Source organism: Pararhizobium sp. IMCC21322 (assembly GCF_030758295.1).
Taxonomy (GTDB): domain Bacteria; phylum Pseudomonadota; class Alphaproteobacteria; order Rhizobiales.
On sequence record NZ_CP132335.1, the window covers coordinates 2248380 to 2479065 of the forward strand.

Below are 230686 nucleotides of genomic sequence, written 5' to 3' on the forward strand. Positions count from 1 at the left end.
GTCCAGAATTCCAATACGTCTGACATGATTTTCTCTGTCGCGACAATTGTCAGCTATATGAGCCAGTTCATGCGGCTCATGCCGGGCGATGTGATTGCAACCGGCACGCCGGAAGGTGTTGGTATGGGCATGAAACCACAGCGCTTTCTGGTCGATGGTGACGAGATGGAACTGGGCATTGATGGTCTGGGCACGCAGCATCAGAACGTTCATGCGTTTGGTCACTAGCCATATAGAAACGCTGGATTGATCTACCTCAATGATTTTTGCGCACAAATGCTCAAGATCGTTTTATAGTTAGAGAGTCCGGTTTGCCGGTTGGCCGCTGTCAATCCGCAGCTGAATGGCCGTAGGTTCAATGTGGAGTTCCTGATGGATTACAACGCGCTGTTTAAAGAACAACTCGATAAATTGCGGGAAGACGGCAATTACCGCGTGTTTGCAGAGTTGGAGCGCCACAGTGGTGGCTTTCCCAAAGCGACCCGCTATCGTGCGGACGGCACCGATGAAGTCACGGTCTGGTGTTCCAACGACTATCTTGGAATGGGCCAGAATCCACAGGTCATCAGCGCCATGACGGATGTTATCGCCAAATGCGGCGCTGGCGCTGGCGGAACGCGCAATATATCCGGCACAAACCATCACCATGTTTTGCTGGAACGCGAATTGGCGGATTTACACCGCAAGGAATCGGCGCTGATTTTCACCTCAGGCTATGTGTCCAATTGGGCCGCTCTGGGGACACTGGCGTCAAAGCTGCCTGGCTGCATTGTTTATTCAGATGCGCTGAACCACGCCTCAATGATTGAGGGCATTCGCCACAGTCGTGCTGAAAAACGTGTTTTCAAACATAACTGCCCGGATGATTTGCGCCGCAAGCTGGCAGCAGATGATCCTGCCGCTCCCAAACTGTTGGCATTTGAATCAGTCTATTCCATGGATGGGGACATCGCACCGATCAAGGAGCTATGTGACGTTGCAGATGAGTTCGGTGCCATGACCTATCTGGATGAGGTCCACGCTGTTGGCCTGTACGGGCCACGCGGTGGTGGGATTGCGGAACGCGAGGGTCTGATGGAGCGCCTGACTGTCATCGAAGGCACGCTTGGCAAGGCCTATGGCGTGATGGGTGGTTACATCACCGGCTCGAACGAGCTGTGCGATTTTGTCCGCAGTTTTGCCTCGGGGTTTATTTTCACAACGGCTATTCCGCCGGCATTGGCAGCCGGTGCTGTTGCCAGCATCCAATATCTGAAAAACAGCAACGAAGAGCGCGTCCAACATCAGGAGCGTGTTGCAGCATTGCGTGCCAGGCTCGATGCCAAAGGCATTCCTCATATTTCCAATCCCAGCCACATTGTTCCGGTGATGGTCGGCAATGCCAGTAAATGCAAATGGATCAGTGATCTGCTGCTCGACAATTACGGGATTTATGTCCAGCCTATCAATTATCCGACAGTTCCTGAAGGCACCGAGCGGCTGCGCTTCACGCCCACACCACTCCACAGCGATGACGACATGGACAGATTGGTCGGAGCGTTGTCTGATCTTTGGTCGCAATGCGCCTTGTCACGAGCTGTAGCTTAAGCGGCCAGGGCTTTTGGAAGCCATCTGAGCAGCACCAAGAACCAGTTACGTTCTACCACCGATAGCGGCAGTATTTTGATCAGCTTTTGCAGAGGCTTGAGAGAATCGGCTCAGCGTTTTTGATGTGTCTTCCAAACCGATCTGCCTTACATTCAGACGAAGCGAGACGAGAATTCACTGTTTTTGCATCGAATTCCACCAAATAGGCCTCAGTTAGCACGATTTGTAAGGCTTTACGGGCGGCACTGAATTGCCTTATTAATTATCCAGTGTAGTCTGCAAAAATGGTAAATGGTGTTGATCAAACTATGATTTGCAATCATTTGAAAAAGCGGAACATTTAGTGTCGAACGACGACCCGACAGACGGAAATAAACCTTCGCCGGAGAACCGGACTGGCAGTCAGCATTCCGCCGACCGGCCAGCGGACCGGACTGGTCGAGCTGTGCCGCCATCGCAACCTGCGGCACCTCAGAGGCCAGCTTCTCCGTCCGCTACTCCGCGTGACCAGGCAAGACAGGACCAGGCAAGACAGGACCAGGCAAGACAGGACCAGGCAAGACAGGACCAGGCAAGACAGGACCAGGCAAGACAGGACCAGGCAAGACAGGGGTTACCATCTGTGGCTGATGGTCCTTTCGGGTCGACACCACAGGACTTTGCGGCATCTTTGCGCGCTCGTTCATCGCCCTCATCGGTTCCTGGGCCGCCAATTCATGATGATCCACGGCAGGCCTCAGACGACCCGCAGGTGGATGCGCAATTCGAGATTGAACGCGGAATAGGTGTGCGACCGGTCCCTGCAGCGCGACCAGAGCCTGTGCGAGCGCAAGAGCCTGCGCGCGCACCAGAACCACCGTTGCGCGCCCGGGAACCTCTGCGCACCCGAGAACCTCTGCGCACCCAAGAAACTGCGCGAGTTACAGAGCCTGTAAGGCCCCCTCAGCCCTTGAGAGCGCCAGAGCCACCACGAGGTGCACCACAGGATTTACGGACCCCCGCACCGGCATACACACCAGGGCCACCACCGACTGACCGGCAATATGTGGCACCGCCCCGTAATGTGGCCCCCAGGAATGTGGCTACCCAGACCGCTGCGCCCCGAGATTTTGCGCCGCCGCCCGTTGTGCCAGAGGCGATGCCGACGTATCCAGAACCTCCACAGTCATATGCTCCTGAACCGAATTTTTCCGAGCCTGCGGGTTCAGAGCCTTTTGTGCCGCAACCTATTGCACCGCAGCCGAATGCACCTGCCGAACCAAATTACGTCCATGTTCCAGACACAGCGTCGCCTGCAGACCACTATTTAGAGCCAACTGTTGAAGCAGTTCAGGCACAATCCGTTCCCGCAGAGCCATTTGTACCATCGTTTGAGATTGGGCAGGGCGCAGAGAACCGCACCCACGTGCCGATTGCGCCTGCCCTGGAAACGCAGGGAGCCGCTGTCTCGGGGGCAAATACGCCTGATCCGAATGCGACATCTGCCATGCTCGCATCAAACGTGCCCCCTGCAAAAAAAAGCAAGGGCAAAAGGCCACGTAAGCCTCGCGAGCCCGGTAAGCCACTCTTCAAGTCTCCATGGATGCGACAAGTCGCCTATGTTGGCGGCGGCACTGTCGGCTTGTTCCTGCTGGTTGTGTTTGTGTTACCATTCTTTCTACCCAGCCAGACAATTGCGCGCGAAGTGTCCAGACAGGTTGAACAGGCCACTGGCTGGCAGCTGGCCATAGAGGGACCAATTTCGGTTGGTGTTTTCCCGTCACCGCGTTTCAGCGCCAGCGACGTGAGGATTTCCGCTGATGGTGAAACCAGCGCCGTGCGCGCGCAAACAGTCCGGTTTGGCATCAATCTGGCTGCCATTTTCACAGGCAATGTACGCCTTGATGAAGCAACTCTGATCGGGCCGGAAATTGATCTCATTGTCGATCAGAACGGCCGCGCAAGCTGGCAGCAAAACAATGCCACGGACAACACCCCCTCCGCGGATTTAAGGAGCACTATCAACGCTGATGATGCGGTTGTTGACGATGCGGGAAGTGTTCTGCTGGCTCTTGAACGCCTGCAAATCGATGCCGTAACCATCCGCGATGGCTCCGTGCGATATCAGGATATGCGCGATGGGACTGACCATCTTATCAGCGGGATCACAGTGGATACAGCCCTCACATCGCTTGACGTCCCTTTGCTTATTGAATCAGCCTTTGCCTATCAGGGAGAGGACTTCGCTCTGACTACCCGACTTGATGAGCCGCGGTCAGCGATATTGGGCGAGCGGTCTGCGCTGGAGGTCAGCTTGGATGGCGGCGTAGCCGACGCTTCTTTGGGCGGCACCGTGGATTTTGGTCTTGGACCAGCCTTTGGTGGTCAGTTTATTTCCGATATTCCCTCTGTTCCCGCTTTGGCAGCCTGGTTGGGAACTCAATTGCCGGAGGAGACAAAAGGTCTCGGCAGCATTCGTCTTTCCGCAGATATCGCTGCCTCTCCGGAGGCTGCAGAAATTTCGGAATTTGCGGTTATGGTCGGAGAGGAGACCCTTCAAGGTTCATTGCGGGTTGACCTGTCTCAATTGGTGCCGGCACTGTCTGGTGAGTTGGTCTCCCAGGGCGTGGATGTTGGCACTTTGATGTCCGCAGCCGGGCTGGTTGGCGAAGGCCAGCCAAGGGTGAACGGCTCCTTGATTGTAGATCTGCAATTTGCCTCGCAGGGCGCAGATCCCGAGCAAATCATGTCCAGCCTGAATGCCAGGGGTACACTTGGATTACGCAGCGGGTCTGTGACACAAACCGGCATTGGTCTTGCACTTGGCGAAGAGCGTGCAGATACAATTGACAACATCACGGCCAACATAACCATCAACACGCTGGATACGCCTATTGGTTTGCTGGGACAGGCTGAATGGCGCGATGAACGCTTCGAAATGAGCGGTCAATTTGCTGCCGGTCAAATGTTGTCCAACGGCATGGGTCCTGCACAGTTTGGGATCAATTCCAGCAGAGTGTCGGCAGGTGTTGATGGCACATTCACCCAGACTGGGGACTTTGATGGCGACATCACGGTTGAAACGCGATCCTTGCGCGGTTTGCTTTCTTGGCTGAATCAACCCGTTGGTGATGGCGGTGGTCTTGGGCCTTTCAGCTACACTGGCGAATTGTCTTTCAGCCCGGGTGCGGTCAATTTTGACAATGCCCGGATTTTGTTGGATGGCACACAGGGAACTGGCAATGGTGTTATTTCCTTGTCGGGCAAGCCGAGGCTTGAAGCACGGCTCGCCTTGCAACAACTGGACCTGACACCTTATGCGTCTGGCGGGTCATCCGGCAGATCTGCATCTGCACCCAATCGCAGCAATCTGCCGGGTATCGAAGGCGCGGCGGATGCCGGTTGGAGCAATGCCACTATTGATCTGTCTGGCCTCAACAGCATGAATGCCAATCTGACAATCAGTGCCAACGAGATTATTCTGGACGATATTCGAACTGGTAACACCAATATGGTGGTGTCGGTTACAGACGGTGTATTAACCGCTGATCTGACCGAAATGCAGCTGTATGGCGGCAGGGGTGCAGGTCGGCTGGAGATTAATGCATCCGGTGACACGCCCTCAATGGCGATCAATTTTGATCTCTCCTCACTCGATGCCTATCCGTTCCTGCGTGACGCTGCACAATTCACCCGTTTGGAGGGCACAGCAGATTACAGTCTTGCGCTGACCACCCAGGGCCGCAGCGAATTGGGTCTTGTATCGGGCCTGGATGGCGAAGCCCGGATGATTTTCTCAAACGGGGCCATCCGTGGGGTCAACATTCCTCAAATGGTGCGCACCCTGTCCGCGCGAACATTGCTGGGCTGGCAGACAAACGAACAGGAAAAGACAGATTTCAGTGAGTTTTCCGGCTCTTTCCAATTTGCAAATGGCCTCGGTCGCACCAGAGATATCAAAATGATTGGTCCACTCGTTCGCGCAACGGGGGCTGGAACAATTGACCTGCCGGCAAAGCGGTTGGAAATGCGGTTTGATCCAAAAGTTGTCGCTTCACTGCAGGGCCAGGGTGGGTCGCAGGACTTTGCAGGACTTGGCGTTCCCATTGTTGTGGAAGGCTCGTTTGCCGAACCCCGTATTTATCCCGATATTGCCGGTATTCTTGAAAATCCCGATGCAGCTCTTCAGCAACTGCGTCAGTTTGGCGGTGGTCTGGCCGCGCTGAGCGATGATGGTGATGCGTTGCGTGATCAGGTGCGTGACAGGACCGGCATTGATGTCGGTCAGATTGTCAGGGACGGTGGGATAGACAGGGATGCAGCCATTGGGCAGGGCGCCGAGTTGATTGGACGTCTTATTGGTGGCGGTAGTCAGCAGCAGGGCGGCATTCAGCCTCAAACCCAATCTCAAACAGGGCAACCAGCCAACACAAGTGGTGTACCGATACCGCGTCCTGATCCAAGAGGGTCTTTGGTCCGCACATCCGCTCCGGCAAACGCAGCACCGCGCTTCATGACGCCTGCGGAAGCACGCCGCCTTACCGGCGGACGCGCTATCGTCTCAGGCAACCAGAATACTGCGCCCACAAACAACACAGCCCCGGCCGCCACCACGCGGCAAGCTGCGCCAGCAAATAACAATGGCGGCCCGATTGATTTGCTCAATCAGGGACGGGCACCAACCCAGGAAGTGTTGCCGGGAAGTGGAAACCCACAAGGGCCATCAAACAATCCCATTGGCGGTCTGTTGCGCGGTATTTTCGGCCAATAGGGTCTGAACTCAATCAGGGTATCAAGGCCATGCCGCCAAAGAACACCATCTACTCCGGCATTCCAACAACAATATTTGAGGTAATGAGCCGCCTTGCTCAGCAGCACAATGCTGTCAATCTGGGGCAGGGTTTCCCCGATGTTGATGGTCCGCTCAGCTTGCGAAAATATGCGGCAGAGGCTCTTTTGAAGCGGCCAAATCAATACCCGCCCATGCCAGGTATTCCGGCCCTTCGGCAGGCCGTTGCAAATGCCTATGCGCGGTTCCACAACGTGCAAATTGATTGGCAAAGTCAGGTTGTCATCACATCAGGCGCAACGGAAGCTCTGTCGGATTGCATCAACGGTCTCATTAATCCGGGCGATGAGGTCATTCTTCTGGAGCCGCTCTATGATTGTTATGCGCCGTTGGTGGAGCGGGCAGGCGGCATCATCAAACTGGTCCGCCTTGACCCTCCCGATTGGGTGTTGCCCATTGAAGCCTTGCAGAACGCCTTTTCTGACAACACCAAACTGTTGCTGCTGAACAATCCAATGAACCCTGCCGGCAAGATGTTTTCCCGGTCAGAACTGGAATTGATTGTCGAACTTTGTGAAGCGCATGATGTTTTTATTGTTGCTGATGAAGTCTATGAGCACCTGACTTTCGACGGGCAGCCTCATATCTCCGTTCTGTCCCTGCCGAAAGCACAGGCGCGATCTGTTGCAATTGGCTCGGCTGGGAAAACGTTCTCCATGACCGGCTGGAAGGTGGGGACCGTTACAGGCGCTGCTCATATGATCGAACCGATTACCAAAGCGCACCAGTTTACAACATTCACAACACCGCCGCATCTGCAAGTGGCGGTCGCCAAGGGGCTGGAATTACCGGATAGCTATTTTGACGGCATCAAATCCGAGCTTGCTGCAAAACGGGATCGGCTGGCCGCCGGTTTAAGTGCGCTGAATTTCAAGGTCGGCACCTGCCAGGCCGCCTATTTCCTGAATGCCGATTTTTCTGCGCTGCCAATCGGAAACACGGATGTGGAGGCCTGTCAGGCAATGGTCCGTGATGCAGGTGTCGCCACAGTGCCGGTCTCCGCCTTTTACAAAGGCGTTGAACCGCCGCAAAAGTTTTTAAGATTTTGCTTCTGCAAGCAGGATAGCGTGCTCGATGATGCGATCGAGCGCCTCGCCAAATGGCTCGGGGCTTAGGCCCCAATACGGCCAAAGCCGGGTAATTTGAGCGCCGGGTGTTGCCAGTCAAATCCTGCAACAAGGCCTAAAATGTTGATCTCGAAGCCTTCGGGACCACCAAGTGAAAACCCGAAAATACCATTGGCAGAAAATTTGACACCATCTCCGTCGGTGCTGAACCACCCGCCATCAGCAAGGTAATCCTTACCCACGGCAGTGGGCGGAAGGCTCAGGCCCAGTTCCGGAACTTCACGAAGGACCGTTGCTACGAATGTATTGGAATTTGGTCCTGGCCAGATGTGGTAATCACCGCGCGCACGATAAGGATAGCGGTCCACCGACGCTCTTACTTTCGGGATCAGGGTTTCGGCCAGCTCACCACTGACGCTGCCAACCAGCATCGGCTCGTTTCCATACCAGCGCGCGTCTGGCGCGTAAGCGTTCTTGCGGATTGGCGTTCCCCAGCCAACAACTTCATACCGATCCCAGGATCGCGAATTGCGATCCTTCACCAGGATCCAGCTATGGACGGCGAATATGCCTTTCCATCTGCCAGTACGGGCGGCATAGACCGAAATTGTTGGCTCAGATGTGGTGGCAGTTCCACTTAGAATGCCGGAGCTGGACCAATCAGCACTGCGCCAGCTTTTCTCCCAGCCCTTGGACCAAAACACGGCCGCGTGGACACCCAACGGCAGCAAAAACAGGAACACAAACACCAGCGACAGGTATTTTGTCGATTTCAACAAAGCTCTCAGCATAGGACTATTTTTCAGATGTTGGCCTCAATGGATGGAAACAGTGAGAGCTAATTGTGCCGATTTGAAGGTAAGGCAAGAACACCCGTCGGGTATGGGGCCACAGTCGTGCAATTTGGTTGTTACGGCATTTTCGCGGACGGCGCTCCGTATTCATCGATGAATTCCCGATAGGCCGCATCCAGTTTATCCTTGCTGACAAGATCATCCAGCTTTTCGAGCAAAACAACGAGGCAATAATTGTTGCCAAGATGATACGTATCATTCAACGCTCGGAGCCTTTTACAGGCTGCATCCATCAGGTTCATTTGCCGACGTACCGGCAACGGAAGGCGTTTTGGTTTTTGGGTCATTGGGCGCTTCTCCATAGTCCAATCTCGATTTTATCAATCGAACAAGGCGTCAAACAGCCGCTCAGCAGCGCTTCCTGGTTGAAGTCTCCCTGACCTCACTTCGGCTTCCAGATCTTGCGCCAGACTTTGCAACTCCGGACGATCCTCAAGGGTGTTTTTCAATCTGGTGTCGAACATCGACCACATCCAGCCAATCCGTTGTTCTTCGCGGCGTTGCTGCCATTCCCCGGACGCAGTCATGCGGGTCTGGAACAACAGAACCTGCTCCCACAAAGCATCAACCCCGTCATCCTTGAGACCGGAATGGGTCAGCACGGGTGGTGACCATGTGGGACTTTGGGGCGAGAGAATATGCAGGGCGTTTCGGTACTCTGACGCTGCCCGTTCTGCGGCCAGCTTGTTGTCGCCATCCGCCTTGTTGACCGTAATCATGTCGGCGATTTCCAGAACGCCTTTTTTCAGGCCCTGCAAATCATCGCCGGCACCGGGCAGCATCAGGACCATAAAGAAGTCCACCATGCCGGCGACCGTGATTTCTGACTGACCAATTCCGACGGTTTCCACAAGGATCACATCAAAGCCGGCAGCCTCGCACAGCAGCATTGTTTCCCGTGTTTTTGCAGCCACTCCGCCCAAGGTGCCTGCTGCGGGAGAGGGGCGTATAAACGCATCTGGATTGGCCGCAAGTGTGTGCATGCGGGTCTTGTCACCAAGAATGGAGCCGCCGGTTCTGCTGGAGGAGGGGTCCACCGTCAGAACAGCAACCTTGTGTCCTGCATCGGTCAGGCGATTGCCAAGGGCTTCAATGGTTGTGGATTTTCCAACACCGGGCACTCCGGTAATGCCCACCCTTATGGCGTGGCCTGTATTGTCTGAAAGCCGATCCAGCAATTCGCGCGCAGTCTTGCGATGATCGCGTCGCTTTGATTCCACCAGTGTAATGGCGCGCGCCAGCAAAGGCCGGTGACCGTCCAGAATACCGCGCTCAAGAGTTGAAATATCGGTCATCGGGCTAATATGCCACTTATGGTCGGGTGCTGCCATAGCCCAGTTTTGCACTGAGATCGACCAGAAGCTTCTCTGCGGCTTCCGCAATGATTGTACCCGGCGGGAATATCGCACTGGCACCTGCGGCATAGAGTGCATCAAAATCCTGCGGTGGAATCACACCGCCGACAATCACCATAATGTCTTCTCGCCCCGCTTGCTGCAGCGCCTCGCGCACGGCCGGTACAAGTGACAAATGTCCGGCGGCCAGAGATGAAACACCGATCATGTGAACATCATTTTCAACCGCCTGGCGGGCGGCTTCATCAGGTGTGGCAAACAGGGGACCAACATCCACATCAAAACCAAGATCAGCAAAAGCAGATGCGATGACTTTCTGCCCCCGGTCGTGCCCGTCCTGTCCCACCTTGGCGATGAGAATACGAGGGCGGCGACCATCATTGCGTTCAAACTGTCTGGTCATCTCCAGCACGGTGCGGACCTGCTCATTCATATTGCCGACCTCCTGCCGGTAGACACCGGATATGGTTTTGACATCTGCCCGGTGACGTCCAAAGGTTTTTTCCATGGCATCAGACATTTCTCCAACTGTGGCGCGTGCGCGGGCCGCCTCAATGCAGGCTGCCAACAAATTGCCGGTTCCCGCAGCATCAGCGGCAAGCTTGCCCAGAGCGGCCTGTGTTGCTGTCTCATTCCGGTTGCCACGCAAGCGTTTCAGCTTTTCAAGCTGCTGATCACGTACAGATTTATTGTCCACTTTCAGAACATCAATCGGCGGGTCGCTTTCCGGGCGGTATTTATTGACACCTACAAGAATTTGTCGACCGCCATCAATGCGCGCCTGTGTTCTGGCAGCAGCTTCCTCAATACGCATTTTCGGCAGGCCCTGCTCAATGGCTTTTGCCATGCCGCCCATCCCGTCAATCTCTCGGATATGCGCCAGCGCCTTTTCGGCCAGATCATGGGTGAGTTTTTCAACAAAGTATGACCCGCCCCACGGATCAATGGTCCGTGTCGTGCCACTTTCCATCTGTAGAAATAGCTGCGTGTTGCGTGCAATGCGCGCCGAAAAATCAGTCGGGAGTGCCAGAGCTTCATCCAGTGAATTGGTGTGCAAAGATTGGGTGTGGCCTTGGGTCGCGGCCATGGCTTCGATGCAGGTCCGTGTCACATTATTGAACACATCCTGTGCGGTCAGGGACCAGCCGGATGTCTGACAATGGGTTCGCAGAGCCAATGATTTGGGATTTTGTGGTTGAAACCGCTCCTCCAGCAATTGCGCCCACAGCAATCGGGCAGCGCGCAATTTTGCCACCTCCATGAAGAAATTCATGCCAACAGCCCAGAAAAAGGAAAGCCGTGGTGCGAACACATCCACATCCATGCCTGACTTGATGCCCGCTTTGATATATTCCAGCCCGTCGGCCAACGTGTAGGCCAATTCCAGATCTGCGGTCGCGCCAGCTTCTTGCATGTGATAGCCGGAAATCGAAATGGAGTTGAATTTCGGCATGTGCTGGCTGGTATAGGAGAAGATGTCTGAAATGATGCGCATGGAAGGCAGGGGCGGATAAATGTAGGTATTGCGCACCATGAACTCTTTCAGAATATCGTTCTGAATGGTTCCGGTCAGGTCTTTCTGGGCGACGCCCTGTTCTTCCGCAGCAACAACATAAAGCGCCAGAATGGGCAGAACAGCGCCATTCATGGTCATGGAAACCGACATCTGATCCAGCGGAATACCATCGAATAATTGCTCCATATCAAGAATGGAATCGATGGCAACGCCAGCCATGCCGACATCACCTGTCACACGCGGGTGGTCGCTGTCATAGCCGCGATGGGTTGCAAGATCGAAGGCAATAGAGAGGCCCTTTTGTCCTGCAGCCAGATTGCGTCGGTAGAAAGCATTGCTCTCCTGGGCGGTCGAGAACCCGGCATATTGGCGAATGGTCCAGGGGCGCTGCACATACATGGTGGGGTAGGGGCCACGCAAATATGGCGGCGACCCCGGCCAGCCATCCAGATGAGTGAGACCCGTCAGCTTTGCTGGCCCGTTAATGGCTGAAATCGCGATGCCTTCGGGCGTGGTCCATGTGCCATCTTGCGACGCTTCAGGTGCATCGGGAATGCTGAAAGGGATTTGGGTGAAATCAGGAAAGGTCATGATTTTGATCCTTCCAGTGCCAGCAAAACTCTGTCCAGCACCGCATGAGCATCACAGCCAATGAAGATCATATCATCCAACCCGGAAAGGTCGCTACGGCCCGCCAGCAGGATATGTCGTGCGCCTGCTTCTCTCAGGCTTGCAACCAAGGCCTCGGCGTTTGCATCATAATCTGCATCGGCACCGCACAGACAAATAACCGGCGTGCGTTCGGTATCCAGTTTGTCAACTTTTGCGTCAGCACCGATTTCCTGATTTTCAACTGCCAGACCAGAAGCGGCAAACAAATCAGTCGCGAAATCCGATCGCGCTTTCCAGGCCTTTCTATTGCCAAGGCATAACAGCAACACCGCTGGCTGGCTTAGAACTGATAGGTTTTGTGCCCGGTCGGCCAACCGCTCAAACAGAATGCCATCGCGCAAATCGCCAAAACTCTCATCCTGATCTTCAGGTTCAAGCGGACGGGTGATCAACGTACTGACCTCAGGCGCATCAAGTTGGGCGAAGTGGCTGTTCCCAAGCGAAACGGTTTTGCGTGTTGCTATATCTTTCATGTAAGCCTGTCGGCTGGCGCTGATCATCTGTTGAACCGAACCATTTTCAATGGCTGCCGTGAAGCCACCCTGCGCCTCAATGGTTTGAAAATTGACCCAGGCTGCTTCGGCAAGCGACACAGTCAACGCATCATAGACACCGGCTCCGGATGCCGGGTCCACAATTTTGCCGAGATGACTTTCTTCCTGCAAAATCAGACTGATATTGCGTGCAACTCTCCTTGAAAACACATCCGGCAAACCCAAAGCCTGCGTATGTGGCAATACGCTGATACTATCCGCGCCCCCCAGACCGGCTGCAAAAGTTGCCATGGTTGTGCGTAACACATTCGTCCATGGGTCGCGTCGACCCATCATGCGCCAGCTGGTTGTGGCGTGAAGCGACAGCGGGGTTTCGTCAGCATTCATCGTTTGCAACAATTTGCGCCAGAGCAGGCGCATGGCGCGAAATTTGGCCATGCTTTCAAACTGATCAGCATCACTGCTTAATGTCACACTCAATCGCTTTGAAGCGGGGTTTATGTCGGTCCCACCGGCGCATAATTCGCGGATGACAGAAACGGTTTCGGCCAGTGCCAGTCCCAGTTCCTGTGCCGCTGTGGCACCTTTATTATGCCATTTGGATGCATCCGCGATGAGGTTTGCAGATACGCCCTTCAGGTCTTTGGTGCCCTGCCCATTGATGCTGATATTCAGAGCATTGTGATCGTAGCCGCGCGCGCTACAAAATTCCGTCCAGAGATCACATTGGGCCGCGCTCATACCGTCAAACCGGATGCTGGTCGCATCCACAAAAATATTGCCAAAGAGCGCTTTGAAAGAAGACAGGTCCGGCAGATCAATCCCAAACCCATGAGCCGAGTTGGACCCCGCCAGCACAAGCAATGCGCCATCAGCACCCTGTTCCAGATCATGCAGTAATTGCGCATTCGCCTCAATTGCCGAAGGATGGTCTATCCGTGTCAGCGTTTTCCAGGCTTTGTCAGCTCTGGCTGCCAGTGTGACGGTTTGTTTATGAGGGTGGGTGAGAGGATAGATCGGAGCTATCACCAGCCCGTCATCCGTCACTGCGCTTAGTTTTTCCAGCACATCCTTATGGCCTGTCTGGCCAAGCGATTTGCTGAGACCATCCAACCATTCGCGGCCCTGCGGTGCCGCCTCAATCATCTCTTGCAGAGAGAATTCTGCCTTCGCCATTATGTGCTCTGAAACTATCGGATGTTGGAGTTAGCAACGGCACAATAGGTGTGCCCAACCGACGGAGCAAGCCCTGCTATCGTAGGATATGAGATGCGGTACCCAGGCAAATCGATTGTATCCAAACAGCAAGCAAGAAGCCCGCAAACAAAAAAGGCGCCGCAACAGCGACGCCTTATCTTGATCTGATCCGATAATCAGTAAGTCATGGTCGTTGGCAGGGTCTTGGCCTGCGCAACCCATTTTTCAACAGACTTTTCGCTGGGCACCAGCCTTACAAGCTTCTTCGCGGCATTCACTTCAGCCATTTTTGCAGCCAGATTGGCCACATTACGGTTACGCAATTCCTTCACGGTGTCGACGCCTGCAGCTTCCAGCAATTCGGAATATTCCTCGGCAACACCCTTGATCCGCATCAGATCACACATGTTGGCCCATTTCAGAATTTGAGATGTATCAAGGCCAGCTTCTTCCGCCACAGCTTTGCGGCCTTTTGGGTCCTTCGCGCGGTCCAGAAGGGCTTTCGTGGTGCGTATACCAATACCCTGTAACTTGGCGGCGTAGGTTGGCCCAATGCCTTCAATGTCGATGATGGAATAAGATGACATGCTATTCTCCCTTGGTAGTGTGCCGAATTGGAATCGCCCCATCGGCCTGAGTAAGTCTGAATTCAGATGAGTTGGCTCAGCCCGGGGACTGACTTGATGATTTCGTCAACTGTTTCTTCGCCGGCCTGTTCTTTGGAATAGTCCAGAGTTTCCTTGGCCACGGTCTGGACTTCGCCCATTTCAAGGCCCAGCCCTTTCAGTTCACCAAAAGCGCCCATCATGCCGCCAGCGCCGCCGAGCAGTCCGCCCAGCAATCCACCTCCACTATCACCACTGTCGCCATCATTTCTGGCTTCGACCATTGCTCTGGCACCAGGAATGGAGTCCAGCAATTTGCCGACCTGAGAATCGGGTCCTTCTTTTGCAAGGAAACTGAGGATAATCGCAACGGCCTGTTGCGCTATACTTTCGCTGATGCCCGCCTTGGCGGCAATTCTGGCAATGAGATCGTGCATATCAACCTTTGGTCAAAACTCTGATTTTCTCTGTTCGGGAGTGAACCTGAAAAATGTGGCACTATTTGGCAACAGAATCAGCGCGATGACAAGGGCTTTCGCTGAGTAGTTCAGGTGAAAACAGCTTTTGTTCATAGGGCGACAAGATTGGACATTGAGGCGCTTGGGTGTCTATGTCAGAAACAACATCTTTGGGCGTAGCCCATGCTAGGACAATTCGGAGAGCCGCATATGTATCAAGAGGGCCAAGTCTATCTCGGGACAAGTCGTCACCCGGATGACAGCATCAACAAGCCGGAATATCTGCAGTTAAAGCTGGCCAATCGGCATGGATTGATCACGGGTGCGACCGGTACAGGTAAAACTGTCAGTCTGCAAATTCTGACAGAAGGCTTCTCACGGGCGGGTGTTCCGGTGTTTTGCGCCGATGTAAAGGGAGACCTTTCCGGCCTGGCCATGGCGGGCGAAAGCAAGGACTTTCTGGAAGCCCGTGCAGACACAATCGGATTTGCAGATGATTACAATTATGAGGCTTTCCCCACCATATTCTGGGATCTGTTCGGTGAGCAGGGACATCCGATTCGCACTACCATTTCAGACATGGGCCCGCTGCTGCTGTCACGGTTGATGGAATTGAACGCAACACAGGAAGGCGTCCTTAACATCGCTTTCAAGATTGCCGATGAAGAAGGCCTGCTGTTGCTGGACATGAAAGACCTGCGCTCGCTGCTGTCCAATCTGGCAGAACGGGCACAGGAAATCTCCGGCTCATATGGCAATGTCAGCAGAGCATCGGTTGGTGCCATTCAACGCCAGTTGCTGGTGCTGGAGCAGCAGGGGGCGGAAAACTTCTTCGGCGAGCCAGCCCTCGCGATCACCGACATTATGCGCACCGCTCCTGATGGGCGCGGCATGGTCAACATTCTGGCTGCTGACAAATTGATGATGTCACCGCGCCTCTACGCCACTTTCCTTTTATGGCTCTTGTCCGAATTGTTCGAGCAATTGCCGGAGGTCGGCAATCCTGACAAACCACGCTTGGTATTTTTCTTCGACGAAGCACATCTGTTGTTCGACGAAGCGCCAAAAATCCTGTTGGAAAAAGTGGAGCAGGTGGTCAAGCTCATTCGCTCCAAAGGCGTCGGCGTGTTCTTTGTTACGCAAAACCCGCTCGATGTTCCTGACAGTGTGCTGGCTCAATTGGGCAATCGGGTGCAGCACGCCTTGCGCGCTTACACGCCACGTGAGCGCAAGGCGGTGAAAACAGCGGCTGATACATTCCGTCCTAATCCTGAGTTTGATGCCTTTGAGGTCATCACCAATCTGGGAGTGGGTGAAGCACTGGTCTCGACGCTCATGAAAAAGGGTGTTCCCTCCATTGTGGAACGTACTTTGGTCCGTCCTCCGTCTTCCCGCATGGCACCTATTTCGCCGCAGGAGCGCAAGAAGATCATGCAAGGAAGCCCCGTCCTTGGTCAGTACGATGAAAGGGTGGACCGGGAATCCGCTTATGAAGTGCTGAAAAAACGCGCAGCTGATCTTTTGAAAAAGGAAGAGAAGCAGCGCGAACACGAAGATGAAGAACGTGAGGAAACCGGCAGAATGCGCCGCTCGCGTACTGGCTTTACCTTGCCGGACTTTGATGATGATGACGATGACGATGATGATGGTCGTCGCAAAACGTCAAGTCGCCGCCGCCGCACCTCACGCGATGATCGACCGACCAAGCGCTCACGCAGCAAAAGCACCACGCGCCGCCGCTCAAGCAACCGCCAGACGGTCACAGAGGCTGCCATGAAGTCAGTGGTGCGCTCGGTCAGTACCCAGCTTGGCCGCGCGCTCGTGCGCGGCATTCTGGGTTCCATCAAACGCGGTTTCTAGAGTTCAGGAAATTAATAACATGGCCAAAATTAACGCGGTTCTGGACCGCATTGATGCTGATTTGGACAAAAGCATAGAACGTTGGTTCGATCTGTTGCGCGTCCCTTCCATTTCAACCGACCCGGCTTATGCGCAGGACTGCATTAAGGCCGCTGACTGGCTGGTGACACAATTGACGGAGATCGGGTTTGACGCATCGCGCCGCGATACGCCGGGTCATCCCATGGTCATCGCGCACAATCATGAGGCCGGTGATCAGACACCGCATGTGCTGTTTTACGGTCATTACGATGTGCAGCCGGTCGATCCGGTTGATCTGTGGGACACGCCCCCATTTGAGCCGGAGTTTCGCGAGGTCAATGGCACAAAGCAGGTCTTTGCCCGTGGCGCTGCTGACGATAAGGGGCAATTGCTGACCTTCTTGGAAGCCTGCCGCGCCTATCTGGCCGAACACGGTACATTGCCGCTGCGCGTCACCATGTTGTTTGAAGGGGAAGAGGAATCCGGCAGTCCGAGCCTTGATGCTTTTTTGAAGGCAAATGCTGATGAACTAAGAGCAGATATGGCGTTGGTTTGCGACACCAATATGTATGATGCGGAAACCCCGGCTATCGACACGATGCTGCGCGGCATGGTTTATGAAGAGGTGATAGTCACCGCTGCCAGCCGTGATTTGCATTCCGGCCTTTATGGCGGTGCTGCTCAAAATCCAATTCGGGTTCTGTCAAAAATCCTGGCCGACCTTCATGACGATGATGGCCGCATCACATTGCCGGGCTTTTATGACGGGGTTTCGGAACTGGCACCTGACATTGCAGAGAGTTGGGATGCGCTCAATTTTGATGCTGATGCCTTTCTGGGCGCGGTTGGTCTTTCAAAACCAGCGGGCGAGACCGCATATTCGGCACTGCAGCAGCTCTGGTCGCGGCCCACATGCGATGTCAACGGCATCATCGGCGGCTACACCGGTGCCGGTGCCAAAACCGTAATTGCTTCAAAGGCATCAGCCAAAGTTTCCTTCCGTCTTGTCGGTGATCAGGACCCAAAGACCATCCAGGCAGCTTTCCGCACCTATGTGCAGGAGAAACTGCCGGAGGATTGCACGGTCGAGTTTATCGGCTACGGCAATGATCGCGCATTCAGTCTGCCACTTGATATGCCTGAAATCGTAAAGGCCCAGCAGGCCCTGACGGATGAGTGGCAGAAACAGGCTGTCCTGATGGGCATGGGTGGTTCAATACCCATTGTTGGCGAGTTTCAACGCGTTTTGGGCATGGATACTCTGCTGATCGGGTTTGGTCTGGACAATGACAGCATTCACAGTCCGAATGAAAAATACAATTTGACCAGTTTCCACAAGGGCATTCGCTCATGGGCGAGAGTCATGGAGGCATTGGCTAAATGAGTTCTAAAAAATTGAAAACCATTTGCGTGTTTTGCGGCTCAAACCCCGGCAATGACCCGGCCTATCTGGAAGCGGCAATTGGCCTTGGCAAGAGCATCGTGGCGCATGGGTACAAGCTGGTTTATGGCGGCGCTGAAGTTGGCCTGATGGGCGCGGTAGCAGATGCTGCGCTGAAGGCCGGCGGCCATGTCATCGGCGTCATGCCGCGTGCTTTGGTGGAGAAGGAAATCGCGCACAAAGGTCTGACGGAACTGCTCGAAGTCTCCTCAATGCATGAGCGCAAGGCTCTGATGGCGGATTTGTCAGATGGGTTCATCGCCTTGCCCGGTGGCGTCGGCACGCTGGAAGAAATTTTTGAAATCTGGACATGGGCGCAATTGGGCCATCATGATAAACCTTTGGCATTCATGAATGTTTCTAGCTTTTACGATCCGCTCGGTGCGTTTCTGGATCATCAATCGGAACAAGGTTTTGTCCGCAAGGGACACCGAGATATGGCAATTTTCAGTGATAATGCCGATGAAATCCTGACGGCTTTTGTGAACTACGATGCGCCAGAACTACAGAAATGGGTCGAGCGCGCTGAAATTTAAGAGATGAATTAGAAGTCTCTAAATCTGTCCGGGAGCAAAGAGCGGTTGAGGGCTTCGCGCTGTTTATCCGGATCTTGCGCAGATGGCGTTGCCAGCAATTGTTCAATATGATCCTGGGGAAGATCGCAGTCATGCGCGCCCGCAACGACAAACGCCTTGTACCAGCTATAGGGAATGGCAGAAGGATCAGTTATCAGTGCGGTATATAGACTAGCCCGCACAATATCTGCCTGACCGTTTGAGGCCACGCATTGGATATCCATGTGCTTTTCATCATAGCCGGTGCCCAGACCTTCTGCTTTATCCAGTAGATGCTTGTCCCGTGCAGCGATTTCGAAAATGCCACCCCACAAATAATCCGCAGGATTACCTGTGTGGAATGCGTCGCATTTACCTGATTTGTCTTCGCTCAGTTTGTGCCAACGCAGTTCATGGCAGGGCAGAGCCCCTTTGGTCACAAATCTGGCAGAAGGCACCCGCGCTTTCAATCGCGCAAGCAACAGGTTTGAGCCATAGGAAAAGATATAATGCGTCATACAGTTGCTTCTAGCACAAGGCCAAGTCGCTTGATTCCCTCATTGATAATCGTCTCATCGGTCCGGGTGAAATTCAGGCGCAGCGTGTTCGTGCCGGACCCATCTGCAAAGAACGCCTTTCCAGGTACGAAGGCCAGCTTCTGTGTTTCTATGGCTTTTGCAAGCAATTGAGTGCTGTCCAGATGTCGGGGAAGGGTTAGCCAGATAAACATGCCGCCTTCCGGCCGTGTCCACGTCACCCCCTCTGGCATAAGCCTCTCCAATGCCTGCAGCATACAGTCTCGCCGTGCAACATATACAGCTTTTACCTTGTCCACCTGCGCGTCAAAGCAGGCGGTGGCCACATCTGCAATGGCCATTTGATTTAGGGTCGGCGTATGCAGATCAGAAGATTGTTTGATGAGCACCAGCTTGGAAATAATGGGTTTTGCGGCACAGACCCAGCCAACCCGCAGTCCGGGCGCAAGTGTTTTGGAAAAACTTCCGCAATAGACCGTGCGGCAGTCTTCAATGGTGCCGCGCTGTTCGATTTCCAGCGCGAGGATGGGCGCCAGTGCTTCCCCGTCATAACGCAGTGATTGATAAGCTGCATCTTCGATGACAGCGATGTCCAGATCCTCTGCCAGCCGCAAGATATCCTGCCGCGCAGATTGATCCAGTGTTTCCCCGGTGGGGTTGGCAAAATCAACCGAGCAATACGCAAATTTGACGGCACCGCCCTTGGCGTACGCAGTATCCCGATAGTCCGCTGGCAGACGATTACTCGCAGACAAGAGGCGGTCATAGGCTGGCTCATAGGCATTGAAAGCGCCCAGCGCACCAAGATAGGTCGGCCATGTCACCAGTGCCGTATCATTCGGCGACAGAAACAGTTTCCCCAGATAATCCAGTGCCTGCTGGGAGCCGGATGTGATCAGAATATTATCAATGGAACACGGAATGCCAAACCCAGCCATATGCTCCACAATCCATTGCCGCAAAGGCACATGACCCTCGGAGATGGAATATTGCAGAGCCTGTTCCTGGCGTTTTCCAGACAGAATATTGGTAAATGCGGTTTGGAAAGCCTCCGCCGGAAACAGCGCCGGATCAGGGATGCCACCTGCAAAAGAAATGATATCTGGCTGGTCCAGCAATTTCAGCAATTCGCGGATTTCCGAGGCATTCATCCGCTTCGATCTTGCCGCCAGTAGGTTCTCCCAGTCCATTTCCACATTCCCTTTGGATAATTTTGGAAAAAGAAAAGCGCATATTTGGTAATTTATGTCAATATTACTGACATAAATTTGACTCTTTATTCAAATGCGCTCTTTTGGGTATTGTGGGTCTGAAGTTTGCGCGTGCCAGCAACTATTGCGGAAAGGCGGCGCTTTCCGTCCGCAATTCTTCAACCAAATCCTCCAGCAATTGATATCCAAGGCCGGCTTTGCGATGCATGATTCCGGTTTTGATGATCCAGGGGCTGTCTTGCATGCAGATCGCCTTAACATCAAAGGCATTTGCGATGTCACCCAGCGGGGTGGGCAGGCATGTGATCATGGGCGAGACTTTCAGGATTTCCATCACGCCCGAAATGGAGTCGGACACCAATGCAGTGTGTGGCTGCGTTAACCCCCGGCTTGCAAAGTAGCGCCCAACCCGGTTTCGCAATTCTCGGTCAAGCCGGAAGGCGGCATAGGGATAGGTGCTGGCTTCTTCTGGCAAGGCCTCTGCCTTTTGGTGCAGGGGGTGGTCTTTGTGGGCAAAGAACGAAGTGCTGATTTCGCAAAGCGGTTCGCACACAAAATCGGCTGAGTTGGGTTCAGCGTAGTCGATAAAGGCATCAAAGGCACCGACCCCGATGTCGATCTCGTCATTCTCAAATTGCTCAGCAAACCGCCCCCCGGAGCTCCTCAATACCGTAAACTCTGCGCCAGGGCGTTCTGTATAAAGGCGCGCAAGCACGCGCGGGAGCATCATGGAAGACCAGACAGAACCTGCACCAATTCTCAATTGACCACCATGGCCGCTAGCCATTTCGGCGAGCTCTTTTTCAATCAGATCGCATTCCACCTCCACACGTCTGGCGCGATCGTAAAGTGCTTTGCCAAAAATTGTTGGCGTCACGCCCTTTGATGTGCGCAGCAGAAGCTGCACCCCCAGATTGCTCTCCAACTGCCGAATGCTTTTGGTCAATGCTGATTGTGACAGGAATTGTGTTTTGGCGGCCTTGTGAATGGTTTCGTTCTGGCACGCTGCCACGAAGTGCCGAAGCATTCGGATTGAGCCGATTTTCATTATTACTTTTCCTCATCGCTTTTGTCCATTTATTCATTTTTCTTTCATCAGGGGAAGTCCTATCCTTTTCAGGCTGTGACAAAGCGGCGCTGCGATAAAGGGGAGGATAATCGTTGCAACGAACTTATTTGCCTGACTGGTTGAGCATTGGCCGTCTGACGGCGATCTGTCTGTTCGTCCTTGGCTGCGTTATCGCGGTCAGCGCGCTATCCTACGAAATCGGAACTTTGCGCCGTATGGGATCTGGCTATTTTCCAATGCTTCTGGGCCTTGCGCTTTGCGTGATTGCCGCTGCGATGTTTTTCGAAAAAGCTCAACCGGATGTGGACAAAAAAGAAGCCCGGCAGCCAGGCCTAGCATCACATGGCCGGGCTTTGCTGTTTCCTCTTGGCGGCATTCTGGCATTTGCGTTCCTGATTAAAGTGGCCGGATTTGCGCCAGCTCTGTTTGCCGGAGCTGTGCTGGCCGGGTTGGCAGATCCCAAAAACAGCCTGATTGAATTGTGCATTATTGCCGCGCTCGTCACCGGCTTTGCGGCACTTGTGTTTGTGTATGGACTGGGCATTCCAGTGCAATTGGTGGCATTCTGATGGACGTTTTCGACAATGTCATTTCCGGGTTTTCATCTGCCCTGACGCTTACAAAGCTGATGTATTGTTTCTTCGGCGTGTTTTTGGGAATGATGATGGGGGTGCTGCCCGGCATCGGCGCCATGGCCACCATTTCCATGCTGTTGCCGGTAACATTCTACGTCACGCCGGATGTTGGATTGATCATGTTGGCGGGCATTTATTACGGCGCGCAATATGGCGGTTCAATCTCGTCCATATTGCTGAATTTGCCGGGAACGCCATCCTCTGCGGTCATTTGTCTGGATGGGTATCCAATGACACAGGCCAACCGGGCAGGGCCTGCAATTTTCCTCACCACTATGGCCTCTTTCTTCGGCAGCATGTTTGCCATTCTGCTGCTGTTCACCATAGCGCCTTTGGCCGCGCGACTGGCCCTCAGTTTTGGCGCATCAGAATACTTTGCATTGATGATCTTGGGGTTGGTGGCTGCGGCTTCTCTGGCGCAGCACGGCATTATGCGTGGCCTTGCCATGGTCGTGGTTGGTCTCATGCTGGGGTTGGTCGGATCGGACGTCACCAGCGGCACTTTCCGCCTGACCGCAGGCATATTGGAACTGGCTGACGGGTTCAGCATCATCGCCATGGCCATGGGTCTGTTTGGTGTGGCTGAAATCATGAGCAATCTGTCAGGCGCCAGCCGCAACACGACCACGACCCGCAAAATACCGCTGCGGGATTTGATTCCGACACGCGAGGATTTGCGTCAATCACCGGGGCCGATAGTTCGCGGCGGCGTCATCGGAGCCATCTTGGGAATCTTACCCGGTACGGGCGCGTCAATTGCCTCCTTTGTGTCTTACGGATTTGAAAAACGCATATCGCGTACACCGGAGAAGTTCGGTACCGGGCATGTGCCGGGAATCGTAGCGCCAGAAGCGGCTAATAATGCTGCTGCACAATCGGCCTTCATTCCGACGCTGACCCTGGGTGTACCGGGCGATGCGGTGATGGCACTCATGATGAGTGCGCTGATCATTCACGGTATCCAGCCGGGACCGACGGTCATTACCGATCATCCGGATTTGTTCTGGGGGTTGGTGGCAAGCTTCGTCATCGGCAATCTGATGCTGTTGATCCTCAATCTGCCACTGATTGGCCTGTGGGTGCGGTTGCTGATCATCCCGTATCGTTTTCTTTATCCGGTCATCATCATGTTGATCTGTGTTGGCGTTTTCACTGTGGGCAACAGCCAGTTTGACGTTCTGCAGGTGATTTTCTTCGGCTTGCTGGGCTACGGCATGAAGCTGGTTCGGCTGGAGCCGGCTCCCATGGTGCTTGGATTTGTTCTTGGTCCCTTGTTGGAGGAAAACTTCCGGCGTGCGCTTATTCTGTCTCGCGGCGATCTGGCCACCTTCATCGAGCATCCGATCAGTGCTGGTCTGTTAGTGGTCAGCATTAGCATCATTCTGTTTTCCTTAAGAGGGGAACGCAAAAGCAATAAACTCAAAACGGGTGACGCATGAGCACGCGGCGGCCCAATTTCCTGATGATAAGCACCGATCAGCAACGGGCTGATCATCTGGGCTGCTATGGCGCTAATCTTCTGCAAACGCCGAATATTGATGGTCTGGCATTGCTTGGCACCCGCTATGAAAATGCTTATGTGGCATCGCCCGTTTGCATGCCAAACCGCGCAAGTCTGGTAACCGGCCGCATGCCTTCCGTTCATGGCGTGCGGCACAACGGGCTCAATCTGGATCTGGGTTCCATGACTTTCGCCGAGGCTCTGCGACAGGCTGGCTGGCGCACATCGCTGAGCGGCAAGCCACATTTCCAGTGCGTGACGCAAAACCCTGCGTCTATGACAAATTGCCAGGACGCCGCAACAAAGCCGGAAGCGCGTAGCTGCACAAATGGCCAGTATGATCAGGAGTTGGGCCAGTTCTGGCACGATCATTCGGACCGAGCGCTGCAACTGCCCTATTATGGTTTTGATGAGGTTGATCTGGCTGTTGGCCACGGTGATATCGTTGATGGCCATTACACAGCCTGGTTGCGCGATCAGGGCTGTGACCCCGATGCTTTGAGGGGGCCGGAAAACGCTCTGGATGATGCAGGGCAGGAAACCATACAGGCCTGGCGCACCGCCGTGCCGGAAGAGCTTTATCCCACCCGTTTTATCCAGAACGCGACGATTGAGCGTCTGCGCTCTTATGCCAAGACGCCTGAAACGCCGTTTTTCCACTGGGCCAGCTTTTGTGATCCGCATCACCCCTTCACACCGCCGGGCAAATACTGGGATATGTACAAGCCTGAGGATGTGGAACTGCCGCAATCATTTTATGCCGAGCGGGGGTCGGACTTTGTTCAAAGCCTTGCGCGATCTCGCGCAAATGGCGACGCCAATCCAGCCGGAACATCCGCCATTGCCGTGAGCGAACAGGAACTGCGTGCCGCACTGGCTTTGACATATGGCATGATTGCCATGATCGACGACGCGGTGGGCGATATCATGTCTGCGCTGACCGCATTGGGGTTGGCTGAGGACACGATTGTCATATTCCTGTCCGACCATGGCGATCTGATGGGCGAGCATGGCCTGATGTTCAAAGGGCCATATCACTATCGTGGCATGATCCGGACCCCTTTGATCTGGGCCGATCCGAAAGCCACAAAAAGCCAGGTGATTTCAACGCCAGTCAGCGCAATTGATGTGGCAGCCACAATTCTGGAAACGGCCTCAATTGCCCCTTTCAACGGCATGCAGGGCAAACCGTTCAAGGACCATGCGGGCAACGACATTGCCGCGCGGGAGGCCGTTCTCATTGAAGATGAAGTTCAGTCTGATCTGGCTGGCCACAGCGTGCGGGGCAGGGTCCGCACGCTGCTGTCGGATGGCTGGCGCCTGACCATCTATGACGGTCTCGATAAGGGCGAGTTCTACAATCTGAACGAAGACCCGCATGAACTTCAAAATCTTTGGAATCTGCCGCAAGCCGCGGCCAGACGTGCCGACATGACTGAACAGATGTTGCGCGAAATGCTCTCTCATACAGAGACATCGCCCTTACCCGTCTATTCGGCCTGATCGGAAAATCAGTTTTAAAAGGAGGAAGAAAATGCAGTTTGGAAATCTCATTAGAAAATCAATGCTTGGCGCATTGGCAGTCGGGACAACGGCCATATTGGCCGCAACGTCTCCAGTGCTTGCGGACTATCCGGAGCGGCCGATAACATTGGTCGTCGGTTCATCGCCCGGCTCTGGACCAGACGTTCTGGCGCGCTCCATGTCGGAGGAATTGGCCGCTGCGCTGGGGCAGCCAGTCGTTGTTCAAAACAAACCGGGTGCTGCTGGTAATGTCGCTGCAGAAGCGGTATCGCGTGGCGAACCAGACGGTTACGAAATCTTCATCGGCACCATTAATATGGCAATTGCCACATGGCTGCCTGCCACGCCACCGTTTGATCCGGCAACGGACTTTGCAATTGTGGGGCGTGTGGCTTCCATTCCCAATGTGGTTGTTGTGTCGCCAGATCTTGGCGTGAACACGATTGAAGAATTCGTTGAGCTTGCAAAGTCCAAGCCCGGTGATCTCAATTACTCCAGTCCCGGTGTTGGCTCGCTTCAGCACATGGGCACAGATGCAATGGCAAACATCCATGGAATTGATATCGTTCACGTGCCTTACAAGGGCGGAAAAGCCTCCACCACAGCAGTCCTGGCCGGTGAAGTGGACATGTTCATGGCAGGCATGCCGCCAGCACTGCCTCAGATCAAGGCCGGTGCACTCATTGCCTTGGCCGTGAGCAGCGCTGAGGAATTTCCGCTTCTGCCGGGTGTGCCAACATTGGCTGCAACCGTCATGCCGGGCTATTCTGCGGAAGCCTGGTATGGCCTCTTTATGGCCAAGGGAACACCATCTGAAATTGTGGATGTGGTCAATGCTGCGGCCAACAAGGCTCTTTCAGACCCCGCTGTTGCCGAGCGTTTTGCCAGTGCAGGCGCTGTTGTGCAGACAAGCACGCCTGCAGATTTTGCAGAATTTGTGGCGCAGGAATCCGAGCGCTGGAAGACGAACCTTGAAGAACTCGGTCTGGCTGGAACCCGCTAGGCCAACGAAAACCGGGAAGGCACTGCCTTCCCGGTTATTCATCAGCCACAGTTTGATCTGCATCGGCTTATGAAATTCTGATCAAATGTGCACAAATGTCATATTACAACTGTGAACGACAGGATTAATGTGCCTCACTAAGCTTCGTCTTGGGAGGACTTGATATGACGAAAAGCCCTTGGGCCTATACAGCCTCAAACGCGCCTTATGCTGTTTTTCCGCTTGGCGGTATTGGTGCCGGATCACTAGGCATCGGCGCAGATGGACGCCTCCAGGACTGGGAGGTTTTCAACCGACCCTCCAAGGGCAGCGTGAATGGATTTACCCATTTTGCGGTCAGGGCTGAACGCGCAGGGCAGGTCGTTGATACCCGAATTCTCCATGGGCCTTTCACCGGCAATCGCAGCGGGTCATTTCTGGGTGCCCAGTATAATGCCTTTGGTTTTGGGCCGCGCCGACCACAGATGACGGGATTCCCGTCCTTCCGGAAGTCTACATTGACCGGCCCTTATCCGGCAGCTGACCTGGAATTCGAAGACATCGCATTCCCGGGCACCGTGAAAATGCGGGCATTAAGCCCCTTTATACCGCTGCGTGATCGTGAAAGCTCGATGCCGGTTGCGATGTTTGAAGTGTCCTTTGTGAACGATGGTGACACGCCGCTCGACTACACATTGTTTGGATGCCTCGCCTTCGACTTTGTCGATGTTGGCGCTAATGCAAATGTGACGATAGACACGAGCAAGGGGTTGCGGCTGACCGGGACGACGTCCCATCCATCAGACCATGCCGACCATGCCCAATTGAGCCTTGCAACAGATCATGACGATGTCAGCTTTCAGCATCACTTGTATCGTGGAAACTGGTTTGACACGATGGAGGTTTACTGGGCCGACATCTCAAAGGGTGGCCGCCTGAAGGATCGCAAATATACAGATTTGAAAGGGCTGGAAGCCCACAATCAGGCCGATGCCAATGAGCATTCCCTGATGGCAGCGCACGTCACTGTGCCGCCGGGGGAGACCGGAACCATACGAGTTGCGCTGTCATGGTACGTCCCAAATGTGCAGAAATACTGGATTTCACAATTCCCGATTACTTGCTGCGGAACGCAGGAAACCCAATCCCAGTGGCGCAATTATTATGCAACGGAATGGACCGGGTCAGAGGCGGTGGCCGATGAAGTGCTGGAAAACTGGAACCACCTCACCGAACAAACTCTGGGCTTTCGCGACGCGCTGACAGACACGACGTTGCCTCATGTCATTACAGATGCCGTATCCGCCAATTTGTCCATTTTGAAATCCGCAACTGTTTTGCGGCTGGAGGACGGCACGTTTTACGGGTTTGAAGGGTGTCATCCGTCATCAGGTTGTTGCGAAGGCTCCTGTACCCATGTCTGGAACTACCAGCAGGCTCTGCCGTTCCTGTTTCCCGCGTTGGAACGCTCAATGCGTGTTGCCGATTTTGTGGAAAATCAGGACCCTGAAAGTGGTGGCATGGCGTTTCGCATGGCGCTTCCAAAGGGCATTGGCCGCAGCACGGTCCGACCCTGTGCTGATGGGCAGTTCGGCAATGTCATGAAGGCCTTTCGCGATTGGAAACTCCACGGCGATGACGATTGGTTGAAACAATTATGGCCGCATATTAAAGCCGCCATCGATTTTGCCTGGCATCCGAACAATCATGATTTGTGGGACCCGGACCAGACCGGCATTTTGAGCGGGCGTCAGCACCATACACTCGATATGGAGCTTTTTGGCCCAAGCTCATGGCTTTGCGGTTTCTATCTTGGCGCGCTGGCGGCTGGGGCGCAGATGGCGGAAACGGTTGGTGATACGCAGTCAGCAGAGCTCTATCGAAAGCTGTTTGCCAACGGCAAAAACTGGGTTGGCGAACATTTGTTCAACGGCGACTGGTTCATGCAGCAGATCAATGTTGAGGACAAGAAGACACTTGCACCCTTCGTGACCGATAAAGGGCAGGTCATGCATATGTCGGGCGACATTTACCAGCAATACTGGAGCGATGAGCACAGCGAGATCAAATATCAGATCGGCGAAGGCTGTGCGATTGATCAGGTGCTGGCTGAATGGCATGCCCGTCTTTACGGACTGGAGCATCTGTATGATCCGGACAAATTTGCGACTGCTGTACGCTCTATCTATGAGCACAATTTCGTTGAGCGCATTGGTGATCTTGCCAACCCTTGCCGGGTTTTCGGGATGGAAGAGGAAAGTGGCACGACCATTTGCAGCTGGCCCAATGGCGTGGATCGACCGGTAATTCCTTTGCCATATTCTCAGGAAACCATGCACGGCTTTGAATACGCCTTCGGCTGTCAACTCATGATGATTGGCGAAGTCGACAAAGGTATCCGTGTCTTTGAAGCCGTCCGGGACCGATATCAGGGACACAACCGAAACCCATGGAACGAAATTGAGTGTGGTTCAAATTACGCGCGCTCCATGGCCAGCTATGCTGCCATTCCTGTTTTGACCGGTTTTGAATACGACGCCTCTGCCGCGCATATGGGTTTTGCCCCGGTGCATACCAAGGACGGTCACTTCAAAAGCCTTTGGTCGAACGGTCTGTCATGGGGGCAGATTGAGATCGCGGAGGACACCACAAGACTGTCTGTCCTTGGAGGCGCGCTCTCGATCAAAACCCTGTCCTTGAACGGTCAGGTATTCAGCGCCGAGCACATTGGATCAGTGTTGGGCGTGAAGGCAGAGAAGGGACGGGTGAATCTGGAAGTCGGCACCCATCTTCACCTGTAGATCTGAAAAACTGTCCGACATCTGAAGCATAGCCGCAGCAAAATCATAAGGAGGAAACGCAATGAGAAAACTATTTACATCAGTCGCCTTACTTGGAGCGCTGACAGGTCTGAGCGCTCAGGCGCAGCCGGCAAGCGACATAATTGCGACGCTGAAAGTAACCCAGTGGTCAGCAGAAAATGTGATTTCGGCGACGAGCGCTGCAATCGAACGCTTCAAAGAAAAATATCCCAATGTAACGATTGAGACGCAATACATTCCAGTCGTTGCAGGTAATTGGGGCGACTACAACAACGCGATTATCAATCAGATTGCCTCTGGAAATTCACCAGACATTATTGGCGCAGCGATCGAGGGCTTCGCGCAACTGGCCAGTTCTGGCGTACTGGTCGATCTTGACAGCATTGCCGCAGAAGATGCGGCGGCAAAAGAGGTGCTTGAAGGAATTGAAGCAAACCTTTTGAACGGTATGCGCACCAAGGGAACGGGTCAGCTGAATTTCTTCCCGACCGAATGGAATAACATCGTCATGTACTACAACAAGGATGCGTTTGACGCGGCTGGTGCAGACTATCCGGCATCTGACTGGACATGGGATGATTTTGTCGTGACTGCAAAAGAACTGACCGTACGCGACGATTCAGGCAATGTGACCCAATACGGCTATTTCGTTCCAGGGTTCAACTTTGGCCAGCAACCCTGGTATTTCACAAACAGTGCTGCAATCCTTGATGATGACTGGCGCGAGCCAACTGTGGACACACCGCAATTTCGCGAGTCACTACAATATCTGCATGATTTGATCCACACTCATAAGGTCGCGCCTGCCTATGAATCTGGCGTTGGAACTGAAAAGTTTACAGCTGGACAGGTTGCCATGTTCTCGGCAGGTCACTGGCCTGTCCCGTCTATAAAAGAAGCCGGTATGGAAAATGTTGGTGTGCAGCACATGCCCAAAAACACGGTGCAGACGACTGTGTTTGGCATTGGTGGTCTGTCCATCACCAAAGAGGCAGAAAATCGCGATCTGGCATGGGCTTTTGTGGCTGAGATGACAGGCAAGGAATATCAGAAGAGCCTTGCTGACGGCGGCGCATCCATTCCATCGGCAAGGGAATTTGCCACGACAGAAGAATACGTTGCATGGCCTGACAATTCAGAGATCTTCTACGAAACGGCTGCAACAGCAATCCCTGTTACATCGCCATCCAACTTTGCCACCGTTCAGGAAATCACAGGACGCCATCTGTCCACGTACCTCAATGATGAGGTGAGTCTGGACGATACCATTGCCGGATTGGACCGCGAGTTGCAGCGTGCCATGTCTCGCGTAAAATAGACGTCTCGCAAAAAGGCCTGGCTGTCATCACAGCCAGGTTCAATTTGGGTGCCGGAGCTGGGTTTATGTCAACATTACGCCAACGTGAAATACGCGCCGGCTATCTGTTTGTTCTGCCTGCTTATCTTATTTATCTGGTATTTTTGCTGGTACCTTTGCTGGCAGCCCTGGGGCTGTCTTTCTCGCAGATGGACCGGATCAGCTGGACAATAGATTGGGTTGGGTGGGAGAATTTTGACTGGATTCTCAACGATCCCAGATTTTGGAAGACCTTCCGAAATACGTTCTATTTCATCTCCTTCTCCGTTATTGGCAATGTTGGGCTGGGCTTGCTTGTGGCATTGGCGCTGGACCGGGCCATTCCCGGGCCCGTCTTGTATTTCTTCAGACTGGCCTATTTTCTGCCGGTGCTTGTTTCACTGGCGTTTGTGTCCTTCATCTGGAAGTTCCTCTATTCCACGGATCTTGGCATCATCAATTATTATCTGCGCCAGATTGGCATAGAGAATGTTCCCTGGCTGACCAGTTCCAGCATGGCCATGATTTCGGTTGTGATCGTCGATGTCTGGAAGAATATGGGCTTCTTCGTCATCATTTTTCTGGCAGCGCTTCAGGGCGTGCCGCGCAACCTTCTTGAGGCCGCTGCCATTGACGGTGCGCGCCCCTTTGCTGTGCTCACACGCATAAAAATCCCTTTCATCGCGCCGGTTATCGTTTTCTGCGTGACTTATGCAACAATTGGCGGTCTTCAGGTCTTTGATTCCATCAAGATTTTGACCGATGGTGGTCCGGGTGACGCGACCCGTTCTGTCGTCATGTATATGGTGTCGGAAGCGTTCAGCGCTGGTGACCTTGGAACAGGCGCGGCATCCGCGCTGATCCTTCTCATCACAATCGCATTCGTTGTGGCCTGTCAGATGGGGTTTGTGACATTCATGCAGCGGGGCCGGAGCCGATGAGACCCGCCACACTGTCACAAAACACTGGTTTCGCAGTCAGATTTTACAGCGCCACGCGCGTCATTCATTGGCGGAACTGGATCGTTATGGTCCTCCTGGCTGTGGGTGCAGTCTTCATGCTATTGCCATTTTTATGGACGTTTTCAACCAGTCTGCGACCAGTCGCTGAAGCTTATCGCTTACCGCCCAGTTTCTTCCCTGATCAGTTTGATGTCTCGTCCTATGGAAAGTTGAAGGATGGTCCTATCCCGTTTCTCCCCATGTATTGGAACAGCTTTCTGGTGGCAGCCATCACGACAATTGGAGTGGTGTTTACCAGCGCGATGGCGGCTTTTGCATTCTCCCGCCTTCGGTTTCCAGGATCAAACATCCTGTTTGCCTCAATGCTGATCGGACTAATGGTGCCGCCAGCACTGGTGCTCATCCCGCTGTTTTTCGGGCTGGCCGCATTGGGGCTGATCGACACACTCTGGTCGCTTATCTTACCTGCCCTTGCCAATCCGTTGGCCATATTGATGATGCGCGAGTTTATGCGCAGTCAGCCCCGTGAATATGAAGAAAGCGCCTTTGTCGACGGTGCCAGCTACTGGACCATCTTCTGGCGCATATCATTGCCGCAAATGGGGCCGCCAATTGCGGCTCTCTCGATTATCGTTTTCACCACAAGCTGGAACAATTTCCTGTTGCCGCTTGTGTTCATTCGCTCGTTCGATGTGATGACATTACCGGTCGGTATTCTGTCGCTGTTTGGCAGTTATGGAGCCGAGGAATTGTCTGTCATTCTGGCAGCTGTCGCCCTGTCCATATTACCCCTGTTGCTGGTTTTTCTGATCGCACAACGGTTCATCGTGGAAAGCATTGCCAGTACGGGAGTGAAGAAATGAACGTCGCAATTTACATGGTAGGATCGTAGATTATGCTTGGATCTCAGGCCAGTCAGTATACAGGCTCCATCGCGGGTTATGAAATCGGTGTTCCGGAAATCTTCCGGTTTGGCTACGCTCAGTTTCAATCGTCGGTCGCCACATCCGATGACTGGGCACATCATCAGGGAGCCGAGCTGGTCTTTCTGCTGGAAGGGGATGCCTGCTGGGAGTTGGAAGATGATTTCCTGGTCCCGCTGTCCGCGGGCCAATGCGCATTGTTTCCCTCGCAATTGAAACACCGGATTACCAACGGTATTTATCCTCCCTGTGCCTCTTTCTGGATGGTGATGACAGCTGTCAATGAACAGATCAGGCCCGCTATGCTGACCGACAGCAACCGTACGCTTTTTGAAAGTGCTCTGGGGCGCAGCGGGTTGACGCGGCCAATTTCGGAGCAGGGGCTGAACAGCATCTCCTGTGTTATCCGAATAATGAAAGACAAGCGGATTTACTCTGGCGCGCCGCTTCTGATCTCGGAGTTGAGGGCACATCTGCATTTGATCATGGTCGAAACGTGGAAGGCACATGAAACAAATCCGGGAAATGAATCGCCAGATGAACTGGTGCAAAAGGTCCTGGAGATCATCCACGATGACGTGAATGAATGGCCGCAGGTATCAGTGCTGGCACAGAGGCTTGGCTGTACGCGCGGGCATCTCCATGCCGTTTTTCGGCGCGAGGTTGGAATGGCGCCGAGTGACTATGTGCAACGTTTGCGCATTAAAAAAGCCTGTGAATGGCTCAGCGATGGCGCCCTTTCAATTACGGACATCGCGCACGATATGGGCTTCGCCAGTTCGCAGCATTTTTCAAGAACATTCCGTAAATATCTCGGCCTGACACCGACCGATTATCGCGGTCAACGCTACCGCAGCACGGTGGGATCATGAGCCATCTACAACTGAAAGGCCTCAAAAAATCCTACAAGGCGCTTCAGGTTATTCATGGTGTCGATCTGGAAATCGAGGAGGGAGAGTTTCTGGTCTTTGTCGGCCCCTCGGGCTGCGGCAAATCCACAATCCTGAGAATGATCGCAGGATTGGAAACAATCACGAGTGGCGAGCTTTTGATCAATGGCCAGATCGTCAATGACGAAGCACCCGTAAAACGCGGTGTCGCCATGGTTTTCCAGTCTTATGCGCTGTATCCGAATATGACTGTGAGGCAGAACCTGTCCTTTGGTCTGGAGCAGGCACGGTTGTCAAAACCGGAGATCAAGCGTCTCGTTGACGAAGCCGCCAGCACGCTGAAGATTGAGATGTTGTTGGATCGGCGTCCCGGCGAATTATCCGGAGGCCAAAGCCAGCGAGTGGCGATTGGACGCGCGATTGTCCGACACCCGGATTTGTTTTTGTTCGATGAGCCCTTGTCCAACCTTGATGCGGAATTGCGCGTGCATATGCGCGTGGAAATAAAAGCGCTGCATGAGCGCCTCAAGCGCACAATGATCTATGTGACTCATGATCAGGTCGAAGCCATGACCATGGCCGACCGAATTGTCGTCTTCAGGGATGGTAAAATAGAGCAGGTTGGCACGCCGCTGGAGCTGTATAACGCGCCGGTCAACAAGTTTGTCGCTGCCTTTATCGGCTCGCCGCAAATGAATTTTCTGAACGCGACAGTTTCAGGAGATGAAAACTACGCTCTTCCCGGTGGACAATTGTGCCGTCAATCGGTCGCAACCAGCGCCGTTGGAAGCGATTTCACGCTTGGTTTGCGGCCTGAACATATTCAGCTTGGCGCTCCGGACCAGAGCCTGTTGAAAGGCCGTGTGCTGCTGGTGGAACAGCTGGGGGGTGAGTCGTTTTTATATCTGCAACTGGAAGATCACCCCGATCAGTTTGTTGCAAAAGTTCCGGGCCAGACTGCCGTCAAGACCGGCGAGAGTGTTGGCCTGAATATTGAGCCAAAACTGATGTACCAATTTGATGCAGCAACAGGTGCGTGTCTGCAATCCCCGCAAATGTGATGGCGCGGTGGGACTACGACAACGCCTGATTTACATCGCTCATGGTGTAGAAGGTATCTCAGATATCCTTTTGCCCAAGGGCTTCCCGGATGGCGTCAAGATTTGACTGTGAACCGGGGTTCTGGGGGCTGATGGTCAGCACGTCTTCGAAAGCTTCGGCAGCTTTTGCCAGTTGATTGCCGCGAATATGCACCAGTCCGCGCCCGGCAATAGCGCCAAAATGGCGCGGTTCCCGTTTCAGGGTTTCGGCAATATCGGCAAGCGAGGCCGGCAGGTTCTGCATCAGGTAATGCACCGTTGCACGCTTGTTCCACCCTTCAGCATAATCGGGAGCAAGTTTAATCATCTCATCAAATACGCTGCGTGCCTGCGCAAGGTCTGAATTATTCATGGCGTCCATGCCCTGACGCATCAATTGCTGCAACTCTTCGTTGGGAGCCGTGTGCCAGATTTCCCAGATCTGTTGTTCCACAACAGCCGCCTCGCCAGCATCAGCTGCCGACTTCAACTCATCGAACAGGTCTGGAAGGCGCGGGTCAGCTTGGTCAGCAAAGCTGTTGCCTGGCAAAAGCGTGAGAAAAATAATTAAGAACAGGGATCGGAGCACAAGCATTCCTAAGAATATGGCACGATGCCAAAGCTTGGCAAGGGGTGATCCACAATGGAGTTCAGACCCCTGCATTACCCAAGCGACCTCTGGTCTATTGAACACAGCTTAGGCATCACCAGGAACGAAGCTGGCTTCACCTACAACGAGAGCCGCACACATTAGAAAACGCGATGGCCATATTAAGCTCGCCTCCGTTTTTGCGAATGGAACCCTATTGATTTCCCGTCTTCGTATTTGCTCCATTCCCAATCAGCCAATAGTTCGGAAATAGCAGCCGATGGCACTGGTCTGCTGAAGTGGAAGCCCTGGACTTCCTTGCACCCAAGATTTTTTAGTAATGTTGCTTGCTCAATGGTTTCCACGCCTTCGGCATTTGTGGTCATTCCCATAGAGGCGCCAAGGTTGATGACCGCTTCGATAATGCTGTCAGCCTCGGAAGACGAGCCCAAATCTTGCGTGAATGATTTGTCGATCTTGATTTTGTCAAAAGGAAAACAACGCAGATAGCTGAGGCTTGAGTAGCCGGTGCCAAAATCATCCATCGCAATCCTGACGCCCAGTGCCTGCAATTCTGTGAGCACCGATATGGTTTCGTCGGTGTCGCTCAACAGGACCCCTTCGGTGATTTCAATTTCCAGACGGGCAGGGTTGATATCTTCAGCCTCAAGTGCATTTCGGACAGTGGCAACCAAATTGCCATGCCGGAATTGAACAGGTGACACGTTCACCGCAAACGTTAGTTCGGGCCAGTTCCTTGCTTCACGGCAAGCCCGGCGTATTACCCAGTCCCCGATGGGGACAATGAGACCACACTCTTCTGCTAACGGGATGAATTTCTCGGTTGAGATCGGCCCGTCCTTTTTGTGGTTCCATCTCAGCAATGCCTCAACGCCTTTGATCGTAGTCGTCGCCAGATCTATCTGCGGCTGATAATGCAGCTCGAACTCATCCTCCAGGATTGCCGTCCTCAGGCTTGTCTGAATCTTTTTACGGGTAAGCAGAGCATCATTCATCTCCTCTTCAAAATACTGATAAGTACCGCGCTCTCCGCTTTTGGCCTTGTACAAGGCCTGATCTGCATGGCGCAGCATTGCCTGACCGTCGATTTCGTTACCAGCGGTTCGCAACGATATGCCGATGCTAACCCCAGTCATGACTTCGTTTCCATCCAAATCAAACGGTTCTGAGAATGCTGCGATCAATCGTTCGGCAAGGGCCGAGGATCCAGAAGGCTGGTCAGCGTGTTTCTGGATGATTGCAAATTCATCACCGCCGAGCCGTGAAAGTACATCATTGCCGCGCAAGGAAGATGTCATCCGTTCGGCGGCTTGTTTCAACAACCGATCGCCAGCGGCGTGACCGAGAATGTCATTGACTTCCTTGAAATGATCCAGATCGATGCAGAGAACAGCCAGAGAGGTTTTTTGGCGATCAGCGTCTCCGATAGAGTGCAAAAGCCACTCATTGAAAACGGAGCGGTTGGGCAAATTGGTAAGAGGATCGTGACTTGCAAGAAAAGATGACTGCTCGCTTGCACGCCTGAGAAGGTTCAAAGGGAATGTCCGCAGGAAGAAAAATGCACCAAAAGCAATAATCAACGTCACCAAAAGCAGCAAAGCGGAACTATTGGCTACTTTGAGAAGACTGTGGGTGACGACAAGATATCCGACCTCGCGCCCGGCATCATGGAGCGGTTGTGTAACCGAAACATACGGTTTGAGGACATTATCGACACCTGTCTGCGTCACAGTTTCAGCGTCAGCATTCTTGACTTCGATTTTGTGTGCCAGATGGTCAACTTCGATCAACTCATTGATGCGAAGGGTCTCAAACTGCCACAAAGCCGGGTTGCGCCCTATGAGTTGCGAAAGGGTTTTGGCGTGCAGTTTGGCTTCTGATTCAATTTGGCCGCGTTCTAATTGTGCGCTGTAGTAGTAGTGCAGCAGCGGCGGAAAAACCGCGATAAAAATTGCAACTAAAAGTGCCATCAGCGTGGAAAATTGAACCATGCCGGGCGCAGTCTGCGGTGTTGTCATTGATGTTGGGGATTTCATCTCAGTGTCACCGCGCTGGCGCATGGTTGGTTGCGGCCAGTATGGATTGCGCCTTTTCAGAAAAGACAAAATCGAAAAATTGAGAAGCCATGTTTGACTGGCGCTGCGTTTTCACAATGTACAAGCTCTTGCGGAGCCTCAGGTCCTGGCTGGAATCACCACCAACTTCCGGCAGAATACCATTGAGGGGCAAAACCTTTACGCGTCTGTTCTCTGTCATAATCTGGCCCATAGCGATTGCACCTATGGATCCATCCAGTTGTTCAAGCATATCGGCGTTGTCCTGATCATTTATCGCTTTCAGCAAGCCCGGTCTTTGATGCGCGGCTTTGATGGCCTGCGACATTCCGTCAGACAGGCCGCTCAAAATTTGTGTGTCTGTTTCCGACATTGGCCGAAGAACCAGTCTCACTGGTTGACCGGATGGCCAATAAGTCATTTCCCCGGAATACATCTGTGCAAGTTGCTCGGTTGTTACCGCATCCGCATCTGTGCCTGATGATGTGGCAACAGCAAGAGGCGTTATGGCATAAAGCCTTGCTTCAACCCCCTGTACTTTTTCGTCCCTTTTCAATACACGCGACGCGACTGAAAGATCGATGACACCTGCGATCAGGGCTTTTATGCCTCCCGAGCTTCCCAGGCTGGGAAGAACCTCTATCATTGCGCCGGGGTTTTGTTTTTCAAAGGCAGCACCAAGCAGAGTCATACCGCCCAGCGCAGCACCGGTTCCACCGATACGCAGGGTGTCTCCGTGGGCTATTCCGTTAGCGCTGACGATCAGGAATGAAAAAATTCCGGTAAGTATTGATGATAGACGCATTGTGATCCTGGCGCTTAAATTGTATTAACCTAGCGATTGTAGAGGCTGTTCATAAAAGCGTGAAGAATTACACAATAATGAAAAAAGTAATTGATAGAATGTAATTCCGATTTTTCTTCAGAATTACATCACGACTTCCTTACGTGAATCCAGTCAATTCGGATCACTCTTTCCCAGATAGATCGCATTATATTTTCAAAAATATCGCCACCAATCTGTGCTGCTTGCAGCTGCTATTTGCGACGGACGGCGGATAATTTCGTAACGCCAGTCTGTTGTTTGCATATTGCGGACTGCCGGGGGACGAGCAGCGCAAGACCCGGTCGATGCGGGCCGAGGCAAAGCGCGATGAGGCCTCCGACAAAACTATGCTGAACTTATTTGAAACCGGCCGATCTCAACGCTGGCGATGACAAGGGCGTTTTCACACGCATCGGGATATTCTGGTGAGCCCCCTAGAGCGGCACACCAATGGTGCGGGGATCGGCCTGGATTTCACGAGGCGTAGTGAGTGGATGTCGGCCAAACAGGCTTTTGCCATCCGCAAACGGTGCTTTTACCCGGTGGGTATAGACATTGCCGAGATAGGGTTCAGCAATCCCGAGTATGAAATCAGTGTCCAGATCCTCGGGCTCCAGCAAGCCTTCGCGTGGATGAGCCATCACATAGAGTATCGATGAAATGAGCCCGGCTATAACCTGCAGGCTGGTGGCGTTTGTCGTCTTGTAGGCTCGGGAAATTTCTGTGGAAACCTCCGAACCATACCACGCCACTTCATCGGTGGTGTCGCGGAAAATCATGACGCCAAGAGAGTCGATGCCACGATCAATTTCTTCCAGCATCACCCGAACCGGCCCATCCGGGTGCCAGTCGTTTCCAGAAGCGTTGATGACCGTATCCTGTGCTGCAGGGCAGGGCTGATAGCAGAAATAGGATGTGGGTTGATAAAGCAGTTCATCGCCATCACGCAGCGAGAGAAAATTGGCAATCGTGAAGGCTTCCACATGCGGAATGACCATTCCTGAGAACACGCCAAAAGTGGGTGAGTATCCAAGGGAGTGGTAAAGCGCAGAGCGCGTATCAACTTCCAGATAGCGCACACCGCTGGCATCAAGGACAAAAGGTGCAATGGCTTCGTCTACGGGTTCATGGGTGCCGAAGGGAACGCAGATTTTCTCAGATGCCTCTTCCAGCAGCCCGTATATGGACCATGTGTTCAGCGCCATCTTTTCAGTGGACGGCGTGTCTGGTCGCTGGTCATCCATCTCGGTTATGATCACAGAGGTAATACCGAGCGTCTGAGCAAGCTCTGCCCAATCGGTTTGTAAGCGAGGTTGTGAGAACTCCGACCCCAGTACCTCTTGCCCCAGCATGCAGATAAGGCGCTTGGCAAAATGGCTGACGATGCCCGGATTGGCACCGTGACAGGTAATGGCGGTCGCGCCGCCGGAAAAGCGTTTCTTGGCTTGCTGTATGTCGCTGAAGCGCCCCCCATTATTGATCATATCTTCTGAGCCGACGAGATCCGCCCAGATTTCAAAACTGGTATCAACATAAAGAATGGAGCGTCGCTGACAGTACTCGATCAGGGCCTTGCTGCAGATGTTTACAGATGCATTGACCAGAATGCCTGAGCCATCGTTGAAAAACTGGTCCAGCACATCATCCAGATTCTTGGAATTTATGCAGCTTTCGACAAAGGATACGCCGTGATCCTGATGCAAATCAGCGCGGTCAAAGCTCTCTGAAACAACGAAAAAACGGGCCGGGTCCAAGTCTATATGATTGAAGATAATGTCGAGGCCCGCATTACCGATGGAGCCAAACCCCAGCAGCACGAACGTACCGTCAAAACTCTGTTTCTGTGACATGCAGGCCTTCCAAGGGGAGCGTCTGGGAGAGGGAGGATTCTGATTGTGGATAGGATGATCTTACAGGACTGAAACTGAAAAGTTCAATTGGGAATTGCTTTTTTCAGTGGAATTCATCCTTGCAGCGCATTTGTGACAGGACCATGACATCGTCATAACCCGCAACAATTATGCGTTTGCGTCAGCCGAGAGCCGGAAGACCGTCCAGTGTCGCCAGCACCGCAGCGGGGCTCAAATCCCGATACTCATCCTGCTGGCCGGTTCTGTTGACCCAAACAGTCCGGAATCCAAATGCGGTTGCGCCTGCCACATCCCAGCGGTTTGATGACTGAAAGGAAATAGCATCAGGAAAGACGCGAAATGTGGTTGTCGCCATTTCATAGACGGGTTCAGCCGTTTTGTAGGTCCGCAATTCGTCGACAGACAGAACTTCATCCAGCAGAGTATCAATTTTTGCTGATTTTACGGCGCTGTCCAGCATGTCTGGCGAGCCATTGGACAAAATCGCAGTTTTCGCGCCTCGTTCCTTAAGTGCTCGTAATACAGAAGGAACTTCGGGGTAGCAGTCCAACTCGCGATAAGCATCCAGCAGCGCTTCACGGTATTTCGGGTCAGCGCTTGGAACACAGGCAAATGCATGGTCAAGCGCTTGTTCGGTCAATTCCCAAAAATCCTGATAACGGCCCATAAGGGCGCGAACCCAGGAATATTCCAATTGCTTGGCGCGCCAGATTTCAGAAAGGCGCGCGCCATCTGGGCCGATTGTGTCAGCGTGTTTTCTAACGGCTGCGTGAACATCAAACAGTGTTCCATAGGCGTCGAACACATAGACAGCGTGGGGCATGTTAACTCATATGGTGAGAAAGATTAATTCCGTGTAGGCTGTCAGTTTAACGTAACTGCGTCAGAATGAAAGTCAGAAGACCAGGCGGTGTCGTCATTCAGTAGTTTAGGGTCCGCACCCTGGTCCGGATTTCAATAATACAATTGGGTAATAGCTTGTTGAAGTTCGGCAGTGTTGACGCCGCGCCGCAGCAAAGCCTAATAAACTCAGTTGGGCGAGGGTTGGAAGTAGGAGTTTTGGGTGAACGACAAAGAAAAGTGGGAAAATCCGGCGTCTGATATTCCGGAGGATGCAGTGTCCCCGGGTTCCATTCTGCCAAAACCAGCCAGAGCGGATTCTGTAGCACCTGAAGTCAGGTCGCCTGAAACCAGAGGGCGTGAAGTTGGGGCGCCTGAAGTTGGAGGGCCTGACGTTCGACCGCGGGCAAACGATCCCTTACCAATTATAGATCGAAACCAAGGTGCTGCCGGGCAGCCATCAACCGCGAAAGCCGCGGATACATTTGCGGCAGACGCTCAAGATCGCTTGGCAGAAACGCCCATCATTGCCAAACCCAAACCCAAACCGGGCAGGCGTATTCTGGGGCTCTGTGTGGCAGCTGTAATTGGTGCGGCCGCAGTTCTGGGTTATCAGTATTTTGGTCCCAAGCCGGAGGTCGAGAGCTTTGCGGCCTGTGTTGATAGGTCCGTACCAAACCTTCAAGCCGTGGATGGTCAGAAGCTGAGCGTCATTCTACTGCCATTGATAAATGACGCGGAAAACATACAAAGCGGTCTTGTGCAATCCGCTTTAGAGACGTTCGAGGGTTCAGATGGCCCCTTGATACAGGTGCAAACTGTGGATTGCGCGCTGGTTGACGATGCAGGCAGCCTACTGAAACTTGCATCGATAGCCAGTGAAAACAGTGTCGAGATCGCGCGCAAAACGGGCGCAGATGTGTTGATCTGGGGAGAGGTGCTGCCAGATGATCAACTTCTTGAATTGCGGATGAACTATCCCGTCGATAGTGGGCGCGCGCATTTCGCAACAGATCAACTGGCTTTGAAAACCGATTTTGGCACCGATCAGGAAACTGTATTCGCTGCGAAAATCTGGTCAATGTCGACCGTGGTAGATCGCCTGGATGCTGATAGCATATCGGACGGGATGGCAGCGACTCTGGAGGCACTTACACCGATATCGGTAAATCCCAAGCCTGAATTATCGCTTCAGCAACTCGGCAATCTCTATCATGCATTGGGCGATGCGGAATATGTTCTTGGTCTGCAGACAGAAGATTCCAATCGATTGGAAAGCGCAATTGACCATTATCGCAGCGCTGCAGAAATGTTCGAACGCTATCGTTTTACGGATGATTGGGCGCGTAACCAGAATGATATGGGCGTCGCCCTGACGGCCCTTGGCAAGAAAGATAACCGCAATCAGGAAATTGGCCTGGCCATTACCGCATTGCAGGATGCGATTGTCGAAATGCCGCGCAGCCGCGCGCCCCTCATGTGGGCACAATTGCAGGGGCATCTGGCAGAGGCCCTGAATACCCTTGGCACCCGCGATGCTAACAATCAGATGCTGGCTGATGCGGTTTCCGCCTATCGTCTTGCGCTGACTGTACAGGATCGGGAAAACTATCCGGTTCAATGGGGAACAACACAGCATAATCTGGGAGCAGCGCTGCAGGCTCTGGGGCAAAGAGCTGGCGATCCAGCCATATTGGAAGATGCAGTCATTGCGTATCGTGCGGCGCTTGAGGTGCGCACAGCAGAGAATCTGCCTAAGGATCATGCCATAACCCAGATAAACCTTGGCTCAACGCTCATGAGCCTTGGCGCGCGCGCGCAGAATACCGAATTGGTGAGCGAGGCAGTTGTCGCCTACCGCGCAGCTATTGATCAATTGGACAAGGAAAACTCGGTCATTGAGTGGGCGACAGCGCAGCACAGTCTCGGGAATGCCCTGGCGCTTCTTGCTGAGCAGAACGACAGTACCGATAATCTGGACGCGGCGCTCATGGCCTTCAGCCTGGCATTGGAAAGTTTTGACCGGCAAACAGACCCGACCCGGTGGGCGGTAACGCAGAATAATATCGGCAATGTACTGCACACTATGGGAGATCGCCGTAGGGATCCCGAAGCTGTTATTGCCGCTATAGCGGCCTATGAAGCGGCGGTTTCGGTGCTCTCAGAAACAGCCCCTGCTTACGCTGAACGCGTGGTTGAGAGCCTGGCTCGGGCTCAGGTTCTTCAGCAGACCATCGCTCAGAGTAACTGATAATGAAAAACGAAAGGCCCGATATGTTTGGAAGAGTCCCCGATATGTCTGGAAGATTTTATGACTGACTGGTCACAGACATGGACCTGGCTTGATGGAACATGGCTGGAGGGCAACGCCCCTATATTGGGGCCTCGGAGCCATGCAATGTGGCTGGGGTCCAGCGTGTTTGATGGCGCGCGCGCCTTTGAAGGTGTGATGCCGGATCTGGAATTACATTGTGGACGCGTGAACCGATCCGCTCTTGCATTGGGGTTGGAACCAACCATGCAAGCAGAGGCGATTGCGGATTTGGCCCGTGAGGGGCTTAAACGTTTCGAGCCCGGCGCTGAGCTCTATGTCCGCCCTATGTATTGGGCAGAGGAGGGAGGCTTCATGTCCGTGCCACCTAACCCCCAAAGCACACGTTTTGCGCTTTGCCTTTATGTGCTCCCGATGCCAAAGCTGAGCGGCTTTACAGCTACCACGACTGTGTTTCAGCGCCCCACGATCAATTCGATGCCGGTGAATGCGAAAGCCGGGTGCCTTTACCCAAATAATGGTCGGATGCTGCGGGAAGCGCAGGCGACAGGTTTTGACAATGCGCTGTGTTGCGATGGGCTTGGCAATGTGGCTGAATTTGCAACAGCTAACGCGTTTATGGTGAAGGAGGGAAAAGTCGCCACGCCTGTTCCCAACGGCACGTTTCTAGACGGAATCACTCGGCAAAGAATCATTGCATTGTTGCGTGGCGCGGGACTTGACGTTTTGGAAGCGTCATTGACGTATGATGATTTTCGCACCGCAGATGAAGTGTTCTCAACCGGCAATTATTCCAAGGTAATGCCTGTCACTCGATTTGAAGACCGCACTTTTGAACCTGGCCCAATTTCAGCTTTGGCGCGTGAACTCTATTGGCAGTTTGCGCATAGCTAAGACTGCGGTGATGGATGGATTGATTTTTTAAAAAGAAAAAGCCGGAACGTTGCCCGGCTTTTTCAATGGATCAATCAAATGGTGAGTTACACCGTTTGCGGCCACCCTTATAAGGCTGGAACGTATCAGTATAGATATCATAGGAACGATAACGATTATCACACCAATTCACATGCGCCGACCCTCTTCTGCTCCGGTAATAACGTGGAGCTGTGTGCCGAGGATAGGTTTTTACGCCGCGTTTGTTGTGGTTGTGATAGCCACGATTGGCATGACGATGGCAATAGCTGCGGCCATGGCAATGTGACCGACGGCCATATTTGCCACCGCGCGTCTTCACGCCGCCAAATACGCCATGACTTCCAAAGCCTAAAATGATTCCGCCCTTGTAATTTTGGCGGTATTTTGAACCATGCGCACTCGCAGCAGATGAGTATGTGGCAATCATGAAAACTGCCACCAACAAGCTGCTAAAGGTTGAAAACAAATAGTTTTTGCGTTTCATGCAGAAATCTCCCGAAAATAAATTCGGCACCCAGAGTAATGATAGCACTATTCGCACATTTTCGTAAGGTGCATTTTTGGTGCAAGCGCACAAACCGCCTGCATGACGTGTATGCGCTGAAGCCAGAGCTGCGTTACTGAGTTTGGGTTTTAGGATGTTCCGGCACAGATTTCAGATACGCTGCAATGGCATCCCTGTCTTCCGTGGTCAGCTTTGCTGTATTTTCAACAACATCCGCCATCGAGCCACCCAGACTGTCAAAGTCGGGCGTAAAGCCACTTTCAAGCGCGTAAGCGATATCTCCTGCAGACCAACTGCCAAGACCATCGGAATGCGGTGTGATATTTGGAATAAATCCTTTGCCGTCCGGGTTCGGGGCACCGGCAAATGCCAGGTTTCTGTCAATGGCACCAAGTGGATTGCGTGGTGTGTGGCATTCACCGCAATGGCCAAGCGCATTGACCAGATAGGCACCGCGATTCACTTGCTCGCTTTGTGACGAATCGTCCTCAAAGGCGCTGAAATCCGCGAAGAGAACTTTCCAGAGCCCCAAACCGCGACGCACATTGAAGGGAAAGCCGACATCATTTGCAGGTGCAGCATCGGGAACCGGCGGCAACGTATCCATATAGGCTTTCAGATCAAGCACATCGGTGAGTTTTGCCTTGCTATAGGACGTATATGGGAATGCCGGGTAGTAATGCGCACCATCAGGACTGACGCCTCTGGTGACTGCGTTTACAAACGCAAGCGGGCTCCAGGAGCCAATTCCTGCAGTGGGATCTGGAGAAATATTGGGCGCGATAAACGTCCCAAATTCTGTTTCAAACCGCAGGCCGCCTGCCAAAATCAGCTTGTCATCGCCTTTGGCACCCGGTGCTGCATGGCACGAAGAGCAGCCACCTGCGGCAAAAATATATTCACCGCGGTCTGCATCTGCAGTGTGTGCAGGAAGATCATCGGCAGCAAGCTGCTGCGGCATCGTTAAATACCAGAAGACACCCAGACCCAGTAAGCCCAGAACGACTCCAATTTTTATCAATTGCCGCAGCATAATTCTACTTTTTGGGGTGTTTATTTAGGTATTTGGTAGGTTTTATGGCACGCACCGCAATTCGCAGTAACCATGCCAAACTGAGCCTTGAAAGTGTCAAGATCTGCAGCTGGAGCCGCAATTGCAGCAGCCGTATCGGTCTGGAATTTTGCGATCGCAGCCGCAAATCCATCCGGGTCGCTCCAGATTGCGGGGCCAGCTTTCGTATCGCCTGTATCGGAACCCTCGGGGAATTTGGACCCATAGCCAAGCGAAACCGCGTTCATGGTGCGCAATGCGAGCATGGCAACGCGGGCATCAAATTCGGTTTCGCCCTTGACCATACCAGCCGCAGCACCTGTCGCGGCTCCCACTGATTTCATCATGGCCTGACGCTCTGCAATTGGATCTCCCGCTGCATAGGAAAATGTGCTGGCGCTGGCCAGGCCCGCGATCACAGCCAGTTTCAAGAGGTTTTTCATACACGACTCCTGTTGAGGTTGAGTATTTCAAGCGCAGTAAATCATACGATTATAAATGTGTCACCGGTTCAACGGACATCACAGATCACGGATGCGTGAACAAAAATGCCCGAGAGATCACGGAAACGTGAACAAAAAAAGCCCGACGCTTGGCCGGGCTTTAGAGAGTCACTGGTTCATTAACTGCTAGCTGGCTTTTTCGTAAAGCTCTGTCACATATTCCCAATTTACCAGATTATCGACAAAGGCTTCCAGATATTTCGGGCGCAGATTGCGGTAATCAATGTAGTAGGAGTGCTCCCAAACATCGCATCCCAGCAATGGTGTCGCGCCGTGGATCAGTGGGTTTTCGCCATTTGGCGTTTTCATGATTTCCAGCTTGCCGTTTTTCAGCGCCAGCCAGCACCAGCCAGAACCGAACTGGGTTTTACCAGCAGTCATGAAGGCATCACGGAAATCCGCAACGGAGCCCAGATCTTCGATGATCTTTGCTTCCAGATTACCAGGAATCGAACCGCCGCCATTTGGTTTCATCCACTTCCAGAAATGGATGTGATTGAAATGCTGACCAGCCTGATTAAACAGTCCCGGATTGTCGGAGTGGCTTTTTTTGACCACATCTTCCAGGGACATGTTGGCGTAGTCGGTGCCTTCGATCATGCCATTGCCGGCAGTCACATAAGCATTGTGATGCTTGTCATGGTGGAATTCGAGCGTTTCGGCAGACATGTAAGGTGCCAATGCGTCATAAGCATAGGGGAGGTCGGGAAGTTCAAAAGCCATCGGGTGTCTCCGGTTGTTAATGCGGCAATTCCACCAGCTGTGTGGGTAAAACCATAATTCACATCTAATGGATTGGTTGCAACATAGGCAGGTGTTCTGCACTCGGCAATGGTTTGCCCGCGTTCAAGGTGAGATTTTTGCGTCGAACGGCATTTTCATGGGCTTGGGTGTAAAACCAGCTTTGCCATCCCATTTGGGCAGTGATACACAGCTTCCAAATTCAAACACCATCGGGCTTTGCCCAGGAGTTTCTTCAACATGTCCGCAGCGGAAAAACCGCCATTGATGCTCTACCTTGCAGCGCCGCGTGGCTTTTGTGCTGGCGTTGACCGGGCCATCAAGATTGTCGAACTGGCGCTGAAAGCCTACGGGCCACCTGTCTATGTCCGTCACGAAATCGTTCACAACAAATATGTGGTTGATGGTCTGCGCCGTCAGGGCGCTGTTTTTGTAGATGAGTTGGATGAGATTCCGGAGACAGATCAGCCGGTGATTTTCTCAGCCCATGGTGTGCCGAAATCTGTTCCGGAAAGCGCAGCTGCACGGAACATGCTTTATATCGATGCGACCTGTCCGCTGGTTTCCAAGGTCCACAAAGAAGCCCAAATTCACCGCAAGCGTGCCCGTGAAATTCTGCTCATTGGCCACAAGGGTCACCCGGAAGTTATTGGTACAATGGGGCAATTGCCCCAAGGGGCAGTCACCCTGATTGAAACTGTAGACGATGCTGAAACCATTCAGCCCAAAGAGCCGGAAAATCTGGCGTGGATTACGCAGACAACTCTGTCGGTTGATGACACCCGCGAGATCGTAAAGGTTCTGCAGCGGCGTTTTCCAAGTGTGGTCGGGCCACACAAGGAAGACATTTGCTATGCCACCACAAACCGGCAGGAAGCGGTGAAGGCCATTGCGCCAAAAAGTGACGCAGTGTTTGTGGTGGGTGCTCCGAACTCTTCAAATTCCCAGCGGCTGCGAGAAGTTGCAGAACGCAGTGGCGCCCGGTCTGCCCATCTTGTGCAGCGGGCAAGTGACATTGACTGGCAGCAAATTGAAGGCGTGCGCACAGTGGGTTTAACAGCTGGTGCATCCGCTCCCGAAGTTCTGGTTGATGAAGTGATCGATGCCTTCCGCTCCCGCTTTGACGTTACGGTGCAGTTGGAGCGCACAGTGGATGAAGATGTCGTCTTCACTCTGCCAAGGGCTTTGCGCGAGAAAGTAAACCAACTGGACGCTGCGGGTTAGCACTATGGCGGTTTACACAGATGTCAGCGATGAGGCGCTGCAGCAATTCCTGATGCTTTACGATATCGGTGCGCTGACATCGTGCAAGGGCATTGCTGAGGGGGTGGAAAATTCCAATTTTCTTTTGGGCACTGATCGGGGACAGTTCATTCTCACCCTGTATGAAAAACGGGTGGATGTTGAGGATCTGCCATTCTTCCTGGGGCTGATGGACCATCTTGCTGCCAAGGGTCTTGATTGCCCTGTGCCCATTCACGACAAATCCGGCGACACGCTCAATACGCTTGAGGGACGTCCGGCCGCAATCATCTCTTTCCTTGATGGCATGTGGGTCAAACGACCAAACGTTGAACATTGCACCATGGTGGGGCAGGCGCTTGCCGAGCTTCACAAGGACGGCCAGGATTTTGGGATTGCCCGGGCAAACAGCTTGAATCAGGCAAGCTGGCGACCCTTGTTCGAACAATCCCGTGACCGCGCCAATGAAGTCCTGCGCGGGCTGGCCCAGACCATTGATGCCGAGCTGGAGTATCTCGATCTGAATTGGCCCCATGACCTGCCGAGCGGCGTAATTCATGCGGATATGTTTCCCGACAATGTGTTCTTCCTGAATGACAAATTCTCGGGAATGATTGATTTTTATTTCGCCTGCAACGAGATGCTGGCTTACGATCTGGCGATCTGCCTCAACGCCTGGTGTTTTGAGCGTGACAACGCGTTTAACGTGACAAAAGCACGCGCATTAATCGAGGGCTACCGTTCCGTTCGCGCACTAACACTGGACGAGTTGCATGCGCTGCCAATACTGGCGCGCGGCGCATCCATGCGTTTCCTGCTGACACGTCTTCACGATTGGCTGCGCGTGCCGCCAGGCGCTCTTGTGGTGCCTAAAAATCCCTTGGAATATCTTAAGAAACTGCGCTTCCACATGGATGTAGACAGTATTTCTGCCTACGGAGTTGACCCATGAGTGACAAGAAAGTTGTGATCTACACGGATGGAGCCTGTTCAGGGAATCCGGGACCGGGTGGCTGGGGTGCAATTCTCACTTATGGCGATACAAGCAAAGAGCTTTATGGCGGTGAGCCGGACACGACCAATAACCGCATGGAGCTGACAGCTGCGATTGAAGCGCTGAATGCGTTGAAAAAACCAGCCCAGGCAGAGCTTTGGACCGACAGCCAATATGTCAAAGGCGGCATAACGAGTTGGATTCATGGCTGGAAGAAAAACGGCTGGAAAACCTCCGCTAGAAAGCCGGTAAAAAACGTCGAGCTGTGGCAAGCGCTGGATGAAGCCCTGAAGCGCCATGATGTCAGCTGGCACTGGGTCAAGGGCCATGCGGGCCACGACATGAACGAACGGGCCGATGAGTTGGCCCGCACAGGCATGGCACCGTTTAAGGATTGAGATCAGACTCTGACGCTGCGTGTTCCTAGCTTGCAAAAAGGCCTATTGGACAGCGCTAAGTGTAACCATGGTCGCTAATTGGGAAAAACCGTTAATCCTGCGTCCAACCCGCTATTTTCAATGCAAACGCGGTCGTAAACGCGGTCTCTTTCAACCGATCAAACCGCCCGGATGCGCCGCCATGGCCGGCATCCATATTGGTTTTCAGCATCAGCAGATTGTCGTCGGTCTTCAACTCACGAAGACGAGCCACCCATTTGGCCGGCTCCCAATAGGTCACACGCGGATCGGTCAGACCGCCCAGCGCAACGATGGCCGGGTAGTCTTTCGCCGTGACATTGTCATAAGGGCTATAGTCTTGAATGGTTTTGAAATCGTCTTTGCTTGTCAGCGGATTACCCCATTCCGGCCATTCTGGCGGTGTTAAGGGCAGCGTGTCGTCCAGCATGGTGTTGAGAACATCGACAAAGGGAACCTCGGCAATAATACCAGCAAACAGATCCGGTGCCATATTCGCAACGGCACCCATCAGCATACCGCCTGCAGAACCGCCATGTGCAATAATGAGTCCTTCAGAGGTGAAGTTTTCCAAAGCCAGGAAACGCCCTGCAGCAATGAAGTCTTTGAACGTATTGACTTTTTTATCGCGTCGTCCGTCACGGTACCAGCGATCACCCTTGTCTTTACCACCGCGAATATGGGCAATTGCATAAATAAACCCACGATCTACCAGTGACAGGCGCGTCACTGAAAAGCCTGCAGGCATGCTGATGCCATAGGACCCATAGCCATAGAGCAGGCAGGGCGCAGTGCCATCCAGCTTTGTATCCTTGTGGTAAAGGATGGAAATCGGCACGCGTTCACCATCTGCTGCCAATGCAAAGATACGCCGCGTGCGATAGTCCTCAATTGTATGGCCGGACGGCACTTCCTGCGTTTTGCGCAGTGTCCGCAACCGATCGACCATCTGATAGTCGAACACTTGGGCAGGCGTGGTCATGGAACTGTAAGAGAACCGAACAGTATCAGTGTCGAACTCAAGCCCGTCAGACACGCCAAGTGCGTAGGCTTCTTCATCAAACGCAACGGAATGTTCGTCTCCGGATGCAAGGTCTCGCACAATGATCCGTGGCAGGCCGTCAAACCGCTCCAGCCGCACCATGTGATGCGTGTAAAGTGTCAGCGACAGGATCAGCGTTCCGGCCCTGTGCCGTACCAGATCGCTCCAGTTTTCCGGCGCAGGGCTGGAAATTGCTGTTGTCACGATCTTGAAGTCTTCTGCGCCATCGCGGTTGGTCAGAATGTAAAACTGCTCTTCATGATGCTCAACGGAATACTCAACGCCGGTTTGCCGCGCAGCAATCAACTGCGGAGCAGCCTTGGGGGCGTTTGCACGAACAACGCGCACTTCAGACGTTTCATGATCATGACTGTCGAGCAGAATATATTCGCCTGAAAGGGTTTTGCCGACGCCCAGAAAGAACCCGGCGTCCGGCTCTTCATAAACAAGGTGGTCCTCGGACTGATCGGTCCCAAGCTTGTGATAAAAGACTTTGCAGGGACGGTGATTATCATCAAGGACAGTGTAGAAAACACCGCTGCTGTCCGCATCCCAAATGGCAGCTCCGGTGGTTTCCTCAATCTGGTCCGCCAGTTCATTCCCGTTGGAAAGATCACGGATGTTCAGGCGGTACTTTTCTGATCCTTTTCGGTCAGCTGTCCAGGCCAGCTTGCTGTGGTCAGGTGAATGGCTGGCACCACCAAGCTTGAAATAGGCAAGGCCTTCCGCTTCCACATTGGCATCAATCAGCACGCTTTCTGCGCCGCCATCACGCGGGGTACGCACCAGCAGCGGATGCTGAGCGCCGGTCAACTCCTTGGTCAGATAGGCATAGGCACCATCGGGCGAGGGGACGGAACTGTCATCTTCCTTGATACGGCCACGCATCTCTTCAAACAATTTTTCCTGCAACGCTTCTGTGTCTGCCATGGAAGCGCTGGTATAGGCATTTTCTGCTTCCAGATGCGTTCTTATATCCGGCGCGAGACCGGAGGGGTCACGCATAACGTCTTGCCAATTATCCGCCCGGAGCCATGCATAGGCATCTTCAACCGAGATGCCGTGATGTGTGTAGGACGTAGGACGTTTTTCGGCAAAGGGTGGTGTTGACGACATGGCGCTCTCTTTCGGACAGGCTACCCGTAGGTCTGGGGAATGGAGTGAGGTGGGTTCAAACAGGTTATGCCTGTTTGGTTCAATGGTTTTCGTCAGCTTTGAAACTCAGAGCCTGACCGTTCATGCAATAACGCAAACCTGTCGGCTGAGGCCCATCGGGAAACACATGGCCCAGATGCGAGTCGCAGGTGGCACATCTCGTTTCCGTACGTGTGTTAAAAAGCTTCCGATCCTTAAATTCGTTGACCGATTCCTCATCAACCGGCGCGTAAAAGCTGGGCCAGCCGGTGCCTGAATCATATTTGGTTTCCGAGCGGAACAAGGGTGTGTCGCAGCAGACGCATTTGTATAGGCCATCTGCCTTCTGGTCCCAATCCGGTCCAGTAAATGCACGCTCTGTGCCATGGCGCCGTGTGACGTGATATTGCTCGGGCGTAAGCTGCTCACGCCATTCTTCATCTGTCTTTGTGATGGTCGGTGTGCGGTTTTGTTTTGTCATCGGAAACTGCTTTCTAACGGTATTGTGATTGGTCAAATAGGACCTGCACCTGATTGCGGCAAGTGTATCTGCAAAGGGGCACTGTCCTTCGACGTGATCACTCAATTCAAACTGACCTGGTGAAACAGCCCTATTGAAGCTGAGGAGATCGCTTGCGCTCGCTTTCCCGCCAAGTCACATAGTCAACTTGCTGCGCATCACTTTGCTTTGGTGCGATGCGCATCAGATAGCGTTTCATTTTATGATCCTTCAGCGAGGCGTGTCTGATGTTGCGCCAGAAACTGTCAACGGAAACGAGCGAGGAATCATGCTTATTGAGCTGGATGAATGACGTCCCTCCCAGAAGGATGACTTCTTCGCCGAGATGTTCATAGGGACCGTGCAGGGGATCCCGCAACAGCCTGGGCGGCAGGAGCGGAACAACATCATCACTGTCGACAACGCGTAGCAGCGGTATATCCTTGAACCGCTTGGCACCAAGAGCAGTCGTAAATTTGGGTTGACCGAAGTTGATGGCCCGATCGACGGTGTAGCCGTCATCCTGCAGATACAATATCAAGATGGCGGCGACTGCGGCCCCCAGAGAATGGCCTGTGAGTCTGGTCTTGTAGTCCTTGTGCAAATACGGTTTCACATCGTCATAGACCCGCAATGCAAGCCTTTGAAAACCGGTGTGAACCGGAATGCCCAAACTCACGCTTTCTTCAATGACGGTCTCTGCATCAAGAAGCACATCTATAAAATTGGCTGTTCCACGTATGCTGATTGTCTGGGTTTTTTCCTCAGCTGACATCTCCAGAAAGTATTGGACTTTCGTGTTCTCAGGCACAGCAACCCTGATTGTTTGTGGAAAGCGTTGTCTGATGATTTCGGGAGAGGCATACGCGGCTTCAGAACGTTCCGCGTAGCTCATGACCTCAACAAAGTCAGTCTGAATTCCTGCAGGCTGGTTTGTCAGCTGTTTTGCGAAATTCAGGCTTGATGCCGCACAGGCACCCAGCAAGAGCAGAAGCAGCAATGCAGCAGCCACCCTGCAGCATTGTGCCAGCAGATAGTTCAACCGCATTGATTTACTCCATACTGACCTTGCCGAAAAAGCATAGCGCATCTTGTCAAAAGGAACAAAGTGAATGCCATTGATGACATGTGGCACCCAATCAGCTTTTGGTTTGAAAAACGAAAGAGGAAGAGGCACGGCAGGACTGATGCTCAAGACGGCCAGTTGAAAAACCCCCGTCAAAAATCGAATCGCCGTCAGCAACCAACCAGGGGTTGGTGATGAGGGCCTGTACAGCTCTTGGAGCAGCAGGGAAACGCATTTGGCGGACAGACTTTGAGCTTAATTAAAAGGAAATTGAATCAGATCATGAGCAAATTTCGCTATCCTGTTGTAGAAATGAACCAAATCCATGTAATTTGAATGAAAACTGCAGCGAATTTCATTGTCTTTGGCTCGATGATTACCCATTTACATTGCAGTAGAATGGCGACTTTCCTTAATTCCTGCCAGAAGGTTTGCACCCCGGGCGCTTTTGTTGCAAATGGATAAGAGCGCTTTATATGTCGTGCAAAGAAATCAAGGGTAGGGATTCGTGAACGCAGCAATTGATGGCACCTTCATTGCCATTCTGGCACCCTTCATCGCCGCGGCGTTTGCGCCGTTTGTGGTTCGGATGCTCGGCCATAATGGATCCTGGCTTCTGGCTTTGGTGCCAGCAGGTATCTTTGTCCATTTCCTTGGATTTATCGATCAGACTGCCGGTGGCGCTGGCATTGCCAGCGTGTGGGACTGGTGGCCCGGAATGGGGTGGCCGCTTTCCTATCTGATCGACGGTCTCAGCCTGATGTTTGCTTTGCTGATCAGCGGCATTGGCACATTCATAGTTCTTTACTCTGGCGGCTACATGAAGGGCCATCCCCAACTCGGGCGTTTCCTGTCGTTCATCTTCCTGTTCATGGGGTCCATGCAGGGCCTGATCATTTCTGATAATTTGATTACGGTCTTCATTTTCTGGGAATTGACATCGATCACATCATTCCTGCTGATCGGTTTCAACCACACCAAGGAAAAGTCCCGCCGCGCGGCCCTTCAGGCCCTTGTCGTTACAGGCGGCGGCGGTTTGTCATTGCTGGCTGGCGTCATACTGGTGCAATTGGTGGCCGGGACATCTGATCTGTCTACGCTTCTGACCCAACCCGGCCTGTTGCAAACCAGCCCTTATTATCTGCCGATTTTGCTTTTGTTTCTGGGTGGCGCCTTTACCAAATCCGCTCAGTTCCCGCTGCATTTCTGGTTGCCGAATGCCATGGAGGCACCGACGCCTGTTTCCGCGTATCTACACTCGGCGACCATGGTCAAAGCCGGGGTCTATCTGTTGATGCGGGTTCAGCCAATCATGGGCGACACGCTGATCTGGTCGATCATTCTGCCCATCTTTGGTGGAGCAACGCTGATCGTTGGCACGCTTTTGGCTGTGCGCCAGACAGATTTGAAGCTGATGCTCGCCTATACGACAGTGGCCTCATTGGGCCTTCTGGTCATGCTGGTCGGTACCAGCAATACGATAGCCATACAGGGTGCGGTTATCTATTTGCTGGCGCATTCGCTGTTCAAAGGCGCGCTGTTTATGGTAGCCGGACTGGTGGACCATGAAGCGGGCACGCGGGATGTCACCAAGCTTGGCGGTCTGGCCAAAGCAATGCCGATCACCTTTGGTGCCGGGGCTCTGGCGGCGCTGTCGATGGCTGGTCTTCCTCCCTTCATTGGGTTTGTGGCCAAGGAAGAACTTTATCTTGGCATCTGGGGCACTGAACTGCCATTCATGGCCCTGACAATTACAGCTGTCATAGGCAATGCGTTGATGCTGGTGATCGGGTTTGCAGTCGCCTTCAAACCATTTCTGGGTGCCAAGGTGGAAACGCCGAAAGCTGCCCATGAGGGGCCTGTGTTGATGCTGGCAGGTCCGGTGGTGCTGTCACTGTGTGGCCTGGCGTCTGCCCTGTTCCTGCAGTGGACCAGCGTTTATCTTCTTGGGCCAATGGCGTCCAGTGTGGCTGGAACAGTATTGGAACCGGAATTTCATCTGTTCCCGTCCGCCATCAAGGCAAATCTGATCCTGTCCCTCATTACGGTTGCCATTGGTCTGATCCTGTTCTTCCGCCTGGCTTCGCTGCGTGCGGCGATGGACCGTGTGCTGCGGGCCATTGGATGGGGACCAGACCTTGGGTTCGATCAGTTTATGAGCGGCCTGGTCTTGATGTCGCACCGCGTGACCCGACTGATCCAGCCAGGTCAGATGAACCTTTATATGAAAGTCGCTTTTGCCGCGACTGCAGCGGCCGTTTTGCTGCCGCTCATCTTGCTGGATGAATTGCCGGACTGGCCGGAAATGCCCCAGATGCGATTTTACGAATGGGGGGTGATGGCCATCGCTGTCATTGGTCTGGCAGCTGTTCTGAATGCCAAAAATCGTCTCTCAGCCATAGCGGCCTTGGGCATACAGGGCTTTGCGGTGGCGCTGCTTTTCATGCTGTTCGGCGCGCCCGACTTGTCATTTACCCAATTTATGGTCGAGACATTGTCAGTTGTCATTCTCGCTCTGGTGATGACGCGGCTCAGCCTTTATCAGACAGATCATCGCTCCGTGGGCAGGACCATCGTGGATGGTTCGCTGGCCGTTGCAGTCGGGGGCGGGTTCTTTCTCTTGCTCCTGTCGGTTACGCAGCAGCCATTTAACTCCGAACTTTCCGACTTCTTCCGGGAGCACAGCGTGGCAATTGCCCATGGGCGCAACATCGTCAACGTTATCCTCGTGGACTTCCGCGGTGTTGATACGTTGGGAGAAATTGCTGTTGTGGCCATCGCCGGCCTTGCCATACTGGCGCTGATACGGCTACGCCCCAAAAGGAAACTGGATGCGTTGGCGATCGCTGACAAAAGCGATGCCGGTGTTAACTCCAATGTCAAAATCGCACAGGTTCAGGAGACCACATCATGAGAACAGTGATCTTCAGAACCACGGCCCCTTATCTGACAAGCCTGATGGTGTTGTTTTCAATTTTCGTGTTGTTGCGCGGCCATAATGAACCGGGTGGCGGATTCATCGGCGGGCTGATCGCAGCGTCCGCTTTTGCAATCTATGGTGTTGCCTGCGGTGTTCCACCAGTCCGCCGTGCATTGGTGTTTCATCCAATGTCGATTGCCGGAACCGGCCTCTTCATTGGAGCTTCGGCAGGCGTCATATCGCTGTTTGCAGGGGTTCCGTTTTTTACCGGTCTTTGGATATACCCGTCAATTTTCGGCGTCGAGATTGCGCTGTCGACACCACTGGTTTTTGACATCGGTGTCTATCTGGTGGTGTTGGGAACGATCGCGTCCATAGCGCTTGGACTGGAAGAGCGGGAGAAACTGTAATGGAAGTCGCACTTTCAGCCTTAATTGGCATCTTTTTCATGACGGCTGTCTATCTGATGCTGTCACCTCACATCATCCGCATATTGCTGGGTGTTGTTGTGCTTGGAAACGCCGTCAATCTTCTGATCTTCACCAATGGGCGCCTCACAAGGGAAGTGCCGCCCATTGTGCCTGATGACGTGATTATTGCAGCGCCAACCATTGCCAACCCTTTGCCTCAGGCACTGGTGCTGACAGCCATCGTTATCTCATTTTCCTTCTTTGCCTTTTTGCTGACACTGGCTTATCGCGCCTATCAGGAACTGGGCACGGATGACACTGACACTATGCGCATTGCGGAGCCGGCTGACGAAGCCGCTCCGCCAACTGGTTACTAGGGCTGAGAACGGATTATGGCAGTAAAAGCAACAGTACCTGTTGATATTACGGGGGCCATGGTCACCCAGGCACCAGCCCTTGCTGACTGGCTTGTGGTTGCGCCGATTATAATCTGCCTGCTTGGCGGTTCATTTTTGCTGGCTCAACGCAAGAATACGGCAATTCAGGGCCAAACAGCTGTCGCCATTTTGGCCTTACTGGTTGTCGCCTCTGTTGGCCTGTTTTTCCATGTGCTCAATAGCGGCCCGATTGTGATGACAATGGGCCGTTGGTTGCCGCCCTTTGGAATTTCATTTGCGGTTGATATTCTGGGCGCCTTGCTGGTTCTGGTCGGAGCCTTGGTGGCGTTTTTCTGCTGTCTGTATGCCTTGACAGAAATCGACACGGAGCATCGGCGATACGGATTTTTTCCGTTTCTGGTGTTGTTGATGGCAGGTGTCAGCGGCGCATTCCTGACCGGAGATATTTTCAACCTCTATGTCTGGTTCGAAGTTCTGCTGATCGCATCTTTCGGGCTGTTGATCCTGGGGAATGAAAAAGCGCAACTGGATGGCGCGGTTAAATACGCATTCTTGAACCTCATCGCCACAACACTGTTTCTGATTGCAACCGGATATCTCTACGGGCTGGTCGGTACATTGAATATGGCCGATATTGCGGTGCGCGTGGCTGAACTTCCCGATGGCGCGCCGATTAACACAATTGCTGCGCTATACCTGTTGGCCTTCGCCATGAAAGCCGCAGCGTTTCCGGTGTTCAGTTGGCTCCCTGCGTCCTATCACACGCCGCGCATTGTCGTGTCAGCGGTATTTGCTGGCTTGCTGACAAAGGTAGGCGTGTATGCGCTGTTGCGCACGCTGGTCATGTTGATGCCGGCATCTTTGGCGGTTTTCGCCGACATTCTGGCATGGATCGCAGGTGCTACCATGTTGTTCGGCGTGCTGGGCGCTCTGGCGCAGAGCGACATTCGACGGACCATGGGTTATCTGGTCGTGTCTGGTATTGGCTCCATGCTGGCCGGTGTAGCACTGATGTCTGATCTCGGGCTGATGGGCGCTATCATGTATGCGGTTCATTCGATGATTGTCATGACGGCTCTCTACATGACTTGTGGATTGATGATCCACCGGACCGGCTCTCACGATTTGCGCGGTCTTGGCGGTTTGTATGGCAAGGACCCGTTTCTGTCCGCCATTTTTCTGATCCTTGCATTTGCGATTTCCGGACTGCCTCCTTTCTCCGGCTTCTGGCCCAAACTGACATTGGTTCAGGCGTCCCTTTCTGGGGGCAGTGGCTGGTTGGCGGCAGCCATTTTGGTCACGGGCTTTTTGACCACAATCGCGGTGGGCCGGATTTGGGTCATGAGTTTCTGGCGGGGAGGGCCGTCTGGAACGCCCGATGGCGAAAGCGTCACACAGGACGATATGCCCTTGAGCGACCCGGCTGACAGGCGCGACATGATGTTCCCGATCATCGGGTTGACTGTGCTTGTCATCGGGCTTGGCTTCCTGCCAAGACCATATCTGAATGTCGCAGCCGGTGGTGCCGGGGGGCTGTTATACAGCGAAAGCTATATCGGCTCTGTTCTGGGAGTAGAATCTGCTGATGCTGCAATAGGCCAGGAGCCTGGAACAGAGATAGAAACTCCGGAAGATAGTTCCGCAGAGGACAGCCAGTCAGGAGATGGGTCATGAATTCGCTGTTTCTCATAAATATTTTGATGGCACTGGTCTGGGCGGCCATAACCGGCTCATTCAGCCTGCCCAATCTGCTGTTTGGTTTCGCGTTGTCAGCTCTGGCTCTGTCTCTGATCCGCGAACAGGTGGGTACAGTGGGCTATATGAGCCGCGTACGGCGGGTCGTAAGCCTGTTTTTGCTGTTCCTCTATGAATTGGTTCTGTCGTCCATTTCGGTAGCGAAGCTTGTCTTGTCACCAAGAATGAAACTCAACCCGGCCTTCGTGGCGTACCCGTTGCGCGTGGACAAGGATTTTGAAATTACCCTGCTGGCCAATCTGATTACGCTGACACCGGGCACATTGTCTGTGGACGTCTCGCCCGATCGGAGAATTCTTTATATACACGCGATAAATGTGACGGATGAAGAAGCCTTGAAGCGCGACATCGCTGAAGGCTTTGAGATGAAGATTATGGAGGCGTTTCGATGAGCGCAGCAGAAACCTTCCTCAACACAGCGGTCAACATATCCATGGCTATGATGGTGCTCGCCTTTTTGCTTATCATTGTGCGCATTGTTCGCGGGCCCACATTGCCAGACCGAATTCTGGCATTGGATATGCTCGTGGCAGTCGGCATTGGCTTCATTGCGGTGATTGGTGTCAAAACCGGGTTCTTCCTTTACATTGATGTCGCCATTGCCCTTGGTCTGATCGGCTTTCTTGCGACCGTTGCCTTCTCCAGATACGTCCTTAGCCGTGGCTCTACGACTGAAGAGGGTCCGGATCCGGAGGGAGACCACAACTTGATAGAGCAGGAAACTCGTCGTAGTGCAGGAGTGGACCAATGACGCATGATTTGGTTTTGATCGTTACCGGTGTCCTCATGCTGATTGGCGCGTCATTTGCCGTCATCGCTGCTATCGGCCTTCTCAGGCTCCCGGACATTTATACGCGCACACACGCTGCCAGTAAGGCAGGCACACTTGGCTCCGGCCTTCTGCTGTTGTCCCTGGCTGTGTTTTCTCAGGAACTTGACGTCGTCACCCGTGCGATTGCGGCTATCGTTTTCTTTCTTTTGACAGCACCAATTTCGTCGCACCTTCTGGCACGCAGTGCCTATCTGGTGGGTTATCGTCCCGAACCATCAACACGCTGTGACGATATGGCCGATTACCAAAATGATGAACGCCGTAACCCGCGTGAAGTTAACTGATCAAACAATCACTGATTGCTGACGTCAAATGCGAAATTGTCTTGCATGAAGCAGGCCAAAGAACAGTCACGCAAAGAATTTCAACTGTAAATATACAGTATACCTCAAATCAAACTAAGGTTGAATATTGATTTATGTGATGGTTCGAGTAGTAGATTTCCAATTTTATTTAAAAAAACAATGCGTTGATGCAGAATTGGATTCTTGTACTCAATTTAGGCGATAATATTCATATTTAGTACAATAGACAAATTAACGCCATCATTTTATGTTTTTAGTGATTGTTATTCCTCAATCGCTGCTCTACATAAGCGACAGAGCAATAATTAAATAAAAAACAATATGGAGTTTCAATTCATGGACGACGCAAACTCAGCTGGTACGACTGATGGCGAGCTGATCGATCTGACAGCCGACATAGTCGCAGCTTATGTAAGCAACAACGCAGTTGCTGGGTCTGATTTGCCCAGTATCATTACAAATGTACATGAAGCGTTGACGAATATCAGTGAAGCCAACAATGAGCCGGAACCTGAGCCTTTGACACCAGCGGTTTCTCCGCGTCGGTCTATCACGCCCGATTTTCTGATTTGTCTCGAAGATGGCAAGAAGTTCAAATCTCTGAAGCGTCATTTGCGTACGCATTATGATCTCTCTCCTGAAGAATACCGGGAGAAATGGGGGCTTGCGCCAGACTATCCGATGGTTGCACCAAATTATGCACGTGCGCGCTCGGAACTTGCAAAGCAAATGGGTCTTGGACGCGGTACACAGAAACGTGGACGCCGCCCTAAGGCTAAGGCGTAACTTGTAAACCTGCTACTTTGTTAGCGATAAAATTAGGAAGCCCGGTGGCATTGAGCCTCCGGGCTTTTTTGTGTCCCCACCAGAGCAAGTTTTTCCGTATGGATAAAAATAGCTCTGGGAGGCGCAAAACTTACAACAGGTTATGTGCGTCCGCCCGAATGCGTTGCAACATGGAATTCAGACCATTGGACCGTTGCGCAGAGATGTGATCGCGCAATTGCACTTCATTAAAAATTGCCTCTGCATCCAGATCAACAATTTCCCGAGCGGTTTTGTCGTTGAAGATTGCAAGGGTGATACACACCAGACCGCGCACAATATGAGCGTCGCTGTTACCCAGGAAATGCAACACCGGTTCGCCATCACGCTCAGTCACACGTGTCGACAACCAGACTTGGCTGGTGCAGCCACGCACTTTGTTGGCGTCCACTTGCAATGCATCGGGCATCGTTTCAAGCTCTTTGCCTAATTCGATGACGTATTTGTAGCGATCCTCCCAGTCATCCAGATAGGAGAAATTTTCGATAATGTCTGTAATGTTCATGAAGCCGATCTCGGGCAAGACTATGTTGCCATTATATATAGAGCGCAACCGGTCAGGTTTGAAGCGTCTGGCGGACAGGAATGTTTGAACCGCTGCCGTGCCAGACGAACAAAATCAGATATTTGGCCGTGCACGTGGGGTCGGCGTGGCATGTGTCGCCAATGCAGGGACAATCGCATCAGCCGAGATGACGGGCTCTTCTGCCGCTGCGTTCGTTTCTGAAGCCAATATGGTCGCAGCAGACTGTGCTATTGCCGCAACGCTTTCCGTTGGTATTACCCCTGCGATTTCGTCGCTCAGTTTTGCCATTGGTTGTCCCAGGGTTTCAGCAAGAAGCGAGTCATTCTCGCCATCCTGTTGGTCACCAGACGATGACAGCAATTGCTGTGCGCCGTATTTGGCCTTGTAGCCAAGAGCAACAGCCGCTTTTCCGCCTGTTTCACAGGTCTCCGGATTCCGGCCACAAAAACCGGAAATGTCGCGGACGGCGGCCGCCGCGGCACCAACAGCTTCGATGGGTGAAATCGACTCAATCTTATGCCGATCTTCTGGTGCCACTGGCAGCAGAACAAAAACAACACTCAGCCAAAAAATGGAACGCACGAAAAACATTGGTATCAACTCATTTTTTGTTTGGAGACATAGGTCCTAGACAATTCATTCTTACAATAGATTGCGGCTATTTAAGATGCATGGCAAACTGGATTTGAATTTGATTCAAATTGTAATTAATGAATGCTGCGCTTGAATGCAGCTCGGTATCACACGCTTTCAGCCTAAACCGGAATCCGCTGAATTGTCCCGGTTCAATGCCATTTGTTAACAGTTTATTCACCACGTTTTTCGGTTTTAGACGCTCAAACGCCGGATTTCGGCATGAATTGCGCCAGACTTCCCTGTCTTAGCCTTACGGTAAACCTTGCCTGCAATGGTGTCCTGCAAATGAATGAACTGCAGGCCGCAAACATTGAAGCCTTTTGACAAAACCAATAACGGTAAGACGCATTCTGGACCTGTCCTGTCTGTCGCACCTGGCGGATTAGAGATCCGGATGTTGACTGGTGCCTTGATTGGCGCCGGCCTGTCTTTGCCAATTTTGCTGGCGGCTTCGCGGATGCTGGACATACAGACAGCACCCCTGATCGGCATTGCAATCGGTGCGGCTGTCCTTGGTGCCTTTACGGGCTTGCTGCTGCCATTTTTAAAAAACTCACACCTGATTTTATCCGCAGATGAAACACAGGATGTTGGCACCGTAGCCACTCGGCTGTCTCCAATGACAGAATTGACGTTGCGTCATAATGAAAATGGCGACGTGATTGAACAGTCCGGCTCTCTGCATCCCACATTGTCTGACCTTGGTCACGCCGTTCTCGGCAAGGGTTTGCTGAATCTGATACGGGTCAGCGACCGCCCTGCCTTTCTAACCTTGGTTTCGGATGCCAGCCGCAGCAGAGTTGTGGCGCCTATAACGGTACATCTGGCGCTAAGCGGCGTTCCAGGCAAATTTCAGCCTTTCACATTTTCCGCCCATTGGTGCCATGATGGTTGCATCAGTTCTTTGCAGGATGCGTCCTCTGAGGTCGCGATGCAGGCTGAACTCCAGACGGCACGGGACAAGGATGGTTCAGAGGAACGCTTCATGACCGCAGTCAGCACGCTGGCTCATGAATTGCGATCCCCACTCAACTCGATTTTGGGTTTTTCTGAAATTTTATCCGACGACAAGATCGCTTTTCAATCCGATGAACGGCGTCAGGAATATGCTGGATACATCCATCATGCGGGCCAGCATCTCTTGAGTGTCGTCGACAAGATGCTTATTGCCGGTCAATTGGAAGCAGGACAATTGGAGCTGACACCGTCAAACTTCAATGTCTCTCATTTGTGCGGGGAATGTTTCTCGATTCTGGAACCAAGGCTCCGTGAAAAGGGAATGACGGTTGACCTGAACTGCCCGAGCAACCTCCCACATCTGTATGCAGACGAAGATTGTTGTCGCCAGATGTTGTTGAATGTCCTCGAAAATGCTCTCAAATTCAGCGACGGCGAAACCCGCATGTCACTGACAGTTGAGAAAAAACTGGGTCATATGAATTTTATTGTCGAGGATTCCGGGATTGGCATTCCAGATGAGGCCTTGCCGCGCCTTGCCAACAGTTTTGAGCGCGTCAGTGACATGCAGCCTCCGCGCCCTGGTGCCGGACTGGGATTGGCTTTGGTAAGAAAGATGGCTGCGCTTCACGGCGGTACCTTGAACATTGAAAGTGTCCTGGGTGAGGGAACCGTCGTCACCATCTCGCTGCCATGCGTGCGTGCCGCTGCAGGTGATGATGACACAGCTACAGACGACCAATCCTCCGCCCAAGTGGCATCTGTAGACGCAGCCAATCGGCTGAGGAGAAGCGCTTGATGGCTGCACGAATTGCTCAAAAACTCATGGAAAAACCGGGGCGCAACAGCGCAATAGCACTCTGTGCTGCCGTTTCTGCTCTGGTGGCTGTCAATGCGACTTACATGCAACCAGGAAAACACCCGGCGCCTCTGTTCCAGACACGTGCACCGGGTGGCCAATTGGCTGCTCTCATGCATCGCGAAGTGCGCACCGTTTCTGCCGGAGCTGATTTGCGCTATCCGCCGCTGGTCGCTGATCGGGCCTTGATCAGCGAAGTGCAAAGCATGCTGGCAGTGAAAGGTTTTTATCACGGTCTGGTGGATGGCGTAGATGGTCCTGAAACCCGTGCCGCTATCGCTGATTATGAACGTGGCATTGGTGTATCGCCTACCGGCGAGCCATCGGTGAAACTATTGGCACGTATGCGCATGGACCAACTCGTGAAAGAAGAACTTGTGCCCTTGCCGGCACGTGCACCTGCAAGCAATCCGAACCGGGACGCACCTGCTGCAGCCACGTCGGCCATTACGGCAACTCAGATTTTATCTGTCCAGCAGGCCATGAACAGCTTTGGATATGGACCGGTAACCGCTGATGGCGTATTTGGCGAGGAAACATCGGCAGCCATCCAGCGATTTGAAATGAACCAGGGCATATCCGTCACTGGGAAAGTAAGCGATGATCTCATAGTCCGGCTGATAACGATTGGTGCCCTGAATTAAAGCGTGCACTAAAGCCTGAACTATGGCGCGAATTTGTGCCCAAACCCAATTTAATTGTCACCACAAGAATATGTTCCGGGGCTAGGTATGGTTCGGCGTCTTTCCAGCGACCTTTGGGTTGCTTCCTATCTCAGACAGTGCCGGTTGAACGGTTCCTTTGGCTATCTTGCAAAACGCGGAGCGACCGATGCCGGGGCCATTTTCGTCAAGATTGTAGAGCCGGATGGTTCGGTGAACCTCTACGGACCTGCGCCTCAGAGCGAATTTCTAAATAGCCCCAACGAGGATGATTTTTCAGGTGAAGACAGTCGCATCTTCGAGTTGGTTCTGGTCTCAACTGAAGAGCAGATAGAAGCGCGCCTCAGCAGCGAAAAAAACTTCGATCCCGATATCTGGGTCGTTGAGGTAGAGAACGCAACTGGAAACCACGCCTTGCGACTTGTTGAATGAGGAATGTGAAACAGAACAGCGAGTGAGGTCTAACCGACCATTCTTTGGCCATCGGAATTGGGCTCGTTTGCGTCTCGAACATCTTCAATATTCCGCCCGTTAAAGCCGGGCTTCTGATCATTGGGCTGAACCGTTGCCCCTTGTTTGGCCGCAATTGTCTCAGCCTGTGCTCGGGAGAACGCCCTTTCCCAATCCCTCAGTCTTTTGCGGCATGCCTCAGGATCCAGACGTTCAAAGGAATTGATCATTTGGGGTACATAGATCAGGTCGCGACTTTCCAGGCCTTCACTTGCGAGCAGAATTGTATGGGCATTGGCGCTCGGCATGCGCAGAGCCCTTAGGGCGGTTGCCAGCAAAAGCCCGTCTGGATTGATCAACAGGTAGTCTGCAAACTGTCGGGACACAGACAGTTGTGAAGCAAGCAGTGATCGTAATATGTGGCGGTCGCCGCGTTCGGCAGCCAAAGCGGCAACTTGCGTCATCTTTCTGGAAATCTGCAGCGGCAGCATGTCTTTCAATCGGGCAATTGAGTAGACCGGCTGCTGCTGTGGGACCGGATCAACTGGAGGGATGTTGTCTGGCCCTTCGTTTTTCGGCATACCTTGAATTGGCTTCATCTCAAGTGCGTCCAGAACATGGGTCGGCGTATGCATATTTAACGACAGAAGCTGCAGTAAATCCTGCCGCGTTTTTGCATCTGCCTCAGGTGCCAGATTCAACATCAATTCCTGGAATTGCTCCACTTCCCAAAGGGTAGGGGCCGTATTTTGCATAAACAATCGGGCAAGAGCCATTAGCAGTGCCTGATTTGGATATCGGCCCGATGATGCTGACAAAGCTTGAAAGTCCGCAAGGTCTGACGCATTTGCAGCAGATTCTGCAGATGGATGGTATTGAAGATTTGGCATTGACCGTACACACAACAATTCGGTCTGGTTCACGAACTGTAAATGTCGCAGTAATTCGTTAGCAGACTGTTAACCTCCGCAGCGTTATGCCTAATGTGTTGAAACCGCTCCGGGGAGTTCGGGCGTATATCCACTCCGGTTTGACACAAAACAAACGGAGTATGGATATGGGAAGGATTATTGCCTTTCCGGACATGAAATCTCACTTGCATAATCTTCCGGCCCGAACCGGTCAGGGCCTTGGTTTGGCTACGCACGGTTCACGGGACAATGTCGTTTTATTCAGCGGTGTGTTTGTTGAATATCATGATGAAATTCTGGAAGCGCCACGAGCCGATGCTTCGCGCAATCATAAGAAGCGCCCGGTTTTGGCCACGCGCGGCCCGGCCGGATGGAGGCCTGGAAAAGCAGCCAAGCAAGCAGAGAATTGTGAACCGGAACACCCACCAAGACTGAACCGCCGGTGAAATTTATGACGAAGAATCTCAAGTCTTTTCGATCGGCAGGTAGGATTGCAGCTTCAGCCTTGCTGGCTGCAATGATGATGTCCCATGCAACCCCTTCCTTGGGGGGCGATTTCGGTCGTGAAGATAGCGGTGTGATGGATCGCAAGATACTTCCATTGATTGGCGGCTTTGTGGCCCGATATCGAGAAGAGCCTGTATCATATTTCAATCTCACCGATGAAGAGAAACTGCTGCGCCAGCAGGCTAGACGTCTGATCGCGCCACCACATGCGAGAGACTGGATTCATGCTATTGCATCGCGGGTTCAGCGTTACCGGGTGACTGCACCCTTGGACCACCGCCTCAGCACAAACGCCTATTATGCTTATTTGCGATCAGACAGGTTCCGTTCAACTGCAGGCCGCTATGGGCGATTGAGTGCCGACATGGCGGCTGACGCAGCTCTGATACCTGCCTTTTTCGCAAGGGCAAATCAGGTCACCGCCTCAGATACAATAAGAATTGAGGCCGTTGCCACCTTTGGTCCGTATGGCGATGAGCGGTTCGCAGTACAAAGCCCGCTGTTACGCCCAACGACGTCTGTCCAGACAGCTGCATATGCCAGGGTTTATGAGAATAAAGAACTGATCGACTGGGCAGACAGGGCTGTGGCATTCCGCATTGAAAGTTACAGAAATGCTATTGAGCGTCTGGCTATCGAAGAACCTGATGAAAGAGTTGGGTTGGCAGATGGCGAGTTGCAGCGTCTGGAGCTGATTTTCAGAAAAGCCCGATTAGCTTACATGCAGCCGGGTGTGAAAACCGAAACGGTTCGTCGTTCACGCTATATGACGGGTCGCGACACCCAGGATCAGGCGTTTGATCCGTATGATGCGCCTGTTCCGCAAAAATAGTCGTTTGATCGGGCCAATTTTTTAGCGGCATCAATTGGCTCTAATCGGTGTGTGGTTCTTCAGCGGACTCGGTTTCAGCTTCAATTGCCTGTTCCACTTCCGTTTCTTGTATCAGCTCTTCAACCACTGCTGCAGCAGGCTGTACCTCTTCCGGTTCGGGGGCCGGATTCTGTTGAAATGGTGAGCAGTAAAACACTGATTGAAGTTCTGCCATATCAGTCGGCAGTGCTTCCTGATGCTGCCGATAAGCGCGGAACAACACCGCCGCATCCAGAATTTCAGTTTCGACCAATGCAAGATTGTCAAGGCTTGCGCTGTTATTTGCCCTCAGGCTGGAGACTTGAGCGGGCGTTGTGACGAGAATGTTGGGAGGTCGTCCCGCGTTCACCTGTTCGTTGGTGCTAAAGAAACTGATCCCCCCGGCGCTGAAAAGGTTAAGCGTCCAAAATCCTTCAAATCCATCTGTTCGAATGTGTACAGGGCCAGAATTCAGATCAAATCGACAGATGGCGTGGGAAAATTGAGGGTCCAGATCCCGCATCGGAACTTCTGTGATCGTCGCCTCGTCAGATTCGTCCAGATCATTGAAGACTTCACCCGGGCGCATCGCACGTACCGGTACTGCAACGAAGGGCTCCAGCGGCAGCGCAATTGCCTCCCATGCATCGCTCACAGACAGGCGCGGCGCAAACAGGAGTATCCCGATATGAATGATGGCCGCGAGAAACAGACCAATGAGCAGCGTGACAAGGAAGGAACGATTGATCACGGGCAACTGACCTTTTCAACCGTGGGAAACTCAACGGCGCTAAGGGATGTTTCTGACGAAAGATTGGCGCCATACAGGCGCAAAGTCAGCAGAAAACTCTGGTTTTGATTCCTGCCGTCAACGGGCACTTGTTCATTTGCTGTGTAAAGATCTTCCGGCAGATCGCCGAGCGAAATCCAGTTTCCCGGCTGCACGTCCCGTGACAGCCAGATATCGAAAGTGCCGTCAGGAGCCCGCAACAACTGGTTAGATTCAATCCCGAACCGCAAAGATGGATTGGGTAACACCCGGCCCACAGCATCAGACACTGCAAGCGTCCACAATTGGGACGTGGGAACATCACCGATCATACGGTAAAGGCAATTGCGCACCAGCGTATCCCCGGCGACATCCCGATAGGTTTTCAGCAGAACGCCTTCATTGTCACCAAGGGGCACGGTGCCGTTTCGTGCTGTATGAGCTTGAAGATAAGGGTTTTCGGCATTGGCATTTGAACCAAGCCCGGTGCTCGGCCATGCAGTCCACATCTGGTGTTTTGTCGTTCCCAGTGGTGCTTTCGCACGCAGGAAAAAATCGGTCGATCCGAGGCCGATGACAACAGCAAGCCCCATGGCAACACTGATACGGGACAGCGAACTCATAGACTTATCCTGCCTGATCCGGCGCGACTTCTGTTGTCAATATTGCTCTGTCTGATGGGTCAGAAACGTCAGGCGTTGGTTCTGTCTCATCAAGTCCGATTTGAATCTGAATGCCATCTCCGCCCAGCAACAAATGAATCCGCTGAAGAGCAAGGGCCGTCGCTGGCGACAGGCGCGCTGCCCCATCAGTGTCGATGATGTCAGCAATTGTACTGGTGTCGCTTGACGTGCCTTGAATTCTGGCTTTGGCAAGCAGCGCTTCGGCTACAGGCATGTCGACACCAGGCATTGGCAACGTGGTTGTTCCCTTATGGGCCAGGGCCATAACTTGCTGCCATGTCATGGCCGGCAGATTACCCCCGGTCAGACGATTTGTTCCGGAAAAGTCATCATTGCCGTACCAGACCGCAGTTGTGAAATTGCCCGTATATCCCACGAACCAGGCATCACGATAGGCTTGCGTGGTCCCGGTCTTACCGGCAGCCTTGACGTTCTCAATTTGGGCGCGGCGACCCGTTCCTTTTGTCGTAACCTGGTGCAGAATACCATTCATATCAGCCACAGCCTGTTCAGGCAGAACGCGTTTCGGTGTCGCCTCGGCGTCGCGCTCGTAAAGAACAGCGCCGCTCGTTCCTTCGACTTTCAGAACGGTATAGGGTGTGGCCTGCAATCCGCCATTGGCCATGCTGGCGTAAGCGGAGGCCATATCGATCACCCGCACTTCGGCAACGCCTAATGGCATCGGTGATGATTCGGGAAGATCAGTCGTCAGGCCCATGGCGCGGGCCGTATCAACAATTTTCTTGCGGCTGATAGTGTTGGCTAACCGAACCGGGATTGTGTTGATGGAGCGGACCAAAGCTGTGGTTAATGTGACCCGGCCAGCGTAACGGCGGTTGTAATTCTTCGGCTGCCAGTTTCCCATGCGAATAGGCCGGTCAACGATAAACGTATCAGGTCTGAAGCCATTCATCATTGCAGTTACAAAAACAAAAGGTTTGAATGAGGAACCAGGTTGGCGCAAGGCATCAGTGGCGCGGTTGAACTGACTTTCGCCATAGTCGCGTCCACCAACAATGGCGAGCACACGACCATCATTTTCCATCGTTACAAGCGCTGCTTGCGAGACACCTTTTACATCGCCGTTTTCGCGCAGCATGTTGACCACGGTTTCAGTAGCAAACTTCTGCAGACGCGGATTATAGCTCACAGTCACATTCAGAACCTGCTCTGGCCCCGGCGCGATTCGTTTGACTTCGTCAAACGCCCAATCAAGATAATAATTGGCAAAGCCTTCTTCAGACCGGTCTACCGGTGTCGCGGGGTTCTGACGGGCAGCGATGACCTGGCCTTCAGTGTAGAAGCCGGCTTGCACAAGATTGGTCAGAACCTCGTTAGCGCGCGCGCGTGAACGCGGGAGATTAACATGCGGGGCGTAGCTGGTTGGCGCCTTGAACAGGCCGGCCATCATGGCAGCTTCCGCCATAGTCACGTCTTTGACCGATTTGCCGAAGTAGTACTGCGCGGCAGCACCCACTCCAAATGCACCACCGCCCATATAGGCGCGGTCAAGATAAAGCTTCAGAATCTCGTGTTTTGTAAAATTCACTTCAAGCCAAAGCGCAAGAAAAGCTTCGTTGATCTTGCGTTGCAGTGTTCGCTCATTGGACAAAAACAGGTTTTTCGCCAATTGCTGCGAAATCGAAGAACCACCCTGCACAACACCGCCAGCGCGCACATTTTCCATCATTGCGCGGGCAGTACCCATAATATCGATACCAAAATGGCTGAAGAAACGGCGGTCTTCTGTCGCCAGAGCCGCTTTCACCAGATGGTCGGGAATTTGGTCTAGCGGCACCGCGTCATCCAGCAGAATACCGCGTCGCCCAACCAGATTGCCAGCTGTGTCAAGGAACGTGACAGAATAATCGTCCTGGGCCTTCCAGTTGCCGCGTGTTTCCTCAAAGGCAGGAAGCGCCAGCGTAAGCAGAAATACCAGGCCAGCAAGGCCGACTGTCGAGGCCTCCGACGCCAGTTCATTTAGCGTGCGTGGCAAACCACGCAGTCGGAACCGCATGAAGAACCGGCGTATACTTGAGTAAAATCGGCCGACAGCCACGAGTCCTTGGTGAATATGGGCTTCCAGCCAAGCGTCCATTTCCCGATAGGTTACCCGTGGAAGTGGCTTCTTTCGATTGACAAAAGGGTCTTGCATGCGCCGTTGGCTTTCCGCTTCCGGCTCTCGATCAGCCGGTCTTTAAATCATCAGTCAGTCGCCAGTTGTGAATGCTGACATCTCATGCATATCAAGCAGACATTTCGTCCGCAAAACAAAGTCATATACATGTAACGTCACGATCAACCTAGACCATAGGTAACGCCAATCTGACAAGTTTTCCAGAAGATATTGGATTGCCCCTATCATTCATTCTTGTGATTTCTCAGTATTCACATGTCAGTCACTAATTTGCCGGTGAAGCTGCAGGTTTGTGTCGCAGTTTCATTCGTGCCAGAAGCTGTCAATTGTATTTTAAAATGAGGTGGCTGTGGAAACCCGTCCCAACCCAGAAAAGCCAAAGCCGAAAAAGACAGATTCTGTAAAGGCAGTGTCTGGCAAGCAGGATGAATCCCAACCGACACCGTATTGGGAGGAGATTGCTTTGGCAGACATGTCCCAGGAACAATGGGAATCACTTTGTGACGGATGTGGCCGTTGCTGTCTGAACAAGGTTGAAGACTGGGATACGGGTGACATTATCTGGACCGATCTTGCCTGCCGGCTTCTGGACCACGACAGCTGCCGATGCCAGGATTATACAAACCGGCTGGACAAGGTTCCCGAATGCCTGCAACTCACGCCGCAATCTGTTCAGGAGATCACCTGGCTGCCACCAAGCTGCGCCTATGCCCGGCTGAGAGACGGCAAGCCCCTGTTGTGGTGGCATCCGCTTTTATCGGGCGATCCGGACACGGTTCACGCAGCAGGCATTTCCGTACGCGGTCGCATCAAAAGCGAGGTTGGTGTTCCTGTTGAAGACTACGAGGAACATCTGGTCAGTTGGCCTGTCACCGAAAGTGGTGAGTAGCTGTGTACCGGCATTATGAGCAGTTTGCTTTTCCATTGGACGGTGCAGAAAATTTTGGTAAATTTACAACGTTTGATATCCATTCATCCCACATTCAGAATAGAAGCGTTATGAATTGCGGCATGATGATACACACACTTAAAATACTGACACTTTCACTATTGCTGAATATTGCTCCAGCAGCGTTGCCCGACGATATGTCCGGTGCCTATGCTCAGGCATGTCTTAGCAATGCTCAGGCCAATAAGGCTGTTAGCAGCGGGGCTGCCAAGTCTCTTGCGCAGGTTAAAGGCAGCGCCACGCGCGGTGGTGGAAAAATTGTCAGCGCAAAGCTTTGCCGACAGGGTGGCGGTTTTGTTTACGTGATTTCCGTTTTGAAGTCGAACGGACAGGTCTCCAATGTTACAGTGCGCGCGAATTAAGGCGGGACCAACCAGGATTTGAGGGACTTATGCGCGTTCTTGTTGTTGAAGACGAACCGGATCTCAACCGGCAGTTAAAACAGGCTTTGGAAGACAGTGGCTATGTCGTCGATACAGCCACGGATGGCGAAGATGGCCATTTTCTGGGAGATACTGAACCCTATGACGCAGTGGTGCTGGATGTCGGACTTCCCACAATGGACGGCATCAGCGTGCTGGAAGCCTGGCGGCGCGATGGCCGCACCATGCCGGTCTTGCTGCTGACCGCCCGTGACCGTTGGAGCGACAAGGTACAAGGTATTGATGCCGGTGCAGATGATTATGTTGCCAAGCCATTTCACATGGAAGAGGTTCTGGCGCGCCTGCGGGCGCTGGTACGCCGTGCAGCGGGGCATTCTTCCAACGAAATCACCTGTGGTGATGTGCGACTGGACACAAAGGGCAACAGGGTCACGATTGATGGCATGCCGTTAAAGCTGACCGCTCATGAATATCGCACACTGTCCTACCTGATGCACCATCAGGGGAAGGTGATTTCCAGAACAGAGCTAACCGAACATCTTTATGATCAGGATTTTGACCGTGACTCCAACACGATTGAAGTTTTTGTTGGGCGATTGCGTAAAAAACTGCCCGACGGGCTGATCGAAACGATACGTGGACTTGGCTATCGAATGGGGCAGGCTGAGTGAACAGGCGTGCATTGCCAAGACCGAACTCTCTGGCGCTGAGGCTGTTTCTGTCCTCCGCTGCTTTGACCACTATTGGCCTGCTGGCGGCTGGGCTGATTCTGTCAAACTTGTATAGCCGGTCGGTTCAACAGGCCTTCGATGCGCAACTGGAAGCCTACGCCAATGCATTAATAGGCGCTTTGTCCGCCCAGATAAGTGGCCGCTCAGCCGCCATATCCCTGTCGCCGCCTCAAAATATCGGCGAAGCACGGTTTCTGGAACCCTTGTCGGGCTGGTACTGGCAAATCGGCGAAGGCCGTGGTGCCATTCTGTTCACATCCGACTCACTCATCGGCAGCACTCTGGATTTTGTGATGGCTGATAGTGCAAATGCGCCAGACGATATGCTGGAGGGGCCTGGTGGTGAGGCAATACGGCTGTTTCAGCGCAGCTACAAATTGCCCAACGATTCTGAATTGCTGGTGGCTGTTGCCGGCAACGTAACGCAGCTCAATCTCGATATTGATGATTTTCGCTCCAGCCTGCTGATTACGTTTCTGGTTTTTGCCGCGTTTTTGGGCCTGGCGATTTATTTGCAAGTTCGCTTGGGCTTGCGACCGCTTAAAGCCATTCGCCGAGCATTGCGGGAAGTGCAGGCTGGTCGGTCCCAGAAAGTTGAAGGGCGTTTCCCATCGGAGATTGCGCCTGTGGTGGAGGAGATAAATGGATTGATCGATGCCAATAAGGGGGTTGTCGAGCGTGCGCGGACTCATGTCGGCAATCTTGCGCATGCACTGAAAACACCTTTGAGCGTGATCGCCAATGAAGCATCAGGTGCGGCTGTCAAGGACAGGAAAATTACCGAGCAGATCACAGTGATGCGCGATCAGGTGAACCATTATTTGTCCCGAGCCCGATCTGCAGCTGGTCTCGCAGCTGTTGGGACATCGACACAGGTTGATCCCATCGTTGATAGTTTGGTTCGCGCAATGGAAAAGATCTATCGCGACAAAGATCTCAAGATAAAGGTCACCATGGAAGACAACATTGTTTTCCGCGGAGAGAAGCAGGATCTGGAAGAGGTTATTGGCAATCTTGTTGACAATGCCAGCAAGTGGGCGACCTCCATAGTGACGGTGAACACACGCAAATTAAACAAGACGCAATGGGTTCTATGTGTAGAAGATGACGGCCCGGGAATGACTTCAGAGCAGTGCAAGCTGGCGCTCAAGCGCGGCAAGCGGCTGGATGAAACAGTTGCTGGAAGTGGGCTTGGACTGTCTATCGTTGTCGAAACTGCAAATCTTTATACAGGCAGTATTAATCTGGAGCGCAGCGAATTGGGGGGCTTGAAAGCTGAGCTGACACTTCCCTGTGTTTCTGAGGCCTAAACCCGCGATGGAGTTTTACAAACGACCGAAAAAATGTTGAAATTGGCACAATTGCGCCATTTTGCTATGAAAACAAATCAAGTGAACATGCGTTTGCGGTTCGGCAATAGTTTCGTACCGCGCAGGAAGGAAAATGAAAATGAAACTTAAAGTATTGGCAACCGTGACGGTAATGGGTCTGGCTCTTGCAGGCTGTCAGAATGTTGGGCCGCGACAGGGCGTTGGAACTGTTGCTGGCGCCGTGGCAGGTGGCGTAATTGGTAATCAGTTTGGCAGCGGTAGCGGCAAGGCTGTTGCAACCACGCTTGGTGTGATTGCCGGTGGCCTGATTGGTAGTGAAATCGGACGCTCGCTCGATGCACAGGATCGCCGTCGCGCTTATAATGCTGAGTATGAAGCGCTGGAGAATTCCCGCATCGGGTCTCCGGTTGTTTGGCAAAATCCGGATAATGGCAACTATGGTGAGGTTGTTCCAACGCGGAGCTATCAGCGTAACAGCCAACAATGTCGTGAATACACGCACACCATTTACATTGATGGACGTCCGGAAACAGCCCGTGGCACCGCCTGTCGTCAGTCAGATGGAACATGGCGTCCGACGTCCTGATTGGCCAGTTAAGCTTTCCCATGGGAATGCACACAATCATGTTTGAGTTCAGAAGGGCTGGCATTTTGCCAGCCCTTCTTTTTCGCCACTATTTTGTGTGCTTTTTCTTGCGGTTAAGGCTGCTAGGAACTACATCCTAATAGGAAATAACATGCAGTTTTCTGAATTTGTAAGGGTGGGTTGAACCGCAATGCTGTTCTGGATTGTCGTCGCAATCATGATTGGGTGCGCCTTGGGACTCGCCATCCTGCCTTTGCTGCTCAGGCACAAAAATGCAGAGGTACTGGAAGGCACGTCATATGACGGCGATGTTGCGGTTTTCAAGGACCAGCTGACCGAAATTGACCGTGATCTGAAACGTGGCGTTCTGAACGAACGTGACGCAGAATCGGCCCGCGCGGAAATCAGCAGGCGGTTGATTGAAGCGAACAGAAAAGCCAAAATCGATTCTGGTACAAAGACTTCCGGCGACAAGCGGAATCTGTTTCGCAACGCAGCTTTGATTTTCTCAGGTGCCTGTGTTCCGGCAATCGCAATTGCGATGTATGTCAATATCGGCAATCCAAATCTGGCTGATCAGCCCTTGCAGGCCCGTCTTGCAAACCAGCAGAAAAGTGGCGATGACACGAAGATATTGGACCTGGTGGAACGGGTGGAAACCCACCTCAGTGGAAATCCAGATGATAGCGATGGTTGGGAAGTGGTTGCACCGGTCTATCAAAGGTTAGGCCGTTATGATGATGCGGTTCGCGCTTTTGAAAACCTAGTTCGTTTGCGTGGCGAAAGTGAAGATCGCCTGTCCAATCTGGGGGAGGCCATTGTTCTCAGCCAGGAAGGCGTTGTAACCCAGCGCGCCGAAACCTTGTTCAAACGCGCAGCGACCCTGAATGAAACAGCCGTTCGGCCGCGTTTCTTTTTGGCATTGGGGCTGAACCAGGAAAGCAAATTCAGAGAAGCTATCAGCGCCTGGGAAGCGCTGCTTGAGGATGCGACGCCGGAAGCTGCCTGGGCACCTGGCGCGTTGGACCAGTTAAACATGGCTCGCAATGAGTTGGGCTTGCCGCCAGCAGAACCAGACAATCAGGCTGCCGCAATCATGAGCCTGTCTCAGCAGGAACAACAGGAAATGATTTCCGTCATGGTTGCAGGACTGGCCGAAAGATTGGAAGAAGCTCCGGAAAACCTGCCAGACTGGCAGCGCCTGATTCGATCTTATGCAGTTTTGGGAAAGCCCGATCAGGCCGCAGCAGCTTTGAAAAAAGCTCAAAGCATATTTGCGGCAGATCAAAGCGCGCTTGCAGAATTGAGCGTCTTATCTACCAATCTTGGACTTGCCACACAAAACCAGTGATCAATGGGAATTGTTAAATGACCAGAAAACAAAGACGCCTGACCATGATGGCCGTAGCTGGCAGCGTTTTGGTGGTTGCGGCCGGTTTGGTTCTGTTCGCGCTGAATGACCGCATCGTGTTTTTCAACTCACCCAGTGACATTGCAGCAGGTGGCGCCGCGCCGGGCGAGCGAATTCGACTTGGCGGTTTGGTGGTCGAAGATAGCGTTGTTCGCAACGAAGGTTCTGTGGTCAAGTTCAGCATTACCGACACTGGTAGCACCGTTGCCGTGGTCTTTGACGGCATTCTGCCTGATCTGTTTCGCGAAGGGCAGGGAGTTGTTACCGAAGGTTCACTGGATGCCAATGGCCTTTTCGTGGCAGATACTGTTCTGGCAAAACACGACGAAACATACATGCCGAAAGAAGTAGCGGACGCTCTGAAAGAACAGGGCGTTTGGCAGGGAGAGGGTGAGAGCGCTATCAATTAAGCGCAACTCTTCTGAAACAATAGGAATTAAAGGGGCAGAATAGTGATATCGGAACTTGGCCACGTTGCTCTTTTACTGGCGCTCGCTCTGTCTTGTGTGCAGGCGCTTGTGCCGCTTGTTGGCGCGCAGCGCGGTGACGCCCGCATGATGGCGGTTGGAAGTTCAACCGCTCTTGGCGTTTTTGTATTTGTGTCACTCGCTTTTGCGGCGCTGACTTATGCCTATCTGGTGTCAGATTTCTCTGTCCGCAACGTGTGGGAAAACTCCCATTCTCAAAAACCGCTTCTGTTCAAATTCACCGGCGTGTGGGGCAATCATGAAGGCTCTATGCTGTTGTGGGTCGGTATTCTGGCCTTGTTCAGCGCGCTTGTGGCTTTATTTGGCAACAACCTTCCGGCGCAGCTAAAGGCAAATGTCCTTGCCATTCAGGGGTGGATAGCGACAACATTCCTCCTGTTTGTAGTACTGACATCCAATCCGTTTGAGCGCTTGTTTCCCGCGCCTTTTGAAGGGCGTGATCTGAACCCGATCCTGCAGGATATCGGTTTGGCGATCCATCCGCCGATGCTCTACCTTGGTTATGTCGGTTTTTCGGTGGCTTTCTCCTTTGCAATTGCAGCCCTTATCAGCGGACGCATTGATGCTGCCTGGGCCAGGTGGGTACGACCCTGGACACTGACAGCCTGGCTGTTTCTGACGCTCGGCATCTCAATGGGCTCATATTGGGCTTATTATGAGTTGGGCTGGGGTGGCTGGTGGTTCTGGGACCCGGTTGAAAATGCCAGTTTCATGCCCTGGCTGTTTGGCACGGCATTGCTGCATTCTGCGGTGGTCATGGAAAAGCGCAACGCGCTCAAAATCTGGACCATATTGCTGGCAATCCTGACATTTTCCATGTCGCTTCTGGGCACGTTTCTGGTGCGCTCCGGCGTTCTGACCAGTGTCCACACATTTGCGTCCGATCCTACGCGCGGTATCTTCATTCTGATGATCCTGCTGCTGTTCATTGGTGGCGGATTGGCGCTGTTCGCATTGCGGGCAGGAACATTGAAACAGGGCGGTATTTTTGCACCTATTTCGCGCGAAGGCGCGTTGGTGTTGAACAATGTGCTCCTGACCACGGCTGCGACAACCGTGCTTATCGGCACACTCTATCCGCTGGCATTGGAGGCCCTGACTGGTGAAAAGATTTCGGTCGGTCCGCCTTACTTTAACCTGACATTCGGGCCGCTCATGCTGCCATTATTGTTGGCAATGCCATTCGGACCGTTCATGGCCTGGAAACGCGGAGACCTGAAAGCTGTCATGCAGCGTTTGTCCTGGGTTCTGGCTTTGGCATTCGTTGGATTGCTGACAACATTTGCAATTCAGACAAAGACTTCAATTGCAGCGCCATTTGGCATTGCTGCTGCTATCTGGCTTGTTTTTGGCGCATTGGCGGAACTGGTTGATCGCGCACGCTTTTTCCGTGTGCCGCTGAAAACCGCATTCTCAAGATTGTTTGGCCTTCCGCGGTCTGCCTGGGGCACCACCCTGGCCCATGCCGGCATGGGAATCACGCTGCTGGGTATTGTCGGCGTCAGTGTCTATGAACGAGAGGCCGTTGCCGTCAAACAGCCCGGCGATACAATCGAATTGTCTGGCTATACCATCACGTTGGAAGGCATTCGGCCAAACAGCGGGCCAAATTACACCGAGCAGGTGGCCGATTTGACCGTCCGCAAGGGCGGCACCGTGGTGGCGGTGCTGTCTCCGGCAAAACGTCTCTATCAGGCCCGTAATTTTCCAACCACTGAGGCTGGCATCAAAACATTCGGGACCTCTCAGCTCTATGCCACGCTAGGCGATTTTGATGATAATGGCGGTGTCGTCGTTCGCATCTATGACAAGCCCCTGGTGCTGTTGATCTGGATTGGTACGCTGTTTATGGGGGCAGGTGGCATTGTATCCCTGACTGACAGGCGCCTGCGGGTGGGGGCGCCAAAACGCGCGAAACCCAACGCTGTCGCGGTCCCGGCGGAATAGATGATGAAAAAGCTTCTGCTCATTATCATTGCCTGCCTGTTCCTGACGCCGGCATTGGCGGTTGAGCCGGATGAAGTGCTGGCTGATCCCGCAATGGAGGCGCGAGCGCGGGATCTGTCGACCGAAGTGCGTTGCATGGTTTGTCAGAACCAATCGATCGAAGATTCCGATGCGCCATTGGCCAAAGATCTGCGTATTCTGGTGCGAGAACGCATTGTGGCGGGGGACACGAATGATGAGGTTTTGACCTTTCTAGTCGCCCGCTATGGTGAATTTGTGCTTTTGAAACCGCGTTTCACATTGGCCAATGCCTTCTTGTGGATTGCACCAATTGGCGTTTTGTTGATTGGTGGTTTCATCGCCTTCTTTGCGTTCCGCAGCCGACGCGGCCAAAACCCGGTTGAAAAGCCCCTTACTGCGGCTGAACACGAAGCTCTCAAGAAGATTTTATCACCGGACAGTTGATGCGTGATCGATCCGGGCGCACTCTGCCGTTTTATCAGGCAGGAGAGCGCGCCCAATGGCCGGCATTCAAAAAGTAACATTCACTGGCAGCAAGGGGGAAGCTCTGGCGGCACGCATGGACATGCCTGCAGGCTTCATACGGGCAACCGCTATTTTCGCCCATTGCTTCACCTGCTCAAAAGACATTCTGGCTGCCAAACGCATTGCCGGGGAATTATCTGGAAAAGGCATTGCGGTCTTACGGTTTGATTTCACCGGACTTGGTGCCTCGGATGGCGATTTTGCCAATACCAATTTTTCTTCCAATGTGGGCGATCTGGTGCGCGCAGCAGATTTTCTGCGTCAGAACTATGAGGCACCCAGCATTCTGGTTGGTCACTCACTTGGCGGCGCTGCTGTCTTGTGCGCTGCCCTGAAAATCCCGGAAGTGAAAGCCGTGGCAACCATTGGCGCGCCGGCCGATGCAGAACATGTGGTGCATAATTTTGGTGCCAGTCTGGAAGAGATTGAGCGTGATGGCGAGGCAACGGTTTCTCTGGCAGGTCGTCCTTTCAAGATACAAAAACAGTTTCTGGACGATGTGCGCACCCAATCGGTGGAGCAACATACGGGAAAGCTCAAAAGTGCATTGATGGTGCTGCATTCGCCGATTGATCAGACAGTGGGCATTGAGAATGCGGCCGCCATATTTACAGCTGCAAAGCACCCCAAAAGCTTTGTATCACTGGATTCAGCGGATCATCTTCTGTCCAACCCGGAAGACGCTGCCTATGCGGCATCAGTGATTTCAGCCTGGGCAAGTCGATATATCGGTGCAGACAGGCCCGCAGTGGAATCAACTGACCGCGAGGGTGTGCTGGTGGCGGAAACCGGGGAGGGCAAATTTCAGAATTATGTCCGCAGCGGAAGCCATCGCCTGCTGACCGATGAGCCGACATCAGTCGGCGGTCTGGATAGCGGACCTTCGCCCTACGATTTTCTGGCCGTCGCTTTGGGCGCCTGCACATCCATGACGTTACGTATGTATGCCACGTTCAAAAAGCTGGATATCGGGGCAGTATCTGTCACCGTGCTGCATGAAAAAATCCATGCAACAGACTGCCAGGCCTGTGCGGAAGACATGATGACCCCAAGCGGCAAGATCGATCAGTTTGAGCGGCGCATCTCCATAGAGGGCGGGGTCGACCCCGCGCTGCACGGCAAATTGCTGGAAATCGCTGACAAGTGCCCCGTGCACAAGACGCTGGAAGGCAAGGCCACGGTTGTGACGCGAATTGTGGAAAATTCTGCCTGAAGTCCCCGCCTGAAGTCCCCGCCTGAAGACCCAGCCTGAAGCCCTACCTGACGAGGCAGTCTGAACGGTTGCCCGGTGAATCAAGAATTTACCGGGCAGCTGCAACGCCCCACCATTTTCAAGTGTATCAAAATTACAAAAGTTTAAGCCGCCTGAAAGAGCGCGGTAAGGTGACAACCTCTATTTCTTTCCTCAACGGCGAGTAACGCCAATGACTCTACTGATTAGGAGAGAACCAAATCATGACTCAACATAAAACAACCGGAATAAAAACCAGAGGCTGGGCGCGCAAACACATTCTGCGTGCTGGCGTGGCAGCGTTAGGCGTTTCTGGTGTTCTGGCTACGGGTGCCGTGCTCAACACCACATCTCCTGTTCTGGCTGAGCCGGTTCGCGTTGAATCCGCTTCGCCTCTTAATTTTGCTGACGTGGTCGAGCAGGTACAGCCTGCTGTTGTGAGCGTTAAAGTGCGCGGCAAACTGCAATCTGCTGCCAGCACGCAGGGCAGTGAGATGCCACGTGAGTTCAGGGATTTGCCGGAAGATCACCCCATGCGCCGTTTCTTTGAGCGCCGTTTTGGTGATCAGGGCAATGATCGCGCAGCCCCCCGCCGCTCTCAGGGGCAGGGTTCTGGATTCTTCATTGCCGAAGATGGCCTTCTGGTCACAAACGAACATGTCATAAACGGCGGAGAAGAATTCACCATCGTTATGGACGATGGCACAGAATTTGAAGCCGAACTGGTCGGCGCAGACAGCCGGACTGATCTGGCGCTGCTGAAAGTAAATGCCGATCGTGACTTCACTTACGTGACCTTTGCTGATCAGCCATCCCGGGTTGGTGAGTGGGTGGTTGCTGTTGGCAATCCGTTCGGCCTTGGTGGCAGCGTGACTGCTGGCATTGTTTCGGCCAATGGCAGAGACATTGGATCTGGCCCCTATGATGATTTCATCCAGATTGATGCACCGGTGAATCGCGGAAATTCAGGTGGCCCAGCATTCAACATGCGCGGTGAAGTCATCGGTGTGAATGCGGCTATCTTCTCTCCATCAGGCGGCAATGTGGGCATTGCCTTTGCCATTCCTGCGTCAACCGCCACTGTTGTGATTGCTGATTTGCAGGATGACGGCATGGTCGAACGTGGCTGGTTGGGTGTTCAAATTCAGCCGGTAACCGAAGAGATCGCTGAAAGTCTGGGTCTGGACATGGCCAGCGGTGCACTTGTCACCCGGCCGCAGGACGATAGTCCTGCCGGTGAGGCAGGCATTCGCGCCGGCGACACCATTCTGGCAGTCGACGGTACAATCGTGGAAGATCCGAAAGAACTGGCAAAGCTGATTGCATCCTATGCACCTGATGCAAAGGCAAAGCTCACAATCTGGCGAAACGGCGAAGAACAGGACGTTACCGTAACGCTGGGCAGCTTGAATGATCTGGATCGCCGTGCCGATGCCGGTGCAGACAGTATGGTCAAGCCTGCGTCTGCCGAGACACTCGGTCTGACGCTGGAAAAGGCAGAAAACGGTGTTCTGATTTCCGGCGTGGAAGCTGAAAGCCTCGCCGCTGAAAAGGGCCTTGCACGTGGAGATGTCATTCTGAACGTGAATGGTGCACCAGTGGCAACCATAGAGGATGTCACAAAAGGTGTTGAGCAGGTCAAACAGGATGGCCGCAAGGCAGTGCTGATGCAGGTCCAGAATGAACGGGGCATCCGCTTCGTCGCGGTCCCTTTCGCAAAAGCCTGATTTCGAACATAGGGTGGCGCCCCCTCTGCCACCCTATCTAACGGTGAAGGACAAAAATCGTGTCGCCCCGATTGTCTTTCGCCTATTGGTGACGGGGTGCGTAAATGCCCCGTCGCCAAGCCTTTCCCGGGTTGCTTCAATATTGAAATTTGCGAGAAATATCTTTGCAGCCGCCAGGAAGCAAAATAGGATGCGCTTCAACTCCCGAAATATCGAGACAAGCGCAAAGCAATTATGAAAATTCTAATTATCGAAGACGATCAGGAAGCTGCCCGGTACTTGGTGAAAGCGCTTACCGAAGCGGGTCATGTTGCAGATCATGCTGCAGATGGCGACACCGGGGCGCACAAGGCTCTGGTCTATGATTATGACGTCCTGATCGTAGATCGTATGTTGCCAAAGCGTGATGGCCTTTCGATTATCGAAGACCTTCGCGAGCGTGACAAACAGACACCCGTGATGATTCTATCTGCACTTGGGCAGGTTGATGACCGGGTCAAGGGTCTGCGGGCCGGTGGCGATGATTATCTGCCCAAACCCTACGCATTTTCCGAGCTCCTTGCGCGGATCGAAGTTCTGGCCAGACGCCGTAAGCCGGAAGATGTCGAGACCATTTACACGGTTGGTGATCTGGAACTGGACCGCTTGTCTCATACGGTCACCCGCGCCGATCAGAACATAATCCTGCAACCTCGTGAATTCAGGCTCCTGGAATATCTGATGCGTCATGCGGGCCATGTCGTTACTCGAACAATGCTTCTGGAAAATGTCTGGGATTACCATTTCGACCCGCAGACCAATGTCATTGATGTTCACATGTCGCGTTTGCGTGGAAAGGTCGACAAGGAATTCGACAAGCCATTGCTGCACACAGTGCGCGGCGCGGGGTATGTGATCCGTGACGACGATAGGTAAATTCTTTCGCACCACAGCGATCAAGCTATCGCTGATTTACCTTGCGGTTTTCGCCGGGTTTGCGGTATTTCTTGTTCTGTATCTGAACAGCACGACCACCGCTTTATTGACCCGCCAGCTGAATGAGACGGTCAACGCGGAGATAAAAGGCCTGGCCGAGCAATATGGTCAGCGCGGTCTTCCAGGCCTCGTTGCGTTGGTCGAGCGTCGGTCCCGGCAACCTGGCGCCAATCTTTATCTTCTGGTCAATGACAGCGGCAATGTGTTTGCCGGAAACATTGCCCGCATTTCCCCAACCCTGTTTGAGAATGTGGATTCAGAACCTCGCGAAATCCGCTATCGGCTGATTGAAGAAGGCGGAGTGGCCGCGGGGCATACAGCTGTTGTGCGCGTGTTTGAGTTGCGTGGCGGCTACAAGATTCTGGTGGGACGGGATGTGGGAGAACGTGAAGCCCTGCAGGAGGTTGTGCGCGAGACCTTTTTCATTGCGGGTGCGCTCCTGGTGGTTCTGGGGCTGATTTCCTGGGTGTTTGTGTCCAGCCGGGTGTTGAAGCGGATCGATGCGGTTTCGAACACCACCCAGAGTATTATCTCAGGGGATCTGTCTCGTCGGCTGATCGTGACAGGCAGCGGCGATGAATTTGACCGTCTGGCCCTCAGCCTGAACGCTATGCTGGGCCGTATTGAGGAATTGATGCATGGCCTGAAAGAAGTCTCCGACAATATTGCCCACGATTTGAAAACGCCGCTCACCAGATTGCGCAGCAGGGTTGAATCCGCATTGGCGGAAAACGGCGAATCCGAGACCTACCGCGAAGCCCTTGAGATGACGATTGACGAAGCGGATCAGCTGATCAAAACATTCAATGCCCTGTTGTTGATCGCGCGGGTGGAAGCCAAAGCACCGGGTGAAGTGATGTCTGATCTCAATCTGTCTCAGATTGTTGAAGATGTGGCAGAACTCTATGAGCCTATGGTTGAAGAGCAGGGCATGATTTTTGTTGTCAACACGCCCAAACAGGCACCTGTTCATGGCAACAGGGAACTGATCAGTCAGGCACTGGCCAATTTGTTGGACAATGCACTGAAATATGCGCCTCCCGCGACAGAGGGGCACAATGGACCGGAACCAGAGATCAAGATATCCGTGGCCAATCAAGCGGATGAAACCGTTTTGACAGTGTCTGACAATGGGCCGGGCATCGAGGAAGAGGAGCGGGCGCGGGTGCTGCAACGTTTTACACGCTTGGACAGCAGTCGCTCGCAACCCGGCTCCGGTCTTGGTCTCAGTTTGGTTTCTGCCGTTGCAGGCCTGCATAATGCCAAGATCGACTTGCAACATACGGTTCCTTCAACGAAAGATGATGGCGAGGATCATCCGGGACGTGGTTTGAGTGTTTCAATGCGCTTCCCCGGCTTGCAGGATATGAAGGGCAATATCGGTGAATTGGCAGGAACTGAGCAACCAGCATAAAACGCTTGAAACATGCTTCTCGCCCCTGGTTGATCAAGCAACCTGTGATGCAAAGCAACAGTCCAATCACGATCTGGACCTCTCTGGTTTTCCACCCCTTTTCGCAAATTTTCTTCGAACAATAGGCAGCAACGCCCCGCATCTGCAGCACCTTATGATGCAGGATGCCGACCGCCTCAAAACCCTCTGCAGCAGCGGGTTTGATGCATTTCTCAGTGGCGCAACAGAGCGATTGATTGCTGGTCTTACGGGCGCTGTTGAAGACGCGGAGGCTATGGTCCACCTGCGCCAATACAAACAGGCAACCTCCCTGAGCATCGCATTGTGGGATTTGGCAGATGCTGTGCCACAGACCGCTATTTTAGCAGCTTTAAGTCAGGCCGCAGAACTGTCTGTTGAAGCTGGATTACGCTATCTCATCACCCGTGAAATCGCCGCTGGTAAATGCAATTTTGAACTTCCGGAGGAGGGACTTGAGGGGCTGGGTTTTGTTTTGCTGGGAATGGGCAAACTCGGCGCCTGGGAATTGAACTATTCCAGCGATATCGACCTCATAGCGCTTTATGATCAGGATGTAAGGTCTTTGGCCGACGGTCAGGAAGCATCCGTTTTTTGGGTCAGGCTCATAAAGCGACTGGTGCGGTTGATGCAGGAGCGCACTGGCGATGGTTATGTCTACCGAATGGATTTGCGCCTAAGGCCGGACCCGGGTTCAACACCACTGGCTGTTTCACTGGCGGGTGCTTTGCAATATTACGAAGGCACTGGCCAGAATTGGGAACGGGCGGCGCTCATAAAGGCCCGACCCATCGCGGGAGACAAAACGGTTGGTGAGGTCTTTCTGACCCGTGTCAGCCCCTTCATCTGGCGGAAGTATCTCGACTATGCCGCAATTGAAGACATTCAGGCGATCAAGCGACAGATCCACGCGCATAAAGGGTTTGGCCAGATTTGCAGCGCAGGCCACAACATCAAGCTGGGGCGTGGCGGAATTCGCGAGATCGAATTTTTTGTCCAAACCCAACAATTGATCGCTGGCGGGCGCAATTCGGATTTGCGAAATCGCAAGACGCTGAACGGACTGGAGCAGCTTCGGGACATCGGATGGGTGGAACAGACAGTCTGTCACGAATTGTCCGAGGCTTACGACTATCTGCGCCGCGTGGAAAATCGGATCCAGATGATGGATGATGAGCAGACGCACATCATTCCACAGGATGAGCCCAAACGGCTATCTCTGGCGGTGTTGTCCTCGGCAACTGATCTGGACAGCTTTGACCAACAACTTATCGCGACCTTCACCACGGTGCAGCGGCATTATGCACATTTGTTTGAAGAGAAAAACGGGTCGGAAAATACATCTGGAAATCTCGTATTCAGCGGAGAAGATGACGATCCTGATACCATGCAAACCCTTTCAGGGCTTGGGTTCGCCAGGCCTTCTGATGCAATCGCCCTGATCAAAGGTTGGCATTTTGGCCGCATACCGGCAACGCGATCGGAACATGCCCGCACAGTGCTCACCGAACTGATGCCAACATTGCTGCGACATATGTCGGACAGCGGTCAACCAGATGTAGCGATGGCCGGTTTCGACCGGTTTCTAAAAGGGCTTCCTGCCGGCTTGCAATTGTTCAGCCTGTTGAAATCAAACCCTGAACTGCTGAGCCTCTTATCCGTCATTCTGGGCGCTGCGCCACGTCTTGCCAATACCATCACCAGACGTCCCCATGTTTTGGACGCGCTGCTTGATCCCGGTTTTTTCGGAACCGACTTTACCGTTGAAGACATGACGGCACATCTGCAGCAGAGCCTGGCCCTGTCGCTTGGTTTCGAGGACGCGCTGGATCGGGCACGCATCTTCACACAGGAGCAACTCTTTCTTATTGGAACCCGCATTCTGTCGGGAACCCTGACGGCGAGCGAGACAGGTCGAGCCTATACCGGCCTTGCTGAAGCCGTGATCTGGAAAATGCTGCAGGAGACGCAGAAGGACTTTGTCAAACGTCACGGTATTGTTGCAGGTGCAAAGCTTTGTGTTGTCGCTATGGGCAAGCTTGGCAATCGGGAAATGACAGCGACCTCCGATCTCGATCTCATGCTGATCTACGATTTTAATGAAGGTGTCACACAGTCTGACGGGCGAAGGCCGCTTGCCGTCTCGCAATATTTTATGCGCCTGACCCAGCGCCTTATTACAGCTCTGTCTGCACCAACAGGCGAGGGCTTGCTTTATGAAATTGATATGCGATTGCGCCCATCGGGCAATGCAGGTCCGCTCGCAACCCAGTTTCAGACATTTGTAAACTACCAGAATGACCAGGCATGGACCTGGGAGCGCATGGCGTTGACCCGTGCCCGGCCGATTTGCGGTGACAATGAACTGTGCCAGAAAATGCGTGAGGCGATTGCTGCCGCTCTTGGTAACCAGAATGCAGATGTTCTGAAGACTGATGCCGCCGAGATGCTGGCAAAGATACATGACGCCAAACCGCCCGCTCATATCTGGGATGTAAAAACGGCACCGGGCGGTGTGGTTGATATTGAATTCGTGGCGCAGGTTCTACAGCTTCAAAATGCTGAGACAAACATCGAGATTTTGCAGGGGAACACCCGCAATGCTTTGCGAAAGGCTGTTGATCTTGGCTTGATTGCAGCTGCAGATGGCGACTTATTGATAGAAGCGCACCGTTTTTACGAAGGGCTGCAACAATTGATCCGCATGGCGTTTGACGGCGGCGAAAGCCGGACGGATTTTCTGGAACAACCCGGTTTTCTGCCGATCCTCGCCCGCGCCTGCGAACTGCCGGATGTGGACATGATTGCAGTTCAACTGAACGATTATCAAGCGGAAGTGGCAGAGCTGGTAAAACGGTTTTTTAAGGACTAAGCGACTGCGTTAGCGCTATCCGCCTCGTGCAGGTTTTGCACCAGTGGCACGCAGACCGTAACAGTGGTTCCAACCCCTTCGGTAGACGTGATCTTCATGTGTCCGCCATGCATGCTCACCAGGCTCTTGGTTATGGCAAGGCCAAGGCCTGAGCCTTTGTGATCTTTGGTAAACTGGTTCTGGACCTGCTCAAACGGCATGCCAAGCTTGTTGATAGCTTCTTCAGGGATGCCAATACCTGTATCCTTGATCAGCAGATACGCCCCATATTCGCCGGTTTTGATCTGCACTTCGATACGGCCGCCGTCAGGCGTGAATTTGACGGAATTTGTCAGCAGATTGAGCATGATTTGTTTCATGGCACGGCGATCAGCTTCAAAAACCAAATTATCCATGCCGGTGATTTTCAGCTGGATCCCTGTGTCCATCACGTTGACATCCATGACACGGAAGGACTCCCGCACAATGTCTCCGATGTCGATCTTCTCAAAATTCAGTTGCAGACGGCCAGCTTCAATTTTTGACATCTGCAGAATATCATTGATGACATCCAGCAGGAAATTACCGCTGTCATGAATGTCGTTGCAATATTCCAGATATTTCTCTGAGCCCAGATTGCCAAATACTCCGGTGCGCATAATTTCTGAAAAGCCGATGATTGCGTTCAGTGGCGTGCGTAATTCATGAGAGATATTGGCCAGAAATTCTGACTTGGTGTTGCTGGCAGCTTCCGCTTTTTCTTTTGCATAGGCGTAGTTTTCGGCCAGTTCGACAAGCTGCTGAGCCTGTACTTCCAGTTTCTGCCGTGATTTGTTGAGGTCGCGGATAAGCGCGGTCTGACGTTTCTCGTTTTCGATCAGCTTCTGCTCATTCAGCTTCAACTCGGTAACGTCTGTGCCGACCGATACAAAACCGCCATCCTTGGTGCGCCGTTCGCTGATTTGAAGCCAGCGTTTTGAAGCCAAAGCCGCTTCATAGGTTCTGGCTTCTGCCTGGTTGATCTCACTGGGCAAGGTGATTGTTGAGACAATTTCAGGGTGACTCTTGGCCGCAATATCTTCATAGGGTGTCCCGGCAAGCACATCCTGAGGCAGTAATTTGTGCAATTGCTGATATTTGGTGTTGCACATCACCAACCGGTTTTGATTGTCCCATAGAACAAAAGCTTCAGAGGTTGTTTCGATGGCGTCCCGCAGCCTGATATCGGCAAGTCGTGTCTGCTCGGCCAGAAGGTGTTGCTCTGTCACATCTGTTGCAATGCCGACAAGCTGACGCCCACCTGGCTGCGTATTGAGAACTTCACCACGCAGCCGCAACCAGATCCAATTGCCATTGGCATGTTTGACACGCAATTGCTCATCAAACCGTGCCTGCTCTGTGACCAGAAGACTGCTTTGAAGTTGATGCAGGTCAGTGTCATCCGGATGCACCAGTTCTGTCAGATCATCCAGCGAAAACACGATGTCTTTTGATTTGTCCCGGGCAGGATAGCCCAAAAGAACACTCATGGAATTGGACCAGATCATGGTGCCCTGACTGAGATCCCAGTCCCATAGGCCTGATCGACCATGGATGAGCGCCGTTTCCTGGCGTCTATAAGCATTTGCATAGATTGCATCTGCCTCATGAGCGCGAGCGGATTGCGCAAAGAAACTGTAAACCAGAACCAGCGACAGCAGCAGCATGGCGACAAAAATCAACAGATCCTGTGTGCGTTTCGCATACCAGTTACTCAGCGCTGTTCGGTGCGATTGGATGATTGCCAGTGACGCAAAGGGCGCCTGAAGACGGTGAACTGTTACCAGCACATTTTCACCATCCGTCGTGTTGACACTCAGCACACCCGCTTCGCTTCCCAGAACAACAAGAGGCTGCACATCGCCAAGGCGGGCGGCAATATTGTCTGGCTGATCTGCCGATACCCTGTTTCCTGTGCGGCCCAGAATGTCTCCGTTTTGCCCAAGAATGTAGAACCGGCGGCCGTTGCGCTTGGCACCTTCCGGTAGAACATTTTCCAGCAGTTTGTCGAAGTTGTTCGTGTTCGGCTGGGTTGCCAGTGCATCCACTCTCGATGCCGTCGACATGGCCAGTGAGACCAGCGTCAGCTCGGCTTCCTGCATGGAAGCATCATAGTCTTGAGACAGGCTGCCGATGCGAATGGTCGCTACAATACCCAGCGACAGAATGACCATAACAGGGATGAGAATTTTAAGGGCAGGATCAAGCCCTAGCAGCTTGCGATCTGACGGTTTTGCCAGGCTCTTCAAGCTGTTAAAGAGATGTGTTGGTCCGCCGCTGGCCGCAAAAGTGCGACCTTCGTCGGACGCTTTGGCAGCTGCCGCACGCGCCATGAAAACCCTCGATTTTGATGTTGAAGCCGGCCACTCAACCCTGCCGAATCAGTTTCATTTGAATCCATGCGAATCAGCATGTCTAGAGTCAAAATGAAAAAAAAGGTTAACGGCGAATCAGACCGCTCATCTCATTCGCCGTTACCTTGAATTCAGCGATCAGCTGTCGCCGAGAAGCCGGTTGGTAATATCGGATACGTTGGATGACAAGCCAGATTGGTCCCGCAGTTTTTCCAGTGCCAGCCGGGCAAAGTTTCGACGCAGGGGTTCCAGATTGCGCCATGACCTCAGCCCTTCAAGCAAACGGGCTGCAATCTGAGGGTTTTGTTCGTCAAGCGCACCAACCTGTCGGGCCAGGAATTGATAGCCGCTGCCATCCATGCGGTTGAATTGCTGGAAGTTGGAAGCAAAGCCGCCAATCAAAGACCGAACCCGGTTGGGGTTTTCCATACTGAATACCGGATCATGCAAAAGCGCGCGCACTGTGTCGAGTGTTTCATCACTGTTGGTTACAGCCTGCAGGCCCAGCCATTTGTCCATGACAAGACCATTGCTGTCGAACTGCTCATACATGGCAACCAGCGGCTCCGCCCGCTCTGTGCGCCCTTGAAGGCAAAGCGCACTCAGGGCACCCATTCGGTCTGTCATATTTTTGGCGCTCATGGTCTGTGTAACCGCCAGGGCGGCGTGCTCTGGCTTGTCTGAGGCAACCAGCAACTTTAAAACGGCATTCATCAATGCTCTGCGAGCAGCGTTTGCCGCGTCGGTGGTCGTATCATTCGGCGTTAAAGCCTTTTCATAAAATGTGGTCATTTCCTGTTCCAGGCCAAGGGCCACATAGGCATTGATATAGGCTTTCGCATTGGCAATGGCATCTGGATCGAAGCCGGCGCCGACAGCTTCCGCAACAGCTTGATGCGATGGCAGCTGAAAACACTGTGCCTTAAAGCTGCTGTCCAGCGCATCATTGGCCAGCACCGACCGCAATGCTGTCACCAGTGGCAAAGGTGGTTCAGGCTTCTCTCGGGCAAGGATAGCGGCATTGGTTGCCGTCAGAGAATTCATTGCAAGGTTTTGGACGGCCTGCCAGCGATTGAACGGGTCGGTGTCGAATTCAGCAATGAAGACCTGATCTTCCGGCTCCTGGTTTTGCTCAAGAACAATGGGAGCGGAAAAGTTGCGATTGACCGAGAGGCGCGCATCTGACGGTACATTGTCAAACTTGAAGTCCTGAGCCTGTTCGGTCAAAAGCATCATGTCCGTTTCGCCATTGCTGCCTGCTACGGGAACATCCTGTCCGTCCGGGCCCACATAGCCAAATACCAGCGGAATGGTAAGCGCAGGGCGATCTTCCGTGAAGTGGGGCAGTTCTGAAAATCTTTGTGAGACCGTCAATAGGCGGCTGCCATCATCGTGTTTGATTTCATCCACATTGACCACCGGTGTTCCGGGCTGGTGATACCAGTGCGAGAAGTTGGTGAGATCAGTTTCATTTGCTTCTTGGAAACAGGCAAGGAAGGCCTCGATTGTTGTTGCATCGCCATCATGGCGTTCAAAATAAAGGTCCATGCCTTTACGGAAGCCATCCTGACCCAGAATCGTGGCCAGCATGCGCACAAGCTCGGCGCCCTTGTTGTAGATTGTGGCGGTGTAGAAATTGTCGATCTCTTCATAGACATCCGGACGCACAGGATGCGCCAAAGGTCCCTGATCCTCAGGGAACTGCCGCGCTATCAGCGAGCGTACATCTCCAATCCGCTGAACCGGCGCTGAGCGCATGTCCGCAGAAAACTCCTGATCCCGATACACTGTCAGGCCCTCTTTCAGGCACAATTGGAACCATTCGCGACATGTGATGCGGTTGCCGGTCCAATTGTGAAAATATTCGTGAGCGATCACCCGCTCAACGCCATAATAATCGACGTCGGTTGCCGTTTCAGGGTCTGTCAGAACATATTTATCGTTGAAGACATTCAGTCCCTTATTCTCCATGGCACCCATATTGAAGTCGGAAACGGCAACGATCATGAAAATATCAAGATCATATTCTCGCCCGAACCGTTCTTCATCCCAGCGCATCGAGCGCTTCAGGGCATCCATGGCATAGTCGCATTTGCCTTCATTACCATGCTCGACAAAGATCTGCAGTTTGACGGCGCGTCCGCTTTGCGTCGTAAAGCTGTCTTCCACACAGGCCAGATCACCTGCCACCAGTGCGAACAGATAAGACGGTTTGGGGAAGGGGTCGTGCCAGACCGCGTAGTGGCGCTTTGCGCCTGACGGCATATCCGCTGCGTCAAGAACACCCTGTTCCAGCATATTGCCATTCGACAACATGAAAGGCGCTTCGTGCGCATCAGCTTCTATACGCACTGTAAAGGTGCTCAGCACGTCAGGTCGGTCGTAAAAATAGGTAATCCGCCGGAAGCCTTCAGCTTCACACTGTGTGCAATAGGCAGAGCCGGACCGGTAGAGGCCCATAAGCTGCTTGTTGGCCTTGGGGTTCACTCTGGTGCCGATAGTGAGTTTGAAGTCGCCACTTGCAGGCAGATCGTAGATGGTGAGTTTGTCCGGTGTCGCAGAATAGTCTTTCTCCGCCAATGGCTTCCCGTCAATTTCCAGGGACACCAGAACCAACTCATCACCATCAAATTCCAGCCGTGCATTCTGCGCAGCATCTGCACGCCGGCGCATTGTCAGTTCGGCTGTCACATCAGTAACTTCAGAGCCCAGGGCAAACCGCAAATCGGTGTGGTCAATCGCAAAGGGGGTAGGTTCATAGTCGGAGAGATATGTTGCTTTTTTTCGACGGTTTTGCGGTGTCATGAGAAATCCGAATTACGATAAAGGGGTAGGGGCGTCACCAACAGTGGGACGCAATCCTGAAACGCTCATATAGAGGTTTCGCGCTCGACAGGAAACCTGCGCGGCACATTTAGATAAATTGTTTTGAGTGCGGGATCGCGCGCTTAGCCGCTCATCCAGTAATCGGTAATGATCTGTGACAGACTGCCACGATCCGCCAGCACGTCCAGCTTTGCAATACAGAAATTTGCACCAAGGCTGAGGAAACGTTGGCAGGTCTCCTCATCATCGCCCTCGGCCATGACGGAAATCGGTATCTTTTTGAAGGCCGTGTTGTTGCGAAAACCCGTCAGGAACTGGTCCGTTTCTTCTGCGGAACGTGTGGCATCCAGTAAAATAAATTCTGCCGGGCGTGTATCGCTGTTATTGAAACTGTCAAGGCAGGCATTGCTGTCATCAAAATGCACAACAGCAATTTTTTGTGGCATCAAGCCGAATATCTGCTGGATATCCGACTTCTCGCCAATATAGGCAATGACAAGATCTGCATGCTCTTTGTTAAAAATAGGCATGAGTTTATTGCCTTGCCTTAAACCGAAACTGGTCAGGTAACGCTACAGCCTAAAGACCAATAAAGCGTAAATTGCAACCAGTGCGCCTAAGGTCTATTTCTCGACGCCAAGATAGGCTGTCTCGCCCCAAACCTGTTTAACCCGTTTGTCACGACCACAAGCCTTGCGGTAGTAATTATAACGCGCTGAGCTTTTCTCGTAATAGTCCTGATGATAGTCTTCAGCTGGCCAAAAGGCCGCCGCGTCCAGAATGCGTGTTTTGATTTCCTGACCCAGTTCCTGCTCAACCTCTGCTTTGGAAGCCTCAGCTATGGCACGTTCTTCGTCATTGGCGACGAAGACTGCAGTACGATAGGAATTGCCTTTGTCGCAAAACTGACCCGTGTCATCCAAGACATCAATTGTGCGCCAGAAAGTATCCAGCAGCGCACGATAATCCGCGCTATCCTTGTCATAGACAATTTTTACCGCTTCCAGATGCCCATCCTTGCCATGGCTTTTATAGGTCGGGTTGTCGGTCTTGCCACCAATATAGCCGGATGTCGTTTCCGTAACGCCTTTAACGTGGTCAAAATCAGATTCAACACACCAGAAGCAACCACCGGCTAAAATAGCCGTGCCATTTTCTGCTGAAGCCTGCGACAGCACAGTGGGGCTGGATAAAAGTCCCAATCCAAGGAACATGGAGGTCAAAAGGCGCATAGGTATCTCGCTTTCAGCATTTGGGTTCGCGGTTTTGCCTCACAAATCGACGTGGCAGAACCTGTCTACATCAAAAAGGCCTTTATCAGTTATTTTCAAGTGCGGGATGACCGGCAGCGGCAGGAACGCGATCTGCAAAAACGGCTCAGGAAGGCGGCAACCAAGGCTTTTGGCGGCTTTTCGCAAGGGTATCAAACCTTCGTGAACCTGTTCGTGAGGAAGCTCACTCATGAGACCCGCAATCGGAAGTGCAAACTCTGCGAGAACTTTTCCGTTGGATACAACCACGAACCCGCCCTGCAATTCTATCAGCCGATTAACCGCAATGGCCATATCAGCATCATTCATGCCCAGAACGGTAATGTTGTGGCTGTCATGGCCAACTGAAGACGCCAGCGCTCCTTTTTCCAGCCCAAAGCCGGTGACGAATCCAAGTCCGGCCAAAGGCGTTGAGGCGTTGGTTTTGCCATGCCGCTCAACGACGCCGACCTTCGCCAGATCAGTCTGTGAATTGGCCACAAGATGTCCGTCCTGTTCGGTGGGCTGGCGTTTCAAATGCTGGGTCAGGATCAGACCTGCCTCAACACCAATGACGGAGATCTCGCGCGCACGGCCTGGCATTTGAAACTGATCTGATTTGACCTGCGCAGCCTTTACGCTGTTTCGCCCCACCACTGGAATGGTCTGGCGCGTGCGGAAAAGCGTTTCATCAACAATACGGCCGGCTGACAAAACCTGTTCAACCCGGCACTCTTCCAGCGAAGACAGCAGCGCAATATCTGCTCGGTAGCCTGGCGCGATGAGACCCCGATCCCAGAGCCGAAACGCCTTTGCTGCCGACCAACTGGCAAGGCGATAAACATGATGCAAGGGACGACCAAGGGCAATCGCCGTCCGGATCATGTAATCAAGATGCCCTTCTTCTGCGATTTCCATCGGGTTGCGGTCGTCTGTGCAGAACGCCAGAAAGCTGGAGGTGTTTTCGTCGATAATTTCAGCCAGGGCATGCAAATCCTTGGAAACCGATCCTTCACGAATGAGAATGGTAAGGCCTTTGCGCAGTTTCTCCCGCGCTTCTTTGGCTGTGGTGGCTTCATGCTCGGTGGCAATGCCAGTTGCAGAATAGGCGTTAAGCGGCATACCCGAAAGCAGGGGTGCATGACCATCTTTCGGCAGGTCGGCAAACAGTGCCAACTTCTCCAGCATGTCAGGATCGCCCGCCAGAACGCCTGGAAAATTCATGACTTCAGCAAGGCCAATGACTTTCCGATGGTCCATAAAGGGTTGCAGATCGCTCGCCGAAAGGTCCGCGCCAGACGTTTCAAAGCCCGTTGCTGGGACACAGGAGGAGAGCTGAATACGCAAATCCATGATGGTCTGCTCAGCGCATTCCACAAAATATTGAATGCCATCAGCCCCCAACACATTGGAGATTTCATGAGGATCGCAGATCGCTGTGGTGACGCCATGAGGCAGTACGCATCGGTCAAACTCCAGCGGCGTCACCAGCGAGGACTCCACATGTAGATGTGTGTCGATGAAGCCGGGCGCGGCAATCAATCCGCTGCCATCCAGCTCTTTTTTGCCATGGTAGTGCTCAGCAACGCCCACGATTGTGTCGCCGGTAATCGCAATATCACCCTCGAACAATTCGCCGGTAATGACATCCAGTGTCTGCACGTTCTTGATCACCAGATCAGCTGGTTCATCACCTTTTGCCTGTTGGATTCTGGCTTTCAGATTGTTTTGCATCATTTTTTCCTTTGGCAGATCATGCCGCGTCATATTTGTATCTACAAGCCATTGCTGCATTGCAAACCTTATTGGCACATGGTTTGTATCGGCTTGCAGAGCAACCCAATCTACACCTTCATCAGGTCAGGAACCATCATGTCAGAAGCGCAGATAATCAGTGGCAAAGAACTTGCCGGGACAGTGGTCGAAGCCGTCAAGATGGCGTCTTCCCGACTGATTAAGCAGACAGGTATCATCCCGGGAATTGCTGTTGTTATTGTAGGGGAAGATCCAGCCAGCCAGGTTTATGTTCGCTCCAAGGGCAAGAAGGCAGAGGAGTGCGGGTTCTTGTCCCGCACGCACCGTTTGGATGATTCGGTCAGCGAAGCGGATCTGTTGGCGCTGGTTGAGAGCCTCAATGCGGACAAAGATATTCACGGCATTCTGGTGCAATTGCCATTGCCGGGGCAGATCTCCGAAGAAAAAGTCATTGAAACCATTCTGCCCGAAAAAGACGTGGATGGATTTCACCCGATCAATGTGGGTCTGTTGGGTTCGGGAAACCGGACACGCGCTATGATCCCTTGCACACCCGCCGGCAGCCTGCTGCTGGCGAAACAGGCCCTTGGCGATAATTTGAGCGGTCTGAATGCGGTTGTGGTGGGACGCTCCAACATTGTTGGCAAACCTGTCGCGGCATTGCTGCTTCAGGAAAGCTGCACAGTGACGATTGCCCATAGCCGCACTAAGGAGATCGAGGCTTTGTGCCGCACGGCTGATATTCTGGTCGCCGCCGTTGGGCGACCACAAATGATCAAAACAGATTGGATCAAACCCGGTGCGACGATCATCGATGTTGGCATCAACCGCATTGATGCGCCTGAAAAGGGTGAGGGCAAAACGCGACTTGTGGGCGATGTGGATTACGATGATGCGCTTAGTGTCGCGGGAGCCGTGACGCCGGTTCCCGGCGGTGTGGGGCCCATGACCATCGCCATGCTGATGGCCAACACGGCAACAGCTGCCGCACGTGCAGCCGGGCGGCCAGATCTTGAGCCCGCGCTTTCGCTCTAGAGCAGAAGCTTTCAGCGAACGATGGTCAGCGTTTTGGCCGCACGTGTAATGGCGGTGTAAAGCCAGCGTTCTCGGTGTTCACGAAAGGCAAAGCTTTCGTCAAACAGCACAATATTATCCCATTGCGAACCCTGGGCCTTGTGAACGGTCAAGACATAGCCAAAATCAAACTCGTCTGATTTGCGTCGTTCCGGCCAGGCCAGGTTCCCTTCCAGTCCCTGAAAGAATTCCGGGCGCACCCGCACCCGAGTCTGCCGGGATTTGACGCCTTGGATAATTGGGGGTGGATCAGGCAGGACACGCAGATCATAGAGACCCGCACGGCCTTCCTTCGCTGCAGCCACGATCCAGAGACTGCCATTCAGCAGCCCTTTTTTCTTGTTGTTGCGCAAGCAAATCAGCCGTTCGCCCGGATGCGGCATGGAGCCATCATAGGATTGCAGGGCGCGCATGCGGGCATTGTAATTCATGCGCGTGACATTGCGTCCCACAAGCGCCTGATCGGCCTCCATCATCAGCTCTGAATCAATATCCCTGCGGGAAATCACCTGGCTTTCGCCATATTGGCCGTAATCGAGTTTCAGGCCTTCGCGAATGCGCATCGACATTTCAATAATCGGATTATCACGCGCTTGCCGATGAACTTCGGTCAGCAGAAAATCCGGTTCATGTTCGGTGAAGAAGCCGCCGCCCTTGACCGGCGGCAATTGTGCCGGGTCGCCAAGAACAAGAACTTTGGTGCCAAATGATAACAGGTCCCGCCCCAGATCTTCATCCACCATGGAGCATTCATCAATAATGATCAGATCGGCTTTGCCGGCAGGGCTGTCGCGGTTGATAGTGAAGGTTGGATCTGCGCCGGTCTCCTCGTCAGGCCGGTAAATCAGGCTGTGGATCGTGCCCGCATCTTCGCAGCCTTTTTCCCGCAGCACCTGTGCGGCCTTGCCGGTGAAGGCCGCAAACTCAACCGGTCCTTCAACGCCTTCAGCTAAATGCCGGGCGAGGGTGGTTTTGCCTGTGCCGGCATAACCGAACAGACGAAACACTTGCGAAGCGCTTTCTTTGAACCATTCAGATACAAACGTCAGCGCCTGTTCCTGTTCCGGCGACCATTGCATCAGGCAGCATCTCCCGTTTCGATCTCCTCACGCAGCATCTCAAGCTCCAGCCATTGTTCTTCTTTTTTGGAGAGTTTTCCCTGAGCAACTTCGAGATCTTTAGCGGTTTTTGTAAACTTGTCGGGTTCTTTTCTGAACAGATCGGGCTTCGCCATCAGCGTCTCAAACGCGTTGATTTTAACACCAAGCTCCTCGATCTCGCCAGGCAGTGTTTTCAAAGCATGTTGCTGTTTGAAGCTGAGCTTGGGCTTGCTTTTCGGCACTCCGGCCAATTTGTTTGCTTTCCGGCTCTTCGATTTTGTTTCGCTCTGTTTTCCAGGTCGTTTGCCGCGTTGTGTCAGCATGTCCGAATAGCCGCCCGGATAATCCTGCCAGTGGCCGTCGCCATCGCTTGTCAGTGTGCTTGTGACAGTGCGGTCGAGAAAGTCCCGATCATGGCTGACCAGAATAACGGTTCCTGGATAGTCCGCAATCAGCTCCTGAAGCAGGTCAAGCGTGTCCAGATCCAGATCATTGGTCGGCTCATCCAGCACCAGAAGATTGGATGGTTTTGCCAGCGCTCGTGCCAGCATCGCTCGTGCACGTTCACCACCCGACAGTTTGCCAACGGCCGTTCCTGCCTGTTCCGGCGTAAACAGAAAATCCTTCATGTAGCTGAAAACATGGCGCTGCTGATCGCCAACCAACAGCATATCGCCAAGGCCACCCGTCAGCACATCTTTCAGGCTTTGCTTGTCATCAAGTTGTTCACGCTTTTGGTCCAGCGTCAGCATCTCCAGATTGGAGCCCAGCTTGATGGAACCACTATCCGGTTCCATCTGCCCCGTAAGCAGTTTGACAAGAGTTGTCTTGCCTGCACCATTCGGCCCGACAACGCCAATACGATCCCCGCGATTGATACGTACCGAAAAATCGGAAACGATGGTACGTCCATCATAGGCCTTTACCAGATCTTTGGCTTCAATGACCCGCTTGCCCGACGTTTCCGCCTCAGCTGCCTGCATGTCCACCGAGCCAGTGCGTTGGCGCAGATTGCGGCGCTTGTCGCGCAAGGCATGCAGACCATCAAGGCGTCGGACATTGCGTTTGCGCCTTGCGGTCACGCCATAGCGTAGCCAGTGTTCTTCACGAACAATTTTCCGGTCCAGCTTGTGGCGTTCGGTTTCTTCTTCTTCCAAAACCTTGTCACGCCAGGCTTCAAAACTGGCAAAGCCTTCATTGATGCGTCGCGTCACACCACGGTCGATCCAGACGGTCGCGCCAGTGAGGCGTTCCAGAAAGGCCCTGTCATGGCTGATCAGTACAAAGGCTGAGCGCATGGAGAGCAATTCCCGCTCCAGCCATTCAATGGTCGGAAGGTCCAGATGGTTGGTGGGTTCGTCCAGAAACAGAATATCAGGCTCCGGCGCTATGGCGCGTGCCAAAGCCGAACGTCGTGCTTCACCACCTGAAAGGTTGGCAGGATTTTCCGTGCCATCCAGCCCCAATTCATTCAGCAGATACAGCGCCCGATAATTCTCATCACCCTCAGTGAGGCCGGCTTCCACATATTCCAGCGTTGTCGTGTAGCCGGATAAATCGGGTTCCTGCGGCAAGTAGCGGGTGGTGGTGCCGGACTGCATGATCGGCTCGCCCTTGTCAGCCTCCACAAGGCTGGCTGCAATTTTGAGAAGTGTGGATTTTCCGGAGCCATTGCGGCCAACCAGCGCGATGCGCTCGCCCTCATGAATGAGCAATTCCGCACCTTCCAGCAGCGGCGTGCCACCAAAGGTCAGAAAAACATTCTGCAGTGTCAGAAGAGGAGCGGCCATCATGTTCCGGGAATCGTTGAGGGTTGATCACCGCCTATATGGGGGATCAGCGGATTGGATGCAAAGGGATTGGTCAGTATGATCTGAGCACACCAAAGAAAAGGGCGACCCGCAGGCCGCCCTGATCAAACAATGAGGTCGATCTGTTACATCGCCATGGCTTTGTCGATGACCACATGTGTCCAGGCACCTTCCGGTGCTTTGGAAATCACGGGGTCAGAACCACCGGCCAGCAGCGTATCGATTGTGCGCTGATAATCTGCAGGGTCCAGCTTGCCACCGGCATCACCCAGCAATTTGGCAATTTCGCCCATCATCCGCTTCTGATGCTTTTCGGTTTGCGCACCGGTTTCATCATACTCAAGAACGATGTCCGCTGCAGCATCCGGATTTTCCTTGGCCCAGTCCCAGCCCTTCATGGAGGCTGCTACAAAACGTGCCATTTTGTCGACGAACGCAGGGTCTTCAAGATTTTCTTCAAGCACATAGATGCCGTCTTCCAAAGTGGAAACGCCCTGATCTTCATATTTGAAAACAACCAGCTCGTCTTCCGGAATGCCGGCATCCAGCACCTGACCATATTCATTGTAGGTCATGGTGGAGATGCAATCAGCCTGTTTCTGAATGATCGGGTCCACATTGAAACCCTGTTTCAGAACGGTCACGCCATCAGAGCCGCCATCAGTTGAAATGCCAAGCTGAGACATCCAGGACAGGAACGGATATTCATTGCCGAAGAACCAGACACCAATGGTCTTGCCTTTAAAGTCTTCCGGGCTGGTAATGCCGGTTTCTTTGCGGCAGGTCAGCATCAGACCAGAGCTTTTGAATGGCTGCGCAATATTGACAACAGGCACACCGCGCTCACGCGCAGCCATGGCAGATGGCATCCAGTTCAACATCACATCAGCGCCACCGCCAGCCAGAACCTGTGGCGGGGAAATATCAGGCGCACCCGGCTTGATGGTCACATCCAGATCCATGTCTGAATAATAGCCGTTTTCCAGTGCTACATAATAGCCTGCAAACTGCGCCTGTGTGACCCACTGCAATTGCAGTGTTACAGGGTCGGCTGCAAAGCCGGTGGATGCTGCAACGCTTATGCCGGTTGCAACTCCCAGAGCCATAGCCCCTTTAAGAAGTCTCTTCATTGTTGTCTCCTTGTTAGATGCGCCAGTGCGGCGCTGTTGGTATTAAAACCCAATCTCTTCAGCCTCGTGCCGAGGGATGCCAGAAGGTAATCCTGCGCTCAATAAGCGCAATTAGACCATAGAAGGTTGACCCGGCCAAAGCTGCTACCGCAATGGTGGCCCAGACCAAATCCGTATTCAAGCGACCAAATTCTGTACTGATCCGAAAACCCATGCCCACGGTCGGTGAACCAAAGAATTCGGCGACGATCGCACCGATCAATGCCAGCGTTGAGTTTATCTTCAGAGCGTTGAAAATGAACGGCATGGCATTTGGCAGGCGCAACTTGGAAAGCGTTTGCCCGTAAGAGGCCGCATAGGTGCGCATTAAATCCTTTTCCATGTTTCCGGCAGCGGCAAACCCGGCCACCGTATTCACCAGCATCGGAAAGAAAATCATGATCACAACAACGGCGATTTTTGAGCTCGGTCCAAACCCGAACCACATCACCATGATCGGGGCCACGCCGATAATCGGCAATGCAGAGGCCATATTGCCAACGGGCAGAAGACCGCGTTGCAGGAAGGGAACCTTGTCCACCAGAACAGCGACAACAAAGCCTGCGCCGCAGCCAATGATGTAACCCGGCAAAACCCCCAACAGGAATGTTTGCCGGAAGTCAGCCCACAGCAACGGCAGTGATTCAGCAATCCGTGCGCCGATCTGGCTTGGGGGTGGCAGCAGCACATAGGGGACGCCCGCACCCACGACAATCATTTCCCACAGCAGCAGCAGCCACAATCCGAACAGGACCGGAATGGCAAGGTCGAGCAGGGTTTGTTTATACCCTTTCAAACGACGATCGGACAGACGGGTCACCACATGCCATGCCAACAACCAACTACCTGCCAGAAGCAGCCAGAAGCCCCATCCAGCGACGCCGGTATAGGCAGGCAACATGAACAGCAGAATACCGACGGTCACATGTGCAGACAGGAAGAGAATAATATCTCCGAACCAGCCCTGGAAGCGAACGGAAGCGACCGCACCAGCGATCAGAATGACACACAGCCCGGCAGGCGTGCGCAGCGGTTTTGCAATGCCATCATCACCTGCAAGAAAGGCCAGAGGAACAAACAGCGCGATAAGTGTGCAAAGGATTGCGAGCCAGATAAGCGGTTCGCGCCACTCTTCAGGCAGCGTTGGTATTTTTGGTGTCACGGTGATTTCGCTCATGACCCGGCCTCGACTTTTTCGCCCATGCGCCGGCGCATCCATTTTTCGGCAACACCAACCAGCGCCACCAGCATGGCTGCACAAAAGGCGGCCATCAGCAGGGCTGACCAGATCAGCACTGTCTGACCATAGTACGAGCCCGATAGAAGCCGTGCACCAAGACCCGCGACAGCGCCTGTTGGCAATTCACCAACAATGGCACCGATCAGTGAAATCGCAATTGCCACTTTCATACTGGTGAAAAGATAGGGCAGGGACGAAGGCCAGCGCAGCTTCCAGAAAGTCTGCCACGCGCTGCCATTATAGGTGCGCAGCAGATCAAGATGCATCTTGTCAGGCGACCGCAGCCCTTTGACCATGCCGACAGTAATGGGAAAGAAGGACAGATACATGGAAATCAGCGCTTTTGGCAGCAACCCGCGAATACCAACCGCGTCCAGTACCAGAATGACCATTGGCGCAATGGCCAGAATGGGAATGGTTTGAGACGTGATGATCCATGGCATCAGGCTCTTTTCCATGGACAGGACATGAACAATGATTGTTGCCAGCAAAATGCCAAGCCCGGTTCCCATCAAAAAGCCCAGAAGCGTGGGCGCCAGGGTTACACCGGCATGATAGACCAGACTGCGTTTGGATGTGATTTTCTTGTTAAAAACAGTGTCCCAAAGATTTTCCGCTACCTGATGAGGCGAGGGCAGGACCGGCCGTTCCTGATTCAATGTGGAGACCACAAATTCAATGGTAGAAGGCGTGGCTTCCGCACGCTCGTCGAGACTGCGCTGAAACGTTGAATTCATGCTGATTGCCGCAACATACCAAATAGCGATTATGCCGAGGACAACCACAGTCACCGGGAGCAGCGTCCCGGAGAGCGCACGGCTCAACAGGCCTTTTTGAGGTTTTGAAACGGGCGACGCCATGGCATCAGTCGTCATAGGAATGTCCCGCCCTCAAGCCTTCACGGACGCGGTGGGCAATTTCCAGGAATTGCGGCGTTTCGCGGACATCCAGCGTGCGTTCACGCGGTAAATTGCAATCAATCACATCATGAACGCGGCCCGGCCGTGGTGACATCACAACGATCTTGGTGGACAGGAACACGGCCTCCGGGATCGAGTGAGTGACAAAGACCACTGTTTTGTTGGTCTTTTCCCAGAGCTTCAAAAGCTGCTCATTCAAATGATCGCGGACAATCTCGTCCAGTGCGCCGAATGGCTCATCCATAAGAAGAAGATCGGGTTCCACGGCCAGTGCGCGTGCAATGGACGCCCGCTGCTGCATGCCGCCGGATAATTGCCAGGGGAATTTTTTCTCAAACCCTGTGAGGTTTACCAGATCCAGATTTTTCGCGATCCGGCTGTTCTGTTCCTCTTTGGACAGGCCCATGATTTCCAGTGGCAGCGCGATGTTGCGATCGATGGTTCGCCACGGGTACAGCGCGGCGGCCTGAAACACATAGCCGTAAGCGCGGTTCAGCCTGGCCTGTTCGGGTGAAACACCATTGACCGTGATTGTACCCGCAGTTGCGCGCTCAAGATCAGCGATCACGCGCAGCAATGTGGTTTTGCCGCAGCCTGACGGGCCGATCAAGGAGACGAACTCACCTTCAGCAATCGACAAATCAATATCTGACAGGGCGTGGACCGGGCCATCATTTGTTTCAAATATCAGCGACAGATCATCAATCTGAATCACAGATTTTTCGCTGACATCCGGTTCCTTCAAAGAAGGCTCATTCATGCATACACCTAATCTGTTCAGCCCTAAACGCCAGCAGGAATGCCGCTGCGCTCAATTTTGCGTGGATGCGTCAGCTCTTTCCAGGTGGACAGGGCCTGATTAACGGGAGGGTTGGCTTCGCGTTTGATGAAGCGCCCGCGACCGGTTTCGCCGATCACGTCGCCTTCCTTGTACACCATCTCACCCCGGTTGAAGGTCATGACCGGCAGGCCCGTCACTTCAAAGCCTTCGAACACATTGTAATCAATGGCTGATTTCTGTGTGCTGGCTTGAATGGTTTTTGACGCTTCAGGATCCCAGACCACAATGTCAGCATCCGCACCGGGCATGATCGCACCCTTCTTGGGATACATGTTGAGAATGCGGGCAATGTTGGTAGAGGTCACAGCCACAAATTCATTCATGGTCAAACGGCCTGTGCGCACACCGCGCGTCCACAACACAGGCATCCGGTCTTCCAGACCGCCCGTTCCATTCGGAATTTTCGTAAAATCACCGATGCCTGACCGCTTTTGCTCTGTGGTAAATGCGCAATGATCGGTCGCAACCACCTGAAGGCTGCCGGCAGCAAGCCCTGCCCATAATCCATCCTGATTCAGCTTGTCGCGGAATGGCGGTGACATGACGCGGCGCGCCGCATAATCCCAGTCTTCGTTGAAATACTCGCTTTCATCCAGCGTCAGATGCTGGATCAACGGTTCCCCATAGACCCGCATACCCTTTTGCCGCGCGCGGCGAATGGCTTCGTGGGCCTGTTCGCAGGAAACATGAACAATATAAAGCGGAACACCAGCCTGATCGGCAATCATGATCGCACGATTGGCAGCTTCCCCTTCAACTTCGGGCGGGCGGGAATAGCCATGAGCTTCCGGGCCATTGTTGCCTTCGGCCAGAAGCCGTTGCTGGATTTGTGCCACCACATCGCCATTTTCGGCATGGACCAGCGGCATGGCTCCAATTTCGGCGCATCGGGAGAAGGATGCGAACATCTCGTCATCATCCACCATCAAGGCACCCTTATAGGCCATGAAGTGTTTGAACGTATTGATGCCTTCGGCCACGACCTTCGGCATGTCGTTGAAAATCTGCTCGCTCCAGCCGGTGATTGCCATGTGGAACGAATAGTCAGTCCGCGCTTTCCCGGCTTTCTGATACCATTGTTGCAGCGGGTCCAGCAGGCCACCCGATGGGTCAGGCAGGCAGAAATCCACGACCATTGTGGTGCCACCGGCCAGAGCGGCTGCCGTGCCAGTGTCAAAATCATCTGTGGAATGGGTGCCCATAAACGGCATTTCCAAATGGGTGTGCGGGTCGATACCGCCGGGCATCACATAGCAGCCGGAAGCATCGATGATTTCATCGCCCTCAAGATCAGCGCCAACCGCAACAATGCTTTCGCCATCTATCAGCACGTCAGCCTTGTAGGTGCGGTCAGCGGCAACAATGGTTCCGCCCTTGATAACTTTGGTCATGGTAAAACTCCTCAGTCGTTCGTTCGGCTGTCGCGTCAGCTATTCAACAATCTCTGCCGTCTCTACAACGGCGTGAAACAACACATCGGCACCGGCTTTGGCCCATTCCGGCGAAATCTCTTCCGCCTCATTGTGGGAAAGACCATCTACGCAAGGGCACATGACCATGGCCGTTGGTGCCACACGGTTGATCCAGCAGGCATCATGCCCGGCACCAGAAATCAGATCACGATGGCTGTAGCCAAGCCGCTCGGCGGCATTGCGCACAGCCGTTACGCATGTCTCGTCAAAGGTCACCGGATCAAACCCGCCAACTTTCTCGAATGCGATCTCAAGCCCCATGTCATCACAGATTTTCTGCGCGCCATCTTTCAGACGAGCTTCCATATCTTCAATCACAGCCAGTTGCGGAGACCGCAAATCTACTGTGAACACTACTTTGCCGGGGATGACATTGCGGCTGTTGGGATAGACATCAATGTGGCCCGCGGCACCAACTGCATCGGGCTTGTGAGACCAGGCGACCTCATCAACCAGCTGCAGGACTTTGGCCATTCCCAGCCCTGCATTCTTGCGCATGGGCATCGGGGTTGAGCCCGTATGGCTTTCCTTGCCGGTGATGGTGATTTGCGTCCAGGAAAGGCCCTGACCGTGAGTCACAACACCAATATCCTTGCCTTCAATTTCAAGAATTGGCCCTTGTTCAATATGCAGTTCAAAGAACGCGTGCATTTTTCTGGCACCGACTTCTTCTTCGCCGCGCCAGCCAATGCGTTTCAACTCGGTGCCGAAGGTTTTTCCCTCTGCATCAGTCCGCTCATAGGCCCAATCCTGGGTGTGCATGCCTGCAAACACGCCTGAGGCAAGCATGGCGGGCGCAAAGCGTGTGCCTTCCTCATTGGTCCAGTTTGTCACTACAATCGGGTGTTTGGTTTTCATGTCCAGATCATTGAGGGTACGGACAATTTCCAGACCGGCCAGCACGCCCAATACGCCATCATATTTGCCACCAGTTGGCTGCGTATCCAGATGCGAGCCCACATAGACGGGCAGCGCATCCGGGTCCGTTCCTTCACGGCGCATGAACATGTTGCCCATCTGGTCAATCCCCATGGTCAGGCCGGCTTCAATGCACCATTTGTGAAACAGGATGCGCCCTTCGCCATCTTCATCGGTCAGGGTTTGCCGGTTGTTTCCACCAGCAATTCCGGGACCGATTTTGGCCATTTCCATCAGCATATCCCAAAGCCGATCGCCGTTGATCTTCAGATTATCACTTGGTGCTGCCATATCTGCCGCCTCGAGTTTGGGTTGCCGGTTTACATTGTCGGGAAATTGAAGATCGCACCTTCCTTGATACCATCGGGCCAGCGGCTGGTGACCGTTTTGAGACGGGTATAGAACCGGATGCCTTCTGGACCGTAGATTGAGTGATCTCCAAACAGAGACCGTTTCCAACCACCAAAGGAGTGGTAGGCAACGGGAACCGGGATCGGCACATTGATACCGACCATGCCAACTTCAATACTGTCAGCAAAGCTGCGCGCCGCATCACCATCGCGGGTGAAAATTGCGGTGCCATTGCCGAACTCATGCTCGTTGATCATTTTGGTCGCGGTTTCAAAACTGTCCGCACGCACCACGGACAAAACCGGTCCGAAAATCTCTTCCTTGTAGATCGACATGTCGGTCGTCACGCGGTCAAACAGGGTTCCACCGACAAAATAACCATTCTCATAGCCCTGCAGGCTAAGCCCACGGCCATCGACAACGAGCTCAGCGCCTTCTTTTTCGCCCGCATCAATATAGCCGACAACCTTGTCCTTGTGCTGCTGGGTCACAAGTGGACCCATATCAGCCTGAGCATCCGTAGCCGGGCCGATTTTGAGCGATTCAATACGTGGCTTCAAAGCTTCAACAAGCTTGTCTGCGATTGCATCACCCACGGGAACTGCGACGGAAATCGCCATGCAGCGCTCGCCAGCAGAGCCGTAACCGGCACCCATCAACGCATCGACCGTCTTGTCGATATCAGCATCCGGCATCACCACCATGTGGTTCTTGGCGCCACCAAGAGCCTGAACGCGCTTATTATTGGCCGTTCCGGTGTGATAGACATATTCGGCAATCGGCGTTGATCCGACGAAAGATACAGCCTTGATGTCCTTGTGGGTAAGGATTGCGTCCACAACTTCCTTGTCACCGTGAATGACATTCAGAACGCCAGCTGGAAGACCGGCTTCCATGAAAAATTCCGCGATCATATTGACCGCTGTCGGGTCTTTTTCAGATGGTTTCAGAATGAAGCAATTGCCGCAGGCAATCGCCATTGGATACATCCAGAGCGGCACCATGGCCGGGAAATTGAAAGGCGTAATACCGGCCACGATACCCAATGGCTGACGGTCGGAAAAACTGTCGATGGATGGACCTACATTGCGGGAAAACTCGCCTTTCAAAAGGTGAGGAATGCCACAGGCAAAATCCACAACTTCCAAGCCGCGTTGCACTTCACCAAGCGCATCATCATGGGTTTTGCCATGTTCGGCAGAAATAGCATCCGCAATCCGGTCAAAGTTCTGTTCAATCAGATATTTGACCTTGAACATCACTGCGGCACGTTTCAGCGGCGGCAAATTGGCCCATCCGGGAAGCGCAGCTTTTGCAGCTTCAACAGCCATGTCCAGTTCAGACGCGGATGAAAGACCAACCTCTCCATTCTGCTCCCCCGTTGCCGGGTTATAGAGCACCGCGGTGCGACCGCTTTGGCTGATGTGGGGTTTGCCACCAATAATATTATTTACGCGTGCCATTTTATAATTTCCTTACGCTGCGTCTTTCAACACGCCGGACAGCGTGTCGATAAGTTCATCAATATGGGATTTTTCAACAATGAGTGGTGGTGACAGGGCAATGATATCACCCGTCGTGCGGATTAGAAGGTTGCGTTCATAGGCTTCCAGGAAGCAGGAGAATGCACGCTTTGTGGGTTCCCCTGCAATCGGTTCCAGCTCAATAGCACCGATGAGGCCAATATTGCGGATATCTATGACATGCGGCAGGCCTTTCAGTGAATGCAGCGCATCTTCCCAATATTGTCCAAGCTCCTGACCTTTTTGAAACAATCCTTCTTCCTCATAGGTATCAAGCGCGCCCAAAGCGGCTGCAGCCGCCATGGGATTTCCTGAATAGGTATAACCATGGAAGAACTCGATCATATGCGGTGGGCCTTGCATGAAAGCCTCGTAAATATGGTCTTTTACAAATACCGCCCCCATGGGGATGACGCCGCTCGTCAAACCCTTGGCTGTAATCACAATATCCGGTGTGACGCCAAAATGCTGAACGGCAAAGGGCGATCCAAGTCGCCCAAAACCGGTGATAACTTCATCAAAAATAAGCAGAATACCGTGCTTGTCGCAAATATCTCGCAGCCGCTGCAAATAGCCCTGAGGCGGTATCAAAACACCGGTTGATCCGGCTACAGGCTCGACGATAACGGCTGCCACCGTGGAAGGGTCGTGCAATGTGCATATCCGTTCCAGTTCATCAGCCAGATCAGCGCCATGTTCCGGAATGCCGCGCGTAAATGCGTTTTTTTCGATATCATGGGTGTGGGCCAGGTGATCAACCCCGGTCAGCAATGTACCGAACATCTTGCGGTTCGAAACGATACCCCCAACCGATATGCCACCGAAATTCACGCCATGATAACCGCGTTCGCGGCCAATCAGACGGAACCGTGATCCATCGCCATTCACACGGTGGTAGGCGAGGGCAACTTTCAGAGCGGTTTCCACCGATTCAGATCCTGAATTGGTGTACATCACATGATTGATGTCATCTGGCATATAGTCGACGAGGCGCTCCGCCAGTTCAAACGCTTTGGGATGGCCCATCTGAAACGCTGGCGCATAGTCCAATTCTGCAGCCTGTTTCTGAATGGCTTCGGTGATCTTCGGGCGGCAATGGCCAGCATTCACGCACCACAGACCCGCAGTGCCATCCAGCACTTCCCGCCCGTCGGCGGTCACGTAATGCATGTCTTTGGCTCCAACGAACATGCGCGGAGATTCCTTGAATTGCCGATTGGCCGTAAACGGCATCCAAAAAGCTTCAAGGCTGTTATTCTTGTTGGGTGTTTGAATATTCATGGCGTCCCGCACTCCCCAAATCTATAGCACCGACCAGAAAGCCCCAGAGGCCCCAGAAGAAGACCTCCAAGACCCACTAAGAGAACTCCGTCACACCATCTGGCCGCGCAAACGTCCGTTTGACATTGTGGCTGGCACGCCGTTAGGTGAAACCGAAATTTCTGACCAATTGGTCAAATGAGACGTTAGACACAATCGGAAAAGCCCACAAGCCCTTTCCATTGTGTCAATTGAAGGTATTGCTGCAAACCAAAAGCAGGTGTGAGAAAAACAGCAATGCAGTGGCCCTTGGGAGAAGCAGGTACGCGTATTTATGGATTTGGACGAATCAGGATCGCGACCGGGGCAGGGGCCGGGTGATGATGTGAAGCCGCGCAAGGCTACCCGCATCCAGCTACGCAATCAGGAGCGCATTCTGGAAGGTGCTCTGAGCATCTTTGCATCAAGCGGGTTTCGTGGCGCGACCGTTGATGAATTGGCCAAAGCCTCTGGCATGACCAAGCCCAATCTCCTGTATTACTTCAGAAGCAAGAAAGCGCTTTACGTTGCGGTGCTGGAACTTGTGCTGGAGCGCTGGCTGGAACCACTGGAACAGCTTGACCCGGATGGCAATCCTGCGGAGCAGATTCTCACCTATATGCGTGCCAAGCTGGCCATGTCGAAAGAGCGACCGGAAGATTCACGTCTCTTTGCCAACGAAATTCTCAATGGCGCACCGATGCTGGGCACGGTGCTGCAAGGTCATTTGAAAGAACTGGTGGAACAAAAAGCTGCTGTGATCCGCCATTGGTGTGACACCGGACAGCTCAATCGGGTAGATCCCAACCACCTGATTTTCATGCTATGGGCGACAACCCAGCATTATGCGGATTTCGAGGTTCAGGTCGCCGCGCTGCTTGGCGAAAACAAGCGCGACAAGATTTATCAAGACGCAGCGACAACACTTGAAACCTTGTTTATGCATGGATTGTTGCCACGCAAGTAATTGCAGATGAGTCCGCGGAGCGTGCTGCTATTCCGCCGGTTCCCACAATTCCACCGGATTGCCTTCCGGATCATGCAAGCGGGCAAACCGGCCATTGGGATAGGTTTCAGGATCGCGTTTCACGGCAATCCCGGCAGCCTCCAATTGCGACACCATGGCATCCATATCCGCGACGCGAAAATTGATCATCCAGTTTTGCTCAAGGCGTCCAAAATAGTCGGTGTCTGCCGCAAAGGGGGCGAATACTGTCGTCCCCTTTGCAGTCTGCCATGCTGGAGTGTCATAATCTTTTGGAACTTCATCCACACCCAGATGCTCACGGTACCAGCTGGCCAGTGCGCCAGGGTCTTTCGCGCGAAAGAAAATGCCGCCTATGCCAGTGACCGTCTGCCGGGACATGAGATTACTCCGCTGGTTCAATCGCCTTGGCCGGAATGAAGTTCGGCGATGAGGGGTTGTTCACATGGGTTGTCCAGTTGGCGTACTCATCGGAAATCGGAGTGCTTGTGCGTGGATCAACACCTTCTGTCATCTCTTCCATGGTGATGCAGTTTTCGACCGGACAAACAACCACACAAAGATTACAACCGACGCATTCCTCGTCAATCACCTCATAGTGGCGCTCGCCATCCAGCATGGAGGTGATCGCCTGATGCGATGTATCTTCACAGGCGATATGACACCGTCCGCATTTGATGCACGAATCCTGATCAATGACAGCCTTGGTGATGTGGTTGAGATTGAGATACTGCCAATCGGTCACATTTGGCACGGCTTTGCCAACGATCTCTTCAACGTCGATGAAGCCTTTTTCGTCCATATAGTCCGACAGGCCATCAATCATGTCTTCAACAATCTTGAAGCCATACGTCATGGCGGCCGTGCACACCTGTACATTGCCACAGCCAAGCGCAATAAATTCCACCGCATCACGCCAGGTCGTGACGCCACCAATGCCCGAGATCGGCAGTTTGGCGGTTTCAGGATCTGTTGCAATTTTTGACACCATATTGAGCGCAATCGGCTTGACCGCCGGACCGCAATACCCGCCATGAGTGCCTTTGCCATCAATGGTCGGCTCGGGTGCAAATGTATCGAGATTTACGCTCATGATTGAGGTGATGGTGTTGATCAATGAGACTGCATCAGCACCGCCTGCATTGGCGGCACGGGCGGCTGTGCGGATATCTGAAATATTGGGTGTCAGCTTCACGATCACCGGCATATTGCTGTATTGCTTACACCAGCGGGTGACCATTTCCACATATTCTGGGACCTGTCCAACAGCTGCACCCATGCCGCGTTCCGACATGCCGTGAGGACAACCAAAATTCAGTTCAATGCCATCAGCTTCAGTGTCTTCCACCCGCTTCAGAATATTGATCCAGTTGCTCTCTTCACACGGCACCATCAATGACACGACCATGGCCCGATCCGGCCAGTCGCGTTTCACTTCCTTGATTTCGCGCAGATTGACGTCCAGTGGCCGGTCGGTGATCAGCTCAATATTGTTGAGGCCGATGAGGCGACGGTCATTGGACCAGGTAGCGCCATAGCGCGGCCCGTTGACGTTGACGATGGCCGGGTCTTCCCCCAGCGTTTTCCAGACAACACCACCCCAACCGGCTTTGAAAGCCCGGACGACATTATAGGCTTTGTCCGTTGGCGGCGCGGAAGCCAGCCAAAACGGGTTAGGGGACTTGATACCAACAAAATTGCTTCGAAGATCTGCCATGGTCTGTCTCCCTACGCTTTCAGGATTGAGTTGATGTGTTCAGCGGCAATCTTACCGTCTTCAACGGCAATAACAGTCAGATCATCGCCATCGGAAATACAGTCGCCTCCTGCCCAGACATCAGGCAGGTTAGTCTTGCGGTTTTCATCGACGCGAATGCGGCCATGCTCCAATTCGACTTCGGAAAAATCGGACCCCAGTTCTGCGCCGTGCAATGTCTGACCAATCGCTTTGAAAACCATATCGGCTTCCAGGGTGAAGGTTTCACCCGTGCCGAAAAGCTTGCCATTGTCGTCCTGCATGGTTTCAAAGGTGATGGCTCGCACCGAGCCATTGGCAACCAGTTCTTTGGGCGCCGCATAAGTGCGGATGGACACACCCGTTGTTTGCGCAAATTTCTGTTCCTTGGCGCTGGCATTCATACGATCCTGCCCGCGCCGATAGACGATTGTAACGTCCTGGGCACCCAGACGCTTGGTCTGGTTGGCAATATCGGTGGCTGTCATGCCGCCGCCAATCACCACGATCTTGCGGCCTACCGGCAGTGTGCCAAGCTGGTCGGCCTGTCGCAGATCTTCAATGTAGCTGACAGCGTCGATCACGCCATCGGCGTCTTCTCCGGAAAGGCCAAGGGCGTTGACACCGCCAAGACCGGCCCCAAGAAACACAGCGTCATAATCGTTGCGCAATTGAGACAAGGTTACATCACGGCCCAGCGCTTTACCGGTTTCGAGAGTGATGCCGCCAATGCCGAGGACGAAATCAACTTCCGCCTGAGCGAAATCCTCAGTCGTTTTATAAGCGGCAATGCCATATTCGTTGAGGCCGCCCGGTTTTTCCTTCGCATCAAACAGCACGACATCATGTCCATGGCTGGCAAGGCGATGGGCGCAGGACAGGCCGGCAGGACCAGCACCAACCACGGCAATTTTCTTGCCTGTTGGCGCCGCGCGCTCAAACGGCTGGGGCTTGTGGGCCATAAAGTGATCGGTCGCGTAGCGTTGGAGCTGACCAATTTTGACCGGCTTTCCTTCGGCAACTTCGCGTACACAGAGTTCTTCACAGAGCTGCTCGGTCGGGCAGACTCTGGCGCACATGCCACCCAGAATGTTCTGCTCAAAAATCGTTTTGGCTGAGCCATCCGGATTATCTGTCGCGATCTGACGGATGAATTGCGGAATATCAATGGATGTGGGGCAGGCCTGGATGCAGGGCGCATCGTAGCAGAAATAGCAGCGCTCTGATTCAACAAAGGCCTCGCGCTTATTCAGAAGAGGGTAGGCGTCCGAGAAGTTTCTGACATAGTCGTCAGCATCCAGTCGCCCGGCTTTGATGTCTGCTTCCTGTCCGTTTTCTGCCATTTGACCTCTCCATTCGAAAAATATTTTACCATTTGGACAAATTTTTTTCCGATTGTCTAGTGGCAATAGCGCGCTGTTGTCGTTCGGTTTCCCTTGTCACGACCTTATTGCTTGGGTAAACCGGCGATATGCCGCTTTAAACAGGTCTGATATGAATCAGGATTTCTCAAAGACTCCAATGCTTTTGACGCGCCGAACCCTTTTGCTGGGCTGCGCTGCGCTGGCCCTGTCCGCTTGCACGCCTGATGGGCTGGAAGTCGGTTTGTTGGATGATGATTATTACGCAACCGCCTATGGTCCGAAGCCCGAGGAAGAGTTTCCGCTGGATGCTCTGGAAGTTGCAGGAAAAGCAGACAAGCGCCTTTACAGGCAGGTTGTGCGCTACAAAACCAAAGAAAAACCGGGCACAGTCGTGGTCGACCCGCTTAATCACTACCTCTATCTTGTTCATGAAAATGACTACGCGATGCGGTATGGCGTTGGTGTTGGCAAAGCTGGCATGGCCTGGTCTGGCCGCGCATATGTGGCTGGAAAACGCCGCTGGCCAAGTTGGCGTCCGCCAGAAGAAATGAAACAGCGTCGCCCGGAACTCAGGAAATATGGCCCTGAAGGCATGGCCGGAGGATTGGACAATCCGCTGGGTGCCCGCGCGCTCTATCTATTTGAGGGTGACGTGGACACGCTCTACCGCATTCACGGGACGACGGACCCCAAATCCATCGGGAAATCGGTCTCCAGCGGATGTATCAGGATGTGGAATCACGATGTGATTGATCTTTACGAGCGGGTGAACAAATACACGGTCGTCGTCGTGTTGGGGCGGGAAACAAACTCCAAATCTGCCGCATGATGCCTGCTGAGACGCTCCTGCGAGACATGTTCTATGCTGCGGTTGCTGCTGCAAATCCAGATTTGGTTGTTCCGCCGCATCTTCCCGAGAAGCCGGAAGGCCGCGTCATTGTTTTGGGCGCAGGCAAAGCCTCGGCTGCCATGGCAAGAGCTGCGGAAGACAAGATCCTGCAGTCATGGGGCCTTGTTCCAAGCGGTCTGGTCGTCACTCAATATGGCGCAGCGGTTTCGTGCCAGCATATTGAAATTGTGGAAGCAAATCATCCGGTGCCGGACGCAAACGGCATGGAGGCCGCTGAGCGCATTCTGGCTATTGCCGATTCTGCCGATGCGGATGATCTGGTCCTGTTTCTGGTATCCGGTGGCGGTTCATCTTTGCTGCCGTTGCCTGGAAAAGGCCTTACCCTTGACGACAAGCAGGCCATCAACAAGGCTCTGTTGAAATCAGGTGCTGCCATTCACGAGATGAATGTTGTCCGCAAGCATTTGTCCGCCATCAAGGGCGGACGGTTGGCAGCTGCTGCCTATCCCGCCAAATTGGTAACGCTTGGTATCTCGGACGTCCCGGGCGATGATTTTGGGACAATTGCATCCGGTCCCACAATCGCCGACCCCTCAACAGTGGCAGATGCGATTGATATATTGGGTCGCTACAAAATCAGCCTGCCCCAACATATCGCGAATTTTCTGGAACAGGATAGCGCAGAAACGCCTGATCCTTCATCAGTATGTTTCAGCAACTCGCAAAGCACACTGGTTGCCAGGCCGCAGGCATCTCTGGAAGCGGCTGCAGAGGTGGCAAAGCAGGCAGGTTACACGCCACTAATCCTTGGTGATGCTATCGAGGGCGAAGCGCAGGACGTTGGTCTGGTTATGGCTGGAATAGCCAAACAGGTCCGCAATTACGGCCAACCCGCACAGCCGCCACTCGCGCTAATTTCAGGCGGAGAAACAACAGTTTCGGTGAATGGCCCGGCAGGGCGCGGCGGCCGCAATACAGCCTTTCTGCTGAGCTTTGCCAATGCCGCCAATGACATGCCCGGCATTTCGGCGCTGGCCTGTGACACGGACGGAATTGACGGCACGCAGGATAATGCCGGAGCGTTGTATTTGCCGGGCGATATCGCCTTGGGCCGCCAGGCGGGACGACGCGCCATCGATGATCTGTCAGGCTTCGACAGTTACAGCTTCTTTGAAGCCATAAACCGGTTGGTCATGACCGGACCAACACTGACGAATGTCAATGATTTGCGCGTCATTCTGATTGACCCTATCTGAGTTGTTTCGCAGCTACGTCTGATGGAAAACCATCAAGACGATGATACTGATTGCAATTGATATTGGACCGTGGCCCCAATACCATCGTCCTCAATCCATAAGACAGTCGAACACGCTGCAATCGCCGAACGGCACATCAACGCAATAGATAATTGGGGGGACTGTGAGCACACCAACTTTCCTTGGTCTGGATATCGGAACATCGGCGGTTAAAGCCGTCCTGATAGATGCAGACCAGACCATTCTGGCAAGCGAAAGCGCTTCCATGGATGTAACCCGCCCGCAGCCTGGTTGGTCAGAGCAAGACCCGGAAAGCTGGATTACCGCAACCCGGAAGGCCATGGCTCTGGTCAAGGCGGCCCAACCTGAAGCGCTGTCGCGTTTGCAGGGCATTGGGCTCTCTGGCCACATGCATGGTGCAACACTGCTTGGGAAAGACCACAAGCCTTTGCGTCCCTGTATTTTGTGGAATGATGGGCGGTCGGCAAAAGAATGTACCGAGTTGGAGGCCAAGGCTGATTTCCGTGGCATTGCTGGAAACATCGTTATGGCCGGATTTACCGCGCCAAAGCTGGCCTGGGTCGCGAAGCATGAGCCGGAGATATTCGAAGCAACACATAAAGTGCTTTTGCCAAAGGATTATGTGCGGCTTTGGCTGACGGGCGAATTTGCCTCAGACATGTCAGATGCCGCCGGTACCATGTGGCTCGATGTTGCCGGGCGTAAATGGTCGCCGGAATTGTTGCAGGCTACCGGCCTGTCGATGGACCATATGCCGGACCTGGTTGAAGGCAGCGCGACATCTGGCAATTTGCGCGGCGATTTATGTGCTGAATGGGGCTTGAGCGGAAGCATTGCTGTTGCAGGTGGCGGTGGCGACAACGCCGCCTCAGCATGCGGCCTAGGCACGGTTGTGCCGGGCTCGGCTTTTGTTTCGCTCGGAACATCCGGCGTGTTGTTCATCTGCAATGATCGGTTCTCTCCCAACACTGATGGCGCGGTTCACGCCTTTTGCCATGCAATACCGGATACCTGGCATCAAATGGGGGTTATCCTGTCAGCGATGGACAGCCTGACCTGGTTGTCGAACACAACGGGCACATCAGCACCTGAATTGACTGCCGCTCTGGATGGTCCCTTGAACGGGCCTGCACGCGGGCTGTTTCTGCCTTATCTGTCCGGCGAGCGAACACCGCATAATGATGCATCTGCGCGCGGCGCATTTATTGGCATTGATCACAGCACGGATAAAGCGGTCCTGACACAGATGGTTCTGGAAGGCATAGCATTTGCCTTCTGCGACAGTCTGCGCGTCCTCTCGGCTGCCGGTTCCAAAATCGACAGTGCATTGGTGGCGGGCGGTGGCGCCCGCAGCAAGGTGTTGTTGGATATTCTGGCAACGGCAATGAATATTGAACTGCATTTGCCGGAAGCGGGCGATTTTGGCGGTGGCTTTGGTGCTGCTCGTCTGGGACTGACAGCGGCAACGGGCGCAAACCCTGCAGAAATTTGCAGCCAGCCGCGCATTGTCGAAACCATTTCGCCAAATGCGAAATTGACCGCTGCCTATCAGGAAAAATATCAAACCTATCAGGCGCTCTATCCAGCGCTCAAACCACTAATATAAGGGTGAGGAACAACACATGAGCACCGGATTCTTCGGCGACATCCCGACAATCAAATATGAAGGCGCTGACAGCGACAATCAGTTTGCATATCGCCATTACAATCCCACTGAGATTGTAATGGGCAAATCCATGGAAGATCATCTGCGGGTGGCAATCGCTTATTGGCACAGCTTCTGCTGGCCCGGCAGCGATCCCTTTGGTGGGCAAACCCTCGATCGTCCCTGGTTTGGCGATACCATGGAAGGCGCGCGCCTGAAGGCTGACGTGGCCTTCGAGATGTTCGATATTCTCAACGCACCGTTCTTTTGTTTTCATGATCGCGACATTGCACCAGAAGGCGATACGCTGGCGGAAAGCAACCGCAATGTCAGCGAGATCGCCGACATATTCGCCGCCAAAATGCAGACGTCGAAAACACGGCTGCTTTGGGGCACTGCGAATTTGTTTTCCCACAAGCGCTTTATGTCCGGCGGTGCCACCAATCCTGATCCGGCTGTCTTTGGCTATGCAGCCGCACAGGTAAAACATGCAATGGATGTGACCCATCAGCTTGGAGGTGAGAACTATGTTCTGTGGGGTGGCCGTGAAGGCTACGAGACAGTGCTCAACACCGACATGAAACGCGAGTTGAATCAACTTGGTCGCTTTTTAAGCATGGTCGTTGATTACAAACACAAAATCGGTTTCAAAGGCGCCATTCTGATCGAGCCGAAACCTCAGGAACCCACAAAACATCAATATGATTACGATGTGGCTACCGTCTATGGCTTGCTGAAAGCGCATGGCTTGGAAAATGAAGTGAAGGTCAACATCGAAGTTGGCCACGCTGTTCTGGCCAATCACTCCTTCGAGCATGAAATCTGCACGGCAATGGCTCTGGGAATTTTTGGCTCCGTTGATGCCAATCGCAATGATTATCAGTCCGGTTGGGATACAGATCAGTTCCCCAACAATGTGCCGGAAATGGCTTTGGCACTATACTACATTCTGAAAGGCGGCGGCCTTACTTCAGGTGGCTTTAATTTTGACAGCAAACTGCGTCGTCAATCGACTGAGCCTGCAGATTTGATCGTCTCACATATTGGCGGCATTGATGTTCTGGCGCGGTCATTGAAAGCCGGAGCTGCCATGCTGGAAGACGGTGTGCTGGATGGATTTGTCGAAGATCGCTACGCGGGCTGGAGCCATCCCGAAGCGCAGAAAATGCTGGATGGAAGCTACGCGCTTGATGACATTGCAGGCTGGGTGCATGCTGATGGCATTAATCCGGAGCCCAAATCTGGGCGCCAGGAATATCTGGAAAACATCGTCAACAGATATGTGTAAGAGGGATTCATGAGTAAAATCAGATATGGTATGGTCGGCGGCGGGCAGGGCGCTTTCATTGGTGGCGTCCACCGCATAGCAGCCCGCATGGATGACCATTTTGAACTGGTCGCCGGGGCTTTTTCGTCCACGGCGGACAAGTCCAAAGCCTCCGGCGCTGAATTGGGCGTCGATGCTGACCGCACCTATGGCGATTTTGCTGAAATGGCAAAGGCCGAAGGCGCACGCAGCGATGGCATTGAAGCTGTGGCGATTGTCACGCCAAATCACATGCATTTTCCAATTGCAAAAGCGTTTCTGGAAGCTGGCATTCATGTGATCTGCGACAAGCCGATGACCACCACACTTGAAGATGCTCAGGAGCTTGCAAAACTGGTCGAGACAACCGGCAAGCTGTTTGTTCTGACGCATAATTATTCCGGCTATCCGCTGATCCGTCATGCCAGAGCCATGGTTGCCGATGGCGAACTTGGCAAAATTCAGATCATTCAGGCTGAATACCCGCAGGACTGGCTTACCGAGGCACTCGAGGGTACTGGCCAGAAGCAGGCGGCTTGGCGCACGGATCCAAAACAATCCGGCGTTGGTGGCTGTGTGGGGGACATCGGGACCCATGCCTATCATCTGGCGGGATACGTATCAGGGCTGAAAGCACAAAAGCTTGCAGCGGACCTCACAACTTTTGTTCCTGACCGCGATCTGGATGACAACATTCACGTCATGCTGCGTTATGAAAACGGCGCAAAAGGTATGATCTGGGCCAGCCAGGTTGCCCCTGGCAATGAAAACGGGTTGAGACTGCGTATTTACGGCACCAAGGGCGGCTTGTCCTGGGAACAGGAAAACCCGAACCGTATGCTGCACACGCCCTATGGCGAACCGCCGCGCATCCTGACACGTGGCGGCCCGACTGTTGGTCCGGAAGCAGAGCGTATGTCTCGCGTCCCACCGGGGCATCCCGAGGGCTATCTGGAAGGCTTTGCCAATATATACAGCGAAGCTGCGGCTGCCATTACGGCATTCCGGAACAATCAGGCAGCCGATAAAGCTGTCCATTTCCCAACCGTGAACGACGGCGTTGACGGTGTAGCTTTCATTGTTGCCTGTGTGAAATCAAGCGAGGCCGATTCAGCCTGGACTGATATTCAGGCGTAGATGTTCGAAAGTAATCTTGACCGCAACGGCCTTTCGCCGTTGCTGTCAATTCATCTCTTTTATCCAGCCGAGCCCGGCTGCTGTATCCTCAATCGGCTTGTACTCGCATCCAATCCAACCCTCATAACCAATCGCGTCGATGTGACGGAACAGGAACGGGTAGTTGATCTCGCCTGTACCCGGCTCATGCCGGCCCGGATTATCAGCAAGCTGCAAATGTCCGATGCGGTGCAGATTGGCGGCAAGCGTATTGGCCAAATCCCCTTCCATCACCTGCATATGATAAATGTCATATTGCAGCGATAGATTGTCTGAACCAACTTTCTCGATAATATCAAAAGCCTGTGCAGAGGTGTTGAGATAGAAGCCCGGGATATCGCGTGTGTTGATGGCCTCTATCACCAGATGAACATCATGTTTGGCAAATTCAGCGGTAGCGTAGCGCAGGTTTTCTACAAAGGTTTGCTCCATCAAGGCAGGATCAATATCGGATGCCGGTATACCGGACAGGCAGTTTACCGTCGGGCAATTCAATGCATTGGCGGCGTCAATGGCGGTTTGAACCGATGCGCGAAACTCATCAACACGATCCGGCAAGCACCCAAGGCCGCGGTCACCTGCCTCCCAATCGCCCGGTGGCATGTTGAACAGAACTTGAATCAGATTCAGAGAACGAAGCTTTTCCACTAAGTCATTGATGTCATAATCAAAAGGAAACATGTATTCCACGGCTTCAAAGCCAGCCTGGCTGGCAGCGTCAAACCGGTCCAGCATCGGCAAATCGGTAAAGAGCCAATTCAAATTGGCAGCAAATCTTGGCATATTGGCTGATACTCCCTGTCTACCGCCACGAGTGGCTTGCTGAAATGCGTCGGAGCCGTTTACAACAGACACATCAACAAGACAAACGCAGCAAAAAACCAATAGGGGTGCACCCCTATCCATTTGGGAGAGACTTATGAAGAAAACAGTTTTGGCCGCAACGACAGCCTTGTCGGTGGCAGTGCTGTCCTTGGCCACAGCCACAACGGCCAGCGCCGAACTCAAGGTCGGTATGATCACGACCTTGTCCGGCGGTGGCGCAAGCCTGGGTGTGGATGTTCGCGACGGTTTTCAGCTGGCACTGAAAATGGCTGGCGATCAACAAATTGAACTCTTGATTGAAGATGACGCGCGCAAGCCGGAAAATGCGGTTAAAATTGCGGACAAGTTCATTTCCAGCGACAAGGTCGATGTCTTGACCGGCATTATCTGGTCCAATCTTGCAATGGCCGTTGTTCCAAAAACTGTACGTGGCGGAACCTTCTACATCAGCCCCAATGCCGGTCCGTCCGCATTGGCTGGAAAAGGCTGTCATGAAAACTATTTCAATGCCGCATGGCAGAACGACAATCTGCATGAAGCCATGGGCAATTATGCCAATGATGCGGGATACAGCAAAAGCTTCATTCTTGCGCCGAACTATCCGGCGGGCAAAGATGCGCTGACAGGCTACAAGCGCTTCTACAAAGGCGAAGCTGCAGGCGAGATTTACACCAAACTCGGCCAGACAGATTATGCCGCAGAAATTGCCCAGATCAAAAACTCAGATGCAGACAGCGTCTTCTTCTTCCTGCCAGGCGGAATGGGAATTGCCTTCATGAAGCAATATGCCCAGTCCGGTGTTGACCTTCCGGTGCTTGGCCCGGCATTCTCGTTTGATCAGGGCATCTTGGGTGCTGTTGGCGATGCCGCTCTTGGCGTCAAGAACTCTTCCCAATGGTCCAAGGATCTGACGAACCCGGCCAACAAAGCCTTCGTACAAGCTTTTACCGAGGAGTATGGCCGCCTTCCATCGCTCTATGCCAGTCAGGGTTTTGACACAGCTAACCTGATCCTGTCTGCTGCTGCAAAAGCAAATGTGTCGAACAAGGCGGCTTTCCGTGATGCACTGCGTGCAGCCGACTTTGAATCCGTTCGTGGTGATTTCAGCTTTGGCCCGAACCACCATCCGATCCAGAACATTTATGTTCGCGAAGTGATCAAGGAAGGTGACGTTCTGACCAACAAGATCGTATCTATCGGCCTTGAAAATCACAGCGATGCATACGCTGTTGACTGCAAAATGTAGTCTGCGTAAACGAACTGAACCCGGCTTCAACCCAAGTGCTGAAGCCGGGTTTTTCTTGTCGGGAAAGATCTGAATGTCCACCTTACTGATAGCCGAACAGGTTCTGAACGGTCTGCAATTGGGCGTGACATTGTTCCTGATGGCAGCTGGCCTGACACTTGTTTTCGGAGTCATGGGGCTGATCAATCTGGCGCATGGATCATTGTATATGATCGGTGCGTTCTGCTGCGCCTTTGTCTCGGTTGAGACAGGGTCTTTCTTCCTCGGTCTCCTGGCAGGTATGGCAGGTGCGGCTGTTGCTGGCGCGTTGCTGGAAATGGTCGTCATGCAGCGTCTTTATGCCCGCGATCATCTGGATCAGGTGCTTGCGACATTCGCACTGATCCTGATTGCCTCTGAAGGCACGCGCTGGGTGTTTGGTGATGTGCCGCTGTTTCTGGATGTGCCAGAGGCATTTTCCGGCACGATTGAGCTGATCGGCGGGCTGACCTATTCCAAATACAGATTGCTCATCATTTTTGTGGGCCTGCTGGTGGCGTTGGGGCTGTATTGGCTGATTGCCCGCACGCGGCTGGGCATGCGCATCAGAGCCGGGGAATCCGACCGGGAAATGATTGCAGCCCTTGGCGTCAATATTCGCCTTGTCTACACCATCGTCTTTGCCCTTGGGGCGGCTCTTGCCGGGCTGGCAGGCTCCATGGTTGGCGCGCTGTCATCCGTTCAGGTTGGCATGGGCGAACCGGTTCTGATCCTTGCATTCGTTGTGGTCGTGATTGGCGGTATTGGCTCCGTCAAAGGCGCGCTGATTGGCGCCATACTGGTGGGGCTGGTTGATACGTTGGGCCGGGTTTTTCTGCCGTCCTTCTTCCAGCTTTTCATGGATAATTCAGATGCCATGACGCTTGGCTCATCTCTGGCATCCATGGCCATCTATGTGGTGATGGCAATTGTGCTGGCCGTGCGCCCGCAAGGCCTGTTCCCGGCAACCGGCACGAGCAGTGCCTGATATGTCACGTGAATCCTGGGTCAGTCTTGTTGTTCTGGTAGGCCTGCCTGTGGCCGCCTTCATCGCCCATATATCCGGCGAGACCTACATCATTAATCTGCTGACCCGAATGACAGTTCTGGGCCTTGCCGGGATCGGGCTGAATTTTGCACTTGGCTATGGCGGCATGGTCAGCTTCGGCCACGCAGCCTTTTTTGGTCTGGGTGCTTACGTAACCGGCATTGCCGCGTTTCATGCCTTCGACGAGAGCCTGTTTGCTACTGTTCCGTTTGAACTGGCTGGCACCAATCAGATGCTGCTGATCTGGCTGATCGCGCTTTTGCTGGCAGGGTTTCTGGCTTTGCTGATCGGCTTCATCTCCCTGCGCACCTCTGGCGTTTACTTCATCATGATCACGCTGGCCTTTGCCCAGATGCTATATTATTTCGCTATTTCCTGGCCCGCTTATGGCGGGGAGGATGGACTGTCGATCTATCTGCGCAATGAATTTCCGGGCGTGCAGACTGATAAGGCATTCTCGTTTTTTCTGCTGTGTTTTGCCGTTTTGCTGTTGGTGCTGTTGCTCTGCTGGCGCTTTGTAAATGCGCGTTTCGGCGCGGCGCTCCAGGGCGCGCGTATGAATGCGCTGCGCCTTTCCAGCATTGGCATTGCGCCTTTCCCCGTTAAGCTCACTGCCTTTGTTTTGTCAGCCATGATCGTTGCTCTGGCGGGGGCGTTGTTTGGCGAGTTGAACGGCTTTATCAGCCCCACCAGCCTCAGCTGGCAGATGTCAGGCGAATTGATCATCTTCGTCATTCTGGGTGGTGTCGGACGATTGGTTGGACCGCTCATCGGCGCAATCGTATTTGTGCTATTGGAAACCTATCTTGGTGGGCTGACGGACCGCTGGCAATTCTTCCTCGGCCTCATTCTTCTGGCAACGGTGCTGTTTGCCAATGGCGGCATCATGGGCCTCATTGGCGGGAGAACCCGTCATGACTGATAGCCCGAAGCCAATCCTTGAGATCAAAAATCTGTCCAAGCGCTTTGGTGCCGTACAAGCCAGCGATGATGTCTCCTTGTCAGTCCTGCCCGGCAGGCTGCACGCATTGATCGGTCCCAATGGCGCTGGAAAATCCACGCTGATTGGCCAGATATCCGGATTTCTCGCACCCGACGAGGGCCAGATATTTCTGAAAAACCGGGATGTGACGCATTTGTCCGCCGAGCGCCGGGTTCATATGGGGCTTGGCCGCAGTTTTCAGGTTTCCAACCTATTGCTGGAATGGTCTGCACGCCGCAATGTCATGCTGGCGGTTCAGGCGCGCAAGGGCGGCAGCTTTCGTTTTTTCAGGAATGTCTGGAAGGATCAGGCTTTGCGCTCTGCTGCCGAAGCCGCCCTGCAAAAAGTCGGCCTTCAGGACCGGGCCGATATCCGCGCCATGGAACTTTCCCACGGCGAAAGGCGGCAACTGGAGTTTGCTTGCGCGTTGGCACTGGAGCCGAGCCTTCTTGTGCTGGACGAGCCGATGGCGGGTCTAGGCCCGGAAGGCACAGCTGCGATGACAGCGTTTCTGGCGGACTTGAAACACACCATCCCGATTCTGTTGGTGGAGCATGATATGGATGCGGTCTTCAGACTGGCCGATGAAATCTCTGTTCTGGTCTATGGAAAAATCATTGCCAGCGGATCACCTGAAGATATCCGCCAGTCTGCGGCTGTGCAGGAAGCCTATCTGGGGAGCAGTACGGATGCTGCTTGATGTCAAAAACCTCACCAGCAAATATGGCGCAACGCAAGTGCTGTTCGGGGTCGATCTGTGCGTGGAAGAGGGTGAGATCGTCGCTCTGATGGGCCGCAATGGCATGGGAAAATCCACCAGCATACGCGCCATCTGCGGCCTGAACCCGGTGAGTTCGGGACATATTGCCTTTGGCGGGTCTGATATCAGCCAGTTGCCATCTCATAAATGCGCCCAGATGGGCCTTGGTCTCGTGCCGGAAGGGCGGCGCTGTTTTCCTAATCTGTCAGTGGCAGAAAATCTTGTGGCCACTGGACGCTCTGGCCCCTGGACATTGCAAAAAGTCCATGCGCTTTTTCCCATATTGGAAGAACGGTCCACGCAAATGGCCAACACTCTTTCCGGTGGAGAGCAGCAGATGCTCGCCATTGGCCGCGCGTTGATGACAAATCCAAAGCTGCTGATACTGGATGAAGCCACCGAAGGGCTGGCCCCGGTCATCCGCGATCAGATATGGGCAGCGCTGAAGACGCTCAAAGAGCAGGGACAGGCCATTCTGCTGGTGGATAAGTCACTTCGGGAAGTGATGAATATTGCCCAGCGCTGCACCATCCTGGAAAAAGGCCAATCGGTCTGGACCGGCCCTGTCGACAAGCTGACGCCAGACCTTCAGCAACGTTTTCTGGGCGTCTAGAAATGTAGGCGGAAGATCAAAAGATTGTCCTGAAGGGTTTGGAACCGTGATAAAATGACCCTACATAGTAAATGCAAGCATCAGGAGGGCAGAACTTATGAGCGACGGTCAAAAGCATACCATTCCTTTCACACCGGACATGGCATTGAAGCCCCTGGTTAAAGGGTTTTTCGACGAAGCAACCAATACCATTTCCTACGTGGTGGAGGACCCGTCCAGCAAGGCCTGCGCTATCATCGACAGCGTCATGGATATTGACTATGCGGCTGGCCGCATTTCCTCCGAAAGCGCCGATGAACTGATTGCTTATGTCGAAAGCAAGGGCTTGAAGACTGAGTGGATACTGGAAACACACGTTCATGCCGATCATCTGTCCGGGGCGCCCTATCTGCAGCAGAAGCTGGGCGGTAAACTGGGAATTGGCGCTGGCATTATTGCCGTGCAGGACACGTTTGGGAAAGTCTTCAATGAAGGCACCGAGTTTCAGCGCGACGGATCGCAGTTCGATCAGTTGTTTCAAGATGGTGACACGCTCAAAATTGGCCAGATGACGGCTCGCATTCTTAGCACGCCCGGCCATACACCAGCCTGCATTACCATTGTTGTTGGCAACGCGGCCTTTGTTGGCGATACGCTGTTCATGCCAGATGGCGGGTCTGCACGGGCGGATTTCCCGGGCGGCGATGCGCGGGAGCTGTTTCACTCCATCCGCCGCGTCCTTTCCCTGCCAAAAGAAATGCGTTTGTTCATTTGCCACGATTACGGTCCCAATGGCCGGGATATCAAATGGGAAACAACAGTTGGCGCCGAGCGCGAGCATAACATTCACGTCAATGACACCATTGACGAGGAGACATTTGTCGAAGTCCGGGAGGCGCGTGATGCGACCCTTGCCATGCCGAAACTTATCATCCCGTCACTGCAGGTCAATATGCGGGCAGGTCATGTGCCGAAAGACGAAAATGGCAACCCGACTTTGAAAGTTCCCATCAACGGACTTTAGGGTGCGGACCCATTATGGGTGATGAAATAGCAGAACAAATGGCAAAGAGATGCAAGGAAATGCGCGCAGAGCGGGCTTTCTGCCCGGTCAAGCGCTTTGACGCCGCAGATCGCAGCCATTTTTCTGTCCATCAAGGATCGGGCCTGTTTGCCCGCAGCCCGCGTCGCAAAGACTTGAAAGTCTTCAGACTTCCTGCTTCTTTGCTCCTGGTCTGAAAACAAACCGATCCCGACTATTTCACCACCCGTAAAGGGTCCGCACCCTAAGCCTGCACACCGGCATACCGCCGGATTTGATACAGGTCAAAGCCGTGTTTGGCTGCCACGCCTAAGTATATGTTACCAATTGAGGAGGTTGTCATGTACAGTAAAATTCTGGTTCCAATCGATCTGAGTGATGTCGGTCACGGCAAGGAAGTTCTTGGCGTTGCCGAGAAGCTGCTGCAGCCCGGCGGCACAATTACTGTCTTGAATGTTGTGGAAGATATTCCGGGCTATGTTGCTGCAGAATTGCCGGATGAAATCGTCAAGGATCTGTCCGGTAATGCCCAAAAAGCCCTTGAGGAAATTATCTCTGGGTTGAGCGGCAACATCGAGCTTGAGGTGCGCCGCGGCTCGCCTGCCAGTGCCATTGTGGCAGCGTCAGAACAGTTGGGAGTCGATCTGATCATCATTGCATCCCACAGCCCGGGCCTTGCCGATTATTTTCTTGGCTCCACAGCATCACGCGTTGTGCGCCATGCCAAATGCCCAGTACTTGTAGACCGATAAGCAATCAGGAAGAAATCATGGAAACTGCCATATACAAAACACGCCTGCTGACCAGGCGTGATGAACTCAACGCCCGGCTCCAGACCATTGAGCATGATCTGGATCAGAAGAAAGATCCCGATATTGAAGAGCGTTCGGTTGAAAGCGAAGGCGATGAGGTCATGGAATCTCTGGGCCAATCCGGCCTGCTGGAATTGAAAGCCATTGACGCCGCCTTGTCGCGCATTGAGGGCGGCACATTTGGCATTTGCGCGCAGTGTGAAGAACCGATTGCCGAACAACGTCTGGAGGCGATTCCAATGGCGGCACTTTGCCAGAAATGCGCGGCGGCAGCCTGATCAGGATGTGATGAGGCTCCCCATAACAGGAGAGACACATGCCCTATAAAACCATTATTGCCTTGCATAATGTGGATGATGGCAATGAGACAATCAGCGAGGCACTCACTTTATGCAGTGCGCTGAAGGCTCATCTCAGTGTCATCGTCATTGGCCTCACACCGCAGCCACCCATGTCATCGGGCTATGGGGGAGGAACCTTCGAAATATGGGGCTCTGAATTTGCACGCATGCAGGAGGAGATCGCGGCCAAGGCAGATGCGTTGGAAATCTGGATTTCGAACAATCTGCCAGTCGATCCACTGACCTTTGATGTGTCACACCAATTCAGCCAGGGCGGCACGGTGGCGCGTGAAACCGGTCGCCGTGTGCGTTTTTCAGACCTGTGTCTGTTCACCGGTTCCTATGACCCGGACAGCTATCTGATGCAACAGACCTTGCGCGGTGCGTTATACGATACGGGCCGTCCGGTTCTGGTGATGAATGGCAAGCCGTGCCCGCTGCACAATCTGAAACGCATCATGCTGGCCTGGGATGGCGGGGCACAGTCGGCCATTGCCGTGCGCCACGCTCTGGACCTCATGACCAATGCCGATGATGTGCAGATCGCCATGGCCGATCCGCAAAGCGCCAGCGAGCGCTTTGGCGACGAACCGGGCGTGGATCTGGCAACCTATCTTTCCCGGCACAACGTACCGCTTACCGTCACGCCCGTGGCAACAGAGGGGCGCACAGTGGCTGAGACGCTGGTCCGCCATGCCACCGATATGGATGCAGAGCTGATTGTCATGGGTGGCTATGGCCACACACGCTTGCAGGACTGGTTTCTGGGCAGCACCACATCAAGAATGTTGATAGAGGCTGACAGACCACTGCTGCTGGCGCACTGAACTGCATCTGCCTATAATTGGGTCCAGACCCTGAATTGATTTGGCCGATGAACCAAAGCGGTCATACATTTTTAATGAGGCAGGCATGCAGTTTTCAAACATCAATGGCGTCAATCTCCACTATCAGGTCATCGGCGCGCCGGAAGGCTCGCCCCTGTTGGTATTTTCCAATTCTCTTGGCACCGATTTCCGTATCTGGCGTGATGTCATTGTTCGCTTTGTCGGCGAATGCGCCATCCTGACCTATGACAAACGCGGACACGGCCTGTCTGATCTGGGCAAGACGCCCTACACGATGGACGATCATGTGGCCGATCTGGAAGCGCTGCTTGATGAACTGGGCCAGAAAAACGCCATCATTGTCGGCCTGTCCATTGGCGGCCTGATTGCACAGGGCCTCTACGCCAAGCGCCCCGATCTGGTGCGCGCCATGGTGCTGTGCGACACAGCCCATAAAGTTGGCAATGACGAGCTGTGGAATGGCCGCATAGCAGCGGTCGAAAAAGGCGGCATCAAATCCCTTGCTGACGGTATTATGGAACGCTGGTTCTCAAAGGAATTCCCCAGGAACCACCCGGCCACCTATACCGGTTACAAGACCATGCTCTGCCGCCAGCTGGACGCAGGCTACACCGCCAGCAGCGCTGCCATCCGCGACGCAGATTTCACCGACGATTGCGCCAATATAAAAGTCCCGACCCTGTGCGTCGTCGGAGACCAGGACGGAGCCACCCCGCCGGCCGTGGTGGCAGAACTGGCAAAGTTGATCCCGAATTCACGCTTTGAGGTGATCAAGGATGCCGGGCATTTGCCATGTATCGAACAACCCGAAATGTTGGCGGATATGATCAAGGCGTTTTTTGACGATGCCGGACTTTGGCCAAAGGCCGGTTAGGCAACCAGCGAGTTGATATGATCAGGCCAGCAGCCCCGATCACCATCGCTTTGTAGGCAGGACCAGTTCAGGCTGAGTTGTTGGCCGAGCTATTCTTTTTTGACGCGATAATCCTTGTGGCAGGCGGCGCAATTGGTCGTTGCCACGCCAAACGCTGCTTTGAAGGCATCAAGATCGGCCGGCTTTGCGGCAATTCCCGCTGCCGTATCGGATTGAAACTTGGCCAAAATCATGTCGAAGCCTGCGCGATCATCCCAGATGCTCGGCGCTACAGTGGTTTTGCCGCCGCTTTCGCTTCCCTCCGGAAACAGTTCACCAAAGCCCAGCGCTGCGGCATTCATGGTCCGCAGGACCAATGCAGCAGTCACGGCATTGAATTCGGTCTCGCCCTTGACCATGCCCGCGCCGGCTCCGGTTGCGGCACCAACATTTTGCATGATGGCTTTGCGCGCGGCAATGGGATCATCGGCGCCAAACACCGGTCCGGTTGCAAAGGCTGCCAGCAGGGTTGCGGTTAAAATTTTGTATTTCATAATCATCTCCTCAAAAGAACTGGGTTCATATCGGCGGATTCAGGGCTTTCGGGAAGGTTACGCTCTGCATTTTAGCTCGACAATACCGAAGAATGCATTCACTCTCTGCAATTATGCAGAATGAAGATTGGGACATTTTCAGATATGTCATCGCCGTCGCGGATTCCGGCTCTGCGATTGCAGCGGCTAGAAAACTTGGGGTGAATGGCAGCACCGTCCTGCGGCGTATATCCAGATTTGAAGAGGACAGGGGCATCCGCCTGTTTGACAGGCTGCAAACCGGCTACACGCCAACGCTGCAATGTGAGGCGCTCCTCAAGACCGCGCGGGAAATTCAGGAAAGCATCGCCATCATCGATCTTGGCATCGCCGGTCAGGATGTCCGGTTTGAAGGCCAGTTGACGGTTACCACCACCGACACGTTTCTGGAAAACATCCTGGCGGACATTTTTCTGGAGTTCAGCAGCAACAACCCTCTGATCCAGTTGGATGTCACGGTCACGAATGAGCGTCTGAGCCTGACCAGACGCGATGCCGATGTCGCCATCCGGGCATCCAAAAAGCCGCCCGAGCATCTGGTCGGGCAACGCGTCTCCGCCGTTTCCTTCGCCGTTTATGGCGCAGTTTCACTGGCGGCAGAGCTTCCACCGGCAGCAACGCTTGACGATCTGAAAGCCCGCTCGTGGATAGGCCCGGGCGAATCCATCTCCGGCTCACCGGTTGCGGCCTGGATGGATGGCAACATTCCTGCCACGTCCATCAAGCTCACAGCCGATACGTTTCCGAGCGTCAGAGCCTGCATACAAAGCGGTGCCGTCGGGGTGCTGCCCTGTTGTATCGGCGATAACAATGCCAGGCTTCAAAAACTGCTGCCAGCGGTCAGGGAAATGGAAACCTCCCTGTGGGTTCTGGTCCACCCGGATGTCCGCCGCTCCGCAAAGGTTTCGGCCTTCACCAAACATGTCTCCAAAAGGCTGCGTGAAAAAAGCCATTTGCTCGCCCCTGAGCATGTCTGAGCAGATGGCCGGGTGTGCAGGCCGATAGGTTCGCGCCAACGTGTGATCACACGCAGATTCTGCCTGAAAAGCGGACCCGAGGCGGTTCAGCCCAAAACCCTATTTTTCGAAGGTGACGGATTCAGGGTCTGCTCCCAGTTCCTTCAGCGCGTTTTTCACTGCATCCTGCATGGGCTCAGGGCCGCACAGATATATCTCTTGGGAAAAATCATTGATGTGTTGCTGCAACAGGTTTTTGTCCACAAAGCCATGCGCGAATCCATCTTTGTTTTCATCACTGAGCACATAGACAAGTTCAAGCCCTGCCATGGCTTCAAACTCCTTGCGGTTGATAATATCGGCCTCGGTCTTGTTGGCAAAGATCAATCGATGCCCGGCCAGCTTGCCCTGAGCTTCCAAGCTGCGCAAAATAGCGATAAACGGTGTAACCCCGGCACCGCCGGCGATGAACGTACCAGGCCCCTTATATTCAATCGCTCCCCACGGATCATCAATCAGCAAAGCCTCACCGATCTCCAGATCGCTGAGCGCATCTGTTACGCCATCATGATCCGGGTAGTGTTTGATGGTGAACTCCAAGCGATCCCAACCGGGCAGACAGGTAAAGGTAAACGGCCGTTTTTCATCCCGCCACTCAGGCTTGTCGATTGAAACATCCGTTGCCTGACCCGGAACGAACTCATAACCATCCGGCTTTTCCAACACATACCGGTGCACGTCGTGGGTCGCCCGTTCGATGGCGGTAATTTTAATGGTATGACTCATACTCTGTCCTCGTCCTTTATATCGTTGCTGAAAGAAGCAACGATTGGGCAAGGCCATTGTTCCCAAGGGCGGCATTATGGAATGCTGTTTTTCAAACGAATTCCACTGAACCACCCGGCCACCCATGCAGGCTACACAGCCATGCTCAGCCGCCAGCTGAATGCAGGCTACACCGCCACCACCACCACCCGCGAAGCGGATTTCACCCAAGACTGTGCCAACATAAAAATCCCGACCCTGTGCGTCGTCGGAGACCAGGACGGCGCAACCCCGCCATCTGTTGAGGCGGAACTGGCCAAGCTGATCCCGGAGTCACGCTTCGAAGTAATCAAGGATGCCGCGCATTTGCCATGTATCGGGCAGTCCGAAATGCTGGCGGATATGATCAAGGCTTTTTTTGACGATGCCGAACTTTGGCCGGGGATGGGGAATTGGTAAGTTGTATATCGGATATCATACCGTCCGGATAATAGTTGCGCCCGCTCAACCCTCAAGTTTTGAAGGCTGAACAGCGTCCTATTAGGCCCGCTTTCGGCCCATTGCAGACCTTTGTGTCATCTGCAGCGAAAGGCTGCAAGGAGCCCAGAGTGACCGATGCTGCGCATGGAACGAATGTCCGATTATCAGCTTTAATGAAGAGACGTCAGTCGGTTTGAGTGCCAGCATTAGCTGCTCTATCGTGGATCATTTCGTAGGCCGCAATCACGAGGGATCGAAGCCATTTACTGCCCGGGTCCTGTGAAAGGCGTGTGCTCCAGAAGAAGCGAAAAGTGATGTCTGGCAGATCGACAGGTGGGCGTTTGGCAAGCAGCCCATAGGTCTGCAAGTCTTCGACCATGAAGAGCTGAACTGTCGTGCCCAGCATGTTGGTGCGCGCAAGCAATGGTGCGACGCCCGAAAACTCGGGCAGATGCGCCCCAATGCGGCGTTCCATGCCATCGCGAGCAACCCGATCTTCGACGGTTTGGCGCGCCGCATTTGACATCCCAACCATGACATGCGGCCAATCGAGCCAGGCTTGCTTATTCCAATTCTCCACTGCCGGATGCCCACGGCGCATGTAGGTGTAGCGCTGCAAGGTCGGCATTTTCTGCTCCATTAAGCCTTCGGGCAGCGTTTTGTCCGCACCAAGCAAGGCAAGGTCGATCTGCTCGTCTGCGACGGCTGAGTAAAGATCCGGTCCTAGGTTCACCCACTCAAGCGATACTCCGGGTGCTTCTTCGTTGATCCGTGCAAAAACTTCGGCAATGAGAGCCGTTATCGCGGGAACAGCGATGCGGAACGTACGCGTGCTGGTCGCCGGATCAAAGGGTTTGGGTGGTGTAACGACGCGTTGAATGCTCCGCAAGATCGGGCGAACATCCTCAATCAAGCTTTCAGCGAAAGGCGATGGCTGCATCTTGCCACCGACTCTCACCATGAGTGGATCACCCACCTGTTCGCGCAGTCGGGCCAGTGCGTGACTGACCGCCGACGGCGTTTTGTTGAGCCGTTCGGCCGCTTTGGCAACGCTACCCTCAGTCATAAGCGCTTCGAAAGTAACAAGTAAATTTAGGTCGAGTCGACCGAGCTGAATATCATTCATGATGCATGAAATCGTTTCGTTATGTTTCTGCTGAATTTTGTTCAACAACCTTTGCCAGAAGCAACGCATCGAAACAAGCAAAGGAGATCAGTAAATGTCACTGAAAGTTATAGGATCTGGATTTGGTCGTACGGGCACCATGTCCACAAAGCTAGCCCTTGAAGAATTGGGCTTTGGCCCTTGCCACCACATGGTGGAAGTGATGCAAAATCCGGAACAACCGGCGCATTGGGCCGAACTCGCCCGAGGAACAGAGGTCGACTGGGCCGAGGTGTTCGCGGGCTATACCTCACAAGTGGACAATCCCGGTGCCGTGTATTGGCATGAGCTTTCCATCGCTTTCCCCGAAGCCAAGGTCATTCATACCGAGCGCCCCGAGGACGACTGGTGGGCCAGCTATGACCACACGATCAACCGCTTCTGGCAAAACCGCAAAGTCATTGCACTACCGCCGCCCGTCCAGGCCGTGTTCGACAATATGGACAAAATCCTGATGCAAGGGGGCGACGCTGGTCTTGATCGTGAAGCTGCTATCGCTGCTTACCGGGCGAACAACGCGAGGGTTCGTGAGGTCATCCCGGCAGACAGGCTTTTGGTCTTCAATCCCGCTGAAGGTTGGAGCCCACTCTGCCGCTTTCTAGGCGTTGACATCCCAAAATCCGACTTTCCGCGCAGCAATGCCCGGTCTGAATTTTGGAACTTGTTCGGCGGCGAACCGGCGGCCGCCTGACAGTCAATCCGAAAATTATCAAAAGGAGCATTTCCATGTTTACTATGCCATTTCGCTGTTTGGCCTTCGGTGTGACTGCTGCGATCACCCTTCTTTCATCCCAAACCGTCTGGGCGCAAGAAACTTGGATGGTCGTAACCCACGAGGTCGAAGACTTCGACCGATGGAAGGAGGTTTTCGATCAAGCCTTGTCAACCCGTCGTTCGGTGGGTGAGATGGCGTCCTACATTATGCACAATCCCGTCGATCAAAACATGATCACCGTCTGGTTCGAGTGGGACACAATGGAACGGGCCCGCGCTTGGGTGGCTGATCCCGCATTGGCAAACGGCATGATCGCAGCTGGTGTAGTTTCAACGCCAGTTTTCGGTTTCCGCGACATCGAGTCGACAAACTAATCAGATGCAGATGGCCTAAAAAATCTGCTGAGGGCCTCATGTGGCCCCGATCTGTTTCGCTCAAGCGCGTCAACTACGAAGCGGGCATTCGTGATAATGCGGCAAATGTCCGTTCCGTCCGCAATGCAGACCTCGGTGCCCTGCGCAGCGAACTTCCGCTTCCCGCCCAAACCGGCCATGACATTGTTCTTCTAGAGAAACCTTTTGCCAACCGTTTCCTTTTCAATACCCCACGCCCGCATGACTGCCCTCAAACCATATCGGCCCTTCCCAATAGGGAATTGACGTCTGCATCCAGCTATCTGCGATGAGCGCTTCCGTCTCAATATTCAGACCATCGTCCAGAACTTCCAATCGCCAGCCGTTGGGCATCTCGCGGCCTGCGGCCTGAGCAGTTGTGAGCTGTGTCACGCGGATGCCTTTTGGCCCAAGTGGTGTGACAGCACCATCTGCGTCAATACAGTCTGGCGTTCCGCATGCTTGGCTTGGCCCACGCTTTCGCCGTTGTTCAAATGCAATGCCCTAACGCTCCCTGGTTATTCCGCTCAAGAGCCGACCGAGAATATCCGCGCCAGTGATAATGCGTTTGTCTTCGCCCCAGATAAGCACGACATCGCGGTCAACCACATCGTCTCCCTCGTGCGAAACATGCACTTCAAACTGTTGCAAGATATGACCAAGTCTCTTTGTGACGTCGCGTATGACAATCGGGCGGTGACAATGCTGTTCCGGCCGAAAACTGTCCTCCTCCAGAAGGGCGCTGCGCAAATAGGCATCCGTATCCACAATCATGAGCGGCTGGTCGCGTTCATTCGTCAGAACGGCCCATTTTTTGCCAGAGGAGCGGAGTTGCCCCAGGAACACACCGTTCCTCTCTCCTGCATCAGGCGGAAAGACCACGTTTTGGCCGTTAAATGGCATCTGGATGATGCTGCGTTTATCAACCGGCTCGCCTTCCTGTGAGGCACTGATATCGTCGAGGCGCAGGAAATTGAGGGCACCAAGCCCCTCGATCCGGCCCAAATCAGTTTCATCTGCTTCCATATGTTGACGGATCATTTCACGCACACCTCGTTCACGCATGAAGTCGACCCCTTCCTTTCCCAGCCATCCGTCCAGAAGCAGCGCGACAGGCTTTGCCACCGGGTACAGGAGTATCTGATAGACCTTCAGCACAGGTGCCAGACGCGCGCCTATGACCAGAGCCTTGCGCGAAAAGAAAGCCTGGGGAAAAATTTCGCCAAACAAAGTGATGATGATGGTGGAAAACAGAAATGCGCCGAAGCCGGCCATCACCGAATTTGAAAGCAATGTCAGAAGCACATTGATGCTGACATTGCCCCACAGGATTGTTGTGAGCAGGAAATTGGAATCCGATCGCAGGTCCAAAACCTGTTGTGCAGCGACGTTGCCGGTTCCCACTTCAACTTCGAGGCGGAGCCTGCTTACACTGAAATAAGCAAGGTTGAGGCCGGAGAACATCGCGGACTGGCTGAGGCAAAAAAAGATGCCCAGCCACGTCAAACCTTCAATGACAACGGGGTTCATAAATACTGCATCAGGATTGTTGCGATGCCAAGAAACGCAAAGAAGCCTGCAATATCAGTAACCGTTGTCAATATGATGGATGACGACGTTGCCGGATCCTGCCCGAGCCGGGTGAGGATAACGGGGATGATTGCGCCGGCGAAACCGGCGGCGACCATCGCCAGGACCATGGAAGACATGATAACCGCGACAAGGCCTAGTGACTGGCTCCACAGATAAACGCCTATGCCGCAAGTCACAGCTATGCAAATCCCATTCAAAAACCCAGCGATAACTTCTTTCCGCAAAACCTTTGCCCATTGTCGGACCGTAATTTCACGAAGGGCCAGACCACGCATGGTCACCGCAAGCGCCTGGGCACCGGTGTTACCTGATTGTCCGGCCACAACTGGCAGAAGCACCGCAAGGGCAGTGACCTGCGCAATTGTTGCCTCAAAAATGCCGACAACGGCAGCAGCCATAAATGCCGTCAAAAGGTTGATTTGAAGCCAGGGCATGCGTTTTCTGACGGTAAAAAGCGGAGTGGAAAGCGCCCGTTCTTCTTTGCTTGCGCCCACCATTGTTTGCAAGTTCAAGGTTGCGTCTTTCTGGATCGTACGCGCGAGATTCTGGTGGGTGACAGCGCCCAGCAGGACGCCATCCAAATCGACCACTGGTAGATCGAGGACATTTCCGCTTTTGAGGATTTCTGTAATTTCGCTTAAAGAATCGATTGGCCGTACGGCTGCAACAATGGGCTGTTCAAGCGCGGCAAGTGTAATTTCAGGCTGTGAAATTGCAACGTCCGTCAGTGACACTATGCCTGTCAGGTGCTGCCCGTCATCCACAAGAAACAAGCTTCGCGCCGTGCTCATGCCATCATTGCGCAAACGCTCTAATGTGTCGCCAACTGTTGAATCCCTGCGATAGGTATAGATGGCTGTGTTCATCATGCGCCCGGCGGTGTCGCGCGGATAGGAGAGCAACGTTTCAATATCCCTTTTGGGAACAGGAGCAAGACGGGAAACGCGCTCTTTCACATCGGTTTCGGGCATAAAACCCAGAAGTCGAACCGCTTGAGAAGGCGCAATTTCGGCAAGGAGCTGGTCGGAAATGGCCTCAGGCAACGCGACCAGAAGTTTGGCAGCTGTTTCTGGCAACAGATATTGCCAGACAGGCGTCAAGATTTTTGCCGGAATACGTGCAGTGGCTTCAACCACATCTGCAATGGGCAATTCTTCAATCTTTCGTGCGGCATCCAGTGGGTGATCAATAAAGAAACGTTGAGTCAATTCATCGGTGATCCGGGTTATGGTTGCGGTCATGATTTGCCTCCTCCAGCCGAAGCGGATGAATGGTTGATCGAAGGTTTGGATCTGACATCACCATCAATCAACAGTTCGGCCAGTTGAACAGAGCTTGTGAAAAAGACACTCGCCACGGAAGACAGAATGTTTGATGAATTTGCCTGGCTCTCCGCGATGGGTTCTGCAGCAGGCGATTGTTTAAAAATGCTTTTGGAAAGAGCACCAATCAATATCTTTTGACGGTTGACGACAGGCAAGAACGCATGGTCGTCCCAGGCAGGCATGGATTTAACTGCGCTCAGGCGAGCACGAGCGGAAATGGATGGAATGGAACTGTCAACAACCTCTCCAAGCTTGGAGTCCTTTGATAACCGCAACAGCTCTGCTGCATTGATGTTGCCAATCAGTTTTCTCGATGCATCAACGACATAGGCAACACCCGTCTTGGTACGCTTCATCTGACGAAATTCCGAAACCGCTTCCCGAACCGTCTGATCAGCCGTCATGACAATAATGCTGGTCGACATTTTTGCGCCAACAGTATCTGCAGGATAGGTCAGAGTAGAAGTCAGGTCGCGGCTGAGCTTCTTTGGCAACGCTACCAATAATTGTTTGCGTTTGGCGTCCGGTATCACCCTCAAGATTGAAGCCGTTGTTTGGTAGTCCAATCCCGAGAGAACCGCGCCGCCGCTGACCGGTGTCATTTCAGAAATCAATCCGGCTGCAGACCAGGCGGTGATCTTGGACATAAGCGACACGGCGTAACGTGTTGGCAGAGCCTCAAAGAAATCAGCTGAATCGCCCACGCTCATTTCAGAAAGGGCTTTCACTGCCGTTAGCGGACGCTTCTCGATAAGTTCAATGGTCAGGGGTGAAACCTTGCTCATGAGCCTGTTCCCTCAACGACCGCATTTTGTGAAATGATCATCAGCCCGGATGCATCTGCCTTATGGGCGGGAATTAACGCGCGGCCGTTTTCGGTATCAACCGCGATGTGTGTTTGCGTGATTTCAAGGACCACGCCTTCGATCTCACCAATCCGCACAAGCAAGCCGGGGCTCAAGCTTTGCCGCACCGTCCGGGCGCTGATGAGGTTGCTGATGTACTCTTGTGAGCCGAAACCAAAAGCGATCGAGAAGCCCAGCAGGATGGCGCCCACTGCAACAGCTGACACAGTTACAAGGAAGGTCACGTCGACGCCAATCTGGTCGAGACCAATGATCGCCGCGATGATGAAAACAGTGCCCTGGGCTATGCGCCCAAACGACTCGCTGTGAGGGGACTTGGCAATGTTTGCCGCCTCGGTGACCTGTCTGCCAACGACGTTGCTGATGAAATAACCCAAGGCGATTGTCACGACGCCAAGCAGGACATCCGGCAAGAAAAGGACGATGTTATTGAGCCATTGTGAGATCGTAGGCAGGCTTGCAACACGCGCAGAAATCGTCAGCGTAACAAACACTATGATCCAGAAAGCGACTTCGCCAAAGATCGTGGAGGCGCCTAATGGCAACCGGGCGTTTGCTAGAATGCCTGTTTGAAAGGTTCGTTCCAAAACTCTGTTCAGGCCGCTCAATATCCGTTTCGCAGCTGTTCTTACAAAGCGCGCAAAAAGCCACCCGAAAATAAGGATAAATAAAGCACCGGCAAGCGATGGTATGTAGTCCAAGAAGCCTTGCAGTGCTGTCTGGAGTGCTTGTTGGATTGAAATCCATATTGAATTAGGCGTTTCCATTACATTTTCCTTTGCGTTTCTTGCGACCAGAATTGACAAACACCCCGTGTTAGGACCGACGAATGCAAACTGATTTTTGTTTGCTCGCACGGTATTGGGTGATGCCTTGATCGCAGGGTCTCAAATCGATCCGCAGATCTGTTTCAATGTGCGGGTTAAGTCCCTGGCCAAACCTGTCATACTTTAATCCAACGACCCCAAGAGGCGGCTTGTGTGATGTCGTACCAACCACCCGGGCTTGCTAGGATCAGGCGCACTCTCCAGACCTTTTAAGTGCAGAAAGTGTTCCATTCTCAGTTCATAAAACCTCATTTTTATCGAAGAGCGGATCAACACATGGCTGGGCTGAAAGCAATTCGATTGTCATCTGAGGGTCAAGACACCTGGACGATGCGGCATGCAAAAGCGCGCCACCCTCATTTACAGTTTCCCCGGTTCCCTGAAACACCGGATCAAGCCAAAACCCTTTACCAAGCTGGTAAAGCAGAGTGTCTACTCCAGCGTGTTGTCCAGCTTGGCGAAGCGAACCAGATGCTTTGCGGGGAAAGGTGCTGTTAAAGACTTGGTGTCGTCTTCGCAGGGACGTCAACGGCCAACCGCATCGCAGATTGTTTTCGCAGCGACCCCACACCGATCACTGTCTTTGCCACTGAATTTCTTTGCGCAATAGATAGAAAGTCGACCGGTCACTGCGCTTGAAAGATTCTCAACACTCATGACATCATCATAAATAGACAGTTTTTATTTGTCTATAGGTAAATAAAATTATCTTTTATGGTCTGGTGTCGAGTCAATTTGCGGCAGTCGATGGGTTTAACCGCCCCTGAACCGCCCCTGAACCGACCTTGACAGGCTGCCAACATCGCTTGGCCTGAGTTGATGTGGATTGCACTTTGGTCAATGCGGAGTGTGAGCGCTGCCAAATCCTGCGGGTGAGGCAAGACGCTCGACTGCAAGTATCAATACCCGGTCATCTCCAAATACCCCACGCCTTGATGACTGCCGCCAAACCGGATGGGCCCTTCCCAATAGGGAATTGAGGTGTCCATCCAGCTATCCGCATTCAGCGCTTGCGTCTCAATGTCCAAACCATGGTCAGGTACTTCCAGTCGCCAGCCGATGGGCATCTCGCGGCCTGCGACCTGAGCGGTGGTAAGCGGTGTCATGCGGATGCCTTTGGGGCCCAGTGGTGTGACAGTGCCATCAGCACCAATCCATGTGCCAGAGAAATAATCACCCGCTGTTTCATCCCTAAGCCGAAACAGCATCAGCTTTTCGCCGCCGTTCAGATGCAGCGAAAACCAGTCCCAGCCGGTTTGGGTGCCGGTGAGAGGTTGGCTGCTCCATTCCCGGTCGAGCCAGGCCTTGCCTGTGACGGTGAGGGTTTTATCATCTACGTTAATGTCACCAGCAACTTCGAAAAAGGGTTGGCTGTAATAATAGGAGGCTTGACCGGCCTCTGATTTCTGGCTGAAACCAGCCTCGCCCTGGAACACAAGTGGTTTGGGTGTGGTGAGGGCCAGATCGTAGCGAAATGCCTCATCATTGGCGGTGAGGCGCAGGGCGGAAAATGCGTCTGCTTCTGCTGGCGCAGTGGAGGTGAGGGACCAGTCATCCAGCCAGGCAGCAAAGGGGGCAGTGGTCACGCCTGCCTGACCCGTATTGCCGCGGGCGACGGTTTCCGCGCTGAGATGCCGTCCTTGCGAGGACAGGGCCGCATGGCCAAGCCAGACCTGCCCGTTGTTCCAGCCGCTTTTTTCGGTGCCGGGCGTCATGGTCTGGCGGAACAGGGTCCATTGAATGCCGTGGGGATTGCCGTCTGAATCTGTCAGATTGGCAGTCACATACCACCATTCAATGCGGTAATCCGGGTGGGGGCCGTGGTCTTGCGGAAAGCTGAAGAGCTTGCCGGGCGTGACCTGCGCGTAGCCTTCGCTATCTATGCCCAGCCCTGCAAAGCCTTGCGCGTGCGCGCTGGCGCTGACGAAGACAAGCAAAAGCAGCAGCCACACTTTTGTGAAAAGTCTAACGCTCATTGGCAAACACCTTTAGCAAGTCAGCGGGCGGCATGCGCCTCAGCTTGATGGTTGGATAGAGGGAGGCCAGACCGGCGGTGAGAAGGGCCAGCGCCAGCAGGCGCAGCCAGTCCAGCGGAAACAGCAGCATGGGTATGCGCCAGCCGAACGCTTCCACATTGATAACCGAAAGCAGAATCCACGCCACCAGCAGGCCAAGGGGAATGGCCAGCACAGAAGTCAGCAAAGCCAGCGCGACCGTTTTAGCCAATTCAATGCCAGCCAGATTGCGCCGCGTTATGCCCATGGCCCAGATCGGCGCCAGTTGGGGCAGGCGCGCCTGTGACAGCCCAAGAAGGCTGGTCAGCATGGCAATGCCCGCAACAGCCAGTGTGAGGGCGTTCAAGGCCAGCGTAACCGCAAAAGTGCGTTCAAACACAGACCGGGAGAGGGATTTGAGGGCCTCCTGATCAATCAGCCCGCCCTCGCCAAAGGTAAAGCGCTGGTCAAGCGCGTTCAGCACACGCGCAATATCATCCGGCGCAACGCGCAGACCAAAGCGTGTTTTTTGTACCGACGGCCACTGGGTGGTCAATTGATCGACGGCCATAAGCACCTGACCAATCGGGTTGCCATAGTCGGAATAAATGCCCAGAACTTTGGTGGTGAGCGGTCCGGTCTCGCTGAACAATTCAAACTCGGCATTGATCGAAAGATCAAACTGGCGCGCCATCTGCTCGCTGATAAGCAAGCCATTGCCCGCCGCCACATCGTCCCACATCGTGGGTGTCTGATCGAGCAACGGCCAATTGTCACGATAGGTCGGGTGGTCCTGAAATCCGAAAATTTCAATCGGAAAGGTCTGATAGCGGCCATCCACATTCCAGATTGGCAAAATGGCTGTCACAGCTGGTTCATCTTTCAGATAGGCGAGAACGTCTTCGGTCTGCTCCGGCGTACCTGCATTCAGATAAATCTCCGGTGCCAGACGTTGATCCAGCCAGCCCAGAAAGGTGGTGCGGAAACTCTGCACCATGGTGCCAACACCAATATTGATCGCCAGCGCCAGCAACAGCGCCATAAGCGCCAGCGAAAGACCGGACATGTGCTGGTTGCCATCAGCCCAGAACCATTGCCACATCGGACGTTTTGCCCGCGCTTCGAACAATGTCAAAAAGCGCGCAAGAACCGACGGTAGCAAAAGCGCGGCTGCCAGCAACACCGACCCCATCAGCACAAACCCAGCAACCAGAGAACCACCAATCAGCAACGCTGCAAGGGCCGTCAGGACAAAGCCAGTGGCAAAAGCCAGTTGCCAGCGGCGCTTGCGCTCATTGGCCTGGCGCCAGGCAAAGGGATGCGCATTGGCAAGGATCGGCATTTGCACAAGTTTGAACAGATTGGCCCCGGCGGCAAAAAAAGCACCCAGCATGGCAATCGCCAATCCGCTCAGCCACCAGTGCCATTGCAAGGTCAGTTGGCCGGAAACCTGCGCGCCATAAAGCCCGCGCAAGCTGGCCGAAACATCCGGCAGCAAAGCCGAGGCAATCAGATATCCGGCAAAAACACCCAGCAGTCCGGCCGTCAGCGACAGCAGTGCCAGTTCGACCATCAGCACCAATGCCAGAAGTCGGGCCGAGACGCCGCAGGCCCGTAACGTGCGCACCATGTGACGGCGGCTTTCAAAGGCCAGACCCACCGCTGAATTGACAATGAACAGGCCCACCACAAAGGACAGAAAGCCAAAGGCGGTGAGATTCAGATGAAAACTGTCGGTCAGACTTTCCAACGCGGAACTGGAAGCGGGTTCCTCCAGCAGCAACTGACCGGCGATCAAGGGCTCTAATGTGCTCTCTTCAGTTTTCTGCCGATCATGCAGGATAAGACGGCTGATGCGCCCATTCAGTCCCAACAGGCGTTGTGCAACACCAATATCGGTCAGCACCGTTCCTGGCGGCAGAGCTTCCAGCGCAGATAGCGGCGGCAGGGTTGCGCTGTCGTCCGCATTGATCTGTGCAATCGTCTCTGGATGCGCGAATGATCGGAAGGGCGGTGTCAGAAAGGCCTGCACATCATCATTGGTGTTTTCAAAGGCAATCAGCCAGTCATTCTGCGACAGCTCGGTATCGGGCAGGGTCACCGGATCAATCCCGATCAGCTGCAACCGGGTGCCTTCAAGGCGCAATGTTCCCTCAACAATCGGCGACACGCGCCAACCGGCCCGGCGCAAAGTGGCGAAAATCGATTGCGGTACGCTTTCGCCCGCCAGCGGCGTCAGCGAGCGGAACTGGTCACCACCAAGTGTGGTCGCCGCCCTGTCATAGCTGGCGCGCGCTTCGGCATTGATCGCTTGCACACCGCTCCAAAGTGCCGTGGCGACGCCAAGGCCAACAATGAGGGTAATGAAAGACAGACGGTTCTTGCGCCAGAAGCCCAGCAGCACTCGCAGCGTCCAGAAAAAGATGCGGAAATGGCTCAAGAGCTTACGCGCCCGCCGCTGAGCGTAATGGTTTTGTCCAGGCGCTCCGCAAGGCGTGAATTATGGGTGACCATCAACAGGCTGTTCCCCAAATCGCGTACCAGAGACAGTGTTAAGTCCAGCACAGCATCGCCCGTGGCCTCATCCAGATTGCCCGTTGGCTCATCCGCCAACATAAGCTGTGGCTTGGCGGCCAGCGTCCGGCCAATGGCAACACGCTGTTGCTGGCCGCCTGACAATTGCTCCGGATAGCGTTGCAGCAATTCATCAAGGCCAAGTGTGCCGGCCAGATGCGCCTGCCATGCGGTATCGAACCGACCCGCAATCCGCGCCTGAAACGCCAGATTATCCTGCACGTTAAGGCTGGGAACCAGATTGAACTGTTGAAACACCACGCCCAATTGGCCGCGTCTCAGGTCTGCGCGTCCGGCATCGGACAAGGTACCGACATCTGTGCCATCCAAAAGAATTTGCCCGTCATCGGGTGTATCCAGCCCGCCGATCAGATGTAGTAGGGTGCTTTTGCCACTGCCAGACTCTCCCATAAGCGCCAGGCTATGACCGCTTGTCAGATCCAGACTGATCCCGTCCAGTACCCGGATTTTACCCTGAGGTGTTTCATACGATTTTTGCAGGTTTCGGACTTCAAGCATCTGGCAGCTTTCTGCGAGTGGATTCTGTTTGTTATCTAGGATTCAAGGTTGATCCGTCCAGCATAGTTTTGGTGCTTGCAAAAAGGAAAAGCCTGTGAGAGTTTCGCATGAGTTTTTATATGATAATTGAGATACGACGTTGCTGGATTTACATAAGTCAGCTTTGACAGCCGGACCAATTGCCCAGAATGATGTAATATCTTCGGTGCAAACACTTGGTCGTGCGCTATCCGGTCTCCTCCTTATCAACCCCTGAGCGTAGGCTGTCCGGTCTATCCGGCGCGCTCTCAGGGGACTTGCTAAATCACCACAACATAGAAATAACGCGCATGAGAGATCCCAGGATTTTGATAGGCGCAGATTGCAGCGTTTGACGCTGAGGAGAAGACACAATGAACAAGATGATTGCGGCACGAGCGAGCACCGCCAAAGCCGGAGACACTTCATCCGACAAGGATCAGGTTCTGATTTTTGACACCACCCTGCGCGATGGCGAGCAATCGCCGGGTGCCTCCATGACGCATGAAGAAAAGCTGATGGTTGCCAAGCAGCTCGATGATATGGGCGTTGACATTATCGAAGCCGGTTTTCCAATTGCCTCCAATGGCGATTTTGAAGCGGTTTCGGAAATTGCCCGCCGCGCCGAACATGCCGTGATTGCCGGTCTGGCGCGGGCTATTCCCGGTGATATCGAGCGGGCAGGCGAGGCGGTTAAACACGCCAGACGTGGCCGCATTCATACCTTTGTTTCAACCTCGCCCATTCATCTGGCCAATCAGATGAAGAAAACCCAGGAAGAGGTATTGGAGATCATCACCAAAACGGTGACACAGGCCCGTAATCTGGTGGAGGATGTGGAATGGTCCGGAATGGATGCCACCCGCACGCCGATTGATTATCTGTGCAAGACGGTTGAAACGGCCATCAACGCCGGTGCCACAACCATCAACATTCCAGACACAGTCGGCTACATGGTGGGCGATGAATATTACAACATGATCGCTGTTCTCATGAACCGTGTTCCCAATGCGGACAAGGCGATCTTTTCCACCCATTGTCATGATGATTTGGGCTGTGCGGTCTCAAACTCTATCGCTGGCGTGCGGGCAGGTGCCCGTCAGGTCGAATGCACCATTAACGGGCTGGGCGAACGCGCCGGCAATGCGGCTTTGGAAGAAATTGTCATGGCCATCCGTACCCGTGGCGATGTTCTGCCCTATCGCACCGGCATCGACACGACGGCCCTGTTGCGCACCTCCAAAATGGTGTCCACCGTTTCCGGGTTCTCAGTTCAATTCAACAAGGCGATTGTGGGCGCCAATGCGTTTGCCCATGAATCCGGCATCCATCAGGATGGGATGCTGAAAAACGCCGAAACTTATGAAATCATGCGCCCCGAGGACGTTGGCGTGAAGGAAACTTCGCTGGTAATGGGCAAGCATTCCGGTCGCCATGCGTTCAAGGAAAAGCTGTTGGAACTGGGCTTTGATCTGGGCGACAACGCCTTTCAGGATGCGTTCAATCGCTTCAAGACTTTGGCCGACAAGAAAAAGCACGTCTATGACGAAGACATTGAAGCACTGGTCAGTGATGAAGCCTCCATTGCAGGAGAGAAAATCCGCGTCGTCGCTCTGACCGTCATTGCCGGCACAAGTGGCCCTCAGAAGGCTACCATGACGCTGGATGTAGCGGGTCAACACATCACCAAGGAAGCCACTGGTGACGGGCCAGTGGATGCAACCTTCAACGCCATTCACATGATCGTGCCTCATGAAGCCAAGCTGCAGCTCTATCAGGTAAGTGCAGTGACCGAAGGCACAGATGCCCAGGCTGAAGTTTCGGTACGTCTGGAGGATGATGAGATCATGGTGACGGGCCGGGGCGCAGAGACAGACACCATGGTGGCTTCGGCCAAAGCCTATGTATCAGCGCTGAACAAATTGCTGGCAAGGCGAGGTCGCACCCATGCACAGGCCATGCAGGCCGTCTGATTCAACACAGAATGAAATACAGAAAAGGCGCCCGAATAATCGGGCGCCTTTTTTCTTACCAGTTGATTTGTTCAAGCTGATCAAAGTCGATCTGGCTACCATCATCAAAGTTGATTGTACCAGCTGCATCGTCTGACAGATCCAGACTGTCGCCATTCTGGCCTTCAATCGAACCGCTGGTGATAGTAACTGTCCAGTCGGTTCCGTAGGAGTTGCTGTCGAAGCCATTCAGTTCAATGGCGTCAGTCCAGCCGCCGCCTGCGCCGCCGTCGACGGTGTCAGAGCCATCGCCCGCCCCATAGATGAAGATGTCATCCCCATCACCGCCGGAGAGGTAGTCATTACCGGTCCCGCCGGTCAGAACGTCGTTTCCGTCTTCGCCGTAGATGTAGTCTGCTCCGCCGCCGCCATCGATTGTGTCGTTCCCGCCACCGCCCAGCAGAGCTTCCGTACCATTGCTGCCGGTAATTACATCATCACCGTCGCCGGCTCTAATGATCTCAACGCTGGATAGGGTGGTCCCGTTGGATTCCCCACCACTGACTGTGCCTGCTTCAAGGTTTATAACCATATCATCGTCTGTCGCGACGCTGAGCGTATCCCAGCCTGAGCCGCCATCTATGGTATCTGCACCCTCACTCAGGATGATTGTGTCATTGGCATCTCCGCCAAAGATCACATCGTCACCGCCACCACCGTCGATCGTATCTTCTCCGCCGTACCCATAAATCACATCCGTACCAGAACCGGCGGAGATACTTGTTCCACCTGATCCGGAATCATAGGTGAACGTGATATCCTCTTCGTAGGTTCGCCCGTTATTGTCTTTGGCTTTGACTGTGATGGTTGCCGCGTAATCGCCGGAAGGCAAATCCTTGGTGAGGGAAATCTTTCCAGTTGAGGAATCAATCGTGAACAATCCGGATTCACTGTCGGTCAAAGAAAAACTGTGCGACGAACTACCTGGATGGGCGTCGAAACTTGCGGTGGCAACTACGTCTTTTTTGCCGGGTTTACTGCTAAATGAATCTGCAGAGAAATGCATATCGGCTTCATACACATCGACCACATCAACCGTCAGCGTTTCGGTATAGCTGGCACCATCGTCATCGGTCACACGGACATTCAGATTGAAGACCGTATTTTGTTCATAATCGATGTCCGCGTCGGCACGGATTTGGATTTCGTTGCCGACAATTATGAAATTCGAATCAGTGACAACATTTCCTGCACCATCCACGAACTCATAGGAGAATTCGGTGTCGTCGACATCGGTGGCGGAAAGCGTGGCAACTGTGCCGGATGTGCTGTTCTCCTTGATCGACAGCGTTTCCTCACCCTGGAACGTGATGGCACTGACGTAATAATCGCTCGAACCGGAGGTGCCCTCCTGTCCGCCCGGGAATTCCGATGCAGCAAAGACTATTCTGTCAAACCCACCACCATCAGTGGCGGTAACTTTAAGTGTTGCGGTCAACTCACCGGGCTCACTGTCAACAATGCCGCTTCCAACTTCAACACCATCACGATAGGCCGTCCAGGTTCCCTCTTCACCGCCATTGCCCTCAGAACCATACAAGCGGTCGACATCGACAGTCACCGAGGTCTGATCGGCATCGAAGTCGAAAATCAATTCTTCGGATACTTCGTGTTCAGTATTGTATTCAATCTGACTGGCAACGTCACCGGAATCCCCATTGGCCCCAATGCCGGAGTTGGTATAGGAAACATTGTCTTCGGATTCAGAAGTCAGACTTCCATCAGAGTTGATGTTTCTCGCTGTAACGGTAACGCCGGAAACAGTGTCATAATTGCTCGTCGTGATTGTCTGTGTCGTCAGGAACTGAATGTCTGTTGGCGCATCATTGACCTCAGTGATGTCGAGAACCGCTGTGGCATCATCAGTTGTCGTTCCGTCAGAGACGGTAAATGCAAACGGTACATCATCCGCATTCAAGTCAGCGGTTGGTGCAAACGTCCAGGTTCCATCACCATTATCGGTGAGGGTTCCATACTCAGCATCAACACTGACATCGGTCACAGTCAGCTCGTCACCATCAATGTCAGAAGCGTTGGCCAAAAGCGCAGCTTCGGTAATGATAAAGCTGGTGTCTTCAGCCGTTGCGCCCAGATCGACATCATCAGCCACCGGCCCATCGTTTACTTCGGTAATATCCAGAACCGCCGTTGCATCATCAGTGGTTGTTCCGTCAGAGACGGTAAATGCAAACGGTACATCATCCGCATTGAGATCGGTTGTTGGTGCAAAGGTCCATGTCCCATCACCATTATCGGTGAGTGAGCCATACTCTGCATCCACGCTGACATCTGTGACAGACAATTCATCGCCATCAATGTCAGATGCATTCGCCAGCAAGGCAGCTTCGGTAATGATGAAGCTGGTGTCTTCCTGGGTAGCCCCAAGATCAACATCATCCGCCACCGGCCCATCATTGACTTCCGTGATATCCAGCACAGCAGTTGCATCATCAGTGGTTGTTCCGTCAGAGACAGTGAACGCAAACGGCACATCATCCGCATTGAGATCAGTCGTCGGCGCAAACGTCCAGGTCCCATCACCATTGTCGGTGAGGGTTCCATACTCAGCATCAACGCTGACATCTGTCACAGTCAGTTCATCGCCATCAATGTCAGAGGCATTCGCCAGCAAAGCTGCTTCGGTAATGATGAAGCTCGTGTCTTCAGCTGTTGCGCCCAGATCAACGTCATCGGCTACAGGCCCATCGTTGACTTCGGTAATATCGAGAACCGCAGTGGCATCATCTGTTGTGGTGCCGTCAGAGACGGTAAAGGCAAATGGCACATCATCCGCATTGAGGTCAGCGGTTGGCGCAAAGGTCCAGGTCCCATCACCATTATCGGTGAGGGAGCCATACTCTGCATCAACACTGACATCTGTCACAGTCAGTTCATCGCCATCAATGTCGGAAGCATTCGCCAGCAAAGCTGCTTCGGTTATGATGAAGCTGGTGTCTTCCTGAGTTGCACCAAGGTCCACATCATCGGCCACAGGTCCATCATTGACCTCGGTGATATCGAGAACCGCTGTTGCATCATCTGTTGTCGTTCCGTCAGAGACGGTAAAGGCAAACGGCACATCATCGGCATTCAAGTCAGCGGTCGGTGCAAAGGTCCAGGTTCCATCACCATTATCGGTGAGTGACCCATACTCAGCATCCACGCTGACATCGGTCACAGTCAGCTCGTCACCATCAATGTCAGAAGCGTTGGCCAAAAGCGCAGCTTCGGTAATGATGAAGCTCGTGTCTTCAGCTGTTGCGCCCAGATCAACGTCATCAGCCACCGGCCCATCGTTTACTTCGGTAATATCGAGAACCGCTGTTGCATCATCTGTGGTTGTTCCATCAGAGACGGTAAAGGCAAACGGCACATCATCGGCATTCAAGTCAGCGGTCGGTGCAAACGTCCAGGTTCCATCACCATTATCGGTGAGGGTTCCATACTCAGCATCAACACTGACATCGGTCACAGTCAGCTCGTCACCATCAATGTCAGAAGCGTTGGCCAAAAGCGCAGCTTCGGTAATGATGAAGCTCGTGTCTTCAGCCGTTGCGCCCAGATCAACGTCATCAGCCACCGGCCCATCGTTTACTTCGGTAATATCCAGAACCGCCGTTGCATCATCAGTGGTTGTTCCGTCAGAGACGGTAAATGCAAACGGTACATCATCCGCATTGAGATCGGTTGTTGGTGCAAAGGTCCATGTCCCATCACCATTATCGGTGAGTGAGCCATACTCTGCATCCACGCTGACATCTGTGACAGACAATTCATCGCCATCAATGTCAGATGCATTCGCCAGCAAGGCAGCTTCGGTAATGATGAAGCTGGTGTCTTCCTGGGTAGCCCCAAGATCAACATCATCCGCCACCGGCCCATCATTGACTTCCGTGATATCCAGCACAGCAGTTGCATCATCAGTGGTTGTTCCGTCAGAGACAGTGAACGCAAACGGCACATCATCCGCATTGAGATCAGTCGTCGGCGCAAACGTCCAGGTCCCATCACCATTGTCGGTGAGGGTTCCATACTCAGCATCAACGCTGACATCTGTCACAGTCAGTTCATCGCCATCAATGTCAGAGGCATTCGCCAGCAAAGCTGCTTCGGTAATGATGAAGCTCGTGTCTTCAGCTGTTGCGCCCAGATCAACGTCATCGGCTACAGGCCCATCGTTGACTTCGGTAATATCGAGAACCGCAGTGGCATCATCTGTTGTGGTGCCGTCAGAGACGGTAAAGGCAAATGGCACATCATCCGCATTGAGGTCAGCGGTTGGCGCAAAGGTCCAGGTCCCATCACCATTATCGGTGAGGGAGCCATACTCTGCATCAACACTGACATCTGTCACAGTCAGTTCATCGCCATCAATGTCGGAAGCATTCGCCAGCAAAGCTGCTTCGGTTATGATGAAGCTGGTGTCTTCCTGAGTTGCACCAAGGTCCACATCATCGGCCACAGGTCCATCATTGACCTCGGTGATATCGAGAACCGCTGTTGCATCATCTGTTGTCGTTCCGTCAGAGACGGTAAAGGCAAACGGCACATCATCGGCATTCAAGTCAGCGGTCGGTGCAAAGGTCCAGGTTCCATCACCATTATCGGTGAGTGACCCATACTCAGCATCCACGCTGACATCGGTCACAGTCAGCTCGTCACCATCAATGTCAGAAGCGTTGGCCAAAAGCGCAGCTTCGGTAATGATGAAGCTCGTGTCTTCAGCTGTTGCGCCCAGATCAACGTCATCAGCCACCGGCCCATCGTTTACTTCGGTAATATCGAGAACCGCTGTTGCATCATCTGTGGTTGTTCCATCAGAGACAGTGAATGCAAAAGGAACATCATCTGCATTCAAGTCAGCGGTTGGTGCAAAGGTCCATGTGCCATCACCATTATCGGTGAGGGAGCCGTATTCTGCATCTACGCTGACATCTGTCACGGTCAGCTCATCACCATCAATGTCGGAGGCATTCGCCAGAAGCGCAGCTTCCGTAATGATGAAGCTTGTGTCTTCAGCTGTTGCCCCAAGATCAACATCATCGGCTACAGGTCCATCATTGACTTCGGTAATGTCGAGAACCGCTGTTGCACCGTCTGTTGTCGTGCCGTCAAAGACAGTGAACGCAAACGGCACATCAACAGCATTGAGATCGGTTGTTGGTGCAAACGTCCATGTTCCATCACCATTATCGGTGAGGGAGCCGTATTCTGCTGAGACTGAGACATCCGTCACAGACAGCTCATCGCCATCAATGTCAGATGCATTCGCCAGCAAAGCTGCTTCCGTAATGATGAAGCTTGTGTCTTCAGCTGTTGCACCAAGATCCACATCATCCGCCACCGGACCATCATTGACTTCCGTGATATCCAGAACCGCTGTTGCACCGTCGGTTGTAGTGCCGTCAGAGACGGTAAAGGCAAATGGCACATCATCCGCATTCAAGTCAGCGGTTGGTGCAAAGGTCCATGTGCCATCACCATTATCGGTGAGTGACCCATACTCAGCATCAACACTGACATCGGTCACAGTCAGCTCGTCACCATCAATGTCAGAAGCGTTGGCCAAAAGCGCAGCTTCGGTAATGATGAAGCTCGTGTCTTCAGCTGTTGCGCCCAGATCAACGTCATCAGCCACCGGCCCATCGTTTACTTCGGTAATATCGAGAACCGCTGTTGCATCATCTGTGGTTGTTCCATCAGAGACGGTAAAGGCAAACGGCACATCATCGGCATTCAAGTCAGCGGTCGGTGCAAACGTCCAGGTTCCATCACCATTATCGGTGAGGGTTCCATACTCAGCATCCACGCTGACATCGGTCACAGTCAGCTCGTCACCATCAATGTCAGAAGCGTTGGCCAAAAGCGCAGCTTCGGTAATGATAAAGCTGGTGTCTTCAGCTGTTGCGCCCAGATCAACGTCATCAGCCACCGGCCCATCGTTTACTTCGGTAATATCGAGAACCGCTGTTGCATCATCTGTGGTTGTTCCATCAGAGACGGTAAAGGCAAACGGCACATCATCGGCATTCAAGTCAGCGGTCGGTGCAAACGTCCAGGTTCCATCACCATTATCGGTGAGGGTTCCATACTCAGCATCAACACTGACATCGGTCACAGTCAGCTCGTCACCATCAATATCAGAAGCGTTGGCCAAAAGCGCAGCTTCGGTAATGATGAAGCTCGTGTCTTCAGCTGTTGCGCCCAGATCAACGTCATCAGCCACCGGCCCATCGTTTACTTCGGTAATATCCAGAACCGCCGTTGCATCATCAGTGGTTGTTCCGTCAGAGACGGTAAATGCAAACGGTACATCATCCGCATTGAGATCGGTTGTTGGTGCAAAGGTCCATGTCCCATCACCATTATCGGTGAGTGAGCCATACTCTGCATCCACGCTGACATCTGTGACAGACAATTCATCGCCATCAATGTCAGATGCATTCGCCAGCAAGGCAGCTTCGGTAATGATGAAGCTGGTGTCTTCCTGGGTAGCCCCAAGATCAACATCATCCGCCACCGGCCCATCATTGACTTCCGTGATATCCAGCACAGCAGTTGCATCATCAGTGGTTGTTCCGTCAGAGACAGTGAACGCAAACGGCACATCATCCGCATTGAGATCAGTCGTCGGCGCAAACGTCCAGGTCCCATCACCATTGTCGGTGAGGGTTCCATACTCAGCATCAACGCTGACATCTGTCACAGTCAGTTCATCGCCATCAATGTCAGAGGCATTCGCCAGCAAAGCTGCTTCGGTAATGATGAAGCTCGTGTCTTCAGCTGTTGCGCCCAGATCAACGTCATCGGCTACAGGCCCATCGTTGACTTCGGTAATATCGAGAACCGCAGTGGCATCATCTGTTGTGGTGCCGTCAGAGACGGTAAAGGCAAATGGCACATCATCCGCATTGAGGTCAGCGGTCGGCGCAAAGGTCCAGGTCCCATCACCATTATCGGTGAGGGAGCCATACTCTGCATCAACACTGACATCTGTCACAGTCAGTTCATCGCCATCAATGTCGGAAGCATTCGCCAGCAAAGCTGCTTCGGTTATGATGAAGCTGGTGTCTTCCTGAGTTGCACCAAGGTCCACATCATCGGCCACAGGTCCATCATTGACCTCGGTGATATCGAGAACCGCTGTTGCATCATCTGTTGTCGTTCCGTCAGAGACGGTAAAGGCAAACGGCACATCATCGGCATTCAAGTCAGCGGTCGGTGCAAAGGTCCAGGTTCCATCACCATTATCGGTGAGTGACCCATACTCAGCATCCACGCTGACATCGGTCACAGTCAGCTCGTCACCATCAATGTCAGAAGCGTTGGCCAAAAGCGCAGCTTCGGTAATGATGAAGCTCGTGTCTTCAGCTGTTGCGCCCAGATCAACGTCATCAGCCACCGGCCCATCGTTTACTTCGGTAATATCGAGAACCGCTGTTGCATCATCTGTGGTTGTTCCATCAGAGACAGTGAATGCAAAAGGAACATCATCTGCATTCAAGTCAGCGGTTGGTGCAAAGGTCCATGTGCCATCACCATTATCGGTGAGGGAGCCGTATTCTGCATCTACGCTGACATCTGTCACGGTCAGCTCATCACCATCAATGTCGGAGGCATTCGCCAGAAGCGCAGCTTCCGTAATGATGAAGCTTGTGTCTTCAGCTGTTGCCCCAAGATCAACATCATCGGCTACAGGTCCATCATTGACTTCGGTAATGTCGAGAACCGCTGTTGCACCGTCTGTTGTCGTGCCGTCAAAGACAGTGAACGCAAACGGCACATCAACAGCATTGAGATCGGTTGTTGGTGCAAACGTCCATGTTCCATCACCATTATCGGTGAGGGAGCCGTATTCTGCTGAGACTGAGACATCCGTCACAGACAGCTCATCGCCATCAATGTCAGATGCATTCGCCAGCAAAGCTGCTTCCGTAATGATGAAGCTTGTGTCTTCAGCTGTTGCACCAAGATCCACATCATCCGCCACCGGACCATCATTGACTTCCGTGATATCCAGAACCGCTGTTGCACCGTCGGTTGTAGTGCCGTCAGAGACGGTAAAGGCAAATGGCACATCATCCGCATTCAAGTCAGCGGTTGGTGCAAAGGTCCATGTGCCATCACCATTATCGGTGAGTGACCCATACTCAGCATCAACACTGACATCGGTCACAGTCAGCTCGTCACCATCAATGTCAGAAGCGTTGGCCAAAAGCGCAGCTTCGGTAATGATGAAGCTCGTGTCTTCAGCTGTTGCGCCCAGATCAACGTCATCAGCCACCGGCCCATCGTTTACTTCGGTAATATCGAGAACCGCTGTTGCATCATCTGTGGTTGTTCCATCAGAGACGGTAAAGGCAAACGGCACATCATCGGCATTCAAGTCAGCGGTCGGTGCAAACGTCCAGGTTCCATCACCATTATCGGTGAGGGTTCCATACTCAGCATCCACGCTGACATCGGTCACAGTCAGCTCGTCACCATCAATGTCAGAAGCGTTGGCCAAAAGCGCAGCTTCGGTAATGATAAAGCTGGTGTCTTCAGCCGTTGCGCCCAGATCAACGTCATCAGCCACCGGCCCATCGTTTACTTCGGTAATATCGAGAACCGCTGTTGCATCATCTGTGGTTGTTCCATCAGAGACGGTAAAGGCAAACGGCACATCATCGGCATTCAAGTCAGCGGTCGGTGCAAACGTCCAGGTTCCATCACCATTATCGGTGAGGGTTCCATACTCAGCATCAACACTGACATCGGTCACAGTCAGCTCGTCACCATCAATATCAGAAGCGTTGGCCAAAAGCGCAGCTTCGGTAATGATGAAGCTCGTGTCTTCAGCTGTTGCGCCCAGATCAACGTCATCAGCCACCGGCCCATCGTTTACTTCGGTAATATCCAGAACCGCCGTTGCATCATCAGTGGTTGTTCCGTCAGAGACGGTAAATGCAAACGGTACATCATCCGCATTGAGATCGGTTGTTGGTGCAAAGGTCCATGTCCCATCACCATTATCGGTGAGTGAGCCATACTCTGCATCCACGCTGACATCTGTGACAGACAATTCATCGCCATCAATGTCAGATGCATTCGCCAGCAAGGCAGCTTCGGTAATGATGAAGCTGGTGTCTTCCTGGGTAGCCCCAAGATCAACATCATCCGCCACCGGCCCATCATTGACTTCCGTGATATCCAGCACAGCAGTTGCATCATCAGTGGTTGTTCCGTCAGAGACAGTGAACGCAAACGGCACATCATCCGCATTGAGATCAGTCGTCGGCGCAAACGTCCAGGTCCCATCACCATTGTCGGTGAGGGTTCCATACTCAGCATCAACGCTGACATCTGTCACAGTCAGTTCATCGCCATCAATGTCAGAGGCATTCGCCAGCAAAGCTGCTTCGGTAATGATGAAGCTCGTGTCTTCAGCTGTTGCGCCCAGATCAACGTCATCGGCTACAGGCCCATCGTTGACTTCGGTAATATCGAGAACCGCAGTGGCATCATCTGTTGTGGTGCCGTCAGAGACGGTAAAGGCAAATGGCACATCATCCGCATTGAGGTCAGCGGTCGGCGCAAAGGTCCAGGTCCCATCACCATTATCGGTGAGGGAGCCATACTCTGCATCAACACTGACATCTGTCACAGTCAGTTCATCGCCATCAATGTCGGAAGCATTCGCCAGCAAAGCTGCTTCGGTTATGATGAAGCTGGTGTCTTCCTGAGTTGCACCAAGGTCCACATCATCGGCCACAGGTCCATCATTGACCTCGGTGATATCGAGAACCGCTGTTGCATCATCTGTTGTCGTTCCGTCAGAGACGGTAAAGGCAAACGGCACATCATCGGCATTCAAGTCAGCGGTCGGTGCAAAGGTCCAGGTTCCATCACCATTATCGGTGAGTGACCCATACTCAGCATCCACGCTGACATCGGTCACAGTCAGCTCGTCACCATCAATGTCTGATGCATTCGCCAGAAGCGCAGCTTCGGTAATGATGAAGCTGGTGTCTTCAGCTGTTGCACCAAGATCAACATCGTCCGCAACCGGTCCGTCATTGACTTCGGTAATGTCGAGAACCGCTGTTGCACCGTCGGTTGTAGTGCCGTCATAGACAGTGAATGCAAAAGGAACATCATCTGCATTCAAGTCAGCGGTTGGTGCAAAGGTCCATGTGCCATCACCATTATCGGTGAGGGAGCCATACTCTGCATCTACGCTGACATCTGTCACGGTCAGCTCATCACCATCAATGTCGGAGGCATTCGCCAGAAGCGCTGCTTCCGTAATGATGAAGCTTGTGTCTTCAGCTGTTGCCCCAAGATCAACATCATCGGCTACAGGTCCATCATTGACTTCGGTAATGTCGAGAACCGCTGTTGCACCGTCTGTTGTCGTGCCGTCAAAGACAGTGAACGCAAACGGCACATCAACAGCATTGAGATCGGTTGTTGGTGCAAACGTCCATGTTCCATCACCATTATCGGTGAGGGAGCCGTATTCTGCTGAGACTGAGACATCCGTCACAGACAGCTCATCGCCATCAATGTCAGATGCATTCGCCAGCAAAGCTGCTTCCGTAATGATGAAGCTTGTGTCTTCAGCTGTCGCGCCGAGGTCTACATCATCTGCAACCGGTCCATCATTGACTTCAGTGATATCCAGAACCGCTGTTGCACCGTCGGTTGTCGTTCCGTCAGAGACGGTAAAGGCAAACGGGACATCATCCGCATTGAGATCGGTTGTTGGTGCAAACGTCCATGTGCCATCACCATTATCGGTGAGGGAGCCGTATTCTGCTGAGACTGAGACATCCGTCACAGACAGCTCATCGCCATCAATGTCAGAAGCATTGGCCAGAAGCGCTGCTTCCGTAATGATGAAGCTTGTGTCTTCCTGGGTAGCCCCAAGATCAACATCATCGGCTACAGGTCCATCATTGACCTCGGTGATATCCAGAACCGCTGTGGCATCATCAGTTGTGGTGCCATCAGAGACGGTAAACGCAAACGGGACATTATCCGCATTGAGATCGGTTGTTGGCGCAAACGTCCACGTTCCATCACCATTATCGGTGAGTGAGCCATACTCTGCATCAGCACTGACATCTGTCACAGTCAGTTCATCGCCATCAATGTCGGATGCATTCGCGAGCAGAGCAGCTTCCGTAATGATGAAGCTCGTGTCTTCCTGGGTAGCGCCGAGGTCAACATCATCCGCAACCGGGCCGTCATTGACTTCCGTGATATCCAGCACAGCAGTTGCATCATCAGTGGTTGTTCCGTCAGAGACAGTGAACGCAAACGGCACATCATCCGCATTGAGATCAGTCGTCGGCGCAAACGTCCAGGTCCCATCACCATTGTCGGTGAGGGTTCCATACTCAGCATCAACGCTGACATCTGTCACAGTCAGTTCATCGCCATCAATGTCAGAGGCATTCGCCAGCAAAGCAGCTTCCGTAATGATGAAGCTGGTGTCTTCAGCAGTTGCACCAAGATCTACGTCATCAGCCACCGGACCATCATTGACTTCAGTGATATCCAGAACCGCTGTTGCACCGTCGGTTGTAGTGCCGTCAGAGACGGTAAAGGCAAATGGCACATCATCCGCATTGAGATCGGTTGTTGGCGCAAAGGTCCATGTGCCATCACCATTATCGGTGAGGGAGCCATACTCTGCATCAACACTGACATCTGTCACAGTCAGTTCATCGCCATCAATGTCGGAAGCGTTGGCCAGCAGGGCAGCTTCGGTAATGATGAAGCTTGTGTCTTCCTGGGTAGCGCCCAGATCAACGTCATCCGCAACCGGACCATCATTGACAGCTGCAACGCGAACAATTCCGCTGCCAGGAATCGTGACTTCGCCATCACTTACCGTAAATGCAATGTCTACATCACCATTGAAGTCCGAGTCTGGTGTGAACGTCCACGTGCCATCGCCGTTATCTATGATTTTGCCACCACTGACAGTCACATCAGCAGCAGTTAAAACATCGCCATCCGCATCCTCATAGGTTGCCAGCAGCATATCCTGTGTGATCACCTTTGAGGTGTCTTCGTCCGTGATAGTCCCAAACAGGTCCAGTTCTATCGGCGCGTTGTTTTCTTCTGGAGCGGAGCCTCCCCCGGAACCGCCTTGCGTACTGCCATCAGTAGAGGCGGTAGCGGCCGTCGGGCCTGCCTCATCCGCGTTATAAGGGTCTGTGGCTGCTGGTGTGAAAGAACGCTCCGATGATGATCCTGCATCTTCAACTGATGCGAATTCGCCGGTACTTCCATTGCCAGTATTGTTGGGTGAGGTATCGGGGGTGACACCAGGCGAATTTTCAGGCGTACCGTTGGGTTTGGTAATTGAGTCCAGACGCTGTTCATCAAATGCCTGAGGTGTAAACAGTGCCTCGGCACCGATTACTCCGTCAGCCAGAAACGCCTCATGACCATTCGCCAGATTTTCATTGCCAAAGTCGACAGAATTGTCTGTCAGGACAAAGTCATGCGTATCATCGGTCAAACGGTTCGCGGTTTGCTCATTGGTGGGTGTTTGCCCATCTTTACCGTTTGCACGCTGATTGCCTGATTTTGTCGTTTGCTTAGCCATGTTTGTCCTCAAATCCCCAACGGAATACGCAATTTCTCAAACGCATTGAGGGCAATCAGCCATAATACCGCGTTAACAAGCCCGGTAGAATTTGAACTATCGGAACCACAGCGCTGAATTACTGCCAAATTGGTAACCAATTCCTTTTCAAAGACATACAGGCTTTCACGGTTCCTTAAGGACGGACGCATAGTGTTCCCTGGTCAACAACCGGCGTTACCAGTGTCGGATTATGACGCAAATTGTATCGCGAATTGTATTGAGTAGAGCGACAAGTATGGCGTTGACTAAGAAGAAACCCAAGACAGCTTCAATTCTTTGGTCATCCGGGTTTGAACGGTTCGGACTGGGGACGGGGCGTCATCTGCGCATTGGCCCATCGGTTGTGCTGATGTCCAGCGTCATCAATATCCTCGGCCTTTTGATGCCGCTATCTATTCTGATTGTTTACGATCGCATTGTACCGAATGCCTCTTATGAATCGCTCACCATGCTTGTGGTGATGTTGATTGCATTTGCTTTGGTTGAAGCTGGATTACGGGTTTGTCGGGCATATGTACTTGGCTGGTCAGCTGCAAAGTTTGAGTTGCAGACAACCCTGCAAGCGCTGAACAAAGTTTTGACTGCGGACTATTCGTCTTTGAATTCAGTGCCACCCGTGCGCCAGGCAGAACGTTTGAAAGCAGTGTCGCGCTATGCTGACTTCATGGGAAGTCAATCCAGGCTGGCATTGATCGATCTGCCCTATGTCGTTCTGTTTTTAACTGTGATGGCCCTCATTGGTGGCTGGTTGGCAATCGTGCCGATTGCGGTCATTGCTGTGTTCACGGTTGTCATCCTTGTCTTGGCGGGCCGCTTTCGTCGGGTTCTGGAAGAACGTAAAAGCCAGGACACGAAAATTTATGATTTCATCGCAGAATTGCTGATCGGAATCCATACGATCAAGGGCGCCTCCATGGAATCGCAGATGTTGCGGCGGTTCGAGCGTTTGCAAAAGGGGGGCAGCATTACAGATTTTCAATCCATAGCGGTCTCCGCACACAGCCAGACCCTTATGGGCCTGTTCGGCAACACAACGATTATTGCCATGGTTACAACCGGTGGCTGGCTTGCTGCAGTCGGCGATCTGTCTGTGGGAACTCTTGCTGCCTGTACGATGCTCGCCGGGCGCACAATTCAGCCTGTTGTTCGTGTCGCGGGTATTTGGAACGAATTGCAAAGAACGGCGCTAGCACATCAGGATATCGGAGAGCTTTTCTCCAGCGAATCTGGGCCAAAAACAGCTCCGGTGGGGCAGGGCGTGCCGATCACCGAGAAGGCTGAACCGATTGCCCTGCAAGCGCAGAATATCTCTGTTGAACGTGTTAGTCGACCTTTGATTGAAGACATAAATTTTGATCTGAGACCCGGCCTGTTCCTGGGTGTTGAGGGCCCCGACGGTGAGGGAAAGTCCACCCTTATGCGGGTTTTGGGTGGAGATATGCCGTCATCGGGCGGAACGCTGCTTGTGAATGGAGAACCCATTACTGAAGCGACACGAGAGACATGCCGGATCGCATTTGCCAGTGCCAGTCAAGGCCTCTTCACCGGCACCATTCTTGATAATCTAACGCTTTTCGGGGGAGGTACCTCCATCGAAAATGCACGCTGGGCAGTAGATCTCATTGGCTTGCGCAAGTCGATCAATGCGCTGCCACTTGGCTTTGATACACCCGTTGGAAACACTGCTTCAGCAGCGCTCGCGAGTGGCTTCATCCAAAGAATAATTTTGGCCAGAGCTTTGGCTCAAAGACCAAGTCTGCTTGTTCTTGATGAACCTCAGGCATTTCTTGATAATGCTGCCGACCGAGATGTTTTGGCGGGTTTGAAGGAGCTCAAAGGTACGATGACCATTGTCATGGCAACGAACCGGCCATCTTATCTGCGGCTGGCAGATATTCGTTTGAAAGTTCAAAACGGACGGCTTGTTCCTGTTCAGGATGACGCAGCAGAAGCGCCAAAGCAGTTGGGGTCCGCAGCATGACGACTAAAGATCTCGACCACATGACCAAATCAGAGATCGATGAGACCCAGGTAGAATCCAATGCGGTTCACAAAAACCTGAAGTCATTGGCCAATAGCTTAGATGATGGGTTCCATCCAGCGGTAGATGTAAACAGACAGTTGGACAACATCTGGGAAGCCTGTCTGGTCGAGTTGCTGGAAGCAAGAAACTGGCCCGGCACAGAGCGACGTATTATCGAGGCGAGCCCTCATCTGCTTGAGATAGCCGATCTTGACGAGATGAGAGCAGTCCTGTCTCGGCTCGACTTCCAAACTGCTCGGCACAATATCGAGCTCAACAAGCTTGACCCAAATACGCTGCCCTGCATTGCTCTTATTGACGGAACACCTTTGGTTCTTCTGCGGTTTATCTCGGAAGATAAGCTAAATGTGTTTGATGGTCGCACTCGCGAAGAGCGGGTCATTGACGTCAGTCGCAAGCCTGTAGAGGTTTGCCTGGTTGAGCCCACACTGGGCGCGGCGAAGTCGGCACGCACCGAAAATTGGTTCAAGCAATCTCTTTATCAGTTTTTGAAGCCAATAATGGGCGTGTTTCTTCTAACGCTGATTGCGAATATTCTGTCTTTGGCGACGCCGCTTTACGTGATGTCTGTCTACGATCGGGTGGTCGGCGCCAAGGCAATCGAAACGCTTTTCACTTTTCTGGGCGTCATTGTTCTGATTGTCGGATTTGAAATGTATCTGCGCACGAAGCGCAGCAATCTAATCGCTTACGTCGGAGCGCGCTTTCATAATATTCTCAGCAATCAGGCGCTGAAGCAGATTCTGGGGCTTCCTGTTCCCATGCTGGAAAACTCCAGTATTTCGTCACAGTTGACGCGTTTCCGGCAGTTCGAAACAATTCGTGCGTTTTTCACCGGGCATATCGTGTCAGCATTGCTGGATTTGCCTTTCACCCTGATTTTTCTGGGAATTGTATTCTGGCTCGGCGGCTCGCTCGGCTTCGTGCCGGTAGCGCTGGTGCTCATATTCACTGCGGTCGCAATTTTTTCGGTGCCCAAAACACGCAACAATGTTGCAGAGGGCGGGCGGGCAAGCGCTCGCTCCAGCAGCTTTATTGACGAAACATTGGACAAGATATCAACCATCCGGCAGTTGCAGGCCGAAACGCTGTGGCAAAGCCGTTTCACCAGTTTCGTAAGCGATGATACCGTTCTGCGCTTTAAAGCGCGTTTCTTTGACGGCACCATGCATACATTTTCGCAAAGCCTGGTATCGGTTGCAGGGGTAGCTACTCTTGGATTAGGTGCGCTGCAGGTGATTGCGGGTGATCTGTCAATTGGTGCGTTGATTGCGATTATGATGGTGGTTTGGCGCATCTTGTCGCCCATACAGACCGTATTTTTGTCCTTGAACAGAATAGCCCAATTTCGAGAAACTGTTTATCAGATCAACGCTCTGATGCGCTTGCAGGTCGAGCGGAAAATTGCTGTCAGAAACCGTTTGCATGCGCCGTTGACCGGAGCCTTGACATTTCAGGGCGTGAGCTTCCGGTATCCAGGCACCTCGGAACCGGCAATCAGAAATCTCTCTCTCCAAATTAAGTCTGGAGAAATTGTGTGTGTTTCGGGAAGTACCGGCGCGGGCAAGACGACCATGACAAAACTGATAGCTGGCTTCTATCAGCCTCAGGCCGGACTTATTCTGTTAGATGGACTGAACCTTCGGCAATTGGACGTTTCAGAGGTTCGTACAGACATCGGCTACGTACCACAGACGCCGCATCTGTTTTACGGAACGCTCAAGCAGAATTTAACGCTTGCCATGCCACATGTCGATGAGGAGCAGCTACACGTTGCGCTACAGGAAGCCGGCATAGATATAAACGGCCCCGAATTTCCAAGGGGACTTGATACGATTATCCGGGATGGCGGAGCTTATCTCAGCGACGGGTTGCGAATGGAACTATCCATGGCGCGCGCGTATCTGAAACGCAGTTGCCTCTATGTTCTGGATGATCCCGGTGCCTATCTCGACAGGAAAGGTGACGCGAAACTGATCCGGACGTTGAATCACCTACGGGGCAAGGCAACCGTTGTCCTGATCTCCAGTCGTCCGGGGCTTATGCGCGCATGCGATCGTGTCATTCACCTGAACAACGGCACCGTTACTGCTGACGGAAAGCCCGAAGACGTGTTGAAGGCAATAGCATGACCCAAAACCACACCAAAGATAACTCAATAGGAACATGTGATGCTTAATAGAGGAAAAAGCTGGGCCGCCGATGCTAATCGGTTGACATCACCGCTGGAAATTGAGGGCGAACGCTGGAATGGAATGTTCCGGGGCTTTGCAGTGGCATTGGCTCTGTTTGTTCTGTGCATCATTTTGTTTGCGGCCGTTGCGCCAATCAATGAAGTCGCAATCACAACCGGGAACATAACATCCGCACAACAACCATCAATGCTTCAGCACGAAGAAGGTGGTGTGGTGCAGCATATTGCCGCACGTGCGGGCTCCAGAGTAAAAAAAGGCGAGATCATCGTTCAGTTGCGGGAATTTCAGAATGCCCGCAAACAGGGCCAATTGGATGTTCGGATTTCAGATGCTGATCTGACAATTGCGCGCCTTCAGGCCCTTATTGAAGGAACTGAGCCTAACTTTCCTGTTGCAGATCCTGAATTGCTGACGCGCCAGGAATTATCATTCTTTCAGGCACGCAGAGCTGCCAGAAAAAACCGGGAGGTTCTCTTGGCAAGGATTGCGCAACGTGAAGCCGAGCTAAGTGGCGCAGATAATCAGTTGGAGAGCCTGGAGCAGGAAAGAGCCAACCACGTCGCGCTGGTTGAAATGCGCAGAGGTTTGGCTGCAGAAGGATATGCCTCTCGCCAGTCATTGTTACAGGCTGAGTCAGAGCTTGCGAAAACCGAAGGTCAGATTGCCCAAACCATCGGGCAGACGGAAACGGCATCGAAAGCGCTTGTGGAATCCAAGGCCAGTCTTGGTCAGCTAACGGCGGAGAACAAAGCCAAGTGGTCGGCTGAACTCAGTCAGGTCACAGCTGAACTCAAAGATTTGCAGGAGCAATCCCGCGAGCAGCGCGACCGCAGTGAGCGACTTGCAATACGGGCGCCTTTCGATGGTTGGATCCAGGATTTGACACCAAAGGCATCTGGTGAAGTGGTTCGGGCCGGAGAACCAATCGGTGAGATTGTTCCAGAGGGAAGCCCTCTTTACGCATCCGTACGTCTCAAGCCAAAAGATGTTGCATCCATAGCAATAAACGATAGAGCTCTTGTGACCTTGACCGCATTTAACGCAGACAGTTTTGGCGAAGTTCAAGGCGTTGTATCCGACATATCGCCCACCACAGCTTCTGACGAACAGGGTAATGTTTTTTATGAAGTTGATATCGCTCTTGAAAGCGTAGAGGGCAAGCGCGTGGCCGATCTATCCAAGCTGCGCCCTGGTATGGAACTTCAGGCAAGAATTCAAACTGAAAAACGCACTATGCTAAGGTATTTTCTGCGTCCGGTTTACCGGTCACTGGAAGTAGCTTTCTCCGAAAGTTAAGTAAAAATTAAGCATAAATCCACGATGATGCGGCAGGTTTCACACTTGCTTCGCTAGGGTCTTATGTCGCGTAATTTATGCATCAAAAACTGGTGGTTGCGCCGTGTCTTTATGCTGTCTGGCGCGTCGGCGTTGTGCCTTCTGCCCGTTTCAGGTTCATTGCAAGCTCAGGAACTTCCGGGGCTGTTGCCTCAAGTCTTTGAAAACAGTGCTGAATTATCTGCTTTTGACGCGCGCAAAGACGGCGCTGAGGCAGCCGTTGATGAGGCAAGGGCAGCGTTTCTGCCCTCGCTTGGTGCAAAATTCTCTTATGGTCACAGCAGCTCTCACATCGAGAGTGGTGGAACCACAACTGATAGCTCCTCAAAGACTTATTCATATGGTGTTTCGGCAACTTTGCCGCTGTTTCGTGGCGGTCAGCATGTGCACGGCCTGAAATCAGCAAAATTTGAAGCAAAAGCTGTCACTCTCGAGCGCTTCGACAAGAAGCAGGAAATTTCTCTGGAGGCTATAGATGCCTATCTCGGCGTGATTCGTGATCGTCAGATCGTATCTTTGCGCGCAGAAAACGCAGAGAACCTTGCGGCAATTCGTAGCAGCCAGGAAGTTCGTTTTCGGCTCGGCGAGGGCACGCGCACAGATATCGCACTGGCAAGAATTCAACTCGAGCTGACCCGCTCTGAGAAACGTCAGGCACAGGGTCGGCTGCGGACCAGTGAATTGACGTATGAAAAACTGACAGGCGGCTCTGCAAGCGCGTTGATGGCACCGGATTCTCTGCACCATTTACTGCCGCGAACTGCTGCTGACGTACGGGACCGGGCTGCAAGTCAGAATCCAAAAGTGAAAGTTGCTGCCGCGCGCTCCCAGGCGGCGCGCTATGCAGCGAAAGCCAAATTCGGGGAAGCTCTTCCAAGCGTTGATCTGACCGCCAGTTATGACTGGAGCCACGATCAGGTTGATGGAACCGATCTGGAAGAGACGGGCTATATTGGTGTCTCCGTTTCAATCCCGCTCTTCGCTCCGCAGGCTTATGCCGGCATACGAAAGAGCAAGGCGCTTAGCCGTCAGCGGGAATATGAAGCGCAAGACGCTGCAATCGGGGTTCAATATGCTGCAGATATCGCCTGGGGTGATTATCTGACTGCGAGAGATCGTATTGTCTCATTGCAGGCTCGTAAAAAAGCCTCACTGGATGCCGCGTATGGAACACGCAAAGAATATGATGCGGGAACAAAAGATGTGTCCGATTTATTGGATGCGCGTGAACGGGTAGTGGACGCAGAAATCGATCTGGTTTTTGCCGAATATGATCGTTCGTATGCCTCTTACGTGCTGCTTGCCACTATCGGAGAGCTGGGCGGGTATGACGAAACGGCTTATCTGCCGGAGTTCTCCAACTAATTATTGTAGCCACGCCCCTCGGCTGAGCGCGAAAGTTTCTTGCCCAATTGTGCCTCACGCACGACCGTATAAAGCGAGGCGCCAATAATGATGAATGCGCCCAGAAATGTCTCGAAAGTCGGCCACTCGCTGAAAAATATCGCACCGAACAGCGTTGCGTAGATAAGCCTTGTGTAGTCAAGCGACGCAATTGCTGTGGCTTCGCCTACCCGGAAGGCTCTGATGTTGCACCACTGCCCGAAAAACGACGTGATGCCGATCCCCAACATAAGAAGCCACTCCTCCTGTGTCGGCGCTTTCCAGAAGTAGATTGCAGCCGGTAACATCAGCGCGCCGATAAAGATGACCTGATACGTCATGATGGTGATGGTACGTTCAAACTGCGACAGATAACGCAGGATAATCATCACCATTCCAGCGGCCGCTGCACCAACCACAGCTGCCAGAGCCCATTCGTTGAGACCATCAGCGTCTGGCCTGACCATAATTAAAATGCCGACAAATCCTATCAGAGCTGCTGACCAGCGTCTGATACCAACGGTTTCCTTCAAGAAAATGATGGCAAACAGAGTTATAAAGAAAGTTTTTGCAAAGCTGATTGCAGTTGCCTGTGCCAGCGGAATATGGATAACCGCAGAAAACCCGGTCAGCATGGCAACCAATGCCAAAAAAATGCGCGCCATATGGATGGAAAAATGGTCCGTCTTCAGAATCCCCGGAAAACCGGTCACCAGTATCGGCAAGACAGTCAGGAACATCACGCCCTGGCGTACAAGCAGTATCTGCGTGATATGAATCCGCTGCCCGACATCCTTGATGAATACCACCCCGATTGAAAAGAAAAGGGCCGCCACCAATATCCATATGGCACCGCGCACATTGCCGGGCTTTGACAACCACCAGTTTATGGCCGGTTGGCCCCATCGTTTCAAACGATCGAGCAGGCGAGTGGCGTATGGAAGCCGTTCTGGCATAATAAAGTGTGTCCGTGACGGGAATCGCGTGACAATAGACAGGATGAATAGAAGTGCCTAATGTTTGGGAGGATGAGCCTAAGCACTTGTCGCGATGAGTAATTTTTAAGTCAGGTGGAACCTAGCATGAATCAGATGGCCCCGGCAAAGTTTGGAACTGGCGCTGCAGTGCGCCGCAAGGAAGATGCGGCTCTTATTCAGGGAAAAGGCGCTTATACCGCTGACTTCACGCCACAAAACTGTCTTCATGCTTTCGTCATGCGCTCACAAATGGCGCATGCGCGATTCGTCGTTTCCAATTTGGACGAGGCGAAGGCATCCGACGGAGTGAGAATGGTTTGGACAGCAGCGGACATTGCTGATTTGGGTCCGATCCCCTGTGATGGTCTGGAACGTCAACCTGATGGGTCTATGCCAACGGCAACAAAACGAACTGCATTGGCAAGCGGTGTTGCGCGACATGTTGGTGATCCTGTGGCTTTCATTGTCGCAGACACGATTGAGAACGCTCAGGCTGCGGCTGATTTGCTTGAGGTTGATTACGATGCGCTCGACATAATTGTTGAAGCGGCGCAGGCACTGGATCCCGACGCGCCTCTGGTCTGGCCGGAACTAGGGACAAATCTGGCGAATCTCATTCATCGTGGCGACCAGCAGAAAACCGATGCGGAATTTGCGCGGGCCGACAAGATCGCAAAACTCGACCTCACAAATAACCGTTTGGTTTGCAATTATATGGAAACACGGGCCTGTCTGTCGGAATATGACGAGAGTACCGGTCGTTTCACCGTGACCATGGGCACACAGGGTGGTCACAGTATGCGTGACTTTCTGTGTAATGATATTTTGAAGGTCGAACCAGCGCGCATGCGTATCATCACGCCAGATGTGGGAGGTGGTTTTGGTCCGAAAGCTTTTGTTTATCCAGAGTATCCGCTGGTTATAAAAGCAAGCGAGACATTGGCTACACCGATCAAATGGGTTGGTGATCGCTCTGAACATTTTCTCCAGGATGCCCATGGCCGCGACAATGTGCTGACAGCAGAATTGGCCATCGACGAAGACGGGCGTTTCCTGGCGCTGCGTGTAGATCTTGTCGCAAATATGGGGGCATACCTGTCCCAATATGCACCGTTCATCCCTTATCTGGGCATCACCATGGCAACAGGTTGCTACGACATCCCGGTCATGGATTACACGGTGAAGTGCGTCTACACGAACACTGTACCGGTCGATGCCTATAGGGGCGCCGGACGTCCCGAGGCTGCCTATCACATTGAGCGTCTGGTCAATGAAGCGGCCCGGATAACAGGGCTTGCACCTGAAGAGATCAGACGACGCAACTTCGTCAAGCCAGAGCAAATGCCATACCGCACACCGGGTCGCCGCACCTATGATACGGGTGATTTTGCTGGCCAGATGGATGCAGCGCTTGCAAAAGCGGATTATGCAGGCTTCGAGACGCGCCGACAGGCAAGCGCTGCCGAGGGAAAATATCGTGGTTTCGGATTTGCCACCTATGTGGAAGCCTGTGCCTTTGCAGGATCTGAAGAAGCCCGCATTGAGTTGAATGAAGATGGGTCCGTTACATTGTTGATTGGGACGCAATCCAATGGGCAGGGACATGAGACAGCATATGCCCAGTTCATCGCAGGTCATCTCGGGCTGGACTATGACAAGATCAATGTCGTGCAGGGTGATACCGACAGAGTACGGCAGGGCGAGGGGACTGGCGGTTCCCGGTCTATTCCCCTTGGCGCAGTATCCGTAGAATGGGCCGCAAAGTCTCTGGCTCAGAAAATCAAGGAGAAGGCGTCCGACGAGTTGGAAGTATCGGCGCAGGATTTGGAGTTGCAGGAGGGCGTGGTTCGCGTTGTGGGGACCGACCGACAGATCACCCTGGCCGAAATTGCGCAAAACAGCAGCGAGCAGCTATTTGCTTTGGAAGAATTCAAGCAAAATGAAGCGACATACCCCAATGGCACACACGCGGTGGAACTGGAAATCGATCCGCAAACCGGTGTCACAAAGCTTCTGAATTATACCATCGTTGATGATTTTGGCGTGACTGTGAATCCAATGCTTTTGGCTGGACAAATTCATGGTGGTGTCGTGCAGGGCATTGGACAGGCGCTGCTTGAGCACACGGTTTACGATGAGGATGGCCAACTGCTGTCTGCCAGTTTCCTTGATTACTGCATGCCGCGCGCAGACGATGTTGTCGATTTCAACTTTGAAACCCGAAATGTGCCTTCAAAAACCAATGCGCTTGGCATTAAGGGAGCAGGTGAGGCTGGATCAATAGGATCGTGCCCTGCCATCATGAACGCTGTTGTGGATGCGTTGATGCGGGGCGCAGGAATTACACATTTTGACATGCCGGCTACACCATCACGTGTCTGGGAGGCGTTGCAGGCCGCCTAGACGTGAGGACCCAACCGCCAAATTGAATTCAGATCCTGTTGCATGCTTGCCATTGCCAAATCAGAAAAACATGGTAAACGGAGAACTCACTCATAGGGGTGCCGATTGCACAATCGTGATTGGCTGAGAGACGTATGGTCAACCCTGACAACCTGATCCAGATCATGCTGGCGGAGGGAATGAGGTTTGAACGATAAAGACAGTCTGAACGATAAAGACACATCTCCCGAATTTCTGAAAGCGGAAGCAGCTTCATCGCTGGAGAGCGTGCGCGCTGCGCGGCCGCACGTGCATTGCATCACGAATTCTGTGGCTCAGACATTCACTGCCAATGTGCTTCTGGCCCTTGGCGTAGAGCCATCCATGACCATCGCACCTGACGAGATCGGGGCATTTGTCTCTGCTTCCGACGCGACATTGATCAATCTGGGCACATTGGACGCTGACCGCCGTCAATCGGCGTTGATTGCTGCTGAGACAGCGAACGGTCTTGGCAGACCTTTTGTGCTGGATCCGGTCTTCGCGCATAAGTCGCCATCCAGAAAACAGCTCGGCGAGATAATTTTGGCGCTTGAGCCAACCGCCATGCGCGGCAATGCCGAAGAGATATCAGGCATTAAGGCAAATGCCAGCAAAACGGTGTTGGCTGAAACCGGTATCACAGACATTGTGCGGTTTGGCGGTAGAACAGTCCGGCTGCAAAACGGCGATCCCCTGATGGCCAAAACCACCGCAGTCGGATGTGCACTGGGCGGGGTGATCGCAGCATTTCTGGCAGTCGGGAATGACAGGTTCATTGCTGTAACCGCTGCGCTGATGAGTTTTGGTGTTGCAGGTCAAATAGCAGCAGACAAGGCAAAAGGCCCGGGCAGTTTTGTACCGGAATTTCTGGATGCGCTCTACCAGTTAACGCCCGCTGACATCGAAAAACTGGGACGCATTTCATGAGCAAGGTTGATCTTTCCCTCTATGGCATTCTTGACCCCCGGCGATGCCTTGGCCGCGACTTGGGCGAACTGGCCGATGCTGCAATTTCCGGTGGCTGTACCCTGTTGCAACTACGCGACAAGGAAAGCTCCACACGGGACATTTTGTCGCGCGCAAAAGCCATCAAATCAGCCATTGCGGGGCGGGTACCGTTTCTGGTGAATGACAGGGTGGACGTTGCGCTGGCCAGTGGCGCTGATGGTGTGCATATCGGACAGGACGATATGCCAGTGGCCGATGCACGCCAATTGTTAGGGCCGGATGCGATCATCGGCCTGTCCATCAAGACACGGCAGGACGCTACGCAATTTCCGCGTGAAGGTCTGGATTATGTTTGTATTGGCGGTGTGTTTGAAACGCAGTCAAAGGACAATCCTGTCAGCATCGGCATTGGTGGATGGGCCGAATTGGCAGCGCTTTGTCGCGAACGAACGAGCGCACCAATTCCTGTGGGAGCAATAGCCGGAATTGACCGTCACAACGCGTCTCAGCTGATCACGGCCGGCGCAGATGGGGTTGCGCTCATCTCCGCAATTTTCATGGAAGCTGATGTGCAGGCTGCTGCCACGGAATTTCATAAAACCATTCATGAAGCACGAACGCTATGACCGCTTCAACAACACCTATTGCGCTGACAATTGCCGGATCGGATTCAGGCGGCGGGGCAGGAATTCAGGCAGATTTGAAGGCATTTTCTGCCATGGGCGTTTATGGGGCCAGTGTACTGGCCGCATTGACTGCACAGAACACACTCGGTGTGACGGCCATCCACGATGTCCCGATTGATTTTGTCACAGCACAGATGGATGCGGTTTATTCCGATCTTGCAGTGGTTTCCACAAAGATTGGCATGTTGTCCCAGACAGCCATTATTGAGGCTGTTGCAGCCGGTCTTGAACAGCATGGAGCGAGACAGATCGTTCTGGACCCGGTGATGGTTACCACGTCCGGTAGCCTGCTGCTGTCAGAAGATGCGGTTGAAAGTTTGAAAAAAGCGCTGCTTCCGATGGCTGATCTTATCACGCCCAATCTTTTTGAAGCGGCGGTCCTGCTGGGTGACGAACCTGCCCTGGACAAAGCGGGTATGGAAGTCCAGGCCAGACAATTGCTTGAGATCGGAGCAAAAGCTGTGCTGCTGAAAGGCGGTCATTTTGACAGTGAAACAGCAGATGATCTGTATCTGAGTTCGCAGGACAAGCGATGGTACTCTGCAAAAAGAGTGCAGACCAAAAACACCCATGGTACCGGCTGTACATTATCCGCCGCCATAGCTGCAGGTCTTGCCAAAAGAAAGCCGATGCCTGAGGCGATTGAAGACGCCAAACAATATCTGTCTGAAGCCATTGCGCGCGCCGACGAGTTGTCGATCGGGCAGGGGCCGGGACCGGTTAATCATTTTCACGCATACTGGAACAGCAAGGTTCCGGAGGATTCCAAATGACAAAATCCAAAAACATGTCACGCAGGCAGTTTGTGGCTGTTTCGACTGCGGGTGCAGCATCAGCCGCCACACTTGCAACGCCAGCAATTGCGACAGGACATGTTGAATGGCGATTTGTCACCTCTTGGCCAAGAAATTTGCCAGGGCCGGGCGTCACTGCACAACGCCTGGCTGACCGGGTTGGTGCCATGTCAGATGGGCGTTTGAAATTGCGCTTGTTTGCCGCCAGTGAGTTAGTGCCCGCTCTTGAAGTCTTTGATGCCGTGTCCAATGGCGCGGCAGAAATGGCGCACACAGCGGCCTTGTTCTGGCAGGGCAAGGTTGCTGCCGCACCATTTTTTACCGCTGTTCCGTTTGGCCTTGCCCCGATAGAGCACATTACATGGATTGAACATGGCGGTGGGCAGGAACTGTGGGACGAGCTTTATGCGCCTTTCGGATTGAAGCCCTTCATGGCGGGAAATACCGGTTTTCAGATGGGCGGCTGGTACCGGCGGCCAGTCAATGTGCTGGATGATTTCAAAGGGCTGAAAATACGCATGCCGGGGCTTGGCGGTCAGGTGTTGGCACGCATGGGAGCAAGCCCTGTGACCATCGCGCCCAGTGAAATTTTGCCGGCGCTGCAATCCGGCGTTATTGATGCCACGGAATTTCTTGGTCCGTTTTCAGATATGGCCATGGGCTTTCATCGAGCTGTAAAACACTATTATTGGCCGGGCTTTCACGAGCCTAATGGCACTGGCGAAGCCATCATCTCAACCGAGGCCTGGAACGCGCTTGATGCTGATCTGAAAGCTGTTGTCGAGAACGCCTGCCGGGCTGAAAACGCTTATGCGCTGGCGGAAGCTGAATGGCAGAATGCATTGGCTCTGGAACGACTTGTGAAAGATTTCCAGGTGAATGTGCGCCCTTACCCGGAACCAATTCTGGACGCTGCCAGACTAGCCGCCAAAGATGTGATGGCAAGCTTTAGCGCTGCCGATGATCTGTCATCCCGGATTTACCGCTCTATGCAAGCCGCCAAAGATCGTTTGGGGCCGTGGTCAAACATATCTCAAGCAGCTTTTTTCAATGCGCGGCAAATAAAATAATTTTAAGTGGGTGCGGCCCCTAAAACGCGGATGGGAACAGGCCGCCGTCCAATAAAAGGTTCTGGCCTGTAATATAGCCGCCATGCTGTGAACAAAGAAACGCACACGCATTGCCAAATTCCTCTGGTGTTCCAAAGCGGCGGGCAGGGATCTCTGCTCGCTGATTTGCAGCCACTTCTTCTTCTGTTGCACCTGAGTTTTTAGCAGTGGCACGAAGGCCGCCGCGCAGACGGTCCGTGTCCATCTTGCCGGGCAGAATGTTGTTGATGGTAATCCCGTGCGGCGCGAGCTGACGGGCAACACCGGCCAGAAACGATGTCAGGCCTGCTCGTGCGCCAGAGGACAGATCAAGCCCTTCCAGCGGGCTCAGCACCGAAAGAGACGTGATGTTGACCACACGTCCGAAATTCTTTTCTTTCATGGAAGGGCTCACCGCCTTGATCAGCTCTATCGGCGTGATCATGTTTTGCACGACACCTTCAATCATCGCATCACGGTCAAGCAGGGTATAATCCTTGCGGGGTGGACCCCCATTATTATTGACGAGGATGTCTGGCTGCGGGCAGGCCGCTAGCAGCTTTGCCTGGCCTTCAGCCGTTGAGACATCGGCAATGACGGCGGTCACTGTTGCACCGGTGGCTTCCCTGATTTCAGCTGCTGTCAGTTGCAACGTTTCCTCAGTCCGGCCATTTACCACAATGGCGCAACCTGCTTGAGCCAGCGCCATGGCGCAACCTTTGCCAAGCCCCTTGCTGGAAGCGCAGATAATTGCGGTTTTTCCTGAAATACCAAGGTCCATGACATATTCTCCTGTTCTATTTTTACCGGCACCATAAGGACCGGAGCAGTTTGGACAAAGCGAAAACAGTCGGTTGTCACAAAACCGAAGTGAGAATCAGCTTTAAGGTTGCAGAAGCACTCCGTTCAGGCGGTTTGATTTCTTGCAATCATCCTTGCAGTTATTCTGGCGACCATTTTATGAATGCATTGACCGACCCGCGTAACATCCGTTCCCAAAACATTTTTGAACTCCATTTCTGTCCGATGTCCATCTGGGAACGAAGGGCCGCCAGGCCGAATTGCTGCTTGTTTTTTTGCGCTGCCATGATGCCGAAACGCTCTACCTGGTCGGCGACATAATCGATGGGTGGCGGCTGAAAAAGGGTTGGCATTGGTCGCTGGCCCACAATGATGTGGTACAAAAACTGCTTCGCAAAACCCGCAGGGACGCACATTTGGTTTACCGGCAATCACGATGAATTTCTGCGCCATTATCTGTGCACCCATTTTGGCGGTGTGGAAGTTGTTGAGCGCAAGATGCATATGGCAGCAGATGGTCGCCGCTATCTTGAAAAACAATGTCTCTGGCGCAAAAGTCGCCGTGCTTGAAGAAGATCTGAGAAGTGCCTGTCTGAAGGCTCTCTAATTAAACGGGCGTGATTGTCGGACATTTGCTTTGGTGCAATCGTGGCAGGCATCAGCGGCTCACTTCTATGGCCACATCCAAAGTGGTGCGCCAGATTCAAAGCACAATCAGACGGCTTGACAGGGCAGACCATGCCGACCAGAACTTGTGGATGATTACACCCACTTATGATGATGTTCTGGCAGCAGCAGAACGGCTCAAAGGCTTCGCCATCCGAACGCCGCTGTTATATTCGCCTGCGCTTTCTGAGCGCTTTGACGCATGGGTTTATCTGAAATCAGAGAATCTGCAGCGCACCGGCTCGTTCAAGTTTCGCGGGGCATTTAATGCGCTGTCCCAAATCCCTGAAATTGACCGAACCAGGGGTGTGCTGGCCATATCATCCGGCAATCACGGGCAGGGCATTGCAGAAGCGGCCCGTTTGCTGGGCATTCAGGCAACCATCATCATGCCTGCAGATGCGCCCGAAGTAAAAATTTCACGAACACGGGACAGCGGTGCGGAACTGATATTCTATGACAGGGCTGGCGAAGACCGTGATCAGATTGCCAAAACACATATGCAGCAATCAGGCGCTGTGCTGATTCATCCCTTCAACAATGCAGATGTGATCGCCGGTCAGGGTACGGTTGGGCTGGAGATTGCAGATGAACTCAATTCCCGTGGCGAGGTGCCTGACATACTTCTGGCTTGCACCGGTGGCGGTGGCCTGACAGCCGGGCTGGCACTGGCGTGCAGTAAACGCTATCCGGACTTGCAGATGTTCAGCGTTGAGCCGGATGGGTTCGATGATTATCGGCGATCACTTCTGTCCGGAGCTATTGTCAGCAATGATGTCACCACCGGTTCAATCTGTGACTCAATTCTAACTCCAGCGCCCGGAGAGATTGGGTTTTCAATCAACAAAGATCGGTTGAAGGGAGGCCTTTCGGTCAGTGACCTTGATGCATTGCGGGCCATCCGGTTTGCGTTTGAACAACACCGCATGCTGGCAGAACCAGGCGGCGCAGTCGCACTTGCAGCAATCTTGAGTGGAAGGCTGGAAACCCAAGTGGGATCATTATCGGGAAAGACAATTGTCGCAACTGTGTCGGGCGGCAATGTGGACCAGTCTGTGCTGCTGCAGGCGCTTCAGATCACCTGACATCCCCTAAACGCCCCAAACGCACCTGAACTATCCGGCGGCGACGTCTTGTGCTGTGTCCAAGGGTACAAGGCCAAATTCCGAAACCGGCAATGGCCGTCCATATCTGAATCCCTGCAAAGTATTGCAGCCGATGAACTTCAGCAGCAATTCATGTCTTTCGGTTTCAATACCTTCAGCCGTTACGACCATTCCAAGCGATGAAGCAAGATTTACAACGCATTGCACAACAGCTGCCGACTGAGGGTTTGTATCGATATCGGCGACAAAGGACCGGTCGATTTTGACTTTGTCGAACGGGAAGTTCTGAATGTAGCCCAAGCTCGAATAGCCGGTTCCAAAATCATCCAACGCAATCTTGATACCTTTCGACTTGAAGGCATCAATGGCGCGTCGTGCAACATTCGTATCGTAGATCAACAAACCTTCGGTCACTTCCAGTTCCAGACGGTGAGGGTCAAATCTGGTTTCTTCAAGTGCATCGAATACGCGCTTTGCCAACATTGGGTCCTTGAATTGAACCGGAGAAAGATTCACAGACAAAAACAAATCTGACCAGGGAGCTATTGCTTCCAGAGCTGATCGTAAGACCCAGTCTCCCAACTCAACGATAAATCCGGATTCTTCGGCAATCGGAATAAATTCATTGGGCAAAATCAGCCCGCGGCTTGGGTGATTCCAGCGCGCCAGCGCCTCAGCACCAATGACTTCCTGCGTCTGCGCATCGACAATGGGTTGAAGGTAGACTTCCAATTCCTTGTTTCTAATTGCATTGGAAAGTTCCTGCTTCATGGCGCGGCGCTTTAATGTTTCCAATTCAAAGACCGGGTCGAACATAACGGGTTCACTTTTCCCCGATGCCTTCGACTTGTACATCGCCAGATCGGCGCGCCGCATCAACTCTTCATGGGTGTCACCATGATCGGGGTGCATGGCAACGCCCACTGACACGCCTGACACAATTGTATGTCCGCCAATGACCAGTGGTTGGCCGATCGCATGCGCCATTTGATGCCCAAGTTGAAGCGCTGTCTCTCTGTCTTCAACAGGCTTGAATACAATGAATTCATCGCCGCCAAGTCGGCCGACAAACGCATCATGTCCGGCGATTTGTTTCAGCAGTTTGGCGGTGCGCTTCAAAAGATCATCACCAATTTTGTGGCCGCAAAGATCGTTGACCGCCTTGAACTGATTGAGATCAAGGAAAAAGGCTGCCGTTGTCCTGCCTTGTAAATTGTATTTATCATTCTCAACCATGCGGCCGAAATGGGCGCGGTTCGGCAGGCCCGTCAGGGTGTCATGAAACGCAATATAATTTGCATTTGCTTCGCTGGCACGCAATTGCCGTTCGGCCAGCTTGGCTGACGTTATGTCTGTCATCGAAGCCACTGCGCCTATCAATGTATCATCGGAGGCCTTCAGCGGAGCGGCCTGGGCGATCACATGGCGCTGGGGTAACCCGGCTGGCGCGATCACCATTTCCCGGTTTACAACGGAACCGCCCTGCATTGCCTCGAAAAGCGGGTTGCGGTCATCCGTGAGGGGCGTGATCCCGTCTGCTTCAAATAGATTGGTCGATTCAACATAATCCGCACCGTAGGGGGATATGTGGTCTATGCCATGAATGTTGCGACCGGATTGGTTGAAGAGTGTCAACGAACCTTCCGCATCGCAGGCAACAACACCATCCTTGATGTTTTCCAGCACTGCGTTGAGCATTTCTGCCTGGCGCTCCATCGTCTTGCGCGCTGCAACCTGTTTCGTTACCAGCATGGAAGAAGCGACGACGCCCTGTACCTCACCTTGTTGCGATTTCCATGGCCTGACTTCCCACCGCAGATACTCAATCTCTCCATTTGCCAGTTTTACCGGATCTTCGGCAATACGTATCGTTTTTCCAGAGAGTGCATCATGGTATGCTTTATACCAGCCCGGATGGCTTGTGCTTAATCCGCCAATATCGTTGCTTGCGGCATTTGTATCCAGCAGGGCCATAAAATCACGCCAGCTGTCGCTGCAGGCAAGGTAGTTTCCTTTTAAGTCCAGCAGGGCGATTCCATTGGGAACAAATTGAATAAGTGCGCGGATCTGGCTTTCGGTTGCCGCTGCCTTGTTCTGGGCTTTCTGACGGTATTCTATTTCCTCAAGAACATTTCCTGTGACGCTGCGCATATCCATCTGGTCGACAACAATTGCAGCCAGATCTGCAAGGCGCTGCTGTTCCTTTTTGCCAAAGTCATGCCTTGTCTTCGTGTCTACGATGCACAATGAGCCCAACCGGTGGCCACTTTGGGCAAGGAGAGGAGCCCCGCAATAGAACCGGATGGCCATTTCACCCGTCACAAACGGGTTGTTCCTGAAGCGCTCATCCTGTGTTGTGTCGGGCACGCACAGCACGCCATCTTCAAGAATGGTGTAAGCACAAAACGCAAGATCACGAGGCAATTCTGGCGCTTCCAGACCACAGGATGCCTTAAACCATTGTCGGTCTGTGTCGATCAGGGAGATGAGCGCGATCGGCGCATCAAACAATTCAGATGCAAGATCTGTTATGCGGTCAAAGACGCTTTCCTTCTCCGAATCAAGGATGGCGAAGCGCCGAAGTGTTGCCAGGCGCTCTGCTTCATTTTCTGGGATCGGTGCAGGTATCATCAGGGTAGATCTCTCGTAGTCTTTATGGCTGTCCAACAATCCTGTCGGACACATTGATAAGTCTATACAACTATTAAGTGCTAAAAATATATATACATCTTAATGTTTAGCGTGGGGTCGTTAACAACGTCTTCGATCTTCCCGATTCTCAAACGTAATATGGAGCCGGTGGTCAGGGTGCACCGGTATCTTAAATGGCTTGAATGGGGGCCGCATCTTGGGTATTTCTCTATCCGGCCTCTAACTCATTTGCAGTCATGACACGATTTCGTCCCGCGTCCTTGGCTCCGTAAAGAGCCCTGTCACTGGCACGGATCAAATCTTGAGGGCCGTATTTTTGTCCAGGTATTGCTGTTGCGACACCCGCTGAAATAGTGACGCGTGGAAGCGCGGCATCTCCATAGTCAATAATCATGGACTCGGTTTTTCCACGCAGGACTTCTGCGCGCTCACGGGCTTCCTCCATTGAACTGCGGGGCAGCAGGACAAGGAACTCTTCACCGCCCAATCGAGCTGCAATCTCACCATCTTTCACGATAGACTGCATAACTTCCCCGATGTGCCGCAGAACCGTGTCTCCGGCATCATGCCCGTGCAGATCGTTGAATGGTTTGAATTTATCCACGTCCAGCGCAATCACCGAGACCTGATGTCTGTCTCGTTCCGCCTCTGCCAATGCGTGGCGGCACTGGTTCATCAGGTGGCGACGGTTCCAAAGGCCTGTCAGCGGATCTTTCGTTGACTGATCCATAAGTTCGTCGCGTAACTTCACATTAGCAATTGCCAGACTGATCTGTTCAGCACAACGCACAGCAAAGGGCATGATCGTCTCTTCGAACAGGGTTCGGTCAGCGGTTGTCTCAGCACTGAAGCGGATGTGTAACAGGCCCACCGTCTCGCCGTGTGCAATGATGGGGATGCAGATATATTCGCGCCCATCACTCAGGTTGGGAATGTCGACAACATGTTTGCACGTAATGCCGATCTCGTCAGGACCGAAATGGGTCATCCGACCACGGCGCAGTGCCCAGCAATCATCGGGATGGATATGTGCCTGAATAGCGCCGTTACGATTCCACTCGCAGGAACCGTCCAACATGTCACGCGAATTGCTGTAAACGTAGAGCTCCCCGGAGGAATCCTCGAATATGCGTGTCATGAAACACTCTACAACGCGGAAGAGTTCAGGCAGGGATTGGCAACTCTGTAGCCATTCACCCAACTGCGACAGGTTTCGCATTTGGACTTTCCGTGTCCGCTCTGTCTCCAGAGCAATGCGGGCCTGGTCATTTGCCTCTTCAGCGGCATTTTTTGCCTTCAGAAGATCTGCTTCACGCTTTTTGAGTTCTGTCACATCAAAAGCGACGCCTGCAGTGCCGCCGGAGGTCAGTCGGTACTTGACGACACGAAACACACCGTGATCACCATAGTCCCGTTCCACCATGTCTCCTGATGCAAGTCGTTGCGACTGAACCCGTCTTTGGACTTCGGTTTCCAACTCTTCGCTTGAAACAGTATCCTTGATCTGCTCCCGCACAAGATCAGCATAATGAACCCTTTGCCCGGGAGCCAAGGCATTGCGCATTTTCAGCAGGGCAGGATGCAGATTCTCATAGGCTGGATTGGTGGCAAGCAACCGATCATCCGATGTGTAGACACAGTAAGGTGTGGGCGCACGCTCAATTGCCTCTTTCAGGATACTGTGTTCCTGAACAAGCTGGGCGAGGGCTACTCGATCCTGAGAAAGCCGTGTAACGGTCTCCTCAGTACTGCCTTTCGCCGTAGCAACCGCAAAGGCGATTGATTCTGGAACAATGGCAGCAATTGTTTTCTTTTCAGAATTCACTCCCAATCCAAAACCTCCCCTGCGACAGTGATGAGGCATGATCAGTTTAAATCATCAACGTGACCTTAAGAATTGCAGCAACTGCGAAGCTTGGTTAACAAAGATTTTGTGAGTTCAGTAAAAAATAAGTATAAAAAACAAGAGGGTTTTGGAGGCGAAATATTTCATCAAACATTTCTTAAAAATAGACCAGAAACCCGATTGAACGGTGTCTGTGTCGAGGAAAACCTATCCCGCCAAGTTTACTAGGTTCAGGACCCATTAAAATTTGGGATTCCCATCGGCAGTGATTTGTGATTCCTTCCAATCGAGGAGGATCACAGATGAGCACTTTGTTTTGGCTTTCCGAAGAGCAACTTGAGCGGATGAAACCACATTTTCCACTTTCGCACGGCATCCCGCGTGTCGATGACCGTCGTGTACTGAGTGGCATCATCCACGTTATCAGAAACGGCCTTCGATGGTGCGATGCGCCAGTTGATTATGGGCCGCATAAGACGCTGTACAATCGGTTTGTGCGGTGGAGCGGACTGGGCGTTTTTGATCGTATATTCAGCAGTTTGGTGGCCGAGGAAGGTCCGCCAGATACATTGATCATTGATGCCACACACCTGAAGGCTCATCGCACTGCGGCAAGCCTTCAAAAAAAGGGGTTCTTCCCCGTCGCATCGGTCGCACCAAAGGCGGGTTAAATTCCAAGCTTCACGCTGTCACCGATGGCAAGGGACGGCCCATCATGATGGCCTTGAGCGAAGGGCAAATGTCGGATCATCTGGGTGCCAAGCTGCTGTACCCAGCCATGCCAAGCGCCCAAACGCTGATCGGGGACAAAGGATACGATAGCGACGAGTTCCGCGCAGCATTGAAAGCAAAAGGCATCAAGCCCTGCATTCCGCCAAGATCAGGCAGGAATAATCCGGCCACATATTCAAAGGCATTGTACAAACAGCGCAATCTGATCGAACGCATGTTTGGCAAACTCAAGGACTGGCGCCGTATCGCGACCCGCTACGACCGATGCGCCCATACCTACTTCTCAGCAATCTGCATCGCCGCAACAGTGATCTTCTGGATCAATCAATGAGTCCTGACCCTAGGGTGCGGACCCATTATGGGTGGTGAAATAGTCGGGATCGGTTTGTTTGCAGACCAGGAGCAAAGAAGCAGGAAGTCTGAAGACTTTCAAGTCTTTGCGACGCGGGCTGCGGGCAAACAGGCCCGATCCCTGATGGACAGAAAAATTGCTGCGACCTGCGGCGTCAAAGCGCTTAACCGGGCAGAAAGCCCGCTCCGCGCGTATTTCCTTGCATCTCTTTGCCATTTGTTCTGCTATTTCATCACCCATAATGGGTCCGCACCCTAGGACTGCGCAACGCTTTTCAGGGTCTCTTCTGTAGACACAAAAGCATCCTGACCCTCAAACGGGTTGTTGCCTGACAGCACATCCCCATGAACGTCACCATCTTCAGATAGCTGTTGGAAGGCGTTGCTTTCGGGTTCTCTTTGACCGTCATCATGCATGGGTGAAGCTTCAAACACATCTGCCGGCCGTGTGTCCTCGACCAGCTTTTCTGTTTGGGTTGGCGCCCCAACCACTTCGGCATCTGGTGCGTCCGTCTCATCATCAACCTGCCAGTGCTGAAGCATTCTCACAACATGGCTTTCCGTAAACTCAATCAATGAGAGGAGTTTTGCGATCCGTTGTCCGGTCAGTTCCTGAAAGGTGCAGGCCGTGTAAATATTTATCGCGCACTTATCCAGCCTGTCGCAGACCTCGGTATCCGTTCCATCTTCACGCGCAGCCCAGGCGGATGCCTGCATGGCTTCCGCTGCCTGCAAGATGTCAGATATGGCCTTCTCAGTGTGCTCAAAAATGTCATCCATTTCATTTGCTGCTGGAGCAAATCCGCCATTTTGCGCTTGTTGTGACCCTAGCTCACTGATTTCCTGACGGGTCAGTTGAATTGCAGCAGACAACTCCGCCACTTCCAAATGAAGCCGTTGTAGTGTTTCGTTTTCACCGGCATTGGGCGGAACCACATGTCGGGGCTCAGCAATCACGGTAGCAACAGGTGCGTCAGCGATAGGTGCGGCATCGGCAGCAGGTTTGGCTGGCGCTCCACCGATGGAGTTTTCAAGTCTTGCAATGGCTTCAAGCAATATTTCAGTATCTGCAACACGGTGTCTGCGCGCATATTCCTCTAGGAACCAGCGGCCCCTCGCGGTTTCCAGAACCGCTGATTCAATGGCGTGGTATTCTTCTGTTGGCAAAATATCAGTTAGTTCTGACGGTTTGTTTTTCTGCTGCGCCATGGTCTTCCTGGTGTGGTCTCAATCGGGTTTTCTGTTAAAGTCGAAGCCTGCCAGACAAGTCTCGATTCTGTTCCAGACTACACTGTGATTCTTAACAATAAGATGCTGAAACGCATGTGTTCCTGCGTATGTCGGCGAATGGATTTTCCAAGTGATTGCTCGTCTCACCGGACCCACCTCCTTTGCGCCGCGTATGGCCCTGTTTTACATGGCGGTGTTTGCGGCCGTTGGAATTTACATTCCATTTTTCCCCCTGTGGCTTGAATCGCGGGCGTTGACACCCACAGAAATCGGGCTGGTGCTGGCGGTTCCCATGGCCGTTCGGGCAATCGTCACACCACTAATGGTGTCGCTGGGGGACCGTGTTTCGGATCGTCGCAAGATCACCGTGATTTATGCCACAGCAGCCTTTCTGTGTTTGAGCCTTCTATTCTTTGCAAGCGGCTTCTGGCAAATCGTGCTTGTGGTGGTTTTCGTGGCGATCTTCTGGGATACGCTGGTCCCGTTGGGAGATGCGATTGCCCTGTCGGGTGTGCGCAGTTTTGGCATGGATTACGGGCAAGTGCGTCTTTGGGGGTCACTGGCCTTTGTTGGTGCAAATATTGCTGCCGGCGCACTTATTGGCGCGATGTCCGGCTCAGTCGTATTACCCATTCTGTTTTTGGCCTACGGTTTGGTGGCGTTGTCGACCGTGGCTTTGCCAAAAGGTCAAGTTGCAACAACGGATGTGCCGCAAAATCAGACTGAATTCTCGGCAAAAGCCTTCCGGCATCCGGTTCTGCTGCTCTCACTTGCCATTGGCTCATTGTGCCAAGCGAGTCATGCCATGGTCTACGCGTTTGGAAGTCTTTATTGGCAGCAAGCCGGGTTTACCGGGCTGGAAATAGGTGTTCTGTGGGCCATTGGCGTTTTGGCAGAAGTCGCTTTGTTTGCGATGTCCAAACCGATTTTGCAGCGCATTGGCCCCTCCGGCCTTTTGGCGGTGGGCGCTGTTGCCGTCATTGTGCGTTGGCTGCTGTTTCCGATCCATTGGTCATTTGCGGGGTATTTCGTCTTGCAAATCCTGCATGGTGCCACTTTTGGAGCGGCGCATCTGGGTGTTATGCACGCCATTTCACGGGGAGTGCCGGACGCTCAGACAGGGCGCGCGCAGGCAAGCTATTTCTTCATTTCCGGGGTTATGATGGCACTGACAACCATCTTGTCGGGACAGCTGTTTGTGCGCTTTGGCGTAAACAGCTTTATCGCTATGGCATTGATTGGCCTGCTGGCTTTTGTCCTTTGGCTGATAATGCAACGGCTTAGGAACGGCTCAACATCATCCCCATAATTTCGGTTTTGGCGGTGCAATGACGCTGTTTGCGTAGTGTAAGCCATGTTCTCTGTCCCGTTTCAGCAACAAGGGCCCGTCAAGGTCCACGAAAGCTGCAAATTGTGCGGGTAACAGGGCTGGAGCCATGCCAAGTGATGTCCCAACCATGCAGCCAATCATCACACCGAAACCTTCGTTTCGACAGCGTACAACAAGCTTCATGGCTTCTGTCAAACCACCGGCCTTGTCCAATTTGACATTTATGAAATCATAACGTGATTTCAGCTCTGATACAGTCTCGCTGGTATGAGCGCTTTCGTCAGCGCAAATCGGTACCGGATGTGGAATGCCCGCCAGGATGTCATCATGCCCGGCAGGAAGCGGTTGCTCAACAAGTGAAATGCCAGATGCGGCGCAGACCAGCATATTTTCAACGAAATTATCGGGCGTCCAGGCTTCGTTTGCATCGACGATGATCTTGCAATGGGGGGCGGCAGAATGAACCGCTCTGATGCGGTCCGTGTCCCCGGCACCACCCAGCTTTATCTTGAGGATCGGATGATTGCTTGCAGCGTGGGCTGCCTGTCCCATACGCTCTGCAGTATCGAGACTGATGGTGTAGGCGGTTTCAACACCATGCAGCGGCGACATACCCCACAAATGTGCGACGCTGACGCCCTCCTGCTTCGCCTTTAAATCCCACAGAGCACAATCAACAGCATTGCGTGCAGCGCCAGCGGGCAGGGCGGATTGCAAGGCTTCTGTGTCGAGGTTTTCCGACAAGTCCGGCAGTATGGACTTGATCTGCTCTGCCACGCTGTCCAGACTTTCGTCGTACCTGGCATAGGGAACGCATTCCCCTCTGCCAATCTTGCCATCCTGGCTAATCGATACTGTAAGGACATGAGCTTCGGTGCGTGATCCACGGGAAATCGTGAAAGCCTGTGCCAACGGAAACACTTCGGCAGCAATTTCAATATGGCGGCTCAAAGGTCAAACTCCTGCTGCAGTCTGGCAACAATCGGTGCCACACCCGTGCGTATGGGGTCTACAGTTGGTAGGTCGTGGGCCTTTTCAATCTCAGCCATCGTACTGACGGCGGTTGCTTCATCAAGGGCCTGAGTGTTGACAGCAATGCCAACACAACGAATGTCAGGGTTCGTGAGCTGCCCGCAGGCAATTGTCAGGTCAATGACTTGTTGTATGCTTGGAAGTGGATGTTTCACATTGCGCATATGGGTTCGCGTCGTTTCATGACAAACCACAAAGGCGTCAGGTTGGGAGCCGTGTAGCAAACCCAGTGACACACCTGCAAACGAGGGGTGAAACAACGACCCCTGTCCCTCCACAATTTGCCAGATATCGGGCTCTGTCGCAGGCGAAACCCATTCAGCGGCACCAGATATGAAATCCGCAACCACCGCATCAATGGATACGCCCCGGCCGGAAATAAAAATGCCGGTCTGTCCCGTGGCCTGGAAATTTGCATCCAGACCCGCTTCCCGCATGCCTTTTTCAAGCGCAAGGGACGTGTATTTCTTGCCAACAGAACAATCGGTTCCAACTGTCAGCAGCCGCAATCCCTCACGTTTGGTGCCCTGACCGGTTTTGAAAGTCTGGTCAGAATGGCGCACATTATGCAAGTGTCGGCCATTGCGCTTTGCAGCTTCTGCGATTGCCGGAATGTCCTCCAGACGCAGATGCAGCCCGCTTGCAACATCCAGACCGGCATCAAGCGCTGCGACAATGGAGTCAAGCCAGTGATCGGGAAGAACGCCGCCGGCATTTACAACGCCGATGATGAGTGTTTTTGCACCCGCCGCAATGGCCTGTCGCAAACCCATATCTGGCAGACCGGTATCGGCGTTGCATCCGGGCAGGCGCATTTGCCCGACACACCAGTCTTTCCGCCAGTCGACAATGCCGATTGCAGTCTTTGCAGCCAAAGCATCTGGCACATCGCCCAGAAACAAGAGGTAGGGCCGTTTCAATTCCATAAATCACCTGTTTTTATTCAGCATTTCAACCGCACTGAATATCCGTTAGTCTGTGCAAGAATCCCGTACTTCGCAATGGAAAAAATGTGAGCGTAACAACAGTGCCAGATCTGGTCTCTCTGCAGGACAATTCCGACGGCATGAAGCTGTTGGCGGCAGGCAATTGGACATTGGAAAATGCAGCCGATCTATCCCAACGGCTGAATGAGTTGGAACAGCGTGTCGCGAAGAGCGAGGCGGGTCCTCTGATCGCCAACATCTCAGCGATTGAGGAAATGGATACCTCTGGCGCCTGGTTGCTGGTGCGGCTTCGTAAACACCTTTTGGACCGCAACAGCGACCTGTTGATAGAAGGCATGACGCCCGACCGGGAAGTATTGCTGGATGAGGTTTTTGAAAGCGCTGCTGCTGTGGATACCGAAACTGCTGCTCCACCTCGTTGGCACCCGATGGAGTTTCTTGGTCGGACTGTGGCTGCTATTGGCTATGATATGTCAGCCAAAACCAACATGTTGGGCCGGGCTATCTCTGGTCTGATCGCTGTTTTGGTATCGCCCAAACGCTTGCGTGCAATCTCAATCGTTCATCATCTGGATCAGGCGGGCCTGCGCGCAGTGCCGATCATCGCGCTCATGTCGTTTGTCATCGGCGCCATCATTGCTCAGCAATCGGCGTATCAGTTGCGTTATTTTGGCGCTGAAGTCTTCACAGTCGATCTGGTCGGCATTCTTGTGCTGAGGGAACTGGGCGTGTTGTTGACAGCCATTATGGTTGCCGGTCGCTCCGGCAGTGCCTTCACAGCCGAGATTGGCTCCATGAAGATGCGTGAGGAGATTGACGCTCTGCGCGTTATTGGCATGTCGACAACCGATGTGCTCGTATTGCCGCGGGTTCTGGCCCTGGTAATTGCGGTGCCATTGTTGACGGTTATCGCAAATATTTTCGCGCTTTTAGGCGGAGCCATGGTCGCCTGGGTTTACTCTGATATCCCGCCGATTGAGTTCATCACACGATTGAGAGAAGCCGTTTGGCTCTCAACCCTGCTGGTGGGTTTCATAAAGGCGCCGTTCATGGCTTTGGTCATCGCCGTTATTGCTTGTTCAGAAGGCTTTGCCGTGAAGGGAAGTGCTGAGTCTCTGGGGCGCAGGACAACAGCTTCTGTGGTCAAAGCCATATTCATGGTGATCGTCATGGACGGGTTGTTTGCCATGTTCTTCGCAGCTATCGGCTACTGATGCGTGTTTTCCGCCGGTTTGTTTCTGCTCTAGGTCTGCTCCTCGAGACGATCTGTTGCCGGCGCGGGCGTTCGGGAAAGGGCGGATATGGCGGAATGGAGCGCTTCATCCAGTTCCACATCAACAGATTGCAATGATGGCATAAGCTGCTCCAGATTGCGTGCGCCAATAATCGGGCTGGTTACAGCCGTATTGGCCGCAGCCCATGCAATCGCCAGGGACACCGGGTGGACATTCCTGTCTTCACATAATGCCGTGAAAGCCTCTGCCGTTTCAAACACCCATGGCTCGCCATAGCGCGCCGAATACATGGTGTTGGCCACAAGGCGCGCTGCCTCCGGGCGTGTGCTGGCGTTATACTTGCCACTCAGCAGGCCTCCGCCAAGCGGAGAGTAAGAAATAACACCCAAATTCTCGGCAAGAGCGAGTGGAAAAATTTCCGCTTCTGCCTGTCGTTTCACAAGGGAATACATGGGTTGAATCACATCGAATCGCGGCCAGCCATGCTGGTCCGAAATGCCAAGCGCTCTGGCAAGTTGCCAGGCCGCATAATTGCTGGCCCCCAGATACAAGACCTTGCCATCGGCTACCAGTTTTTCCAAAGCCCGAAGCGTTTCTTCCAACGGCACATGATTGTCCCAGCGATGCATGAACAGAATATCCAGCCGGTCAGTGCCCAACCGTTCCAGGCTCGCTTCCACAGCCCGCAGGATATGCCGACGGTTGCCACCGCCAGAATTGATGTCAGCGTTCATGGCTCCAAAGCATTTTGACGTAACAATCAATTCATCACGGTCAGTCTTGATCAAGTCTCCCAGAATGCGCTCGGCCATGCCATTTGAGTAGACATCCGCACAGTCGAAGAAATTGATGCCGGCATCACGGCAGGCAGAAAACATGCGGCCAGCTTCATGCGCGTCAGCATCACCGCCAAAAGACATGGTTCCAAAACAAAGCTCTGAAACCTGCAAGCCAGTCTGGCCAAGCAATTTTGTTTTCATCATATCCTCCGCGCGGTTTAATCAAGACGTCCTTTCAATGCGCGATTTGGCGCAAGATCGCAATATTGCCTTCATTGCAAACGAAACACCAATCCAGCATAAGGTTAATGCAAGTCTTGGAATCGGTGCCAAAGAGGGTTTCCTCAAAGGCGATCCGATAATGCAGTTCCAGAGTTTCGCAAATTCCAGAGTTTCTATGGCCAAAGAACCTATTACATTTCCGTCTGTAAAGCGTGGCGACGTCATTTTGCAGGCACGCGGAATTACCGTAGGGTTTGGTGATAGCCTTATTCTTGAAGATCTCGATATCGACCTCAGGGCTGGCGAAGTGCTTGGCGTTGTGGGCGCTTCGGGAACTGGCAAGTCGGTATTGCTGCGCTCGATTGTCGGTTTGCTGCCGCGCCGCTCTGGTATCGTGAAAGTGTATGGTCAGGACTACGATTCTGCTGAACATGCCGTGCAGGAGGCGGTGGATCGCCGCTGGGGCGTCCTGTTTCAGAACGGCGCCTTGTTCTCAGCACTGACCGTAAAGCAGAACGTTCAGGTGCCAATGCGGGAACATTTACGACTGCCGCAAGATCTGATGGACGAACTGGCTCGTATCAAGATTGAGATGGTTGGTTTGCCAGCCGATGCCGCAGATAAATTCCCGGCGGAATTGTCAGGCGGCATGATAAAGCGGGCAAGCCTTGCCAGAGCGTTGTCATTGGATCCCGACATCGTGTTTCTGGATGAACCCACCTCCGGTCTTGATCCGATCAGTGCCGCAGAATTTGATGAGTTGTTGAAAAAACTCTGCGAAACTCTGGCTTTGAGTGCGTTCATGGTGACCCATGATCTGGACAGTCTCTATGCCGCCTGTGACAGAATTGCCGTTATAGGCAACAAAAAGGTCATGGTAGAGGGCGGCCTGCCGGATATGCTGGCATTTGACGATCCATGGGTGCAGGATTATTTTCGTGGGAAGCGTGCCCGCAGGTTGAATGAGTCGCTTGAAAGCTGAATGCGAGTATCAATTGAACGTCAGAATGACATGTCGAGAGTGAGTTTGTAGACGATGGAAACCAAGGCCAATTATGGGCTGATCGGCATATTCACGCTGTTGGTGGCCGCCATAGCCGTATTTATGATCTACTGGGTCGGAAGGCTGGATCAGGCTGGGTCTGCCGTACCGGTTCAAATTTCTTTCCCCGGAGCCGTATCCGGCCTTGTTGCTGGAAGTCCGGTCAATTTCAACGGCATCCGCGTTGGCACAGTTCGCAGCCTCTCACTGGATCCGACCGATCCCGAAGCGGTTTTGGTCGATGTCGATATCGACCAAAACACGCCGCTCAAGTCAGACACTGAAATCACACTCGGCACGACCGGCATCACGGGCGCGTCCTATGTGGATTTACGGGCCGGTTCCATAGAATTGCCCAACCTCTTGTTGCAAGACGACATTCCCCAATTGCAGGCTGACGGGTCTTCAATGGATGACTTGCTGCAGGCTGCACGGGATATGATGACTCGGGTAGACCGGGTGGTCAGACGGGTTGATACATTGGTGGAAACCAATGGCGCAGAGATCGAACGAACCATTCAGAATGCGGCGATTTTTTCCGATGCACTGGCAAGCAATGCACCCGGCATCGACCGTTTCCTGTCGACAACCACCGAAGCCGCCACACAAATTGGTGCGCTTGCAAACCGATTGGAAGGTTTGACCGAAAAGGCTGACACACTGGTCAGTGCGATTAATCCAGAGCAGGTGCGGACTGCCGTCAGCAACATTCAAAGGTTCACGGATAATTTGAATCAGACCGCTGGAAAACTTGAAGATCTCGTCTCTGAAGCCACACTATCAGTTTCCACATTCAACACCTTTGGTGCCTCCCTCAACAGCAGCCTGTTACAGATAGACAATATTGTGTCTGCTATACCGCCTGAAGAATTGAGAGCAATGGTCGAAGGCGCAAGTTCATTTGTTAAAAATCTGGCGGATCAAAATGGTGCGATCTCCGGAATTGTTGAAAATGCCCGCGACGGCAGCGAAAGCTTCAAAAGCCTTGCCACGCGTCTTGAAAGCGAGGGGGACCGCATTAGCGGAATCACCGCTGATGCTGCAGCGTTTGCCAAGACGCTCAATTCGGCAGCAGGCCGTGTGGATGCACTTTTTGATGGACTCGATGAGATGATGAGTTCTGATGGCAGCGCAACGCTTATGGGTGAACTGCAAAAAACCCTGTCCAGTTTCCGAAGCGCAGCCTCCACATTTGAGGTGCGGATTGGCGAGATTGCCAATGGCGTGTCGCGTTTCTCTGGCTCGGGACTGCGCAATCTGGACGGTTTGATTGCAGATGGAAGACGCGCGATGAGTCGCTTTAATAGCTTGTTGCAGCAATTGGAAAGCAATCCACGGCAGTTCATTTCAGGCAGTGGTGGCGTCCCGGAATACAATGGCAGGCCGAGACGCTGAATTATTCCGGATTCATGCACTGGAACCGGGTGATTCTTGCAACAGTTGCGTCTGAAAGAGGCGCAGGCGCTTGATTTCTTGGGAATCTCTGTTCAAAAGCAAGGGTGGTATTTCTCCAGACTCAGTAAGTGATAGCGAGTTGGCTTTGGCCTTTGACACGAAACAAGATACGCAGCCGCATCGGATTGGCCGATCGATGCAAGCTCGCAAACCGGGCGCAGGACTGTTGGTTGCGGCTGCGCTGAGTTTGGGCCTTTCCGGTTGCATTTTGATTTCGCCGCCGCCATCGCGAACCTTCGACCTGTCTGCACCGACCGATATTTCAAAGCTGCGGGGCAGGGCTGGACAAATACTTATTGTCGAACCAAGCGCGTTGCAGGCCCTTGCCGGAACCGGAATCGTCGTCCGGCCATCTGCTTCGGAGCTGAATTATTTTCCGCAGGCACAATGGGCAGATACGCTGCCAAGACTTTTACAAGCGAAAATACTGGAATCTTTTGAGGCAACTGGCCGAGCCAAAGCTGTTGGCAAACCCGGTGATGGTCTGGTCATCGACTACCAGATTCTGTCGAATTTGCGGGCCTTTGAATTTGATGCCATCACCCAGTCTGCTGATATCGATATCTCTGTTAAAATCGTGAATGATCGGACTGGTCAAGTGGCAGGGACGCGAGAATTCAGTGCCAGCGCCTTCGCACCATCAGACAGTCTGGAAGATGCGGTGTTCGCGCTTGATGAGGCGATGGATGAGGTGATAATCGCAATCGTTCGCTGGACTCTGGGACGCGTATAAAAGCGCGATAGCAGACAGGTCATTGACCCAACGGACCGCCCCAACAGACGGGCGTTTCAGGCAGATTCTTCATCTTCAATTTTTACGCGTTTTCCGCCCGGTGTGCGACCGCCCAGACTATTACGCAATTCAAGCGCCATCTTGCCAAACAATTCTGCACGCTCAGCGCCCAATGCCTCAACAATGATCTGATCCATGTCATGCCAAGCTTGATGTATTTCCATAAGCATTTTTCGACCCTCATCCGTTAGGGTCAGTACATTACTCCGCGCCGTTTCTTCGTTTGGCTTACGGCTGATCAGCTTTGCCGCGATCAGGCGTGAACTCATAGTGCTCATACTGGCCGCTGATATATGAAACTCGCGTGCCAGTTCGACCTGCGAAACAGGGCCCATGCGGTTGAGTGCGGCAAGAACACGCGCTTGTCTTGGCTGGATACCATATGGCGCCAGGCGGGTGCGCAACCTGTCTTCTACCAGATTACCAGAATGTAATAAGGGGTGAAGCAAAAAGCCTTGTTTTTTCATGCTCATTGTTAGAATGTTAACATGGAATTGATCAATGCGTTTCAATCCCTTCTGTGAGTTCGAATCTAAACGTTTTCGACAAAACCATTTAACGTCCCCAGGTCGCGTTATTCATACAAGTTGCGTTGTTTATATATGCGTCACATATCCAGACTGACCATACAATGCCAGCTACTTTGAGGCCATAAGTCCAGATGAAGCCGCAAGTTCAGAAACTACGCCAAAGGTCACAAGGATAGCAACATGCACAGCCCATCTGGCTATGATCTGATGTCTCGAATAAATCACTGGCTGATCGCAATCGCCATTCTTGGCATGCTTGCACTGGGACTTTTTCTGGAGTTTGGCGGGTTAGCGCGGGAAGACAAGCGTTGGCTCATCGATATTCACAAATCAGTTGGTGTTCTCGTGCTGATCTACGGTGTGTGGCGTGTCTTGTGGCGTATCATACAGGGGTTTCCAGAATCCGATGAATCCACCATGCCTCAATGGCAGGAAATCGCATCAAAGATCGCTCATTGGGCTCTGCTTGCAGGCATTCTCATCATGCCGATTTCCGGTGTTGTTGCATCTATTTTTAATGGGCGCTCTATTGCCGTGTTCAACTGGTTTTCGATACCGGCCCAGACCGAAATTGCCTGGTTGAGTGGCGCTGCCGGCTACACGCATAAATATACCGGTTTTACGCTTGCCTTGATCGTTGCCCTTCATATCGCAGCAGCGCTCAAACATCATTTTGTGGACCGGGATTCGGTGCTGATCCGAATGGTTCAGGGGGCGGCCAAATAGGTCACCGTAAGACTCATTTCCTTGATTGAAGATGGTGCTGAATTTGAACAACTGATTTCCGGCAACTCGAACTGAAGGGTTTACATGATGCTCAATCAATTTGCTCTGAGAACGACAATCATACTGCCAACTATATTGGCCACGATGAGCCAAATACAGGCACAAGATGCGGATATGAGCTTCTTCATAACAAGTGTGAACCCTGGAAATGGGGCAGATCTGGGTGGCCTTGCGGGTGCAGACACGCATTGTGGTGCGCTTGCCGAAGCAGCGGGTGCGACTGGAAAAACCTGGCGGGCTTATTTGTCTACGGACGTGGAAAATGCACGTGAGCGCATTGGAAAAGGCCCCTGGATGAATGCCAAGGGCATCACCGTCGCCCTCAACGTTGATGATCTGCACAGCGATAACAATAAGCTCAGCAAGGAAAACTCGCTTGATGAAACCGGTGCTGTTGTCAACGGACGGGGCGATTCACCCAATCGTCACGACATTCTGACCGGCTCCAATGCTGACGGCACTCTGGTTGGAGATGCCTGCTCGTTCTGGACCAGCAGCGGAGAAGGATCAGCCATGGTTGGGCATCATGATCGTCAGGGTGGCGGTGCTGAACCGACCTCCTGGAATGCTGCACACGGCTCCAGAGGGTGCGGCCTTGAAGCGCTGCGCGGAACGGGAGGCGATGGCCTCTATTACTGCTTTGCGACGGAATAAGAAAACACTATGAAACACTTACTCTCCCTCCTTATCGCCGCTGCCTTGATTGGTGGCACGTATTTTTTCACCTTTGTCTATGACGGTGGTGGAACACCTGAACAGGCCAATGCAAGCGCACCGGGCGGGCGGGCTGCTCCGACAGGGCAGCGTCGTGGCGGGAGGGGCAGCAATCAGGCCTCAACGGTCACAATGGCATCCGTCAAGGTGGAACCCTATACGGACCTTTTCAGTGCGCTCGGCAATGTGCAGGCCGAGGCACGTGTCCGCGTGCTCAGTGAAACCAGTGGCCGCGTCACGGCAGTTCATATGGTCCCAAATGTCAGGATAGCGGCGGGCTCATTGCTGGTGTCTCTCAATGATGAGTTGGAGAACATTGCTGTTAGAACCGCCCAAATTCAGTTGCGACAGGCACAGGAGACGCTGTCCCGGTATGCAAAGCTGGCGTCAACCGGAACACTTACCAACACCTCACTTGCAGATGCTCAGGTGACTGTTGATATCGCGCAAGCTGCTCTGGACAAGGCGAGTTATGATCTGGAGCAACGCAGCATTGTTGCGCCAATTGACGGGACACCTGGCCTGACGGATGTGCAGGTGGGGGCTTATCTGAACGCGGGCTCTGAACTGGTAACCCTGACCAACACCGACAGCCTCACAGTGGAGTTCACCCTTCCGGATCGGGCGAGTGAATTATTGCGACCCGGATATCCTGTCCGGGTGACAGCACCATCCAGACCAGGCGCTGTTCTAGAAGGCGAGATCACTGCCTTTGATAACGAAATCGATCCGCAAACCCGACTGATTGGGGCAAGGGCACGATTTGCGAATGTTGGGCGCGTGCTTCAACCAGGCTCCATTGTCAACGTTCTCGTTAGCAATACCAATGACCCGCTGCCAAGTGTCCCTGTATCGGCGCTGACATGGAGTCGTGAAGGTGCAACCGTGTGGGTCGCCAATGAAGGTAAGGTCAGCAAGGTCCCTGTCGTCGTGCGCTCACGTGAGAATGACATGGTCTGGCTGGACGCTGATCTTGAAGATGGCGCACAGATCGTCATTGAAGGCGTGCAGAAACTGCGTGAAGGATCGCAAGTCGTCACGCAGGAACAACTCAATCAACGGCGCGCTGGCGGTGGCGCAAACAGACCTGCAGCAACATCCGGCCAAAATCAAAATCGGACCCAAACGCCTGAGGCTGGTTCATGAGTGATGAGATCGCCCCAAAAAAACGCAGTGGCTTCGCAGAATTGTTTATTGCGCGGCCCATTCTTGCGCTTGTTATCAATCTGCTGATCGCCGTTGCCGGATTAGCAGCCTTCAATTCTGTTGATGTGCGCGAACTGCCCAACGTTGATCAACCGGTTCTGTCGGTTAATACCACCTATGACGGCGCGGCGCCGGAGACAATTGATACGGAAATCACAACGCCCCTGGAGGATGCACTGTCAGCGCTGGAAGGATTGCAAAGCGTATCCTCCAGGTCCAGCTATGGGCGAAGCCGCATCAATATGGAGTTTTCTGATGGTGTCGAAATTAATGATATCGCCAATGAGGCCCGGGAAATTGTTGCGCGCACTCTGCGGCAATTGCCGGATGACATCGACGATCCGACAGTAACAAAAAACGATTCTGATGCCGACCCGATCATGCGTCTCGCGCTTTTGGGAGGCACCAGTCTGGAAACTCTGACCGAGTTGGCGGAAGGGTCTGTTTCGGATCGCGTGTCAACGATCGAGGGCATATCCGAAGTCGAAATCGCTGGCGATCAGGTCAACGAGTTTCAGGTTCATGTTAACATGATATCGCTTACCGGGCGCGGCCTGACGCCGGATGATGTGGAGGAGGCGTTGTCTACATTGCGGGCAACTGATCCGTTGGGAGATCTTGATTCTGAGGCGCAATCTGTGGTGATGCGCAGCACTGATCCACTGATTAATGCTGCAACAATCAGCAACGTTCTGATCGACAGCCACACGCGCATCAGTGATGTGGCCTTTGTTCAACTTACAGCCAGTGAGCGATCGACCCTGTTTCGGGTCAATGGCGAAAGTGCTGTAGGTCTCAACATTATCCGTCAGTCTGTTGGCAACACGCTTGCCATTTCGAAAGAAGTACGCGCCGCTGTTGCAGAATTGCAGAGCGAATTACCCGATGGCATTCGCCTGATTATAAACTCGGATGATGGAATTTTCATCGAACAGTCGATTGCGGAAGTCGTTTTCTCGATCTCAATGGCGGTTCTGATTGTTATCAGCGTGATATTTGTCTTCCTGCGGTCCTTCAGTGCAACCATGATCCCCGCTGTGGCGATCCCTGTTGCCCTCACAGGAACACTGGCTGCCATATGGCTGGTTGGGTTCTCCATCAACACGATTTCTCTTCTGGCTCTTGTTCTGGCCACGGGAATGGTGGTGGATGACGCGATTGTTGTTGTTGAGAACATCGTGCGGAGACGGCGCTCGGGCATGGGTCCACGCGCAGCCGCCGCTGCAGGAACGAACGAGGTGTTCTTCGCTGTTATTTCAACAACGGCCACACTGGCAGCTGTTTTCATCCCGATTTCATTTCTGCCGGGGCAGGCGGGCGGCATCTTCTCCGAGTTCGGGTTTGTGCTGGCATTTTGTGTCACCCTGTCTTCAGTCGTCGCATTGACCCTTGTTCCGGCAATGGCAGCTATTCTCGATCCGGGCCGCGAGAGTAAATCTGACGAGGGCAAACAGCCTCGCGAAAGTGTTTTTACCCGTGGCTACGGAGCGATTGTGGGATTCTCGCTGCGTTTGCCCATTGTCATTATCGGCATTGCCATCGCATTCGCCATTTTTGCCGCAAGCAGCTTTTTCACTTTGCCATCTGAACTTACCCCGAGCGAAGATCGCGGTTTTTTCATCATAGCCTCGCGCGCGCCATCCGGTGCCAGTCTCAGCTTCACGGACAGTCAGGTGCGGCAGGTGGAGACCATTTTGGAGCCTTATATTGAAAGCGGTGAAATGGCGGCGGTTCTTGCGCTGGTTGGCCGCGGTTCCTCATCTTCCGCCTTTATCATTATCAGGCTGCAGAATTGGGGCGAACGCGAACGCAGCCAACAGGTGATCGCAAGTGAAATCAATCAGCGGCTCCAACGGATTACAGGACTGACCCTGTCAGTGCGCACGCCCAACAGCCTTGGCATTCGCGGTGCGGGACGTGGATTGCAATTCGCTGTAACGGGCAACGACTATGATGCCATCGTGGTTGCGGGTGATGAGCTGGTCAATGCCATGGCTCAGGAAACCGATGTGTTCGTCAATCCGCAACTGGGATATGACACAAGCCAGCCTCTGGTGTCTGTGTCCATAGATCGGGAACTGGCAACCAGGCTGGGCCTGTCTGTCAGCACCATCAACTCAATCATCAACACAATGAGCGAAGGCTCCACAGCTGCCACGGTTATCGTGGAGGGCAGGGAAGTCGACATTCGGCTGTTACCTGCTGGTCCACCTATCAATGATCCGGGTGATCTGGAGCGCGTTTTCGTTCAGACAGCGTCCGAAAATTATGTCCCGCTCTCAACGGCTGTGTCGCTCACACAGACGGCCTCTGTCTCAACTCTTTCGCGAGAGGGCGGCGACCGGGCCGTGCCAGTTCAGACCAATTTGGCCACCGGGGTGGATTTGAGCGCCGCTGCGGCGCGTGCGCAGGAACTCGCCCGCGAGATTTTGCCAGCTGACATGGGCATTATCTTCCTTGCGGAGGCGGCAGCTCTGGATGAAAGCCAGAGCAGCACCATGCTGGTGTTCGGTGTTGCGCTGCTGATCGTATTTCTGGTGCTGGCCGCACAATTTGAGAGCTTTGGCAGCGCGATTATCATCATGCTGACAGTACCGTTTGGTCTGGCCGCTGCTGTATTGGCGATCTCCTTGACCGGTGGATCGCTTAATTATTACAGCCAGATCGGACTGGTGATGCTGATCGGCATCATGGCCAAGAACGGAATTCTGATTGTCGAGTTCGCCAATCAGTTGCGCGAACAAGGTCAGGATGTCGACAGCGCCATCCGCGATGCTGTGCGACTACGTTTCCGGCCAGTGATGATGACCATGATATCCACAGTCTTTGGCGGTTTGCCATTGGTGTTTGCATCCGGCGCGGGCGCAGAAGCCCGTATAGCAGTGGGTTGGGTTGTGGTTGGCGGGCTTGGCTTTGCCACCATTTTCACTTTGTTTCTGACGCCTGTCTTCTATCGCCTTATTGCACCGATATGTGCTGTTCCAGGTGCGTCGTCGCGGAAGCTCGAAAACGAGGTGAGTGCTGTCAAACCGAGGCCAGAGCCATCAATTTCACCAGCGGAATAACTCTCATAAAAATGCTGGTGTGATACCGTCACACCAATGATGCTTTTGCGAATTCGAGCCGGTAATTCTCTATTCCAATTCGATGGTCGAAATCGCCTGGAACGGAATTTGCCTCGCGAAAGCCATCAGCTTCTCCATTGCCGAGCCATCGGCAATGGCCTCCGGATTGTCATCAAGTCCATACTGGGTGAGCACGACAACAACTCTGCCAGCCAAACACTCAAGCTGAATGTCTCCCGTACCCGCACTTGAGAAGCATGGGATTGAATCGATGTCACGTCGCAACGCATCGCGAGACCGAATCTCGACTGGTGATTCGCCGGTTTTCTCATAATTTGCAAGAAATTGGTCTGCCGAATTTTCGCGATTACCAAAGAACAGCTCGACCGGCTTGTCTCCATCATTGGTTGGCAGATCATATCCCTTTACCGTAATCATGAAGCCAACACTTTGCGGAGAGTAGCGCACAGATATGGGTGCAGATGTCATGCTGGCCGGCAGGACATCTCCCAATGTGCCGCCCTTCAAGCCAGGCACACGCATCTGCGCGCCTTGCTGGGGATCAGGCGCAGCTACGGCAACAATGCCAGCTGATTGTTGCGCCGCTGCAATTTGCTCCAGCGGAAAGGTCTCCAGATAGGCCGAAAGCGCGCCCCATGTTTCCTGCTTGGAATTCTCGTCTCCCAACACTTTGACAGGTGCCGACAGTGTAATGACCAGGTTGTTCAGACGACAATGCAGTTCCACCGCAAACATTGCATCGGCCTTGCGGCAATCGACACCGGCAATTGTTTCCAGGCCTTCGCCACCTGAAAAACGCTCCATTTTAACAGGGGAAGTGGAGAAATAAACCGTAATGCTCCGCTCCGCCAGAGGGCGATAATCAGAGAAGGCCAAGCTGACACTGGTACCATTCACTTCCATCATCGGGCTGACGTTGTCATCCACCATGTCCGGTGGCAGCATGTTCTCTACCGCGATGCCGCCAAGGGCTTCTACCTTGGTGTTCTTCTCGATAGGCTGCATTTCTGCCGCCGCCGTCTGACACATCAACGCCAGACCAAGCATACTGAAAAACCGGATCAAAATGCTTTTGCAAAGTATTGGGGTCATCATCATCCTAATCCGATTGCTGTTGGAAATAACGGCAGTAGCACGCGCACAAAAAATAGAGACAAATTGCATGCTTGATAATTGATGGCGGCATTGCTGCCTTGTGACTATCCGAATAAAGCATATCCAATGGCCAGCATAATAGCTGTCCCGATGCCTGCACCTGCATGAGCTGATATTGTGATCGAAACATTTCCCAGTATGATGGTGTATTCTGTACCACCTTTGGATTTTTTACGCAGCGCGTCGGCCTTTCGTTTTGCTTCGGCTTCACGCCGCATCTGACGCTTTAAATCGCGTTGGAATCTTTCTTTGAATCCTTTCGGATCTTTCGCCATTCCTTCCGCCGTATTGGCTGCATCAGCAATACCGGACCGGGCCACCCCATCACCGGGTTTCGGGAAAAATGGTCTGGCATTTCCGGCAAGTGCAACGCGCGCATCTGCCCGCCCGGTCTTAGGGTCCAATCGCCACCAGGTGTCAGCAGACATATCCTCACTGGCGAACACAGAGAACCCAAGTTCCAGATCTTTGCTTGCCTCAAAACCGCGCTCGGCAAGCTGTTGACCAACGAGCGGAATGAGGCTGCCTTTTTCCGGTGGAATCGAACCGTTTGGAGCGCCGTTTTGTGTCAGAATAGCCTCTGTTTCCAGAGCCGATTGCAATGCGCCATGCCATATCCGATGCAAGCGCGCTGTGGCATCTGCGTCGGGTCGGTCCACTGTTCCGGCAATACCAATATCGTCAAGCGTCCAGTCGACCCAATTGACTATTCCGCCTTCTGGCAGGGTTTGTATTCCAGAAATCAACACTCGAGGTCGAGCGGCCATAATGCAAACGCCAGCGCTGGCCGGGCGCGCACGGATCAGTTCTTCGCTGGCGAGGACAACAGTGCTGGCTGCTACCCAACTGTACCACATCACAGCTTCCGGGTCAGGCTTCCCGACGCTCAACTGTTTCAGCGTCTCGGGTAGTTCCAGCAGCAGCCCCGAAATGCGTAGCGCTGCCAGGCGCGGCGACAATCCACCATTTCCAAGGACGATCTGGCGAATGCTTTCAAGTGCGGCTGGGTATTTTTGACCCATTTTTGGTTCAGCAATAGCGCTGGGATCAGGTAGTCCACCGTCTTCGACCGACCGGCGCTGTTCTGCGCTGAGTAAATCCAGAATGACCCGTTCTTCCTCGCTGGTTGTCTGGCCCGGAACTTCGGACCGAACATGCAATGTGATTGCAGTGACTGTTTCCGATTGCTCTTGCTGGAAAAGATCGGTTGACTGATTGACATTGCCTGGCGCGGCAAAGGGTGTACTTTTGACCATCGTTCCGGAGACTGTCATGATGGCGCGCATGGACGGTGCTTTGCCAGCCAGACCTCCAAGTACATCACTTAAACCACCGCCGATCCCATCTTGTGCCGGACCGAAGAACAATGCGACTGGCTGTTCTGTCATTTCCGGAACAGACAATCGTTGAGTCAGGATGTTTTTACGTCGCAGCTTGCCGTTGATCAGGGACTCCAGTTCCAGGGTGATGGAAACCCTGTGTGGCACAACGGGATCTGTCACAATTTCTCCGGCGACAGGCGGTTTGGCCCCGAATTTTGCGCTTGCGAGTGTTGGGTCCAGATCCACCCAATCCCGACCAATGCGCGCTTGCAACCAGACATGGCGCTGGTTGGAGGCCGTCGGCAATGGATCTGGTAAAACAGCATCGGGCAGGGCATCATGCAATGCGCTAAAGCTTCGTTCGGCCCGCGCCTTCACGCGCGCCATGGTTTCGCTCTGAAGCGCTGCAATCCGCCAGACATGGTCGTCACCTCGTCCCACTTGGCCACAAGCCGCCGCTTGTATTGCCTCTGTCATATCCGCTGTCATGGGTGCTTCGACGAGACGGGTGTCATAGCCCATAGAGCGCAACAATTCGGCCAGCGTTTGTGCTTTGTCATGATCATTCCCCCCGCGCGCTGCCATCACAGCATCCGGTTGGCGCAAATGGCCCTGATAGGGTTCAGTTCGAATTTCGTCGCGGATATAGGCAAACGCAGCCTCGGGGTCCAACATCAGCGATAGTGCAATGTCTTCCGTGCGTTGTTCAGCCTGTTCAAAATACGTGTTGCGCGCCACAGCTGTTTCAAGTGCCTTCCCGTAGTCCAGCGCTTCTTCTTCAGAAGGCACCGGTCGTTCAGGCAAATCCGAAAAATTCGCAGCCCCAGGAGGCGGTACAGACCAGTCATCTGCCGCAGCAGCGGTTTGGTCACCAGCTAAAAACATGGCTGCAACCACTGCAGCAAAAGCAAGGCGCATTGCCTTGTTCAGGTGAAAGCGTGCATTGATCATGCGTAATCTCCCTTGCCCCCCAGCTGTCAGATCATGGTAAGGTCAATCCCGTTTCCGGACTATATACAATTTCCGACGATTGTTCATCAATTACTTCGATATCCCGCTCTGGTCCCAAAGCCGTTTGCATTGGTCGCAAACGGTAGCGCCCGGCAGGAAGCGTGCGAGCTTCATTCAGCCCAATAATGCCAATGCTCTCGCGACCGCCATCCAGATAAAGCCGTGTCAGTTCAAATCGCGGTGCAACCGCTTCTGCAATGGCATCGATCAGGGCATCGGGATCATCAGCCGAGATGTAGCGGCCATCTCCGGCGTCCGCCCAGTCGGAGAACGTTTTGGCAAGAGCCTCGTCATCAATGGCAAAGCCCACAATCGTCAAACGAAGGTCAATACCGCTTTCCGCGATCCGGTTGATTTCACCGGCAACATCCCCGTCGCAGGTTTCATCACCATCTGTGACCAGCACCACGACGCGTGGCGGATTGAGCGACGCCAGATCCTCAGCGGCCAACACCAAACTTTGCGCAATAGCGGTTTTGGCAAGGTTGATCGCGGGCGTGTTTCGGATAGCAGCCTCTGCGACCGCAGGATCGAGCGGACCAAATGGCAGTAACAGATCCGATTGGCAGGCATCTGCTGCCAATCCGAAAGCGCGATAGGCAAAAGGCATCCCGGAGGGGAGGCTCGAATTGACCACCTCCGCCAGCGCATTATGGGCCACCGCAATTCTGCGCTGGCCGTCCGGCATCCGTTTGAGCATAGACCCTGAGGCGTCGAGTATCAGCTCGATGGCACCAGATGGTGCCGAGCTTGAACCGTCTGTGCTCTGTTCGGATATAAAAAGTTGGCCCTCACCGGTGGGCTCAACGAGTTTGGAGAGATCAATTGCCATCTTGTAGGCCTTTGGCGCACGGAACAGGGCGGCCGCCAATTCCATACCATCGGCAAGACCGGATTGACCGATCACACGATGGAAATAGCCTTTGTTTATCGAGGCCCAGTCTTTCATCAGTTGGACGCTGGTGGCATCTGAACTGTCGATTGAGAGCGCAACGACCCTTGGGCGTGTAGACAATAGTGGCGCCCAGGCTTTGGTGAACTGACTGGTCTCCGCATCCGTGATGACTACAATCCCGTTTATGCCCGGTGGGCCCGCAAGAGCGATTGAAGCTGTTGCTAAGGCTTGTTCAGCACCGCTGCTTCCGGTTGACGGAAGGTTGGCCAACGCTTGATAGACGTCCTCAGGATTTTCCGCCCAATCATCAAGCAGCAGCTTGTCTGAACCAAATGGCAGCAACTGTATCACGTCGCGACCCGGTATCAGTGATTGTGCCCAAAGCCGGACAGCAGCCAGAGTTCGCGGGATGTATTGGGCGACGCTACCAGACGTGTCCCACAAGATCACAATAGAGCGCGGCGGCTCAAAAATGGTGAGCAGGTGCTCACCGGGACCAACCGACGCGGACAAATTCAAATCATTCGTTGTGGATGCTGCGCGCAAGAGCGGAATGTCAGCGCCATCTGGTCCTGTCAGTCGCCAGGCCATCTCAGGTTGGGAAATGCCCGGAAAGCGAAAAGTTAGACGATGCATCCCTTCCGGCACCGCGATCCGCCACCAATCCTCATTGCGTTCAATTTGGACTGAAGAGACAATCGTTGGTCCTTCTTTGAGATCTACTGCCTCTGCCGCATTCGCCCCGCCTGCAGGTGTTGGCAGCACGGGTACGGACGCTGCACCCTGATCTTCATAAACCGCATCGGGTCGGTCATCCTCCCAAAGACCCAGAACGGATTTTGTGGCCCGGTCTTCAAAGACGGCAATCTGGTCTGGTAAGGTCAGTTGCATTTTCTCATCACGCTCGAAACTCAGACGCAGGGCGCGTGCCCATACAGGTGCAGGCAATTCCAGTCGCGTGTTCGTGTCTCCAATTGGTGGAGCCGAAATTGAACCAATTGAAAGCCACGGTCCGGCAGGACCAGATTGGCTGATTTCAAGCCCAACTGTCGGAATGCGAGGGCCATCGTCGTCGCGCCCGACCCAATCGATTGCATCAATACGTGCAGCCCTGTTGCCCTGGAAACCAATTACGGCCCATGCGGATTTTCCGGCCGATGTGCTCTGAGGGGTAAGCCGGTCCGATTTTCCCTGAGTAAGAATACCGACGTTGCGACTCCCGCTAAACAGGGTTTCGTCAGAAACCGTATTACCGATGGTACCCGCTGCGATGATATGCCCACCCAATTCTGTTGCAGCGATGTTCAGCGCGTTATCTGGACGCCAAGCCGGGTCGGCGATCAGCCCGATGTCGGACAGTGCAAAGGTCTTGCAATCCGCATCGCCCTGGCAGTCGTTCAATCGCCACCGTGCGTGAGTTGCCACAAATGGCTCCGATAACGAAAAGATTTGTGGTTCGAGCCTGGCATCCAGTTGTTGGGTCGCCACTTGCGTCCAGTCCGCTCCATTTGCTGACAGGTCCAACGCAATGCGCCTTGGCCAGTTGCTGCGAGGTTCCGTAGAGCGAAGTTGAATCTTGTATCCCGCAACTGGTGCTGAACTGGCGAGTTGGAACGTCAATTCCCGTGCTTTGACAGAAGTCGGCAAACTGGCGTGATACGCAGCGCCATCGTGTAAGAACGAATAGCGCTTGGCATCATCTTCGCTTGCGGTTGCGCCGTCCAGACCGATCAGCTGAGCGCCAAATTGGTGCGACATCGGGTCAAGGCCACCGCGCAATTGCGCCGGTGCCAGCCAATACAGATGCGCACCGCGTTCTGGCGTTGTCGTTTCAAAAGAGACAGGAAAGGTTGCGGCGGCTTCGCCTTTGGACGATTTTGCGCTGATGTATAGGGCAGGGTCCGCGAGACTGCTCTGCATCAATGGCATTTCAAGCACTATCGACAAGTCAAGCTCTTGGCCAGGATCAACCGATGATGCAGTGGTTGAGGGCGTGACCCGCCAACCTTCGGCCAGCGCAGACAGGGCAATGGACAATTCTACTGGCAATGCACTGTCATTCCTGACGGTGGCGGTCAATTCAGCCCTTTGTCCAAATTTGGAAAAGGCACGAAACGGAGTTTCAAGGCCCTTTACTGAAAGGGAAACCGGCAAATCTTCAACGACTTGTTGAGCGCGCAACCATTCTGGACGCCCACCTGAAAGCACCTGCAAAGCCTGGTTAGGGTCGTAATCCGTTACTATTACCGATGTAGATGTATCAGCCGGGCGTCGATCACGCGGGGCGGTGAAAGCAGCTGGTGGCCCCATCTGAGCCGGCGCTAAGATGTTGCTCGGGCCGGCTGTGCGGCATGCCCAAGGCATTGGGTATTCTGCATTGCGGGGTGGTTTTAGTTTTATAATTTGCGGTGTGTTATCCGGCTGAAACAGGTGCCAGCCGGTCATTTCCATATCCTGCTCAAGACTTCGGCTCAGCGAAGGGCTGCCTTCTGCGGAGATTTCACGACCGCGCTTGGGACGATAGGGCTCTTTATCACGCGGTAAGAAAGAGCAGGAAAAGCCTGCGAGCAATCCGTCAGCCTCTATTGTAAAGCTGTCTTCATCTTTTTCATCGTCAAACTGGCCATCCAGCCGTGTATCAGCGTTGAGCAACTGAGGCGGTGTTGCATCTCCATGGGTTGCAGATTTCGCTTGAAGTGGATCATTGTCGGTTTGAATAAAAGCAACCTGGCACTGGTAGTCGAATGACGTTTGGCTCCTGCCAATACGCAATTCAATTGCGCCGCCCAGATCAGGGCCATATTCAGTCAAGATCATACGACCGGTATCGATTGCGGCAAGGCGGACTTTGTCTCCATAGGTCCATAACGAGATATCCCGGCCATCGCCTGAGCAGGTCAATGCAAGCTGACCTGTGCCCTCTGGCAATGGCACGAAGACCAAATCCAGATCGTCGAACGCTCCGACGCGTCCTTTGATGAGACCGTCTGTCGGCAATGCCTGTAATGTGCCTGGAAGCGTGTCCGGCTCGGGCCCTTCGGCACCATCAGCACGCGCCAGCGACACCTCGTAGCGCCCGGAGATATCGTTACCTGCCGGGCTGAGCCGCAATGTCCATTGTCCTGCCGGAAGTCGAGCACTGTAGTTTTCCGCGCCGGAAATGGTTGCAGCCGCCCAACGCCGGTTATCGCGCTTCAATTCCGCGTTCACCGCGCCATCATCAGGTGGCGTCACAATTAACGTCAACGGTGTATCGACCTCCAGATCGAAACTGAACAGATCCAGATCCTGATTGGTGTGAAAATTGCCTTCGAAGCGGTCACCAGGACGGATGCGCAAAGCCTCTGCTTGCGTGTCGTTGGGTTCTGTTGCGTCTCCATCTGGCACAGGTCCCAAATCAGTCAATCTGAATGCGTAGGGGCCATTGCCCTGAAGTTTGGCAAAATACTGTCCGGGATGAAGTGACAGCAGCAATACCAGTGACTTGTCATCCGCCTTCCAGCGTCCGATCTGCTGCTGGTTGCCATCAGATAATGTGATGTCTTTTATGCCAACGATGCCGCGAAGCTCCCAAAGATGGCCGTCAGCATCCACATCGAAACGCAACATGTCAGGATCGTCGTCGGACAGCGCGCCTCTTACAGCACTATCCACCGGCAATTCACGGGCAAACATCTCTGTATCATCAGGCTCACGGCCAGCAGCTGGCGTGGGTTGCGTGGCCGGGTCAAAGCGCAACTCGTAGCCCAGGGGATGATCAGGGGATCCGTTGATCGTGACGCGGTAAGTACCGGCAGGCAATTCCAGACCGCGTCGAAGTGCCTGACCGGACCATGTATTCAGCTTCAGTATTTCAGCTGCAGGTTCCGGATTGAGCCGTTCAAAAACCAGTTCGACCTTCTCGTCACGATCCGTGTTGAGGCTCAAATCCCAAAATGAGGTCTTTTCCAGCAGAAACTCAACCGCGTCACGGTCCTGCTTTGCGAGCAAATTTCCAGACGCTGTGAACCCATCGTCATCGACTTTCCCAAGGTTCCCTGGAGTGCCGCCTTCTCTTTCTGAATTTGGTTCGGTCTCCTGGGTGTCGCTTGCCTCAAGGACCCTCACTATGATCGGCGCAAAACTCTGGTCGGCTCGCTTCACAGCATCGAGACGCAGGAGTATTTCGCGCTCAAGATGCAGGGGAAAGACACCGCCGGAAGCAATGTGCCAACTACCCAGCCTGGCGGCTAATTTTAAGCCAGGTTCGCGTATCGCCTCCACAAGAAGCCTGTCTGTTGTTTCAGCCTGCAGCTTCATTTCGATAGTTTTTTGGGGTCGAAACCTGAACAACTGGCCTGGTTTCAAAGTCGAAAGCGATGATTTGTCCGGATCGTCAAACTCAGGGATTTCATCCAACGGCATTATAAGTTCAAAAGATATTGACTGCGGATTGTCTGATTTCACTTGCAAAAGATAGGGGCGTTCGCGCTCAAGCAGCAGATCATCAAGTTGATCGCCCGCGAGCGAAGTTGCCGATGAGCGTAGCAATTTGGGAGCGGCCTTTGAATTTGCCTGATCCTCAGCAGAGGGAAATGAATAAAGGCTGATGCTTCCCTGATCAGAAATCGAAATCCGATACAATCCACTACGAGCGACGGAAAGACGTGCCAACCCTGATTGCAAAGTGTTCGTTGAGGTCTGACCCGGTCGGGATATTTCTGTAATCCGCTCCAGATCAATATCTTGACCGAGCGCTGCGACCGGCGAAAAAACAATTCCGACAACCAACAAGCCGACCAGAACGCTCCAAATATTTCTTTGGCAGAAATGCATCGTCACTCCTCGATTTATGATCTCATCAAAGGCGTGCCCATAAATTTCCAAATATTGAGCAGTCTTCCTGGAGAACACAATGTCCGGTCCGGGCAATTGCAAAGTTCCAACTCGCTGGCGCAATCGTAAAACAACAATCGCGACTGTAGCAACCTTGGCCGGTTTAATGCGGAATCTGTCCAGAGGGATGCTTCATTGTTCGTTAAGACAAACACAGTCCTTTAAATCCAATGCATTTCAACACCGACTTCCAAAGTCTGACCTGTTCTGGTTTTCCAAGCTGACGGGCATGTGGACAGACTGTGCCGGCGCGGAGTTTCGGTGTCTCTGAACCTCCTGCTGATCGTGCCCTTGAAGATGCCTTCAAAGAGCCCAACAAGCTCCACACACAAAACACAGTTCCATTCTAATCAGTTTATATCACTGAAAAGAAAGGATATTTTTGTGATGATACCCTCCCAGATCAAGCAAACGAATTACACTCAAGCAAGCTGTGCAATTCGATCCGCCAAACCCGCAACCCGCTTGTTGCAAGTCTCATTGGCGATTGCAGCCCTGAGCGTCTTCGCGATGCCCAAGGCGTTTGCATCAGATCAGGTCGTGTCTGATTTGATGATCCAGACCACTAACAGCCGCGCATATGACAACCATCTGATCCATGCGGCCACTCATAAAGATACGCCAGCCATAAGTGATCTATTTATTCTGACCCAAGCCAATGGTGGGCAAAGGCCTCCTGGAGGAGGGCAGGAGCCTGATCTGTCTCAGGCTGCTGCAGAACTGGGTGTGTCGGAAGATGCATTGCGGGACGCACTTGGCGGCCCACCGCCTAATTTTGCTCAAGCTGCAGAAAAGCTGGGAATTTCAGAAGATCAACTGCAATCTGTCATGCCGCCACCTCCGCGAAGGCAGTAGCAGCGTTTCCATACCAGTTGAATTGCTGAAGGCACTCAGGTTGATTTGAGATGTTTTCAGTCTTCTCCAAAAACAAAAAAATCCGCGGGGCCGAAGCGCCCGCGGATTTTTATTTTTACCTAGCAGTGAGGCCCTCAGCGGGTCTTGGCAGTGAGCTGTTCTAGCTCAATTTGCCGCTGGCATGTGCCAGCATGGTGTAGACTTTACCTGTATCCGACGTGAGATATTTGTCAGTCAATTCGGCATCGCCGTGCTTGTCTGTCACTTCACCCATCAGGCGCTCAAAGTCTTCGATATACTGGTTTACCGCAGAGCGGAACTCACCATCATTCTGGAACTTGCGGCGAATGTCGTCGAAAGTTTTCTGACCCTGGATCGTGTAGAGGCGACGGGTGAAGACATTGCGTTCCCCACGATTGTAGCGCTCCCACAACTCAACAGACGTTGAGTGATCAATGGCACGGGCAATATCCGCAGACAGGGAATTCAGTGATTCCACCATTTCCGGCTCACTGCGTTTTACCTCTTCCGCTTTTGGCTCCTTGCGCTCTTCACGCTTGCCAAGTTGCTCGCCAACCTCACGGTCATCATCGGTTGATGCGCGTTCCAGAAGACTGCTGACCCAGCCGGCACTCTTCTTCTCGCCTTCCTTGCCAGTGCTGCTGGCTGAGGCTGGCCTTACCGGTGCCGGTGCTGGTCTTGCAGCTTTGGCTGCAAGCGCTGGCGTTTCCTTGGCCGCTGGGGCAGGGCGACTGCCTGCCGCCGCAATGGCTGCCGACGTGCCAGCCGAGGAGTTTGGACGGGCATGCTGCGTTACGATGTCCGACAGATCAGACAGAGCCTGAATTTGCTCGGCGACAACACGGCGCATAGTGGCCATATTTTCACGGGTTTCCTCAGGCAGCTCAACAGTTGCCTTCTTCAGATCAGCCCGAACTGCATTCAATTCAGACTGCATGGATTCTGCCGTGGCTCGCATTTCAACGGTTGCGTCCCTGAAGCGAGAGGTCGCATCAGATATTGCATTGGAAATACCCTCAGTCAGCTCAGACTGAGCAAGGCGAACAGCTTCGGAGGCCTTGTTGCCTTCTGCACCAGCCGCTGTGCTCATAGCTGCCAATTGTTCGACAACACCACGCGTTGCTTTCTCGGCGTTACGGCTGAGATTGATGCCAATCTGCTCGGCACGATCTTCAGCACCGGCAAGGGTTTCAGCAATCAGGCTTGAGAAGGCACGCATGCGTGTCTCAACATCGTCCGATTTCTGCATGATGCCCTGGGCAACCTGCTCCAGAACCGCATAGCGTGTCTGGAAGGTGTCCTCAATGGTGTCATTGCTGTTGTCCAGACGACCCGAAACTTCGGCAAGAGATTTGATCTGCGTTTCGATTTTCTCTGCCAGTCCGGTCATGCCGCCCAGCACATTACTGGAGACATCCTGAAGAATGCCGACCTGTCCGGAAATCGCATCCGTTGAGGACTGACTTTCTTCCAGCGCCTTGGCAAGTGTCGTGCGGAACTCTTCTGCGCGGGCACCAAGGCCATCTTCCACAGCCCCCAATTGCTCATGGGCAGAGGCCAGAACCTGCTGTAGGCCGGAATTGGCATTCTCAAGGCGAGATACCATGGATTCAACGTCATCACGCAGGCGCTCATTTGCGTTGCTGAGCAGGCTGATCGCTTCGGTGCTGCGGCTATCCAGCAACTCAACCAGAGAACTGGATGACGTGGAAATCGTCTCAGCAATTTCACGGCTGCGCTCTGTCATTGTGTTAGCCATGGATTCGCTGTTGTTAAACACCCGTTCCGCAGCTTCCATTGAGGTTTGCTCAAGATTGACAACAGTGTTCTGGCTTGCAGCCAGTAGGCGCTCAACGGCTTCACTGCTCTGTGTATCAAGAGCTGCCAGCACGCTGTGGCTGCTTTCACTCAAGCGGTTTGCCGCCTGATCAGACTGATCTGTCATCTTGGAGATGAAGTCGCTGGTAGCACCTGTCATGATTTCCGCAATCTCACGACCGCGTTCATTGAAGGCATCCAGCAGTCCACGGCTGGTATCATCAAGACGTTCAGCAACTATACGGTTACCTTCGTCGAACTGCAGACCTGCCATTTCAGCATGTGTCTTGAGCGTTGAAACCAGTTCCTCATTGCTGTCGAGCATGCGTGAGCGAGCTTCCTCAGCAAGATGAGCAATGGCACGACCGCTGTCGTCCAGACGATTGACCGCTTCTTCACTCTGAGTGGCGAGGGCGGTAATCAGCTTGTCGTTGTTTTCCATCATGCGTGCATTGGCTTCTTCGGCCAGCAACCCAACTGCGCGGTTGGTCTGGTCAAGCTTGTCAGCAGATGCATCAGTCTGGGTCGCAAGTGCGCCGATAAGTTGCTCACTGCTGTCCAACATACGTGAGCGGGCTTCTTCAGCCAATTGAGCAACAACACGACCGCTCTCGTTGAGGCGTTCTGTAGCTTCTTCGCTTTGTGAAGACAGGGTTGCCGCCAGTTCCAGATTGGCTTCTGCAATCCGCACACGGGCTTCTTCAGCCAATTGAATGGCAACGCGACCACTTTCGTCGAGGCGACCGGCAACATCATCACCTTGCGCTGCGAGAGCGGCGACAAGTTCCTGATTGGCTTCCGTAATACGGGCGCGAGCCGCATCGCTCTGCTCGACTGCTTCACGGCTGGTTTCACTCAGACGCTCGACGGCCTGATCGCTCAGGGCCTGAAGTGTAGATACAAAGTCGGTGTTCACGCCAACAAGACGCTCTGTGGCCTGTTCGCTAAGCTGCAGAATGGATGTACCGCTCTCAGACAGTTTTTGAACAACTGCAGCACCCTGGTCTTCAATATTGGCCAGAAGTTCCTGATTGCCATCCAAAAGCCGCGCGCGGGCGTTCTCACTGGATGCGGCAATCGCTGCAGCAATGTCTTCACCCTGCTGGGAGAAGGTATCAACAATGGTTGAACCGGCAGTGCGGAGCTGTGTTGACAGATCAAGACCTTTCTCGTGCAATGCAGAGATCAGTGATCCGCCGCTATTGTCGAGAATTTCAGTCAGCTCTGCAGTGCGGGCACCCAAAGTTTCGTTCAACTGCAGTGTGGAGCCGGTGAGGTTCTCAGTTGCAATGGCAACGCGGCTGACGAGCTTCTCATCAAGTTCTTCGGTCAGGCTGGAAATACCGGTTGAGGCACGCTCCAGATTGCTAAGCAGGCTCTCACTGGCATTCGTAATTGTTGAGCGGAACATGTTGTTCGCCTGTTCAACATTGACCACGAAATTGGAGTTTGCTTTTTCGCCCTGTTCGTAGAGTTCCGTTCCAATGGCTTCCATGCTGGCGGAGAGGGACTGTTGCAGAACACTTGCGCGCTCTTCCAGGTTTTCGGCAACTTCGAACACTTTCGTGCCCAGAGCCATGTTGATTTCCTGAATCCGCTCGGACACGACTTCCGACATCTCGCGGGTTTTATTGGAAAGTGCTTCGTTGACTTCCTGGAAACGGCCTTCAAGCGTCATTGTGATATCGTTCTGACCTTCACCGAAGGCGCGGGCAATCTCACGTGTGCGCTCAATCAGAGCTTCATTCATCTCGGCGGTGCGAATATCAAGCGCTTCGCTGACCATGCCAGCGCGTTGCTCAAGGGTTTCGGAAAGTGCATCGGCTTTGCTGCCAATGGTGCTGGCCGCACTGTCGAGGCGCACACCAACACTGTCTTCAAAGGTATTGAGGCGGCCAGCGAGCACGTCTTCCATCACGCCAGTGCGCTCAGCAAGCGTATCGCCGACTTTCTCGGTGGCAGCACTGACAGATGTGGTGAAGTTGTTCAGGTGATCCGCCATTGTAGACTGCATGGCTTCACTATGTCTGGAGATCGAACCATCAAGATCTGCAATGCGGGATGTAAAGAGCTGTTCGATTTCGCTGGAACGGCTTCCGAGCGCACTGGTCAGCGCAGCTCCGTTTTCGTTGATTGTTATATCCAAAGCTTTCAGACGTCCATCAAGAGCGTCACTCAGCTCTTTGCCCTTGTCATTCAGGGTGATGTTGATCTGATCGTTCAGGTTGAGGACTTCGCTCATCAGATGCTTGCCGCGTGTGGAAATTGCTTTGGCAACTTCCGTACCAACGGTTGCAATCTGTGTTGCCAGCTGGGTTCCGTTAACGTTGAGCGCTTCGCGCACCGTCTTGGCACCAAGATCAAGCGTGTTTTTGAATTCCGCTGTTTTTCCATCCAGCGCGGTTGCAACCTGCTCGCTGGTTGTGGCGAGGCGGTTGGTGACTTCATCACCATGCCCGTCAATCGCCTTGGCCAGACGTGTGGTTGCGGTTTCAAGACGATCCGCAAGATGCGTTCCACGCGCAAAAATCTGGTCACCGGCAGTTTTGCCAGTGGCATCAATTCGCTCGGCGATCTTGCTGCCCTGATCGGAGAACTGGGTGACAACATTTTCGACAGCCAGATCCAGCGATCCGCTGACTTCCTGCGAGCGCTCCATAAGGGTAGCTGTCAGATTATCTTTGGATTTCAATATGGTATCGGAAACCTGCAATCCTGTTTCCTGAAGTGAAGCAGTCACTTCCTGACCGGTATTGGACAAGTTCTGCACCAGTTCCTGACCGCGCACGGACAGTGTGGAAATCATTGTCTCGCCAGCCGTTCCCAGGGCCATTGTAATCTGCTCACCCTTTTGACCAAGTGACGAGATCACGCGCTGACCAGACTCAGACACGCGATCCGCGATCGCATCACTGGTTTTGGCAAGTTCTTCAGAAAGCGTCTCACGCGCACCGCCAATAGCAGTCCGCAGGCGCTCGGAGTTGTGAACAATCGCTTCTCTCTGGGAAACCAGTTCGTCCACCACGGACCGAATTCGGCTTTCATTCGTGGAGTAGGCGCGCTCAAGCGCAGCCACTTCGGTGTGAACCATGACTTCAAGTTCACTGGCACGAGCCAGAGCGCGTTCAATGCCATCGCCCATAGCGGCAACTTCGCGGCGGATGGCCTGGCCAACACTGAGAACTGAATCTTTGGCAATATCTTCTGGCTCAGACAGGCGCAGGGCCACTTCCGTCATGCCATTTGCAACAATACGCATTTCCTGTGAGCGCCAGATCATAAGCGCGAACACCCAGAAAAAGATAACGGGCAAAATCAAGCTGACAAAATAAGCAAACAAATGCGGAGCTTCACCAAGGCCGGCAAGACCATTCAAGTTGGCAAGATCATCACCAAAGGCAGCGCTACCAACAATACCACCGAACAGCAGCCAAAGCGCGGAGGCTGCGAGGGCACCCCAGAATGGCATAAGTGAAGGTCGGCGGTTGATGCTGTAAAGCATGTTGCCAACGGACTGCCGATCATCATTGGCAGGACGTTGGGCACGATTGCGGGAGGCAGAGCGCTCACGACGCGGGGCGGTGTCGTTTGCAGCTGTTCCAGAAGCGCGACCAGGTTTGTTGCGTTCCACTTCGGCAGCAGTTTTTTCTTCTTCACGCCGTGATCGGCGTGACCTGCCGCGACGGGATGGTCCTTCACCCTTTGCGTCCTCGGCACCAAAATCTATTTTGAGAGCCTCTTCCACTGCTGATACAGCGGGATCATTTGCCCCTTTTGACTTCGGAGAGTTCTTAGCCATCGTCTTGCCTCGCATTCGTACTCAAAACATTTTCGCCAGCGGCGCATTTTCAGACATTCATCAGGGCTGTACAAACTTTTGGCCTGTACAAATGCCCGGTATCAGCGTGTCCTATCCGAAACCCTGCTAATGAAGCCAGACAACAAATCTGGAACACAGGCAGGAAATCGTTCTTTGCCCCGCGGAAGAAATGCAAAAAACCGATATGCTGGTCGTTTTGCCTCAGGTCTCAAACGACACCCTTGCAAAAGCAAAACCAGCAACACCGCACTCTTCGGATTCAAAACCTATTAGTTTGGCACCAATAGGGCAGTCCCTCAAAAATTTCGGACTGCCCGTCCTGGGCCAGACGAACGGGGCGCGAGAAGCCGGGTTGGTTAAATTTTGTTTAAATTTTAACAATCCAGTGCTTCAGAGAATCCATGTCTTCTTGCCGCACCTGTACCGTATCGCTTTGAAATGGCAAGACAACAAAAAAAATAAGCAATTAGCGGCCTTTGTTAACGCCAAGACTCATTCGCGGCCCATTGATTTTCAGCAAAATTGAAATAAATCAGCAAACAACCGGCAGAATTCGGTGTTTTTTGACTCTGGCAGGACTCTGAGGCCCACAGACTTAGACTCTGAACGCAAATTGTGGAAAATGGTATTATGGTTAACAAACGCTCTGAGGATTCCTGATTTGTTCCCAAATCCCAAGGTGACCCTGCGGTTTTGGGCTTTGTGACGGCGCAAGCGGCTTTATGCCCGTGGTCCCTTGAAAGCACCGTGATACAGCACTAAACATCACATAACCAATGAACTCCGGACGACCCTCCAAACCTTACAAATTCCTGCAAACGAGATCGAATCAATATGGCAAAAATCACATTCACTACGCACGACAATCAGACATTCAATGTGGAAGGCGAAGATGGTGCCACGGTTATGGAAACCGCCATCAAGAACGCTGTCCCTGGCATTGAAGCGGAGTGTGGCGGTGCCTGTGCCTGCGCAACGTGTCATGTCTACGTTGCGGATACCTGGATGGAGAAGGTCGGCAGTCCAGAAGCCATGGAAGAAGACATGCTGGATTTTGCCTATGATGTACGCCCGACCAGCCGCCTTTCCTGCCAGATCAGAATTTCAGATGATCTTGACGGTCTTGCTGTCACCGTTCCCGAACGCCAGGGGTGATAAAGCAGCAAAAATGATGCATGTTGAGTGGCGAAGCTTTTGAAATCGAACGATATTCACATAAATAGCCACGGAGCGGAATGCTCATGACAGCACCGATCGAAACTGACGTCGTAATCATCGGAGCCGGTCCGGTAGGGCTGTTTGCGGTCTTCGAGCTTGGTCTTTGGGACCTGAAATGTCACGTCATCGATATTCTTGATAAGGTCGGCGGCCAGTGCGCTGAATTATATCCGGAAAAGCCGATTTACGATGTTCCCGGTTTTGCCACAGTCACGGGTCAGGGGCTGGTAGAAAACCTGATGGAACAGATCGCCCCATTTGGCGCGCAGTTCCATCTCAATCAGATGGTCTCGAAGCTTGAGCAGCAAAGCGATGACCGATTTCTGATTGAGACAGATGCTGGAACCCGCTTTCTCTGTAAAACCGTCTTCATTGCGGCGGGCGGGGGATCATTTCAACCAAAGCGACCACCGATCCCGGGCATTGAAGCCTTTGAGACTAAATCGGTTTTCTATTCGGTTCGGCGTATGGAGGACTTTCGCGATCATGACATTCTGATCGTCGGAGGCGGCGATTCAGCTCTGGATTGGACGCTCAACCTGCAGCCATTTGCCAAGAGCCTGACACTGATCCACCGACGCGATGCCTTTAGAGGTGCGCAGGATAGCGTCAACAAAATGCGAGCGCTGGTCGACGCGGGTCATATGGTTTTGAAAATTGGCCAGGTCACGGAGCTGATTGGATCGGACGGCCAATTGGAAGCGGCGACAGTGAAGACCGCCGAGGGCAGCGCGGACATGACATGCACTCGGCTGTTGCCTTTCTTTGGCCTGACCATGAAATTGGGCCCCGTCGCGGATTGGGGACTGAATCTGAACGAGAATCTGATTCCGGTTGATACCGAGAAATTCCAGACCTCGCAGCCCGGTATTTATGCGATTGGCGACATCAATACATATCCCGGAAAACTGAAGCTTATTCTGTCCGGATTTCATGAAGCAGCGCTTGCGGCTCACGCGGCAAAAAAGGCCGCGAATCCGGATGAGAGGGTGGTTTTTCAATACACAACATCTTCTTCAAGTCTCCAAAAGAAGCTTGGTATCATTTAGAAATACTATATTTTTATTTGATTTTTATGAAAATTATTCTGCAGGTGTAAATTTCTTTGCTCGCCCGGATAGTTTGGTTTCGTGGCCCGCACGCGGTATATCCGGGATAAATCTACACAAAATTAGTGAGACGAAAGCCATGGCCGCGCCAGCCAGAAAAACCGTTGCCGGTGAGACCAGCCAGATCAATCCGAATGAAGCTGGAATCCCGATGGCTGCGATGTGATTTATGGTAAAAGCGACACCAGCTGAGGGTGCGATTTCCGAAGGGTCTGCAATCTTCTGAAAATAGGTCTTGATGGCAATCGCAAACGCAAAAAACGCGTGGTCGATGACATACAACACCGCAGCCAGATTGGCGGACGTTACAAAGGCATAAGTAACAAAAACACCGATCAGCCCAACATACTCAAATGTCAGGGCCCGTCTTTCGCCGACAATGCCGATGAGTTTGCCGACATATCCTGCAAAAGCCATATTTATCAGGCAGTTAACAAGAAATAGACCCGCCACTGCGTGAACTTCATATCCGAATTTTTCGACCATCATGAAGCTGGCGAATACGGTAAAAATCTGCCGCCTTGCGCCACTCATGAATGTTAAAGCGTAATACAGCCAATAGCGTTTTCTCAGGATTATCTTCTTCTGTTGTGCAGTTTTTTGAGGAAATGTCGGGAACAGGCGCCACGCCACAATGGTGATAATCAGCGTGATAGCGCCTGCAATCAGAAATGCAGTCTCAAAAGACAGAGCAAACAACTGCCAACTGGCCAGAATGATCGTGTAGGCCGCCAACTGGGCCCCAGCGCCGATTGCCACCAGACGGCCCATTAAATGCGGTGCCTTCGATATGGGGAGCCACTGCAGGGCAAGCGACTGGTTCATTGTCTCGTAATAGTGAAACCCAACCGACATCACAAAAGTGGTTATGTAAAGCCCCAGAACCGTTGGAAAATAGCCGGTTGCAGCCACGCCAAGCCCAAGCAGCAGCAACGAAAAAATCGCAAATGACTGTTCCCTTATATAAAACACCACATAGATCGCCAGAAAAGCCAGAAAGCCCGGAATTTCCCGGATCGATTCCTGAAAACCGATTTCCCGACCTGTCATGCCAACGCCGTCTACCGCAAAGTTCTTGATCAGAACCCACCAGCTTGAAAAGGACAGCCACATCGCAGCCGACATGAGCGCCAGCAAAACAAAAGGACTGCGCAGCCCTGTAAAGGATGCGTAAAAATTGCCATCATCGGCAGCATGATCTGCTGGTGGAGGGGGAAAGTGGGGATCGAATGGCAGTGTCATAAATGGTTTTGGCTCCGTGTATGAACTGGCGCGTTAGGAGGTTGAGATTCATCTGACACGCGGTAGTTGCGCCCAAAGCATTTCTGCTCACGTTTCTGCCTATAACGCGTTGCCGATTTGGTGGGTTAGCGCTATTTTGACAAAAAATATCTCTAACACGTCAGGCCGATCATGCTGCATCCAGACATTCTTGCGCGCGCGGATCACGATTTGCCCCGTGCGGCAATCGGGTACGCTTGTGCATGGGAAAAGGGTACGACAAACGAACCGCATAGCCATTGGCGTGGGCAGCTTATCTATGCGATCTCGGGGTCGTTGAAGGTTATATCAACTGCCGGAACCTGGATAGTTCCACCGGAACGGGCCGTCTGGATGCCGTCTCATACCGAGCATTCGGTCATGTCCGTAACAGACGCGCATGCGCGCTTTCTCTACCTGGATCCCAAGACTTTCAAGGGTTTGCCAAGCATAGTCACCGTGGTTCAAATGACAGCTCTCATGCGCGAATGTTTGTTGTCATTCCTGACGCTGCCTCGCCTTTATGACGAAGCGGGGAGCGCGTCTCATCTTGTTGCTATCATGGTGGACGAGTTGAGAGTGGTCCCCGTCATGCCTCTGCATTTGCCGCAACCAGCAAGCCCGAAACTCAAGCGAGCCGCAGATCTGGTTCTCTCTTCCATTTCCACACCACCCAGGCTGGCCTCGCTTGCAGCCGATGCTGGTTTAAGCGTCAGAAGTTTTGAACGCCATTTTCAGCGAGAAACCGGGCTCACCTGGCGCAAATGGGTGACGCAGGCGCGTTTGATGGAAGCCATCTCTCAATTGTCCAACGGTGCCAGGGTAGGGGATGTTGCCTTTGCATTGGGCTATGAGGGGCCCAGCGCATTTGTCGCCATGTTCAAAAAGGCCACAGGGCATACACCTGGCAAGTATTTTGCCCCGGTTCAGCCAAGGCAGTATCAGGATCGGGGCGTGTAATCCTCGTTCGTTCTCGGGTCCATTGCAGCAGTTTCCGGCGTGTTCATACGCACCGTTGAACTGGAAACAAAATTGCCTTTTTTCTCTTCCTCCACGGCTGCACGTTTCCTCATGCGCCAGGCTGCGAAGCCTGCCATAATTAGATGTGCAAGCAGGGTGGGTGCAAACAGAAAGTCGGGACCAAGAAGGGCCATCATGCCACCGCCAATCAGAGGGCCCAGGATACTTCCGGCACCAAAAACCAACAGCAATCCCGAGCTGATTTTCAAAAATGAATTCTTGTCAGCATGATCATTGGCATGGGCAACAATCACCGGATACATGGCAAAAATCATAGCGCCAAAAATGGCAGCTGTAATCAGGATAACCGTTACATCTCGCGGCTGCATGATTAAAAAGAAGAGGTCGGCCAAGCCAGCGACCGTGGCAAGTCCGATCAGAACAGCACGTCTGTCTGTGCGGTCTGAAAGCCAACCGACAGGAAGTTGAAAGAGGGCACCTGTAAGAATTGTGAGGCTCACCATAAGCGCAATCGATGTAACGTCGAGACCGATTTGTTGGCCGTAAACAGCTGCCAAAGTACCAAAAGAACTATTCGAAAGGCCCACAAGGAAAACCGCGACCACTGCTATTGGCGAGTTCAGCCAAAGACTTTTAATGTCGAGTTTTGGCCGTACCAGTGGTTGTGGAGCCACTGTGGTCGACAGGGCTGTGGGAAACAACGAGCACGCATAAAAAATGGCGGCCAGAACAAAGAAGAAATATCCGCTAGAGTCTCCAATAATCAGCAACAACTGGCCGGTCGTGGTCGCCGCCAGATTGACCATGGTGTAAGTTGCAAAAACCCTTCCGCGGAATGACGGGTCTGTGCGTTCGCTGATCCAGCTTTCCACAATCATCGCGCCGCCAGCAAAGCTGAAACCTGCCAAGGCTCTTAGGGGAATCCAAGCGCCAGGATGAATGATCAGCAATGATAACAGAACAGACATAACAGCAACGCCTGCCATCACGCTGAATGATCGCACATGGCCCACACGTGTCACGATACCCGGAACCAGAATACAGCCAAGGACGTAACCAACTGCCCAACCGGTGCCGAGCATACCCAGTGAGAATGCAGAGAACCCTTCTGCCGAGCCACGAAGCGGCAGAATTAAGCCATTGATACCGCCGGCCGCCATCAAAAAAGCGCTGCCAAGGATCAATGCTGAAATGGGGATTATCTGTTTAAACATAATGCGCTGTAGCACATGATTTGCGACCATTTCCAGCATTCAATGCAGGGTGCCACAGAGTGAGTATATCCAATCGCTGGGGTTCGCTAGAGCGCACAGGCAATCACCTTGCGCATCAGATTGGGAAGCGCTTCTTCGTTGAGCGTATCCAAATCGCTCCACCAACCCAAATCAGGTGGCGATGTCAAAGCCGTGCTGCTTCCAGCCTGTGAGTTTTGTGCAGCGCTGTAGACAGAAAGTTCCAGATGAAAATGTGTAAAAGTATGTCGAATTTGCCCGGCATTTTTCCAGTCTGCTGTGCATGGTGCTGCAATTACCGAGGTTTCTCCATCCTGACGGGATGACCAGTTCGTTGTCGGAACCTCGGTCATATCAGCCAGAAGTCCGTTTGGCCCACGCTTTTGTAGCCAGATTTGCTCATCATCGCGGACCAGGACAAAGGCGGCGCCCTTGCGTGTCGGTTTTTTGGTTTTTGGCAATTTCACTGGAAAGCGTTCCTGGGTTCCAACTGAAAAGGCCAGACAATTCTCATGTAACGGGCACAGGCTGCAGGCGGGCCGTTTGGGAGAACACAGAGTTGCACCCAAATCCATCGAGGCTTGTGCCAGATCGCCGGGACGCTCCGTCGGAATTATTGGCTGTAATGCGCTGCGCACCAGTTCTTTTGCCTGGGGAAGGGGCTGTTCAATGGCCAATAAGCGTGTGACCACGCGTTCCACATTGCCATCCACGACAGCAACCGGGTCCCGAAACGCAATCGCAGCGACCGCTGCCGCGGTATAGGGGCCAATTCCAGGCAGCTTTTGCAATTCAGAGGCTGTTTCCGGAAATTGTCCAGAGAATTCGCTCATAACTGTGCGGGCGCATTTCAACAGATTGCGGGCTCGCGAATAGTAGCCAAGCCCGGCCCACGCCACCATAACGGCCTCGTCTTCAGCAGATGCAAGATCGGCAACACTTGGCCAAAGGCTCAAAAACTTTTCGTAATAGGGTTTAACCGCGGTTACAGTTGTTTGCTGCAACATGATTTCCGATAGCCAGACCCGATATGGATCTGCTGACAATTGCTGCCCTTTAACAGGGCGTATGCGCCACGGCAGGTCCCTTGCATGGCGATCATACCACGCCAACAGCAGTGGGGCCGTTGATCTGGATAGTGTTTGGGTCAAGACGAAAATCCACATGAACATATTGCAGTTGTCGCAGATATCGTTGATCCTGTGCCCATGGTCAATGACACCGGAAAATCTGCGAAAAGAAAGCCGCGAAAGGGCGTGCGTCCGCTCGCCGATCTGATCGGCGCAACGCTTGATCCGATATGTGCCCGGCGTGGTTTTGGCTCTGCGTCGCTGCTGTCATGGTGGCCGGATATTGTTGGGCCGGACTATGAAGAAGCCACATTTCCTGAATCCATTCACTGGCCGAAACGTCACGATCAGCGCGGGGCCGATGCGACAACGGCAACTCTGACAGTCCGGGTGCTGCCTTCACAGGCTCTGTTTTTTCAGCACGAGGTTCCTCAGATCCTTGAACGCATCAATCAGTTCCTTGGATATCAGGCTATTGGCCGTGTTCGGATCGTTCAGGGCAAAATCAACCGGCCGGATAACAAACAACAGCCTCCACCCCGGCCGCTAACCGATACCGAAAGCGCTGAGTTGGATGCACGTTTGACGGATATTTCGGAATCAGATCTGCAATTGTCACTGAAACGCCTTGGTGCAGCAATTCTGGGAGACCAAAAGGGCAAATAGTTTGCCGCGCGGACTGTGGCCGGCAGACATTGTTTTCATAACGAAAATTTCATTTGCCTTTCTTTTGCCCCTTGTGCCACCACACGATGATAGCAAGGCAGTGCTTGCCAATAATTTTCGTTCGAAGGAGACGCCCCAATGATTTCCCGCAGACTTATGTTGAAACACAGTGCCGGTCTGTTGGCCGCTGGCGGTTTGACCCCGGTCCTTGGCAGCTCTGCCTTCGCTCAGTCATCTTCAGTAGATGTGGAAGAGCTGATGGTTGCCGGACCCATGGGCGAAAAGACCCTGGGTGAAGCCAACGCACCCGTGACTGTCATTGAATATGCCAGCATGACATGCGGCCATTGTGCCAATTTCCACAACAACACCTACAAGCCATTCAAAGAGAAGTATGTGGACAACGGGCAGGTCCTGTTTATCTTCCGCGAATTCCCGCTTGATCCGGTTGCCATGGCCGTCGCCATGTTGGCGCGCTGTGCGCCAGAGGGCACTTATTTTGAGGTTGTGGATGCATTCTTCGAACGCCAGCGGGAATGGGCCGGTGCCGAGAATGTGGTCGCAGAATTGCAAAAAATGGCGCTTCAGCTAGGTTTTACACAGGAGACCTTCAAGGAATGCTTGACTAATCAAGAGGTTCTTGACGGTGTAAATTGGGTAAGAAAACGGGCTGCTGAAGAGTTTCAGGTTGCATCAACACCAACCTTCTTCATCAACGGCTCCCGCCAGACAGGGTCTTTGACGATTGAACAAATGGACGCAGTCATCGAGCCATTGCTCTAAAGCCTGCTCATATTTGCTGCGCGCGGGGCAGGGCCTCGCGCGAGCGAACTCTGCGTGGCCTGTCTGTAAGAAGTCCGCCTACAGGATATTTTTGAACATCTTTACTCCCGCGATTGTGGGGGCCGTGATATGATGTTCAACAAGCTCAGAATTCTGGGCTTTAAATCCTTCGTTGATCCAATTGAATTTTTCATCAAGGATGGCCAGACCGGCATTGTCGGGCCAAACGGCTGTGGCAAATCCAATTTGGTTGAAGCCTTGCGCTGGGTCATGGGCGAAAGCTCATATAAAAACATGCGTGCGTCCGGAATGGACGATGTCATTTTCTCCGGCTCGCTCAATCGTCCATCCCGTAATACCGCTGAAGTGACGTTGTTCGTCGATAATGCCGACCGCACGGCGCCGGCAGCCTTCAATGATGCGGACATTCTGGAAGTCACGCGCCGCATCGAGCGCGAGGCAGGGTCTGCCTACAAAATAAACGGCAAGGATGTGCGCGCACGTGATGTGCAATTGCTGTTTGCTGACGCGTCCACCGGTTCACGTTCGCCGGCACTGGTTCGGCAAGGGCAGATTGGGGAGTTGATCAGCGCCAAGCCGACAGCCCGCCGCGCCATTCTGGAAGAGGCGGCTGGCATTTCCGGACTTTATTCGCGCCGTCACGAAGCGGAGCTGCGCCTTAGGGCCGCTGAAACCAATCTCGACCGACTTGAAGATGTTCTGACACAAATCCAGACCCAATTGGATGGGCTGAAGCGACAATCCCGGCAGGCCAGCCGTTACAAAAACATCTCCGGCGAAATTCGCAAGGCAGAGGCAACTCTGTTTTATTTGCAATGGCTAGAGGCCAAAAAAACCCTCGAAACAACCGGTGAGGCGCTTAAAACAGTCACTCTGGATATGGGCAGCCGAACACAGGCGCAGGCTGCCGCAGCCAGGAACGAAGCGGTTTTACGCGATCAAATGCCAAAATTGCTGGAGGCTGAGGCTAAAGCAGGTGCTGCTTTGCAAACCATGAATGTGGCGCGCAATGCTTTGGAGGCGGAAGAAGCACGGTCAAAAAACCGTCAGACCGAACTTGCCGCCCGAATTGATCAATTGCGCCATGATCTTGGTCGCGAACAGCAGCTCACAAAAGACAATGACGATAATCTGGCCAAACTTGCCGAGGAAGAAACGGCACTTCAGGCCGCAACGGACCAGCAGTCCAGCCAGGTCAAAACGCTGAAAACCGATCTGGAAACCAGAGAGACGGTGCTTCAGGCCCTGGAGCAGGAACTCGCCGAACTTAATCGGTTACAGGCAGCCAATCTGGCCGAGCGCAACCAGTTGCAGCGTGTTGTGTCGGAGGGCGAGCGGTCTGTCTCGCAGCACAAGGCGCAGAAGCACTCGGTTGCCAAGGAACTGGAACAGATTGAAGCTCAATTGGGGTCAGACACGGTTCTGGCAGATTTGCAGAAGCGCGTTGCTGACAGGCTGCAAGATGTTGGAGACATGGAGGCGGCTCTGGAAGAGGCGGAAGCTGTTTTGCGTAATCTGCGTCAGCAGGATGCTGAGGCACGCAAGCCGTTGCGACAGGCCGAACAGGATTTACGGGCTCTGCAGACTGAAGCAAAAACCCTTGCCCGCGTTCTGCAGGTTGACGAAACCGATTTGTGGCCGCCGCTGGTTGACGCGCTTACGGTCGAACCCGGCCTGGAAACGGCCCTTGGCGCTGCGCTTGGTGACGATATTGATGTGCCGATAGATGCCAATGCGCCAACGCATTGGCGGGCACTTGATGGCGGTGGTGATGTCATGCCCGATGCTGACTTGCCGGACGGGGCGATTTCGCTTTTGCAATTCATCAAGGCGCCCAAGCTGTTGCACCGCAGGCTTAGTCAAATAGGTCTGGTCAGCAAAGACACGGGACCGAACCTGCAAAAGCAGCTGAAACCCGGCCAAAGGCTCGTTTCCCGAGAAGGTGATCTGTGGCGCTGGGACGGGTTCGTCATGGCCAGCGAAGCCCCATCCGCTGCAGCACTGCGGCTTGAGAACAAGAACCGCCTTGCAGAACTGGAAGCCGGCGCAGAAGACGCAGAACGCACTGTCGCGAGCTTGAACACGACCTGGCAGGACATTGTCGCGCAATTGCGCCACGCAGAAGAGACGGAACAGTCTTTGCGTCAGAAGCTAAGGCAAGTGCGGCAGGGACAATCACAGGCGCAGGAAGATCTGATTAAGGCAGAGCAACAGCGCGGCCGCATTTCCAATCGCAAGGCGGCGTTGGAAGAAGCCCAAAAACGCCTTGAAGCAACCATTCTGGAAGCTCAAACACAATTGGATGAAGCAAGTCAGCTATTACAGGCATTGCCCACCCAGACGACCCAGGATGAACCGATTGGGGATTTGCGTGTGAAAATCGCCGAAGCGCGCAGTATTGCAGCCGAGGCGCGCGCAGCTCTACAGGGGCAGGAACGCGAGGCGGCTTTGCGAGGCCAACGATTAGCGGCAATTGCAAATGAGCGCACCAATTGGCAGCGCCGGTTGTCCGATGCCCAAAAGCAGATTGCGAGCCTGCAGGAACGGCTGGATGAGCACATTCGCGAAAAGACCACGCTGGATGAGGCACCGGACACATTTTTGCACCGCCGCCAATCACTCCTGACCCAAATTGAAAAAGCAGAGACGACAAGGGCGCAAACCGCAGATGCGCGCGCTGTAGGCGAGAATGAGCTGCGCGAAGCTGATCGGCTGGCCAAGGAAGCCCTGGCTGCATTGAGCCAGGCCCGGGAAGCGCAGGTGCGCGCAGAAGAACGCAGTGAATCCGCAAAGCAGCGTCTTGCCGACATCGAGACGCGCATTGACGATGTCATCGAGTGCAAACCCTCACAACTGAGAGAGAAAACCGGCCTTGCGGTCGATGCCGTTCTTCCGGACGCTGATTCGATTGATAAACGGCTGGACCGCCTGAAAACGGAACGGGAGCGCCTTGGCGGCGTAAATTTGCGCGCAGAGGAGGAAGCAACCGAGGTTGGAACCCAATTAGAGGGGCTGACTGCAGAACGGGACGATCTGATAGAAGCTATTCGCCGCTTGCGCCTGGGGATTCAGAGCCTCAACAGGGAAGGGCGCGAACGCCTGCTGGCCGCATTTGAAGTTGTGAACGGTCACTTCCAGCATTTGTTCTCACACCTGTTTGGCGGCGGGCAGGCCGAGTTAAAGCTGACCGAATCCGACGATCCGCTGCAGGCCGGTCTGGAAATCATTGCGCGTCCGCCGGGTAAGAAGCCTCAGACCATGACACTGTTGTCTGGTGGGGAGCAGGCGCTGACAGCAATGGCGCTGATATTCGCCGTGTTTTTGACCAACCCGGCACCGATATGCGTACTGGACGAGGTGGATGCACCGTTGGATGACGCGAACGTTGATCGCTTTTGTTCGCTTGTTGATGAAATGAATCGGCAGACAAACACGCGATTCGTTATTGTCACCCATAATCCCATCACAATGGCGCGCATGGACCGTCTATTTGGCGTTACAATGGCCGAACGTGGGGTATCACAGCTGGTTTCAGTGGATTTGCAGACTGCAGAAGAGTACCTTGAAGCCAGCTAATGAGCCAAAAAAAGCGACGATATCGCACGCTTGCTCGCTATTGCAGCAAACTAATCGTCGCATCTGTTGGTAATAAACCTTAAAAATGCATATTTTTCAAAAACTTAAGGTGCGGTCGCCAATGCTTGACACTGACAGGAGGCACAACTATGTTGCGCTCGAATTTGGCAGAAAATCTGCGAGAACGGTATGAGTGCGCAAAATCGCCCTGAAGACCCGGGTGAGCAAACAAATACTGACCTCGATGCCCGGTTGGATCAGTTGAAATCACGGCTCGATCGTGAGGACAGCAGAAAAAGCCAGAAGGTTGAGCAGTCCAGGTCCGGTAATTCGGAATTGGGGCAAGGCCTGAAGCTAGGTGCAGAATTTGTATCTGGTATTCTGGTGGGGGCGGGGCTTGGATATGTGATTGATGGCTGGTTGGGCAGTTCGCCCTTTGGTCTCATCATATTTCTGCTACTTGGCTTTGCTGCCGGGGTGATGAACGTTCTGCGTTCCATCGGTGCGGTAGAGAAGCCATTTGAAAAACCGCGGGACGGCTCGAAGAAGGGTTGATCTGTGGCTAAAGAGTTAGAAAATTAAAGGCTGAGATCTGTGGCAAGCGATCCTATTCATCAGTTTCAAATCTCCAAACTTGCACCTTTGGGTGAAGTGGGTGGGGTGGAATTTGCCCTGACAAACTCCGCGGTCTTCATGATCGCCACAGTCGCTGCCATCGCAGCATTTCTGATGCTTGGCTCCAGCAGCCGATCATTGGTACCAGGACGTTGGCAGTCCATGACAGAAATGAGCTACGAATTTGTAGCCAAGACCTTACGAGATGCCGCTGGCTCGGAGGGGATGCGTTTCTTCCCACTGGTGTTTTCTCTGTTTGTATTTGTTCTGTTTGCCAATCTGTTCGGGATGTTCCCGTACTTCTTCACCGTCACAAGCCACATCATCGTAACATTTGCGCTGGCAATGCTGGTGATTCTGACAGTCATTGGCTATGGCTTCATGCGCCATGGGTTCGGATTTCTTAAACTGTTTGTTCCAAGCGGCATTCCTGCCATCCTGATGCCGTTGGTTGTTGCGATTGAGATCATTTCATTCCTCTCGCGTCCGATCAGCCTGTCGGTGCGTCTGTTTGCAAATATGCTGGCAGGTCACATCACCCTCAAGGTGTTTGCGGGCTTTGTAACAAGTCTCTCAGCGATGGGAGCCATCGGAGTTGTTGGTTCAATTCTTCCGCTCATTATGACCGTCGCACTGACCGGTCTGGAATTTCTCGTGGCCTTCCTTCAGGCCTATGTCTTCACTGTTTTGACCTGCATGTACCTCAATGATGCGGTTCATCCTGGTCACTAATCTTCAACCCAATTCCGGTCATTTTAGACAACGACCGGCTAAACTAACGCTTAAGGAGCATTGAAATGGAACTTGCAGCAGCACAAGCAATCGGCGCTGGTATCGCATGCCTTGGAATGGGCGGCGCAGCTATCGGTCTTGGCCAGATTTTTGGTAGTTACCTGTCTGGCGCACTTCGCAACCCTTCCGCAGCAGATGGCCAGTTCGGTCGTTTGATCTTCGGTTTTGCCGTGACAGAAGCCCTCGGTATTTTCTCTCTTCTGATCGCTCTTCTGCTGCTCTTCGCGTAAGCAAAGACTTCAATGCGGCGGGTTCGCCCGCCGTATCCAGAGCTTTTTAGGAGTAGAAGACCGTGGCCACCACAACACCAGAAAATGGTGCGGAAGCGGCAGGATCGTTTCCCCCGTTTGATCCATCGACATTTGGGTCGCAGCTGTTATGGCTGGCGATCACGTTTGGTGTGCTCTACTGGCTGATGTCAAAAGTCGCTTTGCCGCGTCTTAGCGACATCCTTGAAGTGCGCCGTGATAGGATCATGAGCGATCTTGATGAAGCGCAACGGCTCAAAGACGAGTCAGAGGAAGCAATTGCTTCTTATGAACAGTCTTTGGCTGAAGCACGCAAGAAGGCCCATGACATTGCACTTGTTGCGCGCGACAAGGCGCAAGCCGAAGTGGATGCCGAGCAGGCCAAGGTTGATGCCGATCTTGGTGTGAAAATGGCTGAAGCTGAAGCCAGCATCGATGAGACACGGAAGCAGGCCATGGCTGAAGTTTCGTCAATTGCGACAGAAACAACAACTGAACTGGTCTCTGTACTGATCGGAACGAAGCCCACAAAAGCGGCTCTTGAAAAGGCCGTTTCTGCGGCTGAAAAAGCTGCGTAGGAACCGACATGACGTTTGATGCAACCTTTTGGGCTCTTATCGGTCTGATCCTGTTTCTGGCCTTGATGATCTATATCAAGATACCGGGCAAAATCGCTGAAGGGCTGGACAAGCGCAGTGATGATATCCGCACTGAGCTTGAAGAAGCGCGGCGCTTGCGCGAAGAGGCACAGGCTTTGCTGGCTGAGTATCAGCGCAAGCAACGCGAAGCCGAGCGCGAGGCGGAAGATATTATCAGCCAGGCGCAGCGTGAAGCCAAAGCGATGGCAACAGAGGCAAAAGCTAAGCTGGAAGCCTATGTCACCCGACGCCAGAAGCAGGCGGAGGACAAGATCGCTCAGGCCGAAGCCCAGGCAGTTCAGGATGTGCGCACACGTTCGGTTGATGTTGCCATTCAAGCGGCCGAGATCATTATCGCAGATAAGGTCAGCGGCAAACTGGCTGACGAGTTGATTGGCAAGAGCATTAAGGATGTAGCTGCCAAGCTGAACTGATCTGACTGCTATATGAATTTTTGAAAGGCCGGGTTCACCCGGCCTTTTTTATTGCCTGTTTACCGCTCACAAATCCCGTAGAGGCCTGAAACTGGTTCGATGATGCCGCGTGCCGCCCTTGGCTGTTATGGCTGCCCTGTGTTGCTCAGTGCCGTAGCCCATATGGGTTTCAAGACCATATCCGGGTGCATCGCGCCCACAATTCTGCATCATCCGGTCGCGCATCACCTTTGCGATAATTGAAGCTGCCGCAATGGATTGGGACAGGCCGTCGCCCTTGATCACAGCGCCGCCGGGGCAGGGAAGACCATCGGGCACATCGCGCCCGTCGATGAGAACACCGTCCGGCTGTCTTGGCAGTGCCTTGACAGCCTGCACCATGGCCCAAAGGGTGGCCGCTCGAATATTGATGTCATCAATGCGTTGGGGCGTTGCAGAGGCAATGGCAATATCGTGTGAGGTAATCAGGCTCTCAAACAAAACCTCGCGTTGGTTTGCTGACAGTTTTTTGGAATCATTGAGAGCATCGGGAATATGTGCCGGGTTCAGAATGACGGCGGCAGTAACAACAGGACCAGCCAGAGGTCCACGCCCGGCTTCATCGACCCCTGCAATGGAAAACAGCTTCGGTGCGGCTTCCAGATCCTCCTTGGGTAAATCCTTGAAAAGCGGAAGACTGAAAGCCGCACCGTTGCGCTTAAACGACAGCAACTGACAGCAGGCGATGCTCTCGATAGCCATATCGGGCTTTGCAGAGATCAGCCGGCCCGCTGGGGCTCTGTAGGGAGAATCGAAAAGACGCATCATCATGCGTGCAACTGTGTTGAAAAATCCCGACTGCCGCAAGATGAAGAAGCTGATATGTGCCAATTGTATCCTGGGTTATCCCGAGTAAAGCCAGACCTTGTTGAACGCCGGGCCTTATTGAAAGCCAGGTCTTATTGTCAGCAGGCAATATCAAACAACGACATCTGATCATCGACTTTTGAGGGCGGCGTAAACAAGTCGGTGCGCAGTTCAACGCGCTTTGTGCCTATTTTCATCCGCTGGCAGGCCTTTTCAAACCGCCGGCCAATCATCCACGCATAGGGACCACTGCCACGCATGCGCCGCCCCCATGTCGCATCGTAGTCTTTACCGTCCCGCATGGATTTCACCAGCGACATCACATGGCGGTACCGATCAGGATAGTGGGCCAATAGCCATTCACGGAAAATGTCACGCACTTCCAATGGCAGGCGCAGCATTACATAGCCCGCCTGATCAATGCCGACGGCCTTACCAGCTTCCAATATGCGTTCAATCTCGCTGTCATTCAGACCGGGAATAATGGGCGCGACCATCATGGTCGTTGGAATACCTGCATCATGCAGTGCCTGAAGAGCCTCCAGACGCTTGCCGGGGCTGGCAGCTCTTGGTTCCATGGCCCGCGACAGCTTCTTGTCCATTGTCGTCACTGACAAGGCCACTTTCACCAGACCCTTTTCAGCCATCCGGGACAGAATATCGATGTCACGGGTGACCATGGTGGATTTGGTGACGATCCCGACCGGATGATTGGTCCGTTCCAACACTTCCAGAATGGACCGGGTTATGCGCCAGGTCTTTTCAATCGGCTGATAAGGATCGGTATTTGTGCCAATTGCGATCACTTTCGGCACATATTTTGGATCAGCCAGTTCCTTTTCCAGCAAAACAGCCGCATCCGGTTTGGCAAACAAACGTGACTCAAAATCCTGTCCCGGAGACAGGCCCATATAAGCATGGCTAGGTCTTGCAAAGCAGTAGGAACAGCCATGCTCACAACCACGATAGGGGTTGATGGAGCGATCAAACGAAATGTCGGGTGACTGATTGCGCGTGATGATGCGCTTTGGATGCTCAACCTGAACATGGGTTTTCAGTTTTTCCGACTGCTCGTCCAGATCCCAGCCATCATCAATGGCTTCACGTTGAACGGTTTCAAACCGGCCGCTGACATTTGTCAGTGCACCACGACCTTTTTGCGGATCAAACTGCACACCAATGCGGGCCGTATCCATACCAATGATTTGTGTTCTGTTCTCCATATCCTCAAGATAATGCAAAAACAGAACAAAACAAGAACAAAATTTGGGTGCAAGCCAATTGGTGGAAAAACGATGTAAAATCAGGTGCTTTGAAGCTTGCTGCGTTTCAAATGTTCGTCCAGCCGTGGCAGGATTTCGACAAAATTGCAGGGCTGATGCCGGTAATCGAGCTGAAAAATCAGAATCCCGTCCCAGGCATCCTTGCAGGCACCTGATGAGCCGGGCAGGGCAAAAATATAGGTGCTGTTGGCAACGCCGGCTGTCGCGCGGGACTGTATGGTGGACGTGCCGATTTTTTCAAAACTCACACGATGAAAAACATGGGAAAATCCATCCATATGTTTTTCAAACAAGGGCGTAAGAGCTTCCGGGGTGACATCACGGCCAGTAAAGCCAGTGCCGCCAGTGGTTATGATGACGTCAATATCGCGATCCGCGATCCATTTGGACGCCTGTTTCTGGATTTGTCCGATGTCATCCTTGCAGATCGCTCTGTCAGCTAGTGTGTGTCCGGCCGCCTGTAGCCGCTCAACCAGTACGGTGCCGGAGCGGTCTTCAGAAAGTGAGCGCGTATCTGACATGGTCAGCACGGCGATTTTGAGAGGAATGAACTCTTTCGATAAATCGAGTCGGGACATAATGGTTCCTGATTTATGCGCTGTCAGACGGCAGAATGCCTTTTTGGATGGCAGCTTTCCTGAGATTCAGAAAATCCCGCCATACCAAACGTTTTTGGGCCGGCTGACGCAGCAAATAGGCCGGGTGCAGCGTCGGTAACACCGGAATTTCAGCTTTGGAGTAGCTGCGCCATTTGCCACGCAGCTTTAAAATGCCGTCTGTGGTTTCCAGCAGGTTCTTCGCAGAAGATGCGCCGAGAAACACCAGCAGATCCGGGTTCATCAGCTCAATCTGGCGCGTGATGAATGGCTTGCATAATTCCATTTCAGCATTGGTCGGCGTACGATTGCCCGGCGGTCGCCATGGCAGGACATTGCCAATATAGACATTGGTTCGATCAAGCCCGACAGCGGCCAGTATTTTATCCAGAAGTTGTCCAGAGCGACCGACAAACGGTTTGCCTTGCAAATCCTCATCGCGTCCGGGCGCCTCGCCAACAAGCATGATACGAGCATCCCGATTGCCATCTTCAAATACGGTATTGGTTGCGGTCTTTTTCAGGCCGCAGCCCTCATATTCGCTCAGAAGCGTCATCAATTCATCAAGAGATGCAGCCGAAGCTGCGCGCGTTCGTGCTTCCTGAACATTTACGTCATGCGATTTGGTTTCAGCGGCAGGCGGCGTGGAAGCAGGGGATGGTGTCGCAGCAGCAGATTGCTGCGCTGGGTCTGGCTGCACCACGGCAGCAACAGAGTAAGCTTTTGGTTTGGGGGCCACTAGACGATTGTGCGGCGCTTCATCCAGCGCCATATCCACACCGGCATCGGCGTAGAATTGCAGAACCTCTTTCAGCGTTTCAGTGTGTTGCATCTGCCCGTTTCTTAAAAAAAGCCGGAAAACCAAGACCAGTCTATACACCAACCGAAAACCCGTGTCCTGCGCCTGGCAACAGATGTCACTGGAAATTAGCGTGGATTCTGGGTAGATGGTGCCCTAACTGGACTCAATTGAGATTTGACCCTGGAACGACACTTATTTGAAAATGCTGGAAAAACGGCATTTTGAAAGGCGACAAGCATGACTGAGAACTCTGAGGCAATGGCGGAACCGCGCGAAAGCATGGAATTTGATGTCGTGATTGTCGGTGCTGGCCCGGCAGGCCTGTCGGCAGCCATCCGTCTGCGACAATTGGCGCTGGAAGCCGGTAAGGATGAATTTTCAGTGGTGGTGCTGGAAAAAGGTGCTGAAGTTGGTGCCCACATTCTCTCTGGCGCCGTGATAGACCCGATTGGTCTGGACGCTTTGCTGCCAGAATGGCGGAATGAGGAAACTCCTTTAAAGACGCCCGTCACAGAAGATCGTTTCATGTTCATGGGACCGTCAGGGTGCATTCGCCTGCCCAACTTCCTGATGCCGCCACTGATGAACAATCATGGCAATTTTGTCGCCTCGCTCGGTAATGTCACGCGCTGGCTTGGCGAGAAAGCCGAAGCGCTTGGCGTGGAGATTTACCCGGGGTTTGCCGCTTCTGAAATTCTTTAT

Annotated in this window: 187 protein-coding genes, 1 pseudogene and 1 riboswitch (2 of these 189 only partly in view); of the genes and pseudogenes, 108 read left to right on the forward strand and 80 right to left on the reverse strand. The window is 53.2% G+C overall.

The annotated features are described in order from the left end of the window. From RAL91_RS10830 to RAL91_RS10845, 4 genes are all read left to right on the forward strand, one after another. Positions 1-228: the 3' end of a fumarylacetoacetate hydrolase family protein gene (locus tag RAL91_RS10830; RefSeq protein WP_306262133.1), read on the forward strand. Its footprint begins 621 nt before the window's first position; 228 of the gene's 849 nt are visible here — the last part of the coding sequence; the start codon falls outside the window, past its left edge; it ends in the stop codon at positions 226-228. 144 nt (positions 229-372) lie between these two features. Beyond that, positions 373-1587 (forward strand): 5-aminolevulinate synthase, encoded by a 1215-nt coding sequence (hemA, locus tag RAL91_RS10835; RefSeq protein ID WP_306262134.1) that lies wholly within the window; start codon positions 373-375, stop codon positions 1585-1587. Positions 1588-2209: 622 nt separating this feature from the next. Further along, positions 2210-6337 (forward strand): AsmA family protein, encoded by a 4128-nt coding sequence (locus RAL91_RS10840; RefSeq protein WP_306262136.1) that lies wholly within the window; start codon positions 2210-2212, stop codon positions 6335-6337. Between the two features lie 29 nt (positions 6338-6366). Further along, a complete protein-coding gene (locus tag RAL91_RS10845) occupies positions 6367-7530 on the forward strand; it encodes an aminotransferase (RefSeq protein WP_306262138.1) in 1164 nt (387 codons plus the stop codon). Here the strand turns inward: RAL91_RS10845 and RAL91_RS10850 are convergent. The 7 genes from RAL91_RS10850 to RAL91_RS10880 all read right to left on the reverse strand — a co-directional run bounded on the left by RAL91_RS10850 (position 7527) and on the right by RAL91_RS10880 (position 14612). Next, positions 7527-8258, reverse strand: coding sequence for a DUF3750 domain-containing protein (locus tag RAL91_RS10850; RefSeq protein WP_306262140.1), 732 nt, complete (start codon positions 8256-8258; stop codon positions 7527-7529). The genes RAL91_RS10845 and RAL91_RS10850 overlap by 4 nt on opposite strands. A gap of 134 nt (positions 8259-8392) precedes the next feature. Beyond that, a complete protein-coding gene (locus tag RAL91_RS10855; RefSeq protein WP_306262142.1) occupies positions 8393-8623 on the reverse strand; it encodes a hypothetical protein in 231 nt (76 codons plus the stop codon). 33 nt (positions 8624-8656) lie between these two features. Next, complete coding sequence (meaB, locus tag RAL91_RS10860; protein ID WP_306262144.1) at positions 8657-9631, reverse strand: methylmalonyl Co-A mutase-associated GTPase MeaB; 975 nt, start codon at positions 9629-9631, stop codon at positions 8657-8659. A gap of 16 nt (positions 9632-9647) precedes the next feature. Then, positions 9648-11798 (reverse strand): methylmalonyl-CoA mutase, encoded by a 2151-nt coding sequence (scpA, locus tag RAL91_RS10865; RefSeq protein WP_371932506.1) that lies wholly within the window; start codon positions 11796-11798, stop codon positions 9648-9650. Further along, positions 11795-13549 carry a methylmalonyl-CoA mutase family protein gene (locus RAL91_RS10870; protein ID WP_306262145.1) on the reverse strand — a complete coding sequence of 585 codons (1755 nt, stop codon included), beginning with the start codon at positions 13547-13549 and terminating at the stop codon, positions 11795-11797. Before RAL91_RS10870 ends, scpA begins: the two co-directional genes overlap by 4 nt. Before the next feature lie 197 nt (positions 13550-13746). Further along, positions 13747-14157: a DUF4332 domain-containing protein gene (locus RAL91_RS10875; protein ID WP_306262146.1), complete on the reverse strand. Its 411-nt coding sequence runs from the start codon at positions 14155-14157 to the stop codon at positions 13747-13749. 62 nt (positions 14158-14219) lie between these two features. Beyond that, on the reverse strand, positions 14220-14612 hold the full coding sequence (locus RAL91_RS10880) for a DUF2267 domain-containing protein (protein ID WP_306262147.1): 393 nt from the start codon (positions 14610-14612) through the stop codon (positions 14220-14222). 231 nt (positions 14613-14843) lie between these two features. On the opposite strand from RAL91_RS10880, the gene RAL91_RS10885 reads away from it, so the two are divergent. The 3 genes from RAL91_RS10885 to RAL91_RS10895 are packed head-to-tail and all read left to right on the forward strand — an operon-like array spanning position 14844 to position 18491. Next, a complete protein-coding gene (locus tag RAL91_RS10885; RefSeq protein ID WP_306262890.1) occupies positions 14844-16493 on the forward strand; it encodes a helicase HerA-like C-terminal domain-containing protein in 1650 nt (549 codons plus the stop codon). Between the two features lie 19 nt (positions 16494-16512). Continuing rightward, positions 16513-17898 carry a dipeptidase gene (locus tag RAL91_RS10890; protein WP_306262149.1) on the forward strand — a complete coding sequence of 462 codons (1386 nt, stop codon included), beginning with the start codon at positions 16513-16515 and terminating at the stop codon, positions 17896-17898. After that, on the forward strand, positions 17895-18491 hold the full coding sequence (locus tag RAL91_RS10895; RefSeq protein ID WP_306262151.1) for a TIGR00730 family Rossman fold protein: 597 nt from the start codon (positions 17895-17897) through the stop codon (positions 18489-18491). Before RAL91_RS10890 ends, RAL91_RS10895 begins: the two co-directional genes overlap by 4 nt. 8 nt (positions 18492-18499) lie before the next feature. Here the strand turns inward: RAL91_RS10895 and RAL91_RS10900 are convergent, their stop codons facing one another. From RAL91_RS10900 to RAL91_RS10910, 3 genes are all read right to left on the reverse strand, one after another. Continuing rightward, the gene (locus RAL91_RS10900) at positions 18500-19027 is read right to left on the reverse strand and encodes a gamma-glutamylcyclotransferase family protein (protein WP_306262153.1); all 528 of its coding nucleotides are present in this window, start codon (positions 19025-19027) and stop codon (positions 18500-18502) included. Continuing rightward, the gene (locus RAL91_RS10905; RefSeq protein WP_306262155.1) at positions 19024-20235 is read right to left on the reverse strand and encodes a PLP-dependent aminotransferase family protein; all 1212 of its coding nucleotides are present in this window, start codon (positions 20233-20235) and stop codon (positions 19024-19026) included. The genes RAL91_RS10900 and RAL91_RS10905 overlap by 4 nt, the downstream gene beginning before the upstream one ends. Positions 20236-20377: 142 nt before the next feature. Further along, positions 20378-21304, reverse strand: a complete 927-nt coding sequence (locus tag RAL91_RS10910; protein WP_306262157.1) for a LysR family transcriptional regulator — start codon at positions 21302-21304, stop codon at positions 20378-20380. A 113-nt stretch (positions 21305-21417) separates the two neighbouring features. Here RAL91_RS10910 and RAL91_RS10915 point away from each other — a divergent pair, with 113 nt between their 5' ends. From RAL91_RS10915 to RAL91_RS10960, 10 genes are all read left to right on the forward strand, one after another. Then, a complete protein-coding gene (locus RAL91_RS10915) occupies positions 21418-21894 on the forward strand; it encodes a tripartite tricarboxylate transporter TctB family protein (RefSeq protein WP_306262159.1) in 477 nt (158 codons plus the stop codon). Continuing rightward, entirely contained in the window at positions 21894-23399 is a 1506-nt protein-coding gene (locus RAL91_RS10920; protein WP_306262161.1) for a tripartite tricarboxylate transporter permease, read from the forward strand. Before RAL91_RS10915 ends, RAL91_RS10920 begins: the two co-directional genes overlap by 1 nt. Then, the gene (locus RAL91_RS10925; protein WP_306262163.1) at positions 23396-24964 is read left to right on the forward strand and encodes a sulfatase; all 1569 of its coding nucleotides are present in this window, start codon (positions 23396-23398) and stop codon (positions 24962-24964) included. Before RAL91_RS10920 ends, RAL91_RS10925 begins: the two co-directional genes overlap by 4 nt. 31 nt (positions 24965-24995) lie before the next feature. Beyond that, positions 24996-25988 carry a tripartite tricarboxylate transporter substrate binding protein gene (locus RAL91_RS10930; protein ID WP_306262165.1) on the forward strand — a complete coding sequence of 331 codons (993 nt, stop codon included), beginning with the start codon at positions 24996-24998 and terminating at the stop codon, positions 25986-25988. A gap of 164 nt (positions 25989-26152) precedes the next feature. Further along, positions 26153-28768, forward strand: coding sequence for a GH116 family glycosyl-hydrolase (locus RAL91_RS10935; RefSeq protein ID WP_306262167.1), 2616 nt, complete (start codon positions 26153-26155; stop codon positions 28766-28768). 61 nt (positions 28769-28829) lie between these two features. Beyond that, on the forward strand, positions 28830-30107 hold the full coding sequence (locus RAL91_RS10940) for a sugar ABC transporter substrate-binding protein (RefSeq protein WP_306262169.1): 1278 nt from the start codon (positions 28830-28832) through the stop codon (positions 30105-30107). Positions 30108-30172: 65 nt separating this feature from the next. Next, entirely contained in the window at positions 30173-31066 is an 894-nt protein-coding gene (locus RAL91_RS10945; RefSeq protein ID WP_306262171.1) for a carbohydrate ABC transporter permease, read from the forward strand. Beyond that, positions 31063-31950: a carbohydrate ABC transporter permease gene (locus RAL91_RS10950; RefSeq protein WP_306262173.1), complete on the forward strand. Its 888-nt coding sequence runs from the start codon at positions 31063-31065 to the stop codon at positions 31948-31950. Before RAL91_RS10945 ends, RAL91_RS10950 begins: the two co-directional genes overlap by 4 nt. A 32-nt stretch (positions 31951-31982) precedes the next feature. After that, on the forward strand, positions 31983-32882 hold the full coding sequence (locus RAL91_RS10955) for an AraC family transcriptional regulator (protein ID WP_306262174.1): 900 nt from the start codon (positions 31983-31985) through the stop codon (positions 32880-32882). Beyond that, positions 32879-33961: an ABC transporter ATP-binding protein gene (locus tag RAL91_RS10960; protein WP_306262175.1), complete on the forward strand. Its 1083-nt coding sequence runs from the start codon at positions 32879-32881 to the stop codon at positions 33959-33961. Before RAL91_RS10955 ends, RAL91_RS10960 begins: the two co-directional genes overlap by 4 nt. Before the next feature lie 58 nt (positions 33962-34019). Here the strand turns inward: RAL91_RS10960 and RAL91_RS10965 are convergent, their stop codons facing one another. The 5 genes from RAL91_RS10965 to RAL91_RS10985 form a co-directional block, all read right to left on the reverse strand. Beyond that, positions 34020-34568, reverse strand: a complete 549-nt coding sequence (locus RAL91_RS10965) for a tetratricopeptide repeat protein (RefSeq protein WP_306262176.1) — start codon at positions 34566-34568, stop codon at positions 34020-34022. Between the two features lie 182 nt (positions 34569-34750). Next, complete coding sequence (locus RAL91_RS10970) at positions 34751-36625, reverse strand: bifunctional diguanylate cyclase/phosphodiesterase (protein ID WP_306262178.1); 1875 nt, start codon at positions 36623-36625, stop codon at positions 34751-34753. A gap of 7 nt (positions 36626-36632) precedes the next feature. After that, positions 36633-37448, reverse strand: a complete 816-nt coding sequence (locus RAL91_RS10975) for a PstS family phosphate ABC transporter substrate-binding protein (protein WP_306262180.1) — start codon at positions 37446-37448, stop codon at positions 36633-36635. A gap of 455 nt (positions 37449-37903) precedes the next feature. Next, a complete protein-coding gene (locus tag RAL91_RS10980; RefSeq protein WP_306262182.1) occupies positions 37904-39319 on the reverse strand; it encodes a saccharopine dehydrogenase NADP-binding domain-containing protein in 1416 nt (471 codons plus the stop codon). A gap of 181 nt (positions 39320-39500) precedes the next feature. Continuing rightward, positions 39501-40163 carry a haloacid dehalogenase type II gene (locus RAL91_RS10985; protein ID WP_306262183.1) on the reverse strand — a complete coding sequence of 221 codons (663 nt, stop codon included), beginning with the start codon at positions 40161-40163 and terminating at the stop codon, positions 39501-39503. 240 nt (positions 40164-40403) lie between these two features. Here RAL91_RS10985 and RAL91_RS10990 point away from each other — a divergent pair, with 240 nt between their 5' ends. Both RAL91_RS10990 and RAL91_RS10995 read left to right on the forward strand, forming a co-directional pair. After that, complete coding sequence (locus RAL91_RS10990; RefSeq protein WP_306262185.1) at positions 40404-42431, forward strand: tetratricopeptide repeat protein; 2028 nt, start codon at positions 40404-40406, stop codon at positions 42429-42431. Between the two features lie 60 nt (positions 42432-42491). Next, positions 42492-43346: a branched-chain amino acid aminotransferase gene (locus RAL91_RS10995; RefSeq protein ID WP_306262187.1), complete on the forward strand. Its 855-nt coding sequence runs from the start codon at positions 42492-42494 to the stop codon at positions 43344-43346. A gap of 70 nt (positions 43347-43416) precedes the next feature. Here the strand turns inward: RAL91_RS10995 and RAL91_RS11000 are convergent, their stop codons facing one another. The 4 genes from RAL91_RS11000 to RAL91_RS11015 form a co-directional block, all read right to left on the reverse strand. Next, positions 43417-43851 (reverse strand): BA14K family protein, encoded by a 435-nt coding sequence (locus RAL91_RS11000; RefSeq protein WP_306262189.1) that lies wholly within the window; start codon positions 43849-43851, stop codon positions 43417-43419. Positions 43852-43984: 133 nt separating this feature from the next. Beyond that, positions 43985-44893 (reverse strand): cytochrome c, encoded by a 909-nt coding sequence (locus tag RAL91_RS11005; RefSeq protein WP_306262191.1) that lies wholly within the window; start codon positions 44891-44893, stop codon positions 43985-43987. 32 nt (positions 44894-44925) lie between these two features. Continuing rightward, complete coding sequence (locus tag RAL91_RS11010) at positions 44926-45366, reverse strand: cytochrome c (protein ID WP_306262193.1); 441 nt, start codon at positions 45364-45366, stop codon at positions 44926-44928. Positions 45367-45552: 186 nt separating this feature from the next. Beyond that, entirely contained in the window at positions 45553-46149 is a 597-nt protein-coding gene (locus RAL91_RS11015; protein WP_306262195.1) for a superoxide dismutase, read from the reverse strand. 258 nt (positions 46150-46407) lie between these two features. On the opposite strand from RAL91_RS11015, the gene ispH reads away from it, so the two are divergent. Genes ispH through rnhA form a run of 3 tightly spaced genes read left to right on the forward strand, consistent with a single transcriptional unit; the run spans position 46408 to position 48801 of the window. Continuing rightward, positions 46408-47391, forward strand: a complete 984-nt coding sequence (ispH, locus tag RAL91_RS11020) for a 4-hydroxy-3-methylbut-2-enyl diphosphate reductase (RefSeq protein WP_306262197.1) — start codon at positions 46408-46410, stop codon at positions 47389-47391. Positions 47392-47395: 4 nt separating this feature from the next. Then, positions 47396-48361 (forward strand): homoserine kinase, encoded by a 966-nt coding sequence (thrB, locus tag RAL91_RS11025; RefSeq protein WP_306262199.1) that lies wholly within the window; start codon positions 47396-47398, stop codon positions 48359-48361. After that, the gene (rnhA, locus tag RAL91_RS11030) at positions 48358-48801 is read left to right on the forward strand and encodes a ribonuclease HI (RefSeq protein WP_306262201.1); all 444 of its coding nucleotides are present in this window, start codon (positions 48358-48360) and stop codon (positions 48799-48801) included. Before thrB ends, rnhA begins: the two co-directional genes overlap by 4 nt. A gap of 91 nt (positions 48802-48892) precedes the next feature. On the opposite strand, the gene RAL91_RS11035 is transcribed toward rnhA, so the two are convergent. From RAL91_RS11035 to RAL91_RS11045, 3 genes are all read right to left on the reverse strand, one after another. Further along, complete coding sequence (locus tag RAL91_RS11035) at positions 48893-50977, reverse strand: S9 family peptidase (protein ID WP_306262203.1); 2085 nt, start codon at positions 50975-50977, stop codon at positions 48893-48895. 79 nt (positions 50978-51056) lie between these two features. Continuing rightward, a complete protein-coding gene (msrB, locus tag RAL91_RS11040; RefSeq protein ID WP_306262205.1) occupies positions 51057-51476 on the reverse strand; it encodes a peptide-methionine (R)-S-oxide reductase MsrB in 420 nt (139 codons plus the stop codon). Positions 51477-51606: 130 nt separating this feature from the next. After that, entirely contained in the window at positions 51607-52542 is a 936-nt protein-coding gene (locus RAL91_RS11045) for a lipase family protein (protein ID WP_306262207.1), read from the reverse strand. Positions 52543-53068: 526 nt separating this feature from the next. Here RAL91_RS11045 and RAL91_RS11050 point away from each other — a divergent pair. From RAL91_RS11050 to RAL91_RS11085, 8 genes are all read left to right on the forward strand, one after another. Further along, positions 53069-55474 (forward strand): putative monovalent cation/H+ antiporter subunit A, encoded by a 2406-nt coding sequence (locus tag RAL91_RS11050; protein ID WP_306262209.1) that lies wholly within the window; start codon positions 53069-53071, stop codon positions 55472-55474. Beyond that, positions 55471-55890 carry a Na+/H+ antiporter subunit B gene (locus RAL91_RS11055; RefSeq protein WP_306262211.1) on the forward strand — a complete coding sequence of 140 codons (420 nt, stop codon included), beginning with the start codon at positions 55471-55473 and terminating at the stop codon, positions 55888-55890. Before RAL91_RS11050 ends, RAL91_RS11055 begins: the two co-directional genes overlap by 4 nt. Further along, positions 55890-56267 (forward strand): Na+/H+ antiporter subunit C, encoded by a 378-nt coding sequence (locus RAL91_RS11060; RefSeq protein ID WP_306262213.1) that lies wholly within the window; start codon positions 55890-55892, stop codon positions 56265-56267. The genes RAL91_RS11055 and RAL91_RS11060 overlap by 1 nt, the downstream gene beginning before the upstream one ends. Positions 56268-56282: 15 nt before the next feature. Further along, positions 56283-57962 carry a Na+/H+ antiporter subunit D gene (locus tag RAL91_RS11065; protein ID WP_306262216.1) on the forward strand — a complete coding sequence of 560 codons (1680 nt, stop codon included), beginning with the start codon at positions 56283-56285 and terminating at the stop codon, positions 57960-57962. Continuing rightward, positions 57959-58435, forward strand: coding sequence for a Na+/H+ antiporter subunit E (locus tag RAL91_RS11070; protein WP_306262218.1), 477 nt, complete (start codon positions 57959-57961; stop codon positions 58433-58435). Before RAL91_RS11065 ends, RAL91_RS11070 begins: the two co-directional genes overlap by 4 nt. A gap of 41 nt (positions 58436-58476) precedes the next feature. Continuing rightward, positions 58477-58794: a cation:proton antiporter gene (locus RAL91_RS11075; RefSeq protein ID WP_371932539.1), complete on the forward strand. Its 318-nt coding sequence runs from the start codon at positions 58477-58479 to the stop codon at positions 58792-58794. Further along, the gene (gene mnhG, locus RAL91_RS11080) at positions 58791-59159 is read left to right on the forward strand and encodes a monovalent cation/H(+) antiporter subunit G (protein WP_306262222.1); all 369 of its coding nucleotides are present in this window, start codon (positions 58791-58793) and stop codon (positions 59157-59159) included. The genes RAL91_RS11075 and mnhG overlap by 4 nt, the downstream gene beginning before the upstream one ends. Before the next feature lie 357 nt (positions 59160-59516). Continuing rightward, complete coding sequence (locus RAL91_RS11085) at positions 59517-59966, forward strand: MucR family transcriptional regulator (RefSeq protein ID WP_306262224.1); 450 nt, start codon at positions 59517-59519, stop codon at positions 59964-59966. A 130-nt stretch (positions 59967-60096) separates the two neighbouring features. On the opposite strand, the gene RAL91_RS11090 is transcribed toward RAL91_RS11085, so the two are convergent. Together RAL91_RS11090 and RAL91_RS11095 are read right to left on the reverse strand one after the other, a co-directional pair. Beyond that, complete coding sequence (locus tag RAL91_RS11090; protein ID WP_306262226.1) at positions 60097-60510, reverse strand: SufE family protein; 414 nt, start codon at positions 60508-60510, stop codon at positions 60097-60099. A gap of 114 nt (positions 60511-60624) precedes the next feature. Then, complete coding sequence (locus RAL91_RS11095; RefSeq protein WP_306262228.1) at positions 60625-61122, reverse strand: DUF5330 domain-containing protein; 498 nt, start codon at positions 61120-61122, stop codon at positions 60625-60627. A gap of 439 nt (positions 61123-61561) precedes the next feature. On the opposite strand from RAL91_RS11095, the gene RAL91_RS11100 reads away from it, so the two are divergent. The 3 genes from RAL91_RS11100 to RAL91_RS11110 all read left to right on the forward strand — a co-directional run bounded on the left by RAL91_RS11100 (position 61562) and on the right by RAL91_RS11110 (position 64077). After that, positions 61562-62923 carry a sensor histidine kinase KdpD gene (locus RAL91_RS11100; RefSeq protein WP_306262231.1) on the forward strand — a complete coding sequence of 454 codons (1362 nt, stop codon included), beginning with the start codon at positions 61562-61564 and terminating at the stop codon, positions 62921-62923. Further along, positions 62923-63627: a peptidoglycan-binding protein gene (locus RAL91_RS11105; RefSeq protein ID WP_306262233.1), complete on the forward strand. Its 705-nt coding sequence runs from the start codon at positions 62923-62925 to the stop codon at positions 63625-63627. Before RAL91_RS11100 ends, RAL91_RS11105 begins: the two co-directional genes overlap by 1 nt. An 87-nt stretch (positions 63628-63714) precedes the next feature. Further along, the gene (locus RAL91_RS11110; protein ID WP_306262235.1) at positions 63715-64077 is read left to right on the forward strand and encodes a DUF1491 family protein; all 363 of its coding nucleotides are present in this window, start codon (positions 63715-63717) and stop codon (positions 64075-64077) included. Positions 64078-64106: 29 nt separating this feature from the next. Here RAL91_RS11110 and RAL91_RS11115 read toward each other — a convergent pair whose 3' ends face one another. Continuing rightward, positions 64107-64871 carry a hypothetical protein gene (locus RAL91_RS11115; RefSeq protein ID WP_306262237.1) on the reverse strand — a complete coding sequence of 255 codons (765 nt, stop codon included), beginning with the start codon at positions 64869-64871 and terminating at the stop codon, positions 64107-64109. Between the two features lie 5 nt (positions 64872-64876). Between RAL91_RS11115 and RAL91_RS11120 the strand changes: the two genes are divergently transcribed. The 3 genes from RAL91_RS11120 (at position 64877) to RAL91_RS11130 (ending at position 66345) form a co-directional block, all read left to right on the forward strand. After that, a complete protein-coding gene (locus RAL91_RS11120; protein ID WP_306262239.1) occupies positions 64877-65047 on the forward strand; it encodes a hypothetical protein in 171 nt (56 codons plus the stop codon). 105 nt (positions 65048-65152) lie between these two features. Beyond that, a complete protein-coding gene (locus RAL91_RS11125) occupies positions 65153-65452 on the forward strand; it encodes a hypothetical protein (RefSeq protein ID WP_306262241.1) in 300 nt (99 codons plus the stop codon). A 5-nt stretch (positions 65453-65457) separates the two neighbouring features. Next, on the forward strand, positions 65458-66345 hold the full coding sequence (locus RAL91_RS11130; protein WP_306262242.1) for a hypothetical protein: 888 nt from the start codon (positions 65458-65460) through the stop codon (positions 66343-66345). 40 nt (positions 66346-66385) lie between these two features. Here the strand turns inward: RAL91_RS11130 and RAL91_RS11135 are convergent, their stop codons facing one another. Genes RAL91_RS11135 through RAL91_RS11145 form a run of 3 tightly spaced genes read right to left on the reverse strand, consistent with a single transcriptional unit; the run spans position 66386 to position 69970 of the window. Beyond that, positions 66386-67114, reverse strand: a complete 729-nt coding sequence (locus RAL91_RS11135; RefSeq protein WP_306262244.1) for a hypothetical protein — start codon at positions 67112-67114, stop codon at positions 66386-66388. Continuing rightward, complete coding sequence (locus tag RAL91_RS11140) at positions 67111-67755, reverse strand: DUF1214 domain-containing protein (RefSeq protein ID WP_306262246.1); 645 nt, start codon at positions 67753-67755, stop codon at positions 67111-67113. Before RAL91_RS11140 ends, RAL91_RS11135 begins: the two co-directional genes overlap by 4 nt. Positions 67756-67759: 4 nt before the next feature. Next, positions 67760-69970, reverse strand: coding sequence for a transglycosylase domain-containing protein (locus tag RAL91_RS11145; protein WP_306262248.1), 2211 nt, complete (start codon positions 69968-69970; stop codon positions 67760-67762). Between the two features lie 331 nt (positions 69971-70301). Between RAL91_RS11145 and RAL91_RS11150 the strand changes: the two genes are divergently transcribed. From RAL91_RS11150 to RAL91_RS11215, 14 genes are all read left to right on the forward strand, one after another. Beyond that, a complete protein-coding gene (locus RAL91_RS11150; RefSeq protein ID WP_371932507.1) occupies positions 70302-70841 on the forward strand; it encodes a YcgN family cysteine cluster protein in 540 nt (179 codons plus the stop codon). Between the two features lie 122 nt (positions 70842-70963). Then, a complete protein-coding gene (locus tag RAL91_RS11155; RefSeq protein ID WP_306262250.1) occupies positions 70964-71263 on the forward strand; it encodes a PepSY domain-containing protein in 300 nt (99 codons plus the stop codon). A 29-nt stretch (positions 71264-71292) separates the two neighbouring features. Then, positions 71293-71955, forward strand: coding sequence for a response regulator transcription factor (locus RAL91_RS11160; RefSeq protein WP_306262252.1), 663 nt, complete (start codon positions 71293-71295; stop codon positions 71953-71955). Beyond that, complete coding sequence (locus RAL91_RS11165) at positions 71952-73325, forward strand: HAMP domain-containing sensor histidine kinase (protein ID WP_306262254.1); 1374 nt, start codon at positions 71952-71954, stop codon at positions 73323-73325. The genes RAL91_RS11160 and RAL91_RS11165 overlap by 4 nt, the downstream gene beginning before the upstream one ends. Before the next feature lie 139 nt (positions 73326-73464). Next, positions 73465-73932 (forward strand): RT0821/Lpp0805 family surface protein, encoded by a 468-nt coding sequence (locus RAL91_RS11170; protein ID WP_306262256.1) that lies wholly within the window; start codon positions 73465-73467, stop codon positions 73930-73932. Positions 73933-74122: 190 nt separating this feature from the next. Then, the gene (ccmI, locus tag RAL91_RS11175; protein ID WP_306262258.1) at positions 74123-75283 is read left to right on the forward strand and encodes a c-type cytochrome biogenesis protein CcmI; all 1161 of its coding nucleotides are present in this window, start codon (positions 74123-74125) and stop codon (positions 75281-75283) included. Between the two features lie 17 nt (positions 75284-75300). Next, a complete protein-coding gene (ccmE, locus tag RAL91_RS11180; RefSeq protein ID WP_306262260.1) occupies positions 75301-75753 on the forward strand; it encodes a cytochrome c maturation protein CcmE in 453 nt (150 codons plus the stop codon). Between the two features lie 42 nt (positions 75754-75795). After that, positions 75796-77778, forward strand: a complete 1983-nt coding sequence (locus tag RAL91_RS11185; protein ID WP_306262262.1) for a heme lyase CcmF/NrfE family subunit — start codon at positions 75796-75798, stop codon at positions 77776-77778. Beyond that, entirely contained in the window at positions 77779-78243 is a 465-nt protein-coding gene (locus RAL91_RS11190; protein ID WP_306262264.1) for a cytochrome c-type biogenesis protein, read from the forward strand. It abuts the gene before it with no gap. A 55-nt stretch (positions 78244-78298) separates the two neighbouring features. After that, on the forward strand, positions 78299-79537 hold the full coding sequence (locus RAL91_RS11195) for a bifunctional alpha/beta hydrolase/OsmC family protein (RefSeq protein ID WP_306262266.1): 1239 nt from the start codon (positions 78299-78301) through the stop codon (positions 79535-79537). Between the two features lie 242 nt (positions 79538-79779). Next, positions 79780-81282, forward strand: a complete 1503-nt coding sequence (locus RAL91_RS11200) for a Do family serine endopeptidase (protein WP_306262268.1) — start codon at positions 79780-79782, stop codon at positions 81280-81282. A 234-nt stretch (positions 81283-81516) separates the two neighbouring features. Continuing rightward, entirely contained in the window at positions 81517-82197 is a 681-nt protein-coding gene (locus RAL91_RS11205; protein ID WP_306262270.1) for a response regulator transcription factor, read from the forward strand. Beyond that, a complete protein-coding gene (locus tag RAL91_RS11210) occupies positions 82181-83671 on the forward strand; it encodes a HAMP domain-containing sensor histidine kinase (protein ID WP_306262272.1) in 1491 nt (496 codons plus the stop codon). Before RAL91_RS11205 ends, RAL91_RS11210 begins: the two co-directional genes overlap by 17 nt. Beyond that, a complete protein-coding gene (locus RAL91_RS11215; RefSeq protein WP_306262274.1) occupies positions 83640-86561 on the forward strand; it encodes a bifunctional [glutamine synthetase] adenylyltransferase/[glutamine synthetase]-adenylyl-L-tyrosine phosphorylase in 2922 nt (973 codons plus the stop codon). The genes RAL91_RS11210 and RAL91_RS11215 overlap by 32 nt, the downstream gene beginning before the upstream one ends. On the opposite strand, the gene RAL91_RS11220 is transcribed toward RAL91_RS11215, so the two are convergent. From RAL91_RS11220 to ade, 5 genes are all read right to left on the reverse strand, one after another. Beyond that, positions 86558-88912: a PAS domain-containing sensor histidine kinase gene (locus tag RAL91_RS11220; RefSeq protein WP_306262276.1), complete on the reverse strand. Its 2355-nt coding sequence runs from the start codon at positions 88910-88912 to the stop codon at positions 86558-86560. The genes RAL91_RS11215 and RAL91_RS11220 overlap by 4 nt on opposite strands. A gap of 159 nt (positions 88913-89071) precedes the next feature. Next, positions 89072-91738, reverse strand: coding sequence for an aminopeptidase N (gene pepN, locus RAL91_RS11225; protein WP_306262278.1), 2667 nt, complete (start codon positions 91736-91738; stop codon positions 89072-89074). Positions 91739-91881: 143 nt separating this feature from the next. Continuing rightward, positions 91882-92289 carry a hypothetical protein gene (locus RAL91_RS11230; RefSeq protein WP_306262280.1) on the reverse strand — a complete coding sequence of 136 codons (408 nt, stop codon included), beginning with the start codon at positions 92287-92289 and terminating at the stop codon, positions 91882-91884. Positions 92290-92382: 93 nt separating this feature from the next. Beyond that, positions 92383-92991 carry a peptide-methionine (S)-S-oxide reductase MsrA gene (msrA, locus tag RAL91_RS11235; RefSeq protein ID WP_306262282.1) on the reverse strand — a complete coding sequence of 203 codons (609 nt, stop codon included), beginning with the start codon at positions 92989-92991 and terminating at the stop codon, positions 92383-92385. 39 nt (positions 92992-93030) lie between these two features. Then, positions 93031-94743, reverse strand: a complete 1713-nt coding sequence (gene ade, locus RAL91_RS11240; RefSeq protein WP_371932540.1) for an adenine deaminase — start codon at positions 94741-94743, stop codon at positions 93031-93033. Between the two features lie 138 nt (positions 94744-94881). On the opposite strand from ade, the gene folD reads away from it, so the two are divergent. Beyond that, the gene (gene folD, locus RAL91_RS11245; protein ID WP_306262286.1) at positions 94882-95799 is read left to right on the forward strand and encodes a bifunctional methylenetetrahydrofolate dehydrogenase/methenyltetrahydrofolate cyclohydrolase FolD; all 918 of its coding nucleotides are present in this window, start codon (positions 94882-94884) and stop codon (positions 95797-95799) included. A gap of 11 nt (positions 95800-95810) precedes the next feature. Here the strand turns inward: folD and RAL91_RS11250 are convergent, their stop codons facing one another. The 10 genes from RAL91_RS11250 to RAL91_RS11295 form a co-directional block, all read right to left on the reverse strand. Beyond that, on the reverse strand, positions 95811-96917 hold the full coding sequence (locus tag RAL91_RS11250; protein ID WP_306262288.1) for an ATP-dependent RecD-like DNA helicase: 1107 nt from the start codon (positions 96915-96917) through the stop codon (positions 95811-95813). Further along, a complete protein-coding gene (locus RAL91_RS11255) occupies positions 96917-98728 on the reverse strand; it encodes an ATP-binding cassette domain-containing protein (RefSeq protein WP_306262894.1) in 1812 nt (603 codons plus the stop codon). Before RAL91_RS11255 ends, RAL91_RS11250 begins: the two co-directional genes overlap by 1 nt. 146 nt (positions 98729-98874) lie before the next feature. Next, the gene (locus RAL91_RS11260; RefSeq protein ID WP_306262290.1) at positions 98875-99879 is read right to left on the reverse strand and encodes an ABC transporter substrate-binding protein; all 1005 of its coding nucleotides are present in this window, start codon (positions 99877-99879) and stop codon (positions 98875-98877) included. Between the two features lie 58 nt (positions 99880-99937). Further along, the gene (locus tag RAL91_RS11265) at positions 99938-101095 is read right to left on the reverse strand and encodes an ABC transporter permease (protein WP_306262292.1); all 1158 of its coding nucleotides are present in this window, start codon (positions 101093-101095) and stop codon (positions 99938-99940) included. Beyond that, the gene (locus RAL91_RS11270) at positions 101092-102033 is read right to left on the reverse strand and encodes an ABC transporter permease (RefSeq protein ID WP_306262294.1); all 942 of its coding nucleotides are present in this window, start codon (positions 102031-102033) and stop codon (positions 101092-101094) included. Before RAL91_RS11270 ends, RAL91_RS11265 begins: the two co-directional genes overlap by 4 nt. Continuing rightward, positions 102023-102838, reverse strand: coding sequence for an ABC transporter ATP-binding protein (locus RAL91_RS11275; RefSeq protein WP_306262296.1), 816 nt, complete (start codon positions 102836-102838; stop codon positions 102023-102025). Before RAL91_RS11275 ends, RAL91_RS11270 begins: the two co-directional genes overlap by 11 nt. A 23-nt stretch (positions 102839-102861) precedes the next feature. Continuing rightward, positions 102862-104310: a dihydropyrimidinase gene (gene hydA, locus RAL91_RS11280; RefSeq protein ID WP_306262298.1), complete on the reverse strand. Its 1449-nt coding sequence runs from the start codon at positions 104308-104310 to the stop codon at positions 102862-102864. 39 nt (positions 104311-104349) lie between these two features. After that, positions 104350-105600, reverse strand: a complete 1251-nt coding sequence (locus RAL91_RS11285) for a Zn-dependent hydrolase (RefSeq protein WP_306262300.1) — start codon at positions 105598-105600, stop codon at positions 104350-104352. Positions 105601-105629: 29 nt separating this feature from the next. After that, a complete protein-coding gene (locus tag RAL91_RS11290) occupies positions 105630-107123 on the reverse strand; it encodes a CoA-acylating methylmalonate-semialdehyde dehydrogenase (RefSeq protein ID WP_306262302.1) in 1494 nt (497 codons plus the stop codon). A 12-nt stretch (positions 107124-107135) separates the two neighbouring features. Beyond that, entirely contained in the window at positions 107136-108464 is a 1329-nt protein-coding gene (locus RAL91_RS11295; protein WP_306262304.1) for an aspartate aminotransferase family protein, read from the reverse strand. A gap of 313 nt (positions 108465-108777) precedes the next feature. Between RAL91_RS11295 and RAL91_RS11300 the strand changes: the two genes are divergently transcribed. Next, positions 108778-109449: a TetR family transcriptional regulator C-terminal domain-containing protein gene (locus RAL91_RS11300; protein WP_306262306.1), complete on the forward strand. Its 672-nt coding sequence runs from the start codon at positions 108778-108780 to the stop codon at positions 109447-109449. A 27-nt stretch (positions 109450-109476) separates the two neighbouring features. On the opposite strand, the gene RAL91_RS11305 is transcribed toward RAL91_RS11300, so the two are convergent. The 3 genes from RAL91_RS11305 to RAL91_RS11315 are packed head-to-tail and all read right to left on the reverse strand — an operon-like array spanning position 109477 to position 112545. Continuing rightward, entirely contained in the window at positions 109477-109848 is a 372-nt protein-coding gene (locus tag RAL91_RS11305; RefSeq protein WP_306262308.1) for a VOC family protein, read from the reverse strand. A 4-nt stretch (positions 109849-109852) separates the two neighbouring features. Beyond that, positions 109853-111184, reverse strand: coding sequence for an NAD-dependent dihydropyrimidine dehydrogenase subunit PreA (preA, locus tag RAL91_RS11310; protein ID WP_306262310.1), 1332 nt, complete (start codon positions 111182-111184; stop codon positions 109853-109855). An 11-nt stretch (positions 111185-111195) separates the two neighbouring features. After that, positions 111196-112545, reverse strand: coding sequence for an NAD(P)-dependent oxidoreductase (locus RAL91_RS11315; RefSeq protein WP_306262312.1), 1350 nt, complete (start codon positions 112543-112545; stop codon positions 111196-111198). 178 nt (positions 112546-112723) lie between these two features. Here RAL91_RS11315 and RAL91_RS11320 point away from each other — a divergent pair, with 178 nt between their 5' ends. The 5 genes from RAL91_RS11320 (at position 112724) to RAL91_RS11340 (ending at position 118781) form a co-directional block, all read left to right on the forward strand. Next, the gene (locus tag RAL91_RS11320; protein ID WP_306262314.1) at positions 112724-113395 is read left to right on the forward strand and encodes a L,D-transpeptidase; all 672 of its coding nucleotides are present in this window, start codon (positions 112724-112726) and stop codon (positions 113393-113395) included. Continuing rightward, on the forward strand, positions 113392-114672 hold the full coding sequence (locus RAL91_RS11325) for a glycerate kinase (RefSeq protein ID WP_306262316.1): 1281 nt from the start codon (positions 113392-113394) through the stop codon (positions 114670-114672). Before RAL91_RS11320 ends, RAL91_RS11325 begins: the two co-directional genes overlap by 4 nt. 163 nt (positions 114673-114835) lie before the next feature. Next, positions 114836-116299 (forward strand): xylulokinase, encoded by a 1464-nt coding sequence (gene xylB / locus RAL91_RS11330; RefSeq protein WP_306262319.1) that lies wholly within the window; start codon positions 114836-114838, stop codon positions 116297-116299. A 16-nt stretch (positions 116300-116315) separates the two neighbouring features. Then, entirely contained in the window at positions 116316-117626 is a 1311-nt protein-coding gene (gene xylA, locus RAL91_RS11335) for a xylose isomerase (protein ID WP_306262321.1), read from the forward strand. A gap of 9 nt (positions 117627-117635) precedes the next feature. Beyond that, positions 117636-118781: a Gfo/Idh/MocA family protein gene (locus RAL91_RS11340; RefSeq protein WP_306262323.1), complete on the forward strand. Its 1146-nt coding sequence runs from the start codon at positions 117636-117638 to the stop codon at positions 118779-118781. Between the two features lie 45 nt (positions 118782-118826). Here the strand turns inward: RAL91_RS11340 and hyi are convergent, their stop codons facing one another. Further along, entirely contained in the window at positions 118827-119603 is a 777-nt protein-coding gene (hyi, locus tag RAL91_RS11345; protein WP_306262325.1) for a hydroxypyruvate isomerase, read from the reverse strand. 136 nt (positions 119604-119739) lie between these two features. On the opposite strand from hyi, the gene RAL91_RS11350 reads away from it, so the two are divergent. The 11 genes from RAL91_RS11350 (at position 119740) to pcaD (ending at position 128208) form a co-directional block, all read left to right on the forward strand. After that, positions 119740-120891 carry an ABC transporter substrate-binding protein gene (locus RAL91_RS11350; protein WP_306262327.1) on the forward strand — a complete coding sequence of 384 codons (1152 nt, stop codon included), beginning with the start codon at positions 119740-119742 and terminating at the stop codon, positions 120889-120891. 73 nt (positions 120892-120964) lie between these two features. Continuing rightward, positions 120965-121897 (forward strand): branched-chain amino acid ABC transporter permease, encoded by a 933-nt coding sequence (locus RAL91_RS11355; RefSeq protein ID WP_306262329.1) that lies wholly within the window; start codon positions 120965-120967, stop codon positions 121895-121897. A 1-nt stretch (position 121898) separates the two neighbouring features. Beyond that, positions 121899-122879 carry a branched-chain amino acid ABC transporter permease gene (locus tag RAL91_RS11360; protein ID WP_306262331.1) on the forward strand — a complete coding sequence of 327 codons (981 nt, stop codon included), beginning with the start codon at positions 121899-121901 and terminating at the stop codon, positions 122877-122879. After that, a complete protein-coding gene (locus RAL91_RS11365) occupies positions 122872-123639 on the forward strand; it encodes an ABC transporter ATP-binding protein (protein ID WP_306262333.1) in 768 nt (255 codons plus the stop codon). Before RAL91_RS11360 ends, RAL91_RS11365 begins: the two co-directional genes overlap by 8 nt. Continuing rightward, positions 123629-124312 (forward strand): ABC transporter ATP-binding protein, encoded by a 684-nt coding sequence (locus RAL91_RS11370; protein WP_306262335.1) that lies wholly within the window; start codon positions 123629-123631, stop codon positions 124310-124312. The genes RAL91_RS11365 and RAL91_RS11370 overlap by 11 nt, the downstream gene beginning before the upstream one ends. Before the next feature lie 97 nt (positions 124313-124409). Continuing rightward, a complete protein-coding gene (locus RAL91_RS11375; RefSeq protein WP_306262337.1) occupies positions 124410-125315 on the forward strand; it encodes an MBL fold metallo-hydrolase in 906 nt (301 codons plus the stop codon). Positions 125316-125353: 38 nt separating this feature from the next. Next, the gene (locus tag RAL91_RS11380; protein WP_306262339.1) at positions 125354-125530 is read left to right on the forward strand and encodes a hypothetical protein; all 177 of its coding nucleotides are present in this window, start codon (positions 125354-125356) and stop codon (positions 125528-125530) included. Positions 125531-125674: 144 nt separating this feature from the next. Further along, the gene (locus tag RAL91_RS11385; RefSeq protein WP_306262341.1) at positions 125675-126085 is read left to right on the forward strand and encodes a universal stress protein; all 411 of its coding nucleotides are present in this window, start codon (positions 125675-125677) and stop codon (positions 126083-126085) included. 17 nt (positions 126086-126102) lie between these two features. Next, complete coding sequence (locus RAL91_RS11390) at positions 126103-126423, forward strand: TraR/DksA family transcriptional regulator (protein ID WP_371932508.1); 321 nt, start codon at positions 126103-126105, stop codon at positions 126421-126423. 38 nt (positions 126424-126461) lie between these two features. Then, positions 126462-127313, forward strand: coding sequence for a universal stress protein (locus RAL91_RS11395; RefSeq protein ID WP_306262343.1), 852 nt, complete (start codon positions 126462-126464; stop codon positions 127311-127313). A gap of 85 nt (positions 127314-127398) precedes the next feature. Continuing rightward, positions 127399-128208 (forward strand): 3-oxoadipate enol-lactonase, encoded by an 810-nt coding sequence (gene pcaD, locus RAL91_RS11400; protein WP_306262345.1) that lies wholly within the window; start codon positions 127399-127401, stop codon positions 128206-128208. Between the two features lie 89 nt (positions 128209-128297). Here the strand turns inward: pcaD and RAL91_RS11405 are convergent, their stop codons facing one another. Then, the gene (locus RAL91_RS11405; protein WP_306262347.1) at positions 128298-128741 is read right to left on the reverse strand and encodes a cytochrome c; all 444 of its coding nucleotides are present in this window, start codon (positions 128739-128741) and stop codon (positions 128298-128300) included. A 92-nt stretch (positions 128742-128833) separates the two neighbouring features. On the opposite strand from RAL91_RS11405, the gene RAL91_RS11410 reads away from it, so the two are divergent. After that, complete coding sequence (locus tag RAL91_RS11410; RefSeq protein ID WP_306262349.1) at positions 128834-129757, forward strand: LysR family transcriptional regulator; 924 nt, start codon at positions 128834-128836, stop codon at positions 129755-129757. Between the two features lie 99 nt (positions 129758-129856). On the opposite strand, the gene RAL91_RS11415 is transcribed toward RAL91_RS11410, so the two are convergent. Then, positions 129857-130522, reverse strand: a complete 666-nt coding sequence (locus RAL91_RS11415; protein WP_306262351.1) for an FAD-binding oxidoreductase — start codon at positions 130520-130522, stop codon at positions 129857-129859. Positions 130523-130603: 81 nt separating this feature from the next. On the opposite strand from RAL91_RS11415, the gene RAL91_RS11420 reads away from it, so the two are divergent. After that, complete coding sequence (locus RAL91_RS11420; RefSeq protein ID WP_306262352.1) at positions 130604-130960, forward strand: alpha/beta fold hydrolase; 357 nt, start codon at positions 130604-130606, stop codon at positions 130958-130960. A gap of 205 nt (positions 130961-131165) precedes the next feature. On the opposite strand, the gene RAL91_RS11425 is transcribed toward RAL91_RS11420, so the two are convergent. Further along, on the reverse strand, positions 131166-132176 hold the full coding sequence (locus RAL91_RS11425; protein WP_306262354.1) for a LysR family transcriptional regulator: 1011 nt from the start codon (positions 132174-132176) through the stop codon (positions 131166-131168). A 25-nt stretch (positions 132177-132201) separates the two neighbouring features. On the opposite strand from RAL91_RS11425, the gene RAL91_RS11430 reads away from it, so the two are divergent. Both RAL91_RS11430 and RAL91_RS11435 read left to right on the forward strand, forming a co-directional pair. After that, positions 132202-132837, forward strand: a complete 636-nt coding sequence (locus tag RAL91_RS11430) for a sulfotransferase family protein (RefSeq protein WP_306262356.1) — start codon at positions 132202-132204, stop codon at positions 132835-132837. Between the two features lie 35 nt (positions 132838-132872). After that, complete coding sequence (locus RAL91_RS11435; protein ID WP_306262358.1) at positions 132873-133235, forward strand: hypothetical protein; 363 nt, start codon at positions 132873-132875, stop codon at positions 133233-133235. Positions 133236-133457: 222 nt separating this feature from the next. Here the strand turns inward: RAL91_RS11435 and RAL91_RS11440 are convergent, their stop codons facing one another. From RAL91_RS11440 to RAL91_RS11475, 8 genes are all read right to left on the reverse strand, one after another. Beyond that, on the reverse strand, positions 133458-133754 hold the full coding sequence (locus RAL91_RS11440; RefSeq protein ID WP_306262898.1) for a lipocalin family protein: 297 nt from the start codon (positions 133752-133754) through the stop codon (positions 133458-133460). Between the two features lie 3 nt (positions 133755-133757). Continuing rightward, the gene (locus RAL91_RS11445; protein ID WP_306262359.1) at positions 133758-134783 is read right to left on the reverse strand and encodes a DUF21 domain-containing protein; all 1026 of its coding nucleotides are present in this window, start codon (positions 134781-134783) and stop codon (positions 133758-133760) included. Continuing rightward, positions 134780-136087 carry a magnesium transporter gene (mgtE, locus tag RAL91_RS11450; protein WP_306262361.1) on the reverse strand — a complete coding sequence of 436 codons (1308 nt, stop codon included), beginning with the start codon at positions 136085-136087 and terminating at the stop codon, positions 134780-134782. Before mgtE ends, RAL91_RS11445 begins: the two co-directional genes overlap by 4 nt. Further along, positions 136084-136956 (reverse strand): magnesium transporter MgtE N-terminal domain-containing protein, encoded by an 873-nt coding sequence (locus RAL91_RS11455; RefSeq protein ID WP_306262363.1) that lies wholly within the window; start codon positions 136954-136956, stop codon positions 136084-136086. Before RAL91_RS11455 ends, mgtE begins: the two co-directional genes overlap by 4 nt. After that, positions 136953-137804 carry a mechanosensitive ion channel gene (locus RAL91_RS11460; protein WP_306262365.1) on the reverse strand — a complete coding sequence of 284 codons (852 nt, stop codon included), beginning with the start codon at positions 137802-137804 and terminating at the stop codon, positions 136953-136955. Before RAL91_RS11460 ends, RAL91_RS11455 begins: the two co-directional genes overlap by 4 nt. A gap of 959 nt (positions 137805-138763) precedes the next feature. Beyond that, positions 138764-139840: a lipocalin-like domain-containing protein gene (locus RAL91_RS11465; protein WP_306262367.1), complete on the reverse strand. Its 1077-nt coding sequence runs from the start codon at positions 139838-139840 to the stop codon at positions 138764-138766. Continuing rightward, entirely contained in the window at positions 139830-142298 is a 2469-nt protein-coding gene (locus RAL91_RS11470; RefSeq protein ID WP_306262369.1) for an FtsX-like permease family protein, read from the reverse strand. The genes RAL91_RS11465 and RAL91_RS11470 overlap by 11 nt, the downstream gene beginning before the upstream one ends. Further along, the gene (locus tag RAL91_RS11475; protein WP_306262371.1) at positions 142295-142951 is read right to left on the reverse strand and encodes an ABC transporter ATP-binding protein; all 657 of its coding nucleotides are present in this window, start codon (positions 142949-142951) and stop codon (positions 142295-142297) included. Before RAL91_RS11475 ends, RAL91_RS11470 begins: the two co-directional genes overlap by 4 nt. Positions 142952-143352: 401 nt before the next feature. On the opposite strand from RAL91_RS11475, the gene RAL91_RS11480 reads away from it, so the two are divergent. Further along, positions 143353-144942: a 2-isopropylmalate synthase gene (locus RAL91_RS11480; protein WP_306262900.1), complete on the forward strand. Its 1590-nt coding sequence runs from the start codon at positions 143353-143355 to the stop codon at positions 144940-144942. A gap of 55 nt (positions 144943-144997) precedes the next feature. Here RAL91_RS11480 and RAL91_RS11485 read toward each other — a convergent pair whose 3' ends face one another. After that, on the reverse strand, positions 144998-157585 hold the full coding sequence (locus RAL91_RS11485; RefSeq protein WP_306262373.1) for a cadherin-like domain-containing protein: 12588 nt from the start codon (positions 157583-157585) through the stop codon (positions 144998-145000). Between the two features lie 277 nt (positions 157586-157862). On the opposite strand from RAL91_RS11485, the gene RAL91_RS11490 reads away from it, so the two are divergent. The 4 genes from RAL91_RS11490 (at position 157863) to RAL91_RS11505 (ending at position 164566) form a co-directional block, all read left to right on the forward strand. Then, positions 157863-159608, forward strand: a complete 1746-nt coding sequence (locus RAL91_RS11490; RefSeq protein WP_306262375.1) for an ABC transporter transmembrane domain-containing protein — start codon at positions 157863-157865, stop codon at positions 159606-159608. Next, the gene (locus RAL91_RS11495; protein WP_306262377.1) at positions 159605-161803 is read left to right on the forward strand and encodes a peptidase domain-containing ABC transporter; all 2199 of its coding nucleotides are present in this window, start codon (positions 159605-159607) and stop codon (positions 161801-161803) included. The genes RAL91_RS11490 and RAL91_RS11495 overlap by 4 nt, the downstream gene beginning before the upstream one ends. 39 nt (positions 161804-161842) lie before the next feature. Next, positions 161843-163162 carry an HlyD family type I secretion periplasmic adaptor subunit gene (locus RAL91_RS11500; RefSeq protein ID WP_306262379.1) on the forward strand — a complete coding sequence of 440 codons (1320 nt, stop codon included), beginning with the start codon at positions 161843-161845 and terminating at the stop codon, positions 163160-163162. Positions 163163-163225: 63 nt separating this feature from the next. Further along, on the forward strand, positions 163226-164566 hold the full coding sequence (locus tag RAL91_RS11505) for a TolC family protein (RefSeq protein WP_306262381.1): 1341 nt from the start codon (positions 163226-163228) through the stop codon (positions 164564-164566). On the opposite strand, the gene RAL91_RS11510 is transcribed toward RAL91_RS11505, so the two are convergent. Continuing rightward, positions 164563-165540 (reverse strand): DMT family transporter, encoded by a 978-nt coding sequence (locus RAL91_RS11510; protein ID WP_306262383.1) that lies wholly within the window; start codon positions 165538-165540, stop codon positions 164563-164565. The two genes, RAL91_RS11505 and RAL91_RS11510, sit on opposite strands and share 4 nt — an antisense overlap. A gap of 126 nt (positions 165541-165666) precedes the next feature. On the opposite strand from RAL91_RS11510, the gene RAL91_RS11515 reads away from it, so the two are divergent. From RAL91_RS11515 to RAL91_RS11535, 5 genes are all read left to right on the forward strand, one after another. Continuing rightward, a complete protein-coding gene (locus RAL91_RS11515) occupies positions 165667-167964 on the forward strand; it encodes a xanthine dehydrogenase family protein molybdopterin-binding subunit (RefSeq protein WP_306262385.1) in 2298 nt (765 codons plus the stop codon). An 84-nt stretch (positions 167965-168048) separates the two neighbouring features. After that, a riboswitch (TPP riboswitch) is annotated at positions 168049-168160 on the forward strand. Continuing rightward, entirely contained in the window at positions 168151-168912 is a 762-nt protein-coding gene (locus tag RAL91_RS11520) for a hydroxyethylthiazole kinase (protein ID WP_306262387.1), read from the forward strand. (Overlaps the previous riboswitch by 10 nt.) After that, a complete protein-coding gene (thiE, locus tag RAL91_RS11525) occupies positions 168909-169559 on the forward strand; it encodes a thiamine phosphate synthase (protein ID WP_306262389.1) in 651 nt (216 codons plus the stop codon). Before RAL91_RS11520 ends, thiE begins: the two co-directional genes overlap by 4 nt. Then, positions 169556-170392: a bifunctional hydroxymethylpyrimidine kinase/phosphomethylpyrimidine kinase gene (gene thiD / locus RAL91_RS11530; RefSeq protein WP_306262391.1), complete on the forward strand. Its 837-nt coding sequence runs from the start codon at positions 169556-169558 to the stop codon at positions 170390-170392. Before thiE ends, thiD begins: the two co-directional genes overlap by 4 nt. Then, on the forward strand, positions 170389-171483 hold the full coding sequence (locus RAL91_RS11535; protein ID WP_306262393.1) for a TRAP transporter substrate-binding protein: 1095 nt from the start codon (positions 170389-170391) through the stop codon (positions 171481-171483). The genes thiD and RAL91_RS11535 overlap by 4 nt, the downstream gene beginning before the upstream one ends. A gap of 19 nt (positions 171484-171502) precedes the next feature. Here the strand turns inward: RAL91_RS11535 and RAL91_RS11540 are convergent, their stop codons facing one another. Further along, positions 171503-172282 carry an SDR family oxidoreductase gene (locus tag RAL91_RS11540; protein WP_306262395.1) on the reverse strand — a complete coding sequence of 260 codons (780 nt, stop codon included), beginning with the start codon at positions 172280-172282 and terminating at the stop codon, positions 171503-171505. A 238-nt stretch (positions 172283-172520) separates the two neighbouring features. Here RAL91_RS11540 and RAL91_RS11545 point away from each other — a divergent pair. Together RAL91_RS11545 and RAL91_RS11550 are read left to right on the forward strand one after the other, a co-directional pair. Beyond that, positions 172521-172833 (forward strand): annotated as a pseudogene (locus RAL91_RS11545) (UDP-2,3-diacylglucosamine diphosphatase); the annotation flags it as partial. Between the two features lie 143 nt (positions 172834-172976). Further along, entirely contained in the window at positions 172977-174053 is a 1077-nt protein-coding gene (locus RAL91_RS11550) for a threonine/serine dehydratase (protein WP_306262397.1), read from the forward strand. A gap of 30 nt (positions 174054-174083) precedes the next feature. Here RAL91_RS11550 and RAL91_RS11555 read toward each other — a convergent pair whose 3' ends face one another. Beyond that, on the reverse strand, positions 174084-176705 hold the full coding sequence (locus RAL91_RS11555; protein WP_306262399.1) for an EAL domain-containing protein: 2622 nt from the start codon (positions 176703-176705) through the stop codon (positions 174084-174086). A gap of 229 nt (positions 176706-176934) precedes the next feature. Next, on the reverse strand, positions 176935-178551 hold the full coding sequence (locus RAL91_RS11560; RefSeq protein WP_306262401.1) for a sensor domain-containing diguanylate cyclase: 1617 nt from the start codon (positions 178549-178551) through the stop codon (positions 176935-176937). A 323-nt stretch (positions 178552-178874) separates the two neighbouring features. Here RAL91_RS11560 and RAL91_RS11565 point away from each other — a divergent pair. Next, a protein-coding gene (locus tag RAL91_RS11565) for an IS5 family transposase (protein WP_306258212.1) occupies positions 178875-179635 on the forward strand; the annotation gives its coding sequence in 2 pieces (ribosomal slippage) (positions 178875-179190 and positions 179190-179635; 762 coding nt in all). Between the two features lie 9 nt (positions 179636-179644). Here the strand turns inward: RAL91_RS11565 and RAL91_RS11570 are convergent. Together RAL91_RS11570 and RAL91_RS11575 are read right to left on the reverse strand one after the other, a co-directional pair. Further along, entirely contained in the window at positions 179645-179872 is a 228-nt protein-coding gene (locus RAL91_RS11570) for a hypothetical protein (protein WP_306262403.1), read from the reverse strand. Positions 179873-179910: 38 nt separating this feature from the next. Continuing rightward, positions 179911-180864, reverse strand: a complete 954-nt coding sequence (locus tag RAL91_RS11575; protein WP_306262405.1) for a hypothetical protein — start codon at positions 180862-180864, stop codon at positions 179911-179913. Between the two features lie 151 nt (positions 180865-181015). Here RAL91_RS11575 and RAL91_RS11580 point away from each other — a divergent pair, with 151 nt between their 5' ends. Next, positions 181016-182194: an MFS transporter gene (locus RAL91_RS11580; protein WP_306262408.1), complete on the forward strand. Its 1179-nt coding sequence runs from the start codon at positions 181016-181018 to the stop codon at positions 182192-182194. On the opposite strand, the gene dgcA is transcribed toward RAL91_RS11580, so the two are convergent. Together dgcA and dgcN are read right to left on the reverse strand one after the other, a co-directional pair. Beyond that, positions 182183-183166, reverse strand: coding sequence for an N-acetyl-D-Glu racemase DgcA (dgcA, locus tag RAL91_RS11585; RefSeq protein WP_306262409.1), 984 nt, complete (start codon positions 183164-183166; stop codon positions 182183-182185). The genes RAL91_RS11580 and dgcA overlap by 12 nt on opposite strands. Next, entirely contained in the window at positions 183163-184173 is a 1011-nt protein-coding gene (gene dgcN, locus RAL91_RS11590) for an N-acetyltransferase DgcN (RefSeq protein WP_306262412.1), read from the reverse strand. The genes dgcA and dgcN overlap by 4 nt, the downstream gene beginning before the upstream one ends. Before the next feature lie 86 nt (positions 184174-184259). Between dgcN and RAL91_RS11595 the strand changes: the two genes are divergently transcribed. Then, positions 184260-185408: an ABC transporter permease gene (locus RAL91_RS11595; protein WP_306262414.1), complete on the forward strand. Its 1149-nt coding sequence runs from the start codon at positions 184260-184262 to the stop codon at positions 185406-185408. Between the two features lie 29 nt (positions 185409-185437). Here the strand turns inward: RAL91_RS11595 and RAL91_RS11600 are convergent, their stop codons facing one another. Then, a complete protein-coding gene (locus RAL91_RS11600) occupies positions 185438-186409 on the reverse strand; it encodes an aldo/keto reductase (RefSeq protein WP_306262415.1) in 972 nt (323 codons plus the stop codon). A gap of 196 nt (positions 186410-186605) precedes the next feature. Here RAL91_RS11600 and RAL91_RS11605 point away from each other — a divergent pair, with 196 nt between their 5' ends. The 3 genes from RAL91_RS11605 to RAL91_RS11615 all read left to right on the forward strand — a co-directional run bounded on the left by RAL91_RS11605 (position 186606) and on the right by RAL91_RS11615 (position 189660). Then, positions 186606-187412 (forward strand): ABC transporter ATP-binding protein, encoded by an 807-nt coding sequence (locus RAL91_RS11605; protein ID WP_306262901.1) that lies wholly within the window; start codon positions 186606-186608, stop codon positions 187410-187412. A 54-nt stretch (positions 187413-187466) separates the two neighbouring features. After that, on the forward strand, positions 187467-188867 hold the full coding sequence (locus tag RAL91_RS11610) for an MlaD family protein (RefSeq protein WP_306262417.1): 1401 nt from the start codon (positions 187467-187469) through the stop codon (positions 188865-188867). Positions 188868-189063: 196 nt separating this feature from the next. Then, the gene (locus RAL91_RS11615) at positions 189064-189660 is read left to right on the forward strand and encodes an ABC-type transport auxiliary lipoprotein family protein (protein WP_306262419.1); all 597 of its coding nucleotides are present in this window, start codon (positions 189064-189066) and stop codon (positions 189658-189660) included. Positions 189661-189716: 56 nt separating this feature from the next. Here RAL91_RS11615 and RAL91_RS11620 read toward each other — a convergent pair whose 3' ends face one another. Continuing rightward, complete coding sequence (locus RAL91_RS11620) at positions 189717-190232, reverse strand: MarR family winged helix-turn-helix transcriptional regulator (RefSeq protein ID WP_306262421.1); 516 nt, start codon at positions 190230-190232, stop codon at positions 189717-189719. Between the two features lie 198 nt (positions 190233-190430). Here RAL91_RS11620 and RAL91_RS11625 point away from each other — a divergent pair, with 198 nt between their 5' ends. The 4 genes from RAL91_RS11625 to RAL91_RS11640 all read left to right on the forward strand — a co-directional run bounded on the left by RAL91_RS11625 (position 190431) and on the right by RAL91_RS11640 (position 196021). Further along, the gene (locus RAL91_RS11625) at positions 190431-190976 is read left to right on the forward strand and encodes a cytochrome b (protein WP_306262423.1); all 546 of its coding nucleotides are present in this window, start codon (positions 190431-190433) and stop codon (positions 190974-190976) included. Positions 190977-191060: 84 nt separating this feature from the next. Further along, entirely contained in the window at positions 191061-191690 is a 630-nt protein-coding gene (locus RAL91_RS11630; protein ID WP_371932509.1) for a hypothetical protein, read from the forward strand. Between the two features lie 9 nt (positions 191691-191699). Then, on the forward strand, positions 191700-192896 hold the full coding sequence (locus tag RAL91_RS11635; protein ID WP_306262425.1) for an efflux RND transporter periplasmic adaptor subunit: 1197 nt from the start codon (positions 191700-191702) through the stop codon (positions 192894-192896). Next, complete coding sequence (locus RAL91_RS11640) at positions 192893-196021, forward strand: efflux RND transporter permease subunit (protein ID WP_306262427.1); 3129 nt, start codon at positions 192893-192895, stop codon at positions 196019-196021. The genes RAL91_RS11635 and RAL91_RS11640 overlap by 4 nt, the downstream gene beginning before the upstream one ends. 69 nt (positions 196022-196090) lie before the next feature. Here RAL91_RS11640 and RAL91_RS11645 read toward each other — a convergent pair whose 3' ends face one another. From RAL91_RS11645 to RAL91_RS11655, 3 genes are all read right to left on the reverse strand, one after another. After that, positions 196091-197137, reverse strand: coding sequence for a hypothetical protein (locus tag RAL91_RS11645; RefSeq protein WP_306262429.1), 1047 nt, complete (start codon positions 197135-197137; stop codon positions 196091-196093). Positions 197138-197241: 104 nt separating this feature from the next. Continuing rightward, complete coding sequence (locus RAL91_RS11650) at positions 197242-199470, reverse strand: transglutaminase domain-containing protein (protein WP_306262431.1); 2229 nt, start codon at positions 199468-199470, stop codon at positions 197242-197244. Between the two features lie 31 nt (positions 199471-199501). Then, complete coding sequence (locus RAL91_RS11655; RefSeq protein ID WP_306262433.1) at positions 199502-205240, reverse strand: hypothetical protein; 5739 nt, start codon at positions 205238-205240, stop codon at positions 199502-199504. A gap of 444 nt (positions 205241-205684) precedes the next feature. On the opposite strand from RAL91_RS11655, the gene RAL91_RS11660 reads away from it, so the two are divergent. Continuing rightward, entirely contained in the window at positions 205685-206155 is a 471-nt protein-coding gene (locus RAL91_RS11660) for a hypothetical protein (RefSeq protein ID WP_306262435.1), read from the forward strand. A gap of 160 nt (positions 206156-206315) precedes the next feature. Here the strand turns inward: RAL91_RS11660 and RAL91_RS11665 are convergent, their stop codons facing one another. Continuing rightward, positions 206316-211793, reverse strand: coding sequence for a hypothetical protein (locus RAL91_RS11665; RefSeq protein ID WP_306262437.1), 5478 nt, complete (start codon positions 211791-211793; stop codon positions 206316-206318). 190 nt (positions 211794-211983) lie between these two features. Between RAL91_RS11665 and RAL91_RS11670 the strand changes: the two genes are divergently transcribed. The 3 genes from RAL91_RS11670 (at position 211984) to RAL91_RS11680 (ending at position 214081) form a co-directional block, all read left to right on the forward strand. Continuing rightward, entirely contained in the window at positions 211984-212340 is a 357-nt protein-coding gene (locus RAL91_RS11670) for a hypothetical protein (protein WP_306262439.1), read from the forward strand. 308 nt (positions 212341-212648) lie between these two features. After that, the gene (locus tag RAL91_RS11675; RefSeq protein ID WP_306262441.1) at positions 212649-212969 is read left to right on the forward strand and encodes a 2Fe-2S iron-sulfur cluster-binding protein; all 321 of its coding nucleotides are present in this window, start codon (positions 212649-212651) and stop codon (positions 212967-212969) included. A gap of 86 nt (positions 212970-213055) precedes the next feature. Then, a complete protein-coding gene (locus RAL91_RS11680) occupies positions 213056-214081 on the forward strand; it encodes an NAD(P)/FAD-dependent oxidoreductase (RefSeq protein ID WP_306262443.1) in 1026 nt (341 codons plus the stop codon). A gap of 33 nt (positions 214082-214114) precedes the next feature. Here the strand turns inward: RAL91_RS11680 and RAL91_RS11685 are convergent, their stop codons facing one another. Beyond that, on the reverse strand, positions 214115-215383 hold the full coding sequence (locus RAL91_RS11685) for an MFS transporter (RefSeq protein WP_306262445.1): 1269 nt from the start codon (positions 215381-215383) through the stop codon (positions 214115-214117). A 171-nt stretch (positions 215384-215554) separates the two neighbouring features. On the opposite strand from RAL91_RS11685, the gene RAL91_RS11690 reads away from it, so the two are divergent. Further along, positions 215555-216361 (forward strand): helix-turn-helix domain-containing protein, encoded by an 807-nt coding sequence (locus RAL91_RS11690; RefSeq protein ID WP_306262447.1) that lies wholly within the window; start codon positions 215555-215557, stop codon positions 216359-216361. Here RAL91_RS11690 and RAL91_RS11695 read toward each other — a convergent pair. Next, entirely contained in the window at positions 216343-217596 is a 1254-nt protein-coding gene (locus RAL91_RS11695) for an MFS transporter (RefSeq protein ID WP_306262448.1), read from the reverse strand. The two genes, RAL91_RS11690 and RAL91_RS11695, sit on opposite strands and share 19 nt — an antisense overlap. A gap of 86 nt (positions 217597-217682) precedes the next feature. Further along, positions 217683-218780 (reverse strand): A/G-specific adenine glycosylase, encoded by a 1098-nt coding sequence (mutY, locus tag RAL91_RS11700; RefSeq protein ID WP_306262450.1) that lies wholly within the window; start codon positions 218778-218780, stop codon positions 217683-217685. On the opposite strand from mutY, the gene RAL91_RS11705 reads away from it, so the two are divergent. The 8 genes from RAL91_RS11705 to RAL91_RS11740 all read left to right on the forward strand — a co-directional run bounded on the left by RAL91_RS11705 (position 218757) and on the right by RAL91_RS11740 (position 226457). Then, positions 218757-219350: a DUF721 domain-containing protein gene (locus tag RAL91_RS11705; RefSeq protein WP_306262451.1), complete on the forward strand. Its 594-nt coding sequence runs from the start codon at positions 218757-218759 to the stop codon at positions 219348-219350. The genes mutY and RAL91_RS11705 overlap by 24 nt on opposite strands. Before the next feature lie 138 nt (positions 219351-219488). Then, entirely contained in the window at positions 219489-220133 is a 645-nt protein-coding gene (locus RAL91_RS11710) for a DsbA family protein (RefSeq protein WP_306262453.1), read from the forward strand. 129 nt (positions 220134-220262) lie between these two features. Then, positions 220263-223730: a chromosome segregation protein SMC gene (gene smc / locus RAL91_RS11715; protein WP_306262455.1), complete on the forward strand. Its 3468-nt coding sequence runs from the start codon at positions 220263-220265 to the stop codon at positions 223728-223730. Between the two features lie 189 nt (positions 223731-223919). Next, positions 223920-224285, forward strand: coding sequence for an AtpZ/AtpI family protein (locus RAL91_RS11720; RefSeq protein WP_306262457.1), 366 nt, complete (start codon positions 223920-223922; stop codon positions 224283-224285). Positions 224286-224324: 39 nt separating this feature from the next. Continuing rightward, the gene (locus tag RAL91_RS11725) at positions 224325-225077 is read left to right on the forward strand and encodes a F0F1 ATP synthase subunit A (RefSeq protein WP_306262459.1); all 753 of its coding nucleotides are present in this window, start codon (positions 224325-224327) and stop codon (positions 225075-225077) included. Positions 225078-225142: 65 nt separating this feature from the next. Further along, complete coding sequence (locus RAL91_RS11730) at positions 225143-225367, forward strand: F0F1 ATP synthase subunit C (RefSeq protein ID WP_306262461.1); 225 nt, start codon at positions 225143-225145, stop codon at positions 225365-225367. 62 nt (positions 225368-225429) lie between these two features. Next, positions 225430-225963 (forward strand): F0F1 ATP synthase subunit B, encoded by a 534-nt coding sequence (locus RAL91_RS11735; RefSeq protein ID WP_306262463.1) that lies wholly within the window; start codon positions 225430-225432, stop codon positions 225961-225963. Between the two features lie 8 nt (positions 225964-225971). After that, on the forward strand, positions 225972-226457 hold the full coding sequence (locus RAL91_RS11740) for a F0F1 ATP synthase subunit B (protein WP_306262465.1): 486 nt from the start codon (positions 225972-225974) through the stop codon (positions 226455-226457). 66 nt (positions 226458-226523) lie between these two features. On the opposite strand, the gene RAL91_RS11745 is transcribed toward RAL91_RS11740, so the two are convergent. The 4 genes from RAL91_RS11745 to RAL91_RS11760 all read right to left on the reverse strand — a co-directional run bounded on the left by RAL91_RS11745 (position 226524) and on the right by RAL91_RS11760 (position 230014). Further along, the gene (locus tag RAL91_RS11745) at positions 226524-227327 is read right to left on the reverse strand and encodes a ribonuclease HII (protein WP_306262467.1); all 804 of its coding nucleotides are present in this window, start codon (positions 227325-227327) and stop codon (positions 226524-226526) included. 74 nt (positions 227328-227401) lie between these two features. Further along, the gene (locus RAL91_RS11750; protein ID WP_371932510.1) at positions 227402-228526 is read right to left on the reverse strand and encodes a PA0069 family radical SAM protein; all 1125 of its coding nucleotides are present in this window, start codon (positions 228524-228526) and stop codon (positions 227402-227404) included. Positions 228527-228606: 80 nt separating this feature from the next. Continuing rightward, positions 228607-229164, reverse strand: coding sequence for a molybdenum cofactor biosynthesis protein B (moaB, locus tag RAL91_RS11755; protein ID WP_306262468.1), 558 nt, complete (start codon positions 229162-229164; stop codon positions 228607-228609). A 13-nt stretch (positions 229165-229177) separates the two neighbouring features. After that, positions 229178-230014, reverse strand: a complete 837-nt coding sequence (locus tag RAL91_RS11760; RefSeq protein WP_306262470.1) for a uracil-DNA glycosylase — start codon at positions 230012-230014, stop codon at positions 229178-229180. Positions 230015-230221: 207 nt separating this feature from the next. Here RAL91_RS11760 and RAL91_RS11765 point away from each other — a divergent pair, with 207 nt between their 5' ends. After that, on the forward strand, positions 230222-230686 hold the start of the coding sequence (locus RAL91_RS11765) for an electron transfer flavoprotein-ubiquinone oxidoreductase (RefSeq protein ID WP_306262472.1). Its footprint extends 1215 nt past the window's final position; the window shows 465 of its 1680 coding nt (coding positions 1-465); its start codon is at positions 230222-230224; the stop codon falls past the right edge of the window.

What these genes read in the sequence shown, in the direction of transcription:
- hemA (WP_306262134.1), top strand. Translation starts at nt 373, where the DNA reads ATGGATTACAACGCGCTGTTTAAAGAACAACTCGATAAATTGCGGGAA.
- RAL91_RS10845 (WP_306262138.1), top strand. Translation starts at nt 6,367, where the DNA reads ATGCCGCCAAAGAACACCATCTACTCCGGCATTCCAACAACAATATTT.
- RAL91_RS10855 (WP_306262142.1), bottom strand. Translation starts at nt 8,623, where the DNA reads ATGACCCAAAAACCAAAACGCCTTCCGTTGCCGGTACGTCGGCAAATG.
- meaB (WP_306262144.1), bottom strand. Translation starts at nt 9,631, where the DNA reads ATGACCGATATTTCAACTCTTGAGCGCGGTATTCTGGACGGTCACCGG.
- scpA (WP_371932506.1), bottom strand. Translation starts at nt 11,798, where the DNA reads ATGACCTTTCCTGATTTCACCCAAATCCCTTTCAGCATTCCCGATGCA.
- RAL91_RS10870 (WP_306262145.1), bottom strand. Translation starts at nt 13,549, where the DNA reads ATGGCGAAGGCAGAATTCTCTCTGCAAGAGATGATTGAGGCGGCACCG.
- RAL91_RS10875 (WP_306262146.1), bottom strand. Translation starts at nt 14,157, where the DNA reads ATGTCATCTTATTCCATCATCGACATTGAAGGCATTGGGCCAACCTAC.
- RAL91_RS10880 (WP_306262147.1), bottom strand. Translation starts at nt 14,612, where the DNA reads ATGCACGATCTCATTGCCAGAATTGCCGCCAAGGCGGGCATCAGCGAA.
- RAL91_RS10885 (WP_306262890.1), top strand. Translation starts at nt 14,844, where the DNA reads ATGTATCAAGAGGGCCAAGTCTATCTCGGGACAAGTCGTCACCCGGAT.
- RAL91_RS10890 (WP_306262149.1), top strand. Translation starts at nt 16,513, where the DNA reads ATGGCCAAAATTAACGCGGTTCTGGACCGCATTGATGCTGATTTGGAC.
- RAL91_RS10895 (WP_306262151.1), top strand. Translation starts at nt 17,895, where the DNA reads ATGAGTTCTAAAAAATTGAAAACCATTTGCGTGTTTTGCGGCTCAAAC.
- RAL91_RS10900 (WP_306262153.1), bottom strand. Translation starts at nt 19,027, where the DNA reads ATGACGCATTATATCTTTTCCTATGGCTCAAACCTGTTGCTTGCGCGA.
- RAL91_RS10905 (WP_306262155.1), bottom strand. Translation starts at nt 20,235, where the DNA reads ATGGACTGGGAGAACCTACTGGCGGCAAGATCGAAGCGGATGAATGCC.
- RAL91_RS10910 (WP_306262157.1), bottom strand. Translation starts at nt 21,304, where the DNA reads ATGAAAATCGGCTCAATCCGAATGCTTCGGCACTTCGTGGCAGCGTGC.
- RAL91_RS10920 (WP_306262161.1), top strand. Translation starts at nt 21,894, where the DNA reads ATGGACGTTTTCGACAATGTCATTTCCGGGTTTTCATCTGCCCTGACG.
- RAL91_RS10925 (WP_306262163.1), top strand. Translation starts at nt 23,396, where the DNA reads ATGAGCACGCGGCGGCCCAATTTCCTGATGATAAGCACCGATCAGCAA.
- RAL91_RS10930 (WP_306262165.1), top strand. Translation starts at nt 24,996, where the DNA reads ATGCAGTTTGGAAATCTCATTAGAAAATCAATGCTTGGCGCATTGGCA.
- RAL91_RS10935 (WP_306262167.1), top strand. Translation starts at nt 26,153, where the DNA reads ATGACGAAAAGCCCTTGGGCCTATACAGCCTCAAACGCGCCTTATGCT.
- RAL91_RS10940 (WP_306262169.1), top strand. Translation starts at nt 28,830, where the DNA reads ATGAGAAAACTATTTACATCAGTCGCCTTACTTGGAGCGCTGACAGGT.
- RAL91_RS10945 (WP_306262171.1), top strand. Translation starts at nt 30,173, where the DNA reads ATGTCAACATTACGCCAACGTGAAATACGCGCCGGCTATCTGTTTGTT.
- RAL91_RS10950 (WP_306262173.1), top strand. Translation starts at nt 31,063, where the DNA reads ATGAGACCCGCCACACTGTCACAAAACACTGGTTTCGCAGTCAGATTT.
- RAL91_RS10955 (WP_306262174.1), top strand. Translation starts at nt 31,983, where the DNA reads ATGCTTGGATCTCAGGCCAGTCAGTATACAGGCTCCATCGCGGGTTAT.
- RAL91_RS10960 (WP_306262175.1), top strand. Translation starts at nt 32,879, where the DNA reads ATGAGCCATCTACAACTGAAAGGCCTCAAAAAATCCTACAAGGCGCTT.
- RAL91_RS10970 (WP_306262178.1), bottom strand. Translation starts at nt 36,625, where the DNA reads ATGAAATCCCCAACATCAATGACAACACCGCAGACTGCGCCCGGCATG.
- RAL91_RS10975 (WP_306262180.1), bottom strand. Translation starts at nt 37,448, where the DNA reads ATGCGTCTATCATCAATACTTACCGGAATTTTTTCATTCCTGATCGTC.
- RAL91_RS10980 (WP_306262182.1), bottom strand. Translation starts at nt 39,319, where the DNA reads ATGTCACAGAAACAGAGTTTTGACGGTACGTTCGTGCTGCTGGGGTTT.
- RAL91_RS10985 (WP_306262183.1), bottom strand. Translation starts at nt 40,163, where the DNA reads ATGCCCCACGCTGTCTATGTGTTCGACGCCTATGGAACACTGTTTGAT.
- RAL91_RS10995 (WP_306262187.1), top strand. Translation starts at nt 42,492, where the DNA reads ATGACTGACTGGTCACAGACATGGACCTGGCTTGATGGAACATGGCTG.
- RAL91_RS11000 (WP_306262189.1), bottom strand. Translation starts at nt 43,851, where the DNA reads ATGAAACGCAAAAACTATTTGTTTTCAACCTTTAGCAGCTTGTTGGTG.
- RAL91_RS11010 (WP_306262193.1), bottom strand. Translation starts at nt 45,366, where the DNA reads ATGAAAAACCTCTTGAAACTGGCTGTGATCGCGGGCCTGGCCAGCGCC.
- RAL91_RS11015 (WP_306262195.1), bottom strand. Translation starts at nt 46,149, where the DNA reads ATGGCTTTTGAACTTCCCGACCTCCCCTATGCTTATGACGCATTGGCA.
- ispH (WP_306262197.1), top strand. Translation starts at nt 46,408, where the DNA reads ATGTCCGCAGCGGAAAAACCGCCATTGATGCTCTACCTTGCAGCGCCG.
- thrB (WP_306262199.1), top strand. Translation starts at nt 47,396, where the DNA reads ATGGCGGTTTACACAGATGTCAGCGATGAGGCGCTGCAGCAATTCCTG.
- rnhA (WP_306262201.1), top strand. Translation starts at nt 48,358, where the DNA reads ATGAGTGACAAGAAAGTTGTGATCTACACGGATGGAGCCTGTTCAGGG.
- RAL91_RS11035 (WP_306262203.1), bottom strand. Translation starts at nt 50,977, where the DNA reads ATGTCGTCAACACCACCCTTTGCCGAAAAACGTCCTACGTCCTACACA.
- msrB (WP_306262205.1), bottom strand. Translation starts at nt 51,476, where the DNA reads ATGACAAAACAAAACCGCACACCGACCATCACAAAGACAGATGAAGAA.
- RAL91_RS11045 (WP_306262207.1), bottom strand. Translation starts at nt 52,542, where the DNA reads ATGCGGTTGAACTATCTGCTGGCACAATGCTGCAGGGTGGCTGCTGCA.
- RAL91_RS11055 (WP_306262211.1), top strand. Translation starts at nt 55,471, where the DNA reads ATGAGAACAGTGATCTTCAGAACCACGGCCCCTTATCTGACAAGCCTG.
- RAL91_RS11060 (WP_306262213.1), top strand. Translation starts at nt 55,890, where the DNA reads ATGGAAGTCGCACTTTCAGCCTTAATTGGCATCTTTTTCATGACGGCT.
- RAL91_RS11065 (WP_306262216.1), top strand. Translation starts at nt 56,283, where the DNA reads ATGGCAGTAAAAGCAACAGTACCTGTTGATATTACGGGGGCCATGGTC.
- RAL91_RS11070 (WP_306262218.1), top strand. Translation starts at nt 57,959, where the DNA reads ATGAATTCGCTGTTTCTCATAAATATTTTGATGGCACTGGTCTGGGCG.
- RAL91_RS11075 (WP_371932539.1), top strand. Translation starts at nt 58,477, where the DNA reads ATGGCTATGATGGTGCTCGCCTTTTTGCTTATCATTGTGCGCATTGTT.
- mnhG (WP_306262222.1), top strand. Translation starts at nt 58,791, where the DNA reads ATGACGCATGATTTGGTTTTGATCGTTACCGGTGTCCTCATGCTGATT.
- RAL91_RS11085 (WP_306262224.1), top strand. Translation starts at nt 59,517, where the DNA reads ATGGACGACGCAAACTCAGCTGGTACGACTGATGGCGAGCTGATCGAT.
- RAL91_RS11090 (WP_306262226.1), bottom strand. Translation starts at nt 60,510, where the DNA reads ATGAACATTACAGACATTATCGAAAATTTCTCCTATCTGGATGACTGG.
- RAL91_RS11095 (WP_306262228.1), bottom strand. Translation starts at nt 61,122, where the DNA reads ATGTTTTTCGTGCGTTCCATTTTTTGGCTGAGTGTTGTTTTTGTTCTG.
- RAL91_RS11100 (WP_306262231.1), top strand. Translation starts at nt 61,562, where the DNA reads ATGTTGACTGGTGCCTTGATTGGCGCCGGCCTGTCTTTGCCAATTTTG.
- RAL91_RS11105 (WP_306262233.1), top strand. Translation starts at nt 62,923, where the DNA reads ATGGCTGCACGAATTGCTCAAAAACTCATGGAAAAACCGGGGCGCAAC.
- RAL91_RS11110 (WP_306262235.1), top strand. Translation starts at nt 63,715, where the DNA reads ATGGTTCGGCGTCTTTCCAGCGACCTTTGGGTTGCTTCCTATCTCAGA.
- RAL91_RS11115 (WP_306262237.1), bottom strand. Translation starts at nt 64,871, where the DNA reads ATGGCTCTTGCCCGATTGTTTATGCAAAATACGGCCCCTACCCTTTGG.
- RAL91_RS11125 (WP_306262241.1), top strand. Translation starts at nt 65,153, where the DNA reads ATGGGAAGGATTATTGCCTTTCCGGACATGAAATCTCACTTGCATAAT.
- RAL91_RS11130 (WP_306262242.1), top strand. Translation starts at nt 65,458, where the DNA reads ATGACGAAGAATCTCAAGTCTTTTCGATCGGCAGGTAGGATTGCAGCT.
- RAL91_RS11140 (WP_306262246.1), bottom strand. Translation starts at nt 67,755, where the DNA reads ATGAGTTCGCTGTCCCGTATCAGTGTTGCCATGGGGCTTGCTGTTGTC.
- RAL91_RS11145 (WP_306262248.1), bottom strand. Translation starts at nt 69,970, where the DNA reads ATGCAAGACCCTTTTGTCAATCGAAAGAAGCCACTTCCACGGGTAACC.
- RAL91_RS11155 (WP_306262250.1), top strand. Translation starts at nt 70,964, where the DNA reads ATGATGATACACACACTTAAAATACTGACACTTTCACTATTGCTGAAT.
- RAL91_RS11160 (WP_306262252.1), top strand. Translation starts at nt 71,293, where the DNA reads ATGCGCGTTCTTGTTGTTGAAGACGAACCGGATCTCAACCGGCAGTTA.
- RAL91_RS11170 (WP_306262256.1), top strand. Translation starts at nt 73,465, where the DNA reads ATGAAACTTAAAGTATTGGCAACCGTGACGGTAATGGGTCTGGCTCTT.
- ccmI (WP_306262258.1), top strand. Translation starts at nt 74,123, where the DNA reads ATGCTGTTCTGGATTGTCGTCGCAATCATGATTGGGTGCGCCTTGGGA.
- ccmE (WP_306262260.1), top strand. Translation starts at nt 75,301, where the DNA reads ATGACCAGAAAACAAAGACGCCTGACCATGATGGCCGTAGCTGGCAGC.
- RAL91_RS11190 (WP_306262264.1), top strand. Translation starts at nt 77,779, where the DNA reads ATGATGAAAAAGCTTCTGCTCATTATCATTGCCTGCCTGTTCCTGACG.
- RAL91_RS11195 (WP_306262266.1), top strand. Translation starts at nt 78,299, where the DNA reads ATGGCCGGCATTCAAAAAGTAACATTCACTGGCAGCAAGGGGGAAGCT.
- RAL91_RS11200 (WP_306262268.1), top strand. Translation starts at nt 79,780, where the DNA reads ATGACTCAACATAAAACAACCGGAATAAAAACCAGAGGCTGGGCGCGC.
- RAL91_RS11205 (WP_306262270.1), top strand. Translation starts at nt 81,517, where the DNA reads ATGAAAATTCTAATTATCGAAGACGATCAGGAAGCTGCCCGGTACTTG.
- RAL91_RS11220 (WP_306262276.1), bottom strand. Translation starts at nt 88,912, where the DNA reads ATGGCGCGTGCGGCAGCTGCCAAAGCGTCCGACGAAGGTCGCACTTTT.
- pepN (WP_306262278.1), bottom strand. Translation starts at nt 91,738, where the DNA reads ATGACACCGCAAAACCGTCGAAAAAAAGCAACATATCTCTCCGACTAT.
- RAL91_RS11230 (WP_306262280.1), bottom strand. Translation starts at nt 92,289, where the DNA reads ATGCCTATTTTTAACAAAGAGCATGCAGATCTTGTCATTGCCTATATT.
- msrA (WP_306262282.1), bottom strand. Translation starts at nt 92,991, where the DNA reads ATGCGCCTTTTGACCTCCATGTTCCTTGGATTGGGACTTTTATCCAGC.
- ade (WP_371932540.1), bottom strand. Translation starts at nt 94,743, where the DNA reads ATGCAAAACAATCTGAAAGCCAGAATCCAACAGGCAAAAGGTGATGAA.
- folD (WP_306262286.1), top strand. Translation starts at nt 94,882, where the DNA reads ATGTCAGAAGCGCAGATAATCAGTGGCAAAGAACTTGCCGGGACAGTG.
- RAL91_RS11250 (WP_306262288.1), bottom strand. Translation starts at nt 96,917, where the DNA reads ATGCAATGGTCGCCGGAACAGGAACAGGCGCTGACGTTTGTATCTGAA.
- RAL91_RS11255 (WP_306262894.1), bottom strand. Translation starts at nt 98,728, where the DNA reads ATGGCCGCTCCTCTTCTGACACTGCAGAATGTTTTTCTGACCTTTGGT.
- RAL91_RS11260 (WP_306262290.1), bottom strand. Translation starts at nt 99,879, where the DNA reads ATGAAGAGACTTCTTAAAGGGGCTATGGCTCTGGGAGTTGCAACCGGC.
- RAL91_RS11265 (WP_306262292.1), bottom strand. Translation starts at nt 101,095, where the DNA reads ATGAGCGAAATCACCGTGACACCAAAAATACCAACGCTGCCTGAAGAG.
- RAL91_RS11270 (WP_306262294.1), bottom strand. Translation starts at nt 102,033, where the DNA reads ATGACGACTGATGCCATGGCGTCGCCCGTTTCAAAACCTCAAAAAGGC.
- RAL91_RS11275 (WP_306262296.1), bottom strand. Translation starts at nt 102,838, where the DNA reads ATGAATGAGCCTTCTTTGAAGGAACCGGATGTCAGCGAAAAATCTGTG.
- hydA (WP_306262298.1), bottom strand. Translation starts at nt 104,310, where the DNA reads ATGACCAAAGTTATCAAGGGCGGAACCATTGTTGCCGCTGACCGCACC.
- RAL91_RS11285 (WP_306262300.1), bottom strand. Translation starts at nt 105,600, where the DNA reads ATGGCAGCACCAAGTGATAATCTGAAGATCAACGGCGATCGGCTTTGG.
- RAL91_RS11290 (WP_306262302.1), bottom strand. Translation starts at nt 107,123, where the DNA reads ATGGCACGCGTAAATAATATTATTGGTGGCAAACCCCACATCAGCCAA.
- RAL91_RS11295 (WP_306262304.1), bottom strand. Translation starts at nt 108,464, where the DNA reads ATGAATATTCAAACACCCAACAAGAATAACAGCCTTGAAGCTTTTTGG.
- RAL91_RS11300 (WP_306262306.1), top strand. Translation starts at nt 108,778, where the DNA reads ATGGATTTGGACGAATCAGGATCGCGACCGGGGCAGGGGCCGGGTGAT.
- RAL91_RS11305 (WP_306262308.1), bottom strand. Translation starts at nt 109,848, where the DNA reads ATGTCCCGGCAGACGGTCACTGGCATAGGCGGCATTTTCTTTCGCGCG.
- preA (WP_306262310.1), bottom strand. Translation starts at nt 111,184, where the DNA reads ATGGCAGATCTTCGAAGCAATTTTGTTGGTATCAAGTCCCCTAACCCG.
- RAL91_RS11315 (WP_306262312.1), bottom strand. Translation starts at nt 112,545, where the DNA reads ATGGCAGAAAACGGACAGGAAGCAGACATCAAAGCCGGGCGACTGGAT.
- RAL91_RS11320 (WP_306262314.1), top strand. Translation starts at nt 112,724, where the DNA reads ATGCTTTTGACGCGCCGAACCCTTTTGCTGGGCTGCGCTGCGCTGGCC.
- RAL91_RS11325 (WP_306262316.1), top strand. Translation starts at nt 113,392, where the DNA reads ATGATGCCTGCTGAGACGCTCCTGCGAGACATGTTCTATGCTGCGGTT.
- xylA (WP_306262321.1), top strand. Translation starts at nt 116,316, where the DNA reads ATGAGCACCGGATTCTTCGGCGACATCCCGACAATCAAATATGAAGGC.
- RAL91_RS11340 (WP_306262323.1), top strand. Translation starts at nt 117,636, where the DNA reads ATGAGTAAAATCAGATATGGTATGGTCGGCGGCGGGCAGGGCGCTTTC.
- hyi (WP_306262325.1), bottom strand. Translation starts at nt 119,603, where the DNA reads ATGCCAAGATTTGCTGCCAATTTGAATTGGCTCTTTACCGATTTGCCG.
- RAL91_RS11350 (WP_306262327.1), top strand. Translation starts at nt 119,740, where the DNA reads ATGAAGAAAACAGTTTTGGCCGCAACGACAGCCTTGTCGGTGGCAGTG.
- RAL91_RS11355 (WP_306262329.1), top strand. Translation starts at nt 120,965, where the DNA reads ATGTCCACCTTACTGATAGCCGAACAGGTTCTGAACGGTCTGCAATTG.
- RAL91_RS11360 (WP_306262331.1), top strand. Translation starts at nt 121,899, where the DNA reads ATGTCACGTGAATCCTGGGTCAGTCTTGTTGTTCTGGTAGGCCTGCCT.
- RAL91_RS11365 (WP_306262333.1), top strand. Translation starts at nt 122,872, where the DNA reads ATGACTGATAGCCCGAAGCCAATCCTTGAGATCAAAAATCTGTCCAAG.
- RAL91_RS11370 (WP_306262335.1), top strand. Translation starts at nt 123,629, where the DNA reads ATGCTGCTTGATGTCAAAAACCTCACCAGCAAATATGGCGCAACGCAA.
- RAL91_RS11375 (WP_306262337.1), top strand. Translation starts at nt 124,410, where the DNA reads ATGAGCGACGGTCAAAAGCATACCATTCCTTTCACACCGGACATGGCA.
- RAL91_RS11380 (WP_306262339.1), top strand. Translation starts at nt 125,354, where the DNA reads ATGGCAAAGAGATGCAAGGAAATGCGCGCAGAGCGGGCTTTCTGCCCG.
- RAL91_RS11385 (WP_306262341.1), top strand. Translation starts at nt 125,675, where the DNA reads ATGTACAGTAAAATTCTGGTTCCAATCGATCTGAGTGATGTCGGTCAC.
- RAL91_RS11390 (WP_371932508.1), top strand. Translation starts at nt 126,103, where the DNA reads ATGGAAACTGCCATATACAAAACACGCCTGCTGACCAGGCGTGATGAA.
- RAL91_RS11395 (WP_306262343.1), top strand. Translation starts at nt 126,462, where the DNA reads ATGCCCTATAAAACCATTATTGCCTTGCATAATGTGGATGATGGCAAT.
- pcaD (WP_306262345.1), top strand. Translation starts at nt 127,399, where the DNA reads ATGCAGTTTTCAAACATCAATGGCGTCAATCTCCACTATCAGGTCATC.
- RAL91_RS11405 (WP_306262347.1), bottom strand. Translation starts at nt 128,741, where the DNA reads ATGAAATACAAAATTTTAACCGCAACCCTGCTGGCAGCCTTTGCAACC.
- RAL91_RS11410 (WP_306262349.1), top strand. Translation starts at nt 128,834, where the DNA reads ATGCATTCACTCTCTGCAATTATGCAGAATGAAGATTGGGACATTTTC.
- RAL91_RS11415 (WP_306262351.1), bottom strand. Translation starts at nt 130,522, where the DNA reads ATGAGTCATACCATTAAAATTACCGCCATCGAACGGGCGACCCACGAC.
- RAL91_RS11420 (WP_306262352.1), top strand. Translation starts at nt 130,604, where the DNA reads ATGCTGTTTTTCAAACGAATTCCACTGAACCACCCGGCCACCCATGCA.
- RAL91_RS11425 (WP_306262354.1), bottom strand. Translation starts at nt 132,176, where the DNA reads ATGCGTTGCTTCTGGCAAAGGTTGTTGAACAAAATTCAGCAGAAACAT.
- RAL91_RS11430 (WP_306262356.1), top strand. Translation starts at nt 132,202, where the DNA reads ATGTCACTGAAAGTTATAGGATCTGGATTTGGTCGTACGGGCACCATG.
- RAL91_RS11435 (WP_306262358.1), top strand. Translation starts at nt 132,873, where the DNA reads ATGTTTACTATGCCATTTCGCTGTTTGGCCTTCGGTGTGACTGCTGCG.
- RAL91_RS11445 (WP_306262359.1), bottom strand. Translation starts at nt 134,783, where the DNA reads ATGAACCCCGTTGTCATTGAAGGTTTGACGTGGCTGGGCATCTTTTTT.
- mgtE (WP_306262361.1), bottom strand. Translation starts at nt 136,087, where the DNA reads ATGACCGCAACCATAACCCGGATCACCGATGAATTGACTCAACGTTTC.
- RAL91_RS11455 (WP_306262363.1), bottom strand. Translation starts at nt 136,956, where the DNA reads ATGAGCAAGGTTTCACCCCTGACCATTGAACTTATCGAGAAGCGTCCG.
- RAL91_RS11460 (WP_306262365.1), bottom strand. Translation starts at nt 137,804, where the DNA reads ATGGAAACGCCTAATTCAATATGGATTTCAATCCAACAAGCACTCCAG.
- RAL91_RS11465 (WP_306262367.1), bottom strand. Translation starts at nt 139,840, where the DNA reads ATGAGCGTTAGACTTTTCACAAAAGTGTGGCTGCTGCTTTTGCTTGTC.
- RAL91_RS11475 (WP_306262371.1), bottom strand. Translation starts at nt 142,951, where the DNA reads ATGCTTGAAGTCCGAAACCTGCAAAAATCGTATGAAACACCTCAGGGT.
- RAL91_RS11480 (WP_306262900.1), top strand. Translation starts at nt 143,353, where the DNA reads ATGATTGCGGCACGAGCGAGCACCGCCAAAGCCGGAGACACTTCATCC.
- RAL91_RS11485 (WP_306262373.1), bottom strand. Translation starts at nt 157,585, where the DNA reads ATGGCTAAGCAAACGACAAAATCAGGCAATCAGCGTGCAAACGGTAAA.
- RAL91_RS11490 (WP_306262375.1), top strand. Translation starts at nt 157,863, where the DNA reads ATGGCGTTGACTAAGAAGAAACCCAAGACAGCTTCAATTCTTTGGTCA.
- RAL91_RS11495 (WP_306262377.1), top strand. Translation starts at nt 159,605, where the DNA reads ATGACGACTAAAGATCTCGACCACATGACCAAATCAGAGATCGATGAG.
- RAL91_RS11500 (WP_306262379.1), top strand. Translation starts at nt 161,843, where the DNA reads ATGCTTAATAGAGGAAAAAGCTGGGCCGCCGATGCTAATCGGTTGACA.
- RAL91_RS11505 (WP_306262381.1), top strand. Translation starts at nt 163,226, where the DNA reads ATGTCGCGTAATTTATGCATCAAAAACTGGTGGTTGCGCCGTGTCTTT.
- RAL91_RS11510 (WP_306262383.1), bottom strand. Translation starts at nt 165,540, where the DNA reads ATGCCAGAACGGCTTCCATACGCCACTCGCCTGCTCGATCGTTTGAAA.
- RAL91_RS11515 (WP_306262385.1), top strand. Translation starts at nt 165,667, where the DNA reads ATGAATCAGATGGCCCCGGCAAAGTTTGGAACTGGCGCTGCAGTGCGC.
- thiE (WP_306262389.1), top strand. Translation starts at nt 168,909, where the DNA reads ATGAGCAAGGTTGATCTTTCCCTCTATGGCATTCTTGACCCCCGGCGA.
- thiD (WP_306262391.1), top strand. Translation starts at nt 169,556, where the DNA reads ATGACCGCTTCAACAACACCTATTGCGCTGACAATTGCCGGATCGGAT.
- RAL91_RS11535 (WP_306262393.1), top strand. Translation starts at nt 170,389, where the DNA reads ATGACAAAATCCAAAAACATGTCACGCAGGCAGTTTGTGGCTGTTTCG.
- RAL91_RS11540 (WP_306262395.1), bottom strand. Translation starts at nt 172,282, where the DNA reads ATGGACCTTGGTATTTCAGGAAAAACCGCAATTATCTGCGCTTCCAGC.
- RAL91_RS11550 (WP_306262397.1), top strand. Translation starts at nt 172,977, where the DNA reads ATGGCCACATCCAAAGTGGTGCGCCAGATTCAAAGCACAATCAGACGG.
- RAL91_RS11555 (WP_306262399.1), bottom strand. Translation starts at nt 176,705, where the DNA reads ATGATACCTGCACCGATCCCAGAAAATGAAGCAGAGCGCCTGGCAACA.
- RAL91_RS11570 (WP_306262403.1), bottom strand. Translation starts at nt 179,872, where the DNA reads ATGGCAAAGAGATGCAAGGAAATACGCGCGGAGCGGGCTTTCTGCCCG.
- RAL91_RS11575 (WP_306262405.1), bottom strand. Translation starts at nt 180,864, where the DNA reads ATGGCGCAGCAGAAAAACAAACCGTCAGAACTAACTGATATTTTGCCA.
- dgcN (WP_306262412.1), bottom strand. Translation starts at nt 184,173, where the DNA reads ATGGAATTGAAACGGCCCTACCTCTTGTTTCTGGGCGATGTGCCAGAT.
- RAL91_RS11600 (WP_306262415.1), bottom strand. Translation starts at nt 186,409, where the DNA reads ATGAAAACAAAATTGCTTGGCCAGACTGGCTTGCAGGTTTCAGAGCTT.
- RAL91_RS11605 (WP_306262901.1), top strand. Translation starts at nt 186,606, where the DNA reads ATGGCCAAAGAACCTATTACATTTCCGTCTGTAAAGCGTGGCGACGTC.
- RAL91_RS11610 (WP_306262417.1), top strand. Translation starts at nt 187,467, where the DNA reads ATGGAAACCAAGGCCAATTATGGGCTGATCGGCATATTCACGCTGTTG.
- RAL91_RS11615 (WP_306262419.1), top strand. Translation starts at nt 189,064, where the DNA reads ATGCAAGCTCGCAAACCGGGCGCAGGACTGTTGGTTGCGGCTGCGCTG.
- RAL91_RS11625 (WP_306262423.1), top strand. Translation starts at nt 190,431, where the DNA reads ATGCACAGCCCATCTGGCTATGATCTGATGTCTCGAATAAATCACTGG.
- RAL91_RS11630 (WP_371932509.1), top strand. Translation starts at nt 191,061, where the DNA reads ATGATGCTCAATCAATTTGCTCTGAGAACGACAATCATACTGCCAACT.
- RAL91_RS11635 (WP_306262425.1), top strand. Translation starts at nt 191,700, where the DNA reads ATGAAACACTTACTCTCCCTCCTTATCGCCGCTGCCTTGATTGGTGGC.
- RAL91_RS11640 (WP_306262427.1), top strand. Translation starts at nt 192,893, where the DNA reads ATGAGTGATGAGATCGCCCCAAAAAAACGCAGTGGCTTCGCAGAATTG.
- RAL91_RS11645 (WP_306262429.1), bottom strand. Translation starts at nt 197,137, where the DNA reads ATGATGACCCCAATACTTTGCAAAAGCATTTTGATCCGGTTTTTCAGT.
- RAL91_RS11650 (WP_306262431.1), bottom strand. Translation starts at nt 199,470, where the DNA reads ATGATCAATGCACGCTTTCACCTGAACAAGGCAATGCGCCTTGCTTTT.
- RAL91_RS11655 (WP_306262433.1), bottom strand. Translation starts at nt 205,240, where the DNA reads ATGCATTTCTGCCAAAGAAATATTTGGAGCGTTCTGGTCGGCTTGTTG.
- RAL91_RS11665 (WP_306262437.1), bottom strand. Translation starts at nt 211,793, where the DNA reads ATGGCTAAGAACTCTCCGAAGTCAAAAGGGGCAAATGATCCCGCTGTA.
- RAL91_RS11670 (WP_306262439.1), top strand. Translation starts at nt 211,984, where the DNA reads ATGCAAAAAACCGATATGCTGGTCGTTTTGCCTCAGGTCTCAAACGAC.
- RAL91_RS11675 (WP_306262441.1), top strand. Translation starts at nt 212,649, where the DNA reads ATGGCAAAAATCACATTCACTACGCACGACAATCAGACATTCAATGTG.
- RAL91_RS11680 (WP_306262443.1), top strand. Translation starts at nt 213,056, where the DNA reads ATGACAGCACCGATCGAAACTGACGTCGTAATCATCGGAGCCGGTCCG.
- RAL91_RS11685 (WP_306262445.1), bottom strand. Translation starts at nt 215,383, where the DNA reads ATGACACTGCCATTCGATCCCCACTTTCCCCCTCCACCAGCAGATCAT.
- RAL91_RS11690 (WP_306262447.1), top strand. Translation starts at nt 215,555, where the DNA reads ATGCTGCATCCAGACATTCTTGCGCGCGCGGATCACGATTTGCCCCGT.
- RAL91_RS11695 (WP_306262448.1), bottom strand. Translation starts at nt 217,596, where the DNA reads ATGTTTAAACAGATAATCCCCATTTCAGCATTGATCCTTGGCAGCGCT.
- mutY (WP_306262450.1), bottom strand. Translation starts at nt 218,780, where the DNA reads ATGTGGATTTTCGTCTTGACCCAAACACTATCCAGATCAACGGCCCCA.
- RAL91_RS11710 (WP_306262453.1), top strand. Translation starts at nt 219,489, where the DNA reads ATGATTTCCCGCAGACTTATGTTGAAACACAGTGCCGGTCTGTTGGCC.
- smc (WP_306262455.1), top strand. Translation starts at nt 220,263, where the DNA reads ATGATGTTCAACAAGCTCAGAATTCTGGGCTTTAAATCCTTCGTTGAT.
- RAL91_RS11720 (WP_306262457.1), top strand. Translation starts at nt 223,920, where the DNA reads ATGAGTGCGCAAAATCGCCCTGAAGACCCGGGTGAGCAAACAAATACT.
- RAL91_RS11730 (WP_306262461.1), top strand. Translation starts at nt 225,143, where the DNA reads ATGGAACTTGCAGCAGCACAAGCAATCGGCGCTGGTATCGCATGCCTT.
- RAL91_RS11740 (WP_306262465.1), top strand. Translation starts at nt 225,972, where the DNA reads ATGACGTTTGATGCAACCTTTTGGGCTCTTATCGGTCTGATCCTGTTT.
- RAL91_RS11750 (WP_371932510.1), bottom strand. Translation starts at nt 228,526, where the DNA reads ATGGAGAACAGAACACAAATCATTGGTATGGATACGGCCCGCATTGGT.
- moaB (WP_306262468.1), bottom strand. Translation starts at nt 229,164, where the DNA reads ATGTCCCGACTCGATTTATCGAAAGAGTTCATTCCTCTCAAAATCGCC.
- RAL91_RS11760 (WP_306262470.1), bottom strand. Translation starts at nt 230,014, where the DNA reads ATGCAACACACTGAAACGCTGAAAGAGGTTCTGCAATTCTACGCCGAT.